Origin of the sequence: Vibrio sp. RM-69-4 (assembly GCF_024743775.1) — a bacterium.
In the GTDB taxonomy this organism is placed as follows: domain Bacteria; phylum Pseudomonadota; class Gammaproteobacteria; order Enterobacterales; family Vibrionaceae; genus Vibrio; species Vibrio anguillarum.
This window is the reverse complement of record NZ_JAMQXI010000036.1, coordinates 115,344-346,029: the sequence shown is the minus strand read 5'-3', so window position 1 is coordinate 346,029 and position 230,686 is coordinate 115,344. Positions and strand designations below refer to the sequence as shown.

Below are 230,686 nucleotides of genomic sequence, written 5' to 3'. Positions count from 1 at the left end.
TTTTTGTAGTACTGCAAGCTTCATGTTTTGTGCACATAGGATTCTCCTTCTCTGATGCACAAAGCTTAAACCTTAGAGTCAACTCCAAGGTCAAGCGCATTTTTATCAAACCTGCACTTAACGCACATTCACTTTGATTAGATGGAAAAGAGGTGCACTGCACCTCTAGAATTTTATTTATTACTGCTGATATACCCAAACAACTTGGAGTTGCAGGTAGGCGGCAAGTGAGTGAGTCCCCATGAGCATAGGCAAACTATGTGATTGGGGTGAACGAACGTAGCCAACACCGCTGCAGCTTCAAGTAGGAAGGGGATAGTTTGCTATGTTGGTTTTTTAAAACAATGCGTTAAGTTTTTCCCTAATGCTCTCAGTACATCTCTGCGCGTAATAATGCCAACCAATTTACCTTGATCGATCACGGGATAAACTTTCGGTTTTCCTACTTTCATCATGTCAGCAAGCTCAATAATAGAAGTGTCTGATGAAACGGACAGCACTTCAGGGTGCATGCAGTCACGGACTAAATGGGTGTCTTCACAGAAATAACTCACCTTCACCAATTTATCGAGCAAATCCTGCTCTGATAGAAAGCCAATCACTTGTTCTTGGTCGTTAATAACAGGACCACCAAGATGCTCCGAACGCATCACTTTTTCTAAAGCCGCAGTCATTGGCATGTCCGGTTTGAAGGTGATGGCTTGTAATGTCATATAGTCTTTAACTATTAGCGATTGCATATCTGTCTCCTTGGTTGCAACGGTATGCTGCCTTAAGTTAAGTGTTGACTAATTTCACCGTTTTGCTAAATGGAAAAAATCGATTTTGCTCATCGGCACAAACTATCGATATTACAAATAGTTAATTTTTATCAAGGGTAAATGGCAAAATCTTTTATCAAAACGTCTCATTTTTGAATCAAACAACACGTTAAGAACACGATGTCTCGCAAGATTTTACAGTTAATATCATTTATATCTTAAACATTGACCGTTGTATTAATAAGGACTGGGCATGGTGAATTCGCCACTGTTTTCCGAGATTATAGAAAACCCAGCACTGATGCGCAGCTTGTTGGAGTCATTACCCGAACCCACTTTTCTGATTAACCGCGATGGCATATATGTGGAGGCCTTAGGAGGCACGGATCGCAGCCGACACCACGACCCAAGGGTTCTCATTGGCCTCAATCTATACCAGGTATTACCCGAAAAAAAAGCCGCTTGGTTTCATCAAATTATCCAAGAAGTCATTGATAACGGACAAATGCGAGAGTTTGAATACGATCTCGACCTAAGGGTGATAGCTCAATTTAAAGGCAGCTCTGGCCCTATCGATATTCAGTTTTTTAACGCATTGGTCATCCCGCTGAAAAATACTGAGTACGTGCTATGGATTGTGAGAAATATTACCGCTTATAAGCGCACGTTAGAGCGGCTTTCTATACACCAACTTGAGTTAGAAAAACTGACCAATGTGGATCATTTAACTCAGGTCTATAACCGTTATGCGATGGACTCATTGCTGCCCAAAGCGTTAGATAAGATCAAGCGTGAGCAAAGTAGTGCTGCAATTTTCATGATCGACTTAGATTGCTTCAAAGAATATAACGACCACTATGGCCATGTGAATGGCGATACTGTGTTGCGCAAGATAGCGAGCACTCTGCAGCATTGGAAACGTAAAGATGACCTCTGCTTTCGCTATGGAGGAGATGAATTTCTACTGTTTATTGCGGATATTGATATTAAACAGTGCGAGCAAAAAGCATTGCAACTACTTAATGAAGTGAGAGAGCTGCAAATCCCTCACCGCTATTCTCATGTCTCATTATATGTATCGATTACTATCGGCATCCAATATTGCGAACAGATACCGACTGGCATGACGCCAGAACAGTTTGTATCAACGGCCGATAAAGCGCTGTTTCACGCGAAGAATCAACAGCGCGGAACTATTCATATACTACACAAGGCTTAGTCGATGGTGTGATGATTAGCCCAACGCTGAGCGGCTTGGGCATCTGAATCTCGAGACTCCACCCAGCGTGTTTGTTCGGTGGTGCGCTCTTTCTTCCAAAACGGTGCTTTGGCTTTAAGGTAATCCATAACGAATTCGCACGCCTCAAAAGCCGCACCACGATGTGAGCTCGACACGCCCACAAACACGATTTGATCGCCAATATCTAAATCACCGATTCGGTGGATCACACGGATTTTTTGCACTGGCCATCGTGCCTGCGCCTGATCACAAATATCACTCAAGGCTTTTTCTGTCATTCCCGGATAGTGCTCAAGCGTTAAGCCAATAACATTATCACCTAAATTCATATCACGAACTTTGCCAATAAAGGTAACCACAGCGCCAGCGGAAGTACCTTGCGACAAATCACGGTATTCTGCGTCTACCGAGAAATCTGATATTTGAACGGAAATACGACTATCCATCACTAGCCTCCGGTTACTGGAGGAAAAAAAGCCACTTCATCACCATCACTTAACGGGTAATCAAAGGCAACGATGGTTTGATTGACTGCCACCAGCAGTTTTCCCGGTTGCAAGGCTAAATCCCATTTCCCAGGCTGCGAGGCTAAGTGGCTACGCAGTGCTTCAACCGTAGCAAACTGTGCCTTGAGTTGAATGCTGTCTTGGCCGATCAACTCACGAGTTTGAGCAAAAAAGAGGACATTAATCATGCGTGACCTTTTGTTGTGGCTGAGCGCTAAAGTAACCCGATTTCCCGCCGCTTTTTTCAAGTAAGCGCACTTGTTCAATCACGATATCTTTTTGTACTGCTTTACACATGTCGTAAATGGTTAACGCCGCCACCGATGCCGCGGTTAAGGCTTCCATTTCAACCCCTGTTTTACCGGTTAATTTACACAATGATTCAATTCGAACTTTGCTTTGTGCTTCGATGGCTTCAAGCTGCACTTCTACTTTAGTAAGCAGCAATGGGTGGCACAGTGGGATTAAATCCGACGTTTTCTTCGCCGCTTGAATGCCCGCAATTCTTGCGGTGGCAAACACATCACCTTTGTGGTGTTGCCCAGAAAGGATCAGTTGCAGCGTTTGTGGTGACATCTTCACAAAGGCTTCCGCACGTGCTTCACGTACGGTTTCAGCCTTGGCAGAGACATCGACCATATTGGCTTCGCCTGAGGCATTAATATGAGTAAATTCGCTCATTGAAACCCCGTTAAACCGAAAGATGTGGCATAAAGTTGCATGGGCGATGGCTGGCATCTAACTGCTGTTTGAGGATTTTTGTCCAACCGGTTTTGCACGCTCCTGTTGAACCTGGCATGGCAAAAATAACCGTATGGTTGGCAAAACCTGCAATGGCACGAGACTGAATGGTTGAAGTGCCAATTTCATCGTAAGAGACCAATCGGAACAGCTCGCCAAAACCTTCGACTTCTTTATCAAACAAGGGCTTTAATGCCTCTGGTGTGCTGTCGCGTGAGGTAAAACCCGTTCCGCCCGTGATCAGCACGGCTTGCACGTTTTCATCCGCGATCCACTGAGAAACAATCGCGCGAATTTTATACTGATCATCAATAACAATCTGCTTATCGGCCAGAATGTGTCCCGCTTGTTGAAGTTGCTCAGCTAAGTAACCGCCTGAAGTATCGTTTTCTTCAGTACGAGTATCGGAAACCGTCAGTACGGCAATATGTGCTGGTTGAAATGCGCTTTCTGCGTGACCCATGTGTTCACCTACTGTTCAAATGTGTACCAACATCACCCGCTAAACAATAGCCAGTGACAAAAAGAATTTAGCCGCCAATGGAGGCGAGATTAGGCGTCATACCCGTATTGCCATCTTGTAAAAAATGGCTGACCGACTTGGTCTGTAATTGCGCTTGAATTCGCTCAATTAAGGCTTGCTGTTGATTATCTTGGGCGAGCAGATCGCGTAATTCAACGCCTTGCTCACCGAAAAGGCACAGGTGTAACTTCCCCTTTGCCGAAACACGTAAGCGATTGCAGCTATGGCAAAAGTTTTTCTCATACGGCATGATAAGACCGATTTCACCTTGGTAATCGGCATGAACAAATACTTGCGCTGGCCCATCATTGTGAGCTCGGGTTTTCAGCACCCAACCATTGGCAATCAGTTGATTACGAATGGCAACACCTGAAATATGGTGACGCTCAAACAGCGAGTCCATTTCACCAGTTTGCATTAGTTCAATAAAACGAAGTTGAATAGGGCAATGTTTAATCCAATCTAAAAAAGCAGGTAACTGCTGATGATTAAGGTCTTTTAGCAGCACAACGTTGACTTTAACTTGCTGGTAACCGACTTCAAAAGCGCGATCAATCCCCGCCATCACTTGCGTAAATTTGTTTTCACCCGTGATTTGGTGGAACATTCTTGGATCAAGACTATCGACACTGACATTGATATGCGTTAACCCGGCCGATTGCCAACCTTCTACTTGTTTGGCCATACGGTAACCGTTGGTGGTGGTCGCCACTTTCTCTATACCAGCGGTATTCGCCACACAAGCAATAATGTCGTTAAAGTCTTTACGCAAAGTTGGCTCCCCCCCTGTGATGCGTACTTTCGACGTACCACAGTCGGCAAAGGCTCGCACGACGCGTTGTATTTCAGGAAGGGTTAAAAAAGACGAGTTTTTCTGCCCCGAAGGTTGATAACCATCAGGCAGGCAATATGTGCATTTAAAGTTACAGACATCTGTAACAGATAAACGTAAATAATAAAATTTACGTTGGAATCTATCTTCGAACTGTTGCGCCACGGAACACCTTTCCAAATACGGGAGGCATAATCATTTCCAATTATGCCCTTGTGGTATTAGACCACTGGCTTAACCACCCTATCTCACAAAAATGAGACTTAGCCAGTTAAGCTCGGAGCTATGGCAGCCGTTGAGGTAGTATAATTAACTATCTCTACAGCAGCTGATAAGTAAAATACTTAATATTAGTAAGTGATTCTACCCTTATCGTAAAAAAAAAGAGTCCATTACCCAATTTACCTCCTAATGAGTATGGGTTGTGAACAAGCTGATTTAAATTGTAGTTAATTATTAAAAAATAAGAAGAACAGATGACTCTATACACTTCAAAGAAAGTCGTCGCCATTGGCGGAGGACATGGGCTTGGACGCATGCTAGCGGCGTTAAAAGATTTTGGCTCCAATGCGACAGGGATTGTAACCACCACAGATAACGGCGGTTCCACTGGGCGCATTCGCCACTGCCAAGGTGGCATTGCATGGGGCGATACACGTAACTGTATCAACCAGTTGATCACTGAGCCTTCCATCAGTTCGATGATGTTTGAATATCGCTTTAAAGGTGCGGGAGAACTCAATGGCCATAACCTCGGTAATTTGATGCTGACTGCATTAGATAACCTATCTGTGCGCCCTTTAGACGCGATCAACTTGATCCGAAACATGCTCAAAGTCGATGTTAATATCTTACCTATGTCAGAGCATCCTTCTGATCTTAGTGCACTTTCTATGGATGGTCACTGGGTCACGGGTGAAACGAACGTGGACGAGATGACGGAAGATTTAAGGCGCTTAGATTTATCACCTGAAGTGCCAGCAACCAAAGAAGCCATACTCGCCATCAGTGCAGCAGACTGCATCATCCTTGGCCCGGGAAGCTTTCTCACCAGTGTGATGCCACCACTACTGCTGCCCGAAATTGGCAATGCCATTGAGCAAAACGTAAAAGCAAAGCTGATTTTTGTTGAGAACTTGTCTCCCGAGCAAGGACCTGCTGGTCGCATGTCGCTACGGCAGAAATTGGAATGGTGTGAGCGCGCCTGCCACGCGCGAAAAATCGATGTGGTGATCGGCGATACACCACATCCGGAGCTGGCTGAACACTGGCATTGTGTCACTACAGAGCTAGCATCATCCAATCGTGACTGGCGGCACGACCGAGTTAAACTTCAAAAAGCCATTGAGAATCAACTCACAAGCTAATCCATCAAGTGGCAGTAGCAACGATGCGTCTCTTCGATAAGAGCGCGCATCGCCGCCACTTCTTCAGCCTCATCAAAAATGCAGTTTGCCTTTCCTTTGCTATCGATATCCACCGCTTTAGCGCACAGTTTATCCGCACCAAAGCTGGCGGCACTGCTTTTTAGAGCATGGCTGATGTCTTTTAAATATTCGATTTTATCCGGCAGATTTTGATCAGCTAGCTTCTGTGTATAGGCGCTCAGCTCGCTGAGAAAAATATCGAGCAATATTGGCACATTCTCTTCTCCAATTTCTTGGGCCAAATGCGCAATTTTGTTTTTATTGATCAGTTCCATATCTCTATGAGTTCTCTCTACTGTTCCACGCTTGAAGCTTGCGGTAGATCGTTGAAGGGCTAACGTCTAAATAACTGGCTGCTTTAGGAATATTACCATCACACGCTTCTATCGCTTGTTCGATGGCTTGCTTTTCCGTCATCCATAAAGGAAAAATATCGTGCACGGTTATATTTTCCTTGCGCGTTTCCGTCGTTAGGTTTGCTAATCGGATCTTGTTATCCACGACTTGATTTAGCGGTGGCGGTAACATGCTCAGTTCGATCTCGTTGCCGTGGTTCAATACCACCACATTCCGCAACACGTTTTGCAGTTGACGCACATTACCCGGCCATTCATAGCGCGTAAAACGCTCCACAACCTCTGGCGCTAAGCGGACAAAACCTTTGCCTTCTTCTTTAGACATAAAGCCGAGCAAAGAGTAAGCAATTTCAATAACGTCATCGCCTCGCTCGCGTAGCGGTGGTAAATGCAATGGGATCACATAAAGACGATAGTACAAATCTTCACGAAAACGGCCCTCTTGTACCTCTTTCCATGGATCGCGGTTGGTAGCGCAGACAAAACGAACATCGACACTTTTCATCTTCGATGAGCCCACTTTCTGGAATGTGCCCGTTTGGATAAAGCGCAACAGCTTGGTCTGCAAATCCAAATCCATTTCACACAGTTCATCCAAAAACAGTGTGCCGCCATCAGCCAACTCGGCTGCGCCTTGGCGATCGGTCGCTGCGCCAGTAAATGCGCCTTTCACGTGGCCAAAGAGTTCACTCTCTATTAAGTCTTTAGGAATGGCGGCGCAGTTAATCGCAATGAAGGGTTTATCGCCACGTTTACTGGCCGCATGAATCGCTTCTGCGCACACCTCTTTACCCGTGCCACTTTCGCCAGTAATAAAAATACTGGCTTTACTGGAGGCCGCTGAGTCAATGGTTCGATAGACTGATTGCATGGTTTGACTGCTGCCGATAAAACCTTGGTAGTTCTGATTACCCGGGTTACCAGCCTCATTTTTTAGTTTGCTAGCTTTACGTATGGCGTTGTTAACCGTGACGCGCAAGCGGTCTGCTTCACAAGGTTTGATCAAGAAATCTTGGGCACCGTGACGCATCGCTTCCACTGCGGTATCGATCGAACCATGAGCGGTCATGAATATCACTGGCACATTGGGGTAGTGACTTTTCACAGCATGTAAAACGTCCATGCCCGTCATATCGGGTAATCGAAGATCCAGCAATATGAGGTCCGGCTCTCGGTGAGCTAAACTCTCTATCGCATCACGACCTGTACCAACAATATTGATATCGATTTCAAGGGGGGTGAGGTATGAACGATACAGCGCCGCAACGGAAGCCGTATCTTCCACCATCAAAAGATATTTAGCCTTTTGTAGAGAAAAGTCAGGTTGCATATTCTAGCCATTATTATTTTGTACTTTGCCTTAACTATTGCATTAAGGTTCGCATTTTGCAAAATAAAATAACAAAAAGGCACTAATTCGTTAGTTAATAGCCCTTTTTGCATAAAATTAATTGGCACGATATGTGCTCTATTCAATATGACCCTTAGGGGTCACCTAGCCAACTGACGTTGTTAGTGAATAAAGTGTTCACAAATAACAGCCAATAGACCTTTTTCTATTGGCTATTTTTTTAACTGTTGGTAATGAACTGCTGACGCAGTTTTTCAATTTGGTCACGCTTTTCGGCAGCCAATTCAAATTCTAGGTTTTGTGCGTGTTTGTACATTAACCCTTCTAGTTTGGCGATCTCTTTTTCCAGTTGTAGTGGCGTGAATATTTCATAAGTTTGCGAGCTTTCTGCCACCTTCGACAAAGGTACTTGTTTGCTCATCCTCTGCTGCTTGGACTTAGTAATATCACCTAACTCCATAATATCTTTGACATTACGTTTCAGCGCCTGAGGTGTTATCCCTTGTTCTTCATTATGTGCTTGCTGCTTTTCACGGCGACGATCTGTCTCATCCATCGCTTTCTTCATTGAGTTAGTAATGCGGTCAGCATAGAGAATCGCTTTGCCTTCAATGTTACGTGCCGCACGGCCAATGGTCTGAATTAATGAACGTTCTGAACGTAGAAAGCCTTCTTTATCCGCATCAAGAATTGCGACGAGAGAGACTTCAGGCATATCCAAACCTTCACGCAGTAAGTTAATACCCACTAACACATCAAACTCGCCTAGGCGAAGGTCACGAATAATCTCAACCCGCTCAACAGTATCAATATCTGAGTGCAGATATCTGACCTTAACCCCATGTTCATGAAGATACTCAGTTAAGTCTTCAGCCATGCGTTTAGTCAATGTCGTGATCAGCACACGTTCATCTTTCGCTGAGCGAATGCGGATCTCTGACAACACATCATCCACTTGTGTTGCGACTGGTCGTACTTCCAGCACGGGGTCCAGTAATCCGGTTGGGCGCACCACTTGATCCACAATTTGTCCGGCTGATTTTTCTAGCTCATAGTTGCCCGGGGTAGCAGAAACAAAGATCGTCTGCGGCGCAAGTGATTCGAACTCTTCAAACTTTAATGGACGGTTATCTAAAGCGGAAGGCAACCGGAAACCAAACTCCACTAACGTTTCTTTGCGTGAACGATCGCCTTTGAACATCGCGCCAATTTGCGGCACGGTTACGTGTGATTCGTCGATAATCAATAAACCGTCATGCGGTAGATAGTCAAACAGTGTCGGAGGCGGCTCTCCCTCTTTTCGTCCACTAAGATAACGTGAATAGTTTTCAATACCTGAACAAAAACCGAGCTCATTCATCATTTCAATATCAAATTGAGTACGCTGCGATATGCGCTGCTCTTCGAGTAGTTTATTGTTTTCCAACAGGTAGGCTTGCCGGGTTCGCAACTCCTCTTTGATGTGCTCTATCGCATCGACAATGCGCTCTCTTGGCGTAACGTAGTGCGTTTTAGGATAGATGGTATAGCGAGGAAGATCTCGCTGAATCATTGCGCCCGTCAATGGGTCAAACAAACTGATGCAATCTACCTCATCATCAAACATTTCAACACGCACGGCCGCATAATCCGATTCCGCGGGAAAGATATCGATCACCTCTCCACGAACTCTAAATTGACCACGTTCAAACGCCATATCGTTACGTGTGTATTGGAGTTCGGCTAAACGACGGATAATGTCGCGCTGATCCATCACATCGCCACGGCGAACATGCAGCATCATTTTCAGATAAGAATCAGGATCACCCAAACCGTAAATCGCCGATACAGAAGCCACAATAATCGCATCTTTACGCTCAAGCAGCGCTTTAGTCGCGGAGAGTCGCATTTGTTCTATGTGTGAGTTAATCGAGGAATCTTTTTCTATAAATGTGTCCGTGGTCGGCACATACGCCTCTGGCTGATAGTAGTCGTAATAAGAGACGAAATACTCAACCGCATTATTGGGGAAAAATGACTTCATCTCACCATACAGCTGGGCTGCGAGCGTTTTATTCGGTGCCAACAAGATAACCGGACGCTGCGCCTTGGCGATCACATTAGCCAAGGTGAATGTTTTCCCTGAACCCGTCACACCCAATAAGGTTTGATGAGCAAGACCTGCATCTAGCCCATCAAACAATTGCTTGATCGCCGTAGGTTGATCGCCTGACGGTTGATAACCCGATACCAATTCAAACGTTTTGCTCATAATGCCGTTGTCCTCTATAACTGAATAGGCATTCTCGCTGTTAGCCATGTTTTGTTGCAAGTAATTGTTCAAAATAGTTGCGTCGTAAATCACCCCTGTTTTGAAAAAATGCTAGTTTCTTCTCCATACGTTTGCTACCATCTTCGGCCTGATTCGTAAAAAACCACTCCTAACTTTCAAAAATAATCCACTTGTTTTCCCCAAAATTTTAAAATGACTCCCTTTTTCTCATCGCCATTCATTTTCATTTCTTATTGATAATTTCAGTTGATAAATCAAAAAATAAAATAAAAAACATAGTGTTATATAAAAAATAAACTCAACAAATGAGTAGAGTAATAACTCAACATTCATTGATGAAACGAATTGCTCAGGATTCGTCAACACACTTATCCACAATTTTGGTGGATAACTAAACCTAGCCTAATGCCGATAAGGGGTACAGAAAAGTAAAGTATTTTCAGGGAAATATTTTTACTTTTTCTTCGGCTGGAAAGGTTGACACTGAACACCCCAGTCGCTACCATTCGCACCGCTCAAAGCGATTCCCCCTTAGTTCAGTCGGTAGAACGGCGGACTGTTAATCCGTATGTCGCAAGTTCAAGTCTTGCAGGGGGAGCCAAATTCCAGAAGAAAGACGTCTTAGGACGTCTTTTTTTGTATCTAAACCTAGCTATTTCAAGGGATTGCATTCTCTTAACGTCTTTTCCTGACTCGTACTAGCTTAGAAGTTTAGGTACACAAATAGGTACATTGTCCGTATGTTCCAATTTACGGTGTACCAATCATGGCAAGAACAACTAAATCTTTAACAGATAAACAAATCTCTAACGCTAAACCACAAGATAAAGAGTATACGCTCTTTGATGGTAACGGCCTTCGTCTACGAGTAAAACCAAACGGTACAAAGACATGGCTATTCAACTATACACGTCCACACAACGGTAAACGCGCTAACATGACGTTTGGCAGTTACCCTAGCCTTTCCCTAACAAATGCACGAAAGAAGGCTCTAGGCGCGATAGAAACGCTGCAAGCTGGCATTGATCCTCAAGTCAAACTCAAGAACCAACAAACGATAGAGCAACAGCGCTTACTATCCACATTAGCTGAAGTTACAAACAGTTGGTTAACAGTAAAGAGCGCAACCATTAGTGAAAAAACAAGGGTGAACCTTCAGCGAGCTTTAAATCTTCATCTGCTACCGAAGCTTGGCAACACTCCTATCACTGAGCTTACTGCACCTTTAGTGATAAATACCCTTCAGCCACTTCAGGCTAAAGGACACTTAGAAACACTGAAAAGGATCTGCCAACGTGTGAACGAAATTATGAGTTTTGCTCAGAATAAGGGACTTATTGAGTACAACCCTTTAGCCAAAATCAGTTCTGCGTTCTTGAAACCTACCGTCACCAATATGAAATCAATAAGTGCCGACGAACTTCCTGAGTTAATGAGAACCCTAGGACGGGCCAGTATCATGTATACCACTCGATGTATGATTGAATGGCAACTGCATACCATGACTCGACCTATTGAGACAGCGCAAGCTCGTTGGGATGAAATTGATTGGGATGAAAATCTATGGGTTATTCCAGCAGATAGAATGAAAAAAAGAAGGGATCACTTAGTGCCTCTAACTCCGCAGACTTTAAATCTGTTGAATGAGATGAAAAAAATAAATGGTGGAAGCGAATACATATTCGCTTCCTATAAAGACCCTATGAGGCCGAGTAACAGCCAAACGGCTAACATTGCCCTTAAACGTATGGGCTTTAAAGATCGTTTGGTGTCTCATGGTTTACGTGCTCTAGCTAGTACAACGCTAAATGAAACCAAACTCTTCCATAATGACGTTATTGAGCTTGCTCTCGCTCACGTAGATAGGAATCAAGTTCGAGGTATTTACAATCGGGCGTTGTATCTTAATCAACGTAGAGAAATGCTACGCTGGTGGAGTAACTATATCGAGGAGGCATCGAAAGGGAACTTTTCCATTTGTGCAACTAGCTAGTCAATAACATTCATCGTGAATTAGGCTGCCAACATCGCTGACAGCCTAATTTGTATAGGTATCAGAATTATAAAAATATTAACTATTTATGAATTAACTATTTGTGAATGTACTTCTCTTTCTCTGTCATACTCCAAACTCAAAAAAGTAGGCAGAGATACCTATTTCTTAGGTCAGATTGGCGTGTTTCGCTAGCTCCATCCGTCTCATATTTGATCACTAGCTTTCTAAGCTGCCTATACGGCAGTGAACCGCAATTCCGTCTCTGGTGTGCCCGTTCTAATTTTCTAAGCTGCCTATACGGCAGTGAACGCCTCAGCACTTAATGAGTGAGGCCCGAAATTTTTCTAAGCTGCCTATACGGCAGTGAACTTCAGGGCGAACGACACTAACTACAGCTAAGCTTTCTAAGCTGCCTATACGGCAGTGAACCTGAGTTAAGCGCTTGCTCAATGCCGAACTTCTTTCTAAGCTGCCTATACGGCAGTGAACGTTCAGGCTCATTGTATGAATTCTTAGTGCCTTTTCTAAGCTGCCTATACGGCAGTGAACGGGAAGGTATGCGCGCGGAACTGGCCGTGACGTTTCTAAGCTGCCTATACGGCAGTGAACTTAGACCCAATCCACTTGCCTTGCCCTGATATTTTCTAAGCTGCCTATACGGCAGTGAACAGGCGGTGTCGTTTAGCGTATCGAAAACGAATTTTCTAAGCTGCCTATACGGCAGTGAACGTTCCGCACCTAAAAGTATTGTCCATTAACAATTTCTAAGCTGCCTATACGGCAGTGAACATATTTTGGTTGTACTTATCGCTGTTTATGTTTTTCTAAGCTGCCTATACGGCAGTGAACAAGCCCTTTAATCACGCATGTTGAAGTGTATTTTTCTAAGCTGCCTATACGGCAGTGAACAATTGCCGCGATTGCAGCGCCAGTTCGGAGCGTTTCTAAGCTGCCTATACGGCAGTGAACCAGTTTTAAAACTGACTGGTCGTGATTATACGTTTCTAAGCTGCCTATACGGCAGTGAACTAATCGTCAGGAACGGGAGTCGGCAGTATCGCTTTCTAAGCTGCCTATACGGCAGTGAACCTGTAGATTCAGGAACCATTCGTAAGCTTACCTTTCTAAGCTGCCTATACGGCAGTGAACGTTGGAACGCGCTTGCGGTTAAGTTCCCTTGCTTTCTAAGCTGCCTATACGGCAGTGAACTGCTCTATCCAATTGAGCTAACGGGGCAAAATTTTCTAAGCTGCCTATACGGCAGTGAACTTCTTAACCGCAGACCAGCCGATCGTCATGGTTTTCTAAGCTGCCTATACGGCAGTGAACATGGTGGACAATTTAAATTTAGCGACTACGGTTTTCTAAGCTGCCTATACGGCAGTGAACAACAACAGGTACTTGCCCTTCACGCTTAGCTCTTTCTAAGCTGCCTATACGGCAGTGAACGTTCGGGTACGAAGTTTCAGTTACTTTCGGGCTTTCTAAGCTGCCTATACGGCAGTGAACGAAACAACAATCCGGCCAACATCGAAGATAACTTTCTAAGCTGCCTATACGGCAGTGAACCTGTCGAGGATAAAAACCTTAGGCCAAAAGATTTTCTAAGCTGCCTATACGGCAGTGAACAACAAGGCCAGCCCTGCGTGATTGAAATCGGTTTTCTAAGCTGCCTATACGGCAGTGAACCTTCGCCCCCTTTCGCCTTTATTTCGCCGCGTTTTCTAAGCTGCCTATACGGCAGTGAACCTGTTAAAGGTTCAATCTCCCATTTCGAGCGCTTTCTAAGCTGCCTATACGGCAGTGAACTTGGCGGCGATGGTTGATTGGTTGGTGCCGTATTTCTAAGCTGCCTATACGGCAGTGAACCTCAGATGAAAAATATTCGCATTGAAGTGGATTTTCTAAGCTGCCTATACGGCAGTGAACTGTTAGAAGAGGACGACCAAAATGTCGTTTATTTTCTAAGCTGCCTATACGGCAGTGAACCGCAACACTTACTTTGCAGCGCGTAGTAGTAATTTCTAAGCTGCCTATACGGCAGTGAACTTATTGTCCATTAGTAAATCCTCTTATATAAATTTCTAAGCTGCCTATACGGCAGTGAACTGGATGCTAAAAGACAACGGCGAAGGCGCAATTTTCTAAGCTGCCTATACGGCAGTGAACGGTGAAGAGTTGGACTCGGCTCCACTGTCAACTTTCTAAGCTGCCTATACGGCAGTGAACACGGCCTTGTGGGTTGTTGGTGGTTTAGTTGCTTTCTAAGCTGCCTATACGGCAGTGAACTTTTAACTGCACTCCAAACCGTCGCAGCAACTTTTCTAAGCTGCCTATACGGCAGTGAACAGTCGCGCATTGATGGACGTAGTGCGAAGTTATTTCTAAGCTGCCTATACGGCAGTGAACAAGCCATGCAGTTTTTACTTGGTTCAGGGCAATTTCTAAGCTGCCTATACGGCAGTGAACGTTCTTGGCTTGCGACCGTGGTCGCATCTACTTTTCTAAGCTGCCTATACGGCAGTGAACTTACGCTCAAAGCCTCCATAGCAACATCTTCTTTTCTAAGCTGCCTATACGGCAGTGAACGACCACCCCAGAAGCATCGCGGCGCAAGATAATTTCTAAGCTGCCTATACGGCAGTGAACGGCTGCTTCGGCAGGCCGCTTTCCGTTTTGGCTTTCTAAGCTGCCTATACGGCAGTGAACACAAAATCACACCGGGGGTTGTCTACGTTGGTTTTCTAAGCTGCCTATACGGCAGTGAACCTGAAACTCGCCCACACCTTTTGAAAACGTCTTTTCTAAGCTGCCTATACGGCAGTGAACAATAGAATAAACCAATAAAAATAAGCTGCAACAGGCTGTTAGGGTAAAAATCATCTTTTTACCTTGTTAAAACCCACCTATTGCAACTATTTGTATTTAAAGCACATTTTTAAAGAGCAAAAATAAAGGGTAAAAACTACCCTTTTCGTTCAATTTAAAAGTGCGGTACGGTAGCCAATACTGACTGCCCATGCGTTTTGCTGCCCAAACCATAGCAATCGAAGCTCCCATCTTGCGATATACTTTGCTGCTCCATCTGAATAAACAGCGGGAACTTGCTGTTTTTTTCTGGTGAGCGTTGCTTGGTTTGCTGGCTATGCAAGTAAATAAACGGCAAAGAGCACAATGCTGTCGGCTTGCTTTGTTGCAAAGCCGCCAAGCATTCCTCCAGCGGTTTGCCGGATTTTGCTGCCCATAGGACGGCTTTTTGCTGCATATCCCGCTCTATTCGTTCGGGCGATTTCACCTGCTTGCGTACAAAACTTACGTAAGTTACATCGTTTGGTACAGGTTTGATCCCTTTGATGTGCACATAGTCTTCTAGCCGAGTTAGCCAGCGGTGGATATCCAACTTTTCCAATGTCGCTTGCTCTTTTGCAAAGAGACGCAACTTACTGCCAAGCGGAAACTGCGCTTGACGATAATCAGGAAAACCGACCGCAACCAGAGATTGGTTGCTCGCCACTTTGTGCTCCACCAAAGCAATGTGCACTTGTTGAAAGACGTTTTGCCAAAGAAAGCCCAAGGCAATGTCGGCGTCTGGCAATAAAGTGATCTCTTGGTAGTAGTTCATCACTGCCACCTATTTGTCACTTTCGCCAAACACACCACCACGCACCAATACCGCCATGACGTAATGCTCATCTTCTTCACGGGGCAAGCTTTCACCACGCGCCCACTTATCGAAGAAGGTGTAAAAATCTTGCTTGTCTTTCGGGGTACGGAACGCCTTTCCTAAATTGGTGACAGCGCCATAAGGTTCAATCGCAATGGCTCCTGCACTTTGCTCCTCAGATGCGTAATCTGGGTACCAAGTATCAATGGAACGCAGTGCGTTACCAATTTTTTGTGAGTGCATCGCAGCATGCTCATTAACCGCATACAGGATTTTACTTTTCTTGGTTTTGCTGTTTCCTTTATCCAGCACCAACTCTTCACTAGGGTAAACTTCTTGGGCTTTACCAACTTTGGCATAGCAGTCAATTTGCAGCATCAAATGATCAGTTTCACTGGCTAGCACCTGAGCAATTCTGTCGGCCAAACTATTGATCTGTGGATCGTTATGATCAAAGTGTTTAGTACTGAATTGTTTGGCATTAAAGGTCCACGCCTGCTCTGCCCCTTTGTTTAATGCCTTGACTTGCACTTCAATCTCTTCTGCACCAACGCGGTTTCGCCATAGAAAACGGGCATTGGCAAGGTTGGTGGCATAACGTTTCGCCAATTCGAAACAGCCATATTTGGCAATGTATTGTGAAACCGCAGCACCGTAGCTCTGTTTGAACAGCGCGTTGTTACACGCCGAAGGTTGGGCAAGCCCCCCTAATACTTTGAGTGTGAAATGTAGCTTCAAAGTATCGTGATCCTGCCCCAAGGCACAGGCGTCTACCCGCTGTAAATTTGCTTTTTCAACTTCCGCATTCAGCTTAGCGGGATCGTTTTTCACTGCGGATTTTAAACGGTTGGAAATGGTGCCGCGCACTGATTTTTCTTGCAAGGCTAATGGGGTGGCTTGCGCTTTGGTTTCCCACTGGCATCCAAAGAGGTAGCCATCGGATGGCACTAGTTTTTTTTCAAATGCGAGCACTGATGCGATGTCGTTATTTTTAGCCATGAGGTTGTTCCTTATTGATGTTCGTTGATAGCGTTAACTTGCTGACAAAGGTAAAGATCGTTTTCTAAATCGGGGTGGTATTGCCAAAGGATGTCATCGAGATGTTTGATTTTGTGTGCCATGACAAATTCACCCAGTGTGACCACACTTTCGGCAAAGCGATGCGGCACTGATGGATCGCGCTGATTTTTTGCCTCTCCTGATGGTGAAATACCTTGAAACCCTGTGGCGATTGGCACAATCCAACCACTCGTCTTGCGCTGGCTATGCCAAACAACACTTTGGTCTTCAAGCTGCTCACAATGGTGGTGTACGGTGAGGTAACCCAGCAGCGCATCTATCGCGTCAGCTCCTTGCTGCATGGCGTCAATCATTAAATCGCGGCGTTCGATCAGCACATAGCCTGGCATTAATTGGCGTAAGACTTGAGCTGTATTTTCTTCAGTAATCACAGATTTCATTGAGGGCTTCCCAACGGCAAGAACGTCGCCTCCTGCGACTTTCATCGTCGCGATCACAGCTTGCAACTGCTGGGTAAACTCTGGCTGCTGAACTTGATCTTCATTGCCACTCCACTCAATGACAAGGGACACATCTAAATGACAGCGTGCTTCCTCGATAAATGCCGAGCGTGAACCATCCTTATCGAGTGGATTAGCCGTACCGATAATTGAATGAACAAAGTCACCTTCGCCTTTATGAGTCTGAACATCACAACGATGGCTCACCACCGCAGCACTATGCAGCATGAGTTCTGATAACCCAGCCTGGTTCAGCTTGCGCTCTAACGCATGCACAAAGCCTAACCATGCCGTCATGGCCGGAAAGCCAATAGTAAAAGGGCTTGAAAGTGCATTGGCGTTGTGAATTTTTAAATGCGGTAAAATCAATACGTTCATCGCAAGTTCTCCTTATTGCTGGCAACCACCTTTTCTATCGCCAGCAGCTCTTGGTCAGCCAATGTGACGGGATTGGCGAGCACTTTGCTGCGGCTGTAATGGTTGATTAAGCCACGGGCAATGTGGCGAATGATTTTATCGAGCCACTCATCCTCTTGCTGACGCTGCTCAGCAAACTCCGGATAAAGCCAAATTTTTTGCTCCAAAGGCAACGCACTCGATAATTCACCGGAATACGCTTCAAGAAACAGGCGTACTTGCCACATTTTCTCTATCACCAAATCAACGTATTGCTGAATACGGTAGTCACGCCCATCACGGAGATTGATGTTGTTGTAGTCGGTTTGAAAGAGTCGATGCAGCGCTCCAAGCACTTCTTTGGCTTGCCAAGCGGTAAAACTCTCTTTGAAAAAATCCGTTTTCGGCAAACGAATATCGCGAGGTGTTAACTCCGGTGGCATCGAGGCAAGTAAATGCGCTTTTCCTGCAAATTTATTGTTCAACACACTTATATTCGCGGGTTTAGTTCCACCAAATCCTATCGTGGTTAGACCAAAGATTTCTTGGTAACCAACGGGATGAAACCGATTTGCTTTCTTGCACTCTCTTGCCTCATTCGCTTCATTACTAAATCGAAGGGCATCAAGACGTTGTCGGAGCTCAAATAAGTGCCCAGAATGCGTCAATAAAGAAAGTAAGTGATACTGCTGATCTGCGACCGGAAAATAAACCTGCTTGATTTTTGAGTTCGTAGATGTTTCTTCACTTGTACTTTTAATAGCTAAGAAGCTTGACCGGAGTTGTTCATAGTCAACACCTTTAACTGTTAAAAGCTCTCTAGCGACTTCAGTCTCAGACTCGATGTGTTTAAGAACACTCATACCATCAGAAAGAGTAACGCGAAGAAAATCTTCAGCGGCCAACGCGCCAGCGTCTCCAACTGAATCAGTCAAATCAAATCTCACATTGCCAGATCTGACAAAACCATCATTACGTTGGTTTCCTTCAAATAATACAGGAGATACAAATGTGCCATCCTTAATATTTGTTTTTCCAACGCCTGTACTTGGATGGCTAAATTTACTTGGATGAGTAGTTAACGCCCTACTACCTATTCTACGCGCCGCATCAGGCAACCAATTGTCTAATAGAAAGTTTTGTTCACACTCCTGTTGTTTTTCCAATACTTCTGCATCAGACATCGCTGCACTGATATTCTTCTTTAGCCATGCTTCTTTACGCTCCGCAAAAAAGGCGGCTATTACTGGATCTAACACGCGACTCCCCTCCATTATTTGACCTTAACCAACCCTAGTTGGTCGTTGTAGCTGTATTGCTGATTACCTTCACGGTAGATAAAACTGATTTCTCCATAGCGTACTGACGTGGCAAACTCCTGCTCAGGGCTTAGACTGTATAAACTGACTAACTCGCTATAATCACGCTGCAGCCAAAGCTTCTGCTCTTGTTCTGGCGCAAGCGGTCGATGTTCAATATTCAAGGTGCGTTCAATCGGATGTAAGCCGCCCTGTTCTTCACGCAAACAAAACTCAATGCTGCGCGCTTTTTTAACTAAGTAGATTTGTACTGTGGGTTCACTTTTACGAAAGCGTTTGAAGTGTTGCGGCAATGCGGTCAGCCACCAGTAGCCGTGAACATGACCGTGCAGATGCTCATACCAACATGACTGCGGCGAGCTACTGCGACGATTACGGTTGTATCTCTCCTGACGGCTGATATTGACTTGCTGTGGTTTGCCAATATGCTCGTTACCAAGGGTTTTCGCGATGGCAAAGTGCTCTAAATCGGCTAAGTTGTTGCGCGGTTCTAGCACGGCTCGCTTTTGGATACGTGCAATGGCATTGACTGATTGCAACAATGCTTCGTCGTCGACCAACTCTTTTAAATCATGGGTGACTAACGGTGAAATAGAGTCTATTTCATAGCCGGGATGATTAAATACTCGCTCAGCGCCGCCCCTGAAGCCTTTGACGTTGTATTGCAACAAGCCAATATTGGGCTCTTTAATCTCGCCATCGCGATGCCTGCGCACCCGACCTGCCATTTGAATAATCGAACGAAAAGATGAGGGTTCAATCACCGCCCAGTCAAAGTCATGATCACGCCCCACTTCTTCAACTGGGGTGGCAACCAAAATAAAAATCAGGTTTTTTGCTTGGCAAGCCGCTAGGTGTTCGCGGATCACGGGATGAGAAAAAGCACTTGGCAGTTCACCCGTTTTCTCTTTGCGCTTGAGTACTTCATCCAAATGCTTTTCTTGCTCATGGCGCAGCAACAGCACCTGCTGGCTGTGATAAGCCATGCAGCGCACTTCGGTATCGGTAGGCCAATCACAACTGAGTAGATATTGGGTTAATTCGACGCAAGGTTGAATATTGGCCACCCGAACCACACCGAACGACACCCTGATTTGGCTTTCTGGTTCTAAGGTGTTGTGGTGCTGGTGCTTGGCTAAAACTGCTTGCTTCACTGTCTCGAAGTACTGTTCCTCCAGCGGTTGCTTACTATGTTTAATGCATGGAATGATATCGGCCTTTCTCTTCGCGACCTGCTGTTTTAGCTTATCCACGCGTTTAGACACAAAGCGTTGCTGGAAAGCCTCATAGTTAGCTAAATCAGCATCATCGCAGCCCACCATCTGAACATCAGCGCTAAATTCATCGACATAAACACAATTAACAGTGCTGACTCGATCACGGCTGGCAGCAAAGACTTTCCATCCTTGACGATAGGCATTGTATAAACCCAATGCTAAATCCGGCGGTATGGTGGCAGAGGAAATCATCACTTTGCGCCCCAGCATGGCTGCCAGATGCACTAATCGGCCAATCGCAATCAGATCATCACCGGTAAAGTCGTCAATTTCATCAATCACCAAGTCGGATGACATTAAACGTAAACAGGGCAGAATATAGCGCCCACCGCGCTTAGTTTCGGTCGCGGCCATGATGTGGTCGATGGTGCACACTAGTACTGGGGCATACAGAAGTTTTCGGTCTTTTTCTTTGGTTAAAACAGTCGTGAGCTCTTCTTCAGGCAGCACACCTTGCCAATCCAGAACATCGTTTTCATCTTGAAGACTCTCCAAAGACTCAGAACCAGCATCCGCTTGTTCAGGTTCAATGTCGTCTTTTTCAACCGCCTTACCCGATTTATGCAACTCCGAAATGGCTTTAGAGCCAATCAGCACTGCTAAATCGCTCTCTTGCAGTTTGAGTCTTTCTTTATATTCGTCTCCGGTTTGCAAAGTGAGTGTTCGCAAACCAAGTGCCAAGATAAATCGTAGGCTTTCACCCTCTTCAGATAACGCCTGCATAATTTTGGCGTTGGCGATGGTTTTACCACAACCGGTACTGGCCATGTTCACCACAAAATAGCCTTGGCTTTTGTCTTCCGTGTGTTCTCGCCACTCGTTGATTTTGCGTACCGCTTTGTCTTGCCAACGGAATGCTTTAGGCGTGTTGGCCTTAGGTACAAGCTCACTAAGCTCGGTGGCTTCTAGTGGTTCGGTTTCAAAAAACGGCAGTAACTTCACTGTGTTCACCGCGACTTTAGCAACATTCACTAAGTGCTCATCCAGCTTTTGTTTACGTGCTTTGGTGCTGGGATCGGTGTTAGCGTACAGCTCTATCGAGGTTTTCCATTGATGATCATTAGGCTGTGAAGAGTAATAGTGGTCACCTAGCATCAAGCACAACCGAGCATGGTGTAGAATCCCTCGCCAACTACCATCATTGATTGCCTGATCGAGTAAAGGCAGATGATGCAATAGATCCTTGGCACGACGTTTAAGTTCGGCAAGCCAAATCGAGGAATTAGAGAGCAGACCTAACGGGAATTCAAAACATTTCGGCAGCAGCGCGTTGTACTCATCAAAGCGGTTTTCATAACCCCATGCTGGGGTAATTCTGGCAAGTAAATCCGCTAAAGACGAGTTATCAACTTCTCGTTGTCTATCACACAAGTCTTTCTCTTTGGGTAGAGGCAGGCGGTGATGAGAAACGATCAGCCAAGCGATCAAAGCCGCCGCTGTCGGTAATTCGGCAAGTGCTTTCTCTTTTTGTAACACGTTGGTATTAAAGCAAGTTTCATCAATGCCTTGATTAATGAGTGCGTTTAACCAAACCTCATCAAGACGTTCATGATTTTGATTAGAGATACATTGTTGAAACAGCAAACAAGATATCCACTCATGGCGTAGCGGGTCACCTTTATGCTTGTTTTTAATTTCTGGATTTAACTTTTCCTGAAAAAGTAAAGAGGCTTTACCCCAATCGTGCAGCAAAGCGGCCATTCCGGTTATCGCTTTAATCAGGGGTAAATATTTCCAATCATTTTCAAATTCACTGTTCAACAGGTCTTTCTCTGTACTGTTTACTGGCACATATCCCTCTGCATTAAATTTCTTCTTGTTACCTACCACCCACAAAAACTGGCTGCGCGAACGGGAGCGGATCCAGTGGCAACTGACTGCGGTACTGCGGCTGGCGGTTTGGCGCAGCATTTTTTTCACCGTGAGTAACCCTTCTTCGGTGATGAGGGTTTGCCATGTGTTATCACCAATGCGGTTGGCGAAGGCATCGAGTACACGGCGGGTTTTCTTGAGGGCGTTTTTCTCGCATTGACTGACAAAGGTGACCATCATAATTGGTGTGCCTCTCGCTCTTCTTCCTCTTTGCCTTGCAGTGCGACGTGTTTCACTGTGTCGAACATGAAGTCGAGCGCTTTGTGTTCGATGAAGGCTTGCAGTATTTGTTGGCGAAACTCTTGTTCTGTGGCGTTTTCTTTGGCGCAAACAAAGGCCCAAGGCAGCACAATGGCATCTTTGATTAAGTCCGCGACATCAAATACCAAGGCACCACGGCGGGTTTTGCCATGCATGACAGCAAAGCCGTGCGGAATGCCAAGCACCCATAAGCAGCTTGCCGCAAGCCCATAGGCTAAATAGTTGCCGTGATTGAGAAAATCGTTGGCTTTGTCGGTGCATTTTTTATCCGGCTGATGCTGACGCGTAAAGCCTTGTTTGCCTGTGTTATTGGCGGCGTATTTGTATAAGGCTTTGGTCAGCTGCGCTTCGGTGAGCAGTAGGTCGGATTGTTTACTCGCGGCTTCAGTACGTTGGTGGAAGGTATCAAGGGATTGCTTTATTACTTCATCTTGCAGATTAAATTTCTCAAGCGTTAACTCTCGGTCTGATCGCCAAACGCGCTGCAAGTAATCAATCCGTGCGTTTTGAAATTGTTTGGCGGCGGCCAAGCGCTTTTCATCATCAAACCAGAATGAGAGCCAGCCTTGTAAGTATTCTGTCGGGCGGTATTCGCTCTGAGGCGTGAACCATTCCACCTCGCAAGCCATGTGCAGTGGCGTACCGCCACCGCCACAAAATCCAACCAATACGCCAGCCTGTGAGAGCATGCGCATGGCGGCTTGAGTAATGGAGGTGCCGTTACCGAGCATGAGTACGGTGGTGTTGGCAATTGGAATATTGAAGTAGAGGTTTTCTTTGTCGGCTTCGGTCAAGTAGAGCACGCGGCCATCTTTTTGCATCACTCGGCAATATTCCAAGTAGTACATATTGGCGCGCTTTGAGTGCAGGATGACTTTAAGATCAGAGGGTGAGAGATCGTCCATAACTTGCTCCATGCTTTACGGTTATGCATCTACTTTATGCATCTGTTTCCTAAGCTCAATCCTGCGCATTTATTCAGGTAAAGTGACTTTACGTAAGCGTGGCTTGGCTGAGTTTTAACGTTCAAACAACCAAGGTTTGATGTCACGTGGGTTAACCAAAATCAGTTGCTGGGCTTCTGGCGTTCCTTCGAGATAGTGGGTTTTGACTTGCATCTCTTTGAGTAGGTAATCGACCAATGCGGCGCGCGTGGTTATGCGCAGTTGTCCGTTTTCCATTTGGTAGTCGTGGGCGATGACTTCTTTTTGCTCGTCATTTAAACGTGGATCAGGGGCGAAAATTAAATCCACCTGCGTATTCCAAACCCGATCATCCTCTTTGGTATGCTCTGAAGCATCGAGTAACTCAGCATCACCACGGCAGCGGCTTAAGACTAAATCGCGATAGCCCTGCGATTTTTCACAGTAGCCACGAACATGCCAACGCAAACCTGTTTTAACCAAGGTATGGGGGTGGAAAATTCGCCCTTCCCATTCGGGATTGGACAGTGACACATAGCCAAGCTCAAGGCGTTTTTGCTGACGAATCGCTGCCGTTAGCGCAGCAATCACCTGTGGTGCAACATAACGCTGTGGAACGGAGCAGTGCTCACCCAGCACGGCATTGAATGATGACTGAGGCGCATAGAACTGACCCGTGCTGAACCACTGCAAATAATGCTCGAGCGAGTGTTTGGGGGCGTCAAAGAGATATTGCGCGCTAAATTGATAAGGGCCAGACGCCATTTTCGTTAACCGTTCAGGATAATCTTTTTGGTACGCTCGGATATCCTGATAGGCCTGCTGGCGGGTAATCGAAAACTGGTCGACCAAATCTTTGTTACGCACATAACCTTGCCACAAGGCAAGCATTTCTAAAAATCGATGCCGTTCTTGAAGAGTGTGTATGGTCACGCTGAATATGCCTATCGTCTAACAATGAGCATAACGTAGCATAATCAATAAGATGTGTTCGTGATTATTTCGACATTACACATCTAAATTCACAATAATGGAATGAGGGATATCGAGCAAGGAATGTATTTCAAAGTATAACTTTGAAAACGACTGCAACTTTGCTCCAAAGCCATAATGGAAAATTTTAGAGTGGCACAACTTTTACTGAAGCATTCGAAACTGGATGCACCATTCGTTGAGTTGGAACTGGTCTTAAAAGGAGGTAGAAGGTAAGCTTCGTTCCTTGCCGACTGGCTAAAGCGAATCTAGCCATTATCAGTTGACAACATTTTCCGGGTTGAATCTTATGGCCGGCTGATAGGTGAGTTTGTTACATCGTGATTTGGGAAATATTCCGCCATTAGTCTTGCGATAAAGCCCTGACGTAAAAAGATAGCTAGATAGCTAGAAGTTAAGCCTTGGCGCGACAAGACTTAATCCAAAAATCTTCAGGCATATGTCATCAATGTGAATACTCACCATTGATTCCGACAGGAGCCTGAAATGAATCCCAAAACTTCCGAGTACCAAAAGCAGCAACGCTATCAGGAAAATGAAATCCTAGAGCATGCCGCTGAGATACTAGCTAACCGCTACGTGCGTGGCGATGCCCTAACCAATCCTGATGCCACCAAAGAGTATGTGCGCTGTAAGCTAGGCAGCTATGAACGTGAAGTGTTTGCCTTATTGCTACTGGATAACCAAAACCGACTGATTGAGTTTAAAGAGCTGTTTCAAGGAACGGTGGATGCGGCCAGCGTTTACCCACGTGAAGTGGTGAAAGCGGTGTTAGAAGTGAATGCCGCAGCGGTGATATTTGCCCATAACCATCCATCTGGAGACTCAACGCCGTCTCAAGCCGATAGACGAATAACAGAAAGACTCAAAGATGCTTTAGCGCTGGTGGATGTTCGCGTTCTCGACCATATCGTGACAGGCGATACCTGCACCTCATTTGCTGAAAGGGGGTGGTTATGATTGAGCAACATTATGGTGAGCTTTCTATTGATGACGCTTTACATACGTCACTGGAAGCCCTTTTGAATCGATACACTCTCCCAGAGAACGCTGAACGACTCGTGTTGAACTGCCGCCAAATGAGTTACTACCGACATCGACAAGGTTTGCATCCCATTGAAGTACAGCTTAAACGCGAGTCAGGCTCAAGCCCTTGGCTGGTGGTGTTCTTTGCCAGCTTCTCTTATCCCGACGACAACAGCACAACCGTTGAACCTGAGTTGTACTTTCATCTAGCTAATCGCTGGTGCTATCAACCCGATGTGGGGAGCACGGATTTATCCAACCCAGAGGTACAAGAGCTACTCTCGGTCTGGATGAAAGCCTTTGCTCGTCACCTTTCTAGAAACGTCTTTGATGACGTGCAACTGACGATGGTCGGTACGTTCCACTAAATTCTCACTCTCTCATTTCTTATTTGAATCCTGAAACAAGGAGGACTCACCATGTCCAAACTAACCTTCACAGCATCCACACTACCTGTATCGAAGAAACTGCATAAACTGCTAAGTGAACAGTTCACCACTCATTTACTGAGTAATGAAGCACTGACCACCAGCCGTTATCTGGTGTTTAACTTCCGTGATAAAAGTTACAGCGCGGATGAAGGCGGCTTTCATCCGGTTGAGATAGCGATTTGCCAAACCTCAACAGGGGAATGGAGCATTGAGTACATCACCGACTTTGCTTATATGGGAAATTACTATCCAGAGCTAGAGCGCAACTTGGATTTTGATTTTCGGGTTGGACAGTTCTTTGTGGCCTATCGTGGCTGGCTACCAATGCAAGGTGACCGTGATGCCAAAGAGCTGTATCGGCTATGGGAGAATAACTTTCTGGCCTATGTCGATACGGACGCCTACAACGAGATAGCCGTTACCCCGCAATAACTCATGACTTCCCTTCTTCTACAAACCATCAAACTTGTCACTGCCCTCATCACACTGTTCTCATTATCTCCGCTCTTCGGTGCCATCGGAGCCCTATCCACTTTAGGGTTTCTGGTGGTGCTGTTGATTGGGTTATTGGTAGTGATTGCTGAGCTCAGTGATAAGCATAAGCCTCGTTAATGTTAATCGGCTCACGCTTTGGTGATGCCGATTGATGCTGTTTTCACCGTTGGACATTATGTGTCTGACCCACCTCTATTCTCCCGACATTAAATGTCCGACTCCGGTGTGGAGCTTTGATGTATTGAGAGCGTAGTCATGAGCAATAAAACCAGCATTGAAGGGTTATCCGCTTTGCTGCACACGCTGATGCTTATTCCTCAACATCGATGGATCACCGTTAGGGAATTGCAGCAGCAGTTAGCCCTACTCGATATCCACCGCACCACGCGCAGCATTAAACGCTACCTCGATGACATCATTGTGGACGTGTTTAACGTGGAGTGTGATTCGATGAGCATGCCCCATGTTTACCGGAAAACCTCAGAACAATTACTGAAGCTCAACAAGCAGGAAATGCTCTATTGGCAACTGACCGACAAGTACTTACTGCCGCTGGTTCCTGATGCACTGAATCATGGGCAAGGGTCCTCCTCGGAGAGAGACAAACCCTTGTCACACAAGGGTTCAGCACATTCAAAAGAGCAAGCATGGTTAGCCAAAGTACATGTAGCTTTGCCCACTATTCGTGAGTGGAGCGACGAGCAACGGCAAGTGTTGAATGCGGTACACACGGCATTACTGCACAACCGTATGCTCAAGATATCTAGCCAAGTATTGCAGCAAGAGAAGGCGCTCATTGAGCCACTGGGACTCTCGGTTCAGTGTGACGCGCTCTTGCTGCTCTTTCGATTATCCGGTCAACACACGATACGCACCTTAGCCTTGCCCTTGATTGATGAGGCCAGTGTATCGACGTTTTCTTTTACCTATCCGACTGATTTCAATCTTGAGCGGTTCATGCGTGAACACGATGGAATCAGTGCGTCCTGAATTTCACTCATCGATGAGGAAAGCACCGTTATGACATTAATCAACACCCTACTCCGATACGCCGCTATGAGCGTGCTGTTTATCGGACTCACCGCTTGTGGCGACCAAGAAGAGACTCAAACAGCACCAGCAGATATTGAAGTATCGATATCGACTAACCCTCACTGGGGAACATTGGTCTTTGACCTGCAAGCCATCACCGACAACACCGTAATTAGCGATGTGGTGATTAACCGTGGCAACTGCCGATTACCTGCGGGGACTGCCTCCGAGCTATCAAGAAACGTTTCATTGCAGTTCGGTCAAACCTACACCGGGTACAGCAACAACTGCACCGTAGACAGCGTAAAAGAAATCGAAGTCACCTCCAGCGCTGGCACCTTTGTCTACACCTTCTAACTTCCAATTCCCAAATAACACACTCAACCAACTCGTAAGGATCAACTATGAACAAGTCATCTCTACTCATCACAGCAGCTTTAGTTTTCTCTACCTCTTCCGCCTTTGCTGGTGGAACACTGGGCGGCAGCCCATCCGCAGATTCGGGAGCCGTCAACACCAGTGTGGGCAAATGCACTCAATACAAAATGGATGTGAAAGCGGCGCAACAGGAAGGCAAGGATGTATCGACCATCACCGTTCCTGAAGGCTGTGACGCAATCAAAGAAAAGTAACACCACCAGCAACGATAAAAATGACAATGGGGAGCAATCGCGCTCCCCATTCTTTTTTTGCTTCTGTACGTAAGCTCCACACGGCCTTGACCATCCGCTTAAACACGTTTTTGGACAAAAGCTTCTTAGCGAAAATGACTTAGTGGCATCCGAAAAGTATCTTGAAACCTTAAACGCTTGTATGTGTGGTGAAATTGGTTCGTATGGTATTTCACATACTTTTAAGTAACTTTCTTCACGGAATGGAGACTCAGTCAGTTCAATTTCGCAATGTGATGTATAGACATCAAAAAGCTCGTAATACTCCTGAACCACCACGACACTCAAATCTTGTTTGATTTATTTCAAAACTAAAATGGACTGCCTTTGATATTTTCGTTCCCAAAGATTTTACCAAGGGCAGTAAGTGATTTATCAGAGAGGTACTGCGTAAAGAGGAGCGTGAGGTTATGTTTCGCCCGAGAGCAGCTGACATAAAACAAGTTTCTATTTCGTTCAAAAGTTCCGTCTTTTCCTTTTGGGACACCGTTTTCTATCCATTCAAGCATTTGATCCCAGTTGTAGTGATTCCAGCCACGGCCGCAAACTACTAGTACATTATCAAACTGGGCGCCTTTTACCCCATGCTTGGTTGAAAACGGGGTTTTATCATTTATGTACTCGGCCAAGTTTATGACTTCAGAGTAAGACACTGCACGAAGACGCCTAATTTTGGCGACGAAACTCAATTCATCTGGCTCTAATGAATCTTTATCACGGGCAGATAATGTTTGATAACGGACTTCAGAATCCGCGACTTTTGCCGGAACTCTCGGCATACTCGTAGTTATCAACAGGTCTAAAACATCACCGATTGTAGATGTGTCTCTAAGTCGCATTAACTTTTCTAAATTCTCAATCCAAGCAGTTTTGTCAGCTTGCGACGTTAAGTAGGAGCGGTTTTTCTTTTTAATCTGAAGCAATTCACCATACTTACGTTGTTGGAAAGCTAGCGCCGTTAACTCAACAGTATCAACAAAGAACTCAATGTATTTGTCATTTTTTTTCAGATAGTCTTCTGCATAATTGAAGCAGTCAGCCAAATTCTTAAATTTCTGTTCTGTAGCTATCAGGTTATTCGTCAAGAACAATATTTTGGTTTTAGATAACGACATATCCCAACCATGTTCAACCATTAATGATTTGGTTTGCTGGATAAATCGTCTAGTTTCTTCCTCAGGAAGATCGTCTTTCCAATGTGCACCAGTTTGACGTGCACCTTGCCAATCATTTGAATGGTAGACCTTTATACCTCCAACAGAGCTTGGGTCGGATTCGGCTTGAGGTAATTCAGGGCGCATGCGATTCAGGCATTCAACGATGTTTTTATCAGAACGGAAATTGGCTCGTTTGCCAATCTCGATGATTTTTCCTGCAGGGCTACTAATCAATCCACAGACTGACGAGCCGTATATTTTTTGCCAATGATCGCCAAAAAGGCCAACCACAACTCCCGAATCATTATCAATCAGGTTTTGCACGATACTTTCGGCAAGTACGCTATCAGTGTCTTGATATTCATCGATAAAGATAATTGGGAATTTACTTTTCAGTAATTTCTGGAATTTGGGAAAGGCCAACATGCGAGCCATTAACGCGACTACATCGTCATGATGCAGAGAAATTTCATGCTCTTTAATCGACGCATAACCTAAATCGTACTTAACCGTTTGATTACCAATGCCTACCGATTCTGCAATTCTCTCTTGCCACTTTGCCCCAAGCGTAGGAATAAGTTGTCTCAACTGCACTTGGTAGTTTTGCAAAACACTCCAACTGAAGGCATGAATCGTATCTGCAAAAATGACTGGATTGTTATCGGTTCTTGCCTTGATCTCGTCTTTGGCCACGTTTGTATAAGTGATACATGCAACTTGTTTCCCAGATACAACAAACTCATTTGCACGTAACGAAATCAGATGCTTGAGCGACTCAATCAACGAATAGGTTTTTCCCGCTCCAGCACCGGCTTCCAATCTGAAACATTGCCCTTGGTCAATACAACCTCTCAAGCTTTCAAGTGTCTCTACTGACGCCTGTGCTGCGGGGTTCAGTGCAGTCATGATTGCACTCCTTCAACAGCAACTGTTGGGTCTTCGTCTAACCATGCGCACCCTTCTTGGATATACTTGGGGACGAGCCAATCCGTATTACTTATACAATATTCAATAGCAAAATCAGCTTTGCTCTTTTTGCCGATATCTTTTGCCTTGTCATAAACAGCGGCCTCAAGTGCGGAACCAGTTAAGATATTTAGCTGGAATAACTGGCTATTAACCAAGATAAATGCATCTTCAAAGCTGCGGCCGCATAAACCACTAACATCTTCATCTACCTGAAAAGCAAGTCGCCGATATCCGAGAATTTTAGAATCTGAATCTTTAGCTCTAATAGTAGCTAAGTCAGAATAACCCTCCTCGCCAAACCATTTTGAAATGCCGACGTTACTCGACCTGTCCCCTTGGCTCACCATTACAGCGGCATGATGTTGTTTTGAATCAACTGCGTCTAAGTCAGTAATAAAGAGGGTTTTAAGCTCAAGGAAATCTATGAATTTGTAGAAGTGGTGTGCATAAGCTCCACCAATTTCGACGACTGACAGGTATTTCTGTCTTAAGTTAGTCCCTAAAGCTGCGTCAACTTTTTTAATCATTTGAGGCAACAATATCCTTTCAGTCGCCCCTTCAACGAGGATCGCTCGGTCTGCAAAATACAGGTCGCATTTTGTGAGCGTCAGGTATTTATGCAAAAACTCTTTGTCGCCCGCTGCTTCGGCACTTTGGAAAGCAACGCCCAGATCCTTAACTTTGGTCTCATTTCCATTTTTGGATAGGAAATAACGAACCTTGCTAAAATCAGCTTCGTTGGCAATATGCGAGGAATGAGTACTCACAATAAATTGTACAGGCCACACCTGCTGGTTATTTAGTTCGCGCTGGAACTGCTCAACAATTTGCTCAAGCTGTCGAATAAATACTTCCTGCATTTGCGGGTGAAGATGTGCCTCGGGCTCTTCTATGAAAATTACATGCCCTTTCGGTGGCGTTTGATGGCTTTGAAACTCACGGAAATACTCATAAATTCGGAAGAGGATAAAGATCAGATTCCGCATTCCCAGCCCGTTATAGGTTTCTGGCAATGTAAAATGGTCATCTCGTTGATAAAACACTCGGGTGTGACTTTCCAGCAGTGATTTCACATTAAGCTCTGTTGCTGCGCTTAAATTTGGATCGTGCAGACCCGGATATCCAAAAATATTTAAGGTGGGAAGTAGAGCTTTCACTCTTGCCTGAAAGTCAGTATCAACAACTTGTTGTAATCCTTCGACGACATTATGAATTTCAGCTGATTGCGCCTTAAAAGCTTCTGGCGCACCAACACTACTCGCACTTTTGAAAATATTACCTAACGATTTACCAAGCACATCACGTTCATTGTGCGTTTCGTCATCTAAACCGCGTTGTGCATTTATAAGACCCGACAGCAGCAATTTTTTAAATGACGAAAACTCAAGCCGTGCTTTGTTGCTCTGGTTTGTCGGCTCGACCGCGTAAACTGTAGCTTCGTAGTAATGCTCTATCCTCGCCCTCAGATCCGAAAAATACTGCTTTCGTTTGATGGTATCGAGCCCACTAAAAAAATCGCCGATCTTGCCGTCTTTTAACTGATAAGAAATCAGGATAATGGTTTCAAATAATTGGTCGTTAAAATCGATAATAAAGTCGCCGAGGACACCATATTCGTCCGCATTTTCTTTATAATTGATAAGTAACTCTAGCTCGATAGTTGGAAGCATGGGCCTCACAACATCGTCTTCAGCTCCGCCTTGATGAGCATTCAGCGCATCTTCGAAACCTGACAGACAGGATTGATTGAAATCCTCATAACGCACCTTGGGACCAGCATGATTCAGAAAGCTGCGAAAAGCCTCAGCAAATGAAGTTTTCCCAGTATTGTTACGCCCAACAATAATGGTTGTTTTTTCATCAATCGAAAATGACACATCTTTGAGCAGACGATAGTTTTTAATTCGTACGTTTTTTATTTTCACTTTTCATCCCTGACTCAAATTTTATCCGATATTAATAAGCACTTTGTAGCATTACTAAAATTGGGTCAATAGTCGCGTTTCAGAGTGAGCCTAAAGTCACGTTACTAAATCACTTAATGGAGCAAAAACTTGCTAAGAGAGCGGTTGGTCTAATGCTCGCTCTCGCTCCCACATCGCATCCACCTTCAGATATATGTTATCTAGAAAAACGCAAATAACGGGATAATAGCGGTTTGTTGGATTGTGCCTACAAACCGCATTGTTACATCAATCGATATCACTTCTAGCAGCATCAACTGCTAGAGAGTCCGCAATCTCATTCCCTCTGACACCAGAATGCGCTCTAACCTTTTTGACTTCGACGTACCTTTCAGAGAGAAGAGCATCGACTGTCTACCACAAGCGGCTATTTAAAATCGTGCTTTAATCCGCTCTACGCCAGTTTTTCTTCTTCCAGCTATCACAATGTCTGAAGGCAGTGAAGCCAGCAAAGAAAAGTAACTTCACCTGCAGCGGTAAAAATAACAATGGGGAGCATCACGCTCCCCATTCTTTTTTGCTTCTATACACCAGTTTGAAGGTATATGTTATCGATAAAAAACACTCTTGACCTTGGTAGAACCAACTTCATATAAGACTTGAATAGTATGACCATTCACAGACTTGTACTTGTCCCAAGCTCCGACAACACCAAGTACTGGTACTTTTTTCTCTAACATCGAATCAATAGGCTTCCCCATCATCTGATGAACTAGTTCCTTGGATGATATATTCTTTAAGTCACCCATAAAGAAGTTAGGCTTCGTGGCAACAATCAATTTTAGAACGCTGTTGTTTGCGTCAAATTGAAACTCCAGCCCATTATCAAAAGTTCGAATGTAAAATTCTTCAGTGTAGCCTTCCATCGTCGATGGCACATTACCAGCTATTAACGCTGCAAACTTAGGGCTCTTCACAAGGTCTTGATAAGTGCAACCTATAAAGTCATGATAATTTTTAAAATCAACCACCAACACTACTCACAAACAGAAATCCTGATGTCGACGATCTGATCTGGATTAGTATGCGCTAGGCTAAACGTTAGTTTGTATTGACCCAATAAATCATACTGAATCCAACCGTTTTTTACTAAGCCTGGTAGTTTTCTTGAACCTACTGATTTTACAGGCTCACCTAATACCGATTTTATCGAAGCTAAATCCATTTTTTCCGTCAGTGGTATATCTTCCGTTGAAAGTATACTCACTAGTTTTTCATCAAGAGGACACCCCACGATGAAAAATTTAAGGCGCTTATCTTTATCAAAGATCATATTGATCTTATCGTCATAACACACTAGGTCAAATCGCTCATCTAATGTCGGATCAAACTGAAGAGTATTGCCTCCGACTAGAGATGCAAAAGAACTATCTTTTATCAGATCATTGTATCGGCTGTTGAGCCATTTAATTACTTTAGTCATAAATTCCGGACTCTTCATTTAGTTTATGTAGTTCATTGAAAGAGTGTTCAATTTCACTGTCACTATACCCATGCTCTTTAAGACACAAAGTAATAGCTTCCATATCTTTTTGAGCTGCTTTTCTCAAATTTTGTGAGTCAACTGTACTTTGATCAGGCTGATTCCTACCACCATAAGTTCTAGAGCACTCTTTATGAACCTCATGGGGAATCGCTATTCCATTAGTAGCTTTTTTCAACTCCGCTAATTCTTTTGCTGTTAAAGGCTGCCCATCATTAGTAGCCCATTTTTCAATTGCTTTAAATGATGGAATATGATCTATATCCATTCCATCCTTTTTGCTTCTTGGCGCTAAGTCGCCATAAGTGCCTACTTCCAGTGGTTTTACCTTAGTAATTCCAGCACTACGCTTATTAAATACTAAGTACAAGGGGGACACGCCAGAATCCGCAGGGAAAGTCACAATATACTCAGCAAGCTCTTCCTCGGGATAGAGCGCTGTACCTATCTCTTGTTGATGTTCTTCAATAGGACGAACCCAGATATTGTGAACATCGAGTTGATCGTTTTCGGGCAATACAGTATCGGGGGTCAGTACATCCGTTGAACCATCCGGTGTCCATGTAATGGTAATCCCATTATCTAGCTCCGCAACAAAGTGCTGTCCTTGTTGCACCGCCTCACGCTTCGCAACTCGCTCACCATAGGCGCTACCCTCTCCCGTTTTGATGCCGACCACTTGCTGTTTACCATTCTCGTCCGTATACATGTTGAAACGTACACGCATCGTCGTAGTGTCACCAGTCGCAAAATCTGGATTTCCGTCTAAAGTGGCATCCCCAAGCTGAGACGGCCATAAGGCGCCCACTAGAACACCCCCCATTCTTCGGGCCAAGACCTTAAGTGCTTCTCCTGAAATAGACCAAGAGCCTATAGTATTTGTCGTACTGGAACTAAGAATGCCAAGGTTTGTTGCCGCGCCATTTGCGGGGATCGAAAGTAGAGCAACTTTACCATAATCGGTTGCTTTAGAGGCCGTGGTGATGGTGGTTAAGTTAGTGACGGGCAATTCTTTCTCGAACAGACTATCGCTGTTTATCGCCTTAAACTGGGTTCCTGAAATAAGCGAGTCAGAGTAATCATAATGCGTATTCGCCAAGCAGCTATAGGTACAAGGGGAGAGCAGAGGTAAAGCAGTCGCTTTTTCTGGAGTGCTCTGGTTTTCTTCGACGGCCTTAACGGTCAGCCTATCTCCGACTTTCAACGACATCGGATCGGCATTGTACTGTGGATTCAAATCAAGTAGCTGTTTCGCCGACAAACCATATTGCTCTGCAATGGCTCCCCATGATTCTCGTTGGTTGGTTTTAGAGTCCGTTCCAACAGTATGCGTTTCTGGTTTACTCTCTGCTTTCTCTGTTTCCGCGGGTTGAGTAGTTTGTCTTTCCGCGACAGGTTGCTTGGGCGCCGCAAGCAATTCGTTGATATCAAGCTTGATACCATGTTGAGCCAACCAGTCATCATCGAGGTTGTCTAGCTCTTCTCGGGTAATTGGCTGTTCAAGATAAATCAGATGTTGGTTTTCAACGTCTTTACCTTCGAGCTTCCAGTAAACCAGAATGGCACTTTGATAGATGTTGTAGCCTTGCTCATCATTAAGCTGCTCGTGAGTGGAGCGTGTCGCGTAGAAGGCCCACTTGCCATTTCCTAGCAGCTTGTATTCTTGAACTAAACGGCCATTGTAGAAATGGTAGTAGTAGCCTTCTGTTGGTAGCCCCAAACGCTCACCAAGCTGCACTGAGGGGACAACTGGGATAAAGGCTTCTCGCACTACACCAGAGCCTATAGGCTTGACCTGTACGCTCTCTGGAACGCTAATGCCCATAGAGCTAGAAGCCACTTTCGCTACCAGCTTTTTAGGTTCATCAAATGCGGTATAGGCGGTGTATTTCGTACCGTGATCGGTTCGCTCGGTTTCCCAACGACCCACTACAGGCTCTTGTTTGGTTTTTGCCAACTCGAATGCACAACCAATATTTTGCTTAAACGTTTCATCTGAACACGCTATTTCAAAACAATACTCATATTTAATCTTGGATGTCGTTTCTCTTTGGTTGGGTTTCACAGGCTCAGGAACATACGTTTCGTCAATACTAGGCTCACTTGCACCACCTCTACTTGGCGCACCACCAGCCGCACCGCCAGACATTATTGTTCTAGAAAGGTAGGCATTCTTCGCTTCTGGCGAAAGTGCCTCTTGTCCTTCAGTCGATAATTCCCAAGATTTGCTCATTCCGTCTTGGAGCATCACAGGCTTAGAAGGGGAATCCGTCAATAGTGCTAACTCACCACGTTTCAGCTTGTCCATAAAACTAGAATAGCTCATTCCCTGAGGAAGTGCTGAACCCAACGTTCTCTCATCCAGTCTTTCTATATCACCTTCGACCTGCCCAAACTCATATGTCATCAGTTCGGTTAGCCGTACCACTCGATAACCCACAATCAAACCCATCCGCTGCTTTCAATGGGCGTATTCTACCTAACCAGTGGGAATTGCAGGATTTATAACCATATGTTCTGCCTACCAATTGCAAACATTGTGATTTTTATTCACTGAACACAACCACGTTGATAATGACTTAATCATTAACCAACTTATCCTAAACCAAAAATAGGGCATAGCTTGAGAGGTATAATCCTCCCAAACTATGAATTATTGTATTAGTCGGCTTCCGCTGCTTCAACCGCTAACAAATCAGCTCTTTCATTCCCTTCAATACCCGAATGTGCTTTGACCTTAAATACCTCGACATACTTCCTAGAACTCAACTCGTCCACTTGTTGCCAAAGCTGGCGGTTTTTAACCGGTTTCTTATCCGCTCGACGCCAACCTCGGTCTTTCCAATCGTCCATCCAGATGTTGAAGCCTTTTACGCAGTACTCACTGTCTGAGTAGATAACATCACCATCTTCGGCATATTCCGGCCCTTCGATAAGTGCCAGTAACTCCAGCTCCGCACAATCCGTCTCTCGGTCAATGGTAATGCTATCTTCATGGACGATATCATCGTTCTCATTGAAGACCACCAGCCCTATGCCACCTCGTTTGCAGCCGTGTTGATTGTTTGGTGCAGCGCCGTCTACGTAAATTGAATAACTCATTTTTTTATCTCTCTAATTGAAAAAGGGCGCATGACTTTGCTTAGCCTGCGCCCCGTTGATGTTTGTGTTACTGAAAGGATTCTGCGTTGTCTCTCATGCTCAGACGTGATTCCATCCATTCCTCTATTTCACTTTCGACCCAAGCTACCGCTCGTCCGCCGAGTGGCACACTCTTAGGAAAATCGGTTTCATCTGCCATGAACTTGTAGATAGTTGAACGGCCTAACCCTGTTAGTGACATCACTTCTTTTAATCGTAGAAATCTCATGGGAATTGTCTCCTCTTGTATATACCCATGGGATAAGCCGCCACTGTAAAAAAGTGCAGTCGGCCTAATCTAATCTAGGCTAGAGCCAAAGCAGTAACGCTCTTCTTTCCACGCTTCAGCAAAGCTACTCAGACGGTGGAAGACACAACGCTTTATATTGGTATCTTTGCTCTTACAGCGTGTTCCTAGTCCATAGTTCCCTCGGTCGTTAAACAAGATCATTGATCGCTCTTTGCCTTTGTAGTGCTTTTCTATCGCTTCCTTCCAAGCTGTTTTTAGATGATCCACAAGCTGATTACTTTTATCCCAACAAATGGCAGGGCCGAAGTACTGACTATCATCAAGAAACAGCATTACTCGGTAGTTATGTGAAGGGGTTTTATCAGCTCGCTTACGCCATATATAAGGCAACGAATCGGCATCGATTTTCTCTTTCAGAATGTCAAAGTAATCATTAAGGATGCTGAGATCGGTGTCTTGATGATCTTTAGGCAGGTATAAATCCAAACGCATCGCAAGAGTACGTTGATACTGAGTGAGAGCCTGATCAAAGACCTTATCCATCGTGGTAAGCGCTGATTCATAAAGTCCCTTATTGCTGTAAAACAATGGATAATCTTTAAATGTTCTAGCACGAGTAATGGTTGGAAGGTGGGTTGTGTTCGACATGGGTAATACCTCTCAGAGTGTGAATGACATAGGCATTGCTCGCTCTGTATTTTTAAGGTGAGTCGTGACTGCAACCAAAGCTCTTGTTGGGGTGAGCGTTCCGGTTGGCAGTGGGCTTCGCTAGACGACTGATTCGATAAAAAAACTCGTTTAACTGTAACGGGAACACTTGAGCGTCAGACAACAGCTCAAAACCTTCATTCGTAGGAGAGTAGGCTAATCCAGAGCATGGTTGGCTGTAATAATCTTCAACCACCCTATCCCATGTCTTCCTCACTTTTTTGTAGAGAAAACGTCCCCAACCCTCTCGTCCAGTGCCGAAGTTTTGAAAGAGATCCCTATCAAAGAGCAAGATAAGATGATGGTGATCGCTGGTGGACTCACTCGCCTTCGTCCAGATATAGCGAATGACCGTTTGCTGGTATCGATAAGTTCTGTCGGTGTATTTGTCCTTACAAAGTTCGTTAGTCTCTGATTCCAAAATACGAAAGAACTGGGCAAACACCATTAGGTAATCGTTCCCGAGGTCACTCGGTAGGTTTAGGTTGATGTGAACAGCATAGACTCTTGGATATTGGTTTAGTGCTTCAGTCAGCACTCGGTCTATCTCCTCTAGGTATTCGAGGACGAGACCATCTTCAAAGTAGTAGAGTGGTTTCCCATTGAAGGTTCGGTCATGAGTGATGGTGTGGGCTCTTTGATGAATGACGTTGAGTTGATGAATCATGATTGGTTCCTGTGGTTTGTTGTGATTCCCACAGGAACTGTGACTACCGTTATTTTTTGAGCTACTTATGACTATGGCCGAAATTTCGTCTACCACTACCAAAGTGCTTGGTGTTCTCTTTCGCTAGATAGCTAATGTGCTTGAAGAACTCATCAAACGCATCATCAAAGTCATCAGTGTTACAATTCAAGCGGTGGATAACCACACTGTCGCTATTCTTTCTCTTTGAAAAATGAACCAGTCCATTGGCTTCCTCGTAGTCGACACCAGCCACCCTCGCCCATGCCTCTACGATAAAAGAGCCTAAGTTCTCCTGTTGTGTTTGAGTTTTACCCAACCAGTTAAATCTATCTTTGTTGAACATGAGTACTAGGTGATAGTGGTCGTTTATCGAGCTAGAGCGCTCCCTCACCCAAGCAATCCGCACTTTGCAGGGATGCACTCTACTCCCTTCTCTTTTCTTTCGCTTTCCCGAGTGATCAATCTGCGACTGTAATGAGCGTAGAAAGTCGGTCATGACATTACCGCTTATTTCATTTTTCCTGAGCTTAGGAAACCTCAAATCGACGCGAATAGCCATAAGCCGAGGATACTCGTCCAATGCGAGATCAATCGTATTGTGCATTTTCTCTAAGTAGTCGATATAGAGTGGACCGTGCTCGGTCTGGATAGGTCTACCCAGAAACGTTTTCTTGTTGGTCAGTCTGAGGTTTTTGTTTTTTCTAGAACGTACATTCATTCCTATCTACTCCGGTGTTTAGGTTCATAGATAGGTCTGTGTCGTTAATTTTTAATTGCGTACTGTGAGTCACTATGGTGACTCAGTAGAGGGTAATATGTCGATGTAATGGGTGAATCGATGTGGTAGATATGACAGTAATAATACTAACCAGACAGACATTAACGACACTTAATTCCGTTAACATTTATCCCTTTCTAGACACACCGGAATTGAATCATATTTAACAATTACGCAAAATTTTAGAAACACTCAGCCTTGCATGGCAAAAAGCAAATTTGACTTACTATCAAATTAAAGGACAAGAAATGAGAGAAAAAAGAAGGGAGGATACCGTTGTGTTTAGAAGCAGTTTGCATCGCGGATAGTAATTTTCTTCGCGACCCAAGTAACAATGTCGTTGTACTTCCATCGAGGAATGTCTTTCGAGACACACGGAGGAAAATCTCCAGCTTTAATCATTCGATACAAGGTATCTTTGTTAAAGCCAATCATGTTCAGCAACGTTTTCCGGTCAACCAACTTCATTGAATTTTCAAGATTCGGTGACGTTGTCATACCTTCATGCCAAACACCATCAACCCAGGCTTGTACTTCTTCCACTATCCATGCAGAAGCACGTTTACCAATGTGAATTTGCCTTGGGAACTTCCCCTCTCCAATCAATAAGTATAAATGAGCTCGGCTAATGCCTGTCAGCTCCGATAGCTCTTTACGTCTGATAAGTTGCATGATGTGAATCCTTTGGTTATTTAGTTCACATCAAAGGCAAGCGCCGTTAATTTTTGCAGTTTCACCACCAATGCATAAATCAGCACATTTCCGTTCATGCATTTATGATTCCCATCTTCGAAAAACGTGATATCCTCATTTATAAAAATCACAAACCACGAATCAAAATAAATTTCATGCCTTGTATGAAAACCTATGTCTGCAAGATTTTTTCTTGCAAATTCTTGCGCTATAAATGGTAGTAAATAAGCAAAAATCCACCTTAAACCCTCCAAAAAACCAGTTAATAACCACCAAGCCAATATGAGCATAATTATGCCAAACAGACGATTTAAAAGATTCTTAAAATCATCCGAAGAACACCTTCGTTTTTATGTCCTATATCTTTCACATTTGAACGATGACAAGGTAAATAACGACTTTCGAAACATATCTCTTTACGATGTAAAAGAGTTACAACATAACTTTATTGAGTTAGTTGCGCTCCATATTGACTGCCATGTAGATCAGTTAGAATCAGGTGAATTACTACGGTATGAAGAGGACGACCTGAATGATTTGCTAAATGAGTTAATTGAAACAGACAAAAGTTACTTGATAACTCAAGAGCATACTGACTGGTTACAAAGTGATAGGGAGGTGTACTTTTTGATTTCTATGCTCAAGATAATGCGCGTCTCAAGAATCTGTTTACCCCAACTTCGTAACGAAAGCCAAAGTATGGGGGAACTGTTTTGGCCACAGCTAAATGATAAAGACAACCAAGAGAAAGCACAGAAAAGGAAAAGAGAGGCTGAAGAGGAGGTTCTTAATAGATTAAGAAAGAAATATGGTGGGCTCCATAGTCATGAAGCATCCGAATCTGATGGTCTTTATTCAGAATTAGAATTAATTCCGCTAAGCAAGTCGTTTTTTGATGAGGATATTTTTAACAAAAAAGTTGAAGAGATTTTACAAAAAGACAAACAGGATAAGGAAAAAAAATTTCTGGAACGACTCGAAAGCAAGCCTTTAACTAGGACTCTAGAAGCACTTAACTCGATATGTAACTTGTGCCCTACTTCTGAAGGAAAGACTGCAATAATGGTAATTAATCATCTGCATTTAAACTGTTTCACAAAGCAAATGAGTTTAGCGACAGCACAAAACCTTCTATATACAATTAGAAACTTATTCATTAAAGCCAATACCAAGGTACCATTACTAACTTGGGATATGTTAAGGACAAACAATAAAAACCTAATCAATCTGACTTACAATCGATTAGAAGCACAATACGCAATCTCTCGGCTATTTCTTCCTTCACAAGATACCGTCATTCAGAAAAAATGTATTGTATCGACTCTAGACTTACTATCTGTGACAACAAATAATTTTGACCATCGTGTAAAGCTTTTGAAAGATAAGTTTTCAGCAGATAAAAGAGATAGTAAAGACTACTCGTTGGAATTAAATGACAAACAATGGGAGATGCTAGTTGATCTTGCTGGTGGTGATACAAAGTCGAAAGTAAATCGGACTTTGAACAAGATACTCAAAGATGCGTACAAAAACAGATTCCACGAAAAGTAATACCAAACGGTGCTTATAATTACAGCAATTGACTTTAGGTACACAGATAGGTACATTTGCCTTAAACCTAAGCTATCCCAATATAGGCTTAGGCCAAGCAGGACATAGTATCTATCTGTTTGGGTTTTGCCCCTGCAGGGGGAGCCAAATTCCAGAAAAAAGACGTCCTAGGACGTCTTTTTTTGTATCTAAATCTAGCTATTTCAAGGAATTGTATTCTCTTAACGTCTTTTCCTGACTCGTTAATCAATATAATTGCCCTTCATCCAAAGCAGAAGAAACCCAAACGAGAGGAGCATTCCAATTAATCGTGATCTCATTAAACGACCATGCATTGATGTTATCTCTATAACAGGTTTGGCCAACACACTGCCCCTTCAATGTCGAAGCGACTGGATCACTGTAACTCACTGAGTTGGGTCCACCCACTAGTGCGCCAGGTGCTGGAGCTGGTGACTTTTCATCCGCAGCATGTGCCCAAAAACGGTGATGTGGACTTTTAGCCGCATTGGTGCCGTAACCTGTAATATAAGACAGGCTCATTGGGTTCGCGCCTAGTAAGTAATCCATCGCATTTGCAGCCGCTTTTACATACTTAATATCGCCGGTGAAATCATTCGCATAGATTAAGAAGATAGCTCTGTTTACAAAACTCGAGTTCGATCCCCACGGATACTCTTCTACCGTGTAAGGAATATGATAACCCTCGTTATTAATCTGGCCCACAAAGTTATCAGAGGTTGCGATTAAGTTTTTCCTTGCAACTTTAATTTGATCCTCACCCAATCCATTAGGCACAACAGCCAAGCTTATTGTTGCTAAAGGTGCTGTGTACCCCCAGAACATTTCGCCATCTGCTTCAATGTTACCTTTTGGTGTCTCTAGATAATGAGGAGAAGCTTTCAGTGCTTTAAGGTACTTGCTGTCACCTGTGGTGATATAAAGTTCACTTGCAGCCCAGTAGAACTCGTCTGAAATCTCTTTATCATCATATGGGCCCGACCCTGTGAAGTTATCATAGGCAAGAATATGAGGATTTTTGCTCGCGGCTTCCCAAGCCTCTTGCGCCGCATTCAAACAGTTTTTTGAGAACGCAGGATCAATCTCTTTCCAAATTCGCGCACATTGAGCACCAATTGCTGACAAGTTCAACGTAGCCGCAGTGGTTGGATAACCCACATATCGCTTTTGGGTGTCCATATGAGGTGGCAGTGGCATACCTGTCCAAGCTTCATCAGCAACTTTATGGAAAGCCATACCTTTTGCGTCAATCTTAGTCAGTTTAAGTGTTTTGTCTTCAGACTGGTCACCAACAGGAGCCGCTACAGGTTGGTCACTATGGATCTGCATTGCCAATATAAATTCGATATTCCAACGAGCCTCAGACAACAAAGGATTAACGCCATTTCCAGCTTCTGGAATTTTCACTTTCCCTTCTGCAAAAGGAATTGGTGCGTTATCTAGCCATTTACCTCTTTCAAACAGGTTCAAAAGGGTCCAAGTCGAGATACCGCTGTTAACCGTATACTTACCATGGTCGCCAGCGTCATACCAACCGCCAGTTACATCGACAGAAAAATCACAGCCTGGCCATTTATTACCCCAGCTGTCCGTCTTATTAAAACAGGTAACCACATCGCTCATATGCCCGCCGGGACGCGCTAGATCGTCACGCTGTACCAGAGCCTTATCAATCTCAATACCACTACGGTTTTGGTAGAAGTAAGACAATGCATCGTACTTCAACTGATTGTAGATATCTTTGCTAATGCTAAATGGCAAGCTCTCGTCTTCACCGACTTTTACTTTCAAGCCACTCATATCTGATCTGTAGTTCGATAGGTCAATACGGTGAATAAACTCGCCTGATGCCTTATTAAGACCAAAGATTTCCGTTTTACCTAAATCGACATTGATATTGCTGTTGTTTGTTAGCACCCACTTTAAGGGCTCTTTAGATTCATTCGCGACAAATACAAACTTATCTGCTTGAGGAAGGTAACCGACTTGGTTAGCACGAACAGAATTTATCTTCAGCTCTTCAATGTATTTCTCACCGACGACTGAAACATTGCTAACGCATACGGTTCCCTTTTTCTGGGCGCCCATTTGAAACTGGAACTCAGTTTTAGCATCGCTTTCAACATCATGGCTGAACTTAAACTTATAGCTCTTCTTCTTCAGTGAGACTTTTGTATCATCCACAAAATAGTTGGTATAAGGAGGACCTTCATGCTGAATAAGCGTTCTCATTTGAGTATCAACGGTTGCATAAGCATCAAATGAAACTTCATAATCTGCTTTGTTTGCCAACCCCATCCCGCCCTGTCCTAAAATCACATTCCAAGGATTCTCTCCTGGACTTCTAATCTCAAGACATGCTTCGCCATTTTTGATTTTTACATCTGCACCAGCATTCCACCAACCATCCATGTTCCCGTTAAATTTGCCGTTCTTAATTTGCTCATTTGCATAAGCAGAACACGATGAAAGAATGAGTATTGTTGCCAATGATAGTTTGAACTTATGCATATTTACTCCTAGACATATAAATTACAACACCATTGAAATTAAGCGATTTTCATGGCTAATAAGTAGATGTCTGAGCACAAAAGAACCGTTCTAAAAACACCTATTTCTCTCTTCGTGATACTGCTAGCACTTACCTCTAGGTTAATGAATCTGTTTCAAGGAAATCTCATCGATAAATTGACTTGTTTCCTAGCGAATAATTATATCAATCGGAGGTAAACTAACTTTATAGCCTTTACAACATGCTCTTGAGCCCGGCTAACTATCTAGACCTTTGATGTGAACAATATTAGTATGACCGAGTTGTAAGAAAATATAACCACCAAGAACGTTACCAACGTTATATAAGAGGCTATTTTCTCCTTCCGAGATATAATTTATCCGGTTTTAACGAAGGTTCATGATTTTTTCAAATTTGAAAAAATCATCTTCATTTGAATCTATACCATCCTCTATACCATTAACTTCATAATTTTTTTCCGGATGAAATTTATTATAAAACTCAACAATATGAAAGCCACACTTATTGATATAGAAGTTGATGTTCCTTTTTTCAAAATAAGGCGTAACGGTTGTCCAAACCTTAGTTTCTGGATACGCCACTTCAATGGCTCTCCATGATTTCTGCCCTAAACCTTTATTATGACTTTCGGGATAAATAAAAAACAGGTCGAGACTGTTATATTGGGTATCCGTATTAATATTCAGCACCACACCACCCACTCTCTCCTCGCCGAGTACGATATGATTTATTACGGCACCCTTGGCGTTAAAAGAGCCAAATATATCTTCATCGGAAGGTATCGGCTCACTGTAAGATGGGCCAAACTGTTCGATTAACGCATTGGTAAAAGTCTGCTGTAACTTAGTTTTAAATTCAGGCAGCTCGTCACTTTTCACTTTAGTGAGTTTTATAATTTCATTTTTCATTTTTAAAATAACGCTCTTGAATACTCATCACGAACACGAAGAAAACAGGTACAAAGTAAATGGCAAGTAATGTAGCGCTAACCATTCCACCGAACACACCGGTTCCGATAGCTCGTTGAGTCTCTGCACTAGCGCCTGAAGCCAGCATCAGTGGTACAACACCAAGACCAAATGCCAGAGAGGTCATCAAGATAGGTCTTAATCGCAACTTCGCCGCTTGAACGGCTGACTGAACCAATCCGTTGCCTTGCTCTCTTAACTGTTTGGCAAACTCTACAATTAGAATTGCGTTTTTCGCCGAAAGACCAATTATGGTGATCATGCCGACTTTGAAGAAAACGTCGTTTGGCATGTCACGAACCACAATAGCGAGTACCGCACCTAACAATCCCAAGGGCACGACCAACATCACCGATAAAGGAATAGCCCAACTCTCATAAAGTGCCGCAAGCACTAAGAAAACGACTAGCATCGACAGTGCCATTAACATCGGTGCTTGTTTCGCTGAGTGAAGCTCTTGTAATGCCTGCCCTGTCCATGCAATGGTAAAGCCTGACGGAAGTTGCTTAGCCATTTGTTCTATTTCAGCCATCGCATCTCCGCTGGCAACGCCCGCAGCTGCACTACCAGAAATTCGAACCGCAGGATAACCTTGGAAGCGAATAAACTGCGGAGCTGACTCAGACCAAATAGGCGTCACAATTTCTGATAGCGGAACCATTCCACCATTAATATTTCGCACATAGAGCTTGAGCACATCCTCAATCTGCATCCTTGATGAAGCATCTGCTTGCATAATGACTTGCTGCATTCTGCCTTCATTAGGAAAGTCGTTGATGTATAGTGATCCAATCGCAGTTGATAGCGTCTCACTAATACTCGTGAATGAAACACCTAACACCTCAGCTTTCTGGCGATCAATATCTAAATGAATACTTGTACCCGCAGGAAGCCCATCAGAATAGACATCGCTAAGTGATTTACTATTTTTTGCCAACTCTAACATCTTCGTCTCAACGGCTTTTAATGCCTCGTATCCCTGATTTCCGCGATCTTGCAAGAAAAACGTAATATCAGAGCTCGTACCTAGCTCTTCAATAGAAGGAGGCAGCATGTGCATAACCGTGCCTTCTTTAACGTCCGCCATCGCCTCCTCAGCAAGTTTTAACTCGTCCAGTGTTGAGGTGTCGTTGCGTGATTCCCAATCTTTCAACGTGGTAAAACTCTGCGCTGTATTAGTACCTGAACCGGAAAATCCAAAACCAATCACTGTCATTGTTGACTCAATTGCTGGACGGCTTAACGCATGCTGTTCAAATTTTTTCACAACATCCAACGTACGCACTGTGGTTGCATCTGCTGGAAGCTGAATATTGGTAATAAAATATCCTTGGTCTTCTTCTGGCAAAAACGATGACGGCAGCTGCCTATACACTAGAACCAAAATCGCGCACAGAAACACAAAGCCAAGCATCATTCGTCCTTTGCGATTCACTAACACGTTGACCTGAGATTCATACCGATTGTTCATTCGGTTAAAGCCACGATTAAACCATTTCGCAAATCTTGTTTGCTCATGGTGATTAGCATTAACCGGCTTTAGCAACGTGGCACAAAGCGCCGGTGTTAGTGTTAGAGCCAAAAATGCTGAGAACAGAATTGATACTGCCATCGATAAGGTAAACTGCTTATAAATGGCGCCAACCGAATCACTGGCAAATGCCATCGGGATGAAAACTGCCGTTAACACAAGTGTGATGCCTATAATGGCGCCAGTAATCTCTTTCATCGCCTTAGATGTCGCTTCTTTCGGAGATAAGCCTTTTTCCGACATCAAGCGCTCCACGTTTTCGACAACGACAATCGCATCATCGACGATAATACCTATCGCCAGAACCATACCGAACATCGTTAACACGTTGATCGAAAAACCGGTTAACAACATGACGGTGAACGTCCCCAACAAGGCTATCGGTGCTACGATGGCTGGAATCAAGGTGTAACGAATATTCTGTAAAAACAGAAACATAACAAAAAACACCAGCACCATAGCTTCAACTAAGGTATGAATAACCTTATTGATTGAAACTTTAACGAAAGGTGCTGTATTAAATGGAATTGAATAGGTCATACCAGAAGGTAGACTTTGACTCAACTCCGCCAAACGCTTTTGTACCGCATCTGCAGTTTTAACAGCATTCGCTCCTGGGGTAAGCTGAATAGCCGCAGCCGTCGCTGTTTTACCATTTTCACGATTCAAATAACCATAGGATTGAGAACCGATTTCAACACGCGCAACGTCACTTAGGACGACTTTCGAGCCGTTGTTATTTGCGCGAAGAATGATATTAGAAAATTCTTTAACACTGGTTAACTGGCCTTGAACGGTCAATGGAACCGTTACTCGTTGCCCTAAAACCGTCGGTGCAGCACCGATACTTCCGGGTGCGATTTGTGTATTTTGCGAAGTGATAGCCTGACTAACATCATTCATTGTTAAACCCAATGAATTGAGCTTACTCGGGTCAACCCAGATCCTCATTGCCTTCTCAGCACCAAATGACTGAACACGCCCTACACCTTCAATACGGCGCAATTCATCTACGATGTTACGAGCCAAATAGTCGTTCAATGCGATTTCATCAAAGCGGTTATCATCAGATTTCAACCCGACAATCATCAAAAAGTTGGATGTAGCAGATTCTACAGACAAGCCGCTTTGACGCACCACCTGCGGTAAACGAGATTCAACCGCTTTCAGTTGGTTTTGAACGTCAACTTGCGCCATATCAGAGTCTGTTCCCGGCTTAAATGTAACCGTAATAGACGCAGAACCGGAGTTGTCAGCAGACGACTCGAAATACATTAAGTTCTTAACGTTCGACAGCTCACCCTCAATAAGACTAAGTACACCATCATTCATTTCCTTCGGACTGGCTCCCGGATACGTCGCCATAATACTGACCGTTGGAGGCGCCACAGACGGGTAACGAGAAATAGGTAACTTCGGAATCGAAATACATCCAAACAAAATAATGAAAAGAGCAATAACCCAAGCAAATACGGGGCGATGAATAAAAAACTGAGACATAAAAAACCACTCTAACCTTAATCAGTTTGTCGCAGATGTTAAAAGAACCTCAGGTTCTTCCCATTTGCGTTGGTCTACGAGAACGCCGCTCTCAAGCCTTTCCTTGCCCTCGACTACGATATTTTCTCCTTCATGAACGCCCGATTTCACGCGGTACTGACCATCGATCAATTCTCCGAGCTTTACAGGTTTTAAATGTGCATATCCTTCCTGATCAATACTCCAAAGATGAGGAGCACCTGCAAGATGCATAACCGCCTGTTGCGGAACCATTAACGCGTGGTTATAACTCGAATGAAGTACTTTGGTTTTTACGAACATCCCCGGTAATAAACAGCGTTGAGAGTTATCTACGAGCACGCGCAGCAAAACATCGCCAGTGCTTACGTCAATATTGATACCAGAAAACAGGATTTGGCCTTTGACTGGATAAGGGGTGCCGTTACTGCGTAAAATTTTAATTTTTGTTCCATCAACACCAGGTTCACCATCTGCATTTGCTGCTAAATCTTCACGAATAGCTTCTAATGAAGACGCAGGTCGACGAATATCAACAAAGACTTGATCGACCTGTTGGATACGCGCCATCGGTACTGCATCCGTACTGCTGACTAATGCACCCTCGGTCACCAAGGTTTGCTCTATCAGTCCAGATATCGGTGCGGTCACATTTGCAAACTTCAGATCAAGCATACGACGAGTGAGAGTCGCTTTAGCGACCGCAACATCAGCAACAGCTTGATCTCGGAGCAAAACCACATCGTCATAGTCTTGACGACTGATAGAATCTTTTTTTACCAAAGGTTTTAATCGTAACTCTTTTTCCAGAGCACGTTGATAAGTCACCTGCGCTCTCTGTAAGTTTGCTTTGGCAGTATCAACTTCCGCTTCAAATGGCGCAGGATCAATCTGGAATAACGACTGGCCAGCTTTCACTTCAGCACCTTGTTTGAACAAACGATGTTGTACTATCCCAACCACTTGTGGGCGAATCTCTGCAACGCGCACGGCCAACACTCTTCCGGGAAGCTCTTCATAAACATCTAAATGTTGTGGTTGTATTGTTATCGTTGAAACTAAAGGCAAAGACTCTTTTAGTCCGACTTCACTTTCATCTTTATTGGATTGATTACAGCCAACTAAAAAGAAAAGTACCAATATATGTAAGCTACTAGATACACATATATTTATCTTTTTCACTGAGGTATCCTCTGAACAAATCAAAGCGGACTATCCGCTGTCGATAGTTGTTGAGTCTAATACCTGTGTGTGGAGGTCCCGCTGAGTGAATGTGGAGATTTGATGGAGATGAACAATTTGTACGTTGAGGGGCAGAAATTTGCTGCAGATTCAGGCCCAGATTCAGGAACCGGGTCTTATCGTCAGGCGTTAATTCTGATCGCTGAGGATGAATTTGAAATTGTCGATATACTCTCCGCTTATCTAACGCGCAGCAATATGCGTACGATTCACGCTGCAGATGGTCAAAGAACACTAGAACTTCATTCATCCATGAAGCCAGATCTTATACTGCTTGATATCCAGATGCCTAAAATGGATGGATGGAAAGTGTTGTCGGAACTTCGTCAGAAAAGTAACACCCCTGTCATCATGCTTACCGCAATGGACCAAGATTTAGATAAATTGATGGCACTCAGAATCGGAGCTGATGATTACGTCGTTAAGCCGTTTAATCCGGCAGAAGTCGTCGCGAGAGTCCAAGCCGTTCTAAGACGCACCTTAGAAGTTAATCAACCTCACAACAAAAATATACTGCGAGCCGAACCGTTTGAAGTCGATTTAGAGAGTCACGAAATCGCTGTTCATGTGGATGGAGAACGTCATACTCTACTGCTAACCTTAACTGAGTTTAAATTGTTGACTCACTTCATTCGTTCACCCAAGCGAGTGTTTAGCCGAACAGAACTATTAAGTACGTGCCTACCTGAGGGTGACACGCTGGAACGAACGATCGACAGCCACATCAGCAAAATCCGCAAAAAACTTGAAGCCTACGGTATTCAAGGCGTTCCGGCTGGTGTTCGTGGTGTCGGTTACCGTTTTAAGGGCGACCAATGAAATTAAGTGGTTTGAGCCGTCAGATTGCATTCTCAATGATAAAAATCGCAATCGGTTCAGCATTACTTGCCACAATGGGCTCGTTTATTTTTTACTATCTTTGGGATAAATATTGGCCCAATTATATACCGAGTGAAGATGCTCTCACTCCTTCTTGGCCAGAATGGGTTTGGCTCGCACTAACCTGCGTTATTGTCATTCTGCTAGCCGTCAAACTTGCTACTAAGTTATCCCAACGCATTTTGGAACCGCTAAGTGCTGTTGCGCAAGGAATGCGAAAAATCGCTGAAGGCGACTTACATTTCCGCGCTAACGTTGCAGACCGTTCATTAGGTGAAGCCGCTTTATTAGTAGACGATTTCAACCTCTTAGCGGATAAACTTCAACGAATGACAGAAGAGCACGCCTTTTGGAATGCAGCGATCGCCCATGAACTCAGAACCCCGGTGACAATTTTACGGGGCCGATTACAAGGGTTAGCAGAAGGTGTCTTTACTCCAGATAAAAACCAGTTCACTAAACTATTAGTACAAATTGAAGGGTTATCTCGATTAATAGAAGATCTGCGTGTTATTAGCTTAATGAATAGTGATGAATTAAGAATAAATAGAAAAGAAACCAACTTAGCGACAGAAATAAAATTACTTACTGATTTGTCGGTAAATATGCTGAATGAAGCAAATCAACATGTAGAACTTAATGTAACCACACAATCTGTCTTTTGTGACCCAACGAGAATAAGACAAGCTTTGTTGGCTATACTGGAAAATGCGAGTAAATATGCTCTTCCGGGTGCAATAACTATCTCTACTCAGCTTAAAGATGGCTTTTGCCATTTAAGTGTGGAAGATTCTGGCCCGGGAGTTTCACCTGATTTAATTCCGCATATTTTTACAGCATTTCGCAGCGCTAAGGACACCCCAAAAAGCGGCAGCGGATTAGGATTGGCCGTTGTTGCTGCTATTGCCACAGCACATGAAGGAAGCGTTAGTTGTCGTATAGGCAATAAAGGCGGAACGATTATTGAACTCTGTTGGCCAACTTAATCAAAACCACGAGAACTATGAAATCCACCATAAGCCTAAGTATTCATTAATTTTTCACATCAAAGTGATTCAATAACAAAATGGAGAGACCGGTTCGCCACACATGAATCAATAACGTCGAAAGCCTATATACAGGGTGATCAGAACCATATTTACATATTGACAATTGTACAAATGTTTCACACTATCGGAAATAATTAATGATAATAATTATCATTACGTCATAATGTTTATGCGGATAGTGCCCATGAAATCTCTACATAATGTGATGAACGTTTCATCAATCACCCCTTTACCCAATCTCTACCTTCTAGACCAATCATCAGAAACCGATAATCAACGATCAATGGCCGTTCACCAACACCGCCAAGACATTCAAAATATCTTGGCGGGTCGTGACTCAAGGATGTTGGTGATTATTGGGCCATGTTCAATCCACGACCCTGAGGCTGCAATTGACTATGCACAACGACTCGCAAAGGCACAAAAACAGTTCAGCAGCACTCTCAAGTTGGTGATGAGAACTTATTTTGAAAAACCGAGAACGCGGACTGGCTGGAAAGGATACATGGTTGACCCTGATCTCAACGGTCAATTTAACTTACTCAAAGGGCTAAGCTCTAGCCGTGAATTACTCAAGTCAGTCTTAGCGCTAGGTGTACCAACAGCGACTGAGTTTTTAGATACGCATATCGCTCCGTATATCGCGGACCTTATTTGTTGGGGTGCGGTTGGCGCAAGAACCACTGAATCACAACCGCATCGCCAACTCGCGTCGGCATTGCACTGCCCTATTGGCTTTAAAAATGGTACTGACGGCAATACGACAATTGCAATCGATGCGATTCATGCCGCTAACGATTCACATCTGTTGATTATGGCGGGTGAGAATGGACAACCGGTTGCGGTGCAAACTCAAGGTAATCCATATTGCCATATCATTTTACGTGGTGGTGTCACGCCAAACTATGCAAGTCACAGTGTTAAAAGTGCGGCTTATCAATTACACCATAGCCAGCTCAGCGGTAGGCTAGTAATTGACTGCAGCCACGGCAATAGCGGAAAAATCGCTAAGAATCAATTGGATGTAATAAATAACATTGCCCAGCAACTGCTGTCTGGAGAGCGCCACATTGCGGGGGTAATGTGCGAAAGCTTTTTGCAAGGCGGTAGCCAAGCTTTGGATAAAGGCCCGCTCTGCTACGGTCAATCGATCACTGATGAGTGCTTAAGTTGGGAGGATACAATGTGCTTTTTAAATACGCTCGATGATGCGGTCGCAACACTTCAACAGCAGCAATATTGTCACGCTCCAGTGTAAACGACCACTAAGGTGAAGCTCCCGTTTGCTTCACCTTGCCTATCGTCAGTGGCCTTCACCTAATTATCGAGCGTAGCGCCGCCATCCACTCTCAAATCATGCATGGTGATTTGACTTGCTGCATTCGACATCAAAAACATAACAACCCCAGCAATGTCTTCGGGCTCCGCCATTTTGCCAAGGGGTATCCCCAAACGGTACTGTTCAAGATTACCTTTTATCACTTCTCTTTCACCATATTCGCTGTTCCATAACTGCGTTTGCATTTCGGTGCGTGTTGAGCCTGGGCTAACGATATTGCATCGAATTCCATCGTTTGCAAGCTCAAGAGCTGCGCACTTGACCAACATATGCAAAGCCGATTTAGATGCCGCATATGCTCCAATATTGAGCCGAGGCGTATTCGCTGAATTAGAGCCAATCACAATAACATTGCCACGCTGGCGCACTTTCATTCCTATCGCAACCCCTTTCAAAGCGGCTAAGGTGCCAAACGTATTGACATCAAACATCGCTTTGATCTCTGACATCGATAATTCGGTTATTGAACCAAGGTGCAATATGCCCGCGCAGCTGATGAAATGATCAAACTGATAGCGCTCATTCAGTTCTTGTACCCTTTTTTTTACGTCGTCATGATGCTGTAAATCAAGCTCATAGCAATGAAGCTGCTCGGTATAGCGCTCGTTCAAACTCGCTAATTGCTGAGTTAATTGGGGGTGATTTCTATCCGTCGCTACAACTCGATAACCGCTCGCCAGTAAAGATTCCAATACCGCATAACCAATCCCCTGTCCGGCTCCAGTCAATAAAACCGTTTCGTCTAATTTCATCATTTTCCTAACTTTACTCCGTTAAATCCACACTAAACCATAGCCATAACTGAATCTCAGCCTTAGTTAATAACATTAATTATCATTTGTTATTGATAATTATTATCATATATAATCTACGTACTTTAGTGGTTTGTAAAATAATAAGCAATTAGGCGTAACACGTTATTAATGGAGTTTTGGTGATGAAACGTGAAGTTATTGGGTTTTCAAAAATGGCTAATCAGCTATTGGATGAGCACTTAAAAGAATCTCCCTTCTTTTTTGCTTCGCCTCACAACACCATGCTTGGCGTGGGAATTTCTCATCAGTTCAATCAGGCGGTGCCATTCTGTGAGCTGGCGGATCAAGCAACCAAGATGCTAGAAGCAGCAAAAACAGATGAGTACGACAATCCTATTTTATTTGCGACGATTCCTTTTAATGAAGAGACGGCGACGCGTTTCTTTATTCCAGAAAAGCTCTATGTTTCTGGCAGCCCACGGGCTAGTGAAAAAGAAGGGCAGCAGAGCCACAAAGCGACCATTGTTTCACCACCAACGGGCGACGACTACAAACAAGGAGTCACAACCTTACTTGAGCTGTTTAATACCACCGAACTATCAAAAGTGGTGCTATCACGTTTAGTGAAACTCTCGACTCCGCAACACATCGATCAAACTCGTTTATTGCGTAATCTGTTGTCTATCAATCGCAATGGCTACACTTTTTCTACTGAAATTGGCCCTAACGCCAAGTTAATGGGAGCCAGTCCCGAGTTGTTGTTGGCGAAGAAAGGTGGGTTTATCGTTTCTAACCCCCTAGCGGGCTCGCGGCCTAAATCAAACAACGCGGTGCAAAACCAACAGCGCTCCGCTTCATTACTTGATACGCAAAAAGATCTGAATGAACATGCCTTCGTCGTCGAGGAAGTCGAGAAAGTACTCAGCCGCTACTGCCATAACTTATTTACCCCTATGGTCCCATCAGTGATTGAAACCGAAACGATGCTGCATTTATCAACAGTGCTTGAAGGACAAGCCGATGATCCGATGATTAACTCGCTACGCATTGCAGCAGAGTTACACCCCACACCCGCGGTGTGTGGTTATCCAAGATTATCGGCTTATCAAGCGATTAAGCAGATCGAAACCTTCGACCGCGGCTACTTCACTGGCATGATCGGTTGGTGCGATGCTCGGGGGAATGGCGAGTGGGTTGTCACGATACGCTGCGCTGAAGTGAGCCAAAATGAGATGAGTGTGTTCGCTGGAGCTGGCATTGTGAATGAATCCTCACCGCAGAGTGAACTCGATGAAACAGGGGCAAAAATGAGCACCATTTTGAAAGCCGCTGGTATTGAAATTGATGAATTACTTACCGCCTAAGGAGTGGTCATGAATAATCTTAACCCGACCGATTTTACCCCTTGGCCTGAGCAATTCAGCCAGCGCTATCGTGAGCAAGGCTACTGGCAACAAAGAACCTTATTTGATTACTTCAGTGATTCCGTCAAAAAAAGCCCTGACGCCATCGCACTGATTGATGATTTCGGCCAGTACAGCTATCAAAATTTATATCAGAAAATGATCAGCCTTGCGGCTGGCTTGAGCTCCCTAGGTTTGCAGCGGGGTGATAATGTCGTACTACAAATGGCCAATCGTGCTGAATTCTATCTCTGCTTTTTTGCCTTGACCATGCGAGGCATTAAACCGGTTCTAGCTCTGCCAGCACACCGCTATCTAGAGCTGAGCTATTTTTGCCAACATACTCACGCCAAAGCCTATATTTTTTCAGACGATATCGTGGGCTTTGACGCGCAGCAAACCGCGCAGAAACTACGAAGTAGTTGCCCTTCTCTCTTGCATACCATTGTTTGCGGTCAATCCTCACACGAGCAAATTCAGGAATTAGATACGCTTTACCACTGCGTGGAAGAAGATCCTGTTACTGATTCGGTCTTTGCTGATCAAGTGGCTTTTTTCCAGCTTTCCGGCGGAACAACTGGCACTCCCAAATTGATCCCTCGTACGCACAATGACTACGCTTATAGCGTACTTGGTAGTATTCAAATTTGTCAGTTTGATCCACAAACGAGGTATTTGTGTGTTCTTCCCGTTGCGCATAACTTTCCACTCAGCTCGCCCGGCGCATTGGGCGTCTTTTACGCTGGCGGTTGTGTCGTGCTCGCTTCCGATACCACACCGCACACCGCTTTCCGTTTAATTGAGAAGCACCACATTACTGTCGCAGCACTAGTGCCGCCGTTAGCGCTACTGTGGATGAAATACGCCGAGTCCGCTACAGAAAACATCGAGAGCCTCACTCTGGTACAAGTCGGCGGAGCGAAGTTTAGTGAGGCCGCAGCAATGCGCTTACCGACGACTCTTCACTGTCAATTACAGCAAGTGTTTGGAATGGCTGAAGGGTTGGTTAATTACACACGACTTGATGACCCACTCAGCGTGATTGTTACTACTCAAGGACGCCCAATTTCAACTGATGATGAAGTGATGATAATCAACGATGAGGGTGAGCCCGCTGCGGTGGGTGAGGAAGGCTTACTCATGACTAGAGGCCCTTATACGATTCGAGGCTATTACCGAGCTCCAGAACATAACCAACGCTCATTCACCGACCAAGGCTTCTATATCACAGGTGACAGAGTGCGTAGGACGGCTGAAGGCAATATTATCGTCACGGGACGAGAGAAAGATCAGATCAATCGTGGTGGTGAAAAAATCGCAGCCGAAGAGGTTGAAAACCTGCTACTTCAACATCAGGATGTTCATGATGTGGCTTTGGTTGCTATTGCTGATGAGTTTCTTGGTGAACGCAGTTGCGCCATTGTCGTTCCAGATAACGGTAAAACGCTCAAACCCATTACTCTCAAACGATTTTTACACGCTCAAGGATTAGCAGAATTTAAGATCCCTGATCACATCCATTTCGTCGATGAATTACCCAAAACCCCTGTGGGCAAAGTCAACAAAAAATGGTTAAGAACGCAATACTCTCACTAATCATGGCAACACAGGCGCTCAAAATAACGTGAAGATGAAAAAGCCGATATCGTCGATATCGGCTTTTGCTGGGCGATGCGTTCTCTTTCCCTATTCTAGTGGTCCAGTATACTCAAACTGGTTGCTCTTCAGTAGAACGCGTGTCCGTTACTTGATGTGACGACTGAGCAACAACACTAGGCTCCATCACATGCCACCACTCTCTTAAAGTTGAATATTTAATCATCTCTGAAAAGGCGCACTCTATGCCCATCTTGCGCCATGATTCAAATAAGGTAACCGCGCGGATAGAATCTAAGCCAAGAAAAGTGAGCTTCTCATCTACATCCACTTCATCTAAATCGAGATCCAATAGCTCAGCCACTTGCTGACGCATCTGTTCAAGGCTCAATAATCTGGTTTCTTGACTGTGGATCATTTGTGGTTTTAATGCCTCAAGCGAAGTCACGCAACCAACACGCTCCGTGATGTATTTCAACGTATGATGATGATCTTCCAAAGAGAAATCAGCCACAGCATCACCGACCACAAAAGGCTGTATATCCAACATAAAGGCATCTAACGCCGTAGATAAGATACCTATATGTGCATAGACACCCACAATGATCAACTGGTCACGCTGTGTCTCTTTCATCCACTCCAGCAACGGCGTTTTCTTAAACGCGCTATAACGCCATTTGGTGTATTGGATATCCCCGTCTTCAGGTGAAAGCTCAGACACAATCTCAGTATCTTTTGTCAGCCCTGTTCCCCAAAAATCAGTCAGTAGCGCTCTCTCTACTGGGTCTTGGTTAGGGGGTTGAGCTGTGTACACCACGGGGATATTGGCCTGACGAGCCAGTGATTTCAGCTCTGAAATATTCGCTAATAACTCAGGAACGGGTGCCTGAGAATGATCAAAAAAGTTTATAAAGTACTTTTGCATATCGTGAATGAGCAGTACTGCTCTATCGGCTTGGACATGCCAGTGAACTTTGTTTTTCGGAAATGTTTCAGCCAACGGAATGGAGTAGCTGGCTATTTTGGGAATCGCCATAAATATAATCCTTGTTAAAAGAAGCTTTTCTCGTTCGTGATGCCTTAAAGCCAATAACGACTTCAGAAATAAGAGGCTCGTATTCGTCGACAACCGCCACCTAAATGGTAACAATTATCATTTCATTAATACTAAAGCAGTCTACGCATAAAAATCAATTGTTAATGAGATTAATTCTCAATTATATGTGCAACATGTCGCTCTCGACTCACGGCAACACAACAAGAGCCCACCACAAAACGAATAGCTAATTCATCGTTTGCGCCGCAGGTTGGGAAGTGACCTCATCTGAGGAGACGTTAGGTTCTGAGCTTGTGCTAACGATAAGCGCTGGATCAAACAGAGTCGCTTGGCGTAATGAGCGAAATGCCATCACCATCAACGCACCAATTCCCGTTGCACCCAAACCAAAAGTGAGGATCGACATCGTTGGTGCTAGCACTTTACCCAACGCCCCTAAACCGAGTGCTCCAATCGAGTCTCCCGATACATCTTGCGCCGTCCATAAGCTACTTACGCGGCCTAACAGATGATCTGGAGTGTGTCCTTGTACGATCGAATATTGAATCAAAGAAGCGACCGAACCCAAATAACCATAGCCAACTAAGATGAGAGCAAACCACCAAAAATTATTCACAAGCCCCATAGCCACAATCGCTAAAAATGAGCCTAACGTCGCGTAGATTAAGACCATTCCTGGCTTTTGCGACTGTTTCACCCAACCTGAAGTCAGTGCGCCACACATCGCCCCCAACGGAATGGCCGAATACATCACACCTGCGTTAGCGGCGGTACCCTGAAATGAGACTAAAGCTAACGCAGGGAACATCACTCTAATCGCGGTTGCTAATGTTTCGAGTGTGCCAAACAGCACTACACAACCAACCACTTTGTTTGAAAATAGAAATTGAACACCTTCATACAGTGATTGAAATGGATTCTCTGGCGAATGATGTTGCGGTTTCATCGAAGGTAATCTAAACAGTGGGATCAGCGTACAAAGCGTTCCAACAGAAGCCGCAATATAGTTCCAACTGACATCACCGACAGTGATCAGTAAGCCGCCAATCGCTGGCGAAAGAACCATACCCAATCGAACCGTTAGCATGCTCAATGCGGCAGCTTCAGGTAATTTTTGTCGGCCAACGATGGTCGGTAAAGCAGCCATCAAGGCCGTCATACCCATAGCGCCAAAAAAACCATCCCACACCGAGAGTATATAGAGAGCCGCTAAGGAGGATTGCGCGACTATACTATTGAATGCTAATGCCGCAAACCCAATGCCACAGGTCGCGCGCGCAAACAAAATCAATCGACGGCGATCGTACTTATCGGCCAGTACGCCTCCAAGCAACAGGCCAACAAACATCCCGATACCATCCAATGCCATGATAAGACCTACCTGCAAGGTCGAACCGGTCATTTGATGTATCTGAATCGGCACCGCGACCGTCATCATGCCAAGAGCAAGCACTGACATCATGCGGGCCATAAAGACCATTCGGAAATGTGGGTTGTCTTTTAGTAGGCTAAAATCTAAAAATATATTCTTTATATTCATACTATTATCTATTCAAACCAGAATGTAATGCTTTCAAAACATCGCGAAGATTAAGACGAAACCAGCCTTGATACGCACTGGTTTCGTCGATGGTGGTTTTTGTTATTTTTTCAGTGCAGCCTTCGACTCCAGCAGCGTATTTAAACATTCGCCAATCTGGCGTACATTTTCTGGGGCCAAGATATCTTCATGTGAACAATCAAACTGATGTTTAATCAACTGGCCGACAAAAGATTGCCAATGAGCATCAATATCATAACCATCTGGCACCGTGCGCTGCGCCACGAAAAGGTGGGCCGGACCTTGATAATCAGACGTTTGTGCCTGTGCAAGTAGACGTACCGCATCTTCATAGTTAGCGGTAATCTCATTGAACATCGCCAAACGTTGCTCATCTAATTCAATGTCGGTTAGCTCATTGATGACCAGAAACTGCTCTTTTTCACGCTCAATTTCGTACTGCTCTTCTTCATCCATCGGGCCATCCCAGTTCTGACCTTCCGGTGGATAGGTATCCAGTAACCCTAAAAAGTGCACCTCTTCACCTTGTTGTTGAAGTTTCGCGCCCAATTTTTGTGCCACAATCCCGCCAAATGAATAGCCTAATAGATGATAAGGTCCAAATGGCTGTATCTCTCTTAAGACGGGTAATAAACGATCACACACTTCTTCCATCGTTTCACTGGTCGCCATCGCTCCGCCGGGCCGAGGTGATTGCAAACCATAAATGGGATAATGTCCTGTCAGATATTTAGGTAGCCCTGTGTATTGCCAAGCAAAGCCAGAAGCAGAGTTGACGCAAAAAAGTGCTGGGCCACTTCCGGCACGGATAGGCAGCACTTCGCCAAAACCAGCTAAGGTTGGGTCGTTAAAAGCATCGTCATCTAGCAGCAAACTCGCCAGTTTCTCCACCGTAGGATTGACCATGATTTGACCCACTGTGACAGGTAGGTTTAGCGCTCTTCGAATATCTGCCGCTAGTTTCATCGCCAGCAGTGAATGCCCGCCGAGCGTAAAGAAGTCATCATCAGCAAACAGTGTTTCGACAGCCAATACTTGAGCAAATAGCGTCACCAATTGTGTTTCAAGGCCCGGATGAGCCTTGCGCCCTACCCGTACTGCGACGTCATTTGGCCGCGGTAATGCTTTTTTATCTAGCTTACCGTTGGCGCTCAGCGGATAGTGATCCAGTAACACGATAGCCGCGGGAACCATATGGGCTGGTAAATGTTCGGAAAGTTCAGCGCGTAGCTTCTCGCCATTCGTTACGCTCATATCATGCGCGATGACGTAACCGATAATTTGCCGTTCATCAGCGCCTAACATACCTGAATGAGTAGAGAGCGTCTGAGCACAGACCACCGCTTGTTTTACCGCAGGAAGTGCCTGTAATGCGCTTTCAATTTCACCCAGTTCCACACGCTGCCCGCGAATTTTTATCTGATCATCACTGCGTCCTAAATACTCAATCGAGCCACACGCTAACCAACGTACAACATCACCAGTGCGGTACATTCGCTCGCCACAAGTAAACGGATTGGCGATAAACCGATCCGCCGTTAACGCACTGCGATTAAAGTAACCGATGGCTAATTGCTCGCCAGCAAGATAGAGCTCGCCCGGCACACCGATTGGTACCGCTCTTAAAAAGCTATCGAGCACATAAACTTGGGTGTTCCATACCGGTAAACCAATCGGTGCACTACGGCCAACGCTTGCGTTTAATGCCTCGCCGTAAGCTGGATAGTAAGTCACGTCAACCGCCGCTTCCGTCGGGCCGTACAAGTTATGCAGCGGTGCATTAATTCTACGTGCGTACTGATGGCAGAGCTCTTTCGCAAGCGCTTCACCTGAGCAAAATACTTGCTTGAGGCTTGGTGCTACGGTGAAACCCGTTGGGTGAGTTGCTTCAATTGAGGCCATGAAAGCTGCCAGCATTGAAGGTACAAAGTGCATCGTGGTCACGTGATAATCGTCAATTATTTGCAATAACCATTCAGGGTCTTTATGCGCTTCAGCCGGAGCCATCACTAAGCTCGCCCCTTCCAGTAAGGGCCAGAAAAACTCCCACACGGAGACATCAAAACTGCACGGCGTTTTTTGCAATACCACATCCTCAGAGCTCAAGGGATATTGGTGCTGCATCCACTTCAATCGGTTGACAATCGCTTGATGAGAAACCAACACCCCTTTGGGGTTACCCGTTGAACCCGAAGTGTAAAGCAAGTAGGCCGCATTTGAGGGGGTAAGCCCATCTGCGCGGTTCTGCCGCTCTTCTGCGCGCACGGGGGCTGGTAACTTATCCAACAACAATAGCGCCGCTAAACCTTCAAAACGTGAGGTGAATGAAGAGCAAGTGATGATCAGCGCAGGCTTAGCATCATTGATCATGTAGGCCAAGCGCTCATCTGGATAACCAACATCCAACGGTAAATAAGCCGCACCGCATTCAATAATACTGTAGATCGCCAAGCTCAAGGTTGTGCTGCGTGGCAAGGCAACTGCAACAATATCCCCGGCCTTAACACTTTGCTGAAGCAGCAAATCGGCAATAGCGCCCACCTGCTCAGCCAGTGCTTGATAGGTAAAACGGTGCTCACTATCAATTAAAGCCAACTGATGTGGAGAACGTTGTTGCTGCGTGATCATCAAATCACGCAGTGTCGTGCGTTCAACGGCGGTTTTGGTCTGGTTGACGCGTTGCTGCAATTCAATTTCGCCACTTAACCGCAGATCCCATTCAGCGAAAGGCTTATCACTCGACACCATAAACTCATCCAGCATTTGCTCAAATCGTTGTACGATCTGTTTTGCTACGCCGACTCGGTCTCGATATTCAAACAGGATATGCAGTTGCTCTCCCGGTAAGACGAGAATGGTTAATGGATAATGGGTATAGCCACGATTGTGGATAGCCATTAATTTCGCGCCGCTAAAATCTTGCTGGTACCAACGGCTATGATCTGGATAGTTTTCGACCACCAGCAAGGTATCAAAGAGTGTTTTTCCACCCACCAGTTGCTGGATCTCACCCAAGCCAAGTTCATCGTGCTCCAGTAATTGGATTTGGATCGCTTGGTGCGCTTTTAATTGCTCACTCAAACTAAGGTGAGGTTGCAGTGTCACACGGACAGGCACGGTATTACTGAATAACCCTATCTGTTCATCAATACCGGCAATACGGCTGAACCGACCAGAGATTGGCGTACCAAAAACCACCTCTTCACGGCCCGTCATGCTGGCGAGAATACTCGCCCAAAGGCCTTGCATTAAGGTGCTCATGGTTAAGCCATGATGTCGTAAACACTGATTTAACTGATCCGTTTTATGCTTTGATAGCCATAACTGATGCTCGTTAACTTCCTCGCTAAGTGGAATATCATCAAAAGCCATACTCGGCTGGACATCAGCTAATACTTTGCGCCAAAGCTCGGTCGCAACGGTTTTATCACGCTGCGTTAGCTGGCTCACAACATGAGCATAGCCGACGGTTACAGGAGGTAAGTTCGAGCCCCCTTGGGCGTATGCACTAAGAAAATCATTCAATAAAATCGGCGTTGACCAGCCATCGACTACCAGATGATGTGCTGAAAGGAGCAGTGTGCTTTGCTGATCACCATGAAAAATCAACTGGGCCTGCAATAAGCTGTGGGTAGGATCGTTAAGGTCAAACTGGCGGCTTAGCTCTTGCTTCTCTAACTGATCAATCAACGCGCTTTGCTCATCACCACTCATATTTGTTATGTCATAACGTGTCAGTGGCCAGCTTGGGTTAACCTGCGTCATCACCTGTACAGTGCGCCCTAATATCGAACTATCAAATCGAGCGAGCAACTGCGGATGACGCCTAATCACCGCATTAAGCGCTTCGCTCACGCAATGCTCAGACAGTTGACCTTGGAAGGTAAGACGCGTGGTGGAGTTATAACTGCTATTTTTATCCCCTAATTGAGATTGGAACAGTAATCCTTCTTGCAAAGGCAATGCTGGCAGTACATCCGCTAACTTGCCATAGTGGTGTTGCAATAGGCTCGCTTGTCGCAGTGTGATTCCCGGCTCGGTATAGTCAGCAGGTACAGAGAGGTCCAACTCAGCACTATCGCCAACTTGTAGCGCTTGCTGTATTTTGAGCAGCTCACTTTCAATCTGTTGGCTCAGCGACACCATTTCCTGTTGGCTGAACAGGTGAGCATTCCAAGACCAGTTGAGCACCAATCGTGGCGTTGCCGATTCTTCGACGAAAATATTTAGTTCTAAGGGATGCTGCAAAGCCCGTTCACTGTTTAAGGTGACGGCAAATGTATCGGCAAACTGCCCACTATATTGCTGTGGTGACCACTGACCATCGCTGCTTTGGAAACGGCCAAGGTAATTAAACAGCAATGACGGTTGGCGTGTATTCGCCAACGTGCGTAACTCATCTCGATACGGATTATCAAGATAGCGCAGCACCATATAACCTAGCCCTTTATCTTTCACACTGCGCTTACTTTGCTTCACTTCACGTAACCGCTCGCGGTAATCACCCTGCTTTGGCACGCTAATGATCAACGGATATTCGGTGGTAAACCACCCTAGGGTTTGATTGAGATCGATCCCCTCTTTACACTCTTCACGGCCATGAGATTCGACGTTCACTTTAATCTCTTCACACCCATAAAGTCTTGCGATCGCCCCCGTGACCGCGGCTAATAGCATCTCTTCAATATCGAGATTCGTCTGGTGTGTGGGTAATTCCAATAACGGCTGCGTAACGGCATGAGAGAGTGGCGTACGCCAATGCGTCATGCGTATTTTATCGACAGGATCCTTGATGGGAGCAACAGCACGCTGTGCCTGCGCTCGCCAAAATGGCATTTGCGCAGCAGCGACCGCTAAATGTTGATACAGCGCTTTTGACCAACAATGGATACCGGTAACCTCCTCAGAAATCACCGCCACTTCACCTGTGACTTGTGCTTGAGTTAATGCCTGCAACTGCGGAAGCAATATTCGCCAAGAGACACCATCGATAAGGAAATGGTGAGCAAGGATCATGAGACTTTTACGCCCACTGCGCTCCGTTATCATCACCAAGCGTAATAGCTGACCCGATGATATTGACATCGACTGACTGCGCTGGCTAAACAGACTGTCCAACACGGGGCCATCTAGCCTCTCAACCGAAACCGATTCAACCCAGTTTTTTACATCAAGATTTTGCAGCGCCTCAATATGGTATTGCTGTTCTTTTTGGACCAAGCGACATACGGAATGGTTGGCGACCAGTTGCACTAAACTGGCTTGCAAGTGCGCTAATTGGGTTTCGCTTTCCACCTCAACAAGCACACTTTGCACATAACTGGTTGTATTAGAAAATGTCTCCTCAAACCATTGCCACATAGGTAGAGGCCGAATAATGCCTTCTTGTTTCTCGCGCTGCTGTTGCTGTAGTGGCACCATTTGGCCCGCCATCATACCCAGTTGACGGGCTGCAAAAATAGCTTTGGGTCGTAGATCATAGCCCGCCGTTCGCAATCGCGTCCCAAGGCTCATTGCCGAAATACTGTCCCCGCCTAGGTTAAAGAAGTCATCTGACATTCCTACGTCACTGACACCGAGTAGCTCGGTGATCGCATCACATAACAGCTGCTCTGGTTGGGTTATTGGGGCCACGCGTTCGCTACGCGTGCCTGCCGAGTACTTAGGGAGCGCTTTTCTATCGATTTTCCCATTCACATTCAAAGAGAAAGCATCCAAGATCATCACATTGGCTGGCTGCATATAGTCAGGCAGCGCCTGTGCGATAAGACTTTGCAGTCTTTGCTCTGTGAACACGGGTTGAACTGACTCATCCTGAGTCCCTTTCTCTAAAGTACAGTAAGCCAATAAACGATGAGTATCGCCAACAGGCTCTGCCACGACTACCGTCGTATTAACACCATCAATCGCATTAATAGCGCTTTCTACATCGCCCAATTCAATACGAAAACCGCGAATTTTGATTTGGTGATCACACCGGCCAACAAAATCCAGTAGCCCATTGTCTCGCCACTTCACCAAATCACCAGTGCGGTACATTATCTTGCCATACGCAAAGGGGTTCGCCACAAAACGTTCTGCTGTCATACTTGGCTGGTTGAGGTAGCCCTTTGCTAACCCCGCACCCGATAAATAAAGCTCACCCACCTCACCAATAGCGACAGGCTCTAAATTTTCATCAAGCACGTAAACACAAGCACCGGCAATGGGTCGACCAATGACAGGCGATGCATCTGCATCAAGCGAAGCGCTGATCGCATCAACCGTAAATTCGGTTGGTCCATAAAAATTTTCCACCAGCAGTTCGGGAAACTCACTCACACGTGACCAAAGCTTTTGTGGTATGGCTTCACTACCAATCAAAACTAACGTCGGCACGTGAGCACTCGTCATTAATCCACTATCGAGCATTTGATCAAACAGTAAAGGCGGTAAATCAAGAGAATCGATATTATCTTCAGCAACACACTGAACCAGTTCGTAGGCGTCTTTCCGTTGTTCATCGTCATACAAATACATAGTATGGCCAGACAACATCCAGAGTACTTGCTCCCAAGAAGCATCGAAGGAGAATGACGTCGTATGCGCCGCACGAATAGTAATAGCTTGTTCTGGCAACTGACGACGTGTCGCCAGTTTGCTGATGGCCGCAGAAAAAATCGAACCTTGATGAGAGCGCAGTAAATTCAACAGCGCTCCATGTGTGTTCATGACCCCTTTAGGCTGGCCAGTCGACCCAGAAGTAAAGATGATATAAGCCACATCGCCGTGGCTGATCGTCGGTTTGGGTTGTGGCGCTGTGTGAATGCGAGCCAATTCAGGAAGAGCAATAAACCTAGGAACGTAGCTTATCGATGAATAAGCCATGTTTTGCTCATTCTCCTCCACAACTAAGCACCAAGGACGTGCTTGTTCAACAATCGATTCAATACGTTCTATGGGATAATCAAGATCGATAGGCAGGTAAATCGCACCCGCTCGCAAAATGGCTAGCATAGTCACGACGCTTTCAGGCCCACGTCGTAACGCGACACCTGCAATATCGCCTTGGCGCAAGCCCGCGGTAATCAGTTGATCCGCTCGAGTTTCAATAAGGTGATTGAAGGCATCAAATGTCCAACGCTGCTGTTTAAACACCAAGGCATCTTCGTTTGGCTTGCTCTCAACAGTCTGCTGCCATACATCCAGCACGGTTTGCTCTGTTCCATGTTCATGTTGTGGCCCCACCGACCACAAAGCAATCTGCTGCTTCTCGCTCGGCGGGATTAACTCTACCAAATCAAGTGGCTGTGTTGGATGGTTGGCAATCTGCTCTACCATCGCAACGAAACGAGCGGCATGAAGTTCTAATGACTCTTGGCTATATTTGGTGCTGTTGGCCGTGATATTAACACTCAATGTCTGACCATCGAGCACTGGCGAAAATTCAATCTCATCAATCGGACCTGCCGAGAGGATATGTGTCTCAGTCTCTACGCCAGATAAACTCAGTGCAGCTTCAAAGGGTTTAAAGTTAAGTATCGGGCCATAGAGCGGCTGGCCTACTAATCCCAAATCACGCTGGATCTGCTCAGCGTCATACATCTGGTGGCGACGAACTTGGCGGATGGTTTTATTCATCTCTCGCGCCACATCAATAATGCTCATTTGTGGATGAAGTGACAGCGCCACCGGCAGTACATTCACTACCGCACCAGCGGCACAAGTGGCGGCATTGCCCATTCGGCGCATAAAGGGGACACCGACACACACTTGCTCTTGCCCAGAATGTAAATGGAGATAAGCAAATACCATCGCCATCGCAAGCTCGGCGGGTAACAACTGTGGACTATAGCGAGTTAACCACTCTCCACCGATTAATGGCACGGTGTGAGTGATCGTGCTCGATGATGTATTGGCTGCACTACCTGTGGTGAGCGAAATAACATTGGGTAAATGAGCCGCTTGCGTTTGCCAAAAGTCGTACGCCTGCTGGCGCGCTGCTGAGTCTAAAAATTGCTGATATTCTTGAATTACATCACTAAAAGCGCTGAACTCTTGAGGTTTCGCAGCACCAATCCGCCAATGGTTATAAAGTTGGCAGATGTATTGACTGATGGTATTCACGCTGAACCCATCCACGTCAATATGATGGTAACGTTGATACCAAAACCATTGCGGTGCATTGCTTGAACCAACATCAATTAAACAGTGTCGGAAACGCCTCTTTCTTGATGAAATGTCCAACCGCTGCGTAAGATCGTGCTTCATCCACTCCCGAGCCGACTCTTCTGGCAAGGCGGCTTGTGAAAAGTCGAGAATCTCAAGCCACTGCCCTTCTTCATCCGCTGGATAAAACTGCTGCCTCACGCTGCCATCGCTCTCTAAATAATGGCAGTGAAGGGAATCAACGCCTTGCAAGCCGATGGCTACCGCGTTTGAAAATAACTCAATATCGATTTGACCTTGAATCACCACGTAGTGGGCAACATTAAATTGCTCTGGATTGGGCATCATCTGCTCGGCAAACCAAATACCTTGCTGTGTGCCGATAAGAGGCCACTGATCCTCTTGCACTGATGAGTTGTGCATCTCTTTATTCCTAACAAAAGTCATTGCCTATGTCCCTTTTTGTTACCCCGCTTAACAAGCATGAATGAACAGCGCCGCTATTGCAGGAGTCAAAACTCGTTTGGTTTAAGCTCGAATATCTAACCACTGAGCTTCGATGTAGTTGCAACACTCTTGTTTTGACCTCGGTCCAAGGATGGCTTGCCAACCAGCGGGAATGGCTTTGAATTCTGGCCATAAACTGTATTGATTATGCGAATTGATCAGCACTAAAAATTGATGCTTAGATTCATCAAAAGGGTTGGTGTATTTTTCTGACATATTTCTCTCTACCGATGAAAATTAAAGATAAGGTTCTAAAACATATGACAAGCCATCGATGATCCCGCCGCGCCAACAGAGTCGATCGTGACCGCCGTCAAACAGACGAAATTGAATCCGATGCTGTTGTGAAGCCAACTGTTGGTATAGATCTCGACTTAAATCGATCATGATGTCTTCGCCGCTACCCACTTCGAGGAAAAGCGCAAGACGTGAATTGGCACCTAAACCTTGATGTACCTCTTGGCTCATTTTGCTTAATCGCGAGTCGCTTTTCGGTGGACAATATTCACTGGGGGGTTTAACGATCGAGAAATCGGGCCACCAAAATGAACCCGATTGACAAACCACAGAACCGAATCGCTGCGGCCAGTGTAATGCCGCGTACATTGCCGCTAAGCCTCCTAAACTCTGGCCTACGATCACCGTTTGGTCTGCATCGCGGGTTACTCTGACGCGCTCGTTAATCGAGGGGAGTAACTCCTCCTGCACGGCTTGCCAAAACAGCGGATTACAGCTGAGATCATCACTGCGTTGTTGAGCGCTAATTTCATCAATCAACACATAGAGCGCCGCTGGAAGCTTTCCACTGTGGGTCGCCTGTGAAAGAGCCTCATAAACCGGCATCGATTGAGACCAAAAACGGCCATCCAGCATCAACACCAAGGGTAACGGCTCAGTGGTGGGTCTTTGCGCAGTCGAATAAAGCCAAATCTCGCGCGATGTACCGAGCAAAGTGCTGCGCCAAGTAAAGGTCGAATCAGCACTTTTGAAGCACTGACCTTGCGCTGAATCGAAACCGAGCCACTCTGTTTGCGTAAGCGCTTTAGGCATATGACAAGGTGTTTTCGCGCGCCCCCACTCGCATTTTGACAAATCATTTTGAGCCAGTGGATCAGCGCAACTCAGTGGAAAAATGGAGCGTAGCCATTGCCGATGTTGGTGGCGCATTGCATCGTATGAACCTTGGTAACTCGGCTGCACTAACGCTTCTGGGACAGGAATAAAAGAGTAACCTCCTCGCCAACTCTGTTTGACGCTATCGATATAAAACCACACATCGGTATTATCGATATGAGTAAACTTCGCCATCGAAAAACTGTGATGATCGGTGACACCATTAATATCAACGTAGATCGCTTGATTTGCGGCCACACTCGGCTCCGGCCCACGCCATAAAAAAAGAACCTTTGCATATTCGCCATTTATTTCAATCACATAAGGCATGCCGATCGATTGCACATGTGCCCACCAAGGCTCGTCACCAATAGAGCCGCCCTCTTGAATAAAACGGGCCAACACCCCATTGAGCTCAGCCCTCTCTTGTGAGCTCTCCTGATTAACAACCATTACTAAAACCACCCCATATCAAGCCTAGTATTTTTGAAACATAGAAACTAAGTAGCATAAAACTGCATTGATGATATTGCAAATAATAACAATTATCATTAACATTACAACCAGCAACAGTTGATTCGATAATGGTTGCAGCAACATCATTTTTTCTATTAAGGAACTTTTAGGTCATGAAGCCCATGGATATGAATAACGGTAAGGCAGTCAGAAATATCAATAAGACTCAACTCGCCACACTGATTGGCATCCTCTGCGTGAGTACTAGCGCAAATGTTGTCGCGGAACAGCTCGAAAAAAAAGAGCCACAGAAAAAGCAAGATACTGTGGTTGTGGTGGGTGAGAAATTGGGAGGAACACTGGCCGAAAACACCAGTTCGCTCACCCTATTCACCGATGAAGTGGATGATGGTGAAAGCCGAGATTACTACGATCTGCTCGACCGCGTACCCAACGTACTCAATGCACCTTCGGGCATTCCACACATTCGTGGGGTCGATGGACGTGGCCCTGGCGAAGGTTTTCTGACCTTCATGACAGGCGCAACACCTCGCGTCAATACCACGGTAGACGGCGTGTCTGAATCTTGGTCTGGAGAAGCGTTTGGTAAAGCTGGACTGTGGGATACAGAACAAGTGGAAGTCTATAAAGGGCCGCAATCCACCAACCAAGGCCGCAATAGTATTGCTGGTGCGGTTGTGATCAAAACTAAGGATCCAACGTTCCACCGTGAGGGTAAAGTTCGCGCTGGTTATGAAAATGAAGACAGTAAATATCATCTCGCAGGGGTCGTGTCGGCACCTCTGGTTGAAGATACTTTAGCGTTTCGTCTTGCCGCCGAAGGCACCAAAGGCAATACCCCTATCGATTACTCTCTGCCTAACGGCGATCAGTACCCTTGGGATCCTTCCGAGCTCGAATCCTATAATGTCCGTGGTAAATTATTGTGGAAACCTCAAGGAAATGACAAGCTAACAGCCAAGCTAACGGTTGGTAGCCGTAATGAAGAGGGGCAATATACCAACTTCGTTACCAAGCCGGGTACACTTGAACTGCATAGCAAAAGTGGCACGCGTCGCCAAGAAACCAAAAGCTGGAATATCAACCTAGACGTCAATTATGTGATTAATGATGAACTGACAACGGATATTTTAGTCGCCCATCGTAACTACACCACCAAGTTCAAAGCTTATCCTGATACTAATTGGTATGGTGATGTGGATGAAGATAACTACACCGCAGAAGCAAAGCTTACATATCAATCACTTGATGAAAAGTACAATGCGATTCTAGGCCTAGCCAGCTTCTTCAAAGATCAATACACCGAAACAGATTCATTAAAACGTAAAGATGAAGTTTTAACCAACTCAATCTACTTTGACTCAAGAATTCGTTTGGATAATCGCTGGCAGCTATTATTAGGTGCACGTTATGAAAGAGATGAACTGAAGCGAGATTTCGATCACGCTACCCTACCACTCGATTTTAAAGCCGATGAAGATGACGGCATCCTATTGCCTAAGATTGGTCTATTACTTGATGTCTCAGATCACTCCACCCTCGGTCTTACGGCCCGTAAAGGCTACAATGCCGGTGGATTAGGCTATAACGAGTACAAAGAAGAAGTTTTTGTTTTTGAACAAGAAAAAGTCTGGAGCTACGAGCTAAGTTCTCGTTCAAGCTTCCTGGATGACAAGCTGGATCTGACCGCTAACCTGTTCTACAACGACTACAAAAATTATCAAACTTCGGTCTCTGGTGAGAGCGGAAAACGCTTCGACACCTATATCACCAATATACCGAAAGGGAAAACTTACGGTACGGAAGTTGAAGCCTCTTACTGGTTTGATTCTGGGCTCGACCTGTTTGCGTTTGTCGGTCTTCTTAAAACAGACATCAGCGAAGGACCAACCGGTACCTCTACCAATCTCTCAGGCAATGAGTTCAGTTACGCTCCTAAACTGTCTGCAGGTGCGGGCTTTACTCAACACTTAGATTCTGGTCTATTTTTTGGTGCTCGTGTTAACCACGTTTCCGATTACTATACCGATTTAGCCAACACAGAGAGTAAAACGGCTGGCGATTACACCGTGTTCAATCTGAATGCAGGTTACACTCTCAACGATTTGACGATTCGCGCTTACGTGAAAAACGTCACTGATGAAGAGTACGTGATTCGCCAGAAAAGTGATCTCTACGAAGTCGGCGGTCCACGCACCTTTGGCATAGTCGCTGATTACCAGTTCTAGTTAATAACTCTGACTCACTCTCCTAGACATCAACACTTTGTTTTTGACTGGGGGAGTGATTTTTCACTCAATCTGAGATAAACGTCACCACGCAGGCGACGCATCGAACAAGTTCACTCACTCGATAGGTAAAATAGGCATGCTCATCATTCCAAACTGGCCATCTTTCATCCAATACCACCAGCTTGAAGTGAAGTATCTGCCTGAATACAAAAATAAACTTGAAGAGCAAGGGATCTCCCTGCCCTCTTCTTTAAACCAAGCCGTGCTAAAACGCCATTGTGAATTTTTAGCTGGCAGGATGTGTGCAAAACACTGCCTAACCAAACTGGATCAATCACAGTCGCTAACGTTAGAGATTGGCAAGGGGAATCAAGCGGTTTGGCCGCAAAATATCGTAGGCTCAATATCCCATTGCCATGGCTACGCTATCGCAGCCGCCACTCACCAGACTCAAGCGTGTGCCGCTCTTGGTATTGATATTGAACAACTCATACGAGATGAATGGCTCAGTGATATTCGCCAGCAAGTAATGACACCCGCAGAGCACATTTTTGCTCATCACTTTGCCCAATTAGCGAGCTTTATTACGCTGATTTTTTCCGCGAAGGAATCGATTTATAAAGCCATTTATCCATGGGTTGAACAGGTTCTTGATTTTCACGTGGTAGAACTGATCCATGTTGACAAACACGCCAAACGACTCATTTTTCAGATTCACACTGATCTTCATCCTTTTTTAAACCCGTCATACACAATCAGCGTTGGTTACCAATTGCCTGACAGTGAGCATGTACTGACTTGGTGTTATTTAAGTCAAGCCCATTTTTCGACACATAAAAAATAGCCGGCTAACACTGCTTTATAACGCCCCATATCAACCTAATACTGGCGCAGCAGCGTACAAAATTCCGTCAAAGGTATAAAACCTTATCTTTCCTTGGTTGTTATTCGCTTGGCAAAGCACGATAATCACCAGATCGGAACTTAAGACTTATATAACTATGACCGAATATTTTTTGTTATTAATCGGCACTGTACTGGTCAATAACTTTGTACTGGTAAAGTTTCTAGGGCTATGTCCTTTCATGGGCGTATCAAAAAAACTAGAAACAGCAATAGGGATGGGGTTAGCGACGACTTTCGTGCTAACTCTAGCGTCAGTGTGTGCGTATTTAGTAGAAAGCTATGTCCTTAAACCATTAGGTATTGAGTACTTACGCACCATGAGCTTTATTTTAGTGATCGCCGTGGTGGTTCAATTCACCGAAATGGTGGTACACAAAACCAGCCCAACGTTATATCGCCTGCTCGGGATTTTCCTTCCTCTTATCACCACCAACTGTGCGGTACTTGGGGTTGCGCTTCTCAACATCAACGAAAATCATAACTTCATTCAATCCATTATTTATGGTTTTGGGGCCGCGGTTGGGTTCTCATTGGTATTGATTCTGTTTGCTTCCATGCGCGAACGCATCGGCGTAGCCGACGTACCAACGCCCTTCAAAGGCGCATCAATTGCTATGATAACCGCAGGTCTTATGTCACTCGCCTTCATGGGTTTTACAGGATTGGTGAAGTTGTAATATGAGCACAATACTCATCGCTATTCTTGCACTTGTCGCATTGGCCGCTGTGTTTGGCGCTATCTTAGGTTTTGCCTCTATTCGCTTTAAAGTAGAAGCCGATCCTATCGTCGATCAGATTGATGCGATTTTACCGCAGACACAATGCGGTCAATGTGGCTATCCGGGCTGTCGCCCTTATGCACAAGCCATTGCCAATGGCGATAAAATCAATAAATGCCCGCCCGGCGGCCAAGCAACCATTGAAAAATTGGCTGACTTAATGGGCGTTGAAGCCGAAGAATCTGCGCATGATCTTGATAATAAGGTCAAAACCGTTGCCTTCATTCATGAAGATATGTGCATCGGTTGTACAAAATGCATTCAAGCTTGTCCCGTAGATGCCATTGTTGGTGGAACTAAGGCTCTGCATACCGTGATCAAGTCAGAATGTACTGGCTGTGATCTGTGTGTTGCTCCCTGCCCAACGGACTGTATTGAAATGATCCCGGTAGAAACTACGACCGATACTTGGAAGTGGCAAATGAACGCGATTCCTGTTGTTGATGTTACCGACTCTGCCTCACGTGCGCAGAAAAGCGTGAATTAAGGATTGGTATGTTGTCATTAATAGAACAAATCAAAGCTGGCACTCTCTGGAACTTCCCAGGAGGCATTCACCCGCCAGAAAATAAACAGCAATCAAATAAAACGGCACTGACTCATGCCGGTATACCGCAAGAAATTGTATTGCCACTCAAACAGCATATTGGCCGAGCCGGTGATTTATTGGTCAGCGTTGGCGATAAAGTACTCAAAGGCCAACCACTAACACAATACACCTCAACCTTCATGTTGCCTGTACACGCTTCAACCTCTGGCATCATTACCGCCATTGAACCGCGCACCACGGCGCACCCTTCTGGGTTAAGTGAAATGTGTATTGTCATCACGCCTGATCAACAAGATGAGTGGGCAGTGCGCGCACCACTGGCTGATTATCGACAACACTCCCCAGAGCAATTGATTGAAATCATTCGTCAAGCTGGCATCTCTGGGTTGGGCGGCGCCGGTTTTCCTACTGCAAAAAAAATGCAATCAGGCCTCGCTCGCACTGATATTTTGATCATCAACGCCGCCGAATGTGAACCTTACATCACGGCCGATGATGTACTCATGCAGCACCATGCAGCAGAGATCATCGATGGGATCAGTATTGTAGAGCACATTCTTAAGCCCAAATTAACCATCATCGGTATTGAAGATAACAAACCAGAAGCAATTCAAGCGTTAAAAGCCGCCGCAATACATAAAGACATCGTGATCCGCGTGATCCCAACCAAATACCCTTCAGGTGGTGAAAAGCAGTTAATTAAATTGCTGACCAACCAAGAAGTGCCTGCGGGTAAAATTCCAGCCGATATTGGCTTGATGGTACAAAATGTTGGCTCTATCTACGCGATTAAACGCGCCGTCATGGATGGCGAACCCCTGATTAACCGCGTAGTCACCTTAACGGGCAATACGTTTAAACAGCCCCGGAATGTCTGGGTTTTATTAGGCACACCCGTACAATATTTACTCGAACAATTTGGCTATAAGGCAGATAAAAAATTACCGCGTCTTATCATGGGCGGCCCGATGATGGGGTTCACCCTGCCTCATTCACAAGTTCCGATCACCAAAACCACCAACTGCATTCTGGCACCCACTCGTAAAGAGATTGCCTCTTCACAACATGAAATGGCCTGCATTCGCTGTGGTCAGTGCGCGGAAGCCTGCCCGGCCTCCTTATTACCTCAGCAACTGTTCTGGCACGCGAAAGCGGAAGAATATGATAAGTGTGAAGAACTGAACCTCAAAGATTGCATTGAGTGCGGGGCTTGTGCTTATGTTTGCCCCAGTGAAATTCCATTGGTGCAATACTATCGTCAAGCCAAGGCTGAGATAAAAACTCGCCAGCAAGAATCAGAAGCCGCTGAACGTGCCAGAGTACGTTTCGAAGAGAAAAAAGCACGTTTAGAACGCGATAAAGCCGATCGCGAGAATCGTTTCAAAAAAGCAGCCGATGAACGTCGTCAAGAGATGAAACACACAGGCGGCGACGATGCGATTGCAGCGGCCATTGCACGCGTTCAAGCGCAAAAAGCACAAACAGAAAACAACCCAAGCACCGTCAAACCCGCCGTTGCTGCGGCTATTGCTCGCGCTAAAGCCAAGCAAGCCGAAGCACTGCAAGCAGGTCAAGTCGAGCCAGATAACGCTGAAATGGTTAAATTGCGCGAAGAGCGCAAACGTCAAGCTCGCGAGAAAAAAGCGCAGCAAACCAGTGCTGATGCGCCACCAGCAGAAACTGGTGATGATAAAAAAGCGGCAGTCGCGGCTGCCATTGCCCGAGCGAAAGCACGCAAGGCAGAGCAGCAAACGGCGCCAAGTGAACCCCAGCCAACGCTTGAACCTGCACCTACTCAACCTGAGGATGCAAAAAAAGCGGCAGTCGCTGCTACCATTGCCCGCGCGAAAGCACGCAAGGCAGAGCAGCAAACGGCGCCGAGTGAGCCTCAGCCAACACTTGAACCTGCACCTGCTCAACCTGAGGATGCAAAAAAAGCGGCAGTCGCTGCTGCCATTGCCCGCGCGAAAGCACGCAAGGCAGAGCAGCAAACGGCTCCGAATGAGCCTCAGCCAACGCTTGAACCTGTACCTGCTCAACCTGAGGATGCAAAAAAAGCAGCAGTCGCTGCTGCCATTGCTCGCGCAAAAGCACGCAAAGCCGAGCAGCAAACGGCGCCGAGTGAACCTCAGCCAACGCTTGAACCTGTACCTGCTCAACCTGAGGATGCAAAAAAAGCGGCAGTCGCTGCCGCCATTGCTCGCGCCAAAGCACGCAAGGCCGAGCAGCAAACGGCACAAGCGAAAAACAATCATAATTCTGAGGAGAATAATTAGTGGCCTTTTTTATTGCCAGCTCCCCCCATGCACACAGCAAACGCAGCACATCAGAACTGATGAAGTGGGTCGCCTTGTGCGCCTTACCGGGGCTTATCGCGCAAAGCTACTTCTTTGGTTGGGGTACTCTCATTCAACTGATGCTCGCTATCATCATCGCTTTAGCTTTTGAATCTGCCGTTATGCTACTGCGTAAGCGCTCACCACTGTTGGCAATCAAAGATTACAGCGCCGTGGTCACCGCTTGGCTTCTGGCCATTGCCATTCCTCCGATGTCCCCTTGGTGGGTTATCTTTATTGGCCTTATTTTTGCCATCATTATTGCAAAACACTTATACGGCGGACTAGGACAAAACCCATTCAACCCCGCCATGATTGCTTATGTGGTTTTGCTTATCTCTTTCCCTGTGCAGATTACCAGTTGGATTGCTCCAACGGAATTAGCCCCTGATCCAATCTCGTTTAGTGATGCATTTTCACTTATTTTCAGTGGCTTCAACGTAGAAGGTTTATCACTACAACAAATCCGAACGGGTATCGATGGTGTCACTATGGCCACCCCGCTGGACGCCGTAAAAACCGGATTACATAACGGTGAGACTCTGCATGAAGCGATGAGCCAGCCTCAATTTAGTGGGTTAGCTGGGCTTGGCTGGGAATGGGTTAACCTTGCCTATTTAGCTGGCGGCTTATTATTGATCAAACTACGTGTGATCAACTGGCATATCCCGATTGCGGTGCTGTGTGGTTTAGTAATGACAAGTGCTTTCACTGCGCTTATTGAACCGGGAGCAACCGCCTCACCCTTGTTTCATTTGCTCTCGGGCGCGACTATGCTCGGCGCTTTTTTCATCGCAACCGATCCAGTCACCGCTTCCACAACCGTCAAAGGTCGCTTAATTTACGGCGCATTTATTGGCATGATGATTTTCATTATCCGCAGTTGGGGAGGCTTCCCTGACGGGGTAGCCTTCGCTGTATTACTTGCCAACATGTGTGTCCCACTGATTGATTACTACACTAAACCTCGAACCTACGGGCATTAAGGAGCGCTATGTTAACCGCCATTCGCAATAACGGTTTGATTCTCGCTATCTTTGCCTGTGCTTCAACAGGTGTTGTAGCGTTGACCCAATACCTAACAAAAGATCAAATAACCAAGCAAGAGCAGATTCAACTGCAATCGATTTTAAACCAAGTGATCCCGCACAGTTTGCACGACAACGAACTGTACAAATCCTGTACACTGGTGACTGATCCTGCACTTGGTACAGACCAACCTATGCACGCTTATATTGCCACACAAAACGGTGAACCGAGTGGACTGGCTATTGAAGCCATCGCACCTGATGGCTACAACGGCGCGATCAAGGTAATTATTGGCATCAAGCACGATGGCACCATCACAGGGACTCGCGTTCTGTCTCATCAAGAAACACCGGGGTTAGGTGACAAAATAGATTTACGCGTCACTGATTGGATATTGAGCTTTACTGGCAAGCAAGTCACTGAGCAAAATATCGAGACTTGGAAAGTGCGCAAAGATGGGGGACAATTTGATCAGTTTACTGGAGCGACGATTACTCCGCGAGCCGTCGTCAAAGCGGTGAAAAATACCGCTCAGTTTGTGAATCAACATCGAGAAGCACTATTAGCACAACCTTTTGACTGTAAAGGAGCCAGCAATGAGTGATCATAAGACACTGATTAAAAACGGGATGTGGAGCAACAACCCTGCGCTCGTTCAACAACTTGGACTGTGCCCTTTACTAGCGGTTTCTTCCACTGTCACTAATGCGCTAGGTTTAGGCGTTGCGACATTGCTGGTTCTCGTCTGTTCAAATGTCACCATCTCATTAGTACGAGATTATGTCCCCAAAGAAGTCCGTATTCCTGTGTTTGTGATGATCATCGCCGCACTAGTAACTTGCGTACAACTGTTAATGAATGCCTACGCTTACGGCCTGTACCTATCGCTAGGGATCTTCATTCCTCTGATTGTGACCAACTGTATCATCATCGGTCGCGCCGAAGCATTTGCCTCAAAAAATGCAGTGTTGCCTTCAGCACAAGATGGATTTTGGATGGGAATGGGAATGACCACTATTCTGGTCATTTTGGGCGCACTGCGTGAAGTAATTGGCAATGGCACACTGTTTGATGGTGCTGATTTATTACTGGGTCATTGGGCAACCATTTTACGCATTGAGGTCTTCCATTTTGACAACAGCTTCTTGCTTGCGCTCTTGCCGCCTGGAGCTTTTATTGGTGTTGGCTTTTTGATTGCAGCTAAAAATATCATCGATAAAAATCTGGCTGCTCGCCAACCTAAAGAACAAAAGCCCGTCATAGAACGAGCACGCGTCACTAACGCTTAGCGAAATCATAAGGAAGTTTTCCAAACGATGAATAATGTCAAACGAGTCGAGATCCTCGAGCGCTTACGGGCCAATAACCCGAAGCCAGAAACCGAGCTTAAATGGAGCACACCGTTTGAGTTACTGATCTCAGTACTGCTTTCCGCTCAAGCGACTGACGTCAGCGTTAATAAGGCCACTGACAAACTTTACCCTATTGCTAATACGCCACAAGCCATCTTTGATCTTGGCGTTGATGGGCTAAAGCAATACATCAAAACCATTGGTTTATTCAATTCCAAAGCAGAAAACGTCATAAAAACTTGCCGTATATTATTGGATCAATACGCAGGAGAAGTGCCAGAGAGCCGTGAAGCATTAGAATCGCTGCCCGGCGTTGGCAGAAAAACGGCCAATGTGGTATTGAACACCGCTTTCGGATGGCCAACCATCGCCGTTGACACGCATATTTTCCGTGTTTCAAATAGAACCAAGTTTGCGGTGGGTAAAAACGTTGATGAAGTGGAACAAAAGCTGCTCAAAGTCGTCCCTAAAGAATTCAAAGTTGATGTTCATCATTGGTTGATCTTACATGGTCGCTACACCTGTGTCGCAAGAAAGCCGCGTTGTGGCAGTTGTATCATTGAAGATCTTTGCGAATTCTCTGATAAAACTGACCTATAAAATTTAACCAGATCCCCAAAAGACTCAACTCTGCAAGTAGGCAGTAAGTAAACGAATTCCTTTGAACATAGATAAACTCTGTGATTGGAGTGGGTGAACGTAAGCCAACATCATCGCCACAGTGGTCGGGTGGAGATAGATATTTCATCAGAAAGTTAGGAGCTCAACATGTCAAATAGTCGTATTTTGCACACCATGCTACGCGTAGGCGATTTAGAAAAATCGATCGCGTTTTACACCAAGGTCATGGGTATGCAACTGCTTCGTACTAATGAAAATACAGAATACAAATACACATTGGCATTTCTGGGTTATGGCGATGAATCTCAGGGTGCGGTGATCGAACTGACCTATAACTGGGGCACCACAAGCTATGACCTAGGTAATGCTTTTGGCCACATCGCCATTGGTGTTGAAGATGTGTATACCACCTGTGACGCGATTAAAGCGGCTGGAGGTAATGTGACCCGTGAAGCTGGCCCAGTAAAAGGTGGCACCACGCATATCGCTTTTGTGAAAGATCCTGATGGTTACATGATTGAACTTATCCAAAACAAACAAGCATCAGCAGGTTTAGAAGGATAAGTCTCTTTGCGGCATCGGCTAGTTATATAAACTAGATGCGTAAGGTTTCCCGGATAACATCACAAAAAGCAGCCTTTGAAATGGGCTGCTTTTTTACTCTAACGTTATTAGATAATTGTTCGACCCAGTGAAATAACCACGCGACGGTTTTTATCTTTGCCAATGGGTGATGCGTTGTCGGCAATCGGCCTACGTTTACCATAGCCTTGCACTTGAATGCGATCCTCAGGTAACCCCAGTGATTTAAAGTAGTCTCTTAATACCTCAGCCCTACGCTCAGAAAGATCCTGACTCACTCCTCGACTATCAACAGAGTCGGTATAGGTAGAAACCAACACCAAATCAATATCTTGGTTATAGCGAATATAGTCAGCAATTTGCGCAAGCCGTTTTTGCGAAGCTTTATTGAGTTGCACATTATCGCGGTCGTAATGCAGAATCGTAAATGAGATATCTTCAAAACTGTACGTCAGCAAATTGCTCACACAATCGCTAAACACGTTGTACTTCTCTTGAAAAAGAACCGACGAGAGAGCCACTTCAATGCGCTGATCTCGGCTTTGCCAATCTTGGTAGCTAAAGGTTGGATAGCGTCCTTTTTCCAATTCACTGAGTAGGCTCCAAGCGGTTTGACCACCGATGTAACCATCGAACTGTTTGAAGAATTGCAAATTGGTAATACGGTCTGCACTCTCACCCGGACGCCAACTCGGTGGTAATGACACTAAACTTACATTGCGAGTTTCGCCCATTGGACGACGCATTTTGAGTTCGAAATCGAGGTTAATCTTCTTATTCGCACGTGAAGAGAATTCAGCGTCACCGTAATTGGGGATCGGATGGACCAAACGGCACTCTAAAGGGGTATTCGTCACCATCTGCCACGTAGACTGCTGTGGTGTTGCCACATAACGCTTATCCATCGCCATAGGGGCAAAGGATGTCAGTATGCTGGTCATCACAATAGTGGCAGTAACCCATTTATTCATAACGATTTTATTCTCCGAGCGATACTACAACGATGGCGGAAAATTGCCGCTTCGCTTTCTATTTACTAAGTTAATGCAAAAATCTAGCCACATCACCGCACTATCCAACGCATAGTGAAACCTGCATTTATTAACGTGTTTGGTTTTTATCGTAGAAAGAATCTGTAATAATGCCAGCCCTGTCACACAACCAAGAGCTAGCATGACTGAAGTAAATGAAGCATTGACACTGAAAAAGCGTTTCCGTGGTTATTTTCCCGTCGTCATCGACGTCGAAACAGCCGGTTTCAATGCAAAGACCGATGCACTATTAGAAATCTGCGCGATTACGTTGCGTATGGATGAACAAGGTGATCTGCACCCAGCATCGACGATTCACTTTCATGTTGAGCCTTTTGAAGGTGCCAACCTTGAAAAAGAGGCGCTTGAGTTTAATGGCATTCGTGACCCATTTAGCCCATTACGCGGTGCCGTCAGCGAGGCCGAAGCACTCAGAGAAATTTATAAGCTAGTCCGAAAAGAGCAACGCGACAATGACTGTAGCCGCGCGATCATGGTGGCGCACAATGCTACCTTTGACTTGAATTTCGTGATGGCAGCCAGTGAACGCTGCAAGCTAAAACGAGTCCCTTTCCACCCTTTTGCGACTTTTGATACCGCCGCGCTAAGTGGTTTAGCTTATGGCCAAACCGTTTTAGCCAAAGCGTGCAAATCCGCTGGGATGGAATTTGACAATAGAGAAGCGCATTCAGCGCTATACGATACGCAAAAAACAGCCGAACTTTTTTGCGGTATCGTCAACAAATGGAAGGCCCTTGGCGGATGGCCACTTGTTGAACCTTCAGAAAACAATAACAAGTAAACACAACTAACCGAGAAATATATGAATCCTGTAGTAATTTCTGTATGCATCATGCTGCTTCTTGCGCTGATGCGGGTCAATGTCGTCGTCGCACTGACATTCAGTGCGATCGTCGGTGGTTTAGTTGCAGGGATGAGTTTAAATGACGCTGTTTCTGCATTTGAAAGTGGCTTAGGCGGCGGTGCAACCATCGCACTAAGTTATGCGATGCTAGGCACCTTTGCCGTCGCGATTTCTAAATCTGGTATTACTGACTTACTGGCGCAAAACGTGATTAAGCGTATCCATGGCAAAGAGCATGGCGCGGCCACCACAGGTTTGAAGTATGCGGTTCTGGTCGCGCTGGTTCTGGTTACCATGTCATCGCAAAATATCATTCCTGTCCATATCGCCTTTATTCCGATTTTAATTCCACCGCTATTGGGCGTCTTTGCCAAGCTGAAGCTTGACCGTCGCCTGATTGCTTGCGTGCTCACTTTTGGCCTTATCACGCCCTATATGGTCTTGCCTGTCGGCTTTGGTGGGATTTTCCTCAATAACATCTTGCTCAAGAATTTACGCGATAATGGCCTTGAAAACGTAACGGCAAGCCAAGTACCGATTGCCATGCTGCTACCCGCCGCTGGGATGATTTTTGGCTTACTGGTCGCCATTTTCTTTACTTATCGTAAACCTCGCCAGTATCAAGAGACGGAACATACTGTCATTAATACCGAACCAAAAGCGATCAACAAAAAGCATATTTTGATTGCCGCACTCGGTATTATCACGGCACTTGCCGTGCAACTGTCCACAGGTTCAATGATCATCGGCGCACTGGCTGGTTTTATGGTCTTCACTTTTGGCGGTGTGATTGCGTGGAAAGAGACGCACGATGTGTTCACCAAAGGTGTACATATGATGGCCATGATTGGCTTTATTATGATTTCAGCGGCCGGATTTGCCGCCGTAATGAAAGCCACCGGTGGCGTTGAGTCGCTCGTCGAGGCCTTATCAGTAAGCATCGGCGACAATAAAGCTTTATCGGCTTTATTAATGCTGATCGTCGGTTTGTTGGTCACTATGGGCATTGGCTCATCCTTCTCAACGATTCCAATTATCGCAACCATTTACGTGCCCCTTGCCCTCGCCTTTGGCTTTTCGCCTATGGCAACCATTGCGCTAGTGGGTACCGCTGCTGCGTTGGGCGATGCTGGCTCTCCAGCGTCAGATTCCACCTTGGGGCCAACATCAGGCCTAAATGCGGATGGCCAGCACGAACATATTTGGGAAACGGTGGTTCCAACCTTCATCCATTATAATATTCCACTGATTGTGTTTGGCTGGATTGCAGCAATGATCCTTTAGTCGAACCCTGTTAACGAGCACAAAAAAGGCTTCCTAGATAGAAGCCTTTTTCTTTGCAGCCTATTTGGGGAGATGCGCTCGATTACGCGCCTTCGTTATGAATCTCTAGGTTGGCGAGATCTTGCTGGATTTCTCGAACCGTTTTTGCATCGTCGCTACGCATCGATTCAAGAAAATCAAGATACTGCTGATCAATATCACCCGTGACATATTCGCCGTTAAATACCGACGCTTCAAATTTTGCAATATCGCGGTTACCCATACCAACGGCATCGACTAAATCTTCCAGATTTTGGAAAATCAGAGCATCTGCGCCAATTCGCTGCGCAATTTCATCGGCATCTCGACCATGAGCAATCAACTCGTTAGCACTTGGCATATCAATGCCATAGACGTTAGGGAAACGGATCTCAGGCGCGGCTGACACCATGTACACCTTGTTTGCACCAGAATCACGAGCCATCTCAATAATTTGCTCTGACGTAGTTCCACGCACTATCGAGTCATCCACTAGCAACACGTTTTTGCCCTTAAATTCAGAACGAATCGCATTGAGTTTACGGCGCACCGATTTTTTACGCTGTTGCTGGCCCGGCATAATAAATGTGCGGCCAACGTAGCGGTTTTTGACAAAACCTTGGCGATATGGAATATCAATCGCTTGTGCAATTTGCAATGCGATATCGCACGAAGTCTCAGGAATGGGGATCACGACATCAATATCTAAGTCAGCAAATTCGTTCTTGATGCGCTCACCCAACTTTTTACCCATTTCTACGCGCGCGCTGTAAACCGAAATTTTGTCGATAAACGAATCTGGGCGGGCGAAGTAGACAAATTCAAAAATGCATGGGTTAAGTGTTGGATTATCGGCACATTGTTTAGTAAATAGCTGGCCATCAAAGGTCGCATACACCGCTTCTCCGGGGGCAAGGTCACGCACAAAATCAAAGCCGACAGCATCTAGCGCCACCGACTCAGAAGCGGCCATGTATTCGGTACGGCCATCGACTTCACGTTTACCTAAGCAGATAGGACGAATACCATGCGGGTCACGAAACGCGATCATCCCATGCCCAATGATCATCGCGACAACAGCATAAGCACCGCGAATGGTGCGATGTACATTGGCGACAGCACGAAACACATCTTCTGCGGTTACATTGCCTCTGACTGTATCAATTTCATGCGCCAAGACGTTAAGCAGCACTTCGGAATCTGAAGTGGTATTAATATGGCGACGATCTTTTTCAAACAACTTCTGGCGTACTTCGTTGGCATTGGTAAGGTTGCCGTTATGAGCAAGCGTGATACCAAACGGGGAGTTAACGTAGAAAGGTTGAGCTTCTGAGGCACTCGAACTACCCGCAGTAGGATAACGAACATGTCCAATACCCACAGTTCCTTGAAGACGCTGCATGTGTTTTGCTTCAAAGACATCTTTCACTAAACCGTTCGCCTTACGCAGACGGAAACGATTGCTTTCTATGGTACAAATACCAGCGGCATCTTGGCCACGATGCTGCAATACCGTTAACGCGTCATAAATTGACTGGTTTACCAGCGTTGTACCCACGATTCCAACAATACCACACATGTCCTGATCCTCGATTTGCGACAGTAACTGGCGCTAAATCGCGCCAGAGAGAAAACTTGATGTTGCTTGTAAGTGCTCAAAGAACGGCGCAATGATACGGCTAAATTCCGGTACCAATTGCGAGCTCTTCCACCACTCTGAATTTGGAAATGCGGTAAACGCATCCATAAAAAACAAGGCAGCTGAAACAATCAACACACCACGCAATGCTCCAAAAACAATGCCCAGTACCCGATCAGTTCCTGATAGGCCCGTTTTTTGTACCAATTGAGCAATCACATAGTTAATGATCGCTCCGACAATGAGTGTTGCAACAAACAGTGCTGCGATGGCCGCGCCATTACGAAACATGTCATCTTTGATATTTGAAAAATACACCGCAAGTTTTGCGTAGTATTGGCTGGCGATAAAAAATGCACCGAACCATATCACTAATGACAACGCTTCTTTAGCAAAGCCACGGACTAAACTGATCAATGCCGATAGGCCGATCACACTTAAAATGACAATATCTAACCAATTCATGAGTTCTACATCTTAAGTTGGCGCGCATTTTAACAGAAAAAAACGCGACGCAAACGTTTTCTTATGGGTTTAGTGGTTTAAATTTGAGCAATTGACCTTTTGCACCGGTAATTTTTTCCAGTTCTAAGAGTTGACGCTCAAGCTTGGTTTTGGAAACATCTGGGCCAATAATGATCCGAGTGAAGCCATTTTCTTGCTTAGTATGAGCTTGATAACCCCGTTTTTGCAGATCTTTAACCACGGTTTTTGCGTTTTCGGCATTCTTTAATGCCATCAACTGAATGAGCCAAGCACTATCTTGGTAATCATTTCTTTCCGCTGTTTCTTTCACTTTCACAGTGAGTGGCTTGCTCTGCGTTGCTGCATCGCTCTGGTTAGTTTGTGCGATCACTTCAACAGGCGAATCGGGCAACGCGACTTGATCTTCAACGGGGTCGAGAATTTCAAACTTCTCTACGTCGCTGTCTAATTCAGGCTTAATTGGAATGCTGGCGATATCTTCTTTGTAGTGGGTCTTTTTACCATCCAATACATCAGGTAACACTATCACCCCTATCGCCACCAATATAATCGTTCCTACCAAGCGGCTCTGAAACTTACTTGCCATTTATACTCCTTTGTTCTGCCAGTGCTCTAATACTTCACCCACAGTATGAAACGACCCAACTACGATAATGACATCATTGCTATCGGCTTGTGTCATCGCGGCTTCAAAAGCGCTGACTGGGTTAGCAAACGGTTTAACGCCAGGCTCAAGGTACTGACACAGTTCATTCGCTTGCGCGGCTCTAGGGCCACTTAATGAAGCAGGATACCAAACGTTAGCGATTGATTTCAGTTGATGAAGCGTGGCCTTCACATCTTTATCATGCAGCATGCCAATCACCACATGGACCTTTTTGTGTGCGTAACGCTGTTTGAACTGCACCACCAAATATTCGGCCGAATGGGGATTATGTGCAACATCAAGAATGATTTCTGGGCTATCACTGATTTTTTGCATCCGCCCAGCAAGTGTTGCGTTGCTAAGCCCATTGACGATATTGACATCACTCACAGCTAAACCGGAGCAGCCGAGTGCCATTAATGCCGTAGCCGCATTAGGCAAGGGCAAGCGAGGGAGCGGTAAATCAGATAACTCAAATGGACCACTTCGCCAATTCCACGTTGTTTCAGAGGCCAGTTCATAGGAAAACTGAATACCGACTTGGTACATCTCCGCACCAATATCATCGGCATGCGCTGCAACCGTTGGTGGTGGCTTAGGCTGGCCACAAATGGCGGGTTTACCTGCGCGATAAATCCCCGCTTTCTCATAGCCAATAACATTGATGTCATCGCCGAGCCAATCCACGTGATCAATCGCCAAGCTGGTGATCACAGAAACATCGTGATCCACAATATTGGTCGCATCAAGTCGGCCACCTAGCCCAACTTCCAATAAAATGACATCCACCGCTTGCGTTTGAAATAAACGCAGCGCCGCCAATGTACCGAACTCAAATAGGCTTAAACTGATCTCACCCCGTTGCGCTTCAACAAAAGCGAAGGCTTGCGTATGCTGCTCATCGCTGAGCTCAAGCGCATTAATACGCACGCGTTCGTTATAACGGATAAGATGAGGAGAGCTATAAACGCCCACGCGATAACCTGCATCCAATAAAATGGCTTCCATTAATGCACAGGTCGAGCCTTTGCCATTCGTTCCAGCCACAGTAATTACGGTAGGTGCAGGTTTAATAAGATTCGCTTTTTGAGCCACAGCTTGAACACGATCCAAGCCAAGGTCGATAGCGGAGGTATGAATATTCGCTAAATAATCAAGCCACATCGCAAGAGAGGATGTGGCTTGTGGGATAAGGTTTTGAGTCATCTAACGTTTATAACCATTAAGCAGTTAGTGTGTTAGTGCCTACTTTACCCTTTTTCGTGCGCTTCTGGTACAGCGTAATCAGGTTCAGTCGGTGAATCGTCAACAGAAACGACCAATGGTGAGCTGTGATTGGTCAATTTAGCGATCAGTCCCCCCACGCGTTGACGCATTTCACGGCGATCGACAATCATATCAATCGCACCATGCTCAATTAGGAATTCGCTGCGTTGGAAACCTTCAGGTAGATCTTCACGTACCGTTTGTTCGATAACTCGACGACCTGCAAAACCAATCAGTGCTTTAGGTTCACCAATATTGATGTCACCAAGCATCGCTAAGCTTGCCGATACACCACCCATGGTCGGGTCCGTCATCACTGAGATATAAGGTAAGCCTTTGCTTGATAAACGTTCAAGCGCCGCACTGGTTTTTGCCATCTGCATCAATGACATTAACGCTTCCTGCATACGCGCGCCGCCGCTGGCAGAAAAGCAGACCAAACCACAGTTGTTTTCTATAGCGGCATCAACAGCTCGTACGAAACGCGCACCAACTACAGACCCCATTGAACCACCCATGAAAGAAAACTCAAAAGCACAAGCAACCAAAGGCATACCCAATAGTTCGCCTTGCATCACCACAAGAGCGTCTTTCTCGCCACTGCTTTTTTGAGCGGCTGAAAGGCGTTCTTTATAACGTTTTGAGTCTTTAAATTTGAGTTTATCTTGCGGCTCTAACTCGTCACCAATCTCAACACGATTCTGTTCATCAAGAAAAGTCTCTAAGCGGCGACGTGCTTTCATGCGCATGTGATGATCACATTTAGGGCACACTTCCAAGTTACGCTCAAGCTCAGCGTGATATAACACTTGCTCACAAGAAGTACATTTAGTCCAAACCCCTTCAGGGATGGATGCTTTACGCGAAGTTACGATATTGCTTTTTTCTAAAATCTTTTCAAGCCAACTCATGGAAGACCTTTACTCTTAACTCTCTCGCGTGATTGCGAAAGATACAAATTTGGGATTTATGCGTGAGGATTAAAACATATAAAATGCTTAGTGTAGACAAAAAACTGGTTGTACCTATTTTCTGGCTGTCATTTCCACACACGTCACGACTCTGTTTTGGACACTTTACGCGTTATTAGTTCAAATTATCAGCTAAAAATAGCGGCCCAAGCGACTCTTTTGGTAAAGAAAATTCTTCTGGATAATCAACAGCAACCAAATATAATCCTTCCGCTTTGGCTGTTGCACCTGCCAGTTTTCTATCTTTGGCTTCAAGCAGCCATTTTATCCATTCGGGAGGCTGCTCACCCCGGCCGACAACGATGAGGCTACCGGTAATATTTCGCACCATATGATGGACAAAAGCATTTGCTTTAATGTCTATGACGACATAGTTGCCATGCCGAGTCACATTCAAATGCATGACATTTCGCCAAGGACTATTCGATTGACAATGCACAGCGCGAAAAGAGGTGAAATCATTTTCGCCCAATAAAAGCTGCCCTGCTTGCTGCATTTTCTCAACGTCTAAATCGCCATGATAATGACTGACACCTGAAGATAATATGCCAGGGCGATAAGCATGATTATAAATGATGTAGCGATAACGGCGTGCTGTAGCCGAAAAGCGAGCGTGAAAATCGCTTGAAACCTCAGTTGCCCAACGAACAGCGATATCTTTTGGTAAATGAGCATTGACACCCATTGTCCAAGCGACCATTTTTCGGCAAGCCGTAGTATCAAAATGTATCACCTGCCCTGTGCCGTGAACCCCGGCATCGGTGCGCCCCGCACACAATACTTCAACCGGATGGTTCGCCACAACTGTGAGTGCTTTTTCTAATTCTTCTTGGACACTTTTAACGTCACGTTGTCGCTGCCAACCATAGTATTGAGAACCATTGTACTCAATACCTAAAGCGATTCTCATCATCTGATTCTCTTTGAAAATGGGTCGGGCAGTATAATCGCAATCAAAAAAAAATTCTAATCGACAAGTCATCTATCCCCAACAACTTTCAATGTGAAGTTCAGGTCATCTGCAAGTCAGAAAAGGCTATTCAATAACAACGAGGCCGTATATTCACGGCCTCGTTTGTTTTTAAGCTCGGCGATTAATGCTGTCAATCAAGGATTTCGCTTCTCGTCGAATATCATCACTACCATCAACAATGGCTTCCTCTAACAGTTTTATCGCCCCTTTATCATCGTTCATCTCGATGTAAATTTTGGCGAGGTCAAGCTTACCCGCCGCCTCAGAGTTATTGTCTACATCGATATCACCAATGTCACCAATCACATCCGGAAATTCACTTAAACCAACATCTAACTTGAGTTCTTCATCTTCAGGGCTGATCCCCTCTTCACCCTCAACTTGAGCCATTAGCTCATCGATGGTCATGTACTGGCTCTTTTGGGCTTCAAAATCATCGAGTTCATCTTGAATTCCCCAGTTTTCATCAAGAATTTGAGGCTCGTCGGTTTGGATCTCATCGTTCCAAACGGCAAGCTCTTCTTCAGGCACGTCATCTGGGATGGAAGCTTGTTGATCTGGCGTTAAATTAAAACCGTTCCAATCTTCACCGCCTACCTCTAACATTGCATCAATATTCATACCAGCACTATCAATGGTACGAGCATCTAATGGTCGATCAAAAGAGAATGGCGCAGAAGATACACTTTCCTCATCTAGCCAATCTTTTAAGGCTTTCTCATCGAACTCCTGTTTTGAAACACTCTGCAATTGGTCTGCGTCATCATCTTCTAAAAGCGGCTGTTGATCTGTTTCTAGTGCTGGTTCGTTAATTGAAGCGAGTGCATCTTCTTCACTGAATTCAGGCAAGGCTTGCTCGTCAATCGCTTCAAAACTTTCTTGAGCAACAGGCTCTGACGCCGCCTCTTGAGGCTCGGCTATCGCATCCGCCAGCGCGTCTTCTTCTGTGTATTCTGGCAGCTCAAGATCCGTAAGTTCGCTCTCGTCTTCCTTTTCATCTAGAGAAGGCTCGCTAATTGAAGCAAGTGCATCTTCTTCACTAAATTCAGGTAAGGATTGCTCGTCAATCGCTTCAAAACTTTCTTGAGCAACAGGCTCTGACGCCGCTTCTTGAGGCTCGGCTATCGCATCCGCCAGCGCGTCTTTTTCTGTGTATTCTGGCAGCTCAAGATCCGTAAGGTCGCTCTCGTCTTCCTTTTCTTCTTCTAGAGGAGGCTCGTTGATTGAAGCAAGTGCATCTTCTTCACTAAATTCAGGTAAGGCTTGCTCGTCAATCGCTTCAAAACTTTCTTGAGCAACAGGCTCTGACGCCGCCTCTTGAGGCTCAGCTATCGCGTCTTCTTCTGTGTATTCTGGAAGCTCAAGATCCGTAAGGTCGCTCTCGTCTTCCTTTTCTTCTTCTAGAGAAGGCTCGCTAATTGAAGCAAGTGCATCTTCTTCACTGAATTCAGGCAAGGCTTGCTCATCAATCGCTTCAAAACTTTCTTGAGCAACAGGCTCTGACGCCGCATCTTGAGGCTCGGCTATCGCATCCGCCAGCGCGTCTTCTTCTGTGTACTCTGGAAGCTCAAGATCCGTAAGGTCGCTCTCGTCTTCCTTTTCTTCTTCTAGAGGAGGCTCGTTAATTGAAGCAAGCGCATCTTCTTCGCTGAACTCAGGCAACGCCTCTTCATCAATCGCTTCAAAACTTTCTTGAGCAACAGGCTCTGACTCCGCCTCTTGAGGCTCAGCTATCGCATCCGCCAGCGCCTCTTCTTCTGTGTACTCTGGCAGCTCAAGATCCGTAAGTTCGCTCTCGTCTTCCTTTTCTTCTAGAGAAGGCTCGTTAATTGAAGCAAGTGCATCTTCTTCACTAAATTCAGGTAAGGCTTGCTCGTCAATCGCTTCAAAACTTTCTTGAGCAACAGGCTCTGACGCCGTCTCTTGAGGCTCAGCTATCGCATCCGCCAGCGCCTCTTCTTCTGTGTACTCTGGCAGCTCAAGATCCGTAAGGTCGCTCTCGTCTTCCTTTTCTTCTAGAGAAGGCTCGTTAATTGAAGCAAGTGCATCTTCTTCACTAAATTCAGGTAAGGCTTGCTCGTCAATCGCTTCAAAACTTTCTTGAGCAACAGGCTCTGACGCCGTCTCTTGAGGCTCAGCTATCGCATCCGCTAGCGCGTCTTCTTCTGACTGCTCTGGCAGTTGGACTTCGGAAAGCTCGCTCTGTGACTGTTCTTCTAGCGATGGCTCATTAAAGGAAGCAAGGAGATCTTCTTCTTCTAACTCCACTAACTTGTCATCGTGGAGCTCCTCAACATGGTCCTTTGCCGATGATTCTGCTGAATTGGTTTGAAGCGGCTCAACATCAGCTTGGCTTGGTTCTTCGTCTTCCAGCTCACTAATGTCCCAGTCTTCATCTTGTGGAACTCCAAATTCGTTAGGGCTGACTTCTGGTTTGCTAACCTGTGCGGGTTCTATTTTTTCCGGGGATGTCGAGCTGCTTAGAGGTTGCTCCTCATTCGGCTTCAGATCCGGATAACTTGCCCCTTCAATTTCTGGGTTAAAATCAAATGAGTCGTCGATAAATTCTTCATCGATGTCGCCATCAACCACTCCCATCTGTTCATCATCCAGTAGAGGATCTTTTTCAGGAGCGGCACTTAGCAGATCGTCAATGAAGATGTCGCTGTTAAACTCGGAATCTTCAACGCTATCGTTTTCATTATCCAAAAACTCGCTATTTTGCTGTTCGGTCTCTTCGATATTCTGAGCATGCTGCTCGATTTCCAGCAACTCTTCAAATAATGCCGTACCATCTTCTTCAGCGAGACTATCCTTATCTTCAGCAGCTTCTTGCTCTTGGTCTGCCTTTTCAAACTCAAGTGATTCAGAACCATTGTCAGTAAATAGTTCGTCCAATAGCTCTGTACTATTCTCATCCAGCTCGGTTTCAATGTCGGATTCCGTAGTTTCTTCACCCAATAACTCATACAGAGTTTGATCACCAGTGAAGTCAACATCATCAATATCTTCTTCGCTCGAAGCGATGTCTTTATCGGGCTGCACAAGTTCTTCAAGTAAGTCGGTGCTTTCCGATAAGTCTGTCTCGCTCTCTTCATCATCACCGAGTAGCTCATCGAGCAGTTCGACACTGTCACTATCAATTGCTAGGACGTCTTCATCTTGCTCTTCTAATAATTCATCCAGCAGCGCTGTTTCAGTGGAGGAATCAGTTTCTATTGAGGTGAGGTCAGATTGCGCTTCAATCGTTGCGAATAGATCATCAAGTTCACTATCCGACGCTAGCTCTGCTTCTTTTAAATCGAAGTTACCGCCGGTTTTTGCTAGCTCGGGCTCTTCTGAATCCAAGTTGAAATCATCTTCGGACTCATCCAATAATGAATCAAAGTCAAAACTATCATGATGATCGTCATCACTATTGGCGGCAAACAAATCGTCAAGTAGCGATTGATCTAAAGTATCGCTTCCGAGATCTTCAGCTTTCTCATCTCCAGCCAATAACGCGTCAATGTCGTCTTCAGAGATGGAATCATCATCATCGGATAAATCAAATTCTGTTTCGCTATCATCTTCATCTAATAACGCTTCGTCTAAAGCTCGCGCCATCTCATCGAGACCGACAGCTTTTTCGTCAGCACCAACACTGATGCCGTTACTGCTAGCGGTCAAATCTTCTAAATCCGCAGCAAGATCACCATCATCGCCGATACTCGCAAATGGGTCTTCGCCATCTTCACCTTCGAGGTTGAAGTCTAAATCTGTATCGTCTAAATCGGCAAAAATGTCCGATTCTTGCTCAGCATTGTCATCGATTTCATCATCCAGTGTGATGTCGTCACCAAATAACTTCTCACTATCATCAGACTCACCAAACAAGTCATCATCCAGCATTAAATCATCGTCAATATCTTCAAGGCTGCCAGCAGCCATTGGCGTTATGGGCTCTTGATTACCTTGAGTGACAACAGGCTGCTCCGTTGGCTTGGATCGGCGGCCAAGCAACATCACAACCAGTAAACCAATTAACAGACCAGGAATAAGGGCGAGAGCGGCGACCAACCAAGAGTTGGAAAGCAGTTGATCAAGTGCACTTGGTGCAAGCTTTTGCGCCTCTAATACTTTTCTACGTTCTTCATCAAGTAGCTTTTCAACTTCAGAGCGAATGCGGTTTTCGTCACCGAGTTCTCCTTTGAGTGCATCGACTTCAGATTGAACATCTGCCAGCATCAAACGTAACTTATGATTTTTCTCTTCAAGCGCCAGTAATTCAGTATCAGATTTCGCAACTTGTGTGCCAATATCTTTTAGCACAGGTTCACTCTTCGTCTTTTCAACAACTGGTTGAGCGACAGTAGAGACAATTGTTTTTTCAGGCAAAGCTGTAGAAGCAGCAGTAACAGGCGCTGTTGGCTGCGCCGTATTAGCATTCAATTTGGCTTGATGCGCGGCCATGATATTGACCGCTTCTTGGGTGGGCGCACTATTTACCTGTGCCAATGATGGAACACGTAAGTTGCTACCTGGGATCAAACTGTGAATATTTTGATTTTCGAACGCCTGAGGGTTTAGCCGATAAATGGCCAGCAGGGTTTGTTGTACAGTGACGTTATTCGATGGGCGTAGTCGAGTGGCAATAGACCACAAAGTGTCGCTGTCTAAGGTTGGCCCAAAAAACGTCGATGGTTGGCTATTAGCCTGCTGAAGATTACGAGTTTGAGTGAGATTTTCTGAAAATTGAGGAGAAGACTGGATCTCACCATTCGGCCCAACCAGGCGAATGCTCTCGGCACTAACGATAGAAGTCTGAGTCACGGCAACCATTGCTATCGGCAACAGTAGACGCTGAAAAATTTGACGCATATAAGGCTCAGCTATGTGCTTGGAATAAATAAATACGATGATCTGTTTAATATATCGGATAACGCTAGCAAAACTATAGGACGCAAGGTAAAAAATGTGTCACGACTACGATAATCGCAGGAATCTCACACATTTTTCCCCGCTAAGTGAGCTTGCTCAGACAAAAACAGTACCATAATAAAAAGAAAGGCCAGCATTGGCTGACCTTTTTAAATAGTACTTAAGCTTACTCTGCGTCTATTTTTGCCCAAGTGTCACGTAGACCCACTGTGCGGTTAAAAACCAACGCTTCTGGTTTAGAATCTTTCGAGTCAGCACAGAAATAACCCATGCGCTCAAACTGATAACCTTGCTCCGCGTGTGCCGACACCAAACTAGGCTCAACAAAACCATTAATTTTAACCAATGAATCTGGGTTAATGGTTTCGGCAAAGTTGTCAGCCGCCGCCGGGTTGGGAACGGTAAATAGGCGATCATACAAACGAATTTCAGTTGGCAAGGCTTTATCGGCGGATACCCAATGAATAACACCTTTTACTTTGCGTCCATCAGCCGGGTTTTTACCCAGAGTATCCACATCGTAAGTGCAGAATATTGTCGTAATATTGCCTTGTGCATCTTTTTCAATGCGCTCTGCTTTTATTACGTAAGCGCCGCGTAAGCGAACTTCTTTGCCTAGCACTAAACGTTTGTATTTCTTGTTGCCTTCTTCACGGAAATCTTCACGTTCAATCCACAATTCGCGAGTAAATGGAACTTCACGTTCGCCCATTTCAGGCTTGTTTGGATGATTTGCCAGCGTTAACGTCTCGACTTTACCCGCCTCAAAGTTTTCTATCACCACTTTTACAGGGTCAAGAACCGCCATGGCGCGAGGCGCATGTTCGTTTAAGTCTTCACGGATACAAGACTCTAACGAACTGAATTCGATCATATTTTCCTGTTTTGTCACACCTATGCGTTTGCAAAACTCACGAATCGATGCTGGTGTGAATCCACGGCGGCGTAAACCTGAAATCGTCGGCATACGTGGGTCATCCCAACCATCCACTAATTTTTCCGTAACCAGCTGGTTTAGTTTACGCTTAGACATTACCGTGTATTCAAGGTTTAAACGGCTAAACTCATACTGATGTGGTCGACAATCAATCGTGATATTTTCCAACACCCAATCGTACAGACGGCGGTTATCTTGAAACTCTAGGGTACAAATTGAGTGCGTGATCCCTTCCAAGGCATCCGAGATACAGTGGGTAAAATCGTACATTGGATAAATGCACCATTTATTACCCGTTTGGTGATGCTCTGCGAAACGAACACGGTAAAGCACAGGATCGCGCATCACCATAAAGGATGATGCCATGTCAATCTTGGCACGTAGGCACGCTTTGCCTTCTTCGAAACCACCAGCGCGCATTTTATCAAATAGGGCTAGGTTTTCTTCAATGCTGCGATCGCGGTACGGACTTGGCTTACCTGCTTGAGTCAATGTACCTCGATATTCACGGATCTCTTCTGGACTGAGCTCTTCAACATAAGCCAGACCTTTTTGGATCAGCTCAACCGCGTATTGGTATAGTTTGTCAAAATAATCTGACGAATAACAAACATCACCAGACCATTGGAAGCCGAGCCATTTCACGTCGGCTTTGATTGACTCAACGTACTCCATATCTTCTTTTTCAGGGTTTGTATCGTCAAAACGTAAATTACACTGTCCCTGATAGTCCTGAGCAATACCAAAGTTTAAGCAGATAGATTTAGCATGACCGATGTGCAGGTAACCATTTGGCTCGGGCGGAAAACGAGTATGCACACTTGTGTGTTTGCCATCCGCTAAATCTTTATCAATGATTTGGCGAATAAAATTCGATGGACGAGCCTCAGCTTCACTCATCTATAGCACCTCAAAATTATTTAGTATCGTCAGAAGATTTTTCTGTATGTAAGAGCAGTAATGCTTGCAGAAACAGAAAGTTTGTCGCTAATGATCCACAATTATCCGCTCTTGCACAATAAAAAGTGGGCATTTCCTGCGATTATTTCAAGACATTGCCTTTTGTCTGGCTAGGCTAAGCAAAATTTCAGGCAAAGGGCGTAAGAAATAGGCAAAAGCTACCGTTGTGGGCAGCCTTAAATTTGAATAGCGCTCATTTGATGAATAATAAAAACCTCTGCATAAAGCAGAGGCTTTAAAATAACCTAATCATCCGTTGCGATTAAGACTAAGGAAGTTTCACGCTAGAAAGATCTTCGTTTGCATTGATAGACTTCATCTCACCAGCAACGATTTCAGCAAGAGGGCCTAAGATAACTTGTAGGTTATTAGTACCCAGTTTCACCACACCCATGGCACCCAATGCTTTTAATGTTTTCTCGTCGATAATACTCATGTCATTGACAGATAAACGTAAGCGAGTGATACAAGCATCGATGTTAGATAGGTTGCTGTGACCGCCTAGAGCTTTAAGGTATTGTTTAGCGAGCTCAGAAGACTCTTTCGCGCCTGATACTTTGCTATCGCTGTCGTCATCTTCGCGACCTGGTGTTTTAAGGCCAAATTTCAAAATAACGGTACGGAAAATCACATAGTAGAGAGCAAAGAACACAATACCTTGAACTATTAGCATGTACCAATTAACCGCCAGTGGGTTACGTGATGACAATACCATATCCACAAGGCCTGCAGAGAAACCGAAACCCGCAATCCACTGCATTGAAGCAGCAATGAATACTGATAGACCCGTCAATGCTGCATGCAATACATATAGTGCAGGAGCAAGGAACATGAACGAGAATTCTAGAGGTTCAGTTACACCGGTAAAGAATGAAGCAAAACCAGCTGCAATCATGATAGAAGCAACTTTTTCTTTATTCTTCGCTGTAGATGTGTGGTAAATAGCCAATGCCGCACCAGGTAGACCGAACATCATAATAGGGAAGAAGCCTGCTTGGTACATACCCGTTACGCCTGGGATACCAGTACCCTCAGCGATAGATTTTGCACCACCTAAGAAGTTAGGAATGTCGTTAATACCCGCAACGTCAAACCAGAATACTGAGTTCAGTGCGTGATGAAGACCAACAGGGATTAGCAAGCGGTTAAAGAACGCATAGATACCTGCACCCGCAGAACCTAGACCTTGAATCGATTCACCAAACGATACTAGACCACCATAAACATGCGGCCATACATACATCAGAACGAAGGCGATAAAAATACCAGCAAACGACGTCAAAATAGGTACTAGGCGTTTGCCAGAGAAGAAGGCTAATGCTTTATGCAATTCTACAGTAGAGAAGCGATTGTAGATTTCAGCAGAAACAATACCTACTAAAATACCAACAAACTGGTTGTTGATTTTACCAAAAGCAGCAGGAACTGCGCTTGGATCAATACCTTGGATCTGTGCAACGGCTCCTGGAGAAAGCAAAGTCGTCACGACTAAGAAACCAACAAAACCCGACAATGCAGCAGCACCGTCTTTATCTTTAGACATACCGTAAGCCACACCAACAGCAAACAGTACAGACATGTTATCAATGATTGCAGCACCTGCTTTAATCAGGAATGCAGCCAAGGCACTGTTTGAACCCCACCCATTTGGGTCGATCCAATAACCAATACCCATTAGTATCGCGGCAGCTGGCAATGTGGCAACTGGTACCATCAACGCCTTGCCTACTTTTTGAAAGTATCCAAGAATATTCACCTTAAGTTCCCCCTATAGGATTTAGGATTTTTTGTATTTGGTTGAGCCACTTATTTTAGTCGCTCAATTTAGTCAAACTCAGTTTATGATATTAATTTTGCTCCGCAAATTAAAACCTTATCATTTGTGATCATAATCACCACAATCTGCCAAATACCAAGGTTTTTGCTAGCGAGATCATAAAACTTATTTTACAATTAAAAAAAATGGAAATTAGGCGATAATATTTGCCTGTTTCATCGTCGAATAGCATGTAAGCTAAACAACCCCGACTGGCTTTTTTCGTATAAAATGCAAACTATAACCATCAAATAACCCAGTCAAAACGAGCACTTAATTTTAATGTCATCCAGCATTGGCTGTTTGCTAGCAAGATAATTCGCGACCTAATTGAAGTAAGAAAAGAAAGCACCGTACTGGCACATTCCACCTTTCATTTCGTCGCCTCGCCAAATTTATAAAATATTGATAGATAAGGATTTGATGATTATGTACGCACTAACTAACTGTAAAATCTACACTGGCAGTGATGTGCTAGTTGACCATGCTGTGATTATCAACAACGAGTTGATTGAAGCGGTCTGTCCTATTGCGGATTTACCACAAGATATAACGACACAAGATTTAAGTGGTGCAAACCTAAGCCCAGGCTTTATCGACCTGCAATTGAATGGTTGTGGCGGTGTGATGCTGAATGATGAAGTAACCGCGACTACGATGCAGATCATGCATAAAGCCAACCTAAAATCAGGATGCACAAGCTTTTTGCCAACGTTAATCACCTCTTCAGACGAAGACATGCGCAAAGCGATTTCTGCCGCACGTGAATATCACTCTCAATATAAAAACCAATCACTGGGTTTACACCTTGAAGGGCCATATCTTAATGTGATGAAAAAGGGCATTCACAGTGTGGATTTCATCCGCCCTTCAGATGACAACATGATCGCCACTATGTGTGAAAATAGCGATGTGATTGCTAAAGTGACATTGGCGCCAGAGCACAACAATCCAGAACACATTGAACGTCTGGTGAAAGCTGGCATTGTGGTATCGATTGGTCACACTAACGCAACTTATACTGAAGCACGTAAAAGCTTTGAATCAGGCATCACCTTTGCCACACACTTATTTAATGCCATGACGCCGATGGTTGGACGTGAACCCGGTGTCGTTGGTGCAATTTATGACACCCCAGAAGTTTATGCTGGCATTATTGCTGATGGCTTTCATGTTGATTATGCTAACATCAGAATTGCTCACAAAATCAAAGGCGAAAAGCTTGTATTAGTGACCGATGCCACAGCTCCTGCAGGCGCTAACATGGATTACTTTATTTTTGTCGGTAAGAAAGTATATTACCGTGATGGTAAGTGTGTTGATGAAAACGGCACACTGGGCGGCTCAGCACTCACTATGATTGAGGCAGTGCAAAACACTGTTGAGCACGTTGGTATCGCATTGGACGAAGCTCTGCGGATGGCAACTCTGTATCCGGCAAAAGCAATTGGTGTGGATCACAAACTAGGCCGAGTAAAAAAAGGCATGGTGGCGAACCTCACTGCATTTGATAGAGACTTCAATGTTCAGGCGACGGTTGTTAACGGACAATACGAGCACAATTGATAATGAATGGCGGACAAATAGGTAACGTAGATTTAGTCAAACAACTCAACAGCGCAGCAGTGTACCGATTGATCGACCTACAAGGTCCGATATCTCGTATTCAAGTTGCCGATGTGAGCCAACTTGCTCCAGCAAGTGTTACAAAAATAACCCGCCAACTTCTAGAACGCGGCCTCATTAAAGAGGTCGCACAACAAGCCTCTACTGGCGGACGTAGAGCCATCTCCTTAACAACCGAAGTCGCCCCTTTTCACTCTGTCGCCGTACGTTTAGGCCGAGATTACATTCAGCTCAGCCTGTATAATTTAGGGGGCAAAGAACTCGCGTCGGACTATCACGAGTTTCACTATTCTCACCAAACACAATTAATTGAGGGGCTCCTTTTCCACCTCAATACCTTTATCAAACAACAGCAAGAGCGAATCGAACAGTTCATTGCCATTGGTATTGCCCTACCCGGCTTAGTCAACCCAGAAACGGGTGTCGTAGAATACATGCCCAATATTGCTATTGATGCACTCGCTTTAGGTGACATCATTCGTGATAATTTTCATGTTGAATGTTTTGTTGGCAACGACGTGCGCGGTATGGCGCTTGCCGAACATTATTTTGGTGCCAGCAAAGACTGTCAAGACTCTATCCTAGTCAGCGTTCACCGAGGAACTGGGGCTGGCATTATCGTCAATGGTCAAGTATTCCTAGGCTATAACCGTAACGTAGGTGAAATTGGTCATATCCAAATCGACCCACTCGGCGAACAGTGTCAATGCGGAAATTTCGGCTGTTTAGAAACGGTAGCCGCAAACCCGGCTATTATATCTCGTGTTAAAAAACTGATTGCTCAGGGCTATGAATCTAGCCTAGCGAATATAGAGAGCATTACCATCAATGATGTATGTGAGCACGCCAATCTCGGTGATGAGCTAGCAAAACAGAGCTTAATTCGAGTGGGTAATCAACTCGGTAAAGCCATTGCGATGACCATCAACTTGTTCAACCCACAAAAAGTGGTAATTGCAGGTCAAATTACAGCCGCTCAAGAGATCGTATTCCCCGCGATTCAACGAAATGTAGAGAATCAATCACTCAAAACTTTCCACACCAATTTACCCATAGTCGCGTCGCAGATTGATAAACAACCAACCATAGGTGCATTTGCTATGATTAAACGGGCAATGTTAAATGGTGTTTTACTTCAAAAATTACTTGGCGATTAAGCAACCGATTGAATTATAATAAAAGGCTGTGTCGTCATGACACAGCCTTTTTTACAACCAAAACATTATTTTTAAACCAAAGCATTACTAAAGGAATTTATGGAACTTATCCTAATTTCAACGGCTTTTTTCGCAGGGTTTATTGCCTTGAAATGTAATTTACCTCCGTTGGTTGGCTTTTTAGTTGCTGGGTTTGGCCTTAATGCTGCTGGCTACCACAGCAGCGATACCATTCTGACCCTAGCCGATCTAGGGGTTACCTTATTGCTGTTCACAATTGGACTTAAGCTAGAGATTAAAACCTTACTTGCGAGAGAGATTTGGGCTGGTGCCACGGTTCATAACCTCCTTTCGACAGGGATTTTCAGCATTGCTTTATTGATATTCAAATATTTAGGGGTTAGCTCTCTGGCCTCGATGTCAATTGAACAATTAGTTCTGCTTGGTTTTGCTTTGTCATTCTCCAGTACTGTTTTTGCGGTGAAATCACTGCAAGAGAAAGGAGAAATGAACGCGACATACGCCACTATCGCCATCGGTATTCTTGTGATGCAAGATATCTTTGCTGTCATATTTTTAACCGTCTCGACAGGAAAACTTCCTCATTGGTACGCTGCCACTTTATTGATCCTACCCTTTATGCGACCACTATTTTACAAACTGCTCGACTGGGTTGGTCACGGTGAAATGCTTGTTCTGTTTGGTATATTTTTTGCCTTAGTGGTCGGAGCAGGATCATTTGAATTGGTTGGGATGAAACCCGATCTTGGTGCTCTGATTTTAGGCATGCTGCTAGCAGGCCATCGCAAAGCATCTGAGTTGTCAAAATCACTCTTTAATCTAAAAGAGCTGTTTCTCGTCTGCTTTTTCCTCAACATTGGACTATCAGAACAGCCCACAATGACTGGGTTTGCGCTCGCATTGTTGCTCTTACTGCTGCTTCCCATCAAAGGTATCCTCTATTTTTGGGTACTCAACCGCTTTAAATTCCGAGTGAGAACCTCATTGTTAGCCACCTTGTCTTTATTCAATTTCAGTGAATTCGGACTGATTGTGGGGGGGCTTGCTTTCAAAATGGGATGGATGTCGGGTGACATATTGGTCGCACTGGCCATTGCGGTATCCATTTCATTTGTAATCGCAGCCCCAATAAGCCGTAAAGGCCATGAACTCTATCAACATTCACGGCAATGGCTCAAAGAACATGCCGCTGAAAAACTCAACACCAAAGATCAATTAATTAATCCAGGCCATGCTCAGGTACTCATATTAGGGATGGGCCGCATCGGTACCGGTGCATATGATGAGTTGCGCTCTCGTTATGGCAAAATAAGTTTAGGCATAGAAGTCCGAGAAGAGGTTGCTCATGATCACCGCTCACAAGGGCGCAATGTTATTGCTGGTGATGCAACCGACCCTGATTTTTGGGAGCGTATTCTAGACACTGGTAATGTAAAACTCGTACTACTTGCTATGCCGCATCATCAGGGTAACCAAATCGCGCTATCGCAGTTACAACACCGTAATTTTAAAGGACAAATCGCAGCCATCGCCGAATACCCAGACCAATTGGAATCACTATTGGAAAGTGGTGTTGATGCGGCATTCAACATCTATAGCGAAGCGGGTAGCGGTTTTGCCCGTCACGTATGTAAACAGCTCCAACCTAATTTTACTAAACCGTAATAATATCTAGGTAAGCCATCGCAATTTTTAGGTAAAACATTGTCATTTCTATGCCCAACTCAATACGGCCCCAGAGCTTAGTTGGGCATAATTTACCCACCATCGCTCAAAAACAGAAAACAAATAGAAAAAATTCATACAAAGCGCACATTAATTAAATAAAATTCACAAAGATGCATCTTATGTGATATTAACGACACCATATGGTTGCTTTTTTTAACCAGAATGGCAAATTAGGTCCAACAGATTAAAAATCATCAAAAGGAAGTTGTATGTGTTCTATATTTGGCATTCTTGATATTAAAAGTGATGCAACAGCGTTACGCCCAATAGCGCTAGAGATGTCTAAAAAAATGCGTCACCGCGGCCCTGACTGGTCTGGCATCTATGCTTCAGAAAAAGCAATCTTGGCTCATGAGCGCCTTTCTATTGTCGGTTTAAACAGCGGCGCACAACCACTTTACAGCCCAAATAAAAAGCACATATTAGCGGTCAATGGTGAGATTTATAACCACAAAGAAATTCGTGCTCGTTACCAAGGTAAATACGATTTTCAAACCGACTCTGACTGTGAAGTGATATTAGCGCTTTATGCAGACATGGGTGCCGCGCTGCTTGAAGAACTCAACGGCATCTTTGCCTTTGTGCTCTATGATGAAGAAAAAGATGAGTACCTCATCGGGCGTGACCATATTGGTATCATTCCTCTTTACCAAGGCCATGACGAACACGGTAACTACTACATTGCATCCGAAATGAAAGCTTTGGTAAGCATTTGCAAAACTATCAGTGAATTTCCTCCTGGTAGTTACTACAGCTCGAAAGAGGCAGGTGCACAACGCTACTATATTCGAGATTGGAATGAATATGCGGCAGTCCAAGGCAATAGCAGCAGTAAAGAAGAGCTAAAACAAGCATTAGAAGCGGCCGTGAAGCGCCAACTGATGACAGATGTACCTTATGGTGTTTTGCTTTCTGGAGGATTGGACTCTTCAATTACGTCAGCCATTGCGAAACGTTACGCTGCAATGCGAATTGAAGATGATGAACAATCAGAAGCATGGTGGCCACAGCTTCACTCTTTTGCGGTGGGTTTAGACGGTGCCCCAGACCTTAAAGCGGCTCGCGAAGTTGCTGAAAAAATTGGCACTGTACACCACGAAATGACTTATACCATCCAAGAGGGTTTAGATGCTATTCGTGATGTTATTTACCATATTGAAACGTATGACGTGACGACAATTCGAGCCTCTACTCCGATGTATTTGATGGGGCGAAAAATCAAAGCCATGGGTATCAAAATGGTACTTTCCGGCGAAGGAGCGGATGAGATCTTCGGTGGTTACTTATACTTCCACAAAGCACCAAACGCGCAAGAATTCCACGAAGAAACTGTGCGTAAACTGCTGGCGTTGAACTTGTTTGACTGCGCTCGCGCTAATAAATCTTTAGCGGCTTGGGGAGTGGAAGGACGCGTTCCTTTCCTAGACAAAGAGTTTATTGATGTTGCAATGAGGCTTAACCCTGCTGACAAAATGTGTGGCAATGGCAAGATGGAAAAACACATTCTACGTGAGTGCTTTGAAGATTATCTGCCAGCCTCGATTGCTTGGCGTCAAAAAGAGCAATTTTCCGATGGTGTGGGCTATAGCTGGATTGACACACTAAAGAGTGTTGCTGAAGAAAAAGTTACCGATCAACAGATGGAAACAGCAAAATACCGCTTCCCATATAATACTCCAGCGACAAAAGAAGGGTATGTTTACCGCGAGATCTTCGAAGAGCTGTTCCCGTTAGAGTCTGCTGCACAATGCGTTCCTGGAGGTCCTTCTGTAGCTTGTTCTTCCGCCAAAGCAATAGAGTGGGATGAATCCTTTAAAAATTGTATTGACCCGTCAGGCCGAGCTGTCAAAGCGGTGCATAATGAAGCGTACTAACCAAAACGCTGGCTAATAAAGCAAATAAAAGGCGCAAAATGCGCCTTTTATTTGTCTAAAGAGCTTACTGTAGAGAGTCAATCACGAATCTAATTCTAAATGTTTATTATCAATGCTCATCGGTATCACTTGGCTGATCATTTTAACCAGCATAATCGATCGCGTCTCACCATCGGGCTCTTGGTAAATGGCATCAATTCCTGAGAACTGCCCACCCTTAAGTCGAACTACCTGCCCTTTTTCTGGAATATTGAACGATGCTACCGGTAATTTTAACTGGTCGAGTAACTTCAATTCCTCGATCAAATCACTGTCCAACTCCTTCGGATGTGAACCAAATCGGATGAAATCAACCACACCGCGAGTAGAGCGCACACTAGTAAAGGTTGGGCCAATTTCAAAATCAAAGTAAATGAACATATAGGAGGGAAAAAGTGGCTCTTTGACAACTTGCCGCTTACCCCGAAGAATTCTCTCTAGTTCAATTTCTGGGTAGAAACATTCGACACCTTGGTTTTCAAGGTGTGCTTTAGCACGCCTCTGATCGCCACGTTTACAATACAACAAATACCAACGTTTCATTTTATTCCTAGCTACTGCTTTTCTTTTTCTTGAATCCTAACACCATCCTCCTCCTCAATAAACGGCTAATAAACTGAACACAAAAATAAACCCTTAATGTCCGAACAAGGCAAATTCAAATAATCAGTAATGAAAGATAAGTTTTCATAACGCAACAAAACTTTGAGCATTGATAGACATGCATTTTAAAAACAATGAGTTAGTTAATAATACCAGAATAAAATACTGATTTTACTCATTGCGATACGCTAAAAGCCCATGTATATCTAAAGCACAATTTTTCTCATCTCAAATACTAATAATTCTTATGACAAACCAACATCAATACTTTGGGCACCCAAGGGGCCTATTTTTACTTTTTGGCACAGAGCTATGGGAGCGTTTTTCGTATTATGCGATGCGCGCCATTTTGGTACTTTATCTTACAGACGCAACGATGAATGGCGGTCTAGGTTGGTCGACTAAAGATGCTCTCGATCTTTACGGCACCTATACAGGGCTAGTCTACATCACACCGCTTATTGGTGGTTACCTTGCAGATAACTACCTTGGGCAACGCCGTTCTATTTTATTGGGTGGAGCGTTAATGGCCATTGGCCAATTTACGCTGGCACTGCCTGCAGATGTGCTAGGCATTGGCTCTCTACACACTTTCTATTTAGGCCTTGCACTGCTTATCTGTGGTAACGGTCTATTTAAGCCCAATATCTCAACAATGGTTGGTGACCTATATAATGAAGGTGATAACCGTCGTGATGGCGCGTTCACCATCTTCTACATGGGGATCAATTTAGGTGCGCTACTTGCTGGTGTGATCTCTGGTTCAGTTACTAACACATTTGGTTGGAAAGCCGGTTTTGTGGCCGCTGGTATTGGTATGCTGATCAGCCTTGTGATGCAAATGGCAATGGCTCAATCATGGCTTGGTAATATTGGCCGCGAACCAGCAGCTAAGCGCGATCTAAAACTGAAAAAATCAGCAAATAAAGAACCACTAACGAAAGCAGAAGTAGATCGTATCAAAGTTATCCTTGTGATGAGTTTGTTTACTATTGTTTTCTGGGCGGGTTTCGAACAAGCTGGTGGTTTAATGAACATTTACACGCAGCAATACACTGATCGTATGATGGGCGGTTTTGAGATACCTGCGGCTTGGTTCCAATCGTTAAATCCATTTTTCATTATTACTCTTGCCCCTGTATTAGCCGTATTATGGGTAAAATTAGGTAAGCGTGAACCAAACTCGCCAATGAAGTTTGCATTAGCGATGTTCTTCTTAGCCCTAGGCTTCCTATGCATGGTTGGTGCGGTTATGGAGCAAGGTGGTGACACTACCGTAAAAACATCAATGCTATGGCTTGTCGGTGCCTTCTTCTTCCATACCTTGGGCGAACTGTGTCTATCACCAATTGGTCTATCGCTTGTCACTAAACTAGCCCCACTACGCCTTGCTTCATTAATGATGGGAGCATGGTTCGGTTGTAACGCAATCGCGAATTATGTAGCAGGCCATGTAGGTTCTCATGTGGGAGAGCTTGGTGCGATGGCTATCTTCAGCGGTATTGCAGTAACAGCAACCATTGGCGGCGTCATTTTACTGTTGTGCTCTAACACGCTCGTTCGTTGGATGCACGGTGCAGAAAGAGCCACAAGCTACGCTGAAGAAATTGAGGAGCAACAAGCTCAGTTGGTTTAGCTTCAAATATACCTAGTGGTAATTCAAGAATAATAATGACAAACGGTCACGCTATAGTGACCGTTTTTGTACCAGAAAAGAATTCAACTCATCAGCGCTTAACTAAGGAAGCCATCATTTCTATATGCATTGCCGAATCATTTAGGCACTCAATGTAGGTAAACAATTCTCCACCAGCATGTATAAAGGTTTCTTTACCTTGCTCAGCTATCTCTTCTAGGGTTTCTAAACAATCCACCGAGAAGGCGGGTGTGATGATATCCAACTTTTTAATACCGCGGCTTGGCAGAGCCTCTAATGTTTTATCCGTATAAGGCTGTAGCCACTCTTCACGTCCAAAAATAGACTGATAGGTCATACCGATTTGGTCAGCATTCAAACCAAGTTCTTGTGCCAAAAGTTCTGTGGTTTTTTGGCAGTGCTGTGGGTAGATATCACCGTTATCGGCATATCGCTTAGGGATACCGTGGTAGGAACAAAGCAAATAGTCACCTTGCCCGTTACGTTGCCAAGAGTCACGGACTTTACTCGCCAAAGATCGTATATAAGCAGGGTGATTATGATAATCACGAATAAAACGTAAATTGGGCGTCACAGGGATACGTTTCATCGCTTTGGCAAGGCCATCAAACACGGCAGCCGTAGTAGTACCAGAATATTGAGGGTACAGAGGCAGCACCACAATCTCTTCAACACCACGCTCCAATAATGTGTTGATACCCTCTAAAAGGCTTGGTGAACCATAGGTCATACCAAGTTCCACTGGTGTACCTAGATACTGTTCTAACGCTTGCACTTGGCGTTTAGAGTACACCATCAAAGGAGAGCCTTCTTCCATCCAAACAGATTGATATAACTTAGCAACCTTGGGGGCTCGCAGCGGAAGAATCACACCATGTAATAATGGACACCAGATCCAACGACTCATATCAACCACACGCTGGTCATGTAAAAATTGGCTTAAAAATCGTTTTACTGCCGATGCCGTCGGTTCACTCGGCGTTCCCAAGTTAACCAACAGCACACCCTGTTTTTGATTATTTTGCATTACTTCCATTCATCCATTTCATTGTTAATTATTGAGTACGAATTTGCGGTAGGAAAGTTCATAAAAAAAGCGACCTTTAGGTCGCTTTCACTATAACAAAGTTAACAAGCCTATACTGAGCCAATTATGCTAATGCTTTCTCAATATCAGCGCTAACTTGAGCAACTGGCTTAGTGCCATCAAATTTTAGGTATTTCGTATTACCCATTTGTGCTTCTTTACCGTAGTAAGTGATCAGTGGCGCTGTTTGCTCGTGGTAAACACCTAAACGAGCACGAACGGTTTCTTCTTTGTCATCATCACGAACGACAAGATCTTCACCTGTTACGTCATCTTTACCTTCCACTTTTGGCGGGTTGTAAATGGCGTGGTAGGTACGACCAGAAGCCAAGTGAGCACGACGTCCCGCCATACGCTCAACAATAACGTCATCGGCAACATCAAACTCAATCACATAGTCAACATTAATACCCATTGCTTTTAAGCCATCAGCTTGAGGAATCGTGCGAGGAAAACCATCGAGTAAAAAGCCCTTTTCACAATCAGCTTGGGTGATGCGTTCTTTGATTAAGCCAAGGATGATTTCATCAGAAACAAGTTGACCAGCATCAATCACTGATTTCGCTTTTTTGCCAAGTTCAGTACCTGCTTTAATCGCAGCACGTAACATATCACCAGTAGAGATTTGTGGAATACCGTACTTCTCCATGATGAATTGAGCTTGAGTGCCTTTACCTGCACCGGGAGCACCTAGAAGAATGATGCGCATGTTTAATCCTCTTTAGAAAATTATGATTTATACCGAAGCTCACAACCAGATGAGACTTAAAACCAACGGTAAGTTTCGGTATAACGGTAATGAGATGAGTGAATAATAATTCGGCGAGCAACATACACAGCTTACCGATCGCATTCAAGCGATGCATTCTAACATACAAATTTAAGCGACTAACCAGATTAAGACTAAAGAATATAATCTTGGCCGGATGTTCGCTGCAAGTTTGCCTAAAATATCGCTCGTTCTCAGCAGAGAATCGCTATTCAAAGCAAAAAGCTCGCAGTTGCGAGCTTTTTGTTAGCCAGTTAGCTATTCAACCTTAGTCAAAAGCTGATTAATTGCGGTTAAGAATTGTGACGGATCTTCCATCGAACCACGCTCAGCGAGCGTCGCTTGACCTAGTAAAACTTCAACCCAGCGACCAAATACTTGCTCATCCGCTTCATCGGCCATCCGTTTCACTAACGCATGTTCAGGGTTAAGTTCTAAAATATACTTCACCTCTGGTACCGGTTGACCAGCCGCAGCAAGCAATTTTGCCATCTGCGTACCCATCTCATAATCGTCGGTCACAACAACCGCTGGAGTACTTGCCAGTTTAAAGGTAGTTCGAACCTCTTTGACACGATCGCCAAGGTACTGCTTCGTACGTTCAACCACCGATTTAAACTCTTCTTCAGTCTCTTTATGCTTCTCTTTTTCCGCTTCATCTTCGAACTGGCTCAGATCTAGCCCTGCTTTGGTGATGGATTGGAACATTTTTCCATCAAACTCAGTGAGGTAGTTCATCAACCACTCATCAATGCGATCAAACATTAAAATAACTTCGATACCTTTGGCTTTAAACTGCTCTAGGTGTGGGCTATTTTTGGCCGCTGCATAGCTATCGGCGGTGAGGTAGTAGATTTTATCCTGCCCCTCTTTCATCCGTTCAACATAAGCCGCTAAACTAACCGTTTGCTCTGCTGAGTCAACCTCGGTCGAGGCGAAGCGCAATAGGCTGGCGATCTTCTCTTTATTAGCAAAATCTTCTGCAGGCCCCTCTTTGAGTACCAAACCAAACTCTTTCCAGAAGGTTTGATATTTATCAGCATCATTGCTCGCCATACGTTCAAGCATGGTCAATACACGCTTGGTACAAGCATTACGCAATGATTGAGTCACCTTGTTATCTTGTAAAATCTCGCGTGACACATTAAGCGGTAAATCGTTTGAGTCGATTAAGCCACGTACAAAGCGCAAGTAGGACGGCATAAATTGCGCAGCATCATCCATGATAAATACACGCTGAACATAAAGTTTCAAGCCTGATTTATGATCGCGATTCATCATATCCCAAGGTGCTTTCGCTGGAATATAAAGTAGGCTGGTATAATCGTTTTTACCTTCTACACGGTTATGGCTCCACACCAGTGGGTCAGCATAATCATGGGAAACGTGTTTATAGAACTCTTGATACTCTTCATCACTGATTTCTGACTTAGAACGCGTCCACAACGCCTGTGCTTTGTTGATTTGTTCCCATTGGGTCTCTTCAGTCTCATTACCTTCGTCATCACGAACCTTGGTTTGGATAGAAACTGGAATTCCAATGTGGTCTGAATATTTAGAAATCACATCACGCAGACGCCATTCAGAAAGGAACTCTTTGCCTTCCTCTCGCATGTGCAAAATGATATCGGTTCCACGAGACTCTTTATTAATGCTTTCTACTGTATATTCACCTTCACCTTGTGAATACCATTGAACCGCTTCGTTAGCAGGTAAACCCGCAGCGCGAGTTCTTACAGTGACCGCATCTGCGACGATGAAGGCCGAGTAAAAACCCACCCCAAACTGACCGATAAGCTGAGAGTCTTTAGATTGATCTTGGGATAGTTTAGAGAAAAACTCCGCTGTGCCGGATTTTGCAATCGTACCGAGATGTTCAATGACATCTTCGCGGCTCATACCAATACCGTTATCTGAAATGGTCAGCGTATTCGCTTGGGTATCAAACGATAATTTAACGCCTAAGTTGGCATCACCTTGATATAAATCGGCATTAGACAACGCTTGAAAACGAAGTTTATCCGCAGCATCAGAGGCATTTGAAATTAATTCGCGAAGGAAGATCTCTTTATTGGAATAAAGAGAGTGAATCATAAGATGAAGTAACTGTTTGACTTCAGATTGAAAACCACGAGTTTCTTTATTGGTAGTAGCCGTTTCGCTCATACTAGCTCCATAACATCTGAGTTATTTTCATTCACACACAGAGTGTGCAACCAAGGATGATTTGCTAGTAAGATGAGGCTGGCAATTGTAAATTCAAGGTCAATAATCATAAAAACACTGTTTTTTTCATTTATTTTGATTATGCTTGCCGTAATTTTTATCAAAGAAAATAAAAACTAGCATAATGTTTCATCAATTGCTTCCCCAAGCAGGCTAGGTTGATGGACGGTTAAACATGCCAACAATAAGAAGATTATCATGAGTAACATAGGCACAAAATTCATCCTTGCTAACCGATTCACGTTTGATCCCAATAGTAACTCTTTGCTTGAACAAGAAAACGAACAAGAGGCTGTTCGCCTTGGTAGTAACGAAAGTCGAATTTTACTTCTACTTTGTGAACGCCCAAATGAAGTGATTACACGCCATGAACTGCATGAGTTTGTGTGGCGTGAACAAGGTTTTGAAGTTGATGACTCAAGCTTAACTCAAGCGATTTCAACACTTCGTAAGATGTTGAAAGATCAAACCAAATCACCAGAATTCGTCAAAACCGTGCCGAAACGAGGTTATCAAATGATCGCCTCGGTGACTCGAGCAACCCCCTACTCACAAAAAAACACCACCAACGAGCCTGAAGAGGAACCGTTACTGGCCAGTGAGTCTATCCAAGACATTGACGCGGACACCACTTCGCAACCCGAAGAGACAACATCCCAAACCGTGACGACAGATCCACTCGCGAAAGTAAAAATAGGGAAAGAAAAGTTAACACTGCAAAGCAAATTGATGTTGGTTGTGGCTCTTTTCTTACCTATTCTGGCTCTCCTATTGACTAGCCCTGCACAATCAAAATTTAAACAGATTGCGGTTTATAACAACATAGTTGTGAATACGCCCATCAATCATCCAGACCTAAACAAATGGTTACCTTCTATTGAAAAATGCGTAAAAAAATACAATGAATCACATACTGGAGAACTGGCACCTAAGCAGGTGATTGCGACTGGTGGTCAAAATAATCAGCTCGTATTGAATTACATCCATAGTTCTGAGTTCTCGGGTGAAAATGTCACTTTACGAATTTTAGCTAACCAAGATGATTTGGCCAACGTGTGTAAATAAGGGCATAAATATGAATCCAAAAGTGGCAACCCTCATCTTAGCTATCTCTGCACTATTCAGTAGTTGGTTATACTGGGGCAGTGATTTAAAAATAGAACAAATCCTAACGGCGCAAGAATGGCAATCTAAAATGGTCACTGTGGTAAAACGCAGTCAACAGAATGATTCTGTTGGGCCAATCCGTCGGGTTGATGTCAATTCGAATGTGAAATATTTACCTAACGGTACTTATATTAGAATGTCAAATGTGAAGTTATTCGCCGTGGGTGGTGAAAGTGAAAGTTTCATTAATATCTCAGAAACCGGCACCTGGGATATCAGTGATAGCTACTTATTGATATCGCCTAGCGAATTTAAAAACATTAGTTCTAGTCAAAGTAAGGACTTTACCCCTGAGCAACTAGAACTGATTACTCAATTTTTCAAGATGGATGCTCAACAAAGTCGACGTATTGATGTCGTCAATGAAAAAACATTATTGCTCACCAGCCTAAGCCATGGTTCGACAGTGCTGTTCATCAATTAGCCATCGAGTAATCTGTAACTTCAATGAAGGGTCGAAAAGATCCTTTGTTGCGAATAGCCCTTACTTCTTCACAAAAGGTATACCATGGAAAAAGCCAATATTGAGATCTACTATTGCCGCCAGTGTAATTGGATGCTTCGAGCCACTTGGCTAAGCCAAGAGTTACTGCATACTTTTAGTGAAGAAATTGAATCTGTGCGTCTCTACCCTGATACAGGGGGACGATTTGAAATCATGTGCAATGGACAACGTATTTGGGAACGTAAACATGATGGTGGTTTCCCTGAAGCAAAAGTTCTTAAGCAACGAGTCCGAGATATCATTGACCCAGAGCGAGATCTGGGTCATTCAGACAACAGGTAAATCAGATAGCGACCGGTTTAAGAGCTAGTCGCTAAACGATATTGCGCTAGTCCTTGCCCCTCTAGCCCTATTACTTGAAATAATCCATCCGTATAAATAGCGTAGCTTGGGGGAAATTCATTACGTGGAAAGGTCGCGGACCCCGGGTTGACAATAATGACATCATCTTGACCTTGCGCCATCGGGATGTGCGAGTGGCCATGGATCAAAACATCACCTTTTTTTAATGGTGGCCTATTTTGAGCATTATATTGATGGCCATGCGTTAAGAAAAAACGAGTTCCTGACTCCAAAACTACCCAACAAAAATCCATCATCATCGGAAAGTCGAGCAGCATTTGGTCGACTTCGCTATCACAATTGCCTCTGACCGCCACAATATGCGGCGCCCATCGATTCAAGCACTCCGCCACTGCGGTCGGATTATACCCATCGGGAATAGGATTACGTGGACCATGATTTAAAAGGTCTCCTAGCAGTACTAAAGTGTCTGCACCTGACTGTTCAAATAGACTGAGTACTTTTTCAGTAGCAGGCAGTGAACCGTGTAAATCCGAAGCAAAAAACAACTTCATACTTTTATCTCCGTATTTTGGAGCTACAGATTGTACGAATTTCAGCACACTTCGTCATCTCGAGTTATGGATAAACATTGTCATTTATCACCACGAACAATTCACGTATGCTAAATAAGTTTCCTATATTAGGTTAGATGGCAAACAAGCATCGCCACTTAACTAACATGGCTATCGTTCTCATCACCACCATTTAGGTGATATCGCACAGACCAATGAGGTAGAAACATGAAAATACTATTAACGGGAGGGACTGGCTTTATCGGTAAAGAGCTGATGAAACAGATTTTCACGCACAATATCTACCTCCTCACGCGCGATATAGAGCGAGCTAAGCAGCAGCTCGCCCATGTAGACAAAGGTAGTATCACCTACCTGACTTCCCTAGCGAGTTTAAAAGACGCGAATCAATTTGACGCCATTATCAATCTTGCAGGAGAACCGATCGTCGACAAACGTTGGAGCAAACAGCAAAAAGCGATCATTTGCGCTAGTCGATGGGAAATAACAGAGCGGTTAGTTGAACTCATCCATGCCAGTACTGAACCACCCTCCGTTTTCATCAGTGGCTCGGCCGTCGGCTATTATGGTGACCAACAGTCTCATCCGTTTGATGAAACATTACATGTGCACCAACAAAGTTTTCCTCATCACGTTTGCGAAAAATGGGAGCGCATCGCCCTCCAAGCACAATCAGAAAAAACTCGAGTGTGCCTATTGCGTACGGGGATCGTGCTCGCTAGCGATGGTGGTGCTTTAAAGAAAATGCTGCCACCTTACCGTTTAGGCTTGGGCGGCCCTCTTGGTAAGGGTGAACAGTATATGCCATGGATCCACTTATTAGATATGGCACGAGCGATAGCCTATTTATTAGACACGCCACATGCACAAGGTGCTTTTAACCTCTGTGCTCCACATCCCGTACCTAATAAGCATTTTAGCCAGCTATTGGCGAAAACATTACGTCGACCACACATACTATTCACTCCCAAATGGGTTCTAAACCTTGCAATGGGTGAAGCGGCTATTTTACTGTTTGACAGTATTAGAGCAAAACCTAAAAAGCTAACCGAGCTAGGATTTCACTTCCAGTTTTCACACCTAGAACCTGCGTTGAAAAATATATTACAACATCGTGCTTAACCAAAACTGGCCTATATTTTTTGTGAATAGCAAGGTATACGATAATGACAAAAGCGATACTTATCAGTGGATAAACCGACGGTTGCATAAAGTAGCACAACCAACTTAATTGTCATTAATTCGTAACATTCATGTGACATGATACAACTCTGGATATCCCAGTTAATCCAATATAAAGCGTTACATGTGGTACGACGAATATGACATTACACCAATTAAATTGGCTCAGTGTCGGTGTTGCGCTGACACTATTCTTAATATTATAAACACCTTTGCTTGCCCTCTCTTTGAGAGATAAAAAACGCTACTTTAACGGTAGCGTTTTTCATTTGCCCTTGATATTCCAATTTTTACCCCTATTTCTAAGACTATAAACTTGATTATCGCAAGGAAAATATCATGCAATCACCTTACATCGTTGAGGTCAATCAGCACAACTTTCGAGAGGTGTTCGAACGCTCAGTTGAGACTCCCATTCTCTTTTATTTTTGGGCACCCATGAATCAAGAGAGTGTACAACTCATTCCTGAATTACAAAGCGTAGCGCAACAACACAGTGGCGCATTCACATTGGCTCTTCTCAACTGCCAGCAAGAACAGCAAGTGGCAGCACAATTTGGTGTTCAAGCCCTGCCAACAATCGCTCTGTTTATTAATGGTCAAGCGGTCGACGGCTTAGCAGGCGCTCAGACCATAGAAACAGTGAATACAATGTTAAGCAAACATTTACCAAGCCACGATGAAGTTGCGCTACAGCAAGCCTTAACACTGATAGAGCAAACACAACATTCGCAAGCACTACCTTTGCTACTAAGTCTACCTGACGATATGAAAGCAAAAGCAGAGGTCAAACTGGCCCTCGCTGATGTGTTTCTGGAAACTCAGCAGTATGAAGCGGCAGAAACAGAACTGGAACACATCCCACTAGAGTATCAAGATGGTTACTACAAAGGCTTAATCGCCAAACTGGAGCTGCATAAGCAAGCCGCTGACAGCCCAGAGATTCAATCATTAGAAGAGATTTTTTCCGCTGAGCCAAACAACGCTCACATAGCAAGTGAGTTAGCGCTTCAATATCATCAAGTTAACCGTAATGAAGAAGCTCTCGAGCTGTTATGGTCATTTTTACAAAGCGACCTCAATTGCCTCGATGGCGGGCTCAAAAAAGTGTTTATGGACATCTTAAGTGCTCTTGGACAAGGAAATAGTGTGGCAAATCTCTATCGCAGAAAGCTGTATTCACTATTATATTAATAATATCAAGAAATTAAACTGGAAACGTTCTGCTTTGATTGTTTAAAAAACCAGTATCAAATCTCATTATTTCATTTGTTCCATATCGATAACTGATAGAGAATGATCAATAGCAAAGCTCAAACGTTGATGAGAATCGCTCCTATATCCAAATGACTTGGAGATACCGGCAGTCGGCAAGTGAGTTCATCCCTATGAGCACAATAAGCTCTATGATTGGGGTGAACGAACTTAGCTAACACAGCGGCCGTTTCAATAGAGAAAGGAACATCAACATTAGGATTATTTAATACTAAAAAGGAACCGTTATGGCTATTGATTCACTCGTCGCCGTTGGCATATTTGTATTCGTCGTTATTTCATTTATCTTTTCTGCAGTGAAAACCGTTTCACAAGGGAGCAATTGGACAGTAGAGCGTTTTGGACGTTACACACACACCCTACGCCCCGGTTTAAATATCATTATTCCGTTCATTGATCGCGTCGGACAAAAAATTAATATGATGGAACAGGTGCTTGATATCCCAGCACAAGAAGTGATATCCAAAGATAACGCCAATGTTGTTATCGACGCAGTTTGCTTCGTGCAAGTGATTGATGCTGCGAAAGCCGCCTATGAAGTTAGCGAACTACAACACGCCATTCGCAACTTAACTCTAACCAATATGCGTACCGTACTGGGCTCGATGGAGCTGGATGAAATGCTCAGCCAGCGTGACATGATCAACACTAAATTGTTATCGATAGTCGATCAGGCGACTAACCCTTGGGGTGTAAAAGTCACTCGCATCGAAATTAAAGATGTACAACCACCAGCGGATTTAACCGCGGCGATGAACGCGCAAATGAAAGCGGAGAGAAATAAACGTGCTGAAGTGTTAGAAGCCGAAGGCGTACGTCAAGCACAAATTTTACGCGCCGAAGGCCAAAAGCAGTCTGAAATACTTAAAGCTGAAGGTGAAAAGCAGGCGGCTATTCTTCAAGCAGAAGCACGTGAACGCGCTGCCGAAGCGGAAGCTAAAGCGACGGAGATGGTTTCGAATGCGATTGCGCAAGGTGACATGCAAGCGGTTAACTACTTTATCGCTCAAGGATATACCGAAGCACTTAAAGCCATTGGTCAAGCAGAAAACAGCAAAATCATCATGCTGCCATTAGAAGCAACTGGGTTGATGGGTTCGGTTGCTGGCATTGCTGAAATGTTCAACCTAAAATCCTCACAAGATAAGTAGGCCTAACGTGATAGAGCTAATACAACAAATGAATTATTGGCACTGGCTCGCATTAGGCTTAGTGCTTGTTGCATTGGAACTGCTTGGAACTGCTGGGTATTTTCTTTGGTTAGGTATTTCCGCACTCATCGTTGGCCTTATCTTTGCGATGCTCCCCATCAGTTGGCAACTGCAGTGGATGGCTTTTGCAAGTTTATCACTCGTCACGACTTGGTTATGGTGGCGTAAACAATTTAAATCAGACCACGATGGTGATGAGACTCGTGATCTGAACCAGAAACAGAAACAGCTGATCGGACAAACAGCTCGTCTTAAAGAGAGCGTTCAAGAAGGGGCAACTTTTCGATTGCAGCTCGGCGATACGACGTGGACAGCAAAATGCCAGCAAAACCTAGAAGCCGATGTTGTGGTTAAAGTCGTAGATGTCGAAGGAATAGTGTTGATTGTTGAGCCTAAAGAGAGCTAGCTTCATTGAGTAAACATCAGTAAGAAAGTACATAAAAACCAAAAGTGATGAATTGCTTTTGGTTTTTTCATTTATGGGCAGCCCAATTGTAGTGTGTGCCTCCACAGCTCATTAGCTAATGAGCTCATTTTCACACTGACTTGTTCAAGTCGTTATGGCAACACTGCCCCTTCAAATTATCTATGATTGGGCATTCACTACCACCGTCGCCTGGACATTCGGTAATCCACTCTTCTAGTTGCAACTTAATCAATGAAAGCTCTGCCAGCTTCTGTGATACTTGTTTCAACTTCTCTTGCGCTTTCTCTTTGACTGCAAAACTGGTCCGGGACGGATCGTTGGCAAGGGCGAGTAAGGATTTACATTCCTCTAAACTAAAACCAACGCGCTTGCATCGCGCAATAAGTAAAAGATCATCAATATGCGCTTGTTGATAATGACGGTAACCATTCTCTGAACGAAGGGGCGCCGATATCAGCCCCTTCTCTTCATAAAGACGAATGGACTTAGCAGTAAGTGCTGTTAACTGAGAAACTTGGCTAATATTCATAGTAAGCGTAATACTTAAAAGGCATGATTTAACCATGCCTTTTATAACGATAAATCGCAAGCTTGATTATTGATTTAGTAACCAGCTCAGAATCTGAGACTTCTCAGCTTTATTCGCTTTCTCATACCAGTACCCTAGCATATCTAATGGCTTATTTTCTGCCGTCAGAGGTTGGCTAATGTTATCTCGATTACTAAATGCCCAGTTTTCAAATATTTTCCGATCGTTAACATCAGCTTCAGCAAACCAATATTGAACCATTTCAACAGGCTTTGATTTAATTTCATTTTGAAAATCAACATTAGCATCAGCGATGGATGCATCAGTCGCAAGTTTGATGTTATTCTGGCGATTATACATAATTATTTCTTTGTTATAGTCGCGAGTAATTCCATCCAACCTTGGTAATTTATCTTGCTTATATTCAATATTTTTAGAAGAGCGAATAATGAATATCGGTTTTTGATTAAATGCTTCAGCTTGTACAACGGTATTAACCGTCTCTTCAATTCCAATATCTAACGTCTGATCCTCAGCTTCAAAAGTAATCACTACGGGATGTGAATTAAATTTCTCAAATTCACCATATTTAGAGACTAGCTTTGCAACCCGAACGACCAGTTGGTTAACTCCGTTATCCAGTTCTAGTTTTGATAGCTTATTAACTCTAAACCCAATCTCTTCACCATTTACAGCCAATATATTGACATCATCACTCAGCCTTACCTCAACTTTAGCTAGACTACTAAATGGAACCACAATTGCACTCAACATAAGTGCTTTTAACCAAATTTTCATCATAATTTCCTCGTAAATAAAGTGAGCACCAAAAAAGGTGCTCACTCATAAGTAGATAAGGCAATAGCTTTACTTCGAATTAGAAGTAGTATTCTGCACCAATTAGAAGGTTGTTATCAAAACCATCAGCAGCATTCATCTTATAATTACGTAAATCCATAAATAGATAAGTGCTTGGTAACAAATAACCCAAACGAGCTGTTACCGCCAAGTCTCCTGTATCAGCAAGTTTCGTACCTTTTTCTTTCGCATCTGTTGTGCCAGCAACGCCCAACTTATACACCCAAGAATTATTCACATACTGAGCTGTTGCAGAATAAGCCAATTGCTCTTTATCTGCTAAGTCATTATTCATTAACTTTACAGCACCCGTCAAAGTCAATGCATCAAAACCAGCGGTTGCACCAAGAATAGCGTAGTTGATATCACCTTTCTTGTCCGCACCGTCAGTATATTCTGCTTGAGTGTAGTAACCGCCATGTAGATTGACTGGACCTGCTTGATAAGAACCAGCAATACTCACCACTACAGCGTCAGTTGTTTTTTCCATACCACTTAGAGTGATTTGATAGTTAAAACCACCAAAGCTCTCAGAATCGAAGCGTAGAACATGATCAGCACGGTCTTGATATCCAGCACCAATGTCATTATTCCAGTCAAAAACGTTACCAAGACCAGGATTTGAGTGAGGCCAATCGACATAGTTGTACGCAGCAACAAGCTGACGACCATATTTGAACGACCCAACACCGTCAAAACCTAAGCCTAGGTAGGTATCACGAGCACCGAGTTGACCATTGTCATTATGAGTCCATGATTTGTCAGGATCAAAACCGCCGTGACCTGCATTGCCACCCTCAATCTGCCATAGTAGATTTGGCCCGAAATCTTCAAACTCAACTACGCCACGAAAACCAATTCTGGACTCGATGGTTGCTGTTACAGATTCATCACCTTTGTCAGGAGAAGCGATAGTAATAAAACCTGCAGCTTGACCGTAAAACTGAACGGCATCACCAGCTAGAGGAATAGCAGCTTGCGCTGAACCAACTGCAGCCATAGCAACTGCAGCGCCTAAAAGAGTACGTTTAAACATTTTGTCCATGGAAAAACTCCTAAAAAATAGATATAGCTGTTTTTTACTTCCCCCTTAAGTTGGCCGCCGAAGGGAGAAATCATTTCCTATGTTGAAAACCTAAATTAGTCATTAATTTTCTGATTTTCTCTTTTCCTGCATACACATCGTGTATCCATGTTCACTAGACTAACTTCGCAACAGAAAACATCAATGAGAACTTAATTTTTATCTAAAAAAATATGAGCTACGGCAAACTTTGACCAAGTAAGTGATCAAGATCTAATAAGTCATAAAAAAAATATAAAAACAAAAAACTCATTAATTTTCAAAACGATAAAAAAACAATTACACTAATAGCTTGAAGTGCATCGCAATAATAAATTGAAAGAGAGTAAAGTTCTTCTTGATTGGCATCGAAGAAAATGAGGGCTTTTTTTCTAATTACTGGACATTTTAATGTGGCGGTTTGAGATAAAAATAAAGCCTCAAAATTAATTTTGAGGCTTTATGAAGGAAGGGATGCTTAAAAAATTAGCTTTTCATTAACTCAAGCAAATCTTGTTCGCTGCGAATTTCGATCCCTAGTTCTTGCGCTTTTACTAATTTTGAACCGGCCGCTTCTCCGGCAAATAGTATATCGGTGTTTTTAGAGACGCTTCCCGTTACTTTTGCGCCAAGCTCTTGTAGCGCCGCTTTCGCATCACTTCTAGAGAGTTTCGACAAGCTCCCCGTCAAAACCACCACTTTACCAAGTAAAGGGAGAATCGCATCTTGGCTCGGCTTTTCGATATTAGGCCACTGGATACCGAGTTCGATCAATTCATTAATCACCCGTTGGTTTTTATCTTGCTCAAAAAAAGATGTGATATGACTCGCAACGATAACTCCAACATCTTGAACTTCAAGTAGTTCTTCATGGGTCGCTTGGCGAATTTTGTCTAATGACCCGAAATGGAGCGCAAGATTCGCCGCCGTCGCTTCCCCGACTTCACGTATGCCCAATGAATACAAAAAACGGGGTAATGTGGTCATTTTGGCGGCATTCAGTGCATTAACGATATTTTGTGCTGATTTTGGTCCCATACGCTCTAACACCGTTAGCTGGCCTGCTTTTAGACGGAAGAGGTCCGCGGGCGTGCTCACCATCTCTTTATCAACAAGCTGCTCAATCACTTTTTCGCCTAAACCATCCACGTCTAGCGCTTTGCGAGAGACAAAGTGCTTTAATGCTTCTTTACGCTGAGCTTGACACACTAACCCCCCTGTACAACGGGCGACAGCTTCACCTTCAACACGCTCGATGTCAGAGTTGCACACCGGGCAGTACTGTGGGAAAACAATATCGACCACTGTATCAGAGCGTCTGTCTAACAACACAGAAACAATCTGTGGGATAACATCGCCTGCTCGACGAATAATAACGCTATCACCAATTTTCACGCCTAGGCGCTCAATTTCATCAGCGTTGTGTAATGTCGCATTGCTGACGGTGACTCCCCCCACAAATACAGGTTCTAACTTCGCAACAGGTGTAATAGCCCCGGTACGGCCCACTTGAAATTCAACATCGTTCAGGAGCGTTATTTCTTCTTGGGCGGGAAATTTATAAGCAATCGCCCAGCGAGGCGCCCGCGCGACAAAACCGAGCTTTTGTTGCAGTTCAATATCATCAACTTTAATCACCACGCCATCAATCTCATATGCGAGTTGGGCACGACGAGTTAAGATACTTTGGTAGTACTCTTTCACTTCATCCATTGAAGAGACTAGACGTGTTTCAGGGCACATCGGCAGCCCCCACCCTTTTAACTGCAAAAAGCGCTGATAATGACTGCTTGCTAACTCAGCGCCTTCAATCACACCAACACTGTAAGCATAAAAATTCAACGGCCTTTGAGCTGTGATTTTTGAGTCGAGCTGTCTCAAGCTCCCTGCGGCCGCATTTCTTGGGTTAACAAAGGTTTTTTCACCTTTTTTGAGTGCTTGTTGGTTCAATCGCTCAAAACCGGCTTTAGGCATGAACACTTCACCACGAACTTCTAAACGAACGGGCCACCCTTTTCCCTGTAACTTCAGTGGAATAGCACTGATCGTTCGCACGTTTTCCGTAATATTTTCACCGACCGAGCCATCCCCACGCGTGGCGGCTTGTACTAACACACCATTTTCGTAAAGCAAACTCACGGCTAAACCATCAAGCTTAGGTTCGCAGCAAAAAGCGTTAAAGTGGGCACTCGGTATCCGGTCTTGCATCCGCTTGTGAAAGGCATCAAGCTCTTTCTCATCAAACACATTATCTAAAGAGAGCATTGGAATTTCATGAATCACCTGAGCAAAACCCTCTAAAGGTTTACCTCCAACACGCAAGCTGGGTGAATCCGCTGTGACTAACTCCGGATGCTGCGATTCCAACTCAAGCAGCTCACGCATCAAACGATCATACTCAGCGTCAGGAATTTCAGGGTTATCTTCTACATAATAACGTACAGCATGATAATGCAGCGTCTCACGAAGTTGGCTTAATTTGTGTTCTATTGTTTGCATCATAATTCTCTCGGATCATGAAAAAAGGCTCCGACTAGGAGCCCTTAATGGTCGATGTTTATTCTACGCGTTGCATTCGCTTTTAAACTCTTGGATTTGGCGTCGGTAGGCAGCCAATCGATCTGGTGTCATTAAATTACGTGCGTCATCCAATACATTACCACCTAAATCATCGGCGATTTGCTGAGCGGTTTTAAGCATTAATTTGAAATTTTGATCAGGCTCGCCGTAGCAAGGCAGTGTCATGAAGAATGAGATACCGCGAGTAGTAAACTCCGCAGGATCATGATGTGCCAATGTACCGGGTTGCATCATGTTGGCAACACTAAACAGCACTTTCCCTGTACCTGACAGATCGGCATGCCGGTGGAAAATATCCATCTCACCATAAAGAAGGCCGTTTTGCTGCATACTGTCAAAAAGCTTAGTGCCGACAAAGGGATCATTTCCCGCACAATGCACATTCAGCACAATCACTTCCATTTCGGCTTCTTGAACGTCGGATTTTTGATTATCGTCAGCAATGACATCATCTTGTTCACTGAGGCTTGAGGATTCGGTTTTCATCGATATTGAGGGCACATCATCGAGTTCATCAAGCACATTTTCAGGTTCAAAGCTTGGTGAATAACCGTCAATGAGAGGGTCAACCGCTTCACTAAAATCTGGCTCTTTACGTACTTTGCGAATAATTTCGAAATCATCTTCCGGAGCAAATGAACGCTGGGTCGCAGATTGTGTATCATCGTGATCAACATCAATTTTACCAAGAGGCTTATCCTCAAACTTGGACTTCCCTTCTTTCTTACTGGTCCAAAGACCATGAAATAGCAACGCGGCTATCGCTAGCGCGCCAACAATTATGAGTACGAATCGCAATTCCTGCATGTTTCACTCTCAGTTTCTCGATGCATGGTTATTCTCAGCTTTACCAGCTTGAATTGAACGTGTCACCAACGTGGGTTATATCGGTCTATCGGGGTACTTTACCAAAAGTTTGTACCGATTTAGAACAACTTAATGTGAGAAGTTCAATACATGATGTGATTTTCACCACGCTTTTCTTCTTCGGCAGGTTGAGTAGAATAGCTTTTTAGTATTGATTAACAGATATTCACATGGATAACGGTATGACACTTAAGCAACGTTCAGGTTTTGGATACTTCTTTTTTGGTCTAGAGCTAGCACTCACCCCCGGCATTCGACGCTTTGTGATTCTGCCATTACTCATCAACATCATTCTCGTCGGCAGCGCTCTTTTTTACTTATTCAATCATCTCAATATGTGGATAGAACAGCTTATTGGTCAAATCCCTGATTTTTTATCTTGGCTAAGTTACGTTTTATGGCCATTGCTCGCGATCACTATCTTAGCCACGTTCTCCTATTTCTTCAGTACGCTGGCTAACTTCGTCGCTGCACCATTTAATGGGCTACTCGCAGAAAAAGTGGAAGAAAGATTAATTGGCGCTCCAATCAACAGCGATGGCATCTGGTCTATGGTCAAAGACATCCCACGTATCCTCGCAAGAGAGTGGCGAAAATTAATCTATACCTTACCCAAAGCAATCGGTTTGTTCTTATTGCTCCTAATTCCTGCCTTAGGACAAACCTTAGGCCCTTTGCTGTGGTTCATTTTCACTGCATGGATGTTAGCCATCCAATACTGTGACTACCCATTTGACAACCACAAAGTGAGCTTTAACCAGATGAGACACAATTTGAAACAAAAACAGACCAAGGCATATAGCTTTGGTGTTTTAGTGTCGATTTTTACCACCATACCCATTGTTAACTTAATCGTCATGCCGGTTGCTGTATGCGGTGCAACAGCCATGTGGGTTGGTGAATTTAAAAACAAACTGCAGTGATGGTGCGAGGGAGATTCAACCTGCATATCCCTCTATAAGTTATAACTTTTTAATCCTTTTACGTTTTAAGGTTAACACCTATTCTGCACCTGTATCCACTCACGTGTCTTATCACACAACCAGACACGCATAACGTGTGTAATAAAGGAATATCGCAATGAGCAAAATTTACGAAGACAACTCTCTGACTATTGGTAACACTCCTCTTGTTCGCTTAAACAAAGTCAGCAAAGGTAAGGTACTGGCGAAAATTGAAGCGCGCAACCCAAGCTTTAGCGTGAAGTGCCGTATCGGTGCCAACATGATTTGGGAAGCAGAAAAAGCTGGCACACTGAAACCTGGCGTTGAACTTGTAGAGCCAACCAGCGGTAACACCGGTGTTGCTCTTGCGTTTGTTGCAGCAGCTCGTGGTTATAAGTTGACGCTTACTATGCCTGAATCAATGAGTTTAGAGCGCCGTAAACTGCTTAAAGCTTTAGGAGCCAACCTTGAACTCACCGAAGCGGCGAAAGGCATGAAAGGCGCAATTGCTAAAGCAGAAGAAATTGTTGCCAGCAACCCTGAAAAATACTTGTTGCTGCAGCAATTCAATAACCCAGCCAACCCACAAATCCACGAAAAAACAACAGGGCCCGAAATCTGGGATGCAACTGATGGTGAGATTGACGTGTTCGTTGCAGGTGTCGGAACTGGTGGTACTTTAACGGGCACCAGCCGCTACATTAAGGGCCAAAAAGGCAAGGCTATCATCTCAGTTGCGGTTGAACCTGCGGAGTCGCCAGTCATTGCTCAAGCACTTGCTGGGGATGAAATTAAACCTGCACCACACAAAATCCAAGGTATAGGAGCGGGATTTATTCCTGGCAACCTCGATTTATCCCTCATTGATCGTGTTGAAGCCGTCACTTCAGAAGAAGCGATTGAAATGGCAAGACGCCTCATGGAAGAGGAAGGAATCTTGGCTGGAATTTCATCAGGCGCAGCGATTGTAGCCGCGAATAGATTAGCAGAACTACCTGAATTTGAAGGAAAAACAATTGTAGCGGTACTACCAAGTTCAGGTGAGCGTTATCTGAGCACCGCACTATTTTCTGGCCTATTTACCGAGAAAGAGAACCAACAGTAATAGGTGGTTAAATCAAATTTTCGTTTAAAAAAGCCCCATGCAGGGGCTTTTTTGTTGATCCTTGCCTCACCTTTGGTAATATCACCTCGTTTTATTTTAAGCTTCAAAATAAAGAAGTCAGAAACGTATTAACTATAATGACGAATGACAACATAGATTGAAATCGTGATTATGAAATTTAAATCAGTATCAGCTATGACACTAAAACAGCGTTACTCTGCTAGCAGAACCGTTGATTAGCAGTTAAGCTGTTCTGGTGAAGAAACTAACAAAAAATAAATCAATTGGGGTATATAACATGTACGAGAAGCAAGTAGAAATCACTGCAGAAAATGGCCTTCACACTCGTCCTGCTGCGCAGTTCGTTAAAGAAGCAAAAGTATTCGATGCAGACATCACAGTGACTTCTAACGGCAAAAGCGCAAGTGCTAAGAGCCTATTCAAACTTCAAACTCTTGGCCTAGTAAAAGGTACCGTTGTGACTATTTCTGCTGAAGGCCCTCAAGCTAAGCAAGCGGTAGATCACCTAGTTGCTCTCATGGACCAACTACATTAATCCGGTCCACTATTTTCAAAGCCATTTTGTGAAAACAAAATGGCTTTGTTGGAAATAGTCTACATCTTGAGCTACTAATTACCGTTAGCGCAATAGTCCACATTCTCCCGTTTACAGTTGACCAATTTAAGGTAACGCTATGATTTCAGGCATCCTAGCATCTCCAGGCATTGCTTTTGGTAAAGCACTGCTACTTCAAGAAGATGAAATTGTCCTAAATACTCACTCTATTTCAGATGACCAAGTAGAAGCAGAAGTTCAGTGTTTTTATGACGCTCGTAATAAATCTTCTGCTCAGCTAGAAGTGATCAAACAAAAAGCACTTGAAACATTTGGTGAAGAAAAAGAAGCCATCTTTGAAGGCCACATCATGTTGCTTGAAGATGAAGAGCTAGAAGAAGAAATTTTAGCACTCATCAAAAATGACAAAATGCATGCAGATAACGCGATCTATACCGTGATCGAAGAGCAGGCTGCTGCCCTAGAATCTCTTGATGATGAATATCTAAAAGAACGCGCGACAGACATCCGCGATATCGGTACGCGCTTTGTTAAAAATGCACTCGGCATCAATATCGTTTCACTGAGTGATATTAACGAACAAGTAATTCTTGTTGCTTATGATTTAACGCCTTCTGAAACTGCACAAATCAATCTTGATTACGTGCTGGGTTTTGCTTGTGATATCGGTGGTCGTACATCTCATACTTCAATCATGGCACGTTCACTTGAGCTTCCAGCGATTGTTGGTACTAACGACATCACTAAGAAAGTAAAGAATGGCGACATGCTTGTTCTTGACGCCATGAACAACAAAATCATCATTAATCCTTCAGAAGCACAGCTTGAAGAAGCGAAAAAAATTCGTGATGATTTTGCTGCGGAAAAAGAAGAGCTCGCAAAACTAAAAGACCTACCTGCTATCACGCTCGATGGCCACCAAGTTGAAGTATGCGGTAACATCGGCACAGTAAAAGACTGCGATGGTATTTTACGCAACGGTGGTGAAGGCGTTGGCTTATATCGTACTGAGTTTTTATTCATGGACCGCAGCGCGCTACCAACTGAAGATGAGCAATACCAAGCTTATAAAGAAGTTGCAGAAGCGATGAGTGGTGAAGCGGTGATTATCCGTACCATGGATATCGGTGGTGATAAAGATCTCCCGTACATGGATCTACCAAAAGAGATGAACCCATTTTTGGGCTGGCGCGCGATTCGCATCAGCTTAGACCGTCGTGACATCTTACGAGATCAGCTTCGTGGCATTCTGCGTGCATCTGCGCATGGTAAACTGCGTATCATGTTCCCGATGATCATCTCTGTAGAAGAAATTCGTGAGCTTAAAAACGCCATTGAAGAATACAAAGCAGAACTTCGCACGGAAGGCTTGGCGTTCGATGAAAATATCGAAATTGGCGTTATGGTTGAAACACCTGCGGCAGCGGCAATTGCGCACCACTTGGCAAAAGAAGTGTCATTCTTCTCTATCGGTACCAATGATTTAACCCAATACACTCTTGCGGTTGACCGTGGTAACGAAATGATTTCACACCTGTATAACCCACTTTCTCCAGCAGTTTTAACCGTCATTAAGCAAGTGATTGATGCTTCACACGCTGAAGGTAAATGGACGGGTATGTGTGGCGAGTTAGCGGGTGATGAACGTGCAACGCTACTTCTACTTGGTATGGGACTCGATGAATTCTCTATGAGTGGTATCTCTATCCCTAAAGTGAAGAAAGTGATCCGTAACTCAAACTTCGCCGAAGTTAAAGCGATGGCAGAAGAAGCACTCTCTTTCCCAACCGCAGCTGAAATCGAAGCTTGTGTGGAAAAATTCATCGCAGAGAAAACGCAATAATTCGCTAATACCAATGAGATAGACGACTAAAAATAGGTCGTCTATTGTTGGCGATTGGTATACTATAATTCGACAGAATAAAATTAAACGTTAGGAGCATGACACAATGGGTCTGTTTGATAAACTTAAGAAGCTAGTATCTGACGACAGCTCAGATGCAGGTGCGATTGAAATTATTGCCCCTCTTTCTGGTGAAATCGTCAATATCGAAGATGTGCCAGATGTTGTTTTCGCTGAGAAAATTGTTGGTGATGGTATTGCGATTAAACCATCAGGCAACAAAATGGTAGCTCCAGTTAACGGCACTATCGGTAAGATTTTCGAAACTAACCATGCGTTTTCAATCGAGTCTGATGACGGTGTTGAGTTATTCGTTCACTTTGGTATCGACACAGTTGAGCTAAAAGGTGAAGGTTTTACTCGTATCGCTCAAGAAGGCCAAGCGGTTAAAGCAGGCGATACTGTTATCGAATTCGACCTAGCGCTTCTTGAAGAGAAAGCAAAATCAACACTAACACCTGTTGTTATCTCTAACATGGACGAAATCAAAGAGCTGAACAAGCTTTCTGGCACCGTCGTTGTTGGTGAAACACCGGTTCTACGTGTAACTAAGTAATTCGTTAAAATTTTTATTACGTAAAAAACGCTGCTGATTTGCAGCGTTTTTTGTTTCTACAAAAACAGCTCAAATCGCACTACAAACCTAACGCGTATTTCAACAGTTTTTCCTTCACTGGGCCTGAATGTTCGGCCAACTTCAATACCGCGTTGCGCACCAACTTTGCTGGCAAAACCTCGTTGCTGAACGTTTTATAAAACAGATCCATTCCTGATTGCATCACTAAGTTATCCGGCCTTCTGCATGTTTCATAATTCCGTAATTGCGCTTGTGTTAAAGCTTCTTGATTTTGTGTCACAGCTAATAACGCTTTTACATCTTTAAACCCTAAATTCACCCCTTGCCCAGCCAGAGGGTTAATCGTGTGTGCTGAATCGCCAACCAAAACACATTGCCGTTTCGCATACGTCTGAGCATGACGACGAGTGAGGGGAAATGCCCCACACTGCAACACGTTAATATCGCCTAGTTCCTCAGGAAAAGAGGTCAACACTTGCTCCCTTAACTGCTGCTTGTTCATCGCACACAATTGGCGAATTCGTTTTGGTGAGTCATACCATACCAAAGAAGCTTGATTACCCGGCAAAGGAAGAAACGAGCGCGGGCCGGATGGAAAAAATTGCTGCCAAGTAATATCTTGCTGAGGTTGATGAGTTTCGACATTGATCAACATGCAATGGTGCCGATAATCCCACGCGGTAATACCAATTCCCGCCAGCTGCCGCACAAGAGAATTTGCACCATCCGCACCAATCACCCAAGTTGCAGTAAGAGTTGCGCCTGACTCTAAAAGCACGCTATTTTGTTGGCCAAACACAATGTGCTTGAGCTTATCAGGACAAAAAACCTGCAAATTCGGATAGTGCACAAATTGCCCCCACAATCCGATCTGAATAAGACGATTTTCGACCATATAACCCAGCTGAGGGAGGCCCAATGCATCGCTATGAAAACGAGTACGGCACTCTGGGTGCTCCCAGGTTTCTAGGCGGCGATAAGGGCAAACACGCATTTGCATAATTTCATCCCATGCGCCTAAGTCAGTAAGTAACTGAACCGAAGTTTGCGAAATGGCTGAAACGCGCAGATCCATTGCTTGGTTTATTGTAAACGCTTCAGGCTCTATACCTTCGACCAGAGCAACCGTGCGACCTTGCTTAGCAAAGCCTATAGCCACTGCCGCCCCAACCATGCCACCGCCAATCACCACCACGTCAAAATTGTTCATTGTTTACACTTAATCGTCTGAGTTTTGAGTCGATTTTCATTGTACGTTTTCAGCTCTTTTTTGCGAATTTTTTTACACAAAAACCCTGCACTTTCTATGGTAAAAATCTAGAGATGACGGAACATGCGAGAGATTTTATTGGATGACTAGTCAGTGACTTTTTAAAGCAGTACAATACGCGGCTTACCGCCGAGATGGCGGCTACAATTTGAGCATTAGTTCAACCAATTTAGACCAATAAGACGAGCGAAAGTGAGATGAGTAAGAAACTGCTAATTAAAACCTGGGGCTGCCAGATGAACGAATACGATTCATCAAAAATGGCCGACCTGCTTAACGCTGCAAACGGCTACGAGCTAACGGAAGAGCCAGAGGAAGCAGATGTATTATTACTTAACACCTGTTCGATCCGAGAAAAAGCACAAGAGAAAGTCTTTCACCAACTGGGTCGTTGGAAAACATTGAAAGATAAAAAACCAGGCGTCGTGATTGGCGTTGGCGGCTGTGTTGCAACCCAAGAAGGTGATCACATCCGTGAACGCGCTCCTTTTGTTGATGTTATTTTTGGCCCGCAAACCCTACACCGCTTGCCAGAAATGATAAAACAATCGCAAACCAACGATGCACCAGTCATGGACATTTCGTTCCCAGAGATTGAAAAATTCGACCGTTTACCAGAACCAAAAGCAGACGGCGCAACCGCATTCGTCTCTATTATGGAAGGGTGTTCAAAATACTGCACTTACTGCGTAGTACCTTACACTCGCGGTGAAGAAGTCAGTCGCCCGATGGATGATGTGTTGTATGAAATCGCGCAACTCGCGGCGCAAGGTGTACGCGAAGTCAATCTTTTAGGACAAAACGTTAACGCATACCGTGGCCCTATGCACGATGGTGAAATCTGTTCATTTGCTAATCTGCTACGTTTAGTCGCCTCCATTGATGGTATTGATCGCATTCGATTCACCACCAGCCACCCACTCGAATTTACCGACGATATTATTGCCGTTTATGAAGACACACCTGAACTGGTGAGTTTCCTGCATCTTCCGGTACAAAGTGGTTCAGACCGAATCTTAACCATGATGAAGCGCCCACACACCGCGATTGAGTACAAATCCATTATTCGCAAACTGCGTAAGGCGCGCCCAGAGATCCAAATTAGTTCTGACTTTATTGTCGGTTTCCCCGGTGAAACAGATAAAGACTTTCAAGATACAATGAAGCTGATTAAAGACGTTGATTTTGATATGAGCTTCAGCTTTATCTTCTCCCCTCGCCCGGGTACACCAGCCGCTGATTACCCATGTGATTTATCAGAAGACGCCAAAAAAGAGCGCTTATATGAACTGCAGCAAACAATCAACGCACAAGCGATGCGTTACTCACGTTTGATGTTAGGTACAGAACAACGCGTATTAGTCGAAGGCCCATCTAAGAAAAATCTAATGGAGCTTCGCGCCCGTACCGAAAATAACCGTGTCGTTAACTTTGAAGGCTCCGCCGATCTGATTGGCCAATTTGTCGATGTGAAAATTGTCGATGTGTTTGCCAACTCACTGCGTGGTGAACTAGTTCGCACTGAACAAGAGATGGATCTTCGCACCGTGATTTCACCAACGCAAATGATGGCGAAAACACGTCGAGAAAATGAGCTAGGGGTAGCCACTTTTACACCTTAGGTTTAAGCATAATGTCATACAGTGCTCGATCATAATCGGGCACTGTACCATGGCAAACTGAGAGGCAACATTGAGCAATAAAATTGTTACGCTAGAGATAGATCTAGAACCTTCAGACAACCGCCGTCTTGCTAGCCTGTGCGGTCCATTCGATGACAACATCAAACAATTAGAACGCCGTCTTGGTGTTGAAATTAATCACCGCAGCCAGTTTTTCACCATAGTCGGTAAACCACACACTGCCGCGACTGCGTTGGATATTATCAAATCTTTGTACGTTAATACCTCACCCATACGTGGTCAAATTCCTGATATCGAACCAGAGCAAATTCATCTAGCCATCAAAGATTCAGGGATCCTTGAGCAGCAGTCTGAATCAAGTATTCAACATGGCAAAGAAGTCTTCATTAAGACCAAAAAAGGGCTGATCAAACCGCGTACGCCTAACCAAGCTCAGTATCTCGTTAACATGGTGACGCACGACATCAGCTTTGGTATTGGCCCTGCAGGGACAGGTAAAACCTACTTAGCCGTTGCCGCTGCAGTTGATGCGCTAGAGCGCCAAGAAGTTCGTCGAATTTTGTTAACACGCCCGGCGGTTGAAGCAGGTGAAAAATTGGGCTTCCTACCCGGTGATTTAAGCCAAAAAGTCGACCCGTACCTACGACCGCTTTATGACGCGTTGTTTGAAATGCTTGGCTTTGAGCGAGTAGAAAAGCTCATTGAACGCAATGTGATTGAAGTTGCGCCACTCGCTTACATGCGCGGACGTACGCTCAACGATGCTTTTATTATTTTAGATGAAAGTCAAAACACTACCGTTGAACAAATGAAAATGTTCCTGACACGGATTGGGTTTAATTCAAGAGCCGTTATTACGGGTGATGTGACACAAATCGATTTGCCGCGTGGCGCTCGTTCAGGTCTTCGCCATGCCATTGAAGTGCTCAATGAAGTTGACGAAATCAGCTTCAACTTCTTTTTGTCTGATGATGTCGTACGTCATCCAGTGGTTGCTCGTATCGTCAACGCTTACGAAAAATGGGAAGCTCAGGACCAAAAAGAGCGTAAAGCTCAAGAGCAACGTCGTCGTGAAGAGCGAGAAGTCAAGCCTGTGGATGTTTATACTGAAGTGAATACAGTAACCGCAACAAAAAACGTTGGTGAATAATGAGTATCGAACTAGATTTACAATTAGCGGTCAAAAATGAGCAAGGGTTACCTACTTTTGATGATATCAGCCATTGGTTAACTCACGCGGTGACCCCATTTCAGGAACAAGCGGAAGTCACTGTGCGAATTGTTGATTCCGAAGAGAGTCAACAGCTCAATCGCGATTATCGAGGAAAAGATAAGCCGACCAACGTGCTATCCTTCCCTTTTGAGATGCCTCCGGGCATAGAGTTGGATTTGCTCGGTGACCTTGTCATTTGCCGCCAAGTGGTGGAACAAGAAGCCGATGAGCAACAAAAACCGTTGATGGCACACTGGGCTCATATGGTTGTACACGGCAGTCTACATCTGCTAGGTTATGATCATATCGATGATGATGAAGCCGAAGAGATGGAATCTCTTGAAACTGAAATTCTGCAAAAAATGGGCTTTGAAGACCCGTATATTGCTGAGAAGGAATAGCTCCAGACAATGAAGCTAGTACCGCTAAAGTCGGTACGATACGTGTGCTATCACACATCTGATAGCGAGGAAAATTAGAGAAACAATGAACGAAGATAACCCCCAGAATTCTGAAGGTCCGAGTAGAAAGTCCTTCTTTGAACGCCTAGGCCAATTATTTCAAGGTGATCCGAGAGATCGCCAAGAGCTTGTGGATGTGATCCGCGACTCTGAAATCAATGACCTTATCGACCATGACACAAGAGATATGCTTGAAGGTGTAATGGAGATTTCTGAGATGCGCGTGCGTGATATTATGATCCCACGCTCACAAATGGTCACTATCGATAAAAACGATGACTTGGATACCTTAATTGCGCTGATCACCGATGCTCAGCACTCACGTTATCCAGTGATCAGTGAAGATAAAGACCATGTTGAAGGCATTCTACTAGCGAAGGACTTACTCAAATATTTAGGTTCAGACAGTGCACCTTTTAACATTTTAGAAGTGATCCGCCCGGCAGTCGTGGTACCAGAAAGTAAACGGGTTGATCGCTTATTGAAGGAGTTCCGAGAGGAGCGTTACCACATGGCGATCGTCGTGGATGAATTCGGCGGCGTGTCTGGCTTAGTGACCATTGAAGATATTTTGGAAGAGATCGTTGGCGACATTGAAGACGAGTTCGATGATGAAGAACAATTGGATATCCGTAAGCTCAGCAAACATACTTTTGCAGTTAAAGCGCTGACCACCATCGAAGAGTTTAACGAAACCTTTGGTACTAAGTTCAGCGATGAAGAAGTGGATACTGTAGGGGGATTGGTGATGACGGCCTTTGGCCACCTGCCAAGCCGTGGCGAAGTTGTAGAGATCGACAAATACAGCTTTAAAGTCACCGCAGCAGATAACCGCCGAGTGGTTCAACTGCAAGTCACTATTCCTGATCTTGAATCACTTCCAGTGATAGCAGAAGAGTGACATAACCCCATTCACATCAGCAGAATGAGATAGATGATTAAAGCACTTTTTCATCGCCTAATGCGGCCGCTTGCGGCCGCTTTTGTTGGCGCATTAACCCCACTCGCTTTTGCTCCTTATCAGTTTTGGCCGCTGGCCATACTCACCCCCATGTTGCTATTGTTGCTCATTAATCAGCAACCAGCTAAAAAAGCAGCATGGATAGGTTACTGCTGGGGCTTAGGTTTTTTTGCTTTTGGCATCAGTTGGGTGCACGTCAGTATTGATACCTTTGGTGGTATGCCAAAAATTGCCAGCCTGTTCCTAATGTCATTGTTGGTCGGTTATTTAGCCCTTTATTCTGGGCTTTTCGCTGGCTTACTCAACCGTTTTTTCCGTCATAACATCATCAGCCATTTTTTATTAGCCACCCCTGCGCTTTGGCTAATTACCGATTGGCTTCGAGGCTGGGTAATGACCGGCTTTCCTTGGTTATGGCTTGGTTATAGCCAAATTGATAGCCCGCTCGCCAGTTTCGCACCACTGGGAGGCGTTGAGCTGGTCACCTTCTTCACGCTCCTCTGTTCTAGCGCTCTAGCCATGACGTGGCTTAAGCGCTCTTGGATACTCGTGCTCATTCCTCTGACCATATTGGCGACGGGGTTTGGACTACGCAATTTCGATTGGGTCACTCCCGATCCCAGCACACAAACTCGCGTCGCACTGATTCAAGGTAATATTAAGCAAGCGGAAAAATGGCTTCCCAATCAGCGCTGGCCAACCATTATGGCCTACACCGATCTCAGTCGAGAAAACTGGGACGCAGATATTATCGTATGGCCAGAAGCGGCGATTCCCGCATTTGAATTCGAGATCCCTTCCTATTTGAGTAACTTAGATTCTGCGGCAAAAATGAACGACAGTGCGATTGTCACAGGCGTGCTCAACCAAAGCCCAGAGCGATCTTTTTACAACAGCATTCTAGTACTTGGCACCAACCCTTATGGCGACTACCGTTATGACTCTGACGCTCGCTACCATAAGCATCATTTATTGCCATTTGGTGAGTTTGTGCCATTTGAAGATTGGCTCAGGCCCATCGCACCCTTTTTCAACTTGCCGATGTCTTCATTTAGCCGTGGTGACTATATTCAACCGAATCTGATTGCCAAGGGTAGACACCTAGCCGCGGCACTGTGCTATGAAATCATCTTCAATGAACAAGTCAGAGCGAATGTCACTGATGAAACAGATTTTATCTTAACCCTCTCTAACGATGCGTGGTTTGGGCATTCAAATGGCCCATTGCAACATATGGAGATTGCTCGGATGAGAGCTTTAGAGCTGGGTAAACCGCTCATTCGTTCAACCAACAATGGTGTCACCGCCGTGACGGATCATAAAGGTAAAATAACGCAGCAGATCCCACAATTTGAAACGGCCGTATTGAAAGCAACCATCACGTCGACCAAAGGAGAGACGCCGTATCACGCTGTCGGCACTTGGCCGCTCTACGCCTGGGTGTTACTCAGTTTGATCGTCGGATGGACAAGACGCCACTCACCTCATTCTTAACCTCAAAAAGGCGCATTTCAGCGCCTTTTTGAGGTTTTCTATCAGCAACACTTAAGGTTTTAATGGCTGACGAGTAAAAGCCGTTTGCCCACATTGAATACAAGGCATAATTTCAGTTGGATGATTATACTGGGTTTTATGCCCACAATGGTCACACACTAACATCCCAAGGCCTATCATCTCCCCCGCTTGATACAAACCTTGTCGTTCTAAATCTTGAAACAATTCCACCCATTCCACTTTTGTTTTATCGGTGATTTCAAAAAGCCCCTGCCAAATTGAATTGGTAATCATCAATGAAAATGGGCTGCTTCTACTCTCTTCAAAACTATCCGCGAATTCTTTGAGATCCGCTTTTACATAGGCAGAAATAAGCGCCAATTCATCTTTGGTGAGATTATTGGCAGCATCAACAACCTTACCTGATGTCTGCAAAACTTGGGACATTTCATCAGGACTATGTTTGAGCGTTTCAATCACGTCATCCACAATCTCTTCGTAACTTGTTTTACGTTTTGGCATCACCCACCTCCATCAAACCAGATTGGCTATTGTTGTGTACCCCTGCTTTAGGTATTCTATGTCGATCTATTAGACTCTGTTCTAACCGAACTCACAAATTCCAAGATAACCGGATATCATCGATGCAAGAGCAATATAACCCGCAAGATATTGAACAAAAAGTTCAACAGCACTGGGATGACAACAAGACCTTTGTTGTAAGTGAAGACCCAAATAAAGAAAAATTCTACTGTCTTTCTATGTTCCCATACCCAAGTGGCCGACTGCACATGGGTCACGTGCGTAACTATACTATCGGTGATGTAGTCTCTCGTTTTCAACGTCTGCAAGGCAAAAACGTTATGCAGCCCATTGGTTGGGACGCATTTGGCCTACCCGCTGAAAATGCGGCTGTAAAAAACAAAACGGCACCAGCGCCTTGGACCTACGAAAACATTCAGTACATGAAAAACCAGTTAAAACTGCTGGGTTTTGGCTACGATTGGAGCCGTGAATTCGCCACTTGCACGCCAGAATATTACCGCTGGGAACAAGAGTTCTTCACTAAGCTGTATCAAAAAGGCTTAGTCTACAAGAAAACCTCTTCCGTTAACTGGTGTCCAAACGACCAAACTGTTCTCGCTAACGAGCAAGTTGAAGATGGCTGCTGCTGGCGTTGTGATACACCAGTAGAACAAAAAGAGATCCCACAATGGTTTATTAAGATCACCGCGTACGCACAAGAACTGTTGGACGATTTAGAGAACTTAGAGGGTTGGCCTGAAATGGTCAAAACCATGCAGCGTAACTGGATTGGTCGCTCAGAAGGCGTAGAGCTCAAGTTTGGTGTCAACGGTCATTCAGATCTCGACGTCTATACCACTCGCCCTGATACCTTGATGGGTGTCACTTATGTGGGCATTGCGGCTGGTCATCCATTAGCGACCATTGCAGCGCAAAATAACCCTGCTTTAGCTTCTTTTATTGACGAATGTAAGAACACTAAAGTTGCAGAAGCTGAACTGGCGACCATGGAAAAGAAAGGCATGGATACAGGCTTAACGGCCATTCATCCTTTAAATGGTCGTGAAGTGCCTATTTATATCGCCAACTTTGTGCTGATGGATTACGGTACAGGCGCGGTGATGGCCGTACCTGCTCATGACCAACGTGATTTTGAGTTCGCCACCAAATATGGCCTAGACATCATTCCAGTCATCAAACCAGAAGATGGCTCTGAAGTCGATGTGTCTAGCGCTGCGTACACTGAAAAAGGAGTCCTGTTTGGTTCTGGCGAATTTGATGGTTTAGCCTTCCAAGCAGCATTTGATGCTATTGCAGCCAAGCTGGAGGCTGAAGGTAAAGGCAAGAAAACCGTTAATTTCCGTCTACGTGACTGGGGGGTTTCTCGCCAACGTTACTGGGGCGCGCCGATTCCTATGGTGACCACTGAAGATGGCCAAGTTCACCCAGTGCCAATTGATCAACTGCCCGTCATTCTACCAGAAGATGTTGTGATGGATGGTGTAACTAGCCCAATCAAAGCCGACAAAGAGTGGGCCAAAACCACCTTTAATGGCGAGCCTGCACTACGTGAAACCGATACCTTCGATACGTTTATGGAGTCGTCTTGGTATTACGCTCGTTACTGTTCACCACAAGCGGACGATATTTTAGACCCAGCGAAGGCAAACTACTGGTTACCAGTAGACCAATACATCGGTGGTATTGAGCATGCTTGTATGCACCTGCTCTACTCACGCTTCTTCCATAAGCTATTGCGTGATGCAGGCTATGTCACTTCAGATGAACCTTTCAAGCAACTACTTTGCCAAGGCATGGTATTGGCAGATGCGTTCTACCACACGAACGAGAAAGGCACCAAAGAGTGGGTAGCGCCAACTGACGTAAAAGTGGAACGCGACGGTAAAGGCCGCATCACTCAAGCCGTAGACAACCAAGGCCGCAACGTTGAGCACTCAGGCATGATCAAAATGTCTAAGTCGAAAAACAACGGTATCGACCCGCAAGAGATGGTTGATAAGTATGGCGCCGATACGGTTCGTCTATTCATGATGTTTGCCTCTCCGGCTGACATGACGCTTGAATGGCAAGAGTCTGGTGTAGAAGGTGCTAACCGCTTCCTAAAACGCGTCTGGAAACTGGTTGCAGAACATAGCGCTAAAGGTGTGGCTGAAGCGGTAGATAGCGCCTCTCTTACTGGTGAACAAAAAGCGCTGCGTCGTGATGTGCATAAAACCATCGCCAAAGTGACTGACGATATTGCACGCCGCCAGACGTTCAATACCGCCATTGCTGCGATTATGGAGTTGATGAATAAACTCACTAAAGCGTCACAAGAATCCGTGCAAGATCGGGCCATTCTCGACGAGGCTTTAAAAGCGGTTGTCAGCATGCTTTACCCAATCACTCCTCATATCAGCTTTGAACTGTGGAATGCACTGGGTGAGAGTGATGTAGATAATACCGTGTGGCCGACCTACGACGAATCCGCCCTAGTGGAAGATGAAAAACTGATCGTCCTACAAGTTAACGGAAAACTTCGTGGTAAGCTGACCGTAGCCGCTGATGCAAGTAAAGATCAGGTTGAAGCACTCGGTTTAGCGGACGAGAATGTCATGAAATTTACGGATGGCTTAACCGTTCGTAAAGTTATCTATGTACCAGGTAAGTTACTGAACATCGTTGCGAACTAATATCGCAGCCTAATGTCGTAATAACTGGTTTATCAACAGGGTAGCTCGCTGCCCTGTTGATTTATCTTAGCGTTCTTACCCACAGAGCTATAGAGCGCTAAGATAAGTCACCTAAATATATGAGACCTTAACCCCAATGCGCCAAATTTCGTCTTACTCTCTGAAATTATCGTTAATTGTTATTATGAGCAGCCTACTCTCAGCTTGCGGCTTTCATCTTCGTGGCGATTACTCCGTTCCTGAAGAGCTCAATCGAGTCTCTGTCACCAGCTACGACCAATACAGTACCTTCACTCGTATGGTAAAAAATCAATTACGAATGAGTGACATTGAGATTGTTTCCCCCTCAGAGACGGTGCCAAACATCTATCTAATAAGCGAGAGTGTTGGTGAACGGACACTCTCGCTTTATCAAAATACTCGTGCTGCTGAATTGGAATTGACGTTCAACGCCTCCTATAGCGTCACCCTACCTGAAGTGGGGATAAAAACGTTTTCAACCAGTGTGACTCGTAGCTATCTTGATAACCCATTAACTGCTCTCGCTAAATCGGTAGAGCGAGACATGATTGAAGATGAGATGCGCAAACTAGCCGCAACTCAAATTTTACGCCAAATGGCACGTCTAAAAGCCGATATTGCAGCGAATGAACATCAACTTGAACAACAAGAAAATGAACAGCAGCGAACAGACCAGCAGGCCTATGAGATAAACACCGTGGAAAGTGAACCGTCACAATTCACGGCTCCTGCGACAAACTAAAGGCGAGTAATGAGAATATTTGCTGACAAGCTGGCCGATCACTTAAACAAGCCCTTGATGGGGCTTTACTTACTGTTTGGCAACGAACCGCTATTGCTGCAAGAATCACGCGTGGCGATAGAGAAAAAAGCATTAGAACAAGGATTTGAAGAACGCCATCGTTTCAGTGCCGATGCCCATTTAAACTGGGATCAAGTCTATGACTGCTGCCAAGCTTTAAGTTTATTTTCCAGCAAAAAAATCATTGAAATTGAATTACCTGAAACGGGTGCAAATGCGGCAACAGCAAAAGAGCTCGTCGCCCTAGGTCAATCGCTTCATCCTGACGTACTACTTGTGATCATCGGTGAGAAATTGACCAAAGCACAAGAAAGCACTAAATGGTTTAAGACACTCTCAAGCCTAGGATGTTGGGTGAGTTGCTTAACCCCGGACATCAGCAAACTGCCACAATTTGTCATGATGCGCTGCCGCACATTGGGGCTAAAACCTGATCAAGAAGCAGTGCAGATGCTGGCGCAATGGCATGAAGGCAATCTGTTCGCACTATCTCAAAGCTTAGAAAAACTCGCGCTACTCTATCCAGATGGCTTACTGACGCTGATCCGCTTAGAAGAGTCATTAAGCCGACATAACCACTTCACCGTCTTTCACTGGGTCGATGCGCTGCTCGAAGGACAAGCGAATCGGTCACAACGTATTTTACGCCAGCTCATTACCGAAGGCACTGAGCCTGTGATTCTGATACGTAGCCTACAAAAAGAGCTGCTACTGCTGCTGCAAATGCATCAAGATTTAACCCAGATGCCGATTGGCTCAATCTTTGATAAGTACCGAATTTGGCAATCCAAGCGACCTTGGTACGCGGCAAGCTTAAAAAGACTATCGAGAGATAAACTCAAACAGCTGATTGCATTACTCACCCAAGCCGAAAGAGTAACTAAAACTCAGTATGAAACCTCAACTTGGCCAATATTGCAGCAAATCAGTGTTGAATTTTGCTTGCCACAGTCCGTTGTATCAAAGTTGGCTTGAAGGCGTGTTATACTCCGCGCCATTTTGTCAGTAACCAGACCAATTTTTAAAGGAGATGACGCTTGCAACACCACGAATTGAAAGACTTTCTTGCCGATAAAGCCGACGATATGAAAGCCATTGATATCAAAATCTTAGATGTTAAGGGAAAATCTAGCATCACCGATTACATGATCATTTGCACAGGCACATCAAAACGACATGTAGCCTCGATTGCCGAACATGTCGCAACTGAAGTCAAAAAAGTGGGCATCGAACCACTGGGTATGGATGGCGAAAGTGAAGGTGAATGGGTCGTGCTAGACATGGGCAGCAGCATGTTGCATGTTATGCAAGAAGAGCACCGTGATCTGTACCAGCTTGAAAAACTTTGGAGTTAAGTTTTGAAAATTCAGTTGATTGCCGTTGGTACCAAAATGCCGAAATGGGTAGAAGAAGGCTTTCAAGAGTACCGCCGACGTTTTCCACACGATATGCCGCTTGAATTAGTGGAGATACAAGCGGGCAAACGTGGCAAAAATGCGGATATTGCAAGAATTTTGCAAAAAGAAGGCGAAGCTATGCTCGCGGCCGTGCCAAAAAGCAATCGAATTGTTACTCTCGATATTCCAGGTAAGCGTTGGGATACCGAACAACTGGCGGAACAACTTGAAAGTTGGAAGCTCGATGCCCGTGATGTATCGATTTTAATTGGTGGCCCTGAAGGGCTTTCTCCTGCATGCAAAGCCGCCGCAGAGCAGAGCTGGTCGCTTTCGCCGTTGACACTTCCTCACCCTTTGGTTCGAGTGGTCATGGCAGAGAGTTTGTACCGCGCTTGGAGTATTACGGCTAATCACCCTTATCACCGAGAATAACTATTCATGTTACGTAAGCGTAGCCAAATTCGTGACTACCAATCAGAAGCTCGGCTGTTTCGCAACCGAGCAATTGTCTCTTTTATTGCGATCATCATACTGGTGGGCGTTCTGCTTACCAATTTGTACCATATTCAAATTAACCAATATCAAGATTACAAAACGCGATCCAACGATAACCGAATCAAAATCGTCCCGATTGCGCCTAATCGAGGGTTAATTTATGACCGCAATGGTGTGCTACTAGCGGAAAACCGCCCTGTATTCAACTTAGAGATCACACCTGAGCAAGTGCGCGATATGGATGATACGATCACGCGCTTACAGCAATACCTGACCATCTCACCAGAAAAAATTGCCACCTTTGAAAAAGAGCGTCGTCAGACACGCCGGTTTAATTCAGTGCCGCTTTTGACACAGTTAACACCGGAAGAAGTGGCCATTTTTTCGGTCAATCAGCACAAGTTTCCCGGTGTATCAGTAAGCGCAAGCTTAAAGCGCTACTACCCCTATGGTGAAGTTCTCACTCATGTTATCGGTTATGTATCCAGAATCAATGACCGAGATATGGAACGTCTAGAACGCGAAGAGCGCTCAGCCAATTACCAAGCCACTCGTGATATTGGCAAACTGGGGATTGAACGCTTTTATGAGGATGTGCTGCACGGCACGGCTGGCTACCAAGAAGTTGAGGTCAATAGCCGAGGACGCATCATTCGCACCTTAAAATACGTCCCTCCTGTGGCAGGGAAAGACATTGTATTAAGCTTGGACATTGATCTGCAGCTTTATGTGCACAAGTTGTTGGATGGCCGTCGAGGTTCAATTGTAGTGCTCGATCCAAAAGATAACGGTGTCCTTACCATGGCATCAAGTCCAAGCTACGATCCAAACCCATTCGTACATGGTATTTCTAGCGCCGCCTACAACGAACTTCTCAATGACCCAGACCGCCCGTTAGTCAATCGAGCGACACTTGGTATTTACCCTCCCGGCTCAACGATTAAACCTTTTATTGCCGTCGCTGCACTTCAAGAAGGGGTTATAACCCCAACAACAACACGTAATGATCCTGGTTATTGGGTGATACCAAACTCCAAAACGCGGCCCTTCCGAGACTGGTTGCGCTGGGGGCATGGTCGAGTGGACATTAATAAGGCGCTCGAAGAGTCTGTCGATACTTTCTTTTACCAAATCGCCTACGACTTGGGTATTGATCGTCTCTCTAGTTGGATGATGAAATTTGGCTTTGGTGACTATACAGGTTTAGACATTTATGAAGAAGGCAAAGCGAACATGCCAACGCGTGAGTGGAAAATGGCACGTCACCGAACCCCTTGGTATCAAGGTGATACGATTCCGGTCGGCATTGGCCAAGGGTATTGGACATCAACACCGATGCAAATTGCCAAAGCGACTTCCGTGCTGGTTAATCACGGCAAAGTGATTGCGCCGCATTTATTGCGTTCGACGCTCAAAAATGGTGAAGAGTTTAGCAGGCAAGAGCTTTCAGAATTAGAAACTTCGCCACCGATCGAAGGGGTGCCGAAACGCTACTGGGACATCGCAATCAATGGCATGCGTCTTGTAAACCACGGCAAAAAAGGAACCGCACGGCGTTCATTTACCAATATGAAATATGTCAGCGCTGGAAAATCTGGAACTGCGCAAGTGTTTGGCTTGGCAGAAAACCAAGTGTATAAGGCCGATGAATTAGCCGAACACCTTCGTGACCATGCCCTATTCACAGGCTTTGCGCCTGTAGATGACCCGCAGCTTATTGTCACTCTGGTACTCGAAAACGCAGGGGGAGGTTCTGGCAATGGTGGACCCGTTGTTAGGAAAATATTTGACCGCGCCATTCTAGGTAAAGAGGCTGAAAAATAATGGAACTGGATCCTTCAACAGGACAAAATCGAGCGCTTTTTGAGCGCTTGCACATCGACTTGCCATTACTGCTGGGTATTTTGTTATTGATGGGGTTTGGGCTGGTCGTGATGTACAGCGCCAGCGGTCAGAGCTTAACTATGATGGATCGCCAAGCCATGCGCATGGTACTGGCTCTTGGTGTGATGATCTTTCTTGCTCAAATTTCCCCAAGAACTTATGAGTCTCTTGCACCCTTTATGTTTTTCTGTGGCGTACTGCTGTTGCTCGGCGTGCTGTTTTTTGGCGAATCGTCCAAGGGAGCTCAGCGCTGGTTAAATTTAGGCTTTGTTCGTTTTCAGCCCTCAGAATTGCTTAAACTCGCAGTGCCTCTCATGGTCGCTCGCTACATAGGGAAACGTTCTCTTCCACCCACATTTAAAACCCTAGTCGTTTCGCTGTTAATGGTGTTTATCCCTACCGTGCTAATCGCGAAGCAGCCCGATCTTGGCACTTCAATATTGATTGCAGCCTCCGGCATTTTTGTCATTTTCTTATCTGGAATAAGCTGGCGAATCATTTTTTCTGCCGCCGTGGCTTTGGGTGGCTTCATACCTGTGCTTTGGTTCTTTCTGATGCGTGAATATCAAAAAACCCGAGTCAGAACACTTTTCAATCCGGAATCCGATCCACTCGGTGCAGGCTATCATATCATTCAGAGTAAAATAGCCATTGGGTCTGGTGGGTTGTCAGGAAAAGGATGGCTACACGGCACACAGTCGCAACTTGAATTCTTACCTGAGCGGCACACCGACTTCATTTTTGCCGTCATTGCTGAAGAGTGGGGCATGATTGGCATCTTGTGTTTACTCGCTATTTATCTTTTTATCATCGGACGTGGTCTATACCTCGCGAGCAACGCACAAACGGCTTTCGGCCGAATGATGGCTGGAAGTATTGTACTCAGCTTCTTTGTTTACGTTTTTGTAAATATAGGTATGGTCAGTGGTATTTTACCCGTGGTTGGTGTTCCCTTGGCTCTCATCAGCTATGGTGGCACATCCATGGTCACTCTCATGGCTGGCTTTGGCATACTGATGTCTATCCACACTCACCGAAAAGCATTTTCTAAGGCAACCTAAGCATGAGAAACTCCCTATTTATCTTTATATTAACGAGTCTATTTCTCATCGGTTGTAGCTCTTCAAGCCGCTATTCAATAACAGACGACGTGGCCCCTAACACGCCACTCTCGGTTGAGCATATTGAAGATGCACATCCGCAATACGAACCCTATAGTTTGGGCGGCAACAAGAATTACACTTTGAGAGGCATAAACTACACCATTGTCAAAGAGGCCAAAGGATTTACAGAGAAAGGCCAAGCCTCGTGGTATGGAAAAAAGTTTCATGGACATCTGACATCCAACGGTGAAATTTACGACATGTATTCGATGACGGCCGCCCATAAAACGTTGCCGTTACCCAGCTACGTTAAAGTAACGAATTTAGATAACAAAAAAACCGCGATCGTTCGGGTAAACGATCGCGGTCCCTTTCATGAGGGACGAATTATTGATTTAAGCTACGCTGCCGCTTACAAATTAGGTGTAGTTCAAACCGGGACTGCGAATGTGGCTATCGAAGTCATCACCATCGATAAACCCATCACGACGTCACCACAGAAAAAGAAGGTTCAATATCTCATCCAAGTTGCCTCTGCAAAATCAGAGCAAAGAATACGAACTTTATCCGAACAATTGAGTCAAACATTGACGGTTGAAAGCTTTGTAGACAGTGTGAATGGCAGTCATCGCGTATTTTTAGGGCCATTTAATGACGATGCCCTGACTCAACAAACGCTAGAAAAAGTTAAATTACTCGGTTACGAGACCGCCTTCATCAAAGCGCAACCCGTCACTCAGTGACTTATCAAATCCAGTGATCTTGATTCAAGCTCTGGTTTGATAGGTCGTTTCTGTTAAGATATGGACAGTTAATAAGATAATTTGCATTCCTCATGAAAAAACACACATTCTTAAAACCGATTCTAGCGTCTTCTATTGCGCTTTCTGCAACCTTTACTAGCTCAGTATTTTCTGCGCCTATCGTGATACCTGATGCTCCTCAGATTGCCGCTAAAGGCTATGTGTTGATGGACTACCATTCAGGTAAAGTGCTGGCAGAAAAAGAGATGAACACCAAACTTTCACCTGCAAGTTTGACGAAAATGATGACCAGCTACGTGATTGGCCAAGAACTTAAACGTGGCAATATCTCTCCACAAGATAAAGTGGTGGTCAGTAAAAATGCGTGGGCTAAAAACTTCCCTGATTCTTCTAAAATGTTTATTGAAGTCGGCACTACAGTTACCGTAGAAGAACTGAACAAAGGTATCATCATTCAGTCTGGTAATGACGCTTGCGTGGCGATGGCTGAACACATTGCTGGCTCAGAAGACGCTTTTGTTGACCTAATGAATGCGTGGGCAAGTTCACTAAAAATGAGCAATACGCACTTTGCTAACGTACACGGTCTAGATAACCCAAATCTCTATTCAACTCCATATGACATGGCGCTACTAGGTCAAGCGTTGATTCGTGATGTACCAAACGAGTACCGTATTTATTCAGAGCAGAAATATACCTATAACGGGATTACCCAGTACAACCGAAATGGTTTGCTGTGGGATAAAAGTATGAACGTAGATGGTATTAAAACCGGTCATACGAGTAATGCTGGGTACAGTTTAGTTAGCTCTGCAACGGAAGGGAAAATGCGCCTCGTTGCTGTGGTTATGGGGACCAAAGATGAAAATGCTCGTAAATCAGAAAGTAAAAAACTTCTGAGCTATGGCTTTAGATTCTTCGAAACCGTTGCGCCACACAAAGCAGGTGAAACATTCGTCGAAGAAAAAATCTGGATGGGTGACAAGGATAAAGTGGCGCTTGGTGTCAATGAAGATACTTACGTTACACTCCCTCGCGGTCAAGCGAAGGATCTCAGCGCAAGCTTTGTTCTTGAAAAAGAGCTCAGAGCGCCAATAAGCCAAGGCGATGTGGTCGGTAAGCTTTACTACCAGCTTGATGGCAAAGACGTGGCTGAATACCCTCTTTTGGCATTAGAAAATGTGGATGAAGGCAGCATATTTAGCCGTCTTTGGGACTACATTATATTGCTTTTCAAAGGGTTATTCTGATATCCCTTGTAGAAGATAGAACAAAGCCGCCTTACCGCGGCTTTGTGATTATTGAGTTCCATCAACATTCGCTGTAGTATTCGCCACCGCTAATCGAATTATCAACGGGAGTTTCCATTATGCTGACTATCAACTCTGATGCAAAACTCAAAGACTTACTCGAGTTTCCTTGTTCATTTACCTACAAGGTGATGGGCCACGCAAAGCCCGAACTTCCAGAGAAGGTTCTTGAAGTTATCCAACGTCACGCTCCAGGTGATTACAGCCCACGAGTTAAACCCAGTGCAAAAGGGACTTACCACTCCTTATCGATTAACATTACCGCCACCTCTATCGAACAAGTTGAAATACTGTACAAAGAGCTAGGCGAGATCGATATCGTACGTATGGTTCTGTAGCTCAAAAACCGTGATTGAGATGCCTAGCCTCTCATTTTTTGATTTATTCAATTTTTTTTGAAAGCAGCTTAGGCTGCTTTTTTAATATAAATCATATAGCTAGCATATACCCCATCACACTAAGGACAAATTTATCGTCCTCATTAGTAGTCCATTCGCTGGAAGAAGTTTATAATCCAAAAACTTTATTTATACGGTAGATGAGTCACGCTGATGTTAAATTCGCTTGTTGTAAAACGTCTGGGTCGCCAAGAATACCTTCCTGTATGGGAAGCTATGCATGAATTTACCGATACAAGAATCGAAAGCACACCGGATCAGGTTTGGCTTGTCGAGCATCAACCAGTTTTTACCCAAGGCCAAGCAGGTAAAGCTGAGCATCTTCTCAATACTGGCGATATTCCAGTGGTACAAAGTGACCGAGGCGGCCAAGTTACCTACCATGGTCCAGGCCAACTGGTGGCTTATTTCTTGATCGATTTGCGCCGCAAAAAATTAGGTGTAAGAGAGTTAGTGACCAAAATTGAACAGATCGTGATCAATACCTTGCAAGCATACCGTATTGACTCAGCCGCAAGACCAGATGCCCCTGGTGTCTATGTCAAAGGGAAAAAAATCTGCTCTCTTGGGTTACGGATCCGTAAAGGTTGTTCGTTTCATGGTTTAGCGCTAAACGTCAACATGGATCTCTCCCCTTTCCTACGCATTAACCCTTGTGGCTATCAGGGTTTAGAAATGGCCCAAGTCAGTGAACTGGGCGGCCCGACAGAACTACAAACCGTAGAAAAACAACTTATAATAGAACTCGTTAACATATTGGCTTACGAGCAAGTAGAATTCAGCACAGAAGCACCTCTTCAAAGGTAAAAAGCATGAGCAAACCGATCCAAATGGAAAAAGGCGTTAAATACCGCGACGCTGATAAGATGGCATTAATTCCTGTAAAAAATATGCCAGCCGCCGAACAAAAAGAAGTTTTGCGTAAGCCCGAGTGGATGAAAATTAAGCTGCCGAGTGATAGCCAACGCATCCAAGAGATCAAATCAGCAATGCGTAAAAATAATCTCCATTCGGTGTGTGAAGAAGCGTCTTGCCCTAACCTAGCAGAATGCTTTAACCACGGAACCGCCACCTTTATGATTTTAGGCGCCATCTGTACAAGACGGTGCCCATTTTGTGACGTTGCTCATGGACGGCCAAATGCCCCAGAGACAAACGAACCACAAAAACTGGCGCAAACCATTAAGGATATGAAGTTGAAATACGTGGTTATCACCTCAGTTGACCGTGATGACCTACGTGATGGTGGTGCCCAACATTTTGCCGACTGTAACCGTGAAATTCGAGCATTAAACCCAGAGATCCGTATCGAAACGTTAGTACCGGATTTTCGTGGCCGAATGGATATCGCCCTTGAACTACTCAAAGATAACCCACCGGATGTATTTAACCACAACTTAGAAACCGCACCACGTCTATATCGTAAGGCGCGTCCTGGGGCAAACTATAAATGGTCACTGGAACTGTTGAAGAAATTCAAGCAACAACATCCAAGTATCCCTACCAAATCAGGCATCATGATGGGGCTTGGTGAAACAAAAGAAGAGATAGTGGAAGTATTGAAAGATCTTCGAGCTCACGACGTCACAATGCTTACTCTTGGTCAATATTTAGCACCGAGTCGCCATCACCTGCCAGTTGAACGCTACGTTCCACCGTCTGAATTTGACGAACTTAAAGAGATCGCACTAGAGCTTGGATTTACTCACGCCGCCTGTGGCCCGTTCGTACGTTCCTCCTATCATGCGGATATGCAAGCCAAAGGGCTAGAAGTGAAATAACCACACAGAACAAGTTCAATCAAGCCGATGTTCACTCATCGGTTTTTGAGACTCTGCTCGGTTAATGATTGAAGCTTGAATATTGATTCTATGTTCTATAGGCTAACGACATAGAAAATAGATAACAAAGCTAGGGATTTATTAATATGAAAACGATCAGTACATTAGCACTTGTTACAGCCACTTTAATGGCCGGTTGTGCGTCTAATACTCAGCAAGATAACTATCGTGAAGCCTCCTTTGAGCTTTGTAATACTGAAGTCAACATTTACTCTGTGAGTGATGATGGCCGCGTTCGTATTGTCTGCGCTGACGGCTCTAAGTTTGCCTTAAATAGCGAAAAGACACTTGATACTATGCGCAATATTAATATTGAGTATTGTGATGGTGAAGGTTTAGGCAAATTTAACGAGAGCACTAAATATTACTCTTTTCAATGTAAGTCAGGCACATTGCTCAGCATTGCAAAATAGTACTGCAGAGCACATTCAACAGCGAGAGGCCACTCTTCTTATTGGTGCTCAATAAAATAAATAATGACCAAATAAAAAAGCTCCTGAATATTAGGAGCTTTTATTTTATTGTGCGTAAAACTACGCGTATACAGGCAAACGCTTACAAATTTCTAACACTTTTGCCTTCGTTGCTTGAATCACAGATTCATCACCCATGTTGTCCAAAATATCACACATCCATCCAGCTAGTGCTTTCGCATCAGATTCAGTAAAACCACGGCGAGTAATTGATGGAGAACCCACGCGGATGCCAGAGGTCACAAATGGGCTACGCGGATCATTCGGTACAGAGTTTTTGTTCACTGTAATGTTAGCCGCACCCAATGCCGCATCAGCATCTTTACCTGTAATATTTTTATCGATCAAATCGACAAGGAACAGGTGATTTTCTGTGGAACCTGAAACAATGTTGTAACCACGAGCCAAAAACTCGGCCACCATCGCTTTCGCATTGGCGACTACGCGTTTTTGATACTCTTTGAACTCTGGTTCTAGAGCTTCTTTGAACGCAACCGCTTTACCTGCGATAACGTGCATTAAAGGACCACCTTGACCACCAGGGAATACGGCTGAGTTAAGCTTCTTATATAAGTCTTCACCTGCATTCGAAAGAATAAGGCCACCACGAGGACCTGCCAGTGTTTTGTGGGTAGTGGTCGTCACTACGTGGGCATGAGGAACTGGGTTAGGGTAAACACCCGCCGCAATCAAACCAGCTACATGCGCCATATCAACGAACAAGTAAGCGCCCACTTTATCAGCAATTTCACGCATTCTTTTCCAGTCGCAAACTTGTGAATAAGCAGAGAACCCACCGATGATCATTTTTGGCTGATGCTCAACCGCTAATGCTTCCATCTCTTCGTAGTTAATTTGACCTTTTGCATCAATGCCATAAGGAATGATGTTGTACAGCTTACCAGAAAAGTTGACAGGAGAACCGTGAGTCAAATGGCCACCGTGTGCCAAGCTCATTCCTAATACGGTATCACCTGCGTTAAGCAAAGCCATATAAACCGCGTTGTTTGCTTGTGAGCCTGAATGCGGCTGCACGTTCGCATAGTCTGCACCAAACAGTTCACACGCACGTTCAATCGCCAGTGTTTCTACTTTATCGACAAACTCACAACCACCGTAATAGCGTTTACCTGGGTAACCTTCAGCGTATTTATTGGTGAGCTGTGAACCTTGCGCTTCCATTACACGTGGGCTTGTGTAGTTTTCCGAAGCGATAAGTTCAATGTGTTCTTCCTGACGAAGAGTCTCTTCTTGAATAGCTGCGAACAGGTCCGCATCGTAATCTGCGATGTTCATATCACGCTTAAGCATCTGTATCTCCTGACTCAGATTTTACTGAAAGTTTCAAAAAAACCACACAACGACTAAAAGCAAACGTTTTCGTCACCGTAATATGGCGCACATTCTACATAATTTGATCTGGGTCATAAAGAACAAATTACAGAAATCATCATGCAGTTTTTTCATAATGGATAGTGAGGTAACTCATGCTAAACAGTAAGTTGGATAATGATGAGTTAGTATGTCAACCATTCTGCTTTACACCTTGTAAAGCTGCAATTACATAGGTTTACCTCAATTTTCACTCTCTATCTACCGAAAATATTACTTTTTCTTTACTATGCTCGCCATTCTTAGCTATTAAAATTATTTATCGATGCGAACACACACACGTAAAGAAGATTGGGTTGCCATTTTAACGGGAACCTTTTTGGTCGCACAAGGCGTCTTCTTTCTCCAGTCCGCTCATTTACTAACAGGTGGAACCGCTGGTTTAGCACTGCTGATCAGCCAGTTAGTCCCAGCCTCATTTGGTAGCATTTATTTTTTGGCTAACACCCCTTTTTACATTTTGGCTTGGAAACGATTCGGTCATCGCTTTGCCATCAACAGCGCGCTATCCGGCGCATTAGTCTCTATTTTTGCAGACCATCTTTATTTGGTAATTTCTTTGGAAATGGTCAATGAAATTTACTGCGCCATTGCCGGGGGATTATTAATGGGTCTTGGCATGTTAATTCTCTTTCGTCACCGTTCCAGTTTGGGTGGCTTTAATGTCTTGTGTTTGTTTATTCAAGATAAATTTGGGATCCCTGTTGGCAAAAGTCAGTTGATTATAGATTGCTCAATTTTAGCTGCTTCTGCCTTTTTTGTTTCGTTTTCCATTGCCACACTGTCTGTGCTCGGGGCTGTCTCACTTAACCTTGTATTAGCAATGAATCATAAACCCACACGATATAGCGTGACTTACCCTTAAGCTGTCGCAATACCCATAAGATTAAGAAGAGATAAAAACACAACCAAATTTAGCCTTAATTCTTACACCGTAAATGCCCCCCATTATTTTTATTTAAACATTAGCTGGCTCTTATATAGAGGTCCTCTAACAAGGTGACCAAATTAAGCTAATGCAGTAATAGCAAGTGATTACATCATCTTATCCGACTCTCCGTACTCTATCTCAAATTGAAAAACCCAAAATACAGTCACCCATTCCATATATCACACATCACGTCTTATTTTTGATGCACCTGATCAGTTGAAGTCGTCGGAGCTTAATATGAGAATGCACTGCTAAAAAATAATTATTATTCGTTACCTTAATAATTGAGCGGTTAGGAGCTTCTACAATGGGTGAAAGAGGAAGGATCCGTATTTCTAACTATCAAGGTAAATTTTTCTACCGCCTGATAGATTGCTTAGTAATACTGATCACAATGTATATTACACTAAAGTTTCACTCACATATCGTTACTATGTCTTATATATCTGTGGGACTTTTAGGGGTTATTTTTTATTCATTTATTGCTGAAAGCCTTGATATATACAGCGGTTGGCGAACCACAAAACTTAGAGTTTTAACTCTACACACTGCTTTTTGTTGGGCTTCAACTGTTGGCTGCTTAACTTTAGTTGGTTATTTCACAAAAACTGGAAGCGATTTCTCACGTTTAATTTTAGGTTTTTGGTTTGTCGGATCATTTATTTTATTACTGCTTTGGCGCTTCGTCGCATTTACAGTCATTTACTATCTACACAAAAAAGGTTATCACACCACTAAAGCGGTCATTATCGGCATGACACCGCAGGGTCTGGAACTATCGAAAAATCTCATCAATAACCCTGAGTTAGGTATTAAACTGACGGGCTTTTACGATGATAGGGGTGATGAACGTATCGCAAGCGATATTCCAGTGCTCGGTAAAGTTAATGATGCATTAACACTTGCCAAAAACGGTGAAGTAAAAAGTGTGTACATAGCACTACCAATGCAAGCCCAGCATCGAATCAGCAAGATTCTAGAGGCCTTTTCGGATAGCACAGTGAATACCTATATTGTGCCGGATTTTTTCACCTTCAATTTACTGCATTCGCGTTGGTATACCATCGGCGATGTTAATGCTTTTAGTATTTTTGATACACCGTTCAATGGGTTAGGTACGTGGCTAAAACGTTTTGAAGATTTAGTCTTAAGTAGTCTTATCTTGATTTTAATCAGTCCTGTCCTTATTGCGGTTGCAGTAGGCGTAAAACTCAGCTCGCCCGGCCCTATTATTTTCAAACAGATGCGTTATGGGCTGGATGGAAAGTCTATCAAAGTATGGAAATTCAGAAGCATGCGTGCCATGGACAATGGGAACAAAGTGACACAAGCAACAAAAAATGATCCCCGAGTGACTCCTTTTGGTGCGTTTATTCGGAAGACGTCACTAGATGAGCTACCACAGTTTATTAATGTGCTTCAAGGTCGAATGTCTATTGTCGGCCCTCGCCCTCATGCCGTAGCGCACAACGAAGAGTATCGAACGATCGTTAACCGCTACATGCTGAGACATAAAGTAAAACCAGGAATTACTGGCTGGGCACAAATTAATGGCTGGCGTGGTGAAACCGATACGCTAGATAAAATGGAAAAACGTGTCCAATTTGATTTGGACTATATACACAGATGGTCGTTGTGGTTCGACATCAAAATCGTATTTCTTACCGTATTTAAAGGATTTGTAGGCAAGAATGCTTACTAGAATGGATAAAGCATACTCATATGAAAACAACTAATTTAAATAGAATCGCGTCCTTTGGTTTGGCTTTTTTTGCGTTATCAGCCGTACAAGCAAAACCGCAACCCAACCCAATTATGACTGAGTCAGGGATTGCTATTGTACCGTTTTTAAACTTATCAACGGGTTATAACGACAACTTAGCAAAAGCGTCACAAGATCTCGAACATTCCCAATATTCAGTGTTCGAACCAGGTATCGGTTTAGCAATAGAGCCGACAAGTGGCCAGAAACATCGCGTAGGTTATCGACTACAAAGAGGCGATTTTTTCAGCTCTAGCAAAGATAACTACACTGACCATTTCTTTGATTTAGCCAGTGACTGGGAGCTCAATTCCAAGCATCGAGTTGACTTCAGCTATGCTCTTGCATTAACTCATGAACAGCGTGGTGATAACGATACGACACTCAATTTGTCGTACAACGAATACAACACCAATAACGTCAACCTCGGTTACGGTTTTGGTGGTGAAGACGCCAAAGGCCGAATAGAAACCAACCTTGGTTGGGGCAATTTGGACTATAAAAACAACCAAAATATTACTCAATACCAAAATTGGGATGAATTACGATTCAACAGCTCTCTATACTATAAAGCGCTGCCAAAAACATCGTTGGTTTTCCAAATTATCGTTAATGATAGGCATTATAGTGATATAGCCCCAGGCTCAACTCTCAAAGACAGCACCCATTATATGGGATATGTTGGTACCTCGTGGGACGCAACAGGGAAACTGCAGGGAAATGCCAAGGTCGGTATGCAACATAAAGATTTTGAATCCTCTTCTAGAGAAGATTTCGACTCTTTTTCATGGGATATTGATGTCACTTATCTCATCCGCACATACTCTGCAGTGCAGTTGAAAACAAATCGTAAATCAACCGATACTGACGGTACAGGTGATTCAATCGATACCAAAGTGTATAACGCAAATTGGACACACAATTGGAGTGACATCATCTCTTCTAACGTCGATTATTCTCTATTAAGCGAGAATTACACCAGCACTGCTCGCGACGATGACACCAGTAAGGTAACACTTTCATTAAGCTACGATTTTCGTCGTTGGTTAACATTCAAAGTCGGCTACCAACTTGAATCGAGAGATTCCAGCATCAGTTCGTTAAGCTACGATCAAAATGTTTATTACTTTGCTATTGAAGGTGTGATGTAACTTACGATGAAGTACTTCTTAGTCATTCTATTGAGTTGTCTTTCCTGGTCAACATTGGCCAATGAGAGTTTTTATAAGTTAGGCGTTGGGGATCAAATTCGGATTCAAGTTTATGATGAACCAGAGTTATCTATTGAAACGCGTGTGGGTGACAGTGGTAACATTGATTACCCTTTTTTGGGACGAATTAAACTGAAAGGAAAAACAATTGAGGAAGTAAAAACTGCTATCCACAATGGTTTAATCGATGGGTATCTGGTTAACCCCAATGTTTTTGTCAGCATAGTCGAATATCGTCCCTATTTTATCAACGGACAAGTGAAAATATCCGGGAGTTATCCGTATCATCCGGGGTTAACCGTAAACAAAGCCATTACGATTGCGGGTGGATTCACTGAGCGAGCGTCTAAAACTAAGATCTATATATCATCAAGTGATGCTCCTGAGGCCAAGCCAGTAAAAGTAACATTGCTTCATAAAATTCAGCCTGGTGACATTCTCACCGTAGAAGAAAGCTTTTTTTAGGTAACTTAGTTGTATGGAAAACTCTTTAATTAAAAATCACTTGAACTCAGATGAAGTTATTGATATTCGTCAGTATTTTCATGTTCTTCTCAACTATAAATGGCGTATTCTACTTTTTTCTACAATGGTCACCGCCATTGCCGTATTGATTGCATTATCGATTCCTTCGCAATATACCGCTCGCGCCTCACTGATCATCGAATCAAAACAAGCAAAAGCCGTTTCGATTGAAGACATCTATGGTTTAGATACCAAAAGCCAAGAATACTATTTGACTCAAATAGAGATCTTGAAATCAGACCGAGTCGCAGAGGAAGTCATTAAACGCCTTAACCTTGCCAGCCACCCAGAATTTGACCCTACTGTAGAACATAATCAAAAAACTGGGTTTAAATTCGATGTATTAGAATGGTTTCCTGTTCTAAAATCGTTCAAGAAAGAGCCAGCGGAAATATCACAGGAAGACCAAAACTATCGAACTAGCCGATTGGTTCTGGCTAAGTTTAAGCGTGGGCTAGAAGTTAGCCCAATAAGAAAAACTCAACTAGTGAATATTTTCTACACCAGTAAAGACCCTAAATTATCGGCTCAAATTGCCAATGAGATTGGTAACGTCTTTATGGATAGTCATATCGAAGACAAACTTCAAGTTGAACTGAAGGCGAATAGCTGGCTCAACAACCGCATGGGTGATTTGCGCGAACAACTAAAAAAGTCAGAAGCTCAACTACAAACATTTTTAAAATCTGAAGGGCTAGTTGATATCCAAGGCGTTGAAAGCCTAGCATCTCAAGAACTTGAAGAACTGACCTCTCAATTGAATAAAACGAGAGACAGACGCGTTGCAGCTGAAACTCTTTATTTGGTCGCTCAAACGTACAGCCGTCAAGATGGTGACCTCTCTGCCCTTGCATCTATCCCAGAGATCTCTAACCACCCGACGATACGAGATGTCAAATTGGCTGAAGTGCAAGCTGAAAAGAAAGTCTCGGAACTATCAAAACGTTATGGTGACAAACACCCAAAGCTAAAATCAGCTCAAGCCGAACTAGCCTCTGTTAAACGCAATTTAAATTCCGAACTAAAACAGCTACTAAACGGGATCAACAATGAGTTACAGGCTGCTAAGCAAGCAGAGAGTTCTTTACACAGGGAACTTGAGAAACGCAAATCAGAGTTTCAAAGCCTCTCCGTAAAAAATGCACGATATTCAGAGCTAAAGCGCGAAGTCCAAACAAACCGAGAGCTGTTTGATCTCTTTTTAAGTCGTCAAAAAGAGACCAGTGCATCGAGCGACTTTAATGCTACGATTGCTCGTTTTACCGATTTTGCCAATCCGCCCCTCACCCCAAGTAAACCGAACCGTAAACTGATTGTATTATTAGCGTTCGTCGCTTCGTTTGGTTTGGCATGTGTTGTTGCTTTCATTGCTGATGCGGTAAACGATACATTCCTTGATGTAAAACAGGTCGAAAAACAGTTATCACTAAGCTTGCTCGGTATTATACCGGCAATTAAAACTCGAGGCCCCCTAACGCTAAAAACCTATTTTGATTCGAAACACCGAGAGCTCACAGAAGCGATTAGAACCGTTCGGACTGGTTATTTACTTGCCAACACCAACAAAGATCATCATGTGGTAATGGTTACTTCTTCACTACCTGAGGAAGGAAAAACAACCTCGAGTATCAATTTGGCTTTTTCACTGGCACAAATGGAAAAAACACTGCTGATTGACTGCGATTTGAGAAAACCGTCGGTTGCACACCGTTTTGGCATCTCTGGTTCACAGCCAGGAATGAGCAACTTGCTCATAGGTACGCATACCATAGAAGAGTGTCTCTATACCGATGAAGAATCAGGGCTTGATGTTTTGGCAGCAGGAGTCGTGACAGACAATCCTCTTGAACTTATCTCCTCGCCTAAGTTTGCCTCACTACTCGAAGAGCTAAAGACACGCTATAGCAGAATTGTGATTGATACACCTCCATGTTTAGCCGTTAGTGATGCATTTATGCTGTCGCAGTACGTGGACTCGACCATACTCGTGATCAATGCTCCACACACACGCACTAAAGTAGCTAGAGATGTGGTTGGACGCTTAACGCAGCAAGGAGCGAGAATTGATGGCGTCATATTGAACAAACTGAACACCAAAAAAGCCTCTAATTATAGCGGTTATCATCAATATCAATCCTATTACGGCCCAGAAAAATAACCATGAAGGTCGTGAATCACCCTTTTTTAGCCCATGTTTTGCGTTTGAGCATTGGGCTAACTGCACTCGTTACTCTCTATTTCGCATTTCATTTTTTGACGGCGTCCATTTACGCGCTAGCAACAGAAAGAAATATCGACTACTGGACAAAGCACAGTGATGGTGTAACTTTAGAGCAAGTGAATGAGACAAAACTCATGATACTAAAGGCCCTACAACACCACAGAGACCATCCTCATTACCACAATTTACTGGGTAAGGTCTATGAGTGGGAAGCCTATTTGGGCGATGATGTAGATAAAGAGAGCCGCTTGCTCAATGCAAAAAAGGCCTACTTGGAAAGTGCATTATTGAGACCCACTTGGTCAGACACATGGGCTGATTTATTGGTGATTGAAACTCAGTTGAAAGGGGAAAATATTGCTCTCTATTTTGCACAAGCCGACAGATATGGGCCTTTTACACCCAAAGTGAACAACACACTTTCCCAGATTGGCCTAAACTATTGGTCTATTTTTTCAGCGCCGCAGCGAACTATCATTATTGATCACGCCGCAAGAGCATTAGCTCATCCTCAAAGCCGAGGAGAAGCCTACCAATATCTAAAATCAAACGGTCTCTTAAAATTTACCTGTGCAGCTATTATTTATAACCCTCAACGTTATACTGAGAAAAATAGTCTCTGCAAGAGAGCGCTAGAGTGATCTCGATGATAAAACATTATTCAATAAACCGGCCTATCGCCTTGTTCATGTTAGCCTTGCTTTCTTTTGGTACGGCTTCGCTATCACTGGCAAAAACACTGAATATTCATGCTGAGATACCGATGTTTTTGGAAAAATCACTCGGCGGTGATATTTATCTCCACTTTACACTTGCGCTATTCATTACCTTGGTTTTTATTCGAGTAATTTCCGCCACTCTTTCCCCTATACAAAGCATCTTTCTCGCCATAGTTATCGTCTCGACCTGTTGCGTAATTGATGAAAGTTTACAAATGTTATCGCGTTCACGATCATTCTCTTTGCTCGATTTAGGGGCAAGCTTACTTGGTATAACAATGGCCTCAATAATCTATTACGTTACTAGCAGACTTCAATCTTCAAACTTATGCTCCAAACTAAGACAACCTCGCGCATAAAAACGCCTTAAGAATGAGAATCGAACCCTTATTAACAGAAGTACGATATCACTGGATGTACTACTTCACTTATAATCATCGCAACAGTAAATCGTAGGCTTTTAGGACTTACCAATGAAAAAATCACTATGGATATTTTGGATTGCTATTTCAGCTTTGCTGGCCAGTTCAAGGTTATATGCCGAAACTGAAATTACTTGTTCACTTTATAAAAACCATAAAGTGGCCACAGACACAATAAGAGCCAGCCTAGAACAAGCAGACGATGCCATTATTTCTCTGCAAGCTTTAATGAAACTATGCCCAAGCATGGCACTAGAAATGGCGGACCTAGCGTCTACTCTACACCCACAACTAGCACTCGATATCTTCAATACAGTATTTGACCATATATCGAGTGACCAAGTCGCAGCTTTGACTGCAATACTCGTTAAAAATGCACCTCAAGAGATGCGTTCTGAAGTCATTCAGCTTGCTGTCACTAAATCACCAGAGTCAGCTCAAGCTATCGTTGATGCTGTTATTGCAATGGATTTAATGGACTCAACTGATGTGATTGTTGCTGCAATCTCCGGTGGCGCTGACCCAGCGACCATTACTGAACCGACAGCGGCAGGTACTCCATCGGCTTTACCTGGTGGCTTACCTCCAGTCGCAACGGTGCCAGGTAACACCACTACACTTGGAACCGGCAATGGCAGTGGTGGTGGTACCGCTTCACCAAACTGATCGTTTAATTCGATGCTTTCATCCAGTTTAGGGCAGGTATATTCCTGCCCTTCTTAATTGATATTAATAGTATGCGTCTAATAGAAAAATCCATTTTCCCAATATTTCTCATTTTTGTATTTTGGCTGCCCATACCTTTAGGTAGTAATCGCCCATTAGCATGGTCATTCAATGAAATCTGGATTGCATTGCTGCTTATTGCCTGTTTATTCAACTACTCTTTTGAGCATTGGAAAAACTGTCTGATAAGGGGAAAATTAGTCATCATTCCCATCGCACTTATCACTTGCTGGTCATTCATCCAAAGTATTCCACAACTTGGTATAACTCAGGATCCTAGTTTAGTCTTTGTCTCTGCAATCAAATCGCTCCACTATTTCCAGTTTTGTCTTATTGCTCTTGTCCTCATCGATACACCTAAAAAATTAAAACTTCTCGCAGTAGTCATGGTTAGCAGTGGAATTTGCCAAGGCTTTTACGCTGGCGTGATTTTGCTACTCAACCTAGATCATTCGATAATTTTCAAGCTGCCACTAGGAAATAGAGCCTCCGGAAGCTTTGTCTATCATAATCATCTGGCAAACTTCTTGATGCTGAATCTCTGCATTGGATTTGGCTTATTAATTGCAAAACTCGATAGCTCACACAAAACCGGATTTAGAAATATCACTAAACAGTTTTTAGCCGTGTTGCTGTCTGATAAAGCCTTTGTACGTTTAGGGCTCGTGATCATGGTGATTGCATTAGTCTTAACACGCTCAAGAATGGGAAATATGGCTTTCTTTATCGCCTTAACCGTAGGTTGTGTGCTGTTGCTATTGTTTTACAAACCGAAACCCAAAAGTGTTTATGTGCTTATAATCAGTTTATTCATCATTGATACGTTCATCGTGAGCCAATGGTTTGGATTGGAGAAAGTCAAACAACGTCTTATTGAAACTAGCTTGGAAAGTGAATCAAGAGATGATGTTGTCAGATATTCCCTAGTTGCAATACAAGAAAGGCCTCTGACTGGCTTTGGGGCTGGTACTTTCTACTCCACTTTTCCTTCCTACAATCAAGGAAAAGTAAAACTGTTTTACGATCATGCTCATAATGACTACATCCAATTCACCTTAGAATCAGGCCTTGTCATGGTTTCGATATTAGGTGTAATGATCTTAGTCGCCGCCCAACGCGCATTTTATGCGTTTAAAAACCGCAGAAATAGATTGATGAAAGGCATCGGATTATCATCCATGATGGCTATTATTGGTATGTTGATACACATGAGTGTTGATTTCCCACTTCAAGCTCCCGCAACAACACTTTATTTCTTGCTGTGTTTATTGATGGGACACTGGTCAAATTCAATGCCGAGTCTGGTCACTCGTTCAAAATATTCCTGATATATAAAAATGACTTTAAGTTGCAGGTAAACGAATGTATCCAACACCGCGCAGCTTCAAGTAGGAATGGTATACGTCCAGAGCAATCCCTACTCCATATCTGGTTAATAAAAAATCCCTCGATTATCTCGAGGGATTTTCAATTATTGAATTAAAACGATATCAGTTAATCGAATACAAACTGCAAGCCTTCAACTAACCAGCCACCAGTCCAAACATTGATCTGCTTGATGCGTTTACCTTGCGGCACAGTGTACGTTTCAACTTTTTTGTTGCTCGCATAGTAGGTTGACCCCAATAACACGCTAGAGCCATCCTTCATCGTGAACTTAATCGCCACTATGTGGTAACCACCCCAGTTATAAAGACCAGAGGTAACTTCCACGGATTGCAATTGATCAAGAGCAATCGGTGCTCTTAGCACACCACCGTTAGTACCTTGTACCGGGCCGCCCACCAAGTTATTGACCGTCGTGCCGATCGCATCGATCGCAAAACCAGAACGCAGATACATCTGGTTATCCGCCGTCACTACACGTTGTGATTGCTGAGTATTTGAGTAACCAAAAATTGGAGACTCACCACCCACCGTTGCACGTAATGTACTCGAACGGTATGTATTATGGCTCAACCAACTTGGTGTCGCATTTGTAGGCACTACACCATCTTGAGTAACATTCGTCAGATGGAAAGCATGCTGGTTCCAGATGCGAGTTGCATTCTTCCAAGGTTTTGCACTGTCCGCCGATTCATAAACAAACACACCATGGTTAACGACATAGTTTTTATCAAAATCATTCGCAACAACAATCAGCTCTGCGTTGTTATCCCCCGCAAGATCAACAACAATCGGGTACTCCCACAAGGTTGAGGTCGAATGCGCGAAAGAGGCTCTTTCCTGGCCCGTTCGTCCATCAAGAATTCGCACTCTGGCATGATCCTGAACAATAACTTCATCAATACCATCGCCATCAAAATCGTAAGCAGAAACACCAATTTTACCACTGCCAGTATCATCGTTAGCAGCAGACCAGACGCGATCACCTTTACTGTTGTACATATCCACAGCAGTATATCCAGCGTAAACAATGCCTTTCACATCAATATCATTAGAGCCACTACGAGAAGCCAATTCAAATTGCAAACCATCAACTAACCACCCCTCAGTCCACACTTTGATACTCTTAATTTGGCTATCGGCTGGCACATTAAAACTCTCGGTCTGCTTAGAATACGCGTACTTTTTCGACCCCATCCTAATAATACTGCTATTACTCATTCTGAAATCGAGCGCAACGACATGATAACCACCCCAATAATACTTACCCCAAGTAACATCAACAGATTTGACGTCTTTGATATTGACTGGTTGGCTAAGGTTACCACCACGGCCACCAATAAGTGATTGAGCTGAGCTCCCCACAGCATCAATCGCTAAACCAGAGCGTACTGATAATTTAGCATCCGATGTGATAGTAATCGTCGATGGATTAGTATGAGAACGATATCCATAGACTTTTGACCATTCATTGTTTTCGATAACTTTGGCTTTACCTAAGAAATTAGAAACAGCTTGTACGCCACCACCTGGATTTGTACTGTTATTCACTTCCCACTTTACGGTACCGTCGTGTTCTAAAACAGCAAATCGTGCATTTTCGCCTGTTGCGAAAGCTGCCGGGACCGAAGCCACAATTTCTGGACGCTCATCGTTATCCAAATTAACGAGCGATGAAAACCACACCATATCATTGGCTAGATACTGCCAATTGACGGCACCACTGTTTTGGTACATTACACCACCAGAAAAGACCTCTTGCGAATTATCGCCATCGATATCCACATTAATAGAAGATGGGGCCCAAGGATGACTAAATACAAGACCTGACTCGTAATTATAAACGCCATCTGAAGATAGAATCTCGACACTACCGTCCCCATCAAGATCTGCGAGGGTTATAGAGCCAACTGAACGGCCTCCAGTTTGTGCTTTGAGAATCTGTTTCTTTACATGACCGTTGTTATCCAAAATATTTAAATAGGGGCTAGATGTATTGGTTGTAACGATTTCAACTACACCATCACCATCTAAATCAGCGACAGCTGGTGAATATCTTGCGTCAGCAATGGCTTCACCTTGCTCATAAGACCACAACTCCGAGCCATCAACACCGCTTAAAGCTCGAACTAGGCCTCCGTTAACATACTTGCTCCCTTCAAACGTCACAACGATAAGGTCAGCAATGTCTTTTTCATCAATATTACCATCGCCATTATCATCATTCAGTTGAGCAACAACTGGAGTCGCCATCACTTGATTCGATAATGGCTTAAAGCCACCGCCTTGCCATGACCATTTCAACTGCGTGCTAATGGTGTCAGAAGGTACATCAAATGACACAACTCGCATAGAACGAGGGTGTGAAAAATCAAGGAGTTCACCATTGTAAGCTTTCACTGATTTCAGTTGTGCATTAGATGTATTACCACCGAAAACAGCTAAACGGTTATAGGACAAATTATCCCAATCACTAAGTATCACTCCAAGACCTTCTGGAGCGACTATATCGACAGCATGTCCATAGATATAGGAAGGGAGCGAATAACCAGAACGCTCACCTTCTTTAAGACAAAAACGCTCACCATTTTCACGGCTCACGATACAAGCTTCAGGATAAAGTTCCGATGCAAGGACACGCATGGAACGAGGATGAGAAAAATCTAGAGCCTGCCCGTTCAATGCTTTAACATTTTTTAACTCACTGTTATCAGTATAATGGTCAAAAACTGCCAAGCGATTGTAAGATAAATTATCCCAGTCACTGAGCATCACTGAAACACCACTAGGTGCTAAAACATCAACTTGATGATTATAAATCCAAGATGGTAGCGAATATTCTGAACGCTGCCCTATATTTAGGCAGTACTTATCTCCGGTTTTCCGGCTAATAATGCAACCTTCCTGATCTGCAGCTTGAACCATTGAGCCACCCAATGAGATCATTCCTACAGCGAAAACCAAATATTTTATTGTCATGAAAAAGTTTCCCTCTACTAAATATGCATACCTTCCCAACCAAACTGCGTTCGATAGGCTAAAAGTACGGTTAGCAAGGCCAGCATAATGCAGATACCTTGCGAACATGGATAAGGTGACATAATTATCAGTAGACGTGCATCTTATTACAACGACACTTCGATGAGATACAGACTCAAATATGAGACGAATCAAATATGAGACAAATTTCTCTTATAAAATTTCATTTTAAGAAATGCCACTCTAGCCACTCTAGACACTCTAGCCACTCTAGCCACTCTATTAGTCACAACTAGAAAAGCGCTAGTAAAAAACTTTACAAAAATCAACCATAGTTAAAATAGAAACAAATACAAATTCATCCTATAAAAATTTTTCTTTCAATAATAAAAATAAAAATTTGCTATTAGTAACAAGATATCTCTTCCACATTCTTCTAGGCTCTTGAATGATACGGTATAACCATTCCAAACCAGAATTTTGCATCCAAACTGGGGCTCGATTTACTTTGCCAGCAACAACATCAAATGTCCCACCGACTCCCATAACGAAGTTAACACCTAGTTCATCTTTCCATTTATTAATAAAATTTTCCTTTTTTGGTGAAGTAATTGCTACGAATAAAAGCTTAGCTCCCGATTCCTTAACTTTATTTACAACAAACTCTTCATTATCCCAAAAATATCCGTCATGGTAACCAGCAATAATCAATTCTGGATAAAGTCTTTTAACCTTATCCGCAGTCTGAGTGACCACGTCAGATGTTGCTCCAAGTAAAAACACTGGGAAGTCTCGTCCAGCACTCATTTCTAATAAATTGTAAAATAGATCAACACCAGCTACTCGCTCAGGAACATTATGCCCCATAAATCGAGCACCAAAAACGACTCCCATTCCATCAATATTAATTAAGTCGCATCCCTTGACTGAATCAGATAACGTAGGATCGGTCTGCATATTTACTAGCTTAGCCACATTAACTACAACATGTTGTAAAAAAACACCTTCGCTTATCTTATTCTCAATGAATGATACTGTCTCGGACATTGTAGCAATATCCATAGGAGATCCCAAAAATTCTATACGTTTCATCTAATTAATGACCGCCATGTGTAATAAAATTATCAATTCAATTTTTATTCAAAAAAATATAACGTTGATAATATGAGAACGAATAATAAACCCATGCTTTTGTCCAGCGAATATAATCAATTTTATTTGTATAATATTGATTCTTCTGATAAACAAATCTCCGCTTATTCTTTAAGTATAATATTTCAATAGCATTACTTATTATTCTATCGGCCATAATTAAGTCATCAGCCGTACCACCAACTTTAAGCAGAGTAAGCACAGCCTGAGATACGCTATGCATATCAAGAGGATAGCGGTTATTATGGTAATACTTAGCAGTACCATCTGCTTCAAAAAATTGGGTTTTATAAAATTTAAAGCCAAGTTCAATACTTGATTTAAACTCATCCGTACTTAAAGAATCAGCCAATAGAGTTAGGGCTTCTAAGTTGTACCCCGTATGGAAAGAGTCGATAAACTGATGGTGGTGTCTTGTACCATAGACCCAAGAACCCTCATAACTTTGAGCTAAAACTGATTGTCTTGCAACAGCTAAGGACAATTTCTTATACTGGCTATTACCTGTAATACTAGCAATTTTTGCGACCCAAGCGGCACCCCATAAACTGGCGTTGTATACTAGTGCGGTCTCTCCTGGGATGTAAGAGAAAAAACATTCACCATCTAGTTCTGTGTAGAGATGTTTAACTATAAAATTCGCAGAATCAATTGCTGGCTCACGATATTTATCACTATTAATAATCTCCCCCAACGCCCAAAGTGCTTGTGCAACATAGACAGTCGTGATTACATTAGGTTTACCTTTTGGCACAAAGAATGCGCGTGCATTCCAATCAAAATGATAACCCCAGCAGCTGTGCCCCCACAAAGTTCTATCACTCTGCTGTGTTAACAACCAATTAGCCAACTCTACCGCTTCATCTAGGTAACTCTGCTCATTTGTTGACTGATAGTTTTCTAATAAGCCTAAAATAAATAACCCAATCCCTTTAGGATTTCGCTTGTCAGGAACAAAGAATACTGTTCTAAAATTAATGGCAGAGCGCTTATGAAGTTGAGTCCAAAATAAACCAAGTAAGCCCGTTTTGGCTCTAGGAAAAAAATAAAAAAATTTACTATTTAACCCATCAAAAGGATCCTTTCCAGCATAATCATTAATTTTTGCATCTCTTAATAAAGAAGAGACGATATCTTCCACACTAATCAAAGTAGGTCACCTAATTCTTGCCAAATAGAATGTTCAATCATCTTCACAACCTTAGCCGGAGAACCCGCAACTATTGAGTTATCTGGAATGCTATTAATAACAACAGCGTTTGCTCCAATTATTATATTATTTCCAACTTTTATGTCACCCAAAATCCTTGCGCCAGCACCAATATATACATCATTTCCTATCTCTGGACATGACTCTTTTAGCTTTCTTCCTATTGTAATACCCTGGCCTAAGCAAACATTATTACCAATAATCGATTTTTTATGAATGACACATCCTATCCCTCCATACATAAAACGGGAATTTTTCCCTATTTTCACAGAAGCTGGGACAACGGAATTAAATAGTAAAAAAGAAATAATTTTTATAACATTTGGGATCAATGGAATTCGATTCACGTATGCCCAGTGAGATATACGATAAAAATATATCAAATTCATCACGCCACCTTATTCCCAATAATATTTTTCGTTATATACCTATATCGTTCAATAATATTAAATAACAATCCTGATTTTATATAATCAACAATTTTCCCTTTAAAGTTTCTAGGAGGATTTATTGGTATACAACTAATTTCTGGTGCTAGATAGTGAATGATTTCTTTAAATAAAATATTGTTATAGTATTTTGTATATTTGTATGGCAAGCAAATCATACGTTCAATAATGTAGTGTGTAGCAAATGGATTGACTTCCTCAAATGCTATATCTGACTCAGAATTACCAACTGCCCCCCAGTTACCTAGTTTTTGTTCAATGTAATATAATGAGTTCTTGGGATAAGAGCTAGCATATAAATGTTCTTTACAACCAGCTAACCATAAATTTGTCTGAAAATTGGAGAAGCGTGAATTTACACACTGATATTTAAAACACAAATAATTACTCTCGATATTTTCTTTAGGTGTACCATATACAGATCGACCAAATTCCCCGACGCCGCAAACGTTGATATGTTCAGGCAAGATTATAGAATAGTTATAGACTTCTGGGAGCCGTTTTTCAGTAGCGTAAAAAACAGAATTGGAATATTCATTTTTAAATGAATCAGGTATTTTATCCACATCTAAAAAATCAGTATGGATCGTATATTTCACTCCAAGTGTATCACAAATCCTCTTACCGATGACAATATCCGGATGATCGTCATTTAAATTTTTCAACTTATCAATAAAGTAATAGCATCTATGTTTAATTTCTTTTGTAGCAGCGGCCATCACCCTAGAATCATTACCTGCTGTAACAGCGATTGATAATGGTGATACTTCAGAAAAAGCTTTTAAAATGGCTTTAAGTTCTTCTGCAACTTCTGTCACAACCTGATTAATATCATGGTACTTAAATTCAACTTGAGGCCAATAACGAACAACTTTCATATCTCTAATACTTAAAGCATGGTTAGGAAGTACTTTTTCTATCTCATTAAAGATAGTTTCATGCCCGATCCAAGCATTACCATTTCCTTTTTTTGGAAAGACTTCCTTATAAAATTTATAGGCTTCTTCATTATGTGTAAGCTTAATACTTTGATATTGCAAGAGACTAATGTCTGTCGCTACCAAACCGTAACTACTAGAAAAATTAATTTGCGCAAGTGATGTTGCATCAGCTCTTAACATATCAACTTTACTATCACTATAAAATAAATAGTATCTTCCACAGCACCTCGATAGAGATTTATTGATGATTGGAAAACTTATATCTGAATTGTCAAGTTCATTAACAATAATCCTTAAGTCAAATGAATCAAACTGTGGATGTACTATCTCACCTACAATTAATAGGGAGAAAAATCTACCTATGTACTGGTATACTTTATTATGACTATCAAAATAAATTGAATACTTAGTAAAATCAATACATCTGAATGTACTGGGGACAGAAACTTCAACATTCGATGCGTCACTTACAAGAATTTGTCTTTTAAACATTTTAAGGTTCCAACTCTAAAATCGCTTGCCTAAATTTTCCATTTTTTGTTCTTGGAATGGATGAAACTTTCTTAACAAGAACACGCATATCTTCTCCAAAATATGTTTTAATATTTTTTTCTAGAATTTTTTCTGATTGTTGATCATATCGACGATCAACAACAACTAAAGCTATTATTTCATCTATTCTTTTTTGCTTAAGCTGAAGCTCAACCAAACCACACACATTTTTTGGGATATGGTTAAAAATAAGCACCTTACGCCCTGAAGTTGACAGTAGAAACTCACCTTCTCTACCTTGAATACTTTTAATTGTTAAAAATGGAAGACCACATTCACATTGATTGAATTCGGAACTAACACCAGAGAATATGTCTTCTGTGTTATACCTAATTAATGGCATTTTAGAGTTATGGAATCCCGTCGCAATTAATTTATCATCAGAAAACTCATAATAGCCATAGTCTTCAATTAAATGCATCTTACCGTATTTACACGTACCTGCCGTTGCCACCCTTTCACTCAATCCATACCAACTAAAAACCTTACAATTAAAAACGCGTTCGATTACTAGTTTCTGATTATCAGAACAAGATTCCGATGAAAGGACAATCCCTTTAATTTTTAGGTTTACTGCTAACCCTAATGACTCAATTAAATTAGCAAACAGAAATATTGCAGATGGATAAGCTTGAATTATTTTTGGTTTATAATTATGTAATTGCTCTAAATATTGTCGAACTGTTTCCTCGCTCAGATGATATACAGACATCATTAACATTTTATCAATCCTGTTGTGACGCCAATAAGGTGAGGTATTTTGCTCTAGAGGAACAATAAGATCAGCTCGTAACCAGACTCGCTTATCACCTGGAAGATAACCAGCCCATGTCAATTGTCGATGACTTTGAGCATGATCTTCTATAATCGCGGATAATCCGGAATAGAGGTTTAGTGGCTTACCTGTCGTACCTCCAGTCTGAGACTTAAAAGTATAAGAAAATTTTTTAGAATCATTTAGAAATGCACAGGGAGCGATACGAATATCTTCCTTACCAATGAGCGGAAAATCATCAATATTAGATGATTTTACATTTTTATAAAAGGAAACGTGTTCCTTAGCCTGATCTAATGTTATCTTTAATAGGCTTCTTTGTTGCTCAAGCAATTTCTCTCTAGAGATATATTGGTTACTATGTAATTCTTTTATTCTTTTTTTAAACAACCAATTTTCTCTCAATAATTTAAATATAATCGATTTAATGTTAATCATCAGTTCTTGCAGAAAAATAGGTGACTTTTTATAAAGTGAGCTTTTATACATTTCTATCTAAACCTAAGGCTAAAGACATTGCAAGAATCTGATTATTTATACTGGCTTCATTATGAACTGTATTTAACGCCTCTTTAGACATTCTATTTTTAAGCTGAAAATCATTCCCTTTCTCTTCAATAAACGCAGTCCAAGCACTTAAATCTTTCTCTTTGAATAATACTCCATTAACATTTTGCTTCAAAAAATTTATTTCAGGACTGTGGAACGAAATGTCCTCACTTAGCAGTGGTAAACCAGCGCTAAATGCATGTACAATGGCTAATCCTACATAGCCAGGCATTACAAACCAATCAGCACTTTTAAATATTATTGCAAGCCGATCTTCATCAAAAACCTCACCTAAAAACAATGCATGTATACCAAAACATTTACATAATTCTTGCCAGCTTTCTCTCATCTCTCCATCACCGACAACAACCAGTGCTACTGAATCTTTATTCTTTGCTTTTCCCAAAGCATTAATAAAGTTTTCTAACCGTTTGCCAGATCTAAAACGACCTGAAAAAAGATATACAGTTTTATTTTCTATGTTATTGTCCGATTTGAATTTATTAATGTCTTCTTCTTTTATAGGAAGATAGCTATTGATTAACTTTTCTGTATTAAGCGTATTTGGAGCAACAAATATCTTTTCCTTATCAATTCCTTTATCGACAAGGTATTCTTTCCCTGGTTCAGAAAACACGATAATGGCATTTGCTTGCTTTAAACATTTATTTATCACAGAGACTCTAATCTTATTTAAAAAACCATTTAATCCACTATCTGGTCTGCGGCAATGGTCGTATCCATGCGTCCAATAAACAAGCTTTGTTTTTGTTATTTTACAAAATAGAGATAAGCTTAGCTCGGTTAGGTTTGAACTATTAGGAAGAGCTAGAATCACATCCGGTTTATATTGGATTATATATTTATAAGCATAAGGCAATAGATTAATACGTTTAGACCATTTTAATATATCTGTGCTGCATATATAGTTTAAGTTTGCACATGGCTTTATATAATCTTTAATTTCACCGTCAGTTATTACATCAATTTTACAGTAATAGTTAAGCGTTAATTTAGTGAGAACTTCATTTCTATATCTTTGCCAACTTGCATCTTTTGATAAAAACAAAACATTTCTATTCATTAATTATTTTCCTATGGCATATTGAAGAAAGATAGATAAGAACATAAAGCACCCATAATAAATTATTACTTCTAAAGAAATCTGTTTCCATAAAAGAATGAATGATCAAAAAAAACAATATTGCTATGAATAAATAATTAGATCGAGTTATTTCAAATATGGAATGAATGACAAATGCAATAAATATTGGCACACCAATATAACCTAACATTATCCAAATATCTAAGTAAGTATTATGTGATTGATTTAACTTTGTAATAAAGAAATCAAAATCCCCACCATATAACACGCTAAGTCCAGCATCACCAACTCCCCAAAAAGAACGATAACCAAAACCTAGCCATTTATAATCATTCATCTCGAATATCACAAAGTCCCATATTATAGCTCTACCAGTAAAATCAAGCCCATAATCAGACAATATACTCGTATCAACTAAAAGGAGGGCTAAAAAAACAAAACCAGAAGTAAAAAATATAGATAAAATGACATTTTTCGCTTTTAACCACTGGTAATTAATCAGCATATATATGAAGATTGAAGATGATATCACTAGCGCTAACGATGTCTTGGATTTTGATATTATAAGCAAAACAAAAACAGTAAATAACAAATATAAATTTAATTTATTCTTATTTTTATTAATGAAAATATCATACATAACTATCAATAAAGATAGAGCATAAATATACCCTGCAGTATTTTTGTGTCCATGTATCGCTCTAAATCCAATATCTTGCCAAGCAAAAGAGAATGGAATACTTAACACTCCAATAATAACAATAGCGATAGCAAAAAACTTTAGCACATTGAAGATATCATTAAAATCTAAATATCTTATCACCATCAAAATGAATGTGATTAAAAATATTTGTTGTAATAATCTAGTAAATGAAGTCAAAGGTATTTCAGACCAAAGGCATGATATAATTGAATACAGAACCAATATCCACAGAGGCCACGCTTTTATAATAATAATTTTAAAAAAATCCTTATTATTTTTAAACAAAAAAACAATAGAAATCATGAATGAAGACAACATAATAAGTCTATTAACCATATTAGATGATATTTCAATTTCAGACACAAAATCACTGTCACGAACAGCCAATGATGGAGAAAACACTCCTGCAGAATTTAATAAGAATACGAATAGCAGACCAGATATGAAATTCTTATAGCTAATTTGCATAGAATAGCCTTTTACTTATAATTTTATATTGTGAACAACAGAAATGAAGAAGCTCACCTATTAAGTATCCAACAATAATTCCAATGGCTCCATAATATGTTCCTAATATTGTTGAAGCGGCTACGCCTAAAGTAGAAACAATAACACCCATAACCGCTAAATATTTAAATTCCTCAGCTACATTTAATATATTACTGTTTGAAAATTTAAAGACTTGGACCATGCAGACAGAAAGCCAACAGCATAATAGATCAAATCTAACTTTAGTTTCAAATATCATTTCTATATAGTTAAAATTACTTAATACCAATATCGAATAAACAGTTATAAATAGAAACATTGATAATATAATCTTTACACTGACATTTTTAAGTATATTTTTGTCATTTTTATATAATTTAGCCCATCTAGGCTTTTCAGACATATAGATACCAGAAGCTACTAGATTTATTGGCATAACAATTAATCGAGCTATAGCTAAAACCGCTGTTGCTTCAACGCCAATAATGAGTGTAGCTAAATAGGTATAACTATTATTTTGTGCCCAAGTCGCTAACGAACCAACAGAAGACCAACGGCCTACACTCCATAAGTCATAATAAGATACTTTCATTTCACTTATTGTTGGTAGCCTAAATTTAAGTTTATAAGTAATAATTACTATTGATATAACACCCGATATTATAGACACTAAATATATATAATTAAGAGTCACATCACTTTCATTAAAGAACAAATACAATAAACCTAACATAGTAGTAAAAAGTGAAACAATAGCAGACAACACTATCGTGCCACGAAGCTCGAATACATAGTTATATACTCGATACAAATCTCTACTTAAATATAGAAAAAAAGAGCAGTACACCAAAAAAAACAATGAATTTTCAAATTCAAAATATTTGACCAAAAAGAATGCAGGTACAATAAGAGCCATATGAATAATATTAGCAAATACACACAGTGCATTACTCTTCCTGATTTTTATTTCATATTCAGAGATTTTTGCATATTTTACGGATAAGGTTGTATGGAAAAATGCATTTTGAAGCGTAGAGATCAGCATTAATCCTGAAAAAAAATTCATGTATACTGCATAGTCTTTAGGTCCTAACTCTCTAATAATAAAAAAAGATATTAAAAAATTAGCCGCACTTATTGTTGCTACATCAATCACGCCACACAATTGATAAAATAATTTTATTAATTTACTCACCATACATTTTAGTCTCTCTGCCAAACAATCCCTCAATTTGACCGAGCCTAGCAATGGAATTTACCAAAAAAATAGTTCCCTTTCTTTTCCCAGTGAAAGCAATAAGTGGAAGTGAAGCTAACACCCCAAATAGTCCAACTATTGATCTAGTGGTAATTATAATTGCTTTTTTATCTAGAGAATAATGATTTTTTCTTATTTTAGAAAAGGTTTGCCCTCCCCTCCTGCCTCTTTTTATAGCATACTGTAAATTAGCTCTATCAAGAGACAAATATTCGAAGACTTCAGTTTCATCGCACCAAGTCAGTTTTGCCCCATGTTGTTTACACCGATAGAAAAACTCAGAATCCTCTCCTCCAGACTGTCCAAATGCTCTATTGAATAGTCCGACTTTTTCTATTAATGCCATAGATACAAGAGCATTTCCTGTATTACCAGTAGAAAGTATAGTACCTGTTTTTTTTCTAACTCTTTCAAAGAGTTTAGAAACAATTACCCATTGAGATGTCTGTGGATAATAGCAAGTTATCACAGGACCAATCACAACATCTGTATCATACTGATTAAGCATCTTGGCTAAACTAATGAAGTAATTAGGTGAGATAGTTTCATCATCATCTAAAAAAAGAATGTAGTCTGATTCATTATCATTTGCGATTCCAATGCATTTATTACGCACATCAGATATATTCCTTGAAAACTCACAATGATAAATTACATTTATATTTTCATTATAAAATAGACTTGCAACTTCATTTGCACTTCGGTTTTCATCATTATCAACTATGGCTATAGTTAAGATAAATTCACTGGTATCATTTGCTTCAAATATTGAAACCAATAATTCCTTTAATTGTTCAGGGCGACGATAGGTACAGATCCCTATCGTTACCTTTTTTTTATTATTTGTCATTCCTATGACCTAAAATCTCTGTTCGAGAAGGTTTTTAAGTTGTATTTATGACAACTTATTCCTACCGATACTATAGTAAACAAAACCTTTTTTGGTCATCCGTATCGGATCAAATAGATTTCGGCCATCGAACAATACGGCTTGTTTTAATTGCTCTTTAATTTTGACAAAATCTGGAGCTTTAAAGCTTTGCCATTCAGTACAAATAATCAATGCATCGGCGTTTGTTAGTGCAGCTTCTTTTGTGCCCATAAGCATTAAATCCTCTCGGCTCCCATAAATGCGCTGAGTTTCCTCCATCGATTTTGGGTCATAGGCTTGTACTCTTGCTCCTGCCTCCCATAACTGCTGCATCAATACTCGACTCGGTGCTTCACGCATATCATCCGTATTTGGTTTAAAACTTAATCCCCAAATGGCGAATGTTTTTCCCGACAGATCAGGGCCAAACTCTTTTGTAATATATTCAAATAGTTTATGTTTCTGCGCATAATTCACCGCTTCTACGGCTTTGAGAATTTGAGACTCATATCCTATTTCATCGGCAGTGCGAACTAGCGCTTGTACATCTTTAGGAAAACACGATCCGCCATAGCCACAGCCAGGATAAATAAATTGAAAACCAATTCTGGAATCAGAACCGATCCCTTGACGAACTTGCTCTATGTTTGCACCCACCCGCTCAGCAATATTTGCCATTTCATTCATGAAACTAATTTTTGTGGCAAGCATACAATTCGCAGCATATTTAGTAAGTTCAGCACTTTTAATATCCATCACAATAACTTTTTCATGATTTCTATTAAAAGGAGCATAAAGCTCTCGCATTAACTCTTCGGCTTCTCTTGAGTCTGTACCAATCACTATTCGGTCAGGACGCTTACAATCATCAACCGCCGCACCTTCTTTTAAAAACTCTGGATTAGAGACGACGGAGAACGTTAATTTAGACCCTTTATTATCCAGTATAGCTTGGATAGTATTCCTAACTTTATCTGCAGTACCTACTGGCACGGTTGACTTATCAATAATAATTTTTGGTGATTGCATATATGTCGCAATCGTTTCAGCGACTTTAAGGACATACTTTAAATCCGCAGAGCCATCTTCATCTGGAGGAGTGCCAACCGCAATAAACTGCAAATCGCCAAAATCCACGCCAACTTTGGGATCGGTCGTAAAGCTAAGGCGTCCCTCTTGGTAGTTTTTCTCAACCAATGCGGTTAAACCTGGCTCGTAAATAGGAATAATGCCCTTTTTAAGATTTTCAACGCGGCTTTCGTCTATATCAACGCAGCAAATGTCATGGCCAGCATCGGCAAGGACAGCCGCTTGCACCAAGCCTACATATCCAATACCGTAAAATGTTACTTTCATCTTAATTCCTTTTATACAACACCACGAGTATCAATCACTACTTTCTTGGCAAACGCCGTTTTATCTGCTTCTTTAAAATCTCGGTGATCAACCAGCACCACAACGATATTGGCTAACTCTAAAGCACGCTCTAGCGAGACTAGCTCAACATCATGTTCTGTTAACTTACCCGGTAATTGGTGGATATTTGGCTCTACCGCTAGAATTTGTCCAATATTGTCTTGTGCTAAATGCAAAGTGATGTCTAAAGCTGGGCTTTCACGTAAATCATCAATATCGGCTTTAAAGGCCAAACCTAAGCAGGCAATGACTGGTTTTTTGAACTGATCTGCGGCTTGTTTTACCTGATCAACGACCCAGTGTGGTTTACCATCATTAACATGACGAGCAGCAGCAATCAGTTTTGCTTCTTCTGGGCAGCTGTTAACAATAAACCAAGGGTCAACTGCAATACAGTGCCCGCCAACACCTGGTCCTGGGTTTAATATGTTGACCCGAGGGTGGCGGTTGGCCAATTTAATTAATTCCCAAACATTGATTTTTAATTTCTCACAAATAAGGGAAAGTTCGTTCGCGAATGCAATATTGACGTCGCGAAAGGAGTTTTCTGTTAATTTCGCCATCTCCGCCGTACGAGAGTTGCTGATGATGCATTCGCCTTTAACAAAGGTTTTATACAGAGCCATCGCTTTCTCGCTACAAGATTTACTCATACCACCAATCACTCGGTCATTACTGACTAATTCTTGTAGTACATAACCCGGTAAAACTCGCTCTGGGCAATGCGCTACTTTAATGTCAGCCGTATCACCTTTATGCTGTGGGAAAGTTAAATCAGGACGAGCCTCTGCTAGCCATGCGGAAAGCTTTTCTGTCGCACCGACTGGGGAAGTACTTTCCAATACCACCAAGTTGCCTTTTTCCAATACTGGCGCAATAGCTTTAGCGGCCGCTTCGATATAGCTGAGATCAGGCTCGTGATTGTCACCTTTAAACGGCGTTGGTACCGCCACTAAAAAAGCATCAGCTGGTTCAGCTGTCACCGTTGCTTTTAGTTTGCCAGTCATCACTGCACTTCGAACTACGATATCTAAATCCGGTTCGACAATGTGAATTTCACCTTTGTTGATTGTATCGACAGCGTGTTGATTGACATCTACACCAATCACTTCAATACCACGCGAGGCAATAACGGCAGCCGTTGGCAGGCCGATATACCCTAAGCCAATCACAGAGACTTTACTAAACATCTTATTTTCCTTAAATCTTATCTTGCTAGAATGTCGGCGATACGTTGACAGGCTTTGCCATCACCGTATGGATTGTGTGCTTGACTCATGAGTTGGTAAGCGCGCTCATCACTAAGCAACTGGTCTAACTCTTCACAAATCAGCTGTGTGTTAGTCCCAACTAGTTTGACCGTACCCGCGCTTACCGCTTCAGGTCGTTCGGTGGTGTCTCTCATCACTAATACAGGCTTCCCTAGCGACGGTGCCTCTTCTTGGATACCACCGGAATCAGTTAAAATGATGTGTGCTCTGTCCATCAAATAGACAAAGGGCAAATACTGTTGTGGATCCACTAAGAAAATGTTTTCAATGCCTTTTAAAAGACGATTGACGGGCTCTTGAACATTCGGATTAAGATGTACCGGATAAAGAATTTGACAGTCAGGGTGACGCTTTGCTGTGATGGATAAGGCTTCACAAATACGCTCAAATCCATCACCAAAACTTTCACGGCGATGGCCTGTAACAAGAATGAGTTTTTTATTGTTATCAAGCATCGGAAACTGGTGTGCCAGCGTAGCATTGAGATCTTGCTCGTTGTGAATCTTGTTACGGATCATAAACAAGGCGTCAATGACGGTATTCCCAGTAATATGGATGTTCTCGAGGCAATAATTTTCATCCAATAAATTTTGTTGAGATGTTGCCGTTGGTGCGAAATGGTAGTGAGTCAATGCCCCCGTAAGCTTGCGGTTCGCTTCTTCAGGCCAAGGGGAATAAATATTGCCGGTGCGTAATCCAGCCTCAACGTGGCCGACTGCAATTTGCTGATAATAACAAGCAAGTGAAGTCGCAAACGTTGTAGCGGTATCGCCATGAACTAAGACGATGTTTGGTTGAAAGTCTTTTAGAACCGTTTCCATACCGTTCAAGATTTTAGTCGTTACTGTCGTCAGTGTTTGCCCTGGTTCCATGATATTAAGATCAAAATCGGGCACCACTTCAAACAACTCTAAAACCTGGTCAAGCATTTCCCTGTGCTGGCCAGTGACGCATACTTTTGTGTCGAAGCGGTTATCTTGTTTAAGCTGATGAACTAGAGGCGCCATTTTAATTGCTTCAGGTCGTGTACCAAACGCAATGAGTATTTTTTTCACTTTATTTATTTCCTTGGGCTAAACTAAACGACTGTTAAGAACAAACTGTTCAACGCTATTTCTTCAAAAAAGCAGATAAAAATGGTGAATAGCAACGGTTAAATACGCTACCGCCACTAGATGTCGCCTCTAGAATGCGCATTTTCTTCACATTTTTTTTGCTTTATGTATATAAGAGAAAACTTATTAACCACCCATATTTAATCACCTACTTACAAACTATGAGTAGAAATTAATTGCCAAACTGTTGCTTTGTTTTTTGGGGTAGGTAATCAAAAAGTCATATAAAACTTTCTATGTGCTACACACAAAGTTTCATTGCACTTTCCTTTAATTGATATTGTTTAGATATATGTTCGATGATCCCTTGGGCCCCGCTCTCTATCAGTTCCAAAACCCGTTCAAACATATGAATATTTCCTTTGTAAGGATCAGGGACTTCCGTGACACCGATGTGACTATGCGATAGAAACAGTGAAAGTTTCTCTTTATGTTTAGCAGGACAAATGTCAATCAGATCCGCTAAGTTGGCTTTATCTAAGGCAAAAATAAGATCAAATTTTTCGAAATCCTCAGAACAAACCTGCCTTGCTCTTAAATTTGACATTGAATAGCCACGCTGCTCAGCGACAGATATTGCTTTGGGATCTGGTTTTCGGCCCACTTGATAATTCACAGTACCAGCGCTTTCAACAAATAAATTAATTCCATGTTGTTGCGCTTTTTGGCTCAAAACAGCTTCAGAAAGCGGTGAACGGCATATATTTCCCATGCATACGATGAGGATAGAGAGTTTTTTATTTTCCATGGCCATTACTGATGCATTCACTTCATTTTGTCTCTGTATTAAAGAGGTGGATAGAGTATCGCAAGGCGCATTGCAATGGGTGTCTCAAAATTGAGTCTATCTATAATTAATACCTAAGATTTAAATAGGAAAAATGAACTGGCTATTTTGATGGATTATCGAAAATGGCATTAACCATTTGATATCTCGCTTGTATATTCAAATAACTTGATGTGATAAGCCGGCCGCATGTGATTTCATCTAATGGGCATAGATAACGGTGAATGGAATAGGTGTGAACGGTGAACAAAGAAGAGCCTGCAGGGCGCAGGCTCTTGATACGTTAATCAGTGAACACTTCTGGTTTTAACATCATGCAGCAGTTCTTGATTAAGTTCAGCTTCAACATGACCTGGAGAGCGTGTTGATGCCGAGACCAAACGATACATAGCAGGGATAACAAACAGAGTGACTAAAGTGGCAAAACCCATACCGAAGAAAATCACTGTACCCACCGCAACTCGGCTTTCATAGCCTGCTCCTGTCGAGATAATTAATGGGATGGAACCTGCTAAAGTAGTAAAGGCGGTCATCATGATTGGCCGTAAGCGCCTTGCTGAAGCATCAATAATTGCTTTTTCAAACTCAACCCCTCGGTCACGCAGCTGGTTGGCAAATTCAACGATCAAAATGCCATTTTTGGTCACCATACCGATCAGCATAATCATCCCAATTTGGCTATAGATGTTGATACCTTGTCCCATAATTGATAGACCAAGAAAGCCGCCAAACACACCCATCGGCACCGTCAACATCACCACTAACGGGTTGATAAAACTTTCAAATTGGGCGGCTAGTACCAAATAAGCGACAAGCAGCGCTAACGCAAATACAATGGCTACGCTCGATTGGTTTTCTTTAAAATCTTTTGACTCACCTGAGTAACTAATGGAAATATCACTAGGTAGCGTTTCAATGGCTTTCTGATCTAGAAAATCAAGCGCTTCGCCCAACGTGTAACCAGCCGATAAATTTGCAGTAACCGTGATCGCCTTTTGCTTATTGTAATGAGACAAGCGGATTGATGATGCCACTTCTTCCACTTTCGCAAGTGCATCCAGTGTAACAAGCTCACCGGATGCGGTTCTCATGTAGATCTGGCTTAAATCGGAGGCGTTATTGAAGCTATTTTCGTCCCCACGGAGATAAACATCATACTCTTCGCCACGCTCAACAAAGCTGGTTTCACTCTTCCCGCCGAGCATCACTTCTAACGTATCTGAAATATCCGCGACACTGATCCCCAATTCCGCGGCACGCTGCCTATCAATCGTCACCACCAGTTCAGGTGTCTTTTCGGAATAATTGGTGTCAGCACCTTCCATAAAGGGAGAACTTTCAGCTTCCGTTTTTAACAATTCAGCCCATTTTTTTAGTTCAGGATAGTCTGACCCACCCAACACAAACTGAACAGGCTCGTTAGAGCCACCACGAAAGCCGGGCATAAAGGGCATAACTCGTACATCGGGAATTCCCGTTAGCGCTTTTTTTACCTGCCCTAATGCTTGTTGAGCGGTGATGCTTCGTTCGTTCCAGTCATCCAAAATCATGATAACAAAACCCGTCTGATCACCCGCTTGCCCACCGAACGCGGGCGATTGAATACTAAACGACTTGAGAAAACCTTTGCCAACCAAGGGCATTAACCGCTGCTCAACAAGATCCATATTGGCCGACATCCGGTTATAACTGGTCGCATCCGCTCCGCGCACAAAGGCAAAAATAACGCCGCGATCTTCTGAAGGCGTGAGCTGAGAAGGCACTTTCTGCATCAGAAAATAACTGCCACCAACGCATGTAAGGATGACGAGCGGTGCAGCCCATTTCCAACTGATAGCAAAACGTAAAGAGGATTTGTAACTCGCTTCTAAACGGCCAAAAACACGATCAACAAAGCGATTAAAACGGTTTGGTTTGACATTGACCTTTAAAATCTTGCTACCGAGAACGGGCGTTAAAGTTAACGCTATTAGCGATGAAAAGAGAACCGACATGGCCAAAAGTACAGAGAACTCGGTGAACAACAGGCCGACCATACCGTCCATAAAAGAGATCGGTAAAAAGACCATCACTAATACCAATGTGGTGGCAATCACGGCAAAGCCGACTTCGCGCGTCCCTTTATAAGCCGCCAGCAGTGGCTTCTCTCCCTGTTCTATGTGATGAAATATATTTTCCACCACCACAATCGCATCATCAACAACCAAACCGATGGAAAGAATCAGCGCCATCAAGGTGATAAGGTTAATGGAGAATCCGAAATAGTAAGCGGCAATAAAAGAAGAGATCAATGATACTGGCACAGTAACGGCTGGGATTAGCGTTGCCCGAACTTGGCCGATAAAAATGTACAGTACCAAAATCACTAAACCACCCGTGATAAACAGTGTGCTATACACTTCCGAAATTGAGCGATCAATAAAGACGGTCGAGTCGTAGTCAATGGCCAAGCGCGTTCCTTTGGGTAGAAACTGCTGAATATTATCGACTTCTTGATGGACACGCTGCGCCACATCCAAGGGGTTAGCATCTGACTGTGGCACAATGCCCATGCTCACATTAACCACACCGTCGCTTTTGAAGGTTGAGTTTTCGTTCTCAGCGCCGATGAAGACATCCGCGACATCTTTTAAGTAAATCGGCGAATTGTCACTTGCGCGCTTAACCACCAAATAGTCAAAATCTTGAGCCGTTTTGTACGCTCGGTCGGTACGCACCGACATTACTGTCGAATCGTTACGCACTTCCCCGCCCGGGCTTTCAATATTTTCACTGCGCAATGCACTTGATATATCAGAAGTCGTGACACCACGCCCAGCCATCAGATTCGGCTTGAGCTTGACATACATCACCTTATAAAGGCCACCAGACACATCCACAGAACTGACACCAGAGATTAAACTAAAACGGTCAATCAAAGCTCGTTCGATATAATCGGTCAGTTGGGTTCGATCCATCTCTGAAGAACTGAGATTAATGTACAAGGAAGCTTCACCAGAGCCATTATTTTTAAATACGGTTGGATCATCCGCTTCATCGGGTAATGAGCGCTGTGCTCTCGCAACGGCGTCGCGGATATCGCTCACACCAGTATTGAGATCGTAACCCAGTTCAAATGTAACGGTAATCCGTGACATGCCATTACGCGTGGTGGATTCAATTTCATCAATCCCGCTAATGCCTGCCAGTTGATCTTCCAATACAGAAGTGATTTGGCTTTCAATGATGGTAGCTGAAGCCCCTGCATAGCGAGTACTGATTGAAACCACCGGGCTTTCAATATCGGGCATTTCCCGGACCGAAAGCTTAGAAAATGACACTAGACCAAAAACGCACAACAGTAAGCTTAATACCACCGCCGCCACAGGGCGCTTCACTGAAACATCGGATAACCACATTATTTGTCATCCTTTTGTATCGGCGAGCCATCCACATTGACTTCAGTAACGGCAATGCCGTTTCTCATATTCACGATGCCTTGCACCACAATCTTATCGCCAATGGCTAAACCTTTATCAATCACCACTTGATTGTCGATCCGCGCGCCAAGCCAAACTTCCGTGCGTATTACTTTATTATTGCTATCAATCACATAGACATAGCGTTTAGTGCCTGAATATTCGAGTGCTTGAACGGGGATAATGGGCGCTTCAATCGCTGGGAAATTCAACTTAGTAGAAAGCAACATCCCGGGTTTTAGCTTGCCATCTTGGTTATCGAAATGAATACGGACACGCAAATTCAAGGTTTCACGGTTAATGCGTGAATCAATACCCACAACTTTGCCGGTAAACTCGTTTTTTGCCCAAGCATTACTCTTCGCCGTCACCGTCATACCTTTACTGATTAACGAAAGGTAACGCTCTGGCACTTGGATATCGAGTTGCATCACCGATAGGTCATCTAAAGTCAGCAATTCCGTCCCTGCACTGACCATTTTGCCCAAACTAAAATCAATAAAACCAACGGTGCCATTAAATGGCGCGCTAATGCGCAGATCGTTTAAATTTGCGTTTGCTGCATCTAAACGTGCTTGAGCAATATCAACACTCGCTTTTTGCGCATCGATTTCCGTTTGGGTAATGGCGTTCCGTTTGACCAAACGTTCAAACTCTTTCAACTTACGCTGTTCATCGTTCAAATAGGCTTGAGCCTCTGAAAGTGCGGCTTTGGCTTTATCATCATTAAGCTGAATTAAGAGCTGACCTTTCTTGACCTCTTGATTGGCTTTAATCGCAATATGGCTGACCTTTCCCGAAACTTCAGATGAGATCTCCACTGCTCGTTCAGCTTCTAATTTACCAATAAGTGAAAGAGACTGAGACACTTGATGAGTTGCCACACGCTCTGCGACCACCGCAACGGCTTGTGGTGCTTGCGCAGCGAACGCACTTAACGGTGTGGTAAGCAAGGTAACCATCATTAACGAAAGAATAGACGTGTTTTTCATAGTTTTTATTCAACAATAAATAGACTGATTGAATTGTAACTGCTTATACGACGCTCGAACGTCAAGGAGTGTAAATCTTATTAAATATCTGTAACGTGCGTCATAACTTAGCCTCCTCCGGCTGCTTTTTAGGCGTCACACACAGGCTATACCCAAACAACTTGAAGTTGCAGGTAGGCGGCAAGTAAGTTCATCCCCATGAACATAGATAAACTATGTGATTGGGGTGAGCGAACGTAGCCAAACACCGCTGCAGCTTCAAGTGGGAAGGGTATAAATAGAGCAAAACTATCCATTCCTCCTCCCTTTGCCCAAAAAGGCAGCATTCAATTCAAAATCATAAGAAAAAGGCTTTACAGAGAGAGCGAGTTTGCTATCATGCGCTCCGCACTTGAGCAATGCGTTGGGAAAACGTTGTTTAAGCATACTGTGAGCCAATAGTGTCGTTATAAGCACTATAAATCACATTGTATGAAAACCCTCTGGAGGGGTTCCCGAGTGGCCAAAGGGAGCAGACTGTAAATCTGCCGGCTCCGCCTTCGATGGTTCGAATCCGTCCCCCTCCACCATATTCTCTCGCAAGAGAAACCTTGATTGATACGTTGGGAAAACATCATTCAAGCCTATTTTTAGAATAGGAAAACACCCGGAGGGGTTCCCGAGTGGCCAAAGGGAGCAGACTGTAAATCTGCCGGCTCCGCCTTCGATGGTTCGAATCCGTCCCCCTCCACCATATTCTCTCGTAAGAGAAACCTTGACTGATATGTTGGGAAAACATCATTCAAGCCTATTTTTAGAATAGGAAAATACCCGGAGGGGTTCCCGAGTGGCCAAAGGGAGCAGACTGTAAATCTGCCGGCTCCGCCTTCGATGGTTCGAATCCGTCCCCCTCCACCATATTCTCTCGTAAGAGAAACCTTGATTGATACGTTGGGAAAACATCATTCAAGCCTATTTTTAGAATAGGAAAACACCCGGAGGGGTTCCCGAGTGGCCAAAGGGAGCAGACTGTAAATCTGCCGGCTCCGCCTTCGATGGTTCGAATCCGTCCCCCTCCACCATATTTTCTCGATTGAGAACGATAAAAAGCCAGCTTTCGAGCTGGCTTTTTCGTTTCTTTACATCATAGCTCTATAAACTGACGTCACTAAGTAGTCTAGTTAACCCTCAATATACTGAAGTAGAGCGGTAACACAGCTTTGTGCATCACTGCAATTGATACTCTCTGGCAGTTCAGTCTGCAATAAAAACCCTTGTTCCAAAGAGTGGCAAGATGAACTTTCACTTAAACAAATCGGAACTCCTTGAGCAGAAAGGGCATTTAATAACAACAAAGCCGTTTGTATATTTCCCCCAGCATTGGCGGCAAAATGTAGCTCAAACTCAGCAGCGCTATTGAGTGAGGTCAGCGCATGCTCTAATTGAGTGTCCAATTCGGTTAAAGAAACCGAATCTAAATCACTAAAGCTCAGCATGCCTTGGTTCCTATCAGCATACTGCCAAGCAACGATATCAACCTGCTGCATATAGGCTCGCTGCATGCTTTGCGCGACCGCCTGAATGATCACCTGCATTTGGTCACTGTTGCTTCTTCCACCACTGTCTTTGACTGATAATTCAAAAATATACGTGCCAGCAATCGTAGGATAAAACGCCGTTGCTTTCAGAGAATCTGCATTGATCAAAGTAAGCGATTGAGGCCCAGAAACTTGACGCCAAGACTTCGTTTTAATTTCATATATTGATAACTCAGATTTCGCCGTTCCGCTCAACGTAATACTATTTACTGGCAGTATTAACATCTGATCAGCACCAGCATTAACCGTAGGCTTAGTCAGCTTATCCGTATCTTTCAAATCATCGGCTTTACATCCCACGATAAGTGTGAGCACACTCAGGATCACGAACAACTGGTTTAACTTAAACATAATATTTTCCTGTGATTAAGCATTAGAAGAGGTAACTGGTACTGATGGAAAGAAAGGCGACTTCACTACCGTCCAAATACATTGCAGCATCTTGTTGCGCGTAATCCATCATCACATTCGATTGCGTATTGGTTTGGCTGAGCTGGTCATTTAAGCGAACCCCATCGCTGAAGGCTGAGATCCATTCCATCGGTTTAGTGGCACTGGTAGATGAGAAAAATACGCCGCTTAAAAACAGCGCTAATAATTTGGTATTCATGCTTACTCCTTGTGAGCGGTCTGATTCACCGACCCATTCAAGGTAGCATTCTCAATACAAATAAATCGTCAGCAGTTTATTGACCATTTGTATCCAGTTTGGTCACATTAGGTAAAGAAATCTGTTTCGGCCATTGCAGTTCAAAACATGCGCCCCCTAATGCTGAACCATTTACTTTTACTCTAACCTTGCCTTGATGCCAACGAGTGATCTGTTTAACAATCGCCAGCCCAAGACCATGGCCTTTTTCACTATTACGCTCTTGATTATTCACTTGAGTAAAGGGCTCAAAAATACGCTCAATATCATCTGGCGCAATACCGGGGCCATCGTCTTCGACCACCAAAAAAAGTTGCCCATCAGATTCGTTCAACGAGAGATGGATCTCTTGCTGCGCAAATCGCGCGGCATTACTCAGCAAGTTTTTAACGGCCCGCAATAAAGCTCGATTATCGACAAATATCGTTTGCTGTCGCAACGAATCCAACACGCTGACACGCAATGTGAGTTGCGGGTTTTCAAGCTGGAAATGCTCCGCTTCTGCAACCAAATTGTCGGCAAAGTGGCAATAAGAAAAATGGCGAATATCTGTGATACGGTTATAGCGCGACAAAACAAGTGTCTGGTTAATCAAATGATCGAGATCTTCAATACTGGAGTGAATCACTTGGCGGTATTTTTCTTTCTGACTTAAGGCAATGTCTTCATCCTCAAGCATTTCAAATGCAAAGCGTAAACGGTAGAGCGGTGTTCGTAAATCATGCGCCACGGCGTTGGTTAAGGTTCTTTGGCTGGCAATCAGCTTTTCGATGTTATTCGCCATGTTATTAAAAGAATGACTGAGCTGAGAGACCACGGACAGCCGAGACGTCGTCGCTCTACGAGATAATACTCCTTGGCCAAATTCATTCGCCGTTTTTACCAGACGTTTCAGATCTCGCCATAAAGGATAAATCCACATAACTAAGGCCACAGAAATGGCTAAAAAAAAGAAACCGCCGATAGCCGTGGTGAGCTTTAATTGGGTTTGGTAGGAAATATTGTCCTCGACGCGTAACCACGTATTCTCATCCACCGCAGCCAATAAGATCATGCTGCCTTGTTGATTGATATAACTGGTCATCTGCTCTTCATCAGCCAACAATTTACTTCGCTCGATGGGTGACAAATCTTGCTCTTGCAATAGACTCAACTCTAAAGGTATTCGGCTATTTTGCTCAGCAATACTGGTTTGCCATTGAGTACGTGGTTGGCTACGGAGATCTTCTACCGCGAGGTATAATGTACCTCTGGACTGGTTAAGCGCAGCGAGTTCTCTCGGTTCATTGATCGCGAAATAGAGCACTTTGTCACTGTTCAACACTCTTTGCAAAAGTGCCATAGGATCACCATCTTGAAAAATGATCTCGCCTTTTTGCAACGCTTGATAAACTTCTGGGGAGGAGTGGTAACTGTCTAATGCCTCTAATCGAAGTGGGTAACTGAAATGCTTAGCATAGCCGTCAATAATCGTTGTCCACTCAGCTTGAGGCGCTTGACGCAATTTTTCAGATAGAAACGTAAAGTTACTCTGATAGACAGGCTTATAAAACTCTTCAGAGATACTGCGGCTAAGATATGGGATCGGATTAAATTGCGTGGGAATACTGAGTAATAAGATTGGCAGAAACACAGCTACCCAGAGTACCCAAAAAGATCGAATCATGACCACTTCCCTTCCGATACAGCGCAGAGCTGATATCCTTTACCTCGAACCGTTTTTATCAACTTAGGTTCATTAGGATCATCTCCGAGCGCACGCCGCAAGCGTGATATACGACGATCAATTGAGCGATCTAAACCATCATATTCAAAACCACGCACATGCTGAGCGATATCATCTCTCGTGACAATGGTGCCGACATGTTGGGCGAGTAGATACAAAAGCTCAAACTCGCTGGTCGTGAGTTTTATGGGCTGCTGCTCAAGTAATACCGCTCGATGCTGTAAATTCATCCACAAGTTACCTATGCACAATTCGTATTTGTCACTTTGACTTCCTCTTGCTTGCCTCCGAAGTAAAGCTCGAATACGTGACAGTAGCAAACGGGGCTTAACCTGCTTAACAACATAGTCATCGGCACCCAGTTCCAACCCCATCACCTGATCAATATCATCGTCCAACGCCGTTTGCATTAAAATCATACCGTGGTATTGATCTCGGACAGCGCGGCAGACATCCATACCACTTTGCCCTGGTAGCATAATATCCAGAATGACTAAATCAGGTTGCTCATCCAAAATCCGATCAACGGCTTGAATCCCATCCGCAACCGTTGAGACACAAAATTCATAGTGGTTGAGAAAATCTTTGATCAGTTCCGAGAGTTCTAAATCGTCTTCAACGAGAACCACTCGATAAGAGGGGGAGAGAGTACTGTTCATTGTGTTTCACATCCGTTTGCTAAGAACGCAAACTATAGCGGATTGTGTTTCATCTTTGTGTGACTAATTGTGACCAAGCAACAAAGTTGTGGTGTTGTTAAAACATTAAACAAACCATCAACAGCCGAACCTACCGCGTTGAATCAATAAGAGCACGAAGAAAGTACCATTGAGCCGTGACTCATAAACAGAGTCGATAAAAAAACCCCGAAAATTCGGGGCTGAAAAATGACTGAATCTATAGGGGTAGGACTCAATCAGGATACTAAATCGAACAAAATTACGCGTGTTTCATACGGACGAAGCACTTGATGTTCCAAAACTTTGAGTGGTTTTATATCTGTATAGTTGCCTAACAGGTATTTTGCTTTCTCAATCGGTAACTCTTTTGGCAGCACGCATTCGGTGTCAACGCCATAATAGTTATTGATACAGATCAGCACCTGTTTCGCGTTGCGTCGCTGGTAGGCAAAAATCTCTTTATGATCGGGTAGCAAATCGGTGTAATCACCATCGGTAATTACACCGATTTTTTTGCGCAGCGCTATCAACTCTTGGTAGAAATAGAACACCGATTGCTCATCAGCTAACGCACATTGCGCATTCAATTCTTGATAGTTTTCTGCAATGTCTAGCCAAGGCTGACCTTGGCTAAAACCAGCAAAGCGCTCTGCATTCCACTGCATTGGCGTGCGAGAATTGTCACGGGATTTTTGTGCAAGAATGGCCATCATCGCTTCATGACTTACCCCTTGCTGGTTCACCATGATGTCGTAAATGTTAGTACTTTCCACATCTCGGTACTGTTCAATAGCGGTGTAGCCGGGATTGGTCATGCCAATTTCTTCACCTTGATAAACATAAGGCGTGCCTTGCATCATATGAATCGATGCGGCCAACATTTTTGCCGACTCAACACGATAACGTTGATCATCCCCTAAACGACTCACAATACGTGGTTGGTCGTGGTTACACCAAAAAAGCGCTCCCCACCCTTTACCATTTAAGCCCGTTTGCCAATGGTTGAAAATCTGCTTCAATTGCAAGAAATCAAATGGCGCTTTCGTCCATTTTTCACCGTTCGGATAATCCACTTTTAAATGGTGGAAGTTAAACACCATCGACAACTCTTTGCCGTCCAAGCGTGAATATTGTTGGCAATGTTCAAGCGTTGTTGAGGACATTTCCCCCACGGTGACACTGCCGTACTGTTGGAAAACCGCTTGGCTGATCTCTTGTAAAAATTCATGCACGCGCGGGCCATCGGTATAAAAACGGCGTCCATCACCTTGGTGATCATCACTGAAATCCTGCGCTTTTGAGATTAAATTGATCACATCGAGACGAAAACCATCCACCCCTTTTTCGGCCCAAAAACGAATCACTTGCTTCACTTCTTCACGAACTTGAGGATTTTCCCAATTTAGATCTGCCTGCTCTTTGGCAAATAGGTGCAGATAATATTGCCCTGTTGCGTCATCTAACGCCCATGCACTACCACCAAACTTTGACTGCCAATTATTTGGAGCCTGACCATTAATCGGGTCTTGCCAAATATAATAGTCACGATACGGGCTTGATTTATCACCCAACGCCGACTGAAACCAAGCGTGCTCGGTTGAGGTATGGTTAACCACAATATCCATAATAATACGGATACCTCTTTGATGAGCTTGAGTCAGCAGTTCATCAAAATCTTGCATGCTACCGAATTGAGGATTGACACTGTAATAATCCGAAATGTCATAACCGTTATCAACCATCGGAGATGAATAAATGGGTGTCAGCCAAATGGCATCAATTCCCAAGCGGTGCAAGTAATCCAGTTTAGAGATGATCCCTTTGATATCTCCCGTTCCTTTATTGCCGCTATCACAAAAACTTTTGGGATAAATCTGATAGATGGTCGCAGTTTTCCACCACTGACTATCACTCTTGGTTATAACCATATTGACAACTCACTTACCAAAATGAAAATGAGTGGTGAAAACTCACCACTCGAATGAAAGGTTATGCACTTGCTGGCTCTAGCTCGCCTTTAGCTTGAGCTCGTTTGTATAAAAACAGAGTAAGCAGAATTGGGACGGCCATCGCCACCAGCATCGCGATGCCGTAAATACCCCAGTATTGTGGTTGAATCGAAAGAATACCTGGTAAACCACCCACACCGATGCCATTCGCCATCACCCCTGCACTACCACAAATTGCGGCTGCAATAGCACTACCAATCATGGCGCTTAGCATTGGGAACTTGTACTTTAAGTTGACACCATACATCGCTGGCTCTGTCACACCCAAATAAGCCGAAATAGCCGCAGGAACAGAGATGTCTCGCTCACCGTGTTTTTTACTGATAAAGATGATACCGACGACCGCAGACGCTTGAGCAATATTTGACAGTGCAATCAGTGGCCAAATTGGCGTACCACCCATTTCTTGCATCAATTGCAGATCCACCGCGTTAGTGGTGTGGTGAATCCCGGTAATGACCAGTGGCGCATACAAGAAACCGAACACCATTGAACCGATAACCGCAAAATCGCCAGTCATTGCAGCTTTAGCCGCAAACGCGACGCCATCGCCCAATACGCGACCAAATGGACCAATTAAAGCGTGGGCCAAAATAACGGACAATATGATAGAGATAAACGGCACAACAACGAGGTAAAGATAAGAAGGGATGATGCGCTTTAAGTTTGTCTCAATAAACGCTAGAGCAACACCCGCCAACATTGCAGGAATCACCTGAGCTTGATAGCCGACTTTCTCTATCACAAACAAGCCAAAATCCCACACTTCGGGCATCTGCTTACCGATCAGATAAGCATTCATTAATTGAGGCGAAACCAGAGTCACACCCAAAGTAATACCCAGTATCGGTGTTCCACCTAACTTTTTCACCGTTGACCAACAAACACCAACCGGTAGGAAGAAGAAAATAGCCTCGCCAATTAACCATAAGAAAGAATGAACCGTGGCCCAAAATTGGCTAATTTCAACCAAAGTTTTTCCATCGAACATGCGAATGTCGCCAATGACATTACGAAAACCGAGGATTAAACCGCCGGTGATGATCGCTGGCAGCAAAGGAACAAAGATTTCCGCAAGATGCGAAATGCCACGTTCTAAAAAGTTCATGTTTTGGCGAGCGGCTTTCTTCGCTTCATCTTTAGAAACGGCTTCTTTGCCTGAAAGCCCGATTAAGATGGCGTAAACTTCGTCCACCTCAGTACCAATCACAACTTGAAACTGCCCAGCATTGGTAAAACACCCTTTAACCATGCTCAGCTGTTCTAGTCCTTTTTTATCCGCCTTGTCGGTATCATTTAAAACAAAGCGTAAACGAGTCAAACAGTGACTCACACTGGCGATGTTCTCTTTACCACCTACCAGCTCGATAAGACGTATCACGTCTTGCTTCGCTATCTTGGCCATACTTTTGCCCACCCTATATTGGAATACTGTCTGTTTTTCTTTTTAATGGGAACATTCCCACCTACAAGTGCAATATTGACATAAATAATAAAAGGTAAAAATGGGAACAATCCCATTAATTGAATAAGATCACAGACTAATTGTAATTCACTTTAAGAAATAAGGAGTTAGCTTGTTAGCGGTTGTTGAGTGATGTGTGCAGGGTTCATTTCATTATTAAGCTGTAAAATCAATAAATTAGCTGCTTTTTCTCCCGCTTGAGCATAGCCAGGATCAATACTATAAATATTAGGGAAAAGAAAAGAGAGCAGCTCATTACCACCCACACCAGTGACGGCGATATCATCTCGGCCCAATTCTTGGAGACGTTTAATCACGCCAAGTGCCAGAGTGTCACTGGCGCACACGATAGCTTGAGTCTGATCATTCAGCACTTCATCAACCAGTTGGTAGGCACTTTCATGATGCAAACGTCCAGTGCGATAATTGGGAGTGCATCCACTTTGTTTGCACCAATCTAAGTACGAATCTAAACGTAATTTACCTGTCGTTTTATCGCTAGGATCGACCCCAATGTAGGAAATATGAACTCGATTTTTCGAAGTCAAATGAGCAAGCGCGCCTTGAATAACACCATAATTGTCATAGTTAATCGATGAGACTTTATCGGCATCCATCGCAATCACAACCGCTCGCGATGCCCATAGGTTGAGTTGTGTGATATCGAGATCGGTAAAACCAAATACAATTACACCATCCACATTACGCTTATGTAAAACCTCAAGGTGCTCGTTCGTTTTAGTGCGATCAAACTGGCTTTCCATAATCACCACATCGTACCCATTTTGATACAGCACCTGTAGCATTCGCCCCACGGCACGGTTTTCAGACGGTGACTCAAGGCGTGAGATAATCACGCCAATCACTTTTTCACTGCCACCACGCATTAACTGAGCCGATTTCAGTGGCACATACCCAGAATCTTGGATAACGCGTTCCACTTTTGCTCGTGTTTCAGGCTTCACTTTTGGGTCGTTCGTCAATACACGAGAAACCGTCGATTTACCAACACCAGACAGTTTTGCAATATCCAAGATAGTCAGTTTTCTGCTCATGCGAACCTATAGCGTAAATAAAAATGGAAGATAGCATGCGCTTATCTTAAATGAATTATTGAGTGATACAGCCTTGATAAGTCGTTGATCCCACTTCGAGCAAAGCCTCATCGCCTTTCGTATGTAAAAGCACGGTTTGAGGCTGAGTTTGCTCGCTATCGTCGATCACATACTTTGCGCCAGAGGCGGCTGGAATTTGTATCAATGTATATTCGCGATCGGCAATACGGAGAACGGCTGACTGTTGCTCAATATACGCAACATCAAAATGCTCACCAGAACGGCATTGATAATGCTGGAACAGGTTCTCACTTTCAACGCGCGAATCGTTCGCGTAATGTGGTGAGCATGCTGCTAAAAAACCAACACTGAATCCAACAAAAAGAAATGATTTATTCATATTGCCTTCCACAAAGGGGGGAATTTTTACGGTGCAAGAAAAGCAGGGACATCGCGAATACTATCAAGTACCACGGTGGCGAGTAATTCACCTTGCTCAGTAACAGGTTTACCGGTACGCACCAACACACGAGTACCAACACCTGCGGCTTGTGCAGCCATCATATCTTCAGCTTTATCGCCTATCATCACGGATTTTTCCATATCGATATCAAGAAAATCCCGTGCGGAGATAAACATACCAGGCTTGGGTTTGCGGCAATCACACTCTTCTTTATACTTACCTTCACCGTGCTCTGCATGGTGCGGGCAGTAATAAATACCATCAAACTCGACACCGTGATCGGCAAAATTCCAGTCCATCCATTGCGTTAAAGATAAAAAGCGCTCTTCACTAAATTTCCCACGAGCGATACCTGATTGGTTGGTCACCAAAACCAGCAAATACCCCATGTCTTGAAACTTCTTAGTGGCTTCAAATACACCATCAATAAACTCAAAATCATGCTCATCATGAACATAGCCATGGTCAACGTTGATCACGCCATCGCGATCTAAAAACACTGCAGGTTTAGCCAAAATAACTCTCTCATATCACGCCAGATATGATGATTATTACACGCTTTATTTTTTTCATCACTACCTAATTCACCAAAGCGTTTAGACGTCTAGACGTAAAAATATCTATTGACTTAAATCAAGTTAAGCCATAGCATCGTCCAACAAGTGAGAGAGAGTTCAACATTTTATTCTGTTATCCCTGCACAGGTTTTCCGATGATTCAAATTAATCAAGTAAATAAAGTTTTCTATCAAGGCAATAAGGAAATTCATGCTTTGAAAGAGATTAATCTTCACATTAAGCAAGGCACTATTTTTGGTGTAATTGGCTCGTCAGGTGCAGGGAAAAGTACGCTGATTCGCTGTGTCAACATGCTAGAAGCTCCAACAACAGGTTCGGTTGTGGTTGATGGCGTTGATTTAACTCAACTGAGCAAATCAGAACTCAGCCAAGCTCGTCGCAACATTGGCATGATCTTTCAACACTTCAATTTGCTTTCATCACGTACGGTATTTGACAACGTTGCTCTGCCACTTGAACTGGCTGGTGTCGAAAAAAATAGCATTGAAAAGAAAGTGTCGGAGCTGTTGCAACTGGTCGGCCTGACGGATAAGCGCGAAACTTATCCTGCAAATCTGAGTGGTGGTCAAAAGCAACGTGTTGCAATAGCGCGAGCACTCGCCTCTGATCCCAAAGTATTGCTGTGTGACGAAGCCACCAGTGCGCTTGATCCTGCGACGACTCAATCAATTTTAGAGCTATTGAAAGAGATCAACCGCACACTCAATATCACCATTTTGCTAATTACTCACGAAATGGATGTGGTGAAAAGTATTTGCCACGAAGTGGCCATTATTGGCGACGGTGAACTGGTTGAAAAAGGCACAGTTGGCGAGATTTTTGCTCACCCTAAAACCGCCTTGGCTCATCAATTTATTCGCTCAACACTCGATTTATCAATTCCGGAAGATTACCAAGCTCGCCTGCAAGCCACTCGCGTAAAAGGTAGCTACCCGCTGGTGCGATTAGAGTTTACAGGCGCAACGGTTGATGCTCCCTTGATGACACAAATTGCCCGTAAATTTAATATTGATGTCAGTATATTAAGTTCTGACCTTGATTACGCTGGTGGCGTTAAATTCGGCATGATGGTCGCTGAACTGTTTGGTAATGAGTCGGACGATACGGCCGCTCTTGAATTTCTTCGCGAAAACAACGTAAAAGTAGAGGTACTTGGTTATGTCCTTTAACACCATCACCGCTTGGTTAAACCTGAATGGCGATCTTCTACTGATGGCAACCTGGCAAACACTCTACATGGTCGCTGTCGCGGGCATCGTCGGTTTCGTGGTTGGTATTCCACTAGGGGTTATTTTACATACCACCAAAAAAGGCGGCCTTCTCGAAAACACTCAGCTGAACCGCATTCTTGGTGCCATCGTCAACATTGGTCGCTCTGTGCCATTTTTGGTGCTCATGGTGGCCATTATTCCGGTGACAAAACTGCTTGTCGGTACGTTTATTGGCACCACTGCGGCCATTGTGCCGCTGACGATTGGCGCAATTCCATTTGTCGCTCGTTTAATTGAAAGTGCATTGCTGGAAGTGCCCACTGGTTTGGTCGAAGCTGCGCAGTCAATGGGGGCTACGCCGATCCAAATTATTCGTAAAGTGTTACTTCCTGAAGCGCTACCAACGATTGTCAACTCAGTCACCATCACTATGGTCACTCTAGTAAGTTACTCTGCCATGGCCGGAACCGTTGGCGGCGGTGGATTGGGCGATGTCGCTATTCGTTACGGCTTTCATCGCTACGACTTAGGCATCATGACGGTCACCGTGGTGATGTTGATTGTCTTAGTACAAATTATTCAATCGATTGGCGATAAGTTTGTCCGCCGTGTCGACCACCGTTAAATCACAATAAAGTTAAAACACAGATTCGTTTTATAACAAGGAGTTAATCATGAAATTTAGCCTTAAAGCTCTACTTACCCTCGCCGTTAGCGCTTCAGCACTCGTGCTGGCAGGCTGTGGTGAAAAAGCGGTCGACAACAATAAAATCAAAGTGGGTGTCATTGCCGGTGCTGAAGCACAAGTTGCTGAAGTTGCAGCAAAAATTGCAAAAGAAAAATACAACCTAGATGTAGAACTCGTAACGTTTACCGACTATGTTACCCCTAATGCGGCACTGGATGATGGTTCGATTGATATCAATGCATTCCAACACAAGCCATACCTTGATCAACAGATCGCTGACCGCGGTTACAAATTAGCGATTGCCGGTAACACCTTTGTTTACCCGATTGCTGGCTATTCAAAACAAGTGAAATCGGTTGATGAGATTCAAGATGGCTCTCGTATTGCGGTACCTAACGATCCAACCAACCTTGGTCGCTCTTTACTGCTGCTAGAACAGCAAGGCCTTATTACTCTACGTGACGGTGCAGGCCTGCTGGCAACGGTACGTGATGTGGTCGCCAACCCAAAAAACATCACTATTGTTGAGTTAGATGCCGCGCAACTGCCTCGTTCACTTGACGACGTCACGCTCTCTATCATCAACACGACCTACGCCAGCTCAATCAATCTAACGCCTGAAAAAGATGGTGTGTTCGTTGAAGATAAAGAGTCACCTTATGTCAATATCATTGTTTCTCGTGCAGAAAATCTGAATGCTGAAAACGTGACTAACTTTGTTAAAGCCTACCAAACAGAAGAAGTGTACCAAGCCGCTTCGAAAATTTTTGACGGTGGCGCAGTAAAAGGCTGGTAATTAATAAAGCTATTACCTGTGCAAAAAGCCTATAAAAATAGAAAAGCCGATACGCGATGTATCGGCTTTTTCGTATCAACAACACGCACCTGTTTACTTAATATGATCCCAAGACATATTGGACACAATACGGCATGGGTCGCATTTAAAATGGAAAATGTCGTGCAGCGGTTCATCGAGTAGCCACTCTCCCCCACATTTCGGGCATTTTCTGGCTTGTTCGTCCGCTAGGCTCTGGCCGCCAACTCGATACTGATAGTAATAAGTAGGGACGTGGGTCAAAAACTCAATTCGTCCTCGTAAATCCCATCCTCTAATAAACAGCACACTGTCCACATCGCAAATCTCGTGCAGTGCAGCGTGTTCTGCTCGGCAACCACCCGCCATCTGAAGTTCATCACACGCCTGCCACTCTGTTTGCCATTTGATCACTGCTTTATGATCGCCATTTAAGGTCGCAGAATTACGATATAAAGGGATCGGCAGCAATGTGTCACCACTGCGCAGCGGAGAACAAGTGTGTACATAAGTGGTGTAAAGTATCTGCCAGCTAGGCAAAACATCATCAGCGGCTTGCTCGGAATTAAGATCGCGCCCCAACAAACGGGCTTTCGGAGCCAGCAAACTAGCCTCCGTCAAGCGACTCAGGCACACCCTAACAAAATCAGAATGATACTTAGGGTGTAAGCTTTCTTGCTCTGGGCAAACCACCCGCACAAAGAACTCGCCCTCTCCCATCACGATGGGGAATTCACGCCCAAGCACTTGACCGTTATAGCGTAAAGCATCCATTAGGCCATTAATCGCTTTATCTACCGCCGAGATAGTCGTGTTATCAAAACACTCAAACTGCAATTCAACCACGTACATCGTTACACCACAGGTTCTAAATTAGCGAAAAACTCGGCCACACTTTCGGCCAGCACGTCGCGTTTATCGGTACCTAAACGTTCTAAAATCACATGTCCAGAAAGGTTACAGATCGAAATCACATCCATCTCCGCATCGGTTGCACCAATAAACACGGTTGGTTTGAGTTTTAGTCGGCGCTGAGTCACCAAATGACCGAGGATATTTTCCTGCAAACGAATAAAATCATCCTCACTCCACACTTGCAATAGAGCGAGCTCGTTGCCTTGCCATTTAGCTGGCATGTCCGCACAAAACTGTACGCCATAAAAGGCTTTAATATCAGAATGTAGAGTCAATTCAATCGCTGCTTCTACGTTAGAAAAATCAGCTGCAACCGATCTGACGACGGGTTTCCACAGCACACGGTCTTGGTCGTTCATCACTGCGCAAGGGGAATCCAACTCAGCCAACTCATCATTACGAGGAGACTCGCCATGCTTTGTTTGGTAAGCGTCAAGATAACGTTGAGTAAATGAAAGTAAGGCTTGCTCGGCAGTTTGTGCCATGAAGTGCTCCAAAATTGATGAGTCGCTGCCTTGTGTGATGACAGCAACCCTAGGATTGCGTAAAATTCTGCTTATTCTAATCGAATTGACGTGAAAGTATGAGCAAATATTCCGATGCCAAAGCGCTGGCAGGGTTAACCCTTGGCAAAAAAACCGACTACGCCAAACAGTACGATCCAAGCTTACTGCAACCTGTCCCTCGTAGCTTAAACCGTGATGATCTGCATTTGGGGGATAGCTTACCGTTTAAAGGCTGTGACATTTGGACTTTGTACGAGCTCTCTTGGCTCAATGAAAAAGGGTTACCACAAGTGGCAATTGGCGAGGTTTCTATCCCTGCGACAAGTGCTAGTTTGATTGAATCTAAATCCTTTAAGCTCTACCTCAATAGCTATAACCAAAGCAAAATAGCCAGTTGGGATGAAGTAACGCAGCGCTTAACCAACGATTTATCGGCCTGTGCCGGCGCGCCAGTTAGTGTCACTCTCAACCCGGTGACCGATTACACTGGCCAAGCGATTGTAACTATGCAGGGTGAATGCATTGATGGACAAGATATTGAGATTGAAAGTTACCAATTTGATGCCAGCTTACTGAAAAGTGCCGCGCGTGGTGAGCAAGTCAATGAAACACTGCACAGCCATTTACTGAAATCGAACTGTTTAATCACCAATCAACCCGACTGGGGCAGCGTCGAAATTCATTATCAAGGTCAACAAATTGATCGAGAAGCACTGTTACGTTATCTCGTCTCATTTCGTGAACATAATGAGTTCCACGAACAGTGTGTAGAGCGCATCTTCACCGACATTATGCAATACTGCCAACCGACACAGTTAACAGTATACGCTCGATACACTCGCCGCGGCGGTTTGGATATCAACCCATTTCGCTCAACCGAACAAGAACGGCCAACACATAACCAACGTATGGCCCGTCAATAAGGATTAGCATTAGGATGATCAACGTGCGCTGGACACTTTTGCTCAGTTTAACTCTGGCTCTGTTTTCATTGGCTTCACAAGCCACTATCTACTCGTCGCCAATGTTAAATGAAGCCAATGGGTTGATTGATATCTCACCGAATCAAGCCAAAACCCTAGCCACTGAGTATCTGACTCAGCGCAAGTTGGCCGAAAAATCAGAAAAATCATCATCAGTGATGGCGCGCGATGAAAGCGACAGTCGGATTCGAACACCGGGCAGCAGCGTTGATGCGTTAAAGATTTTAGCCAAAGCAGAGTTCCAGTTGCACAATATGGATGCCGCACTGGCCGCGTTAAAACTTGCTGAAGAGCTCACGCAACACTATCAATTGCCTTATTTAGCCACGGATGTACAAATACTCAAAACTCGTCTAATTTGGCTCAATAATAATGATGCAAGCGCCGCTCGGCAGGCGCTACGCGCGATCAGCATTCAATATGATGCCATCAAAAATGCGGATCAAGTGGCAAAAGGTCTCGATTATAAAATTACCCTGCTCAAAGCAGAAATTGCCTCAAAAGCCAATGATATCGAACTGGCCAATAAGCTTTTTGCTGACCTAAAGCCTTACATTGATTCGATCTCCTCACCGAAAACCGTGATTGAATATCAGATTGTTATTGGTCAACATTTTCTCACTCATGGCTTTTACAATCGTGCTTTATCTGAGTTGCTAGTTGCCTATTGGGGCGCGATTGAAAACAACTCAAGCGCCCTACTCGCTAAAACCAATACCTTACTGGCTCAGCTTTTTTTTGAAAGAAAAGTGCTCGATAAGGCTTTAGAGCATTTGTCTCAAGCCGCCGATTTTTATGACGGCTATAACAAGTCGCCAGCCTTGGCTGATGTATTGCAACGTATGGGCGATGTCTATTACCAGCAAGGTAAATACAATCTAGCGCTCGTTCACTACTTCAACGTGATCGATCACGAAACGAGCCGCAATGATCTGGAAAAAGTCATTGAAGTGCGTATTAGTTTGGCGGCGACCTATCTTAATCTCTATAACTACCCATTAACTGACCAATATCTCACTCGCGCTGAAGACTTGCTTGAGCTGAAAGATTATCCTCGTTTAAAGGCACAGGCTTACTTACTGCATTCAGGATTAGCCTTTCACCAAAAGCAAGCCGATGTGGTCATCAGCAACGCTCAACACGCCTTAAGCGTTGCTAAAACGATGCAAGATGAAGAGATTGAAGAGCATGCCTATCGGTTACTGGCCTTGGGTTATGAGCAAAACGGTCAGTACGCACAGGCCTTAGAGAACATAAAACGCAGCAATGCACTATCGCAAATACGCCAAGAAAAACTCAATCAGATCAGTGAAGATGCTTTTCGTCAACAAAAAGAGTTTGTAGAACAAACCTTACATCTGGTCGGGCAAGAAAAAGCGCTGCTCAAAACTCAAGAAGAGTATAATAAGTTCAAAAAGATCGCCTTTATTCTGTTTATTATCTCCATTATTTTATTTTTACTGCTACTGCGTAGAGGCTACCTTATCCAGTTGCAAAATGAAGAAATCGATGAACTCAACAGCACGCTCTTTACCCATTCTCGCTCTCGCTTGCGTAACTTGCGCATGCTCAATGCTAAGCTTCCTTCAGCGATGCAAAAAAGCAGCCGTCATTTTGAGCCGTGGTATATTGGTGAACTCATCCACGAGCCACTGAGTGATCGCCTCCGCTTTGTGATGATTGATATTCCCTTTCTGCGCAACATGTACTTAGAACATGGCTATTCAGCTGGCTTAGAATTGGAGCATCAATTTGGTCAGTTTTTAAAATCGAAAATCAAAGAACCGAATCGGATTTATCACTTTTCAGATTCCAATCTGCTCTATATCGAACCGAATGCCGATCGCAATACACCGCCTGAAATCGCATTCGATCAAATTCAGCAATGGATAGATGAATTTCAACCTGAACGTCGCTTAAACCGTACAATACGGATGGGCATCGCCGACTACCCATTTTTGCCAAGAGCTTATATGGCGATTAATGATAAAGAGCTGCTCGATATTCTGCTGATGGCAACCAACACGGCTCGTGAGCTAAGTATGAGAGAAGGAGCAAGCCATTGGGTCTACTTAAAAGCGATCGATAACGCTCCAGCCGCTAGTTTTGCCTCCAACAATATTCGCAAATCATGCAAGCACGCCATCAATCAAGGGTTGATAAAAGTGCATTCTTCTTATAAGAATGAGGAGAGCATCAAAAAACTCCTAAAAGATGGGTAATTACTCGGCATTCAATGTGTTAAAGCAGTGACGTGGGCAATTAATTTGTTATTATCGATAAATCAATTAATAGGATCCTAACGATCCTCGCAGTTTAGTTTAGTTGTACATGGGCGCTCTCGAACAGGATATTCAAACACAGTTACAGCAGCTGAAAACTCAGTTGGAACAGGTTCGTTTGACACACAGGGACACTTCGTTCAAATTTAAACGAGAACATACTGTCCTAAAACGGATCGTCGCATCATTAAGCTTGGCGTGTCAGGGCAATGATCATCAGCTAAATATTAATTTATCGGATCTTCGTGAAGCTCTAGAGCAACAGAAAGACGTAAGCACGCTCATACCTCGCTTAGCCGTATTGGAGCGCATGTTGAAGCAACAAACTTTGGTTATGGAAAAAGAAAACTCTCATTTGGACTCTCAAATCAAACATTGTGGAGAAACATTACTTCGCGTTGCTGGCCTACCCGCCAAACTTAAGCGTGATTTGCGTGATCTGCTCAGTTTTTCAGAAGCTAAGCCTAAAGCCGACCAAGCGATTCAACTGCTTGGGATTTATGAACGTGCAATCAAAATAATAACAGCGAACCCAAACACGGCCATCAGCGAGCTGCATGTCGCGGATAGAGAGCTATTGACCAAGCTATCCGATGAACTGCAACACCTGATCACTGAATTGGATTTTGAAGGCGAATCAGGGGAACTACTGGTAGATATTCGTGCCAAGCTGTTGATTGGCGTATCGACATCAACGCTCTTAGAGTTGACGTTAGAGATTCTAAAACTGGTGATTGATGGCACCAACAGTGAGCGCAAAACATCTGAGAAGTTTTTAGAACAGGTCAACTCATCACTCACAAAACACATTAAAAGTAGCACTCACAACGCAGACCAAAGCCAGAGTTACTTTGAACATCGCCAAGAGATGAATGCTGAACTCGCCGCTTTGATTACCCAAAGCCAAACTCTAATCAAAGATTCTGTGGCGATTGACGATCTTAAGCTCTCCGTTTCACCTATATTATGCGAAATGGCGTCACTTTCTGAACGCTTAAGTCATGCAGAGCAACGCGAGCAGGCACTGATTGAACGCTTAAATTATGGCAAAAATCAAATGGAAGCTCTGTTTGAGCTCACCCAAGATTATCGCCGTAGATTGGAAGATCAGTCTCAGCGCTTGCTGCTTGATCCACTAACAAAAGTCTATAATCGCACCGCCTTTAATGACCACCTTGAGCTGGAATATCGGCGCTGGATAAGAGCTCAACACACTTTCCGAATCGTAATCTTTGATATTGATAAGTTCAAAACTATCAACGATAGCTTTGGCTATACGGCAGGTGATAAAGCCCTTAAAATTATTGCCCGCACCATATCCAAAGAAGCATCCGATACGGATACCGTGGCACGTTTCTCTGGTGAAGAATTTATTATTTTACTTCCCGATCAAGAAGATAATCACTGTTTCAAGCTAGTACAAAATATTCAACGTAATGTGTCTAAACTGCCTTTCAAGTTCAGAGACAAGAGTATTACGATTACACTTTCAGCCGCGAGTACCTGTTTTAAAGACTCCGATACACCAGAGGAAGTACTTGAACGTTTACGCCGCTCGTTACTAGAAGCCAAAAGTTTCGGCCCTAACCAAGTGGTTTGGAAATAAACACAAGTCCAGATCGGATGTAGACAAAAGAAACCCATTCAAATCGCGGCCTTAACTGGTCGCTATTTGAACAAAACCAAACTAAAGCGTGCTTAACATCACACTCTGCTTGCATAAACATTTCCTAACAATCGAGAAAAGAACTAGATTGATACTGTAATTTCAATCAGTTATGTCGTCCTATCGCACATCCGCCACTAAACGAACCATGACCTATACTCCATACTAAGCGGGTATATATAAAAACCAACTTTAGTCGTAGCGTGGACATTTTCCTTACTTCTCAACTAAGGAGGCCAGTATGATTACTCATATCAGCCCTACAGGCAGCATGGATCTGCTTTCTCAACTTGAAGTTGAGCGTCTAAAAAAGACCGCGTCGAGCGATCTATATCAACTGTATCGCAACTGCACTTTGGCGGTACTTAACTCGGGTAGCCATACGGATAACTCAAAAGAACTTCTTGAAAAATATAAATCTTTTGATGTCACTGTCATGCGCCGTGAACGCGGTATCAAGCTAGAGCTGACGAATCCACCAGAACATGCCTTTGTTGATGGGCAGATCATTAAAGGAATTCAAGAACATCTGTTTTCGGTCCTGCGCGATATCGTTTATGTCAACATGCATCTGGCGGATAATCAGCGCCTAAATCTCACCAATGCCATTCACATCACCAACTTAGTATTTGGTATTTTGCGTAATGCCAGTGCCTTGGTTCCCGGTCTTGAACCTAACTTAGTAGTTTGTTGGGGTGGACACTCGATCAACCCTACTGAGTACCAATATACGCGGGAAGTGGGCCATGAGCTGGGCTTGCGTGAACTGAACATTTGTACAGGCTGCGGACCAGGCGCTATGGAAGGGCCAATGAAAGGAGCCGCTATTGGACACGCTAAACAGCGCTATACCGCACAACGCTATCTTGGCTTAACCGAACCATCGATCATTGCCGCCGAGCCACCAAATCCGATTGTGAACGAATTGGTGATTATGCCGGATATTGAAAAACGCCTAGAAGCTTTTGTGCGAATGGCGCACGGCATCATTATTTTCCCCGGTGGAGCAGGAACAGCGGAAGAACTGCTGTACATTTTGGGTATCATGATGCACCCAGATAACGCAAGCCAACCAATGCCAATTGTACTGACTGGTCCAAAAGAGAGCGAAGCCTACTTCCGTTCAATCGACACATTCATTGCCGAAACATTAGGTGAAAAAGCACGCCAACATTATCAAATCGTCATTGATGATCCAGAAAAAGCGGCGCGTATCATGAGCCAAGCGATGCCGCTGGTTCGTCAGCATCGTAAAGATAGTGGTGATGCTTATAGTTTCAACTGGTCCCTCAAAATCGAGCCTGAGTTCCAACTGCCTTTTGAACCGACTCACGACAGTATGGCCAACTTGGATTTACACCTAAACCAAAAACCAGAAGTACTCGCTGCTAACTTGCGTCGCGCCTTCTCTGGCATTGTCGCTGGTAATGTGAAAGCGGAAGGCATTCGAGAAATTGAACGTCACGGCCCATTCATCATTGATGGCGATGCCCAATTGATGAAAAAAATGGATCTATTGCTAAAAGACTTCGTTGCACAACACCGAATGAAGCTGCCCGGCGGCAGTGCTTATGAACCTTGCTATAAAATTGCAACCAATAACCATTAACCATTAACCATTAACCATTAACCATTAACCATTAACCATTAAAGGCAAAAATAACTTATGCCGGGGATGAGTGGCAATATTAAGTGAGATCATTACAATAAGGGCTTATTAAGCCCTTATTTTTTGGTCGTTATGTCTTTACACCTTGTCATCATTGATGCTTTGAATTTGATCCGTCGGGTGCACTCCGCACAACCCGATCCTAACGATATGGCAAGAACCATAGAGACAACCTCGCGCACCTTGCACCGTATCATCAATGAAGCTCAACCGACCCACATCATCGCCGTGTTTGATCATCACTTACAAGACCGGGGCTGGAGAGCACAACTTCTACCGACTTATAAGCAGAACCGGAAGCCGATGCCAGAAGCACTGCAACTTGGCTTAGACGCCATTCAGCAAGCATGGTGGGAATTAGGGATTGATTCACTGCTCTCGGAAGGTGATGAAGCCGATGATTTGGTGGCCACCTTAGCCACGAAAGTGGCAAGCCACGGTGAAAAAGTAACGATCATTTCAACCGATAAAGGCTACTGCCAACTGCTCTCTCCCACTTTACAAATTCGTGACTACTTTCAACATCGTTGGTTAGATCAACCCTTTATTGAACAGGAATTTGGCGTAAAGCCGAGCCAATTAACCGATTTTTGGGGATTAACGGGCATCAGTTCAAGCCAAGTTCCCGGCATTGCCGGCATTGGTCCCAAAGCGGCAAAAGAGATATTAACGCAATTTCCCGACATCGAAGCGGCCTATGCCAGTGCTGATTTGGTGAAAAAATATCGCAAAAAATTTGATGAGCAGATCGATATGGCGCGTGTCTGCAAACACATTGCCACACTAAAGACCGATATAGAGCTCGGTTTTAATTTGCAAGACATTCGCTTCTCAGCGCAAGTACCGCGTCCAGAATAGCAAAACGCTCCTAGATAGGAGCGTTAAATTAAATTATCGAACCGTTAATGCGGAGAGATGTTCGACAAGCATTGGACATGCACTGTGATCTCTTCACGATCATGATACAAATGCTTTGCCTGCATGCGGAACTTTACCTCATTTTTAATCAGAAAAACTTTCAGATTTTCAATATCTTGTAAAACTTCGTCATAGCGCCCTTTCATCGGCAGCTTTAGGTTAAAAATAGCTTCTTTAGCCCAACCTTTGAGGATCCATTGCCCCATTAAATGCGCAACACGAGCTGGCTTTTCAATCATGTCACACACAATCCAAGTCACGTTTTTGCGTGGCGGCTCAAATTTAAAACCATCCTCGGCGTGATGTTTCACTTGTCCTGTGTCCATCAAACTTTCAGCCATTAGACCGTTGTCGATAGCATGAACAAACATCGAACGTTTCACCAGTTGGTAAGTCCAGCCCCCCGGGCATGCACCCAAGTCTACCGCCCACATTCCCGGAGCCAAACGTTCGTCCCACTCTTCACGAGGAATAAACACATGGAAAGCCTCTTCCAACTTCAGAGTGGAACGACTTGGCGCATCGGCTGGGAATTTCAAACGAGGAATACCCATGAAAAAAGGCGAGTTATTGTTGGTGTACGAATACCCAACGAAGCAGTGTCCGGGTTGAATAAAGCAGACATGTAGCACAGGTCTCTTCGCCGACTCTTTGTTAGACAGAATCCCCTTGCCACGTAACGCTTGACGCAATGGTACAGTAAACTTACGACAAAATTTGAGCAACTCTTTCGCTTCATTGGTATCTGGCGTTTCAATGCGAATGTCACCACAACGCGGAAAACCCTCAAGTTCGGCGAGTTCAGATAAGATAGGCGAAATACGATCATCTTTAGGTAAATCGCTAAATTCCGCCGCTACCGCAAACATCTGACGAGCAAAAATAAGCGATTGGAAATCGATCTCTTTAACCAACTTATCAGCATCACCGGCCTGATAGCACTCAAACAAAACGTAACCCGCATTGTTTTTCAAACGAGGAAAACCAAAAACCTCTAGCTTAGTCGCTTTATCTTGGATCTCTCCGGCACACTCTTTTTCAAAGCCTGCACGACAATAGAGCATTACGTGTTTCACTGGTCCACCTCTTGAATATTAAGTGCTGCATAGCCAAACACTCCCCACCCTAGCATAAAGAACACGCCACCAAATGGCGTGATCGGGCCAAACCACTTGATGCCCGTAAGTGCTAAAGCGTAAAGACTGCCGCTAAAACAAAAGACGCCGATGATAAAGCAAATTGCCGCAATGAAAAAATATTTTTGTGCTTTCGATCCCAAACGACAACGCAGCAAAATACCACACGCTAATATGGCTAAAGCGTGAATCGATTGGTACTGCACTCCCGTTTCAAACACCGAAAGCAAGTAAGGAGTTAAATACGCTTTTAGGCCGTGCGCCGCAAAAGCTCCTAGAGCGACACCAACGCCCGCCATAAAAGCCGCGATAGTGAGCAATAACTTACTCTTCATCTAGCAATACCTCTTGTTCCCTTCTGGCTTTTTTGAGCATCCAATCACGGAAAGTGGCGATACGCCCCATATCGGCCTGCTTCTCGTGACAGACCACATAGAAAGCATTTTTAGTCATCAACACTTCGTCAAAAGGCGCAATCAAGCGACCCGCTTCCAATTCAGGCTGAGCTAGCACGTTATTCCCCAGTGCGATACCTTGCCCATGCGCCGCCGCTTGCAGCACCATGGTCGAATGGCTAAAGATGGGGCCGTGGTTGACATTCACCCCTTCAAGATCGTTCTCTTTGGCAAACTGTTTCCAGTCTTTACGTGAAGTATCGTGTAGCAGAGTATGGCGTGTTAGATCGTCCAGTGTTTCTAAAGGTTTAGGGCCTAGCAGCAGTGAAGGAGAACAAAGCGGGATCAAAAACTCTTGATACAACTTATCCGCGCGTAAACCAGGCCAGTTACCTCGTCCATAATAAATCGCCACATCCACATCATCGGTTAACGAACCTTCATCCATATCAACCGCTTTGATACGCACATCAATATCCGGCTCTTGCTGGTTAAAATCGGCCAGACGCGGCACGAGCCACTGAATTGCAAAACTCGGCGGTAAACTAATGGTTAATGCCCCTTTCTCACTTCGCTCTAGTACCTTATCGGTGGCTTCAGAGAGTGCGGTGAAGATATCTTTAATGTCGAGAAAGTAACTTTGCCCTTCTTCTGTCAATAGCAGAGAACGATTACGACGGCGAAATAGCTTTAACCCTAAAAATTCCTCTAACGCTTTGATTTGATGACTGACTGCGGCTTGTGTCACAAATAGCTCTTCCGCAGCGCGAGTAAAACTCAGCTGGCGAGCTGCCGCTTCAAACACTTTCAGCGAGTTTAATGGTGGCAATCTTCTGGACATAGGTACACTCAAAAATTAGATTAGTTTTTTTAATCTGAAACATTATAAATTGTCCATTGCCGAGCGGCTAGAGAAATTCTATATTTCACCCCGCAACAAGGCCTGAACGGCTTGATTCAGTTATGAATCAATTGGCTTTTGTTGCGATGTTGTGTTTGCAAACTCGTATTTCGAGTGAGGTAGAATTCTACCATCCTGTTTTGTGCAGTTATCCCCTGCACCAAAACATATACTTCCTGTATTTATTGTTTGACCTGTCTGTCAAATTCTTTAGCACCGCCCTTGGGCGGTGTTTTTTTATGTCTGTGATTAAGTCGGAGCCATAAAAAAACCGCTCACGAAAACGTGAGCGGTCGATTCTGTATCGAGATAACGATTAAGGTCGATATACCTTGATGTTGTTAAAGCCTTGCTCTTTCAAATACAGAGCTTGAAGCCGGCTCATCACACCGCGCGCACAATATAAGAGATATGTTTTCGATTGATCCAAATCGCCAAACTGAGTCGATAGCTTGTAGAAAGGTAAATGTTTTACTTCCACTCCTTCAATCAGCAGTGGCTTATCATCTTCTTCATCTGGGCTACGAATATCGAGCACCACCGCATCTTTTTCGATTGCGGCAACTTGTTCAACTTCAGGCGCTTGCTCTTGGCTCTCTTTCTCAATATCACGAATATCCATTTGACGAGCGTTGTAAACTACGTGCTCCAGGATTGAGAAATCAAACTTCGCTTCTTCGGCTTCTAATTTCGCTTTCACCGCTTTAACTGTTGGGCTTTTTGAAATAACCCCACAGTATTCTGGCATCGTTTTGGCGAAATCTTCTGTTCCAATCTCGCGCGCCACTTTAATAATCTCTTCTTTGTCCCAGTTGATGAGAGGACGTAAAATTAAAGTATCTGTCACACCATCAATATGACGAAGATTAGTTAGAGTTTGGCTCGAAACTTGACCCAACGCTTCTCCGGTCACTAAAGCTTCAATATTTAACTTATGAGCTATCATGCCTGCGGCGCGCATAAACATACGTTTTAGCACCACACCCATTTGGCCATCGTCTACTTTTTCTAAGATTTCAGCCACCACAGGCTCAAAATCGATCGAGATAAAACGCACTTTGGCTGAAGAACCGTATTTATTCCACAAATAATGGGCCACTTGCTTTACACCAATTTCATGCGCAGGGCCGCCTAAATTGAAGAAGCAATAATGCACTTTTGAGCCACGTTTGATGTGTAAATAGCTTGATACACCCGAGTCAAAACCACCAGAAATCAAACTCAATAAATCTTCTTGAGTGCCAAGAGGGAAACCACCTAAACCTTTATAACGGGCAATCACTTGATTGAGCAATTCATCGGCTATTTCAATGTTGATGGTAACGTCTGGGTTTTTAAGTTGAACTTTTGCACTCTCAACTGCTTGGTTTAAACCACCACCAACATAACGCTCAACATCGATTGAGGTAAAATCATGCTTTCCTCGACGCTTAGCACGCACAACAAAAGTTTTTCCTTCGATGTTATTACGGCTGAGCGCTAACACTTGCTCGTAAATGTCATGCATATCCTTAAACTCAGATTGCTGCACTTCGAGCACTTGCTGGATGCCAGGAGTATGAGTCAGAATTTCAAGGACTTCTTGATAGTATTGGTCACTTTGCGCAGCCACTTCAATGTGATCGCGACGGTTAAATACCGCGACCGACTCTGTTCTTCGTTTGATGATATTACGAATATTGGACTCTAAAATTTTTGTAAAGCGCTTGCGTACTGAGTCACTTTTAACAAAAATTTCCGGATGGGGCTTAACAATAAATTTCATAGTTCTATTCGCAATCTGATTGGGCAACGTGGTGAATCAATGGGTCGCATTCTACTTGCTACTGATACACCGCTAAGGGCGCAGGATTATACACGAGGTCATAACCATAAAAAAGACGAGCCTTAGCGCTCGTCTATGTGTTTTTGCATAATCCAACGTAACTTACTGAACGGATGGAACTTCATCACTGTACAGCGGTTCACCTTGCATGATACTGATTTCTACTCGGCGGTTGCGTGAACGTTCACTTTCCGTATCGTTAGAGCCGACTGGGTCGGTATCGGCCATACCACGCACCCTGAGTCGTTGATGAGAAAACCCACGAACCTTTTCCATCTCTTGCGCCACAGAAACCGCTCGTTGAGCCGAAAGATCCCAGTTTGAGCGATACAATTCAGAATCGACACTTTGATTGTCGGTATGGCCAGAAATACGCACAATGCCCGGCACATCTTTAACCAGATCGGCAATTTGACGAACCAATGGACGAAACTTAGGTTGTAGAAATGCAGAACCTTCGGGAAACGCACCTTTTTCACGAATACGGATCACCAATTGCTGACCTAAGTTTTCAACTTCAATAGCGCCTTGTTCGATTTCTCTTGCTAACGCTTTTTTGATGTCCTGTTCAACAATTTCCATCTCTTGCGACATAGATTCTGCTTGCTGTTGTTGCATTTCCGATTGAGTATTTTGATTATTCTGCGTTGAAGTTTCAGGGGATTGCCCCCCCGTCAATTGACCTTCTTCACGCTGAACACCACCCGCTCGATCTGAATCCCCTTCTTGAAACTCAAGTGTCTGCTGCGTGATATCAATGGTTTGTTGCATGATGACATCAATCGGTGTCGGTTCGGGGCGGCCTGGGCGAAACTCTTGTGCAATGATGCTTGTCCCTTTAGGAATGTCTTTCACTTCCAAACGATTTTGCACACCAAAAGCAAACTTCATCGAGCCCGCTATCTGTTTAAACTTCAGTACGTCCATCTCGGAAAAAGAGAGCAGTAGTACGAAGAAACACATCAACAGCGACATTAAATCGGCAAAGGTTCCCATCCACAACGGCAAGCCGGGAGGTGGGCATTTACAGCCTTCTTCATCATCCATTACAGGCTCCGTTATTCGCTATCAACATCTAAAACACGCTTGCCTTCATTGAGGTAGTTTTTCAGATAACTATCAATGACCCGTGGGTTTTGTCCATCCTGAATAGCCAGAACGCCATCCATGATTAAACGGCGGTTAAGCTTTTCTTGATCTCGGCGCAAAGCGAGTTTGTCTGCAATCGGGAAAAAAATCATGTTCGAGAGAACAGCGCCGTACAAGGTAGTTAATAAGGCAACGGCCATGGCAGGGCCAATTGATTTAGGGTCATCCATGTTAGACAACATGGCAACCAAGCCCACCAAAGTACCAATCATGCCCATTGCTGGCGCTACGTCACCAAAGGCACGAAATACACCAGACCCTTGAGAATGGCGCTCATCGGTTAATACAATGTCTTTTTGCAACGCAGAACGCACCACGTCAGCATCATGGCCATCCACCAGCAAATCGATCCCTTTTTGCATGAAGCTATTAGTAATTTCCATCTCTTCTAACGCAAGAAAGCCGCCTTTACGTGCCGCATCCGCCATTTCCACGATTTTTGCGATCAAATCTTCAGGCTCATCAGCTTTAAACATAAAAGCCTTACCTGCGACTTTGGCTGCACCAAAAAATTGTCCCATCGTGAATTTCATCAAAACAACAAAGGTTGAGCCCCCCACTACGATCAAGATAGATGTGACGTCGAAGAACATCATCAGGCTTCCGCCTAAAATCATCGCCATGATAACGAAAGCGAGGCCTCCGATCAGGCCTATCAGCGTTGCTAAATCCACAAAGCACTCCTCATGCTGCTTACCCGCGATAATGAGTTTAAACTCGTTATCGGCAATAGATTCAAATCTTTAAGTAAATTATTGGATCATACCGAAATTCTCTCTATTCAGTTTATACCTAAACTGAGCAAAGATGCACTGTTGCCAGCACACTGATATGGCCAAGATTCTGAGTCACCGTCACTATTTCAGTAAATATCGGTCTGGTTGCTAAGTATCGTATTATTATTTTTATTATTTGTGATAGTGACAGTTCCAAAAGAGGGACTTTTCAGACAAAAATCGTTGGTTAAATTTGACCATCACTACGCCCTAAGGTAACTTTCGTGCATATTTACCAAGATAAAAAGATTATGGCGAGCAAGAAACCTGAAAATATGTCCTTCGAAGCGACAATCGAAGAACTTGATAGCTTAGTGGAACAGCTAGAAAATGGCGATTTAGCCTTAGATGATGCGCTAAAAAAATTCGAGCGCGGAATATCCCTTGCTCGTGCTGGACAAAGTAAGTTAAGTGAAGCGGAACAGCGAGTCAGTATTTTGCTCAGTGCGAGCGATGACGCGCCACTCTCTGACTTTACTGAACTACCTGAGTAATAGGCACGTATTACTGATACATACTTATTACTGACTCATATTTATCGATCTCATCGCTCGCTATGTGACATGAACCTGTCAATTAAGTCACAGGGAAACGGTTGATCGTAACCTAGTAGATACCACAACTTAGTAGAAAGAGTGCCCTATGATTGAGGCTCTGAGCTCCTATCAGCAAAGAAATATTGACCAATTAAACCTTTGGTTAGGCCGTTTACCGCACCAAAAACAACCGTTGATTGACGCGATGCGCTACGGTTTGTTACTTGGCGGCAAAAGAGCTCGACCTTATTTGGTGTATATCACAGGGCAAATGCTTGGTTGTACGCCAGATGAACTCGATACCCCAGCCTGCGCAATAGAATGTATTCATGCTTACTCATTGATCCACGATGACCTTCCCGCGATGGACGACGATGAATTGCGTCGCGGTAAAGCCACTTGTCACATCGAATTTGACGAAGCCATCGCGATTTTAGCGGGCGATGCCCTGCAAACACTGGCCTTTACTATTTTGGCAGAAGGTCAACTCGCCGAACATGCGCAAGTCAACCGCATTAAAATGGTCCAAATGTTGGCTCAAGCTTCCGGTGCTCAAGGTATGTGTATAGGGCAAGCGTTGGATCTGCAAGCAGAAAATCGTCTGGTCTCAGTGCAGGAATTAGAAGAGATCCATCGCAATAAAACGGGAGCCTTGATGCGTTGTGCAATCCGTTTAGGTGCGCTTGCGGCTGGTGAAAAAGGGCTTGCGGTACTACCACAATTGGATCGCTATGCCGATGCCGTTGGTCTCGCATTCCAAGTTCAAGATGATATTTTGGATATCGTTAGCGATACCGAGACATTAGGTAAACCTCAAGGCTCGGATCAACAACTCAATAAAAGTACCTACCCAGCGCTGCTAGGGTTACAAGGTGCTATTGATAAAGCACAAAGTCTGTTACAGGAAGCTCTTCAAGCCTTGGAAGCAATACCCTACAATACAGAATCACTCGAAGAGTTCGCCCGATACGTCGTCGAGCGCAAGAACTAAACTATAAGCGCGCAAAATTATGACTCTTGATATTTCAAAATACCCAACACTGGCTTTAGCAAATACACCCGATGAACTGCGCAGTCTGCCGAAAGAGGTTCTGCCAACGTTGTGTGATGAATTAAGAAACTACCTTCTTAATTCCGTCAGTCAGTCGAGTGGCCACCTTGCGTCAGGCTTAGGCACGGTTGAATTAACGGTTGCCCTACACTACGTCTATAACACCCCTTTTGATCAGCTGATTTGGGATGTAGGCCACCAAGCTTACCCGCACAAAATATTAACTGGTCGCCGCGAGAAAATGTCGACCATTCGTCAAAAAGACGGTCTTCACCCTTTTCCTTGGCGTGAAGAAAGTGAATATGACACGCTCTCTGTCGGCCACTCGTCCACCTCAATCAGTGCCGCCTTAGGGATGGCGATCAGTGCAGGTAAAGAAGGGAAAAATCGCAAAGTAGTGGGCGTAATTGGTGATGGTGCTATCACCGCAGGCATGGCCTTTGAAGCAATGAACCATGCTGGCGACGTTCATCCGGATATGTTAGTCGTGCTCAACGACAACGAAATGTCGATCTCTGAAAACGTCGGCGCACTGAATAACCATTTAGCGCAACTGCTTTCCGGTAGCCTTTATACCTCGATCCGTGAAGGGGGCAAAAAAGTGCTCTCTGGCATACCGCCTATCAAAGAGCTGGTACGCCGCACAGAAGAGCACTTGAAAGGCATGGTCGTACCCGGCACCTTGTTTGAAGAGCTTGGATTTAACTATATCGGCCCAGTCGATGGCCATGATGTGATTGAACTTATCAAGACATTACGCAACATGCGCGAGCTCAAAGGCCCGCAGTTTTTGCACATCATGACCAAAAAAGGCAAAGGCTATGAGCCCGCAGAAAAAGATCCGATTGGTTACCATGGCGTTCCTAAATTTGACCCGAGCCACACTAGCCTGCCAAAAAGCAGCAATGCTAAACCTACTTTTTCTAAAATCTTTGGCGATTTTTTATGCGACATGGCCGCGCAAGATCCAAAATTAATGGCGATTACACCCGCGATGCGCGAAGGCTCTGGCATGGTTCGCTTTTCAAAAGAGTTCCCACAACAATATTTTGATGTGGCGATTGCTGAGCAACATGCCGTCACCCTTGCGACAGGTATGGCGATTGCGGGAGATCATCCGATAGTGGCGATCTACTCAACCTTTTTACAACGGGGTTATGATCAACTGATCCACGATGTTGCCATCATGAATTTACCGGTTATGTTTGCCATTGACCGTGCGGGATTAGTCGGAGCTGATGGCCAAACTCACCAAGGTGCGTTTGATTTAAGCTTCATGCGCTGCATTCCCAACATGGTGATCATGGCACCCGCCGATGAAAATGAGTGTCGACAAATGCTCTATACCGGCCATAAACACACCGGGCCAAGCGCAGTGCGTTATCCTCGTGGCAATGGCATGGGGGTCGAAATCCAAACCCAATTTAGTGCGTTAGAGATTGGCAAAGGACGCATTATGCGCCAATGTGACACGGCTATCGCGAATGAAAAAATCGCGATCCTCAACTTTGGCTCTTTCCTACCAAACGCGCTTGAAGCAGCCGATAAGCTAAATGCAACAGTGGCTGACATGCGATTTGTTAAGCCCCTTGATGAAACACTCATTCGCCAACTGGCTGCGCAACATGATGTGCTAGTGACCTTGGAAGAGAATGCGATTGCAGGTGGTGCGGGTGCGGGTGTCATTGAATTGATGATGAAAGAGAAAATCCTAAAACCGGTACTCAATTTAGGTTTGCCTGATCAATTCATCGCTCAAGGCACACAAGAAGAGCTGCATGCAGAATTAGGTTTAGATGCCAAAGGCATCGAGCGTTCCATTCAAGAGTATTTAGCAAAGTAGCGAGCGTTTTATAAGCTGTCGGTTTTATGAACTGAAGGTTTTTATGAACCGAATAGCTCAATAAGCTACACCACTTTCAGTTACATCCCAATACTCAAAACCCTCGCATCGCGAGGGTTTTGTTTTTATATCGGCTGGCTCCATTCAAACTGAGTAAACAGCCGTTGCCATACCTCATCAAAACCAGCTTTAAGCACTAATGTTTGGCCAGTAAACGGATGAGTAAAACGTAATTCAGAGGCATGGAGCATCAGACGCTGCGCGTCATAATGATCGCGAAATAGGCGGTTGTGCTTTCCATCACCATGAGTGGTATCACCAATAATCGGGTGACTCAAATGGTGCATATGACGACGCAACTGATGTTTACGGCCCGTTTGCGGTTTCATTTCCACCAAACAGTAGCGGCTGGTTGGGAAACGCCCGGTTGAATACGGCACTTCTACTGTCGCTAATGGTTGATAAGCGGTGATCGCTTCTTGGGCTTCTTTATCTTGTTTGGCAAACTTATCGGCAATTTTATCTAGCTCGATTTTGAGTGGGTAATCAAGCACATCCCCTTGTTCAATCCAACCACGCACAATCGCATGGTACGTTTTTTCCATTTGATGGTTGGCAAACATCGGCATCATTTGTGCCGCCACTTCACTGGAGAGCGCAAACACAAGCACGCCAGAAGTTGGCCTATCTAATCGATGTAGGGGAAACACATGCTGGCCAATTTGATCGCGCAGCGTTTGCATCACAAATTGCGTTTCGTGTTTATCTAGCCATGATCGATGCACCAGCATTCCTGCGGGTTTATTCACGGCGACCAAATCATCGTCCTGATACAGAATCTCTAACATGGTTGGCTTACCTCATCAATCAGGCGCAGTAGCGCAATCACCTCAGCCAATTCCGCTTGATGTTGCCATGCCTCTTCAAAATAGGGAGTGAGCGAAAACCCTTGAGGAAGCTCTGCTTGCTGCTCAATTGCCAATAACATTTTGGGGATGAAAATCCACTGTAGCCACTGCTCCGGAGTGAGGGTATCGATGGAGAAAGGCTCTGTGCTCATCAATGCGCTTTCGCTTGGCGGCTGAGATTGCCAGCACTGAGAATTGCGTAACTGAGTTTCTAGTTGCTTCAACAGGTGGGTAAGTTCTGTGCTTACTGTCATTATTCACCAAGTTAATTTGCTAAGTGACCTTGAAAATGGGCTATAGAGTACCATTTATTGTTCAAAGAGAGTTATTGATCAAAAATAGTTATTCAAGAACACAAGTTAAGGCCACTTTATCCATGGATACCATTCATACGCTTAGCCAATTGCTCACCAATAGTGGTAGCCAATATCGGATCTTTGATTTAGGAAGACGCATCTGCCCGATTGAAAATACACACTTTTCTCAAGTAGAAAAAGGTCAACAACCGTATCCCTATCCATTGCAGCGTCATGCTCATCTTGCCATCGCGTATTGGAACCAAGCCCAACAACCTTGGATCTGGTTTCTTAAATTCTCTTTGGATGAACGCGGCCTACTCAAACAAGCTGAGATAGGTAACTTCATCAAGTTTGTACTTGAAGCGATGGGGTCACGTTTGCATCAAGACCTCAGCGATGAGCAGCAGCAAAAGCTTGCCAATAACCCTTATACCTTTAAACCGAGCGACGACAAAATGGCGGTATTCCACAGCCAAATACGCGCCCAGTTGAACCTACCATCAAGCCAATATTATGAGCATGCGCAACACTATTTTAGTGGGGATTTAGGCTGGGAAAACTGGCAGACGGTCGGCTTACAAGGCATTACTGATATTTGTGCTCGTTTAAGCAAAGAACAAAATGGCGTGTTATTAAGGAAAGCATTAAACCACCTCCCCGCTCAGCCTTTGTATGCCCTGCTGGGGGCGCTCGAACATAGTGCACCGTTGAATGATAAGTTGGCGCTGCGTTTGCAAGAGATGGCAATGCTGCACATCGAAAGCCACGAACCTGATCTGTTCTTACTCTCTGCCTTAATACGAGCCTTATCAGGTGCGAATAATGCACTCACCGCGACCTTGGTTGAACGTATTCTGCAAAGCCCACGCTTGAGCCATCAAGAGATATTAATTGCCATTGCAGGGCGCTCGTGGCATGTATTGTCTAACCCATTGCTTGCCGAAACGTTTTTATTACGCTTGGCGCAAACAGGCAATCAAGCCCTCTTTAACCAGCTCTTTGCGGATTTAGTGATGCTGCCAGAACTGCGAATGGTACTGCTGCCACTGCTGCATTCTAGCCCTTCGTTCGAATTAGCCGATGCCTTAATTCGCTTACAGCAAGCGACCAAAACTCAATAACTGGAATGTTTATGCTAGGCGATCTATTGGCTATTTTATTACTCAGCTTGGGCTGCTTTCTTTTCTGGCAACAGCGTCGCCAAGCCGAATTGGCAAAAGCGGCGATCAGTCGAAAATGCGAACAACTCGACTTACAGCTGATCAGCGTTGCTTTTGGACGCCACAAATTCAAAACGCCAGAAGGACTCTGGCGTTGGCATACCGTTTATTGGTTTGAGTTTTCTGCACTAGGTGACGACTGCTACCAAGGTGAATTACAAATGATAGGCTTTAGGCCATCTGCTTTTCATTTGCCGCCTCATCGTATGTAAACTCAAATTCCCAATAAGGGCCAAAAACATCTTCTTTCTCACCCAACAGCTCAAAGCCGAGTTTTTTGAGTACCGCAATAGAGGCATGGTGGCCAATATTAGCAGTGGCTGTGATTTTTTGTCGTTGCAATTGATAGGCTGCTTTAGGTAAAAAAGCCTTCAATGCCTCAGTTGCAATGCCTTTGCCCCAATACAATTTATCAAACAGAAAACCGAGTTCTGCTCGCTCTTCGTCAAGTTCAATGAACAAATGCCCCATGTATTCGCGGTTGTAATTATCTAACACCGCCATTGCGTACAAATGAGGATCATGAAGCACTCGTTGAAAAAGCTGTTTTGCTGAAGCGACCGTTTTAGGGCCATTCATCTGTGCCCGATTTTTGGCGCAACAATTGAGCATCAAAAAATCAGACTCTAACGAATCGGTGTAAGGGAGAAGAAGCGTTCTTCTTGTTACGGTTGTCACGTACAATCCTTGTTAGCCGCAAAATAATACCGAAAGACTCAACTAGGCTCAGGGCAATACGCCTTAGCCCAGATAAAATCTGGTACTCTATTTTTGCAAAGAAGCCGAAAATTAAACCAACCGAACGATGAGGTAATTGATCTAGATTGTTTTTTTGTTGTTATTATTTTGCTGCACTTATCATATGAACTTTTTTTGAAGCAACAACACGCTAAAGCCAGAATGCAAGTAATAAGAAAAGCCTCAACACGCATGTGTCGAGGCTTAAAGTCTTACTCGCAGCAGTCCAGCTACTAAATTGTGTGCTCCATGCATCATCCATAATAGTGGCCAATTCTTCGGCTCATCCTGCATCGCCATCCTAGCGGTGTCCAAACTTTCCATGGTACTAACACTCCGGTCAATACTCATCACTTGTTCCTTGAGCGGTGTCCATAACATCATCCTGATGTTGTCCTGCCTTATCCACAAGGTGTCCATCGCCAATCCATGCAGCTCGCATCCTGCCAACTGTTGTATCCTTACGCTGTCCTAGCATCCTGCGTGGTTATTCTTCGTGAACAACCTTGTCTTCTTCCTGAAGAGACCAAACCTTGGTGCTTTGTAATTCCTTGTCAGAATCCTTCCGACAGGGTTCAATTTACTCGTTTGGCTTTAAGAAACAATCACCTAAAAATATCATTTTAAAAAAAACAACCTAAAGAAATAGATATATTAATTAAAAACAAATAGTTATAAAAAAATCACCACCAAACACTGCGTTAAACACTGTGATTTCTTACAAACAATGTGCGAGATCTCTTACATCACTTCGCCACTTTTGCTCTTGGTAAATAAAAGGTAAGATCACAGCAACTCACAAAAAGGACAACCTATGCTCACAAAAGATGTCACTCAAGAACTAGAAAGCATCTTGACTCTCTTACAACAACAAGGAAAGGAACCGAGTGTGGCCTTAGTAAAGTCACGTCTTAGCACCTCAGTGCCAATGCCAGCCTTGATTGCAACCATCAAAAGTTGGAAAAATGCACACCGAGTTCCCAAAGTAGAAGTGAGCGTTAGTACGGAAAATAGCGCGAACAAGGTAGCCGAACTTGAAACGCAACTAGCCGCTTTGTCAGCCCGAGTAGCAGCCCTAGAGGCACAACTAACCGAGAAGTAATTGAATGATGAAAATTTGGGTGGACGCCGATGCATGTCCGAAAGTAATTCGTGAAACCATTGTCCGCGCAGCCGAAAGGACGGGCGTTGAATGTACTTTTGTGGCCAATCATGTCGTTCCGATTCCGCAACGATCCAACATTCGTTCACTGCAAGTCCCCAGTGGTTTTGATGTTGCCGATAACGAAATCGTCAAACGGGTAGAAGTGGGCGATTTGGTAATTACTTCCGATATTCCGCTGGCCGATGAAGTGATAACCAAAGGTGGCTTGGCACTCAATTCTCGTGGTGAGCTGTATACCAAAGAGACCATCAAGGCTCGCCTCAATATTCGAGATTTTATGGACACAATGCGATCAAGCGGTATCCAAACTGGCGGACCAAGTGCGCTTTCTCAAACAGAACGACGCGAATTTGCCAACCATTTGGATCGCATTTTGGCTAAAGCGAACAAATAACCACGTTTTGACGGTTGGACAATCACTAGCCTGTCCAACCGTTTCTCTTCATTAGCGCTGAACCGCCTTAAATCTTGGATTGGTTTTACAAATTACATATAAACGACCGCGTCTTTTGACGATTTGACAATCTGGATGACGTGATTTTGCGCTTTTTAATGAACTTAATACTTTCATAGTTTACTCCTTACCAAACTGAGCAAAGCGACGATTGAAATTCGCCACTCGTCCTTCTTTTTGAACAACTCGCTGCTTACCGGTGTAATACGGATGCGATTCAGACGACACATCTAAGGTGAAATAAGGATAGGTGTTGCCATCTTCCCACTCGATCGTCCGATCAGTTTTTAGCGTTGAACCCACAATAAAATACTTATCCACACTGGTGTCGTGGAAAACCACTTTTTGGTATGGCGGATGAATTCCGTCTTTCATCAATTTCCCCTCACTTAAATTGTTATGTTATAACATGCCAATTAATAATCATTACCAAGAAGAAAAGCAAGCTTAAATATGATATTTTTCTCAACCAACGTGAAAAAAGACGGATACGGATATGCACACCATTGCTCCGATTGGTACTATTGAAACGCCTTATAAAGAAAAATTTGCCGTTCCTCGCCAACCTCGCTTAGTGGCGAGCGCAAGCGCGAGAGTCAAGCTCATCGGTCACGCTAATTGCTTAGAGTCGGTGCGAGGCATCGAACAATTTAGCCATGTCTGGTTACTTTTTCTGTTTGACCAAAACCTCGATGCCGGTTGGAAACCGACGGTGCGCCCACCGCGCTTAGGCGGAAATGAGCGGATCGGCGTATTTGCTTCACGGGCCACGTTTCGACCTAACGGTATCGGTATGTCTGCCGTTGAATTGAAAGGCGTCACTCAACAAGGTGATCAGGTTTATTTGGAACTAGGCAGCGTAGATTTAGTCGATAACACACCGATCATTGACATCAAACCCTATATTCCCTATTCCGATTCGATAGCCACAGCCAGCGGTGGCTATGCCGAGAGCGAGCCCGACAAGATCGCAGTGACCTTTAGCCAAGCGGCGTTAACAGCACTGAATGCGCGTGCAGATCACGACATGGTTAAAGCCGTCATAGAGCAAGTGCTGGCTCAAGACCCTCGCCCAGCCTATAAGAAACACAAAATCGATCATAAAGAATATGCGGTAAATCTGTTCGATCTGAACGTAAAATTCACTATCGCAAACAACTTAGTCTCAGTAACCGCAATAGAACGCTTTTGACAAAGCCGATTGGCTGATATTATTAGCGGCTTAATTCTAGCCTCTCATTGGAGAGCGCTTTTAACCATCATGAAACGGATACCATAGAATGCGTACCAGTAAATATCTTCTTTCTACTTTGAAGGAGACTCCAAACGACGCAGAAGTCGTGAGCCATCAGCTCATGTTACGTGCAGGTATGATCCGTAAGCTGGCTTCAGGTCTTTATACCTGGCTGCCTACTGGTCTACGTGTGCTGCGTAAAGTCGAAAACATCGTTCGTCAAGAGATCGACAATGCCGGTGCAATCGAAACCTTGATGCCCGTTGTGCAACCGTTTGAACTGTGGGAAGAGACAGGCCGCTCTGAGAAAATGGGCCCTGAGCTACTTCGCTTTACTGACCGCCATACTCGTCCGTTTGTGCTTAGTCCAACAGCAGAAGAAGTGATCACCAGCTTGGTACGCAACGAAGTCAGCTCTTACAAGCAATTGCCGCTGAACCTGTACCAGATTCAAACCAAATTCCGTGATGAGAGACGTCCTCGTTTTGGTGTGATGCGTGCTCGTGAATTCTGCATGATGGATGCCTATAGCTTTGATATTGATAAAGCAGGCTTAGAGAAATCTTACCAAGCGATGCACGAAGCTTACTGTAAAGCCTTCGATCGCATGGGGCTTGATTACCGCCCAGTATTAGCCGACACCGGCGCTATCGGTGGTAACGGCTCGCATGAGTTCCATGTATTGGCTGAAAGTGGTGAAGACATCATCGCCTTCTCAACTGAATCGGATTACGCCGCCAACATCGAAAAAGCGGAAGCCATTGCGCCAGCCGTTGAGCGCGCCGCGCCAACTCAAGAGATGACGCAGGTTGATACGCCAAACGCCAAAACCATCGCTGAATTGGTTGAGCAGCATGGCCTACCGATTGAAAAAACAGTTAAAACACTGTTTGTAAAAGCATCTGATGAGATCGATGCCTCTATCGTGGCACTGATCATCCGTGGTGATCATGAACTCAATGAAATCAAAGCCGAGAAACTCGCTGAAGTTGCCGCTCCGCTAGAAATGGCTAGCGAAGAAGAGATTCGCGCGCTGATTGGTGCAGGCCCAGGCTCTCTTGGCCCTGTTGGTCTTGAATTGCCATTTATCGTTGATCACAGCGTAGCCGTCATGAGCGATTTTGGCGCAGGAGCCAACATCGATGGCAAACACTACTTTGGCATCAACTGGGGCCGTGACGTTGAGCTAGCGAAAGTGGAAGACCTCCGTAACGTCGTTGAAGGCGACCCAAGCCCATGTGGCAAAGGGACACTAATGCTCAAACGCGGTATCGAAGTGGGTCATATTTTCCAATTGGGTACCAACTATTCTGAGAAAATGAACTGTGGCGTTCTTGATTCCAATGGTAAAAACACCATTTTAGAGATGGGTTGTTACGGCATTGGTGTATCACGCGTTGTAGCATCAGCCATCGAACAAAACAACGATAAATACGGCATCATCTGGCCTGACGCGATCGCACCTTTCCAAGTGGCGATCGTTCCCATGAACATGCACAAATCAGAGCGTGTCCAACAAGCTGCTGAAAAACTGTATGCGGAACTGACCTCAGCTGGTATTGAAGTGCTATTTGATGATCGTAAAGAGCGCCCGGGCGTAATGTTCTCAGATATGGAACTGATCGGTGTGCCACATACCATCATTATTGGCGATCGCAGTATGGATGAGGGCAACTTCGAATATAAACATCGCCGCAGTGGTGAGAAGTCGACCGTCGCTATGAATGAAATAGTCTCCTTTATTAATGCTCAAATAGCCTAATAAAGTGTGCTATTGAAAAGGTTGCCTAAATGGCAACCTTTTTTATTTTGTCACCAGCCACACAAACTTTTTTAAGCATATTAATCTTCGATTCATCTACGGTGATCTATTCTTTAATCCATTATTAATGGAGGTGACCTATGGATCTAAAAAGTTTGCTTAACCAAGCATTGAATTCAGACATCGTAAAACAAGGTTCAAGCCAACTCGGCGCTATCACACAAGATTCAAGTAAACTCAAAACCTTAGGAGCTGGTGCACTCGGTGGTGGCCTAATCGGTTTGTTGATGGGCTCGAAGAAAGCAAAAAAAATAGGCACTAAAGTGATAGGGATTGGTGGAGCAGCGGCGCTCGGCGCACTAGCCTATAAAGCGTATAATGACTGGCAAGCAAAACAAACGACCACTCAACCGCAGTCTAGCTTTGACCCTAATGATGCTAGCCACAGCACGCTGATCCTAAAAGCGATGATTGCCGCCGCAAAAGCTGATGGCCATGTGGATGAACAAGAAATGGCGAAAATTGAGCAAGCCATCTCTGAAATGGGCGCAGATAACCAATTGCAGCAGCTGGTAAAAAATGAGCTGCATAAACCGCTCGATCCCGCGGCTATTGCACAGTTAGCCACAACGCCCGCACAAGCGAGTGAGCTTTATCTGGCCTCTTTACTTATCGCCGATGAACAAAATTTCATGGAAAAAGCGTATCTGAACGAGCTCGCTAAGCAACTACAGCTAGCCGACGATCTGGTCATGGCGCTAGAGCAGCAAGTGAACGCTTAAAGTTTCATCACATGCAATCAGAGCTTGCGCAAACGCAAGTTCTGATTTTGTCTTTGCCAAACGTAATGTGTATATTGAGAGCCATTATCATTAGTTAGGATTTAATCTATGCAAGTTTACGGTTGTTGTGAATTAGTGCGCGAGCTTTATGCGCAGATAGGCAGTGGTGATCAAGCTTATATTCCTCAAGCAATCTCCTGCGCCATCAAAACCTTGAATGATGTCGCAGCAGACGAATCGCTGCCAAAAGCGGTTCGAGAGCAAGCAGCCTTTGCGGCAGCTAACTTGCTGATTTCTGATTTCGAGGATAAGTGATGAATTTAGCCAATTTTGCCACAATGGATCCAATCATGCTGATGAGCATCATCAATATGAAGCTACGTGATGATTTTAATGGCGATCTTGATAAGCTGGCGGATGACGTTGATATCGATCGGGCGGCATTAGAAGCTCGCTTAGCCAGTGCAGGCTTTGAGTTTTTACCGCAAATCGGTCAATTTCGTTAAGGCATAAAAAACCCGCTAATTTAAAGCGGGTTTTCGTTCAAATAACAGTTCTTAAAGCACAGCACTCAAATTTTTTGTACTAAGCTTTTTTCTCTTTTCTTGCCAGAGCCTTACGCTCATTGCGTTTCGCTTGGTTCTCAATAAAGCCACTGAGCTCTTTTTCCGCCCAAGCTTGTGCTTGTGCTTCGCTTTCAAAACCCATTTCGCGCTTTGAAACAACACTTCTGCGAGAGGTCACTTGACGTACGATTTCCGCCGCCCAACCATTGCGCTTTTCAGTCACTTTGATGGTAAATTTTTTACTTTCTGACATTTTCGTTTTCCTAAGGGAATAATAAGGGATTACTCATCAACGTTTGTCGCGCGCCATTATATTATATGGCGGCGGATGTTGAACACCATCCCTTGGTAAGCGCGGCATTAGAGCACAAATCACAATTTTTTTCTGCATTTTTTACAAAAAATTCATCCTCAAAGTAAACAAAAAAGCCGCTGAGTTGCAGCGGCTGGAATAACAAGACTAAGTCGTTTCTCTCACTGGCGACAAGGTGAGTTACCCTAAGTTCTTACGTGCATTTTGGAACATACGCATCCATGGACTGTTTTCACCCCAAGAATCAGGATGCCAAGAGTTCGCTACCGTGCGGAACACGCGCTCTGGGTGCGGCATCATGATCGTCACACGGCCATCTTGAGTCGTTAAGCCTGTAATGGCATTTGGTGAACCATTTGGGTTGTTCGGATATTGCTGCGTGGCATGGCCGTTGTTATCCACAAAACGCAGCGCAACGGTGCCTGATTGTTCAATCGCCGTTAAATGTGCCGTATCACGAACTTCAACGCGCCCTTCGCCGTGCGAAACCGCAATCGGCATGCGCGAGCCAGCCATCTCATTAAAAAACAGTGAATCAGATTGCTGCACTTCCACTAAGCTAAAGCGCGCTTCAAAACGCTCTGATTCATTGCGCACAAAACGCGGCCATAAATCAGCCCCGGGGATTAACTCTTTCAAATTCGACAGCATTTGACAGCCGTTACACACTCCTAGCGAGAAAGTATCTTCACGTTGGAAGAAACGTTGGAACTGTTCACGAGCTTGTACATTAAACAGCACTGATTTCGCCCAACCTTCGCCCGCGCCCAATACGTCACCATAAGAGAACCCACCACATGCGACGAGGCCTTGGTACTCTTCAAGCACTGTTTGACCCGTTAAGATGTCGCTCATGTGTATATCGGTTGTTTCAAAGCCTGCGCGATCAAACGCTGCCGCCATTTCAACGTGTGAGTTAACCCCTTGCTCGCGCAAAATAGCCATTTTTGGCTTCACGCCTTTAGCAATATACGGTGCTGCAACATCTTGTTGCACGTCAAAGCTCAAACTGACGTTAAGGCCTTTATCACTGTTATCTTGTTTTGCTGCAAACTCTTGGTCCGCGCACTGCGGGTTATCGCGCAGCGCTTGCATCTTATGCGTGGTTTCAGCCCAAATGGTGCGAAGTTCGGTGCGGTTACGCACAACAATAGGTTGTTCACCAGCGGTAATGGCTAGCTCATCAGAAGCGTCAACACGACCGATAACGTGTGAACACGCTTGTAAACCATGCGCCGTTAGCGTCGAGATCACCGTATCTAAATCGTGGTGACGAACTTGAATGACTGCGCCCAGCTCTTCATTAAATAACGCGGCCAATGCATCATCACCTAGCGCGGCGATATCGGCTTTCACGCCACAATGACCAGCAAAGGCCATTTCAGCTAGAGTAACGAATAAACCACCGTCACCTTTATCGTGATAGGCAATAATCTGCTGATTCGCGACCAAGGTTTGGATCGCTTCATAGAAGGCTTTAAGCTGCGCCGCATTATCTACGTCTGCGGGTTTATCACCCAACTGTTTGTAGACTTGTGCTAACGCCGTTGCGCCCAAGCGATTCTTACCATTACCTAAATCAATCAAAACCAGTGAGGTTTCGCCCTTATCGGTTCTTAACTGAGGGGTGATGGTGTTACGTACATCTTCAACACGAGCAAATGCCGTGATCACCAATGATAGCGGAGAGGTCACTTCTTTTTGTTCGCCATTCTCATCCCATTTGGTCTTCATCGACATCGAATCTTTACCCACAGGGATAGTCAGGCCGAGCGCAGGACAAAGCTCTTCACCGACCGCTTTTACTGCCTCATACAAACCAGCATCTTCACCAGGGTGACCCGCTGGTGACATCCAGTTCGCCGACAACTTAATGTGTTTGATATCACCGATATGGGTAGCGGCAATGTTGGTGATCGCTTCGCCCACGGCTAAGCGTGCCGATGCCCCAAAATCCAGCAAGGCAACTGGCGTGCGCTCCCCCATCGACATCGCTTCGCCATGGTAAGTATCATAACTTGCCGCGGTAACCGCGCAGTTTGCTACTGGCACTTGCCATGGACCAACCATTTGGTCACGAGCAACCAAGCCAGTGACGGTTCGGTCACCAATGGTGATGAGGAAGGTTTTTTCTGCAACCGCAGGGAGACGCAGTATTCGATCAATCGCTTCGTTCAATTCGATATCACGGCGATCAAGTGCTGGATTATTAACTTTCAGCGTCTTCACATCACGATACATTTTAGGTGTTTTGCCAAGCAATACGTCCATCGGCATATCAATTGGCGTATTGTCGAAATGTGAATCTTCCAATTTCAGTTCACGCTCTTCAGTGGCAATGCCCACAACAGCATAAGGCGCGCGCTCACGTTGGCAAATGGCATCAAAGCGCGCCATGTTTTCTGGCGCTACAGCCAGCACGTAACGCTCTTGTGATTCATTACACCAAATTTCAAGCGGGCTCATTCCCGGCTCATCGTTAGGCACATCACGCAGTTGGAAAATACCGCCACGTTCGCCATCATCAACAAGCTCAGGCAATGCGTTTGAGATACCACCAGCGCCCACATCATGGATAAAGGCGATCGGATTCGCCTCACCGAGTTGCCAGCAGCGATCAATCACCTCTTGGCAGCGGCGTTCCATCTCTGGGTTTTCACGCTGTACCGACGCAAAATCAAGATCTTCCGCAGATTGGCCAGATGCCATCGAAGAAGCGGCGCCCCCACCAAGGCCAATGTTCATTGCCGGACCACCGAGCACAATTAAGCTCGCACCAACAGGGATCTCTTTTTTCTGCACATGCTCGTCGCGGATATTCCCCATCCCACCAGCAATCATGATTGGTTTGTGATAACCACGCACTTCTTCACCAGCGTGAGAATTGACTTTCTCTTCGTAAGTACGGAAGTAACCTAACAAGTTGGGACGACCAAATTCGTTGTTAAAAGCCGCGCCACCGAGCGGGCCTTCCAGCATAATATCAAGTGCCGTGACAATGCGCCCCGGTTTACCAAAATCCGTTTCCCAAGGCTGCACAAAATTAGGAATACGCAAGTTTGAAGTAGTAAAACCGACTAACCCGGCTTTAGGTTTTCCACCAATCCCCGTTGCACCTTCGTCACGAATTTCACCACCGGAACCCGTTGAAGCGCCCGGCCAAGGAGCAATCGCCGTCGGGTGGTTGTGTGTTTCCACCTTCATTAAAATATGCGCTTTTTCATGGTGATAACCATATTGGCGTGTCTCTGGATCAGGGAAAAAACGCCCAACGTCTGAACCCACCATGACGGCGGCATTATCTTTATAGGCAGACAGCACGTGATCAGGAGTCACTTCATAAGTGTTTTTGATCATCTTAAACAGCGATTTATCTTGCTTAACGCCATCAATAGTCCAATCGGCATTGAAGATTTTATGGCGACAATGCTCAGAGTTTGCTTGAGCAAACATCATTAATTCGATATCGGTTGGATTACGCTCAAGCTTAGTGACGAAGCTTTCGAACAAATAATCAATTTCATCGTCAGCCAATGCAAGCCCAAGGGTAACGTTTGCTTTTTCAAGCGCTGAGCGGCCGCCATTCAGCAAGTCGACGTACGCTACGGGAGCAGGTTCAGCGACTTTAAACAGTGAAGTTGCTGATTCGAAATCGGTAAACACGACTTCCATCATTCGGTCGTACAGCAGGGAATAAAGCGTAACAAGTTGCGGTTGAGAAAGTTCGCGATCTAATTCGATGTAGTAAGCCGTGCCTCGCTCTAAGCGCTTCACCTCATTCAAACCACAGTTATGCGCAATATCCGTCGCTTTGGAAGACCAAGGCGAGATGGTTCCAGGGCGAGGAGTGACCAGTAAAAGAAGACCTTGTGGCTCATGTTCTTGAATCGTTGGGCCATAAGTGAGTAGTTTCTCTAATTTTTCAAGGGATTGAGCGTCTAAATCCGCAGAGAGATCAGCAAAATGCATGAACTCCGCGTAAATACCCGATACAGGCAGTTGCTGTTCACGACAAAGTTCAACGAGTTTGTTAACACGAAACTCAGAAAGCGCTGGGGAGCCACGCAAAATTCTCATGTGCTTAGGTCTCTTATACAGTGGGTTGAGGTGTAATTGGAATGAATTCAAAATCATTAAAATACAATAAGTTAATAAAAGAAAACTGAATACATACCAATTTCACCTCGTAATTTCGAACGCATTATAAAGGAATTCTTTTTGTGACGTAACACCAAAAGCAACCGTTTGCGTCATTTTTTTTGTCAAATTTGAAATACAGCCACATTAGCGTGGTCGCCGACACTTTTTCATCCGTTTTTGATCTGAAACTTTGCCAATATGGCCGCCTTTGATATAAAGGCAGTAATTGATGTAAGAGATCGCTCATAAATGCCAAAGTATTATCTGATTCAGCTTCATCGCTCATTGTCCATTTTCCTACTCACTCTTTTTGTCGTCGGTTGCCAAATCGATTCAGATCCTAAAAGCGAGCTTGACCATATTCGTGAACGTGGCGTATTGCGAGTGGGTACGTTGAACAATCAACTCTCCTACTACATTGGCCCAGATGGCCCTGCAGGGCTGGACTACGAACTAGCGCGCGAATTTGCCAATCAGCTTGGGGTTAAACTAGAGATGAAACCCGCTTATCGGTTGTCTAGTCTCTTTCCTGCACTGAAAAATGGGGAAATCGACGTTGTTGCAGCAGGGTTAAGTCAATCGAATCAACGCTTGAATGAGTACAGAACAGGGCCCGCTTATTACTATGTCAGCCAACAAGTCGTCTATAAGAAAGGCAACTGGCGTCCAAGAAATTTAAAACAATTACTGGAAAAACAACCGGAACTGATTGCTGGTCATGAAGGTGACAGCGTTTTTTCTATCGTGAATGAATCCCACTTTGAAAATACGCTCAGCGACATTAAACAGACCTACCCAGAGTTTCAGTACAATGTGAATAATAACGCCGACGTTAACGACCTTTTAAAACAGGTTTCGAATGGCGAACTGCTATTTACCATGGCTGATTCGGTCGAAGTCTCGCTGTCGCAGCGAATCTACCCTGACTTAGCCGTCGCCTTTGAATTAACTGAAGATCAGCCTATCGCTTGGTATATGCGTCGTTCTGAAGATGAAAGCTTATACGCCTTGATGATTGAGTTTTTTGGCAACCTTAAACAATCTGGTCAATTAGCGGCCTTGGAAGAGAAATATATTGGTCACGTGGGCACGTTTGATTATGTCGATACGCGCGCCTTTATTAGAGCACTCGATGTCCGCCTACCAAAATGGGCCCCTCTTTTCCAACAATATTCTGACGAGTTTGATTGGCGATTGATTGCCGCCTTAGCTTATCAAGAGTCTCACTGGAATCCATTAGCTAAATCCCCCACCGGGGTCCGCGGTATGATGATGTTGACTCTCCCTACGGCAAGAAGTGTTGGTGTCGCCAATCGACTTGATCCGGAACAATCGATTCGTGGTGGTGTCGAATACCTGCGTCGGATGGTACAGCGTATACCAGACTCCATCCCAGAACATGAGAAAATTTGGTTTGCTCTCGCTTCCTATAACGTCGGCTATGGGCATATGATGGATGCAAGACGCTTAACCAAGCAACAAGGTGCGAACCCTGATTCATGGACTGAAGTCAAAGAACGCCTCCCTCAACTGAGACAAAAGAAATACTTCAGCCAGACTCGATATGGCTACGCGCGAGGTGACGAAGCCAAGGCCTACGTTGAAAATATTCGTCGCTATTATCAAAGTATTATTGGCCATGTTGATCAACAAAAGCAGATAGACAATAGTTCAGGTATTGATGATTTGGTTGTGATCAGTATTGAGGAGGAGGAAGCCGCGTTGGAAGCTATGGAGTCTGCCGATGAGGCGCAGGATAATCAGTATCTCGACCCCGCAGCTCGATAAGCATAAGGATAGCTAAATCTTCCACGTTGAACAAAAATTGCACACTTGATTTCCAAGTGTGCAGCCCATACATCAAAACGTGAAAAAGATCGTTTCCTAAGTTTCATATTATGGTAACAATCCTGCACTATAAAGGCAGATTAAGATTGTCATAAGGCACCCTAAACCATTAGGGATCATTGTCAAAACTCAGCAGTAGGAGGTTGTTTATGCTTAAACGTAAAAAGCTATCAAAACACCTTAATAAAACGGTGGCAGCGAACCGTCGTAAGCGTATGTTATCCAATAATAAAAAGAAAATTATCTGGCGTAACCGTGCATTTATGCAATTAATCTCTGCTTAACCTTCAGCGGCAAACATCTACTCAAAGTGGATGTTTGCTAAAGCCCATCACTCTGTTGTTTATTCCGCTGTTTTTCCGCCTGTATCTCTGCGCGTCTTCGTCTAAAAAAAGATTGCAGTTGCTCCCGACACTCTTCTTCTAACAATCCTTTATCGACCGTCGCGTAATGATAGGAGGCTTGGCTTTCAAATAAATTCAGCACCGTACCGGCCGCCCCAGCTTTGAGATCTGGAGCGCCAAAGACAATCCTTTTGACTCGGCTATGCAGCAGTGCGCCTGCGCACATTGGACAAGGCTCCAAAGTGACGTATAAGGTAGTATCAAGCAAACGATAATTTTGTAACCGTTGACCTGCTTGACGCAGAGCCTGAATTTCAGCGTGCGCTGTCGCATCATGTTGACCAATAGAGGCATTCCAACCTTCAGCAATGATTTCGCCATCTTTAACAAGCACAGCGCCCACAGGCACTTCACCTGCTTGTTCTGCAAGATTGGCAAGCGCGATGGCTCGGCGCATAAACTTTTGATCTTGAACGGTAAACTGTGTATTCATATATCCTATATTCTCTTTCACTAGCCTTTGCCGTTAGCGGACGATAGCCGTTCTGCCAGAAAATCCACCAGCAGCCTAACTTTTGAGGACAAATGGCGATTTTGTGGGTATAAGGCCCATACACCTTCACGATCATCTCGGTACTGATGTAGCACTTCTTGCAACTCACCCGAGAGCAAATACGGCTCTACATAATAGTCGGGCAATTGTACGATTCCAATCCCTTGCAACGCGGCATTCAATAACGCCACACCGCTGTTGCATTTAATTTTTCCTTTAACACCGATTTCACGAGAGCGTTGTTGATCCTTAAATCGCCAATAGTTCATAGTACCTTGTAAACATTGGTGATGAACCAACTCTGACAATGAATAGGGGGTGCCATATTTCACCAAATAGTCAGGGCTAGCGCAGACAAACAGTTGTCGGTTGGATAACTTTTTGCCAATAAAACTCGAATCATCTAACTGCCCTAATCGTACGGCGACATCAATTCCTTCCGCAATCAGATCCAATTTTTGGTTAGTGAGTATCAGTTCCAACTCCAATTGAGGATGTAACTGTAAAAACTCATGCAGCAAAGGCGCGACTTTCTGCTCACCATAAGTCACCGGAGCGGTCACTTTCAGTAAACCTGACGGCGTTTGCTGCATCTGCGTGACAGCAAGATCAGCCTGCGCTAAGCCTTCAACCAATTGCCGACACTGATGATAATAGAGTTGACCCGCTTCGGTCAGGGAGACTCGCCGCGTGGTACGTTGCAACAACTTTACCGCCAAGCGCTCTTCTAATAGCGCAATACGTCGGCTGACATTCGCTACTGATGTCGATAGTTTATGTGCTGCTGCGGTAAAACTTCCAGTTTCAGCCACCGCAACAAATTCATGAATGCCTTCCCAACTCGCCATCTTAATTATTACTGATAAGTAAAAGTGATTCTTATTTTAGATCGATTATCAAATTTCAAGAAGGGAATATACTGTCACTCTCCCCAACTCACTTGAAACTTCAAGTAATGTGCAAAGGAAAATCTTATGTCATCACATCAATTCATTAAATCTCGCGCGGCGATTGCGTGGGGGCCAAATCAACCACTAAAAGTCGAGGAGGTTGACGTTATGTTGCCCCAAAAAGGCGAAGTGTTGGTGCGTATTATTGCGAGCGGCGTTTGTCATACCGATGCCTTTACGCTATCTGGTGAAGACCCTGAAGGGATTTTTCCGGTTATCCTCGGCCACGAAG

At 44.0% G+C, this 230,686-nt stretch carries 199 protein-coding genes, 5 tRNA genes, 1 pseudogene, 1 CRISPR repeat array and 1 riboswitch (2 of these 207 only partly in view); of the genes and pseudogenes, 99 read left to right on the top strand and 106 right to left on the bottom strand.

Annotated elements, in window-relative coordinates; all coding sequences use genetic code 11:
• Nucleotides 1–37 carry the 5' end (the start) of a zinc/cadmium/mercury/lead-transporting ATPase gene (locus NB504_RS05845; RefSeq protein WP_258428471.1) on the bottom strand. It extends 2,258 nt beyond the left edge of the window, so the window shows 37 of its 2,295 coding nt (coding positions 1–37); it begins with the start codon at nucleotides 35–37; its stop codon lies beyond the left edge, outside the window.
• Nucleotides 38–323: 286 nt separating this feature from the next.
• Entirely contained in the window at nucleotides 324–740 is a 417-nt protein-coding gene (locus NB504_RS05840; RefSeq protein ID WP_013857256.1) for a CBS domain-containing protein, read from the bottom strand.
• 274 nt (nucleotides 741–1,014) lie between these two features.
• Between NB504_RS05840 and NB504_RS05835 the strand changes: the two genes are divergently transcribed.
• Entirely contained in the window at nucleotides 1,015–1,980 is a 966-nt protein-coding gene (locus NB504_RS05835) for a sensor domain-containing diguanylate cyclase (protein ID WP_258428470.1), read from the top strand.
• Here the strand turns inward: NB504_RS05835 and moaE are convergent.
• From moaE to moaA, 5 genes are all read right to left on the bottom strand, one after another.
• The gene (gene moaE, locus NB504_RS05830) at nucleotides 1,977–2,447 is read right to left on the bottom strand and encodes a molybdopterin synthase catalytic subunit MoaE (RefSeq protein ID WP_038148363.1); all 471 of its coding nucleotides are present in this window, start codon (nucleotides 2,445–2,447) and stop codon (nucleotides 1,977–1,979) included. The two genes, NB504_RS05835 and moaE, sit on opposite strands and share 4 nt — an antisense overlap.
• Nucleotides 2,448–2,449: 2 nt before the next feature.
• On the bottom strand, nucleotides 2,450–2,695 hold the full coding sequence (moaD, locus tag NB504_RS05825) for a molybdopterin synthase sulfur carrier subunit (protein ID WP_010320680.1): 246 nt from the start codon (nucleotides 2,693–2,695) through the stop codon (nucleotides 2,450–2,452).
• Entirely contained in the window at nucleotides 2,688–3,188 is a 501-nt protein-coding gene (moaC, locus tag NB504_RS05820) for a cyclic pyranopterin monophosphate synthase MoaC (protein WP_258428469.1), read from the bottom strand. The genes moaD and moaC overlap by 8 nt, the downstream gene beginning before the upstream one ends.
• A gap of 10 nt (nucleotides 3,189–3,198) precedes the next feature.
• Entirely contained in the window at nucleotides 3,199–3,711 is a 513-nt protein-coding gene (gene moaB, locus NB504_RS05815) for a molybdenum cofactor biosynthesis protein B (protein WP_096036505.1), read from the bottom strand.
• Between the two features lie 67 nt (nucleotides 3,712–3,778).
• Nucleotides 3,779–4,768 (bottom strand): GTP 3',8-cyclase MoaA, encoded by a 990-nt coding sequence (moaA, locus tag NB504_RS05810; protein ID WP_258428468.1) that lies wholly within the window; start codon nucleotides 4,766–4,768, stop codon nucleotides 3,779–3,781.
• Nucleotides 4,757–4,900, bottom strand: a riboswitch (molybdenum cofactor riboswitch). (Overlaps the previous gene by 12 nt.)
• A gap of 179 nt (nucleotides 4,901–5,079) precedes the next feature.
• Between moaA and NB504_RS05805 the strand changes: the two genes are divergently transcribed.
• Nucleotides 5,080–5,970, top strand: a complete 891-nt coding sequence (locus tag NB504_RS05805; protein ID WP_013857260.1) for a YvcK family protein — start codon at nucleotides 5,080–5,082, stop codon at nucleotides 5,968–5,970.
• On the opposite strand, the gene luxU is transcribed toward NB504_RS05805, so the two are convergent.
• The 3 genes from luxU to uvrB form a co-directional block, all read right to left on the bottom strand.
• Nucleotides 5,967–6,305, bottom strand: a complete 339-nt coding sequence (gene luxU / locus NB504_RS05800) for a quorum-sensing phosphorelay protein LuxU (protein ID WP_013857261.1) — start codon at nucleotides 6,303–6,305, stop codon at nucleotides 5,967–5,969. The genes NB504_RS05805 and luxU overlap by 4 nt on opposite strands.
• A 4-nt stretch (nucleotides 6,306–6,309) precedes the next feature.
• Nucleotides 6,310–7,716: a quorum-sensing sigma-54 dependent transcriptional regulator LuxO gene (luxO, locus tag NB504_RS05795; protein WP_026028983.1), complete on the bottom strand. Its 1,407-nt coding sequence runs from the start codon at nucleotides 7,714–7,716 to the stop codon at nucleotides 6,310–6,312.
• Nucleotides 7,717–7,957: 241 nt separating this feature from the next.
• On the bottom strand, nucleotides 7,958–9,988 hold the full coding sequence (gene uvrB, locus NB504_RS05790; RefSeq protein WP_029189720.1) for an excinuclease ABC subunit UvrB: 2,031 nt from the start codon (nucleotides 9,986–9,988) through the stop codon (nucleotides 7,958–7,960).
• A 546-nt stretch (nucleotides 9,989–10,534) separates the two neighbouring features.
• Here uvrB and NB504_RS05785 point away from each other — a divergent pair.
• Nucleotides 10,535–10,610 (top strand) — tRNA-Asn (locus NB504_RS05785).
• Between the two features lie 165 nt (nucleotides 10,611–10,775).
• Nucleotides 10,776–12,002, top strand: a complete 1,227-nt coding sequence (locus tag NB504_RS05780; protein ID WP_258428467.1) for an integrase domain-containing protein — start codon at nucleotides 10,776–10,778, stop codon at nucleotides 12,000–12,002.
• Nucleotides 12,003–12,226: 224 nt separating this feature from the next.
• A CRISPR array of direct repeats spans nucleotides 12,227–14,834; the repeat unit is 28 nt; unit sequence TTTCTAAGCTGCCTATACGGCAGTGAAC.
• A 154-nt stretch (nucleotides 14,835–14,988) separates the two neighbouring features.
• Here NB504_RS05780 and cas6f read toward each other — a convergent pair.
• From cas6f to NB504_RS05745, 7 genes are all read right to left on the bottom strand, one after another.
• On the bottom strand, nucleotides 14,989–15,627 hold the full coding sequence (gene cas6f, locus NB504_RS05775) for a type I-F CRISPR-associated endoribonuclease Cas6/Csy4 (protein ID WP_258428466.1): 639 nt from the start codon (nucleotides 15,625–15,627) through the stop codon (nucleotides 14,989–14,991).
• A gap of 9 nt (nucleotides 15,628–15,636) precedes the next feature.
• On the bottom strand, nucleotides 15,637–16,668 hold the full coding sequence (gene csy3 / locus NB504_RS05770; RefSeq protein WP_258428465.1) for a type I-F CRISPR-associated protein Csy3: 1,032 nt from the start codon (nucleotides 16,666–16,668) through the stop codon (nucleotides 15,637–15,639).
• Between the two features lie 11 nt (nucleotides 16,669–16,679).
• Entirely contained in the window at nucleotides 16,680–17,567 is an 888-nt protein-coding gene (csy2, locus tag NB504_RS05765) for a type I-F CRISPR-associated protein Csy2 (RefSeq protein ID WP_258428464.1), read from the bottom strand.
• Nucleotides 17,564–18,859, bottom strand: coding sequence for a type I-F CRISPR-associated protein Csy1 (locus tag NB504_RS05760; RefSeq protein WP_309303439.1), 1,296 nt, complete (start codon nucleotides 18,857–18,859; stop codon nucleotides 17,564–17,566). Before NB504_RS05760 ends, csy2 begins: the two co-directional genes overlap by 4 nt.
• Nucleotides 18,859–22,233 carry a type I-F CRISPR-associated helicase Cas3f gene (cas3f, locus tag NB504_RS05755; protein ID WP_258428462.1) on the bottom strand — a complete coding sequence of 1,125 codons (3,375 nt, stop codon included), beginning with the start codon at nucleotides 22,231–22,233 and terminating at the stop codon, nucleotides 18,859–18,861. Before cas3f ends, NB504_RS05760 begins: the two co-directional genes overlap by 1 nt.
• Entirely contained in the window at nucleotides 22,230–23,219 is a 990-nt protein-coding gene (gene cas1f, locus NB504_RS05750; protein WP_258428460.1) for a type I-F CRISPR-associated endonuclease Cas1f, read from the bottom strand. Before cas1f ends, cas3f begins: the two co-directional genes overlap by 4 nt.
• Nucleotides 23,220–23,333: 114 nt before the next feature.
• Complete coding sequence (locus tag NB504_RS05745; RefSeq protein ID WP_258428459.1) at nucleotides 23,334–24,170, bottom strand: WYL domain-containing protein; 837 nt, start codon at nucleotides 24,168–24,170, stop codon at nucleotides 23,334–23,336.
• A gap of 546 nt (nucleotides 24,171–24,716) precedes the next feature.
• Between NB504_RS05745 and radC the strand changes: the two genes are divergently transcribed.
• The 7 genes from radC to NB504_RS05710 all read left to right on the top strand — a co-directional run bounded on the left by radC (nucleotide 24,717) and on the right by NB504_RS05710 (nucleotide 27,846).
• A complete protein-coding gene (gene radC, locus NB504_RS05740) occupies nucleotides 24,717–25,190 on the top strand; it encodes a DNA repair protein RadC (protein WP_258428458.1) in 474 nt (157 codons plus the stop codon).
• Nucleotides 25,187–25,624, top strand: a complete 438-nt coding sequence (locus NB504_RS05735) for a DUF2787 domain-containing protein (RefSeq protein WP_258428457.1) — start codon at nucleotides 25,187–25,189, stop codon at nucleotides 25,622–25,624. The genes radC and NB504_RS05735 overlap by 4 nt, the downstream gene beginning before the upstream one ends.
• A 51-nt stretch (nucleotides 25,625–25,675) precedes the next feature.
• Nucleotides 25,676–26,119: a DUF2787 domain-containing protein gene (locus tag NB504_RS05730; protein ID WP_015296108.1), complete on the top strand. Its 444-nt coding sequence runs from the start codon at nucleotides 25,676–25,678 to the stop codon at nucleotides 26,117–26,119.
• A 3-nt stretch (nucleotides 26,120–26,122) separates the two neighbouring features.
• On the top strand, nucleotides 26,123–26,299 hold the full coding sequence (locus tag NB504_RS05725) for a hypothetical protein (protein ID WP_258428456.1): 177 nt from the start codon (nucleotides 26,123–26,125) through the stop codon (nucleotides 26,297–26,299).
• Between the two features lie 138 nt (nucleotides 26,300–26,437).
• Complete coding sequence (locus NB504_RS05720; RefSeq protein ID WP_258428455.1) at nucleotides 26,438–27,172, top strand: WYL domain-containing protein; 735 nt, start codon at nucleotides 26,438–26,440, stop codon at nucleotides 27,170–27,172.
• 30 nt (nucleotides 27,173–27,202) lie between these two features.
• Nucleotides 27,203–27,571, top strand: a complete 369-nt coding sequence (locus NB504_RS05715) for a hypothetical protein (RefSeq protein ID WP_258428454.1) — start codon at nucleotides 27,203–27,205, stop codon at nucleotides 27,569–27,571.
• Between the two features lie 47 nt (nucleotides 27,572–27,618).
• Nucleotides 27,619–27,846 carry a hypothetical protein gene (locus NB504_RS05710; RefSeq protein ID WP_258428453.1) on the top strand — a complete coding sequence of 76 codons (228 nt, stop codon included), beginning with the start codon at nucleotides 27,619–27,621 and terminating at the stop codon, nucleotides 27,844–27,846.
• Nucleotides 27,847–28,196: 350 nt separating this feature from the next.
• Here the strand turns inward: NB504_RS05710 and NB504_RS05705 are convergent, their stop codons facing one another.
• From NB504_RS05705 to NB504_RS05645, 13 genes and pseudogenes are all read right to left on the bottom strand, one after another.
• Entirely contained in the window at nucleotides 28,197–29,948 is a 1,752-nt protein-coding gene (locus tag NB504_RS05705; protein WP_094867705.1) for a UvrD-helicase domain-containing protein, read from the bottom strand.
• The gene (locus NB504_RS05700; protein ID WP_258428452.1) at nucleotides 29,945–31,936 is read right to left on the bottom strand and encodes an ATP-dependent endonuclease; all 1,992 of its coding nucleotides are present in this window, start codon (nucleotides 31,934–31,936) and stop codon (nucleotides 29,945–29,947) included. The genes NB504_RS05705 and NB504_RS05700 overlap by 4 nt, the downstream gene beginning before the upstream one ends.
• Nucleotides 31,937–32,203: 267 nt before the next feature.
• Nucleotides 32,204–32,398, bottom strand: a pseudogene (locus NB504_RS05695) (RNase H family protein); the annotation flags it as partial.
• Between the two features lie 125 nt (nucleotides 32,399–32,523).
• Nucleotides 32,524–32,952 (bottom strand): hypothetical protein, encoded by a 429-nt coding sequence (locus tag NB504_RS05690; RefSeq protein WP_019830278.1) that lies wholly within the window; start codon nucleotides 32,950–32,952, stop codon nucleotides 32,524–32,526.
• Complete coding sequence (locus NB504_RS05685; protein WP_229632839.1) at nucleotides 32,952–33,398, bottom strand: hypothetical protein; 447 nt, start codon at nucleotides 33,396–33,398, stop codon at nucleotides 32,952–32,954. Before NB504_RS05685 ends, NB504_RS05690 begins: the two co-directional genes overlap by 1 nt.
• Nucleotides 33,391–35,910, bottom strand: coding sequence for an S-type pyocin domain-containing protein (locus NB504_RS05680; protein WP_258428451.1), 2,520 nt, complete (start codon nucleotides 35,908–35,910; stop codon nucleotides 33,391–33,393). The genes NB504_RS05685 and NB504_RS05680 overlap by 8 nt, the downstream gene beginning before the upstream one ends.
• 209 nt (nucleotides 35,911–36,119) lie before the next feature.
• Nucleotides 36,120–36,560 (bottom strand): ribonuclease HI, encoded by a 441-nt coding sequence (locus tag NB504_RS05675; RefSeq protein WP_258428450.1) that lies wholly within the window; start codon nucleotides 36,558–36,560, stop codon nucleotides 36,120–36,122.
• A gap of 67 nt (nucleotides 36,561–36,627) precedes the next feature.
• Complete coding sequence (locus tag NB504_RS05670; RefSeq protein WP_001211743.1) at nucleotides 36,628–36,828, bottom strand: AlpA family transcriptional regulator; 201 nt, start codon at nucleotides 36,826–36,828, stop codon at nucleotides 36,628–36,630.
• A gap of 69 nt (nucleotides 36,829–36,897) precedes the next feature.
• Entirely contained in the window at nucleotides 36,898–37,497 is a 600-nt protein-coding gene (locus NB504_RS05665; protein ID WP_024700458.1) for an inovirus Gp2 family protein, read from the bottom strand.
• A 52-nt stretch (nucleotides 37,498–37,549) separates the two neighbouring features.
• Nucleotides 37,550–38,224, bottom strand: a complete 675-nt coding sequence (locus NB504_RS05660) for an inovirus Gp2 family protein (protein WP_258428449.1) — start codon at nucleotides 38,222–38,224, stop codon at nucleotides 37,550–37,552.
• A gap of 61 nt (nucleotides 38,225–38,285) precedes the next feature.
• Nucleotides 38,286–38,963 carry an inovirus Gp2 family protein gene (locus NB504_RS05655; protein WP_258428448.1) on the bottom strand — a complete coding sequence of 226 codons (678 nt, stop codon included), beginning with the start codon at nucleotides 38,961–38,963 and terminating at the stop codon, nucleotides 38,286–38,288.
• 342 nt (nucleotides 38,964–39,305) lie between these two features.
• A complete protein-coding gene (locus NB504_RS05650) occupies nucleotides 39,306–39,695 on the bottom strand; it encodes an AlpA family transcriptional regulator (RefSeq protein WP_017043716.1) in 390 nt (129 codons plus the stop codon).
• A 20-nt stretch (nucleotides 39,696–39,715) separates the two neighbouring features.
• A complete protein-coding gene (locus tag NB504_RS05645) occupies nucleotides 39,716–40,006 on the bottom strand; it encodes a hypothetical protein (protein WP_258428447.1) in 291 nt (96 codons plus the stop codon).
• Between the two features lie 4 nt (nucleotides 40,007–40,010).
• On the opposite strand from NB504_RS05645, the gene NB504_RS05640 reads away from it, so the two are divergent.
• On the top strand, nucleotides 40,011–41,267 hold the full coding sequence (locus NB504_RS05640) for a hypothetical protein (RefSeq protein WP_258428446.1): 1,257 nt from the start codon (nucleotides 40,011–40,013) through the stop codon (nucleotides 41,265–41,267).
• A gap of 246 nt (nucleotides 41,268–41,513) precedes the next feature.
• On the opposite strand, the gene NB504_RS05635 is transcribed toward NB504_RS05640, so the two are convergent.
• The 4 genes from NB504_RS05635 to NB504_RS05620 all read right to left on the bottom strand — a co-directional run bounded on the left by NB504_RS05635 (nucleotide 41,514) and on the right by NB504_RS05620 (nucleotide 49,020).
• Nucleotides 41,514–43,799 carry a glycoside hydrolase family 9 protein gene (locus NB504_RS05635; protein ID WP_258428445.1) on the bottom strand — a complete coding sequence of 762 codons (2,286 nt, stop codon included), beginning with the start codon at nucleotides 43,797–43,799 and terminating at the stop codon, nucleotides 41,514–41,516.
• Nucleotides 43,800–44,186: 387 nt separating this feature from the next.
• Complete coding sequence (locus NB504_RS05630; RefSeq protein WP_094165728.1) at nucleotides 44,187–44,729, bottom strand: GNAT family N-acetyltransferase; 543 nt, start codon at nucleotides 44,727–44,729, stop codon at nucleotides 44,187–44,189.
• Nucleotides 44,719–47,820, bottom strand: a complete 3,102-nt coding sequence (locus tag NB504_RS05625) for an efflux RND transporter permease subunit (RefSeq protein ID WP_258428443.1) — start codon at nucleotides 47,818–47,820, stop codon at nucleotides 44,719–44,721. Before NB504_RS05625 ends, NB504_RS05630 begins: the two co-directional genes overlap by 11 nt.
• Before the next feature lie 21 nt (nucleotides 47,821–47,841).
• Nucleotides 47,842–49,020 (bottom strand): efflux RND transporter periplasmic adaptor subunit, encoded by a 1,179-nt coding sequence (locus tag NB504_RS05620; protein WP_234828680.1) that lies wholly within the window; start codon nucleotides 49,018–49,020, stop codon nucleotides 47,842–47,844.
• A 102-nt stretch (nucleotides 49,021–49,122) separates the two neighbouring features.
• Here NB504_RS05620 and NB504_RS05615 point away from each other — a divergent pair, with 102 nt between their 5' ends.
• From NB504_RS05615 to NB504_RS05605, 3 genes are all read left to right on the top strand, one after another.
• Nucleotides 49,123–49,899 carry a response regulator gene (locus tag NB504_RS05615; protein ID WP_017045624.1) on the top strand — a complete coding sequence of 259 codons (777 nt, stop codon included), beginning with the start codon at nucleotides 49,123–49,125 and terminating at the stop codon, nucleotides 49,897–49,899.
• Nucleotides 49,896–50,945: an ATP-binding protein gene (locus NB504_RS05610; RefSeq protein ID WP_258428442.1), complete on the top strand. Its 1,050-nt coding sequence runs from the start codon at nucleotides 49,896–49,898 to the stop codon at nucleotides 50,943–50,945. Before NB504_RS05615 ends, NB504_RS05610 begins: the two co-directional genes overlap by 4 nt.
• Nucleotides 50,946–51,192: 247 nt before the next feature.
• Complete coding sequence (locus NB504_RS05605) at nucleotides 51,193–52,266, top strand: 3-deoxy-7-phosphoheptulonate synthase (RefSeq protein ID WP_258428441.1); 1,074 nt, start codon at nucleotides 51,193–51,195, stop codon at nucleotides 52,264–52,266.
• Between the two features lie 59 nt (nucleotides 52,267–52,325).
• Here NB504_RS05605 and NB504_RS05600 read toward each other — a convergent pair whose 3' ends face one another.
• Entirely contained in the window at nucleotides 52,326–53,102 is a 777-nt protein-coding gene (locus NB504_RS05600; protein WP_258428440.1) for a 2,3-dihydro-2,3-dihydroxybenzoate dehydrogenase, read from the bottom strand.
• 176 nt (nucleotides 53,103–53,278) lie between these two features.
• Here NB504_RS05600 and NB504_RS05595 point away from each other — a divergent pair, with 176 nt between their 5' ends.
• On the top strand, nucleotides 53,279–54,466 hold the full coding sequence (locus NB504_RS05595) for an isochorismate synthase (protein ID WP_258428439.1): 1,188 nt from the start codon (nucleotides 53,279–53,281) through the stop codon (nucleotides 54,464–54,466).
• 3 nt (nucleotides 54,467–54,469) lie between these two features.
• On the top strand, nucleotides 54,470–56,101 hold the full coding sequence (gene vabE, locus NB504_RS05590) for a 2,3-dihydroxybenzoate-AMP ligase VabE (protein WP_258428438.1): 1,632 nt from the start codon (nucleotides 54,470–54,472) through the stop codon (nucleotides 56,099–56,101).
• Between the two features lie 112 nt (nucleotides 56,102–56,213).
• Here the strand turns inward: vabE and NB504_RS05585 are convergent, their stop codons facing one another.
• The 5 genes from NB504_RS05585 to vabH form a co-directional block, all read right to left on the bottom strand.
• Nucleotides 56,214–57,137: an isochorismatase family protein gene (locus tag NB504_RS05585; RefSeq protein WP_094124597.1), complete on the bottom strand. Its 924-nt coding sequence runs from the start codon at nucleotides 57,135–57,137 to the stop codon at nucleotides 56,214–56,216.
• A gap of 247 nt (nucleotides 57,138–57,384) precedes the next feature.
• Complete coding sequence (gene vabS / locus NB504_RS05580; protein ID WP_258428437.1) at nucleotides 57,385–58,698, bottom strand: vanchrobactin export MFS transporter VabS; 1,314 nt, start codon at nucleotides 58,696–58,698, stop codon at nucleotides 57,385–57,387.
• A gap of 102 nt (nucleotides 58,699–58,800) precedes the next feature.
• The gene (gene vabF / locus NB504_RS05575) at nucleotides 58,801–67,290 is read right to left on the bottom strand and encodes a vanchrobactin non-ribosomal peptide synthetase VabF (protein WP_258428487.1); all 8,490 of its coding nucleotides are present in this window, start codon (nucleotides 67,288–67,290) and stop codon (nucleotides 58,801–58,803) included.
• 105 nt (nucleotides 67,291–67,395) lie between these two features.
• On the bottom strand, nucleotides 67,396–67,590 hold the full coding sequence (locus NB504_RS05570) for an MbtH family protein (protein WP_013857274.1): 195 nt from the start codon (nucleotides 67,588–67,590) through the stop codon (nucleotides 67,396–67,398).
• Between the two features lie 21 nt (nucleotides 67,591–67,611).
• Nucleotides 67,612–68,952 carry a vanchrobactin esterase VabH gene (gene vabH, locus NB504_RS05565; RefSeq protein ID WP_258428436.1) on the bottom strand — a complete coding sequence of 447 codons (1,341 nt, stop codon included), beginning with the start codon at nucleotides 68,950–68,952 and terminating at the stop codon, nucleotides 67,612–67,614.
• A 164-nt stretch (nucleotides 68,953–69,116) separates the two neighbouring features.
• Between vabH and fvtA the strand changes: the two genes are divergently transcribed.
• From fvtA to gloA, 10 genes are all read left to right on the top strand, one after another.
• Complete coding sequence (gene fvtA, locus NB504_RS05560; protein ID WP_258428435.1) at nucleotides 69,117–71,192, top strand: TonB-dependent siderophore vanchrobactin receptor FvtA; 2,076 nt, start codon at nucleotides 69,117–69,119, stop codon at nucleotides 71,190–71,192.
• 139 nt (nucleotides 71,193–71,331) lie between these two features.
• Nucleotides 71,332–72,039 carry a 4'-phosphopantetheinyl transferase gene (locus tag NB504_RS05555; protein ID WP_258428434.1) on the top strand — a complete coding sequence of 236 codons (708 nt, stop codon included), beginning with the start codon at nucleotides 71,332–71,334 and terminating at the stop codon, nucleotides 72,037–72,039.
• 157 nt (nucleotides 72,040–72,196) lie between these two features.
• Nucleotides 72,197–72,778, top strand: a complete 582-nt coding sequence (rsxA, locus tag NB504_RS05550; protein ID WP_010318463.1) for an electron transport complex subunit RsxA — start codon at nucleotides 72,197–72,199, stop codon at nucleotides 72,776–72,778.
• 1 nt (nucleotide 72,779) lies between these two features.
• The gene (gene rsxB / locus NB504_RS05545; RefSeq protein ID WP_013857280.1) at nucleotides 72,780–73,367 is read left to right on the top strand and encodes an electron transport complex subunit RsxB; all 588 of its coding nucleotides are present in this window, start codon (nucleotides 72,780–72,782) and stop codon (nucleotides 73,365–73,367) included.
• A gap of 8 nt (nucleotides 73,368–73,375) precedes the next feature.
• Nucleotides 73,376–75,706 (top strand): electron transport complex subunit RsxC, encoded by a 2,331-nt coding sequence (gene rsxC / locus NB504_RS05540; protein ID WP_258428433.1) that lies wholly within the window; start codon nucleotides 73,376–73,378, stop codon nucleotides 75,704–75,706.
• Nucleotides 75,706–76,752 (top strand): electron transport complex subunit RsxD, encoded by a 1,047-nt coding sequence (rsxD, locus tag NB504_RS05535; protein WP_258428432.1) that lies wholly within the window; start codon nucleotides 75,706–75,708, stop codon nucleotides 76,750–76,752. Before rsxC ends, rsxD begins: the two co-directional genes overlap by 1 nt.
• A gap of 8 nt (nucleotides 76,753–76,760) precedes the next feature.
• Nucleotides 76,761–77,399, top strand: a complete 639-nt coding sequence (rsxG, locus tag NB504_RS05530) for an electron transport complex subunit RsxG (RefSeq protein WP_013857283.1) — start codon at nucleotides 76,761–76,763, stop codon at nucleotides 77,397–77,399.
• The gene (locus NB504_RS05525) at nucleotides 77,392–78,084 is read left to right on the top strand and encodes an electron transport complex subunit E (protein WP_010318468.1); all 693 of its coding nucleotides are present in this window, start codon (nucleotides 77,392–77,394) and stop codon (nucleotides 78,082–78,084) included. Before rsxG ends, NB504_RS05525 begins: the two co-directional genes overlap by 8 nt.
• Nucleotides 78,085–78,111: 27 nt before the next feature.
• Nucleotides 78,112–78,747, top strand: coding sequence for an endonuclease III (gene nth, locus NB504_RS05520; RefSeq protein ID WP_064624814.1), 636 nt, complete (start codon nucleotides 78,112–78,114; stop codon nucleotides 78,745–78,747).
• 168 nt (nucleotides 78,748–78,915) lie between these two features.
• Nucleotides 78,916–79,332, top strand: coding sequence for a lactoylglutathione lyase (gloA, locus tag NB504_RS05515; protein ID WP_013857285.1), 417 nt, complete (start codon nucleotides 78,916–78,918; stop codon nucleotides 79,330–79,332).
• A 107-nt stretch (nucleotides 79,333–79,439) separates the two neighbouring features.
• Here the strand turns inward: gloA and motY are convergent, their stop codons facing one another.
• The gene (motY, locus tag NB504_RS05510; protein WP_013857286.1) at nucleotides 79,440–80,321 is read right to left on the bottom strand and encodes a flagellar protein MotY; all 882 of its coding nucleotides are present in this window, start codon (nucleotides 80,319–80,321) and stop codon (nucleotides 79,440–79,442) included.
• A 202-nt stretch (nucleotides 80,322–80,523) separates the two neighbouring features.
• On the opposite strand from motY, the gene rnt reads away from it, so the two are divergent.
• Nucleotides 80,524–81,183 (top strand): ribonuclease T, encoded by a 660-nt coding sequence (gene rnt / locus NB504_RS05505; protein ID WP_010318472.1) that lies wholly within the window; start codon nucleotides 80,524–80,526, stop codon nucleotides 81,181–81,183.
• A gap of 21 nt (nucleotides 81,184–81,204) precedes the next feature.
• On the top strand, nucleotides 81,205–82,530 hold the full coding sequence (locus NB504_RS05500) for a Na+/H+ antiporter family protein (RefSeq protein ID WP_010318473.1): 1,326 nt from the start codon (nucleotides 81,205–81,207) through the stop codon (nucleotides 82,528–82,530).
• Between the two features lie 82 nt (nucleotides 82,531–82,612).
• Here the strand turns inward: NB504_RS05500 and purF are convergent, their stop codons facing one another.
• The 9 genes from purF to nagE all read right to left on the bottom strand — a co-directional run bounded on the left by purF (nucleotide 82,613) and on the right by nagE (nucleotide 97,102).
• Nucleotides 82,613–84,127 carry an amidophosphoribosyltransferase gene (gene purF / locus NB504_RS05495; RefSeq protein WP_013857289.1) on the bottom strand — a complete coding sequence of 505 codons (1,515 nt, stop codon included), beginning with the start codon at nucleotides 84,125–84,127 and terminating at the stop codon, nucleotides 82,613–82,615.
• 33 nt (nucleotides 84,128–84,160) lie between these two features.
• Nucleotides 84,161–84,652 carry a CvpA family protein gene (locus NB504_RS05490; RefSeq protein ID WP_013857290.1) on the bottom strand — a complete coding sequence of 164 codons (492 nt, stop codon included), beginning with the start codon at nucleotides 84,650–84,652 and terminating at the stop codon, nucleotides 84,161–84,163.
• Nucleotides 84,653–84,713: 61 nt separating this feature from the next.
• Complete coding sequence (locus tag NB504_RS05485) at nucleotides 84,714–85,259, bottom strand: SPOR domain-containing protein (protein WP_013857291.1); 546 nt, start codon at nucleotides 85,257–85,259, stop codon at nucleotides 84,714–84,716.
• Nucleotides 85,260–86,525 carry a bifunctional tetrahydrofolate synthase/dihydrofolate synthase gene (folC, locus tag NB504_RS05480; protein WP_199867923.1) on the bottom strand — a complete coding sequence of 422 codons (1,266 nt, stop codon included), beginning with the start codon at nucleotides 86,523–86,525 and terminating at the stop codon, nucleotides 85,260–85,262.
• A 44-nt stretch (nucleotides 86,526–86,569) separates the two neighbouring features.
• Nucleotides 86,570–87,496, bottom strand: a complete 927-nt coding sequence (accD, locus tag NB504_RS05475) for an acetyl-CoA carboxylase, carboxyltransferase subunit beta (RefSeq protein ID WP_017043471.1) — start codon at nucleotides 87,494–87,496, stop codon at nucleotides 86,570–86,572.
• 175 nt (nucleotides 87,497–87,671) lie between these two features.
• Complete coding sequence (truA, locus tag NB504_RS05470; protein WP_026027499.1) at nucleotides 87,672–88,466, bottom strand: tRNA pseudouridine(38-40) synthase TruA; 795 nt, start codon at nucleotides 88,464–88,466, stop codon at nucleotides 87,672–87,674.
• A gap of 171 nt (nucleotides 88,467–88,637) precedes the next feature.
• Nucleotides 88,638–93,389 carry a FimV/HubP family polar landmark protein gene (locus tag NB504_RS05465; protein ID WP_258428431.1) on the bottom strand — a complete coding sequence of 1,584 codons (4,752 nt, stop codon included), beginning with the start codon at nucleotides 93,387–93,389 and terminating at the stop codon, nucleotides 88,638–88,640.
• Between the two features lie 226 nt (nucleotides 93,390–93,615).
• Complete coding sequence (glnS, locus tag NB504_RS05460; RefSeq protein WP_258428430.1) at nucleotides 93,616–95,286, bottom strand: glutamine--tRNA ligase; 1,671 nt, start codon at nucleotides 95,284–95,286, stop codon at nucleotides 93,616–93,618.
• 328 nt (nucleotides 95,287–95,614) lie between these two features.
• On the bottom strand, nucleotides 95,615–97,102 hold the full coding sequence (gene nagE, locus NB504_RS05455; protein WP_013857296.1) for an N-acetylglucosamine-specific PTS transporter subunit IIBC: 1,488 nt from the start codon (nucleotides 97,100–97,102) through the stop codon (nucleotides 95,615–95,617).
• A 489-nt stretch (nucleotides 97,103–97,591) separates the two neighbouring features.
• On the opposite strand from nagE, the gene nagA reads away from it, so the two are divergent.
• From nagA to asnB, 4 genes are all read left to right on the top strand, one after another.
• Nucleotides 97,592–98,728: an N-acetylglucosamine-6-phosphate deacetylase gene (gene nagA, locus NB504_RS05450; protein WP_026028957.1), complete on the top strand. Its 1,137-nt coding sequence runs from the start codon at nucleotides 97,592–97,594 to the stop codon at nucleotides 98,726–98,728.
• A gap of 2 nt (nucleotides 98,729–98,730) precedes the next feature.
• Nucleotides 98,731–99,945 carry an ROK family protein gene (locus NB504_RS05445; RefSeq protein ID WP_026028126.1) on the top strand — a complete coding sequence of 405 codons (1,215 nt, stop codon included), beginning with the start codon at nucleotides 98,731–98,733 and terminating at the stop codon, nucleotides 99,943–99,945.
• A gap of 99 nt (nucleotides 99,946–100,044) precedes the next feature.
• Nucleotides 100,045–101,631, top strand: a complete 1,587-nt coding sequence (locus NB504_RS05440; protein ID WP_017045500.1) for a cation:proton antiporter family protein — start codon at nucleotides 100,045–100,047, stop codon at nucleotides 101,629–101,631.
• Nucleotides 101,632–101,903: 272 nt separating this feature from the next.
• Nucleotides 101,904–103,568: an asparagine synthase B gene (gene asnB, locus NB504_RS05435; protein WP_017045499.1), complete on the top strand. Its 1,665-nt coding sequence runs from the start codon at nucleotides 101,904–101,906 to the stop codon at nucleotides 103,566–103,568.
• Nucleotides 103,569–103,649: 81 nt separating this feature from the next.
• Here the strand turns inward: asnB and rfaH are convergent, their stop codons facing one another.
• Nucleotides 103,650–104,150: a transcription/translation regulatory transformer protein RfaH gene (gene rfaH, locus NB504_RS05430; protein WP_013857303.1), complete on the bottom strand. Its 501-nt coding sequence runs from the start codon at nucleotides 104,148–104,150 to the stop codon at nucleotides 103,650–103,652.
• 307 nt (nucleotides 104,151–104,457) lie between these two features.
• Here rfaH and NB504_RS05425 point away from each other — a divergent pair, with 307 nt between their 5' ends.
• A complete protein-coding gene (locus NB504_RS05425; RefSeq protein WP_258428429.1) occupies nucleotides 104,458–105,846 on the top strand; it encodes a peptide MFS transporter in 1,389 nt (462 codons plus the stop codon).
• Between the two features lie 91 nt (nucleotides 105,847–105,937).
• Here NB504_RS05425 and hemH read toward each other — a convergent pair whose 3' ends face one another.
• The 3 genes from hemH to htpG all read right to left on the bottom strand — a co-directional run bounded on the left by hemH (nucleotide 105,938) and on the right by htpG (nucleotide 109,889).
• Nucleotides 105,938–106,903 carry a ferrochelatase gene (gene hemH, locus NB504_RS05420; RefSeq protein WP_019280865.1) on the bottom strand — a complete coding sequence of 322 codons (966 nt, stop codon included), beginning with the start codon at nucleotides 106,901–106,903 and terminating at the stop codon, nucleotides 105,938–105,940.
• 115 nt (nucleotides 106,904–107,018) lie between these two features.
• Nucleotides 107,019–107,663, bottom strand: a complete 645-nt coding sequence (gene adk, locus NB504_RS05415) for an adenylate kinase (RefSeq protein WP_013857306.1) — start codon at nucleotides 107,661–107,663, stop codon at nucleotides 107,019–107,021.
• 318 nt (nucleotides 107,664–107,981) lie between these two features.
• On the bottom strand, nucleotides 107,982–109,889 hold the full coding sequence (htpG, locus tag NB504_RS05410; RefSeq protein WP_013857307.1) for a molecular chaperone HtpG: 1,908 nt from the start codon (nucleotides 109,887–109,889) through the stop codon (nucleotides 107,982–107,984).
• A gap of 258 nt (nucleotides 109,890–110,147) precedes the next feature.
• On the opposite strand from htpG, the gene NB504_RS05405 reads away from it, so the two are divergent.
• The 3 genes from NB504_RS05405 to NB504_RS05395 all read left to right on the top strand — a co-directional run bounded on the left by NB504_RS05405 (nucleotide 110,148) and on the right by NB504_RS05395 (nucleotide 111,903).
• Nucleotides 110,148–111,014: a transcriptional regulator gene (locus tag NB504_RS05405; protein WP_017045495.1), complete on the top strand. Its 867-nt coding sequence runs from the start codon at nucleotides 110,148–110,150 to the stop codon at nucleotides 111,012–111,014.
• A gap of 10 nt (nucleotides 111,015–111,024) precedes the next feature.
• A complete protein-coding gene (locus tag NB504_RS05400; RefSeq protein ID WP_026027495.1) occupies nucleotides 111,025–111,540 on the top strand; it encodes a regulatory protein ToxS in 516 nt (171 codons plus the stop codon).
• Between the two features lie 84 nt (nucleotides 111,541–111,624).
• Nucleotides 111,625–111,903 (top strand): SelT/SelW/SelH family protein, encoded by a 279-nt coding sequence (locus tag NB504_RS05395; RefSeq protein WP_017045494.1) that lies wholly within the window; start codon nucleotides 111,625–111,627, stop codon nucleotides 111,901–111,903.
• Between the two features lie 17 nt (nucleotides 111,904–111,920).
• On the opposite strand, the gene yfcE is transcribed toward NB504_RS05395, so the two are convergent.
• Nucleotides 111,921–112,478: a phosphodiesterase gene (yfcE, locus tag NB504_RS05390; protein ID WP_026028955.1), complete on the bottom strand. Its 558-nt coding sequence runs from the start codon at nucleotides 112,476–112,478 to the stop codon at nucleotides 111,921–111,923.
• Between the two features lie 228 nt (nucleotides 112,479–112,706).
• Between yfcE and NB504_RS05385 the strand changes: the two genes are divergently transcribed.
• From NB504_RS05385 to NB504_RS05370, 4 genes are all read left to right on the top strand, one after another.
• Complete coding sequence (locus NB504_RS05385; protein ID WP_258428428.1) at nucleotides 112,707–113,621, top strand: TIGR01777 family oxidoreductase; 915 nt, start codon at nucleotides 112,707–112,709, stop codon at nucleotides 113,619–113,621.
• A 399-nt stretch (nucleotides 113,622–114,020) separates the two neighbouring features.
• Nucleotides 114,021–114,875, top strand: coding sequence for a co-chaperone YbbN (locus tag NB504_RS05380; protein ID WP_208891633.1), 855 nt, complete (start codon nucleotides 114,021–114,023; stop codon nucleotides 114,873–114,875).
• A 308-nt stretch (nucleotides 114,876–115,183) separates the two neighbouring features.
• The gene (locus NB504_RS05375; RefSeq protein WP_013857314.1) at nucleotides 115,184–116,107 is read left to right on the top strand and encodes an SPFH domain-containing protein; all 924 of its coding nucleotides are present in this window, start codon (nucleotides 115,184–115,186) and stop codon (nucleotides 116,105–116,107) included.
• A gap of 7 nt (nucleotides 116,108–116,114) precedes the next feature.
• The gene (locus NB504_RS05370; protein WP_017049492.1) at nucleotides 116,115–116,573 is read left to right on the top strand and encodes an NfeD family protein; all 459 of its coding nucleotides are present in this window, start codon (nucleotides 116,115–116,117) and stop codon (nucleotides 116,571–116,573) included.
• A gap of 130 nt (nucleotides 116,574–116,703) precedes the next feature.
• On the opposite strand, the gene cueR is transcribed toward NB504_RS05370, so the two are convergent.
• From cueR to zipA, 5 genes are all read right to left on the bottom strand, one after another.
• Nucleotides 116,704–117,123: a Cu(I)-responsive transcriptional regulator gene (gene cueR, locus NB504_RS05365; protein WP_019280864.1), complete on the bottom strand. Its 420-nt coding sequence runs from the start codon at nucleotides 117,121–117,123 to the stop codon at nucleotides 116,704–116,706.
• A 66-nt stretch (nucleotides 117,124–117,189) separates the two neighbouring features.
• The gene (locus NB504_RS05360; protein ID WP_258428427.1) at nucleotides 117,190–117,924 is read right to left on the bottom strand and encodes a DUF2057 domain-containing protein; all 735 of its coding nucleotides are present in this window, start codon (nucleotides 117,922–117,924) and stop codon (nucleotides 117,190–117,192) included.
• Nucleotides 117,925–118,000: 76 nt separating this feature from the next.
• On the bottom strand, nucleotides 118,001–119,026 hold the full coding sequence (locus NB504_RS05355; RefSeq protein WP_258428426.1) for a porin: 1,026 nt from the start codon (nucleotides 119,024–119,026) through the stop codon (nucleotides 118,001–118,003).
• A 504-nt stretch (nucleotides 119,027–119,530) separates the two neighbouring features.
• On the bottom strand, nucleotides 119,531–121,546 hold the full coding sequence (ligA, locus tag NB504_RS05350) for an NAD-dependent DNA ligase LigA (RefSeq protein ID WP_208891635.1): 2,016 nt from the start codon (nucleotides 121,544–121,546) through the stop codon (nucleotides 119,531–119,533).
• Between the two features lie 60 nt (nucleotides 121,547–121,606).
• Nucleotides 121,607–122,431 carry a cell division protein ZipA gene (zipA, locus tag NB504_RS05345; RefSeq protein ID WP_258428425.1) on the bottom strand — a complete coding sequence of 275 codons (825 nt, stop codon included), beginning with the start codon at nucleotides 122,429–122,431 and terminating at the stop codon, nucleotides 121,607–121,609.
• A gap of 230 nt (nucleotides 122,432–122,661) precedes the next feature.
• On the opposite strand from zipA, the gene cysZ reads away from it, so the two are divergent.
• From cysZ to crr, 5 genes are all read left to right on the top strand, one after another.
• Nucleotides 122,662–123,414, top strand: a complete 753-nt coding sequence (gene cysZ, locus NB504_RS05340) for a sulfate transporter CysZ (RefSeq protein ID WP_258428424.1) — start codon at nucleotides 122,662–122,664, stop codon at nucleotides 123,412–123,414.
• 157 nt (nucleotides 123,415–123,571) lie between these two features.
• Entirely contained in the window at nucleotides 123,572–124,540 is a 969-nt protein-coding gene (gene cysK, locus NB504_RS05335; RefSeq protein WP_013857323.1) for a cysteine synthase A, read from the top strand.
• 298 nt (nucleotides 124,541–124,838) lie between these two features.
• Complete coding sequence (locus NB504_RS05330) at nucleotides 124,839–125,096, top strand: HPr family phosphocarrier protein (protein ID WP_026027491.1); 258 nt, start codon at nucleotides 124,839–124,841, stop codon at nucleotides 125,094–125,096.
• Nucleotides 125,097–125,235: 139 nt separating this feature from the next.
• Nucleotides 125,236–126,960: a phosphoenolpyruvate-protein phosphotransferase PtsI gene (gene ptsI, locus NB504_RS05325; protein ID WP_017049488.1), complete on the top strand. Its 1,725-nt coding sequence runs from the start codon at nucleotides 125,236–125,238 to the stop codon at nucleotides 126,958–126,960.
• Between the two features lie 106 nt (nucleotides 126,961–127,066).
• Entirely contained in the window at nucleotides 127,067–127,576 is a 510-nt protein-coding gene (gene crr / locus NB504_RS05320; protein WP_010317358.1) for a PTS glucose transporter subunit IIA, read from the top strand.
• Between the two features lie 79 nt (nucleotides 127,577–127,655).
• Here the strand turns inward: crr and NB504_RS05315 are convergent, their stop codons facing one another.
• Entirely contained in the window at nucleotides 127,656–128,807 is a 1,152-nt protein-coding gene (locus tag NB504_RS05315) for a 2-octaprenyl-3-methyl-6-methoxy-1,4-benzoquinol hydroxylase (RefSeq protein WP_258428423.1), read from the bottom strand.
• A gap of 257 nt (nucleotides 128,808–129,064) precedes the next feature.
• On the opposite strand from NB504_RS05315, the gene miaB reads away from it, so the two are divergent.
• The 5 genes from miaB (at nucleotide 129,065) to lnt (ending at nucleotide 134,639) form a co-directional block, all read left to right on the top strand.
• The gene (gene miaB, locus NB504_RS05310; RefSeq protein ID WP_013857327.1) at nucleotides 129,065–130,489 is read left to right on the top strand and encodes a tRNA (N6-isopentenyl adenosine(37)-C2)-methylthiotransferase MiaB; all 1,425 of its coding nucleotides are present in this window, start codon (nucleotides 129,065–129,067) and stop codon (nucleotides 130,487–130,489) included.
• A 70-nt stretch (nucleotides 130,490–130,559) separates the two neighbouring features.
• Entirely contained in the window at nucleotides 130,560–131,660 is a 1,101-nt protein-coding gene (locus tag NB504_RS05305) for a PhoH family protein (RefSeq protein ID WP_258428422.1), read from the top strand.
• Nucleotides 131,660–132,124 carry an rRNA maturation RNase YbeY gene (ybeY, locus tag NB504_RS05300; protein ID WP_013857329.1) on the top strand — a complete coding sequence of 155 codons (465 nt, stop codon included), beginning with the start codon at nucleotides 131,660–131,662 and terminating at the stop codon, nucleotides 132,122–132,124. Before NB504_RS05305 ends, ybeY begins: the two co-directional genes overlap by 1 nt.
• A gap of 85 nt (nucleotides 132,125–132,209) precedes the next feature.
• Nucleotides 132,210–133,085, top strand: coding sequence for a CNNM family magnesium/cobalt transport protein CorC (gene corC / locus NB504_RS05295; RefSeq protein ID WP_010317353.1), 876 nt, complete (start codon nucleotides 132,210–132,212; stop codon nucleotides 133,083–133,085).
• A gap of 33 nt (nucleotides 133,086–133,118) precedes the next feature.
• Complete coding sequence (gene lnt / locus NB504_RS05290) at nucleotides 133,119–134,639, top strand: apolipoprotein N-acyltransferase (RefSeq protein ID WP_258428421.1); 1,521 nt, start codon at nucleotides 133,119–133,121, stop codon at nucleotides 134,637–134,639.
• Nucleotides 134,640–134,690: 51 nt separating this feature from the next.
• Here lnt and NB504_RS05285 read toward each other — a convergent pair whose 3' ends face one another.
• Nucleotides 134,691–135,161: a zinc ribbon-containing protein gene (locus tag NB504_RS05285; protein WP_029388304.1), complete on the bottom strand. Its 471-nt coding sequence runs from the start codon at nucleotides 135,159–135,161 to the stop codon at nucleotides 134,691–134,693.
• Between the two features lie 122 nt (nucleotides 135,162–135,283).
• Here NB504_RS05285 and leuS point away from each other — a divergent pair, with 122 nt between their 5' ends.
• The 13 genes from leuS (at nucleotide 135,284) to NB504_RS05220 (ending at nucleotide 148,285) form a co-directional block, all read left to right on the top strand.
• Nucleotides 135,284–137,857 (top strand): leucine--tRNA ligase, encoded by a 2,574-nt coding sequence (leuS, locus tag NB504_RS05280; RefSeq protein ID WP_026028474.1) that lies wholly within the window; start codon nucleotides 135,284–135,286, stop codon nucleotides 137,855–137,857.
• Between the two features lie 136 nt (nucleotides 137,858–137,993).
• On the top strand, nucleotides 137,994–138,620 hold the full coding sequence (gene lptE / locus NB504_RS05275) for an LPS assembly lipoprotein LptE (protein WP_064624756.1): 627 nt from the start codon (nucleotides 137,994–137,996) through the stop codon (nucleotides 138,618–138,620).
• Nucleotides 138,621–138,629: 9 nt separating this feature from the next.
• Nucleotides 138,630–139,655, top strand: coding sequence for a DNA polymerase III subunit delta (gene holA / locus NB504_RS05270; protein WP_017045824.1), 1,026 nt, complete (start codon nucleotides 138,630–138,632; stop codon nucleotides 139,653–139,655).
• Between the two features lie 62 nt (nucleotides 139,656–139,717).
• A complete protein-coding gene (gene rsfS / locus NB504_RS05265) occupies nucleotides 139,718–140,035 on the top strand; it encodes a ribosome silencing factor (protein WP_258428420.1) in 318 nt (105 codons plus the stop codon).
• Between the two features lie 3 nt (nucleotides 140,036–140,038).
• Entirely contained in the window at nucleotides 140,039–140,509 is a 471-nt protein-coding gene (rlmH, locus tag NB504_RS05260; protein ID WP_013857336.1) for a 23S rRNA (pseudouridine(1915)-N(3))-methyltransferase RlmH, read from the top strand.
• Between the two features lie 6 nt (nucleotides 140,510–140,515).
• The gene (mrdA, locus tag NB504_RS05255; RefSeq protein ID WP_094132791.1) at nucleotides 140,516–142,396 is read left to right on the top strand and encodes a penicillin-binding protein 2; all 1,881 of its coding nucleotides are present in this window, start codon (nucleotides 140,516–140,518) and stop codon (nucleotides 142,394–142,396) included.
• Nucleotides 142,396–143,517, top strand: coding sequence for a rod shape-determining protein RodA (gene rodA, locus NB504_RS05250; RefSeq protein ID WP_013857338.1), 1,122 nt, complete (start codon nucleotides 142,396–142,398; stop codon nucleotides 143,515–143,517). The genes mrdA and rodA overlap by 1 nt, the downstream gene beginning before the upstream one ends.
• Before the next feature lie 2 nt (nucleotides 143,518–143,519).
• The gene (locus NB504_RS05245; protein WP_017045827.1) at nucleotides 143,520–144,302 is read left to right on the top strand and encodes a septal ring lytic transglycosylase RlpA family protein; all 783 of its coding nucleotides are present in this window, start codon (nucleotides 143,520–143,522) and stop codon (nucleotides 144,300–144,302) included.
• Nucleotides 144,303–144,394: 92 nt separating this feature from the next.
• Nucleotides 144,395–145,573: a serine hydrolase gene (locus NB504_RS05240; RefSeq protein ID WP_017045828.1), complete on the top strand. Its 1,179-nt coding sequence runs from the start codon at nucleotides 144,395–144,397 to the stop codon at nucleotides 145,571–145,573.
• Nucleotides 145,574–145,692: 119 nt separating this feature from the next.
• Nucleotides 145,693–145,971, top strand: a complete 279-nt coding sequence (gene ybeD, locus NB504_RS05235; RefSeq protein WP_010317329.1) for a DUF493 family protein YbeD — start codon at nucleotides 145,693–145,695, stop codon at nucleotides 145,969–145,971.
• Between the two features lie 213 nt (nucleotides 145,972–146,184).
• Nucleotides 146,185–146,838, top strand: a complete 654-nt coding sequence (lipB, locus tag NB504_RS05230) for a lipoyl(octanoyl) transferase LipB (RefSeq protein ID WP_094124943.1) — start codon at nucleotides 146,185–146,187, stop codon at nucleotides 146,836–146,838.
• 5 nt (nucleotides 146,839–146,843) lie between these two features.
• A complete protein-coding gene (gene lipA / locus NB504_RS05225; RefSeq protein WP_013857343.1) occupies nucleotides 146,844–147,812 on the top strand; it encodes a lipoyl synthase in 969 nt (322 codons plus the stop codon).
• Nucleotides 147,813–147,958: 146 nt separating this feature from the next.
• Entirely contained in the window at nucleotides 147,959–148,285 is a 327-nt protein-coding gene (locus NB504_RS05220; RefSeq protein ID WP_013857344.1) for a hypothetical protein, read from the top strand.
• Nucleotides 148,286–148,405: 120 nt separating this feature from the next.
• On the opposite strand, the gene glyA is transcribed toward NB504_RS05220, so the two are convergent.
• The gene (gene glyA / locus NB504_RS05215; RefSeq protein WP_129532336.1) at nucleotides 148,406–149,656 is read right to left on the bottom strand and encodes a serine hydroxymethyltransferase; all 1,251 of its coding nucleotides are present in this window, start codon (nucleotides 149,654–149,656) and stop codon (nucleotides 148,406–148,408) included.
• A 346-nt stretch (nucleotides 149,657–150,002) separates the two neighbouring features.
• On the opposite strand from glyA, the gene NB504_RS05210 reads away from it, so the two are divergent.
• From NB504_RS05210 to NB504_RS05175, 8 genes are all read left to right on the top strand, one after another.
• A complete protein-coding gene (locus NB504_RS05210) occupies nucleotides 150,003–150,602 on the top strand; it encodes a YitT family protein (protein WP_017045830.1) in 600 nt (199 codons plus the stop codon).
• Between the two features lie 373 nt (nucleotides 150,603–150,975).
• Nucleotides 150,976–152,370 carry an exopolysaccharide biosynthesis glycosyltransferase VpsL gene (gene vpsL, locus NB504_RS05205; RefSeq protein ID WP_069211921.1) on the top strand — a complete coding sequence of 465 codons (1,395 nt, stop codon included), beginning with the start codon at nucleotides 150,976–150,978 and terminating at the stop codon, nucleotides 152,368–152,370.
• Between the two features lie 20 nt (nucleotides 152,371–152,390).
• Nucleotides 152,391–153,581, top strand: a complete 1,191-nt coding sequence (locus tag NB504_RS05200; RefSeq protein ID WP_129532335.1) for an outer membrane beta-barrel protein — start codon at nucleotides 152,391–152,393, stop codon at nucleotides 153,579–153,581.
• A 6-nt stretch (nucleotides 153,582–153,587) separates the two neighbouring features.
• On the top strand, nucleotides 153,588–154,106 hold the full coding sequence (vpsN, locus tag NB504_RS05195; protein WP_017045832.1) for an exopolysaccharide export protein VpsN: 519 nt from the start codon (nucleotides 153,588–153,590) through the stop codon (nucleotides 154,104–154,106).
• A gap of 13 nt (nucleotides 154,107–154,119) precedes the next feature.
• Nucleotides 154,120–156,324 (top strand): exopolysaccharide regulatory tyrosine autokinase VpsO, encoded by a 2,205-nt coding sequence (gene vpsO / locus NB504_RS05190; protein WP_258428419.1) that lies wholly within the window; start codon nucleotides 154,120–154,122, stop codon nucleotides 156,322–156,324.
• 2 nt (nucleotides 156,325–156,326) lie between these two features.
• Nucleotides 156,327–157,028, top strand: a complete 702-nt coding sequence (locus NB504_RS05185; protein WP_258428418.1) for a VpsP family polysaccharide biosynthesis protein — start codon at nucleotides 156,327–156,329, stop codon at nucleotides 157,026–157,028.
• Between the two features lie 551 nt (nucleotides 157,029–157,579).
• Entirely contained in the window at nucleotides 157,580–158,194 is a 615-nt protein-coding gene (locus tag NB504_RS05180) for a hypothetical protein (RefSeq protein ID WP_013857353.1), read from the top strand.
• 71 nt (nucleotides 158,195–158,265) lie between these two features.
• Nucleotides 158,266–159,582, top strand: a complete 1,317-nt coding sequence (locus NB504_RS05175; protein ID WP_017048002.1) for an O-antigen ligase — start codon at nucleotides 158,266–158,268, stop codon at nucleotides 159,580–159,582.
• A gap of 166 nt (nucleotides 159,583–159,748) precedes the next feature.
• On the opposite strand, the gene NB504_RS05170 is transcribed toward NB504_RS05175, so the two are convergent.
• From NB504_RS05170 to NB504_RS05090, 17 genes are all read right to left on the bottom strand, one after another.
• On the bottom strand, nucleotides 159,749–162,619 hold the full coding sequence (locus NB504_RS05170) for a beta-prism lectin domain-containing protein (RefSeq protein ID WP_194661772.1): 2,871 nt from the start codon (nucleotides 162,617–162,619) through the stop codon (nucleotides 159,749–159,751).
• 363 nt (nucleotides 162,620–162,982) lie between these two features.
• Complete coding sequence (locus tag NB504_RS05165) at nucleotides 162,983–163,711, bottom strand: WecB/TagA/CpsF family glycosyltransferase (RefSeq protein ID WP_013857356.1); 729 nt, start codon at nucleotides 163,709–163,711, stop codon at nucleotides 162,983–162,985.
• 37 nt (nucleotides 163,712–163,748) lie between these two features.
• Nucleotides 163,749–164,921, bottom strand: a complete 1,173-nt coding sequence (locus NB504_RS05160; RefSeq protein WP_258428417.1) for an aspartate-semialdehyde dehydrogenase — start codon at nucleotides 164,919–164,921, stop codon at nucleotides 163,749–163,751.
• Nucleotides 164,918–165,370, bottom strand: a complete 453-nt coding sequence (locus NB504_RS05155; RefSeq protein WP_096036184.1) for a serine O-acetyltransferase — start codon at nucleotides 165,368–165,370, stop codon at nucleotides 164,918–164,920. The genes NB504_RS05160 and NB504_RS05155 overlap by 4 nt, the downstream gene beginning before the upstream one ends.
• A complete protein-coding gene (locus NB504_RS05150; protein ID WP_064624721.1) occupies nucleotides 165,370–166,863 on the bottom strand; it encodes a hypothetical protein in 1,494 nt (497 codons plus the stop codon). The genes NB504_RS05155 and NB504_RS05150 overlap by 1 nt, the downstream gene beginning before the upstream one ends.
• Before the next feature lies 1 nt (nucleotide 166,864).
• Complete coding sequence (locus NB504_RS05145; protein ID WP_064624719.1) at nucleotides 166,865–168,187, bottom strand: phenylacetate--CoA ligase family protein; 1,323 nt, start codon at nucleotides 168,185–168,187, stop codon at nucleotides 166,865–166,867.
• Complete coding sequence (locus NB504_RS05140) at nucleotides 168,180–169,331, bottom strand: glycosyltransferase family 4 protein (RefSeq protein WP_064624716.1); 1,152 nt, start codon at nucleotides 169,329–169,331, stop codon at nucleotides 168,180–168,182. The genes NB504_RS05145 and NB504_RS05140 overlap by 8 nt, the downstream gene beginning before the upstream one ends.
• Nucleotides 169,324–170,523, bottom strand: a complete 1,200-nt coding sequence (locus NB504_RS05135) for an O-antigen ligase (protein WP_019280860.1) — start codon at nucleotides 170,521–170,523, stop codon at nucleotides 169,324–169,326. Before NB504_RS05135 ends, NB504_RS05140 begins: the two co-directional genes overlap by 8 nt.
• Entirely contained in the window at nucleotides 170,513–171,742 is a 1,230-nt protein-coding gene (locus NB504_RS05130) for a lipopolysaccharide biosynthesis protein (protein WP_064624714.1), read from the bottom strand. Before NB504_RS05130 ends, NB504_RS05135 begins: the two co-directional genes overlap by 11 nt.
• Nucleotides 171,732–172,652 carry a glycosyltransferase family 2 protein gene (locus NB504_RS05125; RefSeq protein ID WP_258428416.1) on the bottom strand — a complete coding sequence of 307 codons (921 nt, stop codon included), beginning with the start codon at nucleotides 172,650–172,652 and terminating at the stop codon, nucleotides 171,732–171,734. Before NB504_RS05125 ends, NB504_RS05130 begins: the two co-directional genes overlap by 11 nt.
• Before the next feature lie 45 nt (nucleotides 172,653–172,697).
• On the bottom strand, nucleotides 172,698–174,029 hold the full coding sequence (locus NB504_RS05120) for a UDP-glucose/GDP-mannose dehydrogenase family protein (protein WP_013857366.1): 1,332 nt from the start codon (nucleotides 174,027–174,029) through the stop codon (nucleotides 172,698–172,700).
• An 11-nt stretch (nucleotides 174,030–174,040) separates the two neighbouring features.
• Nucleotides 174,041–175,279: a UDP-N-acetyl-D-mannosamine dehydrogenase VpsB gene (gene vpsB / locus NB504_RS05115; protein ID WP_258428415.1), complete on the bottom strand. Its 1,239-nt coding sequence runs from the start codon at nucleotides 175,277–175,279 to the stop codon at nucleotides 174,041–174,043.
• Between the two features lie 17 nt (nucleotides 175,280–175,296).
• Nucleotides 175,297–176,415, bottom strand: a complete 1,119-nt coding sequence (wecB, locus tag NB504_RS05110) for a non-hydrolyzing UDP-N-acetylglucosamine 2-epimerase (RefSeq protein ID WP_081265467.1) — start codon at nucleotides 176,413–176,415, stop codon at nucleotides 175,297–175,299.
• A 301-nt stretch (nucleotides 176,416–176,716) separates the two neighbouring features.
• On the bottom strand, nucleotides 176,717–177,244 hold the full coding sequence (locus tag NB504_RS05105) for a low molecular weight protein-tyrosine-phosphatase (RefSeq protein WP_013857370.1): 528 nt from the start codon (nucleotides 177,242–177,244) through the stop codon (nucleotides 176,717–176,719).
• A gap of 305 nt (nucleotides 177,245–177,549) precedes the next feature.
• On the bottom strand, nucleotides 177,550–180,660 hold the full coding sequence (gene vexH / locus NB504_RS05100; RefSeq protein ID WP_019281707.1) for a vibriobactin export RND transporter permease subunit VexH: 3,111 nt from the start codon (nucleotides 180,658–180,660) through the stop codon (nucleotides 177,550–177,552).
• Nucleotides 180,660–181,712: an efflux RND transporter periplasmic adaptor subunit gene (locus NB504_RS05095; RefSeq protein ID WP_208892134.1), complete on the bottom strand. Its 1,053-nt coding sequence runs from the start codon at nucleotides 181,710–181,712 to the stop codon at nucleotides 180,660–180,662. Before NB504_RS05095 ends, vexH begins: the two co-directional genes overlap by 1 nt.
• A gap of 146 nt (nucleotides 181,713–181,858) precedes the next feature.
• On the bottom strand, nucleotides 181,859–182,008 hold the full coding sequence (locus NB504_RS05090; RefSeq protein WP_258428414.1) for a hypothetical protein: 150 nt from the start codon (nucleotides 182,006–182,008) through the stop codon (nucleotides 181,859–181,861).
• 188 nt (nucleotides 182,009–182,196) lie between these two features.
• Here NB504_RS05090 and NB504_RS05085 point away from each other — a divergent pair.
• From NB504_RS05085 to NB504_RS05070, 4 genes are all read left to right on the top strand, one after another.
• Nucleotides 182,197–182,281: transfer RNA gene (locus NB504_RS05085), tRNA-Tyr, on the top strand.
• A gap of 79 nt (nucleotides 182,282–182,360) precedes the next feature.
• Nucleotides 182,361–182,445: transfer RNA gene (locus tag NB504_RS05080), tRNA-Tyr, on the top strand.
• Between the two features lie 79 nt (nucleotides 182,446–182,524).
• A tRNA-Tyr gene (locus NB504_RS05075) sits at nucleotides 182,525–182,609 on the top strand.
• Between the two features lie 79 nt (nucleotides 182,610–182,688).
• A tRNA-Tyr gene (locus NB504_RS05070) sits at nucleotides 182,689–182,773 on the top strand.
• A gap of 99 nt (nucleotides 182,774–182,872) precedes the next feature.
• On the opposite strand, the gene NB504_RS05065 is transcribed toward NB504_RS05070, so the two are convergent.
• The 9 genes from NB504_RS05065 to gmhB all read right to left on the bottom strand — a co-directional run bounded on the left by NB504_RS05065 (nucleotide 182,873) and on the right by gmhB (nucleotide 191,851).
• Nucleotides 182,873–183,640 (bottom strand): PKD domain-containing protein, encoded by a 768-nt coding sequence (locus tag NB504_RS05065; RefSeq protein WP_258428413.1) that lies wholly within the window; start codon nucleotides 183,638–183,640, stop codon nucleotides 182,873–182,875.
• Nucleotides 183,641–183,662: 22 nt separating this feature from the next.
• Nucleotides 183,663–183,899 carry a hypothetical protein gene (locus NB504_RS05060; protein WP_017044213.1) on the bottom strand — a complete coding sequence of 79 codons (237 nt, stop codon included), beginning with the start codon at nucleotides 183,897–183,899 and terminating at the stop codon, nucleotides 183,663–183,665.
• Nucleotides 183,900–183,975: 76 nt separating this feature from the next.
• The gene (locus NB504_RS05055) at nucleotides 183,976–185,610 is read right to left on the bottom strand and encodes an ATP-binding protein (protein WP_258428412.1); all 1,635 of its coding nucleotides are present in this window, start codon (nucleotides 185,608–185,610) and stop codon (nucleotides 183,976–183,978) included.
• Nucleotides 185,601–186,323, bottom strand: coding sequence for a winged helix-turn-helix domain-containing protein (locus tag NB504_RS05050; protein WP_013857376.1), 723 nt, complete (start codon nucleotides 186,321–186,323; stop codon nucleotides 185,601–185,603). Before NB504_RS05050 ends, NB504_RS05055 begins: the two co-directional genes overlap by 10 nt.
• Nucleotides 186,324–186,580: 257 nt before the next feature.
• On the bottom strand, nucleotides 186,581–188,272 hold the full coding sequence (treC, locus tag NB504_RS05045) for an alpha,alpha-phosphotrehalase (RefSeq protein WP_094150433.1): 1,692 nt from the start codon (nucleotides 188,270–188,272) through the stop codon (nucleotides 186,581–186,583).
• Between the two features lie 61 nt (nucleotides 188,273–188,333).
• Nucleotides 188,334–189,758, bottom strand: a complete 1,425-nt coding sequence (gene treB / locus NB504_RS05040) for a PTS trehalose transporter subunit IIBC (RefSeq protein ID WP_026027679.1) — start codon at nucleotides 189,756–189,758, stop codon at nucleotides 188,334–188,336.
• Nucleotides 189,759–189,925: 167 nt separating this feature from the next.
• The gene (gene treR, locus NB504_RS05035; protein ID WP_013857380.1) at nucleotides 189,926–190,873 is read right to left on the bottom strand and encodes a trehalose operon repressor TreR; all 948 of its coding nucleotides are present in this window, start codon (nucleotides 190,871–190,873) and stop codon (nucleotides 189,926–189,928) included.
• A 55-nt stretch (nucleotides 190,874–190,928) separates the two neighbouring features.
• The gene (locus tag NB504_RS05030; protein ID WP_096036176.1) at nucleotides 190,929–191,273 is read right to left on the bottom strand and encodes an MliC family protein; all 345 of its coding nucleotides are present in this window, start codon (nucleotides 191,271–191,273) and stop codon (nucleotides 190,929–190,931) included.
• A gap of 26 nt (nucleotides 191,274–191,299) precedes the next feature.
• Nucleotides 191,300–191,851: a D-glycero-beta-D-manno-heptose 1,7-bisphosphate 7-phosphatase gene (gene gmhB, locus NB504_RS05025; protein ID WP_013857382.1), complete on the bottom strand. Its 552-nt coding sequence runs from the start codon at nucleotides 191,849–191,851 to the stop codon at nucleotides 191,300–191,302.
• A 197-nt stretch (nucleotides 191,852–192,048) separates the two neighbouring features.
• Between gmhB and metN the strand changes: the two genes are divergently transcribed.
• From metN to NB504_RS05010, 3 genes are read left to right on the top strand one after another with little or no spacing between them, the layout of a single operon-like run.
• Nucleotides 192,049–193,083, top strand: coding sequence for a methionine ABC transporter ATP-binding protein MetN (gene metN / locus NB504_RS05020; RefSeq protein ID WP_013857383.1), 1,035 nt, complete (start codon nucleotides 192,049–192,051; stop codon nucleotides 193,081–193,083).
• Nucleotides 193,073–193,750 carry a methionine ABC transporter permease gene (locus tag NB504_RS05015; RefSeq protein WP_017044205.1) on the top strand — a complete coding sequence of 226 codons (678 nt, stop codon included), beginning with the start codon at nucleotides 193,073–193,075 and terminating at the stop codon, nucleotides 193,748–193,750. The genes metN and NB504_RS05015 overlap by 11 nt, the downstream gene beginning before the upstream one ends.
• A 49-nt stretch (nucleotides 193,751–193,799) precedes the next feature.
• Entirely contained in the window at nucleotides 193,800–194,609 is an 810-nt protein-coding gene (locus tag NB504_RS05010) for a MetQ/NlpA family lipoprotein (protein WP_013857385.1), read from the top strand.
• 93 nt (nucleotides 194,610–194,702) lie between these two features.
• Here the strand turns inward: NB504_RS05010 and NB504_RS05005 are convergent, their stop codons facing one another.
• Together NB504_RS05005 and syd are read right to left on the bottom strand one after the other, a co-directional pair.
• Entirely contained in the window at nucleotides 194,703–195,479 is a 777-nt protein-coding gene (locus NB504_RS05005; RefSeq protein ID WP_088728698.1) for a Zn-ribbon-containing protein, read from the bottom strand.
• 2 nt (nucleotides 195,480–195,481) lie between these two features.
• Complete coding sequence (gene syd / locus NB504_RS05000) at nucleotides 195,482–196,027, bottom strand: SecY-interacting protein (RefSeq protein ID WP_170894836.1); 546 nt, start codon at nucleotides 196,025–196,027, stop codon at nucleotides 195,482–195,484.
• 98 nt (nucleotides 196,028–196,125) lie between these two features.
• Between syd and queF the strand changes: the two genes are divergently transcribed.
• The 5 genes from queF to xni all read left to right on the top strand — a co-directional run bounded on the left by queF (nucleotide 196,126) and on the right by xni (nucleotide 203,506).
• Nucleotides 196,126–196,971, top strand: a complete 846-nt coding sequence (queF, locus tag NB504_RS04995) for an NADPH-dependent 7-cyano-7-deazaguanine reductase QueF (protein WP_013857388.1) — start codon at nucleotides 196,126–196,128, stop codon at nucleotides 196,969–196,971.
• A 14-nt stretch (nucleotides 196,972–196,985) separates the two neighbouring features.
• Nucleotides 196,986–199,253, top strand: a complete 2,268-nt coding sequence (locus NB504_RS04990) for a lipopolysaccharide assembly protein LapB (protein ID WP_194545201.1) — start codon at nucleotides 196,986–196,988, stop codon at nucleotides 199,251–199,253.
• A gap of 109 nt (nucleotides 199,254–199,362) precedes the next feature.
• Complete coding sequence (locus NB504_RS04985) at nucleotides 199,363–200,919, top strand: GGDEF domain-containing protein (protein ID WP_258428411.1); 1,557 nt, start codon at nucleotides 199,363–199,365, stop codon at nucleotides 200,917–200,919.
• Nucleotides 200,920–201,220: 301 nt separating this feature from the next.
• Nucleotides 201,221–202,588 carry a nucleotide 5'-monophosphate nucleosidase PpnN gene (gene ppnN / locus NB504_RS04980; RefSeq protein ID WP_017044198.1) on the top strand — a complete coding sequence of 456 codons (1,368 nt, stop codon included), beginning with the start codon at nucleotides 201,221–201,223 and terminating at the stop codon, nucleotides 202,586–202,588.
• A 132-nt stretch (nucleotides 202,589–202,720) separates the two neighbouring features.
• Nucleotides 202,721–203,506: a flap endonuclease Xni gene (gene xni / locus NB504_RS04975; RefSeq protein ID WP_258428410.1), complete on the top strand. Its 786-nt coding sequence runs from the start codon at nucleotides 202,721–202,723 to the stop codon at nucleotides 203,504–203,506.
• Between the two features lie 44 nt (nucleotides 203,507–203,550).
• On the opposite strand, the gene rlmM is transcribed toward xni, so the two are convergent.
• The 6 genes from rlmM to pomA all read right to left on the bottom strand — a co-directional run bounded on the left by rlmM (nucleotide 203,551) and on the right by pomA (nucleotide 209,646).
• Nucleotides 203,551–204,642 carry a 23S rRNA (cytidine(2498)-2'-O)-methyltransferase RlmM gene (gene rlmM / locus NB504_RS04970; protein ID WP_258428409.1) on the bottom strand — a complete coding sequence of 364 codons (1,092 nt, stop codon included), beginning with the start codon at nucleotides 204,640–204,642 and terminating at the stop codon, nucleotides 203,551–203,553.
• Nucleotides 204,639–205,037, bottom strand: a complete 399-nt coding sequence (locus NB504_RS04965; protein ID WP_258428408.1) for a DUF423 domain-containing protein — start codon at nucleotides 205,035–205,037, stop codon at nucleotides 204,639–204,641. The genes rlmM and NB504_RS04965 overlap by 4 nt, the downstream gene beginning before the upstream one ends.
• Entirely contained in the window at nucleotides 205,027–205,938 is a 912-nt protein-coding gene (locus tag NB504_RS04960; protein ID WP_026027676.1) for a transcriptional regulator GcvA, read from the bottom strand. Before NB504_RS04960 ends, NB504_RS04965 begins: the two co-directional genes overlap by 11 nt.
• 376 nt (nucleotides 205,939–206,314) lie before the next feature.
• On the bottom strand, nucleotides 206,315–207,763 hold the full coding sequence (gene thiI / locus NB504_RS04955) for a tRNA uracil 4-sulfurtransferase ThiI (protein ID WP_258428407.1): 1,449 nt from the start codon (nucleotides 207,761–207,763) through the stop codon (nucleotides 206,315–206,317).
• 162 nt (nucleotides 207,764–207,925) lie between these two features.
• Entirely contained in the window at nucleotides 207,926–208,870 is a 945-nt protein-coding gene (locus NB504_RS04950) for a flagellar motor protein MotB (RefSeq protein WP_017044193.1), read from the bottom strand.
• An 11-nt stretch (nucleotides 208,871–208,881) separates the two neighbouring features.
• Nucleotides 208,882–209,646 carry a flagellar motor protein PomA gene (gene pomA / locus NB504_RS04945; protein WP_017045579.1) on the bottom strand — a complete coding sequence of 255 codons (765 nt, stop codon included), beginning with the start codon at nucleotides 209,644–209,646 and terminating at the stop codon, nucleotides 208,882–208,884.
• A gap of 353 nt (nucleotides 209,647–209,999) precedes the next feature.
• On the opposite strand from pomA, the gene xseB reads away from it, so the two are divergent.
• The 3 genes from xseB (at nucleotide 210,000) to dxs (ending at nucleotide 213,178) form a co-directional block, all read left to right on the top strand.
• Entirely contained in the window at nucleotides 210,000–210,242 is a 243-nt protein-coding gene (xseB, locus tag NB504_RS04940) for an exodeoxyribonuclease VII small subunit (protein WP_010319093.1), read from the top strand.
• Between the two features lie 148 nt (nucleotides 210,243–210,390).
• The gene (gene ispA, locus NB504_RS04935; protein ID WP_013857402.1) at nucleotides 210,391–211,275 is read left to right on the top strand and encodes a (2E,6E)-farnesyl diphosphate synthase; all 885 of its coding nucleotides are present in this window, start codon (nucleotides 210,391–210,393) and stop codon (nucleotides 211,273–211,275) included.
• A gap of 19 nt (nucleotides 211,276–211,294) precedes the next feature.
• A complete protein-coding gene (dxs, locus tag NB504_RS04930; protein ID WP_258428406.1) occupies nucleotides 211,295–213,178 on the top strand; it encodes a 1-deoxy-D-xylulose-5-phosphate synthase in 1,884 nt (627 codons plus the stop codon).
• A 125-nt stretch (nucleotides 213,179–213,303) separates the two neighbouring features.
• On the opposite strand, the gene truC is transcribed toward dxs, so the two are convergent.
• Together truC and NB504_RS04920 are read right to left on the bottom strand one after the other, a co-directional pair.
• Nucleotides 213,304–214,026, bottom strand: a complete 723-nt coding sequence (gene truC / locus NB504_RS04925; RefSeq protein WP_064624677.1) for a tRNA pseudouridine(65) synthase TruC — start codon at nucleotides 214,024–214,026, stop codon at nucleotides 213,304–213,306.
• Nucleotides 214,020–214,340 (bottom strand): YqcC family protein, encoded by a 321-nt coding sequence (locus tag NB504_RS04920; RefSeq protein ID WP_088728693.1) that lies wholly within the window; start codon nucleotides 214,338–214,340, stop codon nucleotides 214,020–214,022. The genes truC and NB504_RS04920 overlap by 7 nt, the downstream gene beginning before the upstream one ends.
• A gap of 122 nt (nucleotides 214,341–214,462) precedes the next feature.
• Here NB504_RS04920 and NB504_RS04915 point away from each other — a divergent pair, with 122 nt between their 5' ends.
• A complete protein-coding gene (locus NB504_RS04915; RefSeq protein ID WP_258428405.1) occupies nucleotides 214,463–215,506 on the top strand; it encodes a DUF3549 family protein in 1,044 nt (347 codons plus the stop codon).
• A gap of 11 nt (nucleotides 215,507–215,517) precedes the next feature.
• Nucleotides 215,518–215,817: a DUF3301 domain-containing protein gene (locus tag NB504_RS04910; RefSeq protein ID WP_017045584.1), complete on the top strand. Its 300-nt coding sequence runs from the start codon at nucleotides 215,518–215,520 to the stop codon at nucleotides 215,815–215,817.
• On the opposite strand, the gene NB504_RS04905 is transcribed toward NB504_RS04910, so the two are convergent.
• Nucleotides 215,777–216,289 (bottom strand): GNAT family N-acetyltransferase, encoded by a 513-nt coding sequence (locus NB504_RS04905; RefSeq protein WP_013857407.1) that lies wholly within the window; start codon nucleotides 216,287–216,289, stop codon nucleotides 215,777–215,779. The two genes, NB504_RS04910 and NB504_RS04905, sit on opposite strands and share 41 nt — an antisense overlap.
• A gap of 868 nt (nucleotides 216,290–217,157) precedes the next feature.
• Here NB504_RS04905 and NB504_RS04900 point away from each other — a divergent pair.
• Together NB504_RS04900 and NB504_RS04895 are read left to right on the top strand one after the other, a co-directional pair.
• On the top strand, nucleotides 217,158–217,445 hold the full coding sequence (locus tag NB504_RS04900; RefSeq protein ID WP_013857408.1) for a hypothetical protein: 288 nt from the start codon (nucleotides 217,158–217,160) through the stop codon (nucleotides 217,443–217,445).
• A 7-nt stretch (nucleotides 217,446–217,452) separates the two neighbouring features.
• Nucleotides 217,453–217,902: a YaiI/YqxD family protein gene (locus tag NB504_RS04895; protein ID WP_026027673.1), complete on the top strand. Its 450-nt coding sequence runs from the start codon at nucleotides 217,453–217,455 to the stop codon at nucleotides 217,900–217,902.
• 51 nt (nucleotides 217,903–217,953) lie between these two features.
• Here NB504_RS04895 and ykgO read toward each other — a convergent pair whose 3' ends face one another.
• Together ykgO and NB504_RS04885 are read right to left on the bottom strand one after the other, a co-directional pair.
• On the bottom strand, nucleotides 217,954–218,079 hold the full coding sequence (gene ykgO / locus NB504_RS04890; protein WP_010319082.1) for a type B 50S ribosomal protein L36: 126 nt from the start codon (nucleotides 218,077–218,079) through the stop codon (nucleotides 217,954–217,956).
• A 3-nt stretch (nucleotides 218,080–218,082) separates the two neighbouring features.
• Nucleotides 218,083–218,337, bottom strand: coding sequence for a type B 50S ribosomal protein L31 (locus NB504_RS04885; RefSeq protein ID WP_010319081.1), 255 nt, complete (start codon nucleotides 218,335–218,337; stop codon nucleotides 218,083–218,085).
• Nucleotides 218,338–218,458: 121 nt separating this feature from the next.
• Here NB504_RS04885 and tsaA point away from each other — a divergent pair, with 121 nt between their 5' ends.
• From tsaA to NB504_RS04860, 5 genes are all read left to right on the top strand, one after another.
• A complete protein-coding gene (gene tsaA, locus NB504_RS04880; protein ID WP_047688902.1) occupies nucleotides 218,459–219,154 on the top strand; it encodes a tRNA (N6-threonylcarbamoyladenosine(37)-N6)-methyltransferase TrmO in 696 nt (231 codons plus the stop codon).
• Between the two features lie 88 nt (nucleotides 219,155–219,242).
• The gene (locus NB504_RS04875) at nucleotides 219,243–220,958 is read left to right on the top strand and encodes a proline--tRNA ligase (RefSeq protein WP_258428404.1); all 1,716 of its coding nucleotides are present in this window, start codon (nucleotides 219,243–219,245) and stop codon (nucleotides 220,956–220,958) included.
• Between the two features lie 140 nt (nucleotides 220,959–221,098).
• A complete protein-coding gene (locus NB504_RS04870; RefSeq protein WP_013857413.1) occupies nucleotides 221,099–221,740 on the top strand; it encodes a tellurite resistance TerB family protein in 642 nt (213 codons plus the stop codon).
• A 108-nt stretch (nucleotides 221,741–221,848) separates the two neighbouring features.
• On the top strand, nucleotides 221,849–222,055 hold the full coding sequence (locus NB504_RS04865; RefSeq protein WP_010319078.1) for a YaeP family protein: 207 nt from the start codon (nucleotides 221,849–221,851) through the stop codon (nucleotides 222,053–222,055).
• On the top strand, nucleotides 222,055–222,246 hold the full coding sequence (locus NB504_RS04860) for a DUF4250 domain-containing protein (RefSeq protein ID WP_258428403.1): 192 nt from the start codon (nucleotides 222,055–222,057) through the stop codon (nucleotides 222,244–222,246). Before NB504_RS04865 ends, NB504_RS04860 begins: the two co-directional genes overlap by 1 nt.
• A gap of 79 nt (nucleotides 222,247–222,325) precedes the next feature.
• Here the strand turns inward: NB504_RS04860 and NB504_RS04855 are convergent, their stop codons facing one another.
• A complete protein-coding gene (locus NB504_RS04855; protein ID WP_010319076.1) occupies nucleotides 222,326–222,559 on the bottom strand; it encodes a DUF3622 domain-containing protein in 234 nt (77 codons plus the stop codon).
• Between the two features lie 240 nt (nucleotides 222,560–222,799).
• Complete coding sequence (purL, locus tag NB504_RS04850) at nucleotides 222,800–226,696, bottom strand: phosphoribosylformylglycinamidine synthase (RefSeq protein WP_194663208.1); 3,897 nt, start codon at nucleotides 226,694–226,696, stop codon at nucleotides 222,800–222,802.
• A gap of 312 nt (nucleotides 226,697–227,008) precedes the next feature.
• Here purL and mltF point away from each other — a divergent pair, with 312 nt between their 5' ends.
• Nucleotides 227,009–228,547, top strand: a complete 1,539-nt coding sequence (gene mltF, locus NB504_RS04845; protein WP_258428402.1) for a membrane-bound lytic murein transglycosylase MltF — start codon at nucleotides 227,009–227,011, stop codon at nucleotides 228,545–228,547.
• A 209-nt stretch (nucleotides 228,548–228,756) separates the two neighbouring features.
• Complete coding sequence (locus tag NB504_RS04840) at nucleotides 228,757–228,891, top strand: hypothetical protein (protein ID WP_254917022.1); 135 nt, start codon at nucleotides 228,757–228,759, stop codon at nucleotides 228,889–228,891.
• A gap of 37 nt (nucleotides 228,892–228,928) precedes the next feature.
• Here the strand turns inward: NB504_RS04840 and tadA are convergent, their stop codons facing one another.
• Nucleotides 228,929–229,444 (bottom strand): tRNA adenosine(34) deaminase TadA, encoded by a 516-nt coding sequence (gene tadA / locus NB504_RS04835; protein WP_170888572.1) that lies wholly within the window; start codon nucleotides 229,442–229,444, stop codon nucleotides 228,929–228,931.
• A gap of 20 nt (nucleotides 229,445–229,464) precedes the next feature.
• Nucleotides 229,465–230,352, bottom strand: a complete 888-nt coding sequence (locus NB504_RS04830; protein WP_017045589.1) for a LysR family transcriptional regulator — start codon at nucleotides 230,350–230,352, stop codon at nucleotides 229,465–229,467.
• A gap of 126 nt (nucleotides 230,353–230,478) precedes the next feature.
• Between NB504_RS04830 and NB504_RS04825 the strand changes: the two genes are divergently transcribed.
• Nucleotides 230,479–230,686, top strand: the 5' end (the start) of a protein-coding gene (locus NB504_RS04825; RefSeq protein WP_013857421.1) for an S-(hydroxymethyl)glutathione dehydrogenase/class III alcohol dehydrogenase. It continues 926 nt past the right edge of the window; the window shows 208 of its 1,134 coding nt (coding positions 1–208); the start codon lies at nucleotides 230,479–230,481; its stop codon lies off the right edge, out of view.

Bases quoted from the DNA above. Each gene is read 5' to 3' on its own strand.
- NB504_RS05840 (WP_013857256.1), bottom strand. From the start codon at position 740: ATGCAATCGCTAATAGTTAAAGACTATATGACATTACAAGCCATCACC.
- NB504_RS05835 (WP_258428470.1), top strand. From the start codon at position 1,015: ATGGTGAATTCGCCACTGTTTTCCGAGATTATAGAAAACCCAGCACTG.
- moaE (WP_038148363.1), bottom strand. From the start codon at position 2,447: ATGGATAGTCGTATTTCCGTTCAAATATCAGATTTCTCGGTAGACGCA.
- moaD (WP_010320680.1), bottom strand. From the start codon at position 2,695: ATGATTAATGTCCTCTTTTTTGCTCAAACTCGTGAGTTGATCGGCCAA.
- moaC (WP_258428469.1), bottom strand. From the start codon at position 3,188: ATGAGCGAATTTACTCATATTAATGCCTCAGGCGAAGCCAATATGGTC.
- moaB (WP_096036505.1), bottom strand. From the start codon at position 3,711: ATGGGTCACGCAGAAAGCGCATTTCAACCAGCACATATTGCCGTACTG.
- NB504_RS05805 (WP_013857260.1), top strand. From the start codon at position 5,080: ATGACTCTATACACTTCAAAGAAAGTCGTCGCCATTGGCGGAGGACAT.
- luxU (WP_013857261.1), bottom strand. From the start codon at position 6,305: ATGGAACTGATCAATAAAAACAAAATTGCGCATTTGGCCCAAGAAATT.
- luxO (WP_026028983.1), bottom strand. From the start codon at position 7,716: ATGCAACCTGACTTTTCTCTACAAAAGGCTAAATATCTTTTGATGGTG.
- uvrB (WP_029189720.1), bottom strand. From the start codon at position 9,988: ATGAGCAAAACGTTTGAATTGGTATCGGGTTATCAACCGTCAGGCGAT.
- NB504_RS05780 (WP_258428467.1), top strand. From the start codon at position 10,776: ATGGCAAGAACAACTAAATCTTTAACAGATAAACAAATCTCTAACGCT.
- cas6f (WP_258428466.1), bottom strand. From the start codon at position 15,627: ATGAACTACTACCAAGAGATCACTTTATTGCCAGACGCCGACATTGCC.
- csy3 (WP_258428465.1), bottom strand. From the start codon at position 16,668: ATGGCTAAAAATAACGACATCGCATCAGTGCTCGCATTTGAAAAAAAA.
- csy2 (WP_258428464.1), bottom strand. From the start codon at position 17,567: ATGAACGTATTGATTTTACCGCATTTAAAAATTCACAACGCCAATGCA.
- NB504_RS05760 (WP_309303439.1), bottom strand. From the start codon at position 18,859: ATGGAGGGGAGTCGCGTGTTAGATCCAGTAATAGCCGCCTTTTTTGCG.
- cas3f (WP_258428462.1), bottom strand. From the start codon at position 22,233: ATGATGGTCACCTTTGTCAGTCAATGCGAGAAAAACGCCCTCAAGAAA.
- cas1f (WP_258428460.1), bottom strand. From the start codon at position 23,219: ATGGACGATCTCTCACCCTCTGATCTTAAAGTCATCCTGCACTCAAAG.
- radC (WP_258428458.1), top strand. From the start codon at position 24,717: ATGAATCCCAAAACTTCCGAGTACCAAAAGCAGCAACGCTATCAGGAA.
- NB504_RS05735 (WP_258428457.1), top strand. From the start codon at position 25,187: ATGATTGAGCAACATTATGGTGAGCTTTCTATTGATGACGCTTTACAT.
- NB504_RS05730 (WP_015296108.1), top strand. From the start codon at position 25,676: ATGTCCAAACTAACCTTCACAGCATCCACACTACCTGTATCGAAGAAA.
- NB504_RS05725 (WP_258428456.1), top strand. From the start codon at position 26,123: ATGACTTCCCTTCTTCTACAAACCATCAAACTTGTCACTGCCCTCATC.
- NB504_RS05720 (WP_258428455.1), top strand. From the start codon at position 26,438: ATGAGCAATAAAACCAGCATTGAAGGGTTATCCGCTTTGCTGCACACG.
- NB504_RS05715 (WP_258428454.1), top strand. From the start codon at position 27,203: ATGACATTAATCAACACCCTACTCCGATACGCCGCTATGAGCGTGCTG.
- NB504_RS05710 (WP_258428453.1), top strand. From the start codon at position 27,619: ATGAACAAGTCATCTCTACTCATCACAGCAGCTTTAGTTTTCTCTACC.
- NB504_RS05705 (WP_094867705.1), bottom strand. From the start codon at position 29,948: ATGACTGCACTGAACCCCGCAGCACAGGCGTCAGTAGAGACACTTGAA.
- NB504_RS05685 (WP_229632839.1), bottom strand. From the start codon at position 33,398: ATGACTAAAGTAATTAAATGGCTCAACAGCCGATACAATGATCTGATA.
- NB504_RS05680 (WP_258428451.1), bottom strand. From the start codon at position 35,910: ATGGGTTTGATTGTGGGTTATCGAGTGGTACGGCTAACCGAACTGATG.
- NB504_RS05675 (WP_258428450.1), bottom strand. From the start codon at position 36,560: ATGAGTTATTCAATTTACGTAGACGGCGCTGCACCAAACAATCAACAC.
- NB504_RS05670 (WP_001211743.1), bottom strand. From the start codon at position 36,828: ATGAGATTTCTACGATTAAAAGAAGTGATGTCACTAACAGGGTTAGGC.
- NB504_RS05665 (WP_024700458.1), bottom strand. From the start codon at position 37,497: ATGTCGAACACAACCCACCTTCCAACCATTACTCGTGCTAGAACATTT.
- NB504_RS05660 (WP_258428449.1), bottom strand. From the start codon at position 38,224: ATGATTCATCAACTCAACGTCATTCATCAAAGAGCCCACACCATCACT.
- NB504_RS05655 (WP_258428448.1), bottom strand. From the start codon at position 38,963: ATGAATGTACGTTCTAGAAAAAACAAAAACCTCAGACTGACCAACAAG.
- NB504_RS05650 (WP_017043716.1), bottom strand. From the start codon at position 39,695: ATGCAACTTATCAGACGTAAAGAGCTATCGGAGCTGACAGGCATTAGC.
- NB504_RS05645 (WP_258428447.1), bottom strand. From the start codon at position 40,006: ATGCTCATATTGGCTTGGTGGTTATTAACTGGTTTTTTGGAGGGTTTA.
- NB504_RS05640 (WP_258428446.1), top strand. From the start codon at position 40,011: ATGCCAAACAGACGATTTAAAAGATTCTTAAAATCATCCGAAGAACAC.
- NB504_RS05635 (WP_258428445.1), bottom strand. From the start codon at position 43,799: ATGCATAAGTTCAAACTATCATTGGCAACAATACTCATTCTTTCATCG.
- NB504_RS05630 (WP_094165728.1), bottom strand. From the start codon at position 44,729: ATGAAAAATGAAATTATAAAACTCACTAAAGTGAAAAGTGACGAGCTG.
- NB504_RS05625 (WP_258428443.1), bottom strand. From the start codon at position 47,820: ATGTCTCAGTTTTTTATTCATCGCCCCGTATTTGCTTGGGTTATTGCT.
- NB504_RS05615 (WP_017045624.1), top strand. From the start codon at position 49,123: ATGGAGATGAACAATTTGTACGTTGAGGGGCAGAAATTTGCTGCAGAT.
- NB504_RS05610 (WP_258428442.1), top strand. From the start codon at position 49,896: ATGAAATTAAGTGGTTTGAGCCGTCAGATTGCATTCTCAATGATAAAA.
- NB504_RS05605 (WP_258428441.1), top strand. From the start codon at position 51,193: ATGAAATCTCTACATAATGTGATGAACGTTTCATCAATCACCCCTTTA.
- NB504_RS05600 (WP_258428440.1), bottom strand. From the start codon at position 53,102: ATGATGAAATTAGACGAAACGGTTTTATTGACTGGAGCCGGACAGGGG.
- NB504_RS05585 (WP_094124597.1), bottom strand. From the start codon at position 57,137: ATGGCGATTCCCAAAATAGCCAGCTACTCCATTCCGTTGGCTGAAACA.
- vabS (WP_258428437.1), bottom strand. From the start codon at position 58,698: ATGAATATAAAGAATATATTTTTAGATTTTAGCCTACTAAAAGACAAC.
- vabF (WP_258428487.1), bottom strand. From the start codon at position 67,290: ATGCACAACTCATCAGTGCAAGAGGATCAGTGGCCTCTTATCGGCACA.
- NB504_RS05570 (WP_013857274.1), bottom strand. From the start codon at position 67,590: ATGTCAGAAAAATACACCAACCCTTTTGATGAATCTAAGCATCAATTT.
- fvtA (WP_258428435.1), top strand. From the start codon at position 69,117: ATGAAGCCCATGGATATGAATAACGGTAAGGCAGTCAGAAATATCAAT.
- NB504_RS05555 (WP_258428434.1), top strand. From the start codon at position 71,332: ATGCTCATCATTCCAAACTGGCCATCTTTCATCCAATACCACCAGCTT.
- rsxA (WP_010318463.1), top strand. From the start codon at position 72,197: ATGACCGAATATTTTTTGTTATTAATCGGCACTGTACTGGTCAATAAC.
- rsxB (WP_013857280.1), top strand. From the start codon at position 72,780: ATGAGCACAATACTCATCGCTATTCTTGCACTTGTCGCATTGGCCGCT.
- rsxC (WP_258428433.1), top strand. From the start codon at position 73,376: ATGTTGTCATTAATAGAACAAATCAAAGCTGGCACTCTCTGGAACTTC.
- rsxG (WP_013857283.1), top strand. From the start codon at position 76,761: ATGTTAACCGCCATTCGCAATAACGGTTTGATTCTCGCTATCTTTGCC.
- NB504_RS05525 (WP_010318468.1), top strand. From the start codon at position 77,392: ATGAGTGATCATAAGACACTGATTAAAAACGGGATGTGGAGCAACAAC.
- nth (WP_064624814.1), top strand. From the start codon at position 78,112: ATGAATAATGTCAAACGAGTCGAGATCCTCGAGCGCTTACGGGCCAAT.
- gloA (WP_013857285.1), top strand. From the start codon at position 78,916: ATGTCAAATAGTCGTATTTTGCACACCATGCTACGCGTAGGCGATTTA.
- motY (WP_013857286.1), bottom strand. From the start codon at position 80,321: ATGAATAAATGGGTTACTGCCACTATTGTGATGACCAGCATACTGACA.
- rnt (WP_010318472.1), top strand. From the start codon at position 80,524: ATGACTGAAGTAAATGAAGCATTGACACTGAAAAAGCGTTTCCGTGGT.
- NB504_RS05500 (WP_010318473.1), top strand. From the start codon at position 81,205: ATGAATCCTGTAGTAATTTCTGTATGCATCATGCTGCTTCTTGCGCTG.
- purF (WP_013857289.1), bottom strand. From the start codon at position 84,127: ATGTGTGGTATTGTTGGAATCGTGGGTACAACGCTGGTAAACCAGTCA.
- NB504_RS05490 (WP_013857290.1), bottom strand. From the start codon at position 84,652: ATGAATTGGTTAGATATTGTCATTTTAAGTGTGATCGGCCTATCGGCA.
- NB504_RS05485 (WP_013857291.1), bottom strand. From the start codon at position 85,259: ATGGCAAGTAAGTTTCAGAGCCGCTTGGTAGGAACGATTATATTGGTG.
- folC (WP_199867923.1), bottom strand. From the start codon at position 86,525: ATGACTCAAAACCTTATCCCACAAGCCACATCCTCTCTTGCGATGTGG.
- accD (WP_017043471.1), bottom strand. From the start codon at position 87,496: ATGAGTTGGCTTGAAAAGATTTTAGAAAAAAGCAATATCGTAACTTCG.
- truA (WP_026027499.1), bottom strand. From the start codon at position 88,466: ATGAGAATCGCTTTAGGTATTGAGTACAATGGTTCTCAATACTATGGT.
- NB504_RS05465 (WP_258428431.1), bottom strand. From the start codon at position 93,389: ATGCGTCAAATTTTTCAGCGTCTACTGTTGCCGATAGCAATGGTTGCC.
- glnS (WP_258428430.1), bottom strand. From the start codon at position 95,286: ATGAGTGAAGCTGAGGCTCGTCCATCGAATTTTATTCGCCAAATCATT.
- nagA (WP_026028957.1), top strand. From the start codon at position 97,592: ATGTACGCACTAACTAACTGTAAAATCTACACTGGCAGTGATGTGCTA.
- NB504_RS05445 (WP_026028126.1), top strand. From the start codon at position 98,731: ATGAATGGCGGACAAATAGGTAACGTAGATTTAGTCAAACAACTCAAC.
- NB504_RS05440 (WP_017045500.1), top strand. From the start codon at position 100,045: ATGGAACTTATCCTAATTTCAACGGCTTTTTTCGCAGGGTTTATTGCC.
- asnB (WP_017045499.1), top strand. From the start codon at position 101,904: ATGTGTTCTATATTTGGCATTCTTGATATTAAAAGTGATGCAACAGCG.
- rfaH (WP_013857303.1), bottom strand. From the start codon at position 104,150: ATGAAACGTTGGTATTTGTTGTATTGTAAACGTGGCGATCAGAGGCGT.
- NB504_RS05425 (WP_258428429.1), top strand. From the start codon at position 104,458: ATGACAAACCAACATCAATACTTTGGGCACCCAAGGGGCCTATTTTTA.
- hemH (WP_019280865.1), bottom strand. From the start codon at position 106,903: ATGGAAGTAATGCAAAATAATCAAAAACAGGGTGTGCTGTTGGTTAAC.
- adk (WP_013857306.1), bottom strand. From the start codon at position 107,663: ATGCGCATCATTCTTCTAGGTGCTCCCGGTGCAGGTAAAGGCACTCAA.
- htpG (WP_013857307.1), bottom strand. From the start codon at position 109,889: ATGAGCGAAACGGCTACTACCAATAAAGAAACTCGTGGTTTTCAATCT.
- NB504_RS05405 (WP_017045495.1), top strand. From the start codon at position 110,148: ATGAGTAACATAGGCACAAAATTCATCCTTGCTAACCGATTCACGTTT.
- NB504_RS05400 (WP_026027495.1), top strand. From the start codon at position 111,025: ATGAATCCAAAAGTGGCAACCCTCATCTTAGCTATCTCTGCACTATTC.
- NB504_RS05395 (WP_017045494.1), top strand. From the start codon at position 111,625: ATGGAAAAAGCCAATATTGAGATCTACTATTGCCGCCAGTGTAATTGG.
- yfcE (WP_026028955.1), bottom strand. From the start codon at position 112,478: ATGAAGTTGTTTTTTGCTTCGGATTTACACGGTTCACTGCCTGCTACT.
- NB504_RS05385 (WP_258428428.1), top strand. From the start codon at position 112,707: ATGAAAATACTATTAACGGGAGGGACTGGCTTTATCGGTAAAGAGCTG.
- NB504_RS05380 (WP_208891633.1), top strand. From the start codon at position 114,021: ATGCAATCACCTTACATCGTTGAGGTCAATCAGCACAACTTTCGAGAG.
- NB504_RS05375 (WP_013857314.1), top strand. From the start codon at position 115,184: ATGGCTATTGATTCACTCGTCGCCGTTGGCATATTTGTATTCGTCGTT.
- cueR (WP_019280864.1), bottom strand. From the start codon at position 117,123: ATGAATATTAGCCAAGTTTCTCAGTTAACAGCACTTACTGCTAAGTCC.
- NB504_RS05360 (WP_258428427.1), bottom strand. From the start codon at position 117,924: ATGATGAAAATTTGGTTAAAAGCACTTATGTTGAGTGCAATTGTGGTT.
- NB504_RS05355 (WP_258428426.1), bottom strand. From the start codon at position 119,026: ATGGACAAAATGTTTAAACGTACTCTTTTAGGCGCTGCAGTTGCTATG.
- ligA (WP_208891635.1), bottom strand. From the start codon at position 121,546: ATGATGCAAACAATAGAACACAAATTAAGCCAACTTCGTGAGACGCTG.
- zipA (WP_258428425.1), bottom strand. From the start codon at position 122,431: ATGCAGGAATTGCGATTCGTACTCATAATTGTTGGCGCGCTAGCGATA.
- cysZ (WP_258428424.1), top strand. From the start codon at position 122,662: ATGGATAACGGTATGACACTTAAGCAACGTTCAGGTTTTGGATACTTC.
- cysK (WP_013857323.1), top strand. From the start codon at position 123,572: ATGAGCAAAATTTACGAAGACAACTCTCTGACTATTGGTAACACTCCT.
- NB504_RS05330 (WP_026027491.1), top strand. From the start codon at position 124,839: ATGTACGAGAAGCAAGTAGAAATCACTGCAGAAAATGGCCTTCACACT.
- ptsI (WP_017049488.1), top strand. From the start codon at position 125,236: ATGATTTCAGGCATCCTAGCATCTCCAGGCATTGCTTTTGGTAAAGCA.
- crr (WP_010317358.1), top strand. From the start codon at position 127,067: ATGGGTCTGTTTGATAAACTTAAGAAGCTAGTATCTGACGACAGCTCA.
- NB504_RS05315 (WP_258428423.1), bottom strand. From the start codon at position 128,807: ATGAACAATTTTGACGTGGTGGTGATTGGCGGTGGCATGGTTGGGGCG.
- miaB (WP_013857327.1), top strand. From the start codon at position 129,065: ATGAGTAAGAAACTGCTAATTAAAACCTGGGGCTGCCAGATGAACGAA.
- ybeY (WP_013857329.1), top strand. From the start codon at position 131,660: ATGAGTATCGAACTAGATTTACAATTAGCGGTCAAAAATGAGCAAGGG.
- corC (WP_010317353.1), top strand. From the start codon at position 132,210: ATGAACGAAGATAACCCCCAGAATTCTGAAGGTCCGAGTAGAAAGTCC.
- lnt (WP_258428421.1), top strand. From the start codon at position 133,119: ATGATTAAAGCACTTTTTCATCGCCTAATGCGGCCGCTTGCGGCCGCT.
- NB504_RS05285 (WP_029388304.1), bottom strand. From the start codon at position 135,161: ATGCCAAAACGTAAAACAAGTTACGAAGAGATTGTGGATGACGTGATT.
- leuS (WP_026028474.1), top strand. From the start codon at position 135,284: ATGCAAGAGCAATATAACCCGCAAGATATTGAACAAAAAGTTCAACAG.
- lptE (WP_064624756.1), top strand. From the start codon at position 137,994: ATGCGCCAAATTTCGTCTTACTCTCTGAAATTATCGTTAATTGTTATT.
- holA (WP_017045824.1), top strand. From the start codon at position 138,630: ATGAGAATATTTGCTGACAAGCTGGCCGATCACTTAAACAAGCCCTTG.
- mrdA (WP_094132791.1), top strand. From the start codon at position 140,516: ATGTTACGTAAGCGTAGCCAAATTCGTGACTACCAATCAGAAGCTCGG.
- rodA (WP_013857338.1), top strand. From the start codon at position 142,396: ATGGAACTGGATCCTTCAACAGGACAAAATCGAGCGCTTTTTGAGCGC.
- NB504_RS05245 (WP_017045827.1), top strand. From the start codon at position 143,520: ATGAGAAACTCCCTATTTATCTTTATATTAACGAGTCTATTTCTCATC.
- NB504_RS05240 (WP_017045828.1), top strand. From the start codon at position 144,395: ATGAAAAAACACACATTCTTAAAACCGATTCTAGCGTCTTCTATTGCG.
- ybeD (WP_010317329.1), top strand. From the start codon at position 145,693: ATGCTGACTATCAACTCTGATGCAAAACTCAAAGACTTACTCGAGTTT.
- lipB (WP_094124943.1), top strand. From the start codon at position 146,185: ATGTTAAATTCGCTTGTTGTAAAACGTCTGGGTCGCCAAGAATACCTT.
- lipA (WP_013857343.1), top strand. From the start codon at position 146,844: ATGAGCAAACCGATCCAAATGGAAAAAGGCGTTAAATACCGCGACGCT.
- NB504_RS05220 (WP_013857344.1), top strand. From the start codon at position 147,959: ATGAAAACGATCAGTACATTAGCACTTGTTACAGCCACTTTAATGGCC.
- glyA (WP_129532336.1), bottom strand. From the start codon at position 149,656: ATGCTTAAGCGTGATATGAACATCGCAGATTACGATGCGGACCTGTTC.
- NB504_RS05210 (WP_017045830.1), top strand. From the start codon at position 150,003: ATGCGAACACACACACGTAAAGAAGATTGGGTTGCCATTTTAACGGGA.
- vpsL (WP_069211921.1), top strand. From the start codon at position 150,976: ATGGGTGAAAGAGGAAGGATCCGTATTTCTAACTATCAAGGTAAATTT.
- NB504_RS05200 (WP_129532335.1), top strand. From the start codon at position 152,391: ATGAAAACAACTAATTTAAATAGAATCGCGTCCTTTGGTTTGGCTTTT.
- vpsN (WP_017045832.1), top strand. From the start codon at position 153,588: ATGAAGTACTTCTTAGTCATTCTATTGAGTTGTCTTTCCTGGTCAACA.
- vpsO (WP_258428419.1), top strand. From the start codon at position 154,120: ATGGAAAACTCTTTAATTAAAAATCACTTGAACTCAGATGAAGTTATT.
- NB504_RS05185 (WP_258428418.1), top strand. From the start codon at position 156,327: ATGAAGGTCGTGAATCACCCTTTTTTAGCCCATGTTTTGCGTTTGAGC.
- NB504_RS05180 (WP_013857353.1), top strand. From the start codon at position 157,580: ATGAAAAAATCACTATGGATATTTTGGATTGCTATTTCAGCTTTGCTG.
- NB504_RS05175 (WP_017048002.1), top strand. From the start codon at position 158,266: ATGCGTCTAATAGAAAAATCCATTTTCCCAATATTTCTCATTTTTGTA.
- NB504_RS05170 (WP_194661772.1), bottom strand. From the start codon at position 162,619: ATGACAATAAAATATTTGGTTTTCGCTGTAGGAATGATCTCATTGGGT.
- NB504_RS05165 (WP_013857356.1), bottom strand. From the start codon at position 163,711: ATGAAACGTATAGAATTTTTGGGATCTCCTATGGATATTGCTACAATG.
- NB504_RS05155 (WP_096036184.1), bottom strand. From the start codon at position 165,370: ATGAATTTGATATATTTTTATCGTATATCTCACTGGGCATACGTGAAT.
- NB504_RS05150 (WP_064624721.1), bottom strand. From the start codon at position 166,863: ATGTTTAAAAGACAAATTCTTGTAAGTGACGCATCGAATGTTGAAGTT.
- NB504_RS05145 (WP_064624719.1), bottom strand. From the start codon at position 168,187: ATGTATAAAAGCTCACTTTATAAAAAGTCACCTATTTTTCTGCAAGAA.
- NB504_RS05140 (WP_064624716.1), bottom strand. From the start codon at position 169,331: ATGAATAGAAATGTTTTGTTTTTATCAAAAGATGCAAGTTGGCAAAGA.
- NB504_RS05135 (WP_019280860.1), bottom strand. From the start codon at position 170,523: ATGCAAATTAGCTATAAGAATTTCATATCTGGTCTGCTATTCGTATTC.
- NB504_RS05130 (WP_064624714.1), bottom strand. From the start codon at position 171,742: ATGGTGAGTAAATTAATAAAATTATTTTATCAATTGTGTGGCGTGATT.
- NB504_RS05125 (WP_258428416.1), bottom strand. From the start codon at position 172,652: ATGACAAATAATAAAAAAAAGGTAACGATAGGGATCTGTACCTATCGT.
- NB504_RS05120 (WP_013857366.1), bottom strand. From the start codon at position 174,029: ATGAAAGTAACATTTTACGGTATTGGATATGTAGGCTTGGTGCAAGCG.
- vpsB (WP_258428415.1), bottom strand. From the start codon at position 175,279: ATGTTTAGTAAAGTCTCTGTGATTGGCTTAGGGTATATCGGCCTGCCA.
- vexH (WP_019281707.1), bottom strand. From the start codon at position 180,660: ATGTGGTTATCCGATGTTTCAGTGAAGCGCCCTGTGGCGGCGGTGGTA.
- NB504_RS05095 (WP_208892134.1), bottom strand. From the start codon at position 181,712: ATGAAAAACACGTCTATTCTTTCGTTAATGATGGTTACCTTGCTTACC.
- NB504_RS05090 (WP_258428414.1), bottom strand. From the start codon at position 182,008: ATGGATAGTTTTGCTCTATTTATACCCTTCCCACTTGAAGCTGCAGCG.
- NB504_RS05065 (WP_258428413.1), bottom strand. From the start codon at position 183,640: ATGTTTAAGTTAAACCAGTTGTTCGTGATCCTGAGTGTGCTCACACTT.
- NB504_RS05060 (WP_017044213.1), bottom strand. From the start codon at position 183,899: ATGAATACCAAATTATTAGCGCTGTTTTTAAGCGGCGTATTTTTCTCA.
- NB504_RS05050 (WP_013857376.1), bottom strand. From the start codon at position 186,323: ATGAACAGTACTCTCTCCCCCTCTTATCGAGTGGTTCTCGTTGAAGAC.
- treC (WP_094150433.1), bottom strand. From the start codon at position 188,272: ATGGTTATAACCAAGAGTGATAGTCAGTGGTGGAAAACTGCGACCATC.
- treB (WP_026027679.1), bottom strand. From the start codon at position 189,758: ATGGCCAAGATAGCGAAGCAAGACGTGATACGTCTTATCGAGCTGGTA.
- treR (WP_013857380.1), bottom strand. From the start codon at position 190,873: ATGAGCAGAAAACTGACTATCTTGGATATTGCAAAACTGTCTGGTGTT.
- NB504_RS05030 (WP_096036176.1), bottom strand. From the start codon at position 191,273: ATGAATAAATCATTTCTTTTTGTTGGATTCAGTGTTGGTTTTTTAGCA.
- metN (WP_013857383.1), top strand. From the start codon at position 192,049: ATGATTCAAATTAATCAAGTAAATAAAGTTTTCTATCAAGGCAATAAG.
- NB504_RS05015 (WP_017044205.1), top strand. From the start codon at position 193,073: ATGTCCTTTAACACCATCACCGCTTGGTTAAACCTGAATGGCGATCTT.
- NB504_RS05010 (WP_013857385.1), top strand. From the start codon at position 193,800: ATGAAATTTAGCCTTAAAGCTCTACTTACCCTCGCCGTTAGCGCTTCA.
- NB504_RS05005 (WP_088728698.1), bottom strand. From the start codon at position 195,479: ATGTACGTGGTTGAATTGCAGTTTGAGTGTTTTGATAACACGACTATC.
- syd (WP_170894836.1), bottom strand. From the start codon at position 196,027: ATGGCACAAACTGCCGAGCAAGCCTTACTTTCATTTACTCAACGTTAT.
- queF (WP_013857388.1), top strand. From the start codon at position 196,126: ATGAGCAAATATTCCGATGCCAAAGCGCTGGCAGGGTTAACCCTTGGC.
- NB504_RS04990 (WP_194545201.1), top strand. From the start codon at position 196,986: ATGATCAACGTGCGCTGGACACTTTTGCTCAGTTTAACTCTGGCTCTG.
- NB504_RS04985 (WP_258428411.1), top strand. From the start codon at position 199,363: ATGGGCGCTCTCGAACAGGATATTCAAACACAGTTACAGCAGCTGAAA.
- ppnN (WP_017044198.1), top strand. From the start codon at position 201,221: ATGATTACTCATATCAGCCCTACAGGCAGCATGGATCTGCTTTCTCAA.
- xni (WP_258428410.1), top strand. From the start codon at position 202,721: ATGTCTTTACACCTTGTCATCATTGATGCTTTGAATTTGATCCGTCGG.
- NB504_RS04965 (WP_258428408.1), bottom strand. From the start codon at position 205,037: ATGAAGAGTAAGTTATTGCTCACTATCGCGGCTTTTATGGCGGGCGTT.
- NB504_RS04960 (WP_026027676.1), bottom strand. From the start codon at position 205,938: ATGTCCAGAAGATTGCCACCATTAAACTCGCTGAAAGTGTTTGAAGCG.
- thiI (WP_258428407.1), bottom strand. From the start codon at position 207,763: ATGAAATTTATTGTTAAGCCCCATCCGGAAATTTTTGTTAAAAGTGAC.
- NB504_RS04950 (WP_017044193.1), bottom strand. From the start codon at position 208,870: ATGGATGATGAAGAAGGCTGTAAATGCCCACCTCCCGGCTTGCCGTTG.
- xseB (WP_010319093.1), top strand. From the start codon at position 210,000: ATGGCGAGCAAGAAACCTGAAAATATGTCCTTCGAAGCGACAATCGAA.
- ispA (WP_013857402.1), top strand. From the start codon at position 210,391: ATGATTGAGGCTCTGAGCTCCTATCAGCAAAGAAATATTGACCAATTA.
- dxs (WP_258428406.1), top strand. From the start codon at position 211,295: ATGACTCTTGATATTTCAAAATACCCAACACTGGCTTTAGCAAATACA.
- truC (WP_064624677.1), bottom strand. From the start codon at position 214,026: ATGTTAGAGATTCTGTATCAGGACGATGATTTGGTCGCCGTGAATAAA.
- NB504_RS04920 (WP_088728693.1), bottom strand. From the start codon at position 214,340: ATGACAGTAAGCACAGAACTTACCCACCTGTTGAAGCAACTAGAAACT.
- NB504_RS04915 (WP_258428405.1), top strand. From the start codon at position 214,463: ATGGATACCATTCATACGCTTAGCCAATTGCTCACCAATAGTGGTAGC.
- NB504_RS04910 (WP_017045584.1), top strand. From the start codon at position 215,518: ATGCTAGGCGATCTATTGGCTATTTTATTACTCAGCTTGGGCTGCTTT.
- NB504_RS04900 (WP_013857408.1), top strand. From the start codon at position 217,158: ATGCTCACAAAAGATGTCACTCAAGAACTAGAAAGCATCTTGACTCTC.
- NB504_RS04895 (WP_026027673.1), top strand. From the start codon at position 217,453: ATGAAAATTTGGGTGGACGCCGATGCATGTCCGAAAGTAATTCGTGAA.
- ykgO (WP_010319082.1), bottom strand. From the start codon at position 218,079: ATGAAAGTATTAAGTTCATTAAAAAGCGCAAAATCACGTCATCCAGAT.
- NB504_RS04885 (WP_010319081.1), bottom strand. From the start codon at position 218,337: ATGAAAGACGGAATTCATCCGCCATACCAAAAAGTGGTTTTCCACGAC.
- tsaA (WP_047688902.1), top strand. From the start codon at position 218,459: ATGCACACCATTGCTCCGATTGGTACTATTGAAACGCCTTATAAAGAA.
- NB504_RS04875 (WP_258428404.1), top strand. From the start codon at position 219,243: ATGCGTACCAGTAAATATCTTCTTTCTACTTTGAAGGAGACTCCAAAC.
- NB504_RS04870 (WP_013857413.1), top strand. From the start codon at position 221,099: ATGGATCTAAAAAGTTTGCTTAACCAAGCATTGAATTCAGACATCGTA.
- NB504_RS04865 (WP_010319078.1), top strand. From the start codon at position 221,849: ATGCAAGTTTACGGTTGTTGTGAATTAGTGCGCGAGCTTTATGCGCAG.
- NB504_RS04860 (WP_258428403.1), top strand. From the start codon at position 222,055: ATGAATTTAGCCAATTTTGCCACAATGGATCCAATCATGCTGATGAGC.
- NB504_RS04855 (WP_010319076.1), bottom strand. From the start codon at position 222,559: ATGTCAGAAAGTAAAAAATTTACCATCAAAGTGACTGAAAAGCGCAAT.
- purL (WP_194663208.1), bottom strand. From the start codon at position 226,696: ATGAGAATTTTGCGTGGCTCCCCAGCGCTTTCTGAGTTTCGTGTTAAC.
- mltF (WP_258428402.1), top strand. From the start codon at position 227,009: ATGCCAAAGTATTATCTGATTCAGCTTCATCGCTCATTGTCCATTTTC.
- NB504_RS04840 (WP_254917022.1), top strand. From the start codon at position 228,757: ATGCTTAAACGTAAAAAGCTATCAAAACACCTTAATAAAACGGTGGCA.
- tadA (WP_170888572.1), bottom strand. From the start codon at position 229,444: ATGAATACACAGTTTACCGTTCAAGATCAAAAGTTTATGCGCCGAGCC.
- NB504_RS04830 (WP_017045589.1), bottom strand. From the start codon at position 230,352: ATGGCGAGTTGGGAAGGCATTCATGAATTTGTTGCGGTGGCTGAAACT.